Consider the following 230,686-nt stretch of genomic DNA (forward strand, 5'->3'; position numbering starts at 1 on the left):
CCGATGCGGCGCCGGCCACGACCCTGGTGGTACTCCCCGTGCTGGTCGCTGCGGTGTGCATGGGCGCGACCTGGCAGATCGCCCGGAAAGCCGCACCCTAGATCCACCGGCCTCCGGAAACGGTTCGGCGGCCGGACGGATCGGTGGTCACGGCAGGGTGAGGATCTCGGCGCCCGTGTCGGTGACGACGATGGTGTGCTCGAACTGCGCGGTCCACTTGCGGTCCTTGGTGACGACCGTCCAGCCGTCGTCCCAGATCTCGTAATCGGGGGTACCGAGATTGATCATCGGCTCGACGGTGAACACCATGCCGGGTTCGATGATCGTCTCGATGTCGGGGCGGTCGTAGTGCAGGATCACCAGCCCGTTGTGGAAGGTCTCGCCGATGCCGTGGCCGGTGAAGTCGCGGACGACGCCGTAGCCGAAGCGGTTGGCGTAGGCCTCGATGACCCGGCCGACGACGTTGAGGGCGCGGCCGGGCTTGACCGCCTTGATACCCCGCATCGTCGCCTCGCGGGTGCGTTCGACCAGGAGGCGGACCTCCTCGGAGACGTCACCGGCGAGGAAGGTCGCGTTGGTGTCGCCGTGGACGCCGTCGATATAGGCGGTGACGTCGATGTTGACGATGTCGCCGTCCTCGACGACGGTCGAGTCGGGGATGCCGTGGCAGATGACCTCGTTGAGCGAGGTGCAGCACGACTTGGTGAAACCGCGGTAGCCCAGCGTCGACGGGTAGGCGCCGTGATCACACATGTACTCGTGTGCGATGCGGTCGATCTCGTCGGTGGTCACGCCCGGTGCGACGGCCTTACCGGCCTCGACGAGGGCCTGCGCGGCAATCTTCGAGGCGAGACGCATCTTCTCGATCGTCTCGGGCGTCTGCACCCACGGCTCGTTGCCTTCCTTCGCCGTGGGCTTCCACACGTACTCCGGGCGTTCGATCGACGCGGGCACCTCCCGGATGGGAGTCGGAGTGCCGGGGACGAGCGGAGCGCGGGTAGCCATGACGTCCAGATTAGCTGCCGCGCCCCGCTCCCCGTCATCCACCGATCGGGCCGTCATCCACCGATCAGCCGATGGCGCCCGCTTGGCGCAACTTGAAGCGCTGGACCTTACCGCTCGGCGTCTTGGGCAGGTGCGGAACGAAGTGGACGACGCGCGGGTAGGCGTGCGCGGCGTACTTCTGCTTCACGAGCTTCTGGAGGTCCGCCTCGAGCGCATCGTCGCCGTGGACTCCCTCGCGCAGCACCACGAACGCTTCGAGGACCTCGCCGCGCAGTTCATCCGGAAGGCCTACCACGGCGGCTTCGATCACGTCGGGATGCATCACGAGCACCGACTCGACGTCGAACGGCCCGATGCGGTAACCGGCCATGATGATCACGTCGTCGTCGCGGGACGAGAAGAAGAAGAAGCCGTTCTCGTCGACCTTCCCGGCGTCGCCGGTCAGGTACCACCTGCCGTCCGCGCTGAACCGGCCGGCGGTCTTCTCCGGGGCGTCGACATAGCCGGTGAACCACACCAGCGGGCTCGCGTGCACGTCGATCGCGACGCGTCCGACCTCACCCGGCTCGGCCGGCTCGTCGCTGTCCTCGCGCAGCACCGTGCAGCTCCAGCCCGGCAGGGGCTTGCCCATCGACCGCGGCGGGGTGTCCTCGCGCAACTCGTCCGCCCACGCGTCGACGACGAACATGCCGTGTTCTGTCTGACCGTACTGGTCGCGGACCACAACGCCGAGGGTCTCCTCCGACCAGGCGAGGACGTCGGGGGTGAGAGGCTCCCCGGCCGAGGAGGCGCGTCGCAGCCGGACCTGCGGATGCTCCGCCGTGTCGGCCTTCAGGCTCCGGTAGACGGTCGGGGCCGCCGCGAAGTTGGTGACGCCGAAGGTGTCGAGGATCTTCCAGGTGAGCGCGGGCGAGAAGCCGGCGTGCAACAGGAGGCTGCGTCGACCGGCGGCGAGCGGCCCGAGCAGCGCGTAGTAGAGACCGTACGCCCATCCCGGATCGGCCGCGTTCCAGAAGACGTCGTCCTCGCGTACGTCGAGACCGAACTCCAGGTAGGCGTGGAAGGACGCCAGCGCCTTCACCGGGACGGGCACACCCTTGGGCGTGCCGGTCGTGCCGGAGGTGAACAGTTGGACCAGACGTCCTTCGGCGCCCACGGCGACCGCTTCGCCGCGGGGGTCATCGGCCGAGTGTGCGGCGAGCAGTTCGCCGAAGTCGCGGGCTCCGCGACCGGACGCGTCGGGATTCCCCTCACCGGCCACGACGACCTGCCACGGGACATCGGCGGGGATGTCGGTGCCGGCGGCAAGTTTGCCCGACTGGTCGCGGTCGGCCACGACCACCTTGGTGCCGCTGGCGTCGAGCCTGAAGGCGATCGCCGGCGGCGCGAAGGCGGTGAACAACGGCACGTGCACCGCGCCGCGACGCCAGATGCCGAGCACTGCCACGACCAGATCGGCAGACTTGCCCATGAGCGTCGCGACGTGGTCACCGGGTTCGACGCCGAGATCCGCCAGCGCCGAGGCGAAGCGGGCAGAGCGTTCCCGAAGCTCACCGTAGGTGAGGTCGGTGAAGCTCAGGTCGGCGTCGATGACAGTGAATGCCACCGCGTCGGCGGGATGGTCGTCGCACAGCAGTCGGGCTGCGCAGGCGTCCGTCGTGTCGTAACGCTCGAGCAGTGTCCGCACGCGGCTCGCTGTGTCGCCCATTGTGGTCCTTTCGTCCGTACCGGCCAGGGTGTTCGTGATCTGTGGAGCACACCCGTTCGCCGTCTATGATTCGAGTCACACCATGGTCCCCGATACCCCCGGAAAGGGGTGGCGTTCGTGTCGTCCTCCTCGTCGGCGCTGCTGCGTCCCCGTGACGGTGACGCCCTGCGCGGAGAACTCCGCCGCACCGCGGCGCAGGCTCAACTGCCGGTGGTCTTCGCCGGCGAGGTCCAGCAGGGATCGCTGCAGCTCAGCGAATTCTTCGGCACCCGCACCAACAGCCTGGCCGGAGTCGTGGTACCACCGCGGGCCGGTCTCGGCGGTCGCGTCCTCGCGGAGTCCCGGGTGGTGACGGTCTCGGACTACGGTCGCTCCGCGTCGATCACGCACCACTTCGACCGTCCCGTGCTGTACGAGGGCTTACGGTCCATCCTCGCCGTGCCGGTGCTCGTCGAGGGGAAGGCCCGCGCGGTGCTGTACGGCGCGGCCCGCGAGTGCGCCCCGGTCGGTGATCGCGCGGTGACGGCGTTCGCGCAGGCGGCGGCACGTCTCGCGCACGAGATCGCGGTCCGCGACGAAGTCGATCGGCGACTCGCGATGCTCGAGCGTTCGTCCGACGACCGCGATCCGGTCGCGACCGCGCAGGTCCGCGAGGTCCACGCCGAGCTACGGGTGCTCGCACAGGGCGCGACCGACCCGGCGCTCCAGGCGAAGCTCCGCTCGCTCTCCGACCGCCTCGCCGGAGTGCTCGACGGGACGCAGCCGGAAACGACGGAGGTCGTGCTGTCCCCGCGCGAGACCGACGTGCTGTCCCATGTGGCGCTCGGCTGCAGCAACGCCGAGATCGCCCAGCGCCTGTCGGTCGGTGCCGAGACGGTCAAGAGCTACCTGCGCAGCGCCATGAGCAAGCTCGACGTCCATTCCCGCCACGAGGCCGTCGTCGCCGCGCGAAAATCGGGTCTGCTGCCCTGATTCCGGTCGGGTCCCCTGCCCGGCGCGCGCGAGCGCCCTGTGCGGACAGTGGTGAGCGGAAGGGGACCCGCGATGACCGAGACGACCGCCTCACCCCAGCTCGTCCGCGTCCTCGGTCCGGGACTGCTCCTGCTGTTCGTCATCGGCGACATCCTGGGCACCGGCATCTACGCGCTCACCGGTGAGGTCGCGAACGAAGTCGGCGGCGTGGTGTGGCTTCCGTTCCTCGTCGCGTTCGCCGTCGCGGCGGTGACGGCGTTCAGTTATCTGGAGCTGGTCACGAAGTACCCGCGGGCGGCCGGAGCGGCGCTCTACACGCACAAGGCGTTCGGCGTGCACTTCCTGACCTTCCTGGTGGCCTTCGCGGTGATGTCCTCGGGGATCACGTCCGCGGCCACGGCCGCGCGGGCGTTCGCGGCGAACTTCGCCGAGGCCTTCGAACTCGACTTGGCCGGCACGGCCGGGATCACGGTGATCGCGGTGGTCTTCGTGCTCGTCCTGGCGGTGATCAACTTCCGCGGCGTCGGCGAGAGCGTGAAGACCAATGTCGTGCTCACCGTGGTGGAGTTGTGCGGCCTGTTGATCATTGTGGCGATCGGCATGTGGGCGTTGGGATTCGGTGGCGGCGATTTCTCGCGCGTCGTCGAGATCGATTCCGGCGACCGGTCCGTCTTCGCCGCGGTGGTCGCGGGGACGGCCCTGGCGTTCTTCGCGATGGTCGGATTCGAGGACTCGGTGAACATGGCCGAGGAGTGCAAGGAACCCACCAGGATCTTCCCCAGGATGCTGCTGCTGGGTCTGAGTCTTGCCGCACTGGTGTACGTGCTCGTGTCGATCACCGCGGTGGCGCTCGTCCCCCCCGACGAACTGGGGGCGGGTGAGACGCCGTTGCTGCGCGTGGTCGAGGTCGGTGCACCGGCGTTCCCGGTCGGAATCTTCGCGTTCGTCACGATGTTCGCCGTGGCCAACACCGCGCTGATCAACATGCTGATGGCGAGCCGACTGATCTACGGCATCGCCCGCGAAGGCGTGTTGCCACCTGGCCTGGGACGAGTCCACCCCACGCGCCGCACCCCCTACGTCGCGATCGTGTTCACGACGCTGCTCGCGATCGGTCTCGTGGTCTTCGTCGGCGGGGTCCCCGAGCTCGGTGGGACGACGGCTCTGCTCCTGCTGGGGGTCTTCGCGATCGTGAACGTCGCCGCCCTGGTTCTGCGGCGGGACCACGTCGAGCATCACCATTTCCGCGCACCGACGATCCTTCCGCTGCTGGGCACGGTCAGTTGCCTGTTCCTCGTCCTGCCGTGGGTCGATCGTCCGGTCACCCAGTACCGGACGGCCGGGGTCCTGCTCGGGATCGGTGTCGTGCTGTGGCTGGTGACCCGACTCGCGGGCCGGCACGACGGCCGGCCCACGGGTACGACGGATCCCGAGGAGAGCTGACATCACCAGGAGAGCAGGCGCCGCCCTGGGCGAAGCGGGAGACCGCGAGCAGCTCCGCGGTGGGCGCCGGAGCGAACCCGATCCGGCCCGGACATGAGTCAGGCTCCCTCGGCGTATTCGGGCGGCAGGGCGGCGAACATGTCACGCGTGACCGCGACCGCATTGTCGGAGCTGCCGCCGCGGACGACGAGCGTCGCGAACGCGAGATCACCGCGGTACCCGACGAACCACGAGTGCGACCCGCCTTCGACCTCGGCCTCACCGGTCTTGCCGTAGACGTCGCCCTGGTCCCGGATGCGATCGGCTGTGCCGCTGGTGATCACCAGCCGCATCATCTCGCGCAGACCCTCCACCGTCTCCGGCGTCACCGGCGGTGGTGCGCCGTCGACGACCGTCTCGCGCCCGGCGATGAGATACGGCACGGGGGTGCGGCCGGCAGCGACCGTCGCCGCGGTCAGCGCCATCCCGAACGGACTGACGACGACCTTGCCCTGACCGAAGCCGTCCTCGGTCCGTTCGACGAGATCCTCCGCGGGAGGAACCGAACCGGTGAAGGTGGGCATCCCGACCACCTCGTAGTCGACGCCGATCCCGAACTGCGAGGCGGCCACCGTCAACGCGTCCGGCTCCATCTCGGAGGCGAGCTTGGCGAACGAGGTGTTGCAGGATCGGGCGAACGCCGTGGCGAGAGAAACCGTTCCGAGCTCGAACTCGTTGTAGTTCGGCACGCTCCGCTCCCCGATGGTGATGCGGCCGGGGCACGGAACCATGGTGGTCGGGGTCGCACGCCCGGCGGAGATCGCCGCACCGGAGGTGACGATCTTGAACGTCGACCCCGGTGGGTACTGGCCGGCCAGCGCGACGGGCCCGTCACGGTCTGCGGCCTTGTTCTGGGCCACCGCCAGGACCGCGCCCGTGGACGCCTCGATCACCACCGTCATCGCCTGTTCGGTCCGCGCGTCGACGGCCGCCTGGGCCGCGAGCTGAAGGGGACGATCGAGGCTGACAGAGAACGACGGCACCGGCTTCGGCGGTGTCTCGGTGAGCACCCCGGTGTCTACGCCGTACTGGTTCACCACGACGACACTCCACCCCGCCGTGCCGTCGACCTCGTCGATGACGGTCTTCTTGATCTGCCCCACGAGATCGGGAGCGAAGCTGCGGTCGGTCGCGACGAGATCGGCCTGCTCGGTCACTACGACCCCGTCGATCCCGGCGAGGCGGGGGGCGACGCGTTCGTAGTCGTCCTCGCGCAGCCGCAGCACCGCACGCGGCCCGGACGCGGCCGTCACCGATTCCGCGATGGCCTGCGCGGTGAGCGAGGAGTCGAACTCCGAGAGTGTCGATGCGAGCCGACGTGCCGCACCGGCGACATCGGTGGCCTCCGACGCGTCGAACGCGATGCCGTAGACCGTGCCGGGGACGAGGATGTCGCTGCCGGCGTGCTCGTTGACCCGGGCGCGCGGTGCCGGGCTGCTGCGGAGCAGCATGGTCTGCCGTTCGCCGAGCTGCGGGTGCAGCGCGGACTTCGCCCACCGCACGACCCAGTCGTTCCCGCTGCGCCCCATATTGAGTTCACCGGCGTACTGCCACACCCGTTCCTTCGGCAGGTGCCATTCGTAGCTGTATCCCACGGTGGCGGAGTCGCCGCTGATCCGGGCGGATATGGTTGCGGCCGTGAGGGATTCTGCCTGCAACCCGTCCAGGACCTCCTGCATCGCGACGGCCGCGTCATCGGGACGGTCCGTGCGGGCCGCCGCGGAGTCCACGTCCTGTGCGGCGAACGAGTCGAGAAATGCCTGGGCGGCAGCCTCGGGCCCGGCCGGTCGCGGCGTGCATGCGACGGCCAGGCCGAGGAGCACGACAGTCGCCGACAACGCCGCGCCGATCCGGAGCGCGCGGGTGTACAGGGATGCCGGGGTGGCGCTTCGAGGTCTCATCGCCCGTCATCGTAGGCAGAACCGTCGGGAAATCAGTCGAGCAGCACCGTGGAGAACGTCGCGACCTGACGGAATCCTGCGCGGGCGTAAGCCCCGCGGGCCGGGGCGTTGAAGCTGTTGACGTAGAGGCTCGGCAGGCGACCGCTGCGGGCAACCGCGCACGCCACAGCGGCTGTACCGATCGTGCCGAGACCCGTGCCGCGGTGCGCCGGATCGACCCAGACGCCCTGGATCTGACCCACCGCGGACGACTGCGAGCCCACCTCCGCCTTGAACACGACCTGCCCGTTCTCGAAGCGCGCCCAGGCGCGTCCCGCCCCGATCAGACTCGCGACGCGACGCCGGTAGCCCGCACCGCCGTCACCGGTCCGTGGATCGATGCCGACCTCCTCGATGAACATCGAGATCGCGGCGGGCAGATACACATCGAGTTCGTCGGGCCGCACGAGCCGGACCTGCGGGTCGGGGTCCACGAGCGGTTCGCGGTCGAGAACGAGGAGCGGTTGCTCGGCGCGCACCTCGCGGGGAGCGCCCCACGCGGATTCGAGCCGCTCCCACATGGGCAGCGCGTACTCGGCGCGACCGACGATGGACGAACACAATCGCGGACCGCGACTCGCGCGTTCGGCGAACGCCTGGATGTCGTCCGGGCTGCCCAGCAACGGAATGAGGTTGGCACCCGAGAAGCACAGCGACGTCTCCGGTCCGCCGCGGCTCCACATCTCGCCGCCGACGGCACGTCCGTCGAGTCCGTACTCCTCGATGCGGCCGGCCACCATGCACGCGGCGACGGGGTCTCGGGCGAGCACCCGGAGCACCGCGGCGGTGTCACGTCCGCCCAACGACCGGACACCCAGAAGCTTGAGCACTCGCTCACCACCCGTCGACAAGCCGATACGACATCAGGGTGCCATGTCGGGCGGCAGCCTGGAAACCGGAGGCCCCGAAAGTGAGAGAAGCCCGCCCCGTGCGCCCCACCTGTATCAGCCGACCGACACCACGGGACCGCCGCCCGAGGCGTCACCTTCCATCTCGTCGGCGATCCGCATCGCTTCCTCGATGAGCGTCTCGACGATCTGCGCCTCGGGCACGGTCTTGATGACCTTGCCCTTGACGAAGATCTGGCCCTTGCCGTTTCCGGAAGCCACACCGAGGTCGGCCTCGCGGGCCTCCCCGGGGCCGTTGACGACGCAGCCCATCACCGCGACCCGCAACGGCACCTCCATGCCTTCGAGGCCGGCCGTGACCTCGTTCGCGAGCGAGTAGACGTCCACCTGAGCGCGGCCGCAGGACGGGCAGGAGACGATCTCGAGCTTGCGGGGACGCAGGTTCAGCGACTGCAGGATCTGCGTGCCGACCTTGATCTCCTCGGCGGGCGGCGCCGAGAGCGACACGCGGATCGTGTCGCCGATGCCCTCGCTCAGAAGCGCGCCGAAGGCCACAGCCGACTTGATGGTGCCCTGGAAAGCCGGACCGGCCTCGGTGACACCCAGATGCAGCGGGTAGTCGCACTGCGCGGCGAGCTGCCGGTAGGCCTCGACCATCACGACAGGGTCGTTGTGCTTGACGGAGATCTTGATGTCGCCGAAGCCGTGTTCCTCGAACAGGCCGGCCTCCCACAACGCCGACTCGACGAGTGCTTCCGGGGTGGCCCTGCCGTACTTGGCCATCAGGCGGGGATCGAGCGAACCGGCGTTCACGCCGATGCGGATGGGGATTCCGGCATCGCCGGCCGCCTTCGCGACCTCCTTGACGCGACCGTCGAACTCCTTGATGTTGCCGGGATTGACGCGCACGGCCGCACAGCCGGCGTCGATCGCGGCGAAGATGTACCGCGGCTGGAAGTGGATGTCGGCGATCACCGGGATCTTGCTCTTCTTCGCGATGATCGGGAGCGCGTCGGCGTCCTCCTGGCGCGGGCACGCGACACGCACGATGTCGCATCCGGACGCCGTGAGCTCGGCGATCTGCTGGAGAGTGGCGTTCACATCGTGCGTCTTCGTGGTGGTCATCGACTGCACGGACACCGGGTGATCGCTGCCGACACCGACATTTCCGACCATGAGCTGGCGGGTCTTGCGTCGGGGTGCGAGGACCGCAGGAATTTCGGGCATGCCCAATCCGACGGGGCTGGTCACAGTTCGCCTTCTTTCGTCGCTACTCGGCAAGTCTACCGGCGCAGATCAGAACAGCTTGATGGGGTTGACGATGTCTGCTGTGAGTGTGAGCACCATGTATGCCCCACCGACGACCACCGCCACATAGGTCAGCGGCAGCAGTTTCATGTAGTCCACGGGCGGGCCGACGGGCAGCCCGCGCAGGCCGCGCAGCCAATTTCGGGCCTTCTCGTAGATCGCGACGGCCATGTGTCCGCCGTCGAGGGGCAGCAACGGGAGGAGGTTGAACGCACCGAGGAAGAAGTTCAGCTGTGCGAGCAACAGCACGAACGATTCCCAGATGCCGCGCTCGGCGAACTGGCCACCGATGACACTGGCCCCGACGACGCTCACCGGGGTGTCGACCGCACGCTCTCCCCCGGTGACGGCCGTCCACAGGTCGGCGACCTTGCTCGGCAGGCTCACGAGTGCCTCGGCGGTACGGACCGCGAGGTAGCCGGTGAAGTCGAGGGTGGCGGGGATCGCTGTCAGCGGCGTGTACTCGATGATTCCCGGCTCACCACCGACACCGATCGCACCGACCGTCCGGGAGACGGGTTCGGCGTCGGGCGACTCGCTCTCGTACACCCAGCGTTGGACCTGCTGCACCGTGACCGGCACGGTGAGGGTCTCGTCGCCGCGCTCGACGGTGAACGGCACCGTGCCCGACAGCGGCTGCGTGGCCCGGACGAGGTCGCCGAACGTCTCGACGGGCTGCCCGTCCACCGCGACGATCACATCGCCCGGTTCGATGCCGGCCTGTTCGGCCGGACCGGGGCCCGAACAGTCGGCAGGGGTGTAGTCGGGCGGACCGTCCTGGGTCGGTGCGGCACAACCGACGGTGCCCACCACCGCGCGATTGTCGGTGTTGGGCAGTCCCGCGGTCGCAGCGAGGCCGTAGATGAGCACGATGCCGAGCAGGAAGTTCATCGCGATGCCGCCGGACATCACGACCAGACGCTTCCACGTCTTCTGCTTGTACATCGCGCGGTCGACCTCGTCGGGTGCGAGTTCGTCCAGGGCCGTCATGCCCGCGATGTCGCAGAACCCGCCGGCCGGAACGGCTTTGAGACCGTATTCGGTCTCACCGCGGCGGAACGCGAACACGCGCGGGCCGAAACCGATGTAGTAGCGACGGACCTTCATGCCCAGTTTCTGCGCCGTCCACATGTGGCCGGCCTCGTGCAGGGCGATGGAGATGGCGATGCCGAGGGCGAACACCACCACGCCCAGTGCGAACATCATGAGTGGCCGATCCTCCTATACGAGTGTGCGCGCCCGGTCGCGGGCCCAGCCGTCGGCGGCGAGCACGTCGTCCACGGTACTGGGTTCGGCGGACCACTCGTGTGCGTCGTTCAGCACGGCCTCGACGGTCTGCACGATCCGCGGGAACGACAGGTTTCCGGCGAGGAAGGCCTCCGCAGCCACTTCGTTGGCCGCGTTGTAGACGGCGGTGAGACATCCACCACCGGCACCCGCCTGGCGTGCGAGCCGCACCGCGGGGAATACGTCGTCGTCGAGGGGTTCGAACTCCCAGGTCGAGGCCGTCGAGAAGTCGAGTGACGGTGCGGCGTGCGGGACCCGGTGCGGCCAGCCGAGAGCCAACGCGATCGGCAGCTTCATGGACGGCGGCGATGCCTGGGCGAGCGTGGAACCGTCGACGAAGGTGACCATCGAGTGCACGATCGACTGCGGATGCACCGTCACGTCGATCCGGTCGTAGTCCACACCGAAGAGCAGGTGCGTCTCGATGAGTTCGAGTCCCTTGTTGACGAGCGTCGCCGAATTGAGGGTGTTCATCGGCCCCATCGACCAGGTGGGGTGAGCGCCGGCCTGCTCGGGCGTCACCGATTCGAGGCGGTCCGAAGCCCAGCCCCGGAACGGGCCGCCCGAGGCGGTGAGCACGAGACGCGCCACCTCGTCGCCGGTGCCACCACGCAGGCACTGCGCCAGCGCGGAGTGTTCCGAGTCGACGGGAACGATCTGGCCGGGTGCCGCCGCCGTCGTGACGAGCGATCCGCCCGCGACCAGCGACTCCTTGTTCGCCAACGCGAGTCGCGCACCGGTGCCGAGCGCCGCGAGGGTCGGTTCGAGACCGAGGGAGCCGACGAGGGCGTTGAGCACGACGTCCGCGTCGACCTCGCGCACGAGTTCGGTGACGGCGGCCGGGCCGCTCCGGACCGGCAGGTCGAGTCGTGCGGCGGAGTCGGGATCGGCCACGGCGACCTCGCGTACGCCGGTCGCGCGGATCTGCTCGGCGAGCAGGTCCGTCCTGCCGCCGCCGGCGGCGAGACCGACGACTTCGAAGTCGTCGGGGTTGGCGGCGATCACGTCGAGTGCCTGGGTACCGATGGAACCGGTGCTGCCCAGCAGGAGCACCCGGGTGCGGGAAGAAGATCGAGTGTCGGCCACGCGAGCATTGTTCCCCACGCACCTGAAGGGTTCCTGAACCGCCCGGTCTCCACACCCCGGGAGGCGCCACGTATGCCCCGCTTCGTACGACAGGGGGTCGTATGTCACGATAAGCAGCAACAGAAGCATCTGGTGAGCAGGAGGAAGCCGTGGCCGGTACCGAGTTGCAGTCCACTCGTAGTGATGTGGCGGCGGAAGTTCCGTCGGCCGAGTGGGGTTGGAGCGGGGAAGCCCCCAAGTTCTTCCGCGTCATGGCCCTGGTCGTCGCGGCGTTCCTGCTGCTGATGCTCATCGGCAACCACGAAGGGCACGTCGAGAGCCTGTACCTGATCGGTTCGGCAGCCCTGCTGATCTTCATCGTCGCGCGCGACGCGGTGCGCCGGCGCCGTCTGCGCTAGCCCACGAACGTACAGGGCCCGTCCGGAATTCTCCGGACGGGCCCTGTCATGTCTTCGGTGCCGCCTCAGCCTTCGGCGGCGAGCTGACCGCAGGCTGCCGCGATCTCCTGGCCACGCGTGTCGCGCACGGTGCACGAGACGCCCTGGGCTTGGACGCGGCGCACGAATTCACGTTCGACGTCCTTCGGGCTGGCATCCCACTCGCTGCCCGGTGTGGGGTTCAGTGGGATCAAGTTGACGTGCACGAGCGATCCGAGTGCCTTGTGGAGCTTCTTGCCGAGCATGTCGGCGCGCCACGGCTGGTCGTTGACGTCGCGGATGAGGGCGTATTCGATCGAGACCCGCCGGCCGGTCTTGTCGGCGTAGTACCGCGCCGCCTCGAGAACCTCGGCGACCGACCACCTGTTGTTGACCGGAACAAGGGTGTCGCGCAGTTCGTCGTCCGGGGTGTGCAGCGACACCGCGAGGGTGACGCTCAGACCTTCGTCGGCGAGGCGCCGGATCGCCGGCGCCAGTCCCACAGTGGAGACGGTGACCGACCGCTGCGACAGGCCGAGTCCTTCGGGGGCCGGTGAGGTGATGCGGCGCACCGCCGCGACCACCCGCTTGTAATTCGCGAGCGGCTCCCCCATGCCCATGAACACGACGTTCGACAACCGTCCCGGTCCACCGGCGACGTCACCGTCGCGCAGCGCCGCTGCCGCCGCACGCACCTGATCGACGATCTCCGCCGTGGACAGGTTGCGGTCGAGACCGCCCTGGCCGGTCGCGCAGAACGGGCACGCCATGCCGCAACCCGCCTGGCTCGAGATGCACAGCGTGGCGCGGTCGGGATACCGCATGAGCACGCTCTCGAGCAGGGTGCCGTCGTGGGCGCGCCACAGCGTCTTGCGGGTCTCACCTCCGTCGCACGCGATGTGCTTGACCGCGCTGAGCAGAGGCGGGAACAGCGACTGCCCCACCTTGTCGCGGACGGAGGCGGGCAGATCGGTCATCTTCGCCGGATCCGCCTCGAGCCGTCCGTAGTACTGCCGGGCGAGCTGGTCGGCGCGAAAGGCCGGCAGCCCCAGTTCGCGCACCGCATCGCGACGCTGATCTGCGTCGAGGTCGGCGAGATGGCGCGGCGGCAGACCACGCTTGGGTGCATCGAAGACCAGGGGCAGAGAAGAAGCCATAATCATCTATTGTCCCATGATCCGGGACGGATGGGTCCCGGCGTCGCTGTGATGCTCGCCCCCTTCGGAGCTCGGGATGCTCCTCCCCCTCCGGTATCGGTCCCCGATCGGTCCGCACATTCCGAGTCGCCCGGCCCCGGCGTGGGAATGCGGGAGGATGGACGTCATGACCGGTCTCGTCGCTCCCGAAGTCGCACGTTCGTGGTTGCTCGTTCCGGGCCGCTCCCCCGAACTCTTCGACGCCGCCGCCGGCTCTCCGGCCGATGCGGTGGTGCTCGACCTCGAAGACGCGGTACCGGCCGCAGCCAAACCAGCGGCCCGCGGCGACGTCGTCGCGTGGCTTCGCGGTGGCGGGCAGGCCTGGGTGCGCATCAACGACGCCACCACGTCGTTCTGGGCCGACGACCTCGCAGCGCTCTCCGGCCTCCCCGGCCTCCGGGGCGTGATGCTCGCCAAGGCCGAGAGCGGTCATCAGGTCGAGGCCACCGCCGACCGTCTGCCGGAGGGCACTCGCATCCTGGTGCTGATCGAGTCGGCGATGGGTCTGGAGGCGGTCCCCGAGATCGCCCGCGCGGAGGGCACCTTCCGCCTGGTCTTCGGCAGCGGCGACTTCCGGCGCGACACCGGCATGAGCGACAGCCCGATGGCGATGGCGTACGCCCGGTCGCGACTGGTGATCACGAGCCGCGCCGCACGCCTGCCCGGACCCATCGACGGCCCCACCCTCAGCGACGACCCCGAGGTGCTGAAACGCGAAGCCGAGCTGACCCGCTCGATGGGGATGACCGGCAAGTTGTGCATGACGGCCGAGCGCACGTCGTACGCGAACGTCGCACTGAGCCCGAACACCACGGATGTGGACTGGGCGGAGGGCGTGATCGATCGGCTCGGAGAGGACGGGCGCAACGTCCGCGACGGCAGCGACCTGCCGAACCTCGCGAAGGCGAAGAAGATCACCGAACTCGCGAGAATGTTCGGTATCGGCCGGTCGCACTGATAGGGGATCCTGTCGGCGTCACTGACAGCGGATCCTGTCGGCGGCACGCGAGCCGGATCCGGCTCAGCTCAGTTCGAGGCCGGCGGGTCTGCGGCGCACGTGCAGCCGGTAGCGGACGGTGAGCGTCGTGCCGGATGTCTCCCGGATCGCCCGGGCCGCGACCCGAGGTCCGAACTCGATGCCGAGCACACGTTCCAGCGTCGCACGGTCCGGGAACTCCCATCGGGTGTCGATCCGGCGCAGGTCGAAGCCCTGGGCGTGGAAGAACGCCTCGACCGTCACCGGGTCGTAGTGCGGCAGGTCGTCGCGCATCCAGTCGCCGTAGGGGTGGGCGGTGGCGTCGAGGTCGACGACGGCGAGCGCGCCACCCGGACGCAGCACGCGCATCGCCTCGAGGATGCCGGCGCCGCAACCGGGACCGAAGAAGTAGGCGGTGCGGGCGTGGACGAGGTCCACCGAGGCGTCGGGAACAGGCATGGCCGCGGCCGAACCTTCCGCCACCATGACCGAGGAGAGATCGCGGACGCGGACGCGTGCCGCAGCGACCAGCGGCGGATGCGGTTCGATCCCGGTCACTGTGCGCGCCTCGGCCGCGAACATCGGAAGGTGGAAACCCGAGCCGCACCCGACGTCGACGACGTCGCGACCGGTCCAGTCCACGACCTGACGCAGCGCCGCGTATACGGCACCACGGGGGTCCTGCGCGCGGTTCTCCTCCTCGTACACCTCGGGCCAGTGCCAGATGTTGGGGCTGGCGATCACCCCGCTCCCCGACTTCGGCGTACGGAGCTTCGACGAACGCACCATCGGGCGGCTACACGAAGGCCGTCAGGATCAGCCAGGTGACGAAGGCCGACGGCAGGATCGAGTCGAGCCGGTCCATGATGCCGCCGTGGCCGGGCAGCAGGGTACCCATGTCCTTGATCCCGAGATCGCGCTTGACCTGCGACTCGATCAGGTCACCCGCTGTGGCGGTGAGGACGAGCACCGCACCGAGCAGAACGCCGACCCACCACGGTCCGTCGAGCAGGAAGACGACGGTGAGGACGCCGGTGGCGATGCACGCCACGAGCGACCCGCCGAACCCCTCCCAGGACTTCTTCGGGCTGATCGCGGGCACCATCGGGTGCTTGCCGAACAGCACGCCGGCCGCGTAACCACCGATGTCCGACGCGACGCACACGAGCATCAGGCAGAACACACGCTGGGCGCCCTGATCCTCGAGGACCATGAGGGTCGCGAAGGACGCGAGCAGCGGTAGCCAGGCGGCGACGAAGACCGCGACCGCGGTGTCGCGCAGGTAGTTGCGTGGCTGCGCGACGAGGCCGTGATCGAACAGGCGCCACAGCATCGTCACCACGACCGTGCCCGCGAACGCACCCAGCACACCCGTTGTGCCGTACGGCCACCCGAGCCAGATCATCGCCTGGCCACCGGCCAGCAACGGCAGTCTGGGGACGAGCACGTCCGCCTCGCGCAGACGCTTGGTGACCTCCCAGGTCGCGATACCGATCGCGGCCGCGACCACCGCGAGCCAGGCCGTCGGCGCGAACAGCAGGATGCCGATAACGAGCGCACCCAGACCACCGCCGACCGCGAAGGCGGCGGGAAGGTTGCGTCCGGCCCGCGACGGCTTCTTCACCGGCTCCGACACGGGGTCGTTCGCCGGTGCCGGGTCTGCAGGGGTGGCACCGGAGTCGGCTCCGGCACCGAGTGGAAGCTGCGGGTCGGAGGACCCGTCGGCTCGACCCACTGTCAGACCTCCATCAGTTCGGCTTCCTTGTGCTTGATCAACTCGTCGATCTGACCGACGTACTTCGCGGTCGTCTTGTCGAGCTCCTTCTCGGCGCGGTTCACGTCGTCCTCACCGGCCTCGCCGTCCTTCTGGATGCGGCCGAGCTCCTCCATCGCCTTGCGGCGGACGTTGCGCACCGCCACCTTGGCGTCCTCGCCCTTGGCTTTGGCCTGCTTGACGAGTTCGCGGCGACGCTCCTCGGTCAGTTGCGGGACCGAGATGCGGATGATGTTGCCGTCATTGGAGGGGTTGACCCCGAGATCGGAGTTGCGGATCGCGGTCTCGATCGCGTTCAGCTGCGAGGCCTCGTACGGCTTGACGATGACCATGCGCGCTTCGGGAACATTGATGCTGGCGATCTGCGTGATCGGCGTGGGAGCCCCGTAGTAGTCGACGACGATGCGGTTGAACATGCCCGGGTTCGCACGACCGGTCCGAATGCCACCCAGATCGTCCCGCGCCACCGTGACGGCCTTCTCCATCTTCTCTTCGGCTTCGAAGAGGGCTTCATCGATCACGGCAGTTCCTCCATGTTCCGTTGTCCGTTCATGACCGTACGAGTGTTCCGATCTTCTCACCGGCGATGGCCCGAGCGATATTGCCCTTGGTCAGCAGATTGAAGACCATGATCGGCATGGCATTGTCCATGCACAGGCTGAAGGCGGTCGCGTCGGCGACCTTGAGGCCCTGTTCGATGACCTCGCGATGGGTGATCTCCTCGAACAGCACCGCATCGGGGTTGGTGCGCGGGTCGTCGGAGTAGACGCCGTCCACGGCCTTCGCCATGAGGACGACCTCGGCGCCGATCTCGAGGGCGCGCTGCGCGGCGGTGGTGTCGGTGGAGAAGTACGGCATACCCATGCCTGCACCGAAGATGACCACGCGCCCCTTCTCGAGGTGCCGGCGCGCACGCAGCGGCAGATAAGGCTCGGCGACCTGCCCCATCGTGATCGCCGTCTGCACGCGGGTGTCGATGCCTTCCTTCTCCAGGAAGTCCTGCAGTGCAAGGGAATTCATAACCGTGCCGAGCATGCCCATGTAATCGGACCGCGCACGTTCGAGACCGCGCTGCTGGAGCTCGGCGCCGCGGAAGAAGTTGCCGCCACCGATCACGACCGCGACCTCGGCGCCACTGCGCACGACCTCCGCGATCTGCTGGGCCACCGTCGTCACCACATCCGGGTCGAGTCCGACCTTGCCGCCGCCGAACATCTCGCCGCCGAGCTTGAGCAGTACCCGGCGGAATCCGGGCCGATCGTGGGCGTGGTCGGACATGACTCTCCTCTGGTTGCGCATGAATCGGCCCTTACCATCCTGCCTCATCCGACCGAGGGAACCGAGATCGGGCGGATCGACACGCCACACCTGTCACCGCGCGACACGCGCGGGCGCCTCCGGGCCCCGAGGCGGCGTGGCCCGACACACCTCGACCCCGCCGGTTGTGCACCGACGGGGTCGAGGAGTGGAAGTACTAGCTGGCGCCGACCTCGAAACGCACGAAGCGGGTGACGGTCGCACCGGCCTCGTCGAGGATCGCCTTGACGGTCTTCTTCGAGTCCGTCACCGACGCCTGCTCGAGGAGGACGACGTCCTTGAAGTAACCGTTGACACGGCCTTCGACGATCTTCGGCAGGGCCTGCTCCGGCTTGCCTTCGGCCTTGGCGGTCTCCTCGGCGATGCGACGCTCGTTGGCGACGACCTCCTCGGGAACCTCGTCGCGGCTGACGTACTTGGCCTTCAGCGCGGCGATCTGCATCGCGGCACCGCGAGCGGCCTCGGCAGCAGCGTCGCCCTCACCGGTGTACTCGACGAGCACGCCGACCGACGGCGGCAGGTCCGAAGCACGCTTGTGCAGGTAGACGGCAGTCTGGCCGTCGAACGCCGCGACGCGACGCAGTTCGAGCTTCTCGCCGATCTTTGCGGACAGCTCCTGGACGAGGGTGTCGACGGTCTTGCCGTCGGCCTCGACGGCCTTCAGTGCCTCGACGTCGTTCGAGCGGGCCTGCGCAGCAGCGGTGACGACCTTGTCGGCGAGAGCCTGGAACTCGTCGTTCTTGGCGACGAAGTCGGTCTCGGAGTTCAGCTCGACCAGAACGCCGTCCTTGGCGACGACGAGGCCCTCGGCGGTGGAGCGCTCGGCGCGCTTGCCCACGTCCTTGGCACCCTTGATGCGCAGCTGCTCGACGGCCTTGTCGAAGTCGCCGTCGTTGTCGGCGAGCGCGTTCTTGCAGTCCAGCATTCCGGAGCCGGTGAGCTCACGGAGACGCTTGACGTCGGCGGCGGTGTAGTTCGCCATGAAAGCGAGCCTCCTGTGTCTGTGGTGGAAAAGTCTCTGGGCGCAGCCTCGGCACCCGGATGGGCTCGGGCTGCGATGCGACGGCCCCGACCATGATCTTTCGATCGAGCGGTCGGGGCCGGGCAACGAATCAGGCCTCGGGGGCTGCGTCTGCGGCGGGGGCTGCGTCCGCTGCGGGCGCCTCGGCGTCTGCGGCGGGGGTGGCCTGCGCGAGCAGTTCCTGCTCCCACTCGGCGAGCGGCTCGGCACCGGCCTCGGGCTTGGCCTCGGCGTCGCCGCTCTTGCCGGCGCGGGCCTGCAGGCCCTCGGCAACCGCGGAAGCGACGACCTTGGTCAGCAGCGCCGCGGAGCGGATCGCGTCGTCGTTACCCGGGATCGGGTAGTCGACGAGGTCCGGATCGCAGTTGGTGTCGAGGATCGCGATGACCGGGATGTTCAGCTTGCGGGCCTCACCGACGGCGATGTGCTCCTTGTTGGTGTCGACGACCCAGATCGCCGACGGAACCTTCGCCATGTCGCGGATGCCGCCGAGGGTGCGCTCCAGCTTGTTCTTCTCACGCGTGAGCATGAGGATTTCCTTCTTGGTGCGTCCCTCGAAGCCGCCGGTCTGCTCCATCGACTCGAGCTCCTTCAGGCGCTGCAGGCGCTTGTGGACGGTCGAGAAGTTGGTGAGCATGCCGCCGAGCCAGCGCTGGTTCACGTAGGGCATGCCCACGCGGGTGGCCTCTTCGGCGATGGATTCCTGCGCCTGCTTCTTGGTGCCGACGAACAGCACGGTGCCACCGTGGGCGACGGTCTCCTTGACGAACTCGTACGCCTTGTCGATGTACGTCAGGGTCTGCTGCAGGTCGATGATGTAGATGCCGTTGCGGTCGGTGAAGATGAACCGCTTCATCTTCGGGTTCCAGCGACGGGTCTGGTGTCCGAAGTGGGCGCCGCTGTCGAGCAGCTGCCGCATAGTCACAACAGGCATGCCTGTTTCTCTCTTTCGTGTCGGTTTCCGCGGTAGATCTTGCGATCTCCGCCCTGGCGTCCACATGCCCGTCGAACCCTTGCGGGACCGGCGACGGTCATTTCCGGTGCGGCCCGAAGAAAACGGGTCGGTACCGATGCGCGGACGCGCGAAGTCGATCTGCGTATACAGACCGCCCGACAAGTGTACGCGGAGCGGGCGCGGATCCCTAACCGGGAGGCACCGGGCCTGTGGAGGGATCCGGGTTGTCCACAGATCGCAATGACCCCTGGTGCGCAGGGACTCCGATTCACGAGGCTGGCGACATGGTCCTCACCGCGCCCGCCCGGACACTCGCCGTCGTGCTCGTCGCACTTGCCACCCTCCCTGGCACCGGATCCGCCGACACCGGACGGTTCGTCTGGCCGCTCGATCCCCGTCCTGCCGTGAGCAGGCAGTTCGATCTCCCCGAGCAGAACTGGCTCCCTGGTCACCGCGGCGTCGACCTCGACGCACACGCGGGACAGACCGTCGTGGCCGCCGGTGACGGTGTCGTCGCGTTCGCCGGCACCGTGGCGGGGAAGCCCGCGGTCTCCATCGATCACGAGGGCGGCCTGCGCACCACCTACGAACCCGTCGATGCCTCGGTCACCGCCGGTCGCCGGGTGACGAGAGGCGATCCCATCGGCACCGTCGTCGCCGGCCACGAAGGATGCGCCTCCCCGGCATGTCTGCACTGGGGGCTGCGACGCGGACGCGACGACTACCTCGATCCGCTACCCCTCGTGCAGCGTCCGGTGATCCGGCTGCTGCCGGTATGACACCGGATGCCGCGCGGCCGACCCGGCTAGTGCACCGCGTGCCGGCCCGACAGGGCGGGGAAGTCGTCGGCGACCACCGCGGCCAGTTCGACAAATGCCGTGCGGGTCGCGGGCCGGAGCCGATCGAGATCGATCTCGGCGCCCTCGGCGAGATGCTCGTCGAACGGCAGCACCGTCACCGCGCGGCAGCGAGCGAGAAAATGGGCGGTCAACGCGTCCATGTCGATGCTCGTCGAACCCGGCCGGGGAGCACTGACGACCACGACCGTCCGTTCGACCAACGCGGAGTAGCCGTGCGCCTGCAGCCAGTCGAGTGTCGCGGCAGCACTGCGCGCCGCGTCGACCGCCGGCGACGCGACGAGCACCAGGGTGTTCGCCAGGTCCAGCACTCCGCGCATGACCGAGTGCATGATCCCGGTTCCGCAATCGGTGACGATGACGTTGTAGTAGACCTGCAGGATGCCGACGACGCGTCGGTAGTCCTCCTCGCTGAACGCTTCCGACGCAGCGGGATCACGTTCGCTCGCAAGCACTTCGAGCCGGCTCGGCGCCTGCGAGGTGTAAGCCCGCACATCCGAGTACCGGCGGATCCCCGACGCGTTCGCGAGCAGATCCCGCACCGTGGACGTGGTCTGCTGCGGGATCCGTTGAGCGAGGGTGCCGAAGTCCGGATTCGCGTCGACGGCGATGACACAGTCGCCACGCAACGATGCGAACGTCGATCCCAGCCCGACGGTCGTGGTGGTCTTCCCCACCCCGCCTTTCAAGGACAACACCGCGATCCGGTAGTCGCCCGGGATCGGCTGGCGGATCCGGGCCACGAGTTCCTCACGGCGCTCACTGCTTCCGCCGTCGAGCCTGCCCCCGGTAAGCCTGCCGACACTCTCCCGCCACCGCCCCGACGAACGTCGCGATCGTCGGACCAGCACTCCCGACGCGAGGTCGACATTCGACGGTTGATGGTCGAAGCGCTGCGCCGCGTACTGCGAGTCGTCGACCGCGGTGTCCGTCGGCAAGGGCACCGGATCGAGCACCGGTACCGGATGAGGATCGACAGGGGCGGGTTCCGGCTCCGCAGTCTCCTGGACCGACGCCTCCGGTGCCACGGACGCGGGCTCGGAACCCTCGTCCGTCGTGATCCGCGGCCGCAGCGCCATGCCGAGCGGTACGGAGGCCGTCATCCCGAGCTGAGCAGAAGGAGGCGCCGGAGTCGCACCGTCGCCGGGCGAAGTGGAGGAACCTGACGTCTCGGCGCCTCGGTCCGCGCGGCGGAAGCCGCGTCTCACCGCGTCGGTCTCGGATTCCGGCGGGTCCTGCAGCCAGGCGGGCACGGCAGGACTCGGATCGTTGCGTCTCATCTGTTCCCCCGATTCGATGGTGCCGGCGCACGCTATCAAACCGGGAGGGTTCGCCGGCAGCCGATCAGGCGCGGGGATGGGCCTGATCGTGCGCGGCGCGCAGGCGGGCCGCCGAGACGTGGGTATAGAGCTGCGTGGTGGCCAGACTCGAATGCCCCAGCACCTCCTGGACCACGCGCAGGTCCGCTCCTCCTTCGAGCAGGTGCGTGGCGGCACTGTGCCGCAGGCCGTGCGGCGCGAGATCGGGTGCACCGGGTACCGACGAGACGGCCTCGTGCACCACCGACCGGACCTGCCGCTGATCGATCCGCCCGCCGCGTTTGCCCAACAGCAGGGCCGCACCCGATGACGGGCGCGCGAGATGCGGACGTCCGTGACGAAGCCACGCGTCGATCGCGTCGGACGCGGGAGCTCCGTACGGAACGATCCGTTCCTTGTCGCCCTTGCCGAGAACCCGGACGACTCGCCGCTCGGCGTCGACGTCGTCGATGTCGACCGCGCACAGCTCCCCGACCCGGATCCCGGTCGCATAGAGCAGCTCGACGATCAACCGATCCCGCAGCGCGATGGGATCGAGTTCGCGCGCACCGGATTTCGCGGCCTCCATGATCTCCAGTGCCTGATCGTCGCGGAGCACCGCAGGCAGCGACCGGTGCGGACGCGGCGAGACGAGGCGGGTCGCCGGGTCGGCGTCGAGACGCCGGGTGCGCTCGAGCCACGCCGTGAAGACGCGTACCGACGACGTGCGCCGCGCGAGCGTGGTGCGCGCGGCTCCTCCTGCCACCATCCCGGCGAGCCACGAGCGCAGCAGATCGAGATCGAGGTCGGTGATGCGCGCGTCCGGGTGCCGGTCGGCGAGGTGCTGCAGCAGCGAGCGGATGTCGGTGCGATAGGCGCGGATCGTGTGTTCCGAGCGGTTGCCCTCGAGGCGGAGGTGGTCGACGAAGTCGTCGAGATGCACGGCGAGCGTCGCCGGGAGCATGTCGGAACCGTCGCCTCGCATGCGTCCACCGTGCGGCACGACGGCTTCGGGTGCAACGACCCACGCCGACTAAGGTGCTTTCGTGAACAAAACGATCCCGGTACCGATGTTGTGCGCCCTGGCGTTGCTGTCGGCGATCGCGCCGCTCGCCACGGACATGTACCTCCCGGGACTTCCCGTCATGGCGGAGAGTCTGGGCAGTTCGACCGTCGGCGTCCAGCTCACACTCACGACGTTCATGGCGGGGCTCGGACTCGGTCAGCTGCTCGTCGGTCCGCTCTCGGACGGCTGGGGTCGGCGACGGCTGATCCTCGCGGGCACGATCGTCCTCGCGGTGAGCAGCGCGATCTGCGCGTTGGCACCCACCGTCGAGATTCTGATCGCGGCGCGTCTGATCCAGGGCTTCAGCGGCGGCACCGGCATCGTTCTCGCCCGCGCGGTCATCGCCGACAAGGCGAGAGGTAATCAGGCGGCCAAGCTGTTCAGCCTGATGATGATCATCGGCGGCATCGCGCCCGTCGCGGCTCCCCTGCTCGGTGGCGTGCTGCTGGGCCCCATCGGATGGCGGGGCATCTTCTGGGTGCTCACCGGCCTGGCCGTCCTGATGGCCGTCGGCGCCTTCGCGTTCGTCCCGGAGACCCTGCCGCCGGAGAAGCGGCACGGCGGCGGCCTGAAGACGATGGCCGGCAATTTCGGATACGTCCTCCGGCAGCGACGCTTCGTCGGGTACGCCGCCGCCATGGCCCTGAGCTTCGGCGCGATGTTCTCGTACATCTCGGCGTCGCCCTTCGTCACACAGAACATCCTCGGCCTGAGCCCCGGCCAGTTCTCATTGGTGTTCGCCGTCAACTCGGTCGGTCTGGTGCTGGCCAACGCCGTCAATACCCGCCTCATCGGGCGGTTCGAGGTGCGGACACTGTTGCTCTTCGGTGTGACCACCATGTTCACCGCAGGCGCCCTGCTGCTGCTGACGATGGTCTTCGTCGGCTATGTGGGAGCGCTGATCCTGCCGCTGCTGTTCGTCGCGATCAGCATGATGGGCCTGACGCTGGGCAACGCCACCGCGCTGGCCCAGTCGCAGGTCCCGAAGGCGGCAGGTACGGGCTCCGCGGTGATCGGTGCCTCCCAGTTCGGTCTCGCCGCCGTCGTCTCCCCGCTGGTCGGGCTCGGCGGCGAAGGAACCGGTATCCCGATGGCCGTGGCCATCGTGGTCTGCTCGGGACTCGCACTCGCCTCCGCCGCGGTGCTCGCGCGGGACTCCGCCGCGGTGCCCACGCGCGAGTCCGCGAGCTGACCAGGACACCCGGCCGTCAGTTGCTCTCCACGACCGCCAGTTCGCTCTTCCACACGCGGAAGCCTTCCTCCGTGCGTCCGCGGCGCCAGTAGCCCGAGATCGACGCGCGCGCAGGGGGCACGGCCCGTTCCTTCCGCAGATACGGCCGGATGTGCTTCATGACCGCCTCGGCCTCGCCGTGCACGAAGACCTGCACGTCGCCGGCCGGCCACGGCATCGCTTTCACCGCGGCGACGAGCGGAGCATTGCCGTCGATCAGGTCGGCGCCGGCATCACCGGCCGCGACACCTCGGTGGAGCCACGTGACGTCCACACCCGCCGGGACATCGAGTTTCAGCTCGTCGCCGGGACCGATGACCTCCAGGAAGACCGCTCCCCTCGCGTCGGCGGGAAGATCCTCGAGCGCGACCGCAATCGCGGGGATCGCGGTCTCGTCGCCGGCGAGCAGATGGAAGTCGGCGGCGCGATCGGGCCGATAACCCGCGCCCGGGCCCCGCACCACGACCTGCGTGCCCGGCTGCACCGATCGGGCCCACGGACCCGCGACACCCTCGTCGCCGTGGACGACGAAGTCGATCCAGATCTCCCGGGCGGCCGGGTCGACGTGCCGGACCGTGTAGGTGCGGACAACGGTCTCCTCCCCCGCCGGCAACTCGATCTTCACGTAGCTGTCGGTCTCCGGGCGGGCGGGGAAGTCGTCGAATCCGTCCCCACCGAGCACGACACGAACGAAATGCTCGCCGATCGTCTCGGTCCGCAGGACCGTGAGTGTCGTCGACATAGGCGCTTTCCGAGCCACCGAACCTCCTATTAGGGTTACCTATTCTTGAGCCACCGTACTCTGTGGCGGGGTGCGGCGGGGACGTCACGATCGGCGACGCTCTAGGCTCGAGAACATGAGCACCACCGCGGCCGACATCGCCACCTGGATGACCGACATCATCACCACCGAACGCAGGGTCACCCAGACCGACATGGTCGACGCGATCGAGGCCAAGTTCGGCTCCGAGTGGATCTACGTGAACGACAACGGCCACCCGTCGATCGACCGCACCGTCCTCAAGGAGTTCCGCAGGGCGCATCGCGGCGCGGTGAAGTGGCATCGCGACGATCGCGCCTGGTACGTCGAGGACGAGCCGGCGGCCGACACCCCGGCCGAGTAATCGACGCTCGTTCTCCGGTCACGTCCGCCGCCACCCTCCGTCCGTCGTTTCCACCAACCCGTCGAGTTCGAGCAGCGGAAGCGCCGCCCGTACCCGCTCGATCGGCAGGCCCGCCGACTCCGCCACGGCGGCCGGATCGCAGACCCCCGAACCGGGAAGTGCCTCGTAGACCAGCGCCATGTCTCCCGACAGTCCGTCGAGGTCGCGGCGGAACAGACCGTCGCGGTCGTCGTCCCCGCACGCCGCCAGCGGACCGCACTCCTCGACGACATCGCGCGCCGCGCCCACCAGGCGGGCCTCCCCTTCCCTGATCATGCGGTGACATCCCTGTGAGGCCGCAGAGGTCACCGGTCCGGGCACCGCCATGACCGGTCGGCCGAGTCGTCTCGCCCACGCCGCGGTGTTGCGCGCCCCGCTGCGCCAGCCTGCCTCGACGACCACAGTGCCGGCGGACAGGGCCGCGATCAGCCGGTTCCGGGCGAGGAACCGGTACCGCGCCGGGGTCGTCCCCGGTGGATACTCGCTGACCACCAGACCGGACTCGGAAATGCACCGCAGCATCGTCGTATGTGCCGCCGGGTACGCCCGGTCGACACCGCAGGCCAGGATCGCGACGGTGGTGCCGCCCACCCCGAGCGCCGCGCGATGTGCGGCCGCGTCGACACCGAAGGCCGCGCCGGACACGATCGTCCACCCGTCGGCGGCGAGGTCCCCGGCGATCTCCGCGGTGACGTGTTCGCCGTAACCGCTCGCGGCGCGGGTACCGACGACGCCGATGGCGCGTTCGGCGAGATCGTCGAGCCGACGGCTCCCCCACACCCACAATGCGAGGGGTGGCCCCTCGACATCGGTCGCGGTCTCGAGGGTGCCGAAACCGAGCATCTGCCAGGCAGGCCACTCGTCGTCGTCGGGAGTCACCAGTCGCCCTCCGGCCCGCCCCAGGCGCTCGAGATCCCGTGCCGCGGTATCGAGGTGCGCCCGAACCGAGTACCGCGACGAGAGCTCGCCGCGGGTCGAACCCGAGCGGATCGCGGCCGCCACCTCGACCACCCCCTGGGCATCGACCGCCGCCGACAGCGACCGCGACGCACCCTGCGCGATGGTGGACAGATATGCCCAGGCCAAGCGACGTTCGTCCGGTTTCTCGCTCACGCGACACCTCGATCCCGGAAGTCGAGTGCGGCGGCGACATGCGTCGCCGACGGCGAATCCGAACCCTCGAGATCGCTCAGCGTCCACGCGACCCGCAGTGCCCGATCCGCTCCGCGAGCGGTGATCGCCCCCTTGCGTAGCGCCCATTCGACAGGTTCGAGCGCGGCACGCGGGAGCCGGAACTTCTGACGGAGGGCCGGACCGGGAACCTCGGCGTTGGTGGCCCAGCCGTATTCGGCCCACCGCTCGCGCGCCGCAGCTCTCGCCCGCTCGACGCGCGCCCGCACCTCGTCGGTGCTCTCGCCCGTCTCCCCCATCAGTGCGCTCGTCGCGACGGCCTGCATCCGGACGCGCAGGTCGACGCGGTCGAGGAGGGGACCGGACAGTCGTCCGAGATAGCGGCGGCGCGCGGTCGGTGCGCACACACAGTCGGCGTCGCGTGGAGGTGCGCACGGGCAGGGGTTGGCCGCGAGAATCAGCTGGAAACGGGCCGGATACCGCGCGACGCCGTCACGCCGGGCGATGCGCACTTCCCCGTCCTCGAGCGGTGTCCGCAGCACTTCGAGGGTCTTCGTGCCCATCTCGGCGACCTCGTCGAGGAAGAGCACGCCGCGGTGCGCCCTGCTCACGGCGCCGGGTTTCGCCATTCCCGTTCCACCTCCGATCAGGGAACTCACCGACGCCGTGTGATGCGGTGCGATGAACGGTGGTTCGGTCACCAGAGGACGATCGCTGGTGAGGGTGCCCGCCACCGAATGGATCGCCGTCACTTCGAGGGCATGAGTCTCGCTCAGGTCCGGCAGGATCCCCGGAAGACGCTGTGCGAGCATCGTTTTCCCGATCCCCGGCGGGCCGGTCAGCATCAGGTGATGCGCCCCGGCCGCGGCGACCTCGATCGCGCGGCGCGCCTCGTGCTGGCCGACCACCTCGCTGAGATCGCCGCGCACCGCACGCGGCGGCAGGGCACGCGGATCGGGTCGTTCGAGCGGACCGTCACCCTGGAGCCACAACACCAGCTCGCGCAGCGTCTCCGCGCCGTAGACGTCGATGCCGTCGACGAGCGCCGCTTCGGTCATCGTCGCGGTCGGCACCACCACGCGCGACCAGCCGTGTTTCTTCGCGGTGAGCACGGCGGGCAGCACACCGCGCACCGGGCGGACCCGGCCGTCGAGCGCGAGCTCCCCGAGCAGCACCGTCCGGGAGACGGCCTCGGCCGGCACGACATCCGCTGCGTCGAGTACCGCGCACGCCAGCCCGAGATCGTAGACACTGCCGACCTTCGGCAGGGTGGCCGGCGACAGCGCGAGGACGACCTTCGAATCCGGCCACTTGGCCCCGGAGTTCGACACGGCGGCGCGCACCCGGTCGCGCGATTCCTGAAGCGCGGTGTCGGGGAGCCCGACCATCGTCACACCGGGCAGACCTCGCCCGATGTCGGCTTCGATCTCCACGACCTGTCCGTCGATTCCGGAGACCGCAACCGACCAGGCGCGTCCGAGCGCCATCAGAGGACCTGCTTGCGGTGGGTGATCTCGGGCGCCCGGCCCCGCGCGAGCAGCACGGTCACCACGTCGACACGGATGTGCGACCAGCGGCGCGTCTGCTCCGACAGCCACAGTCCGGCGAGGCGGCGGATACGTTCGGCCTTCGCCGACGTCACCGCTTCGGCCGGGGTGCCGTAACCGGTGCCCGTGCGGGTCTTGACCTCGACGAAGACGACGGTCGCTCCGTCCCGCGCGATCAGATCGAGTTCGCCGTAACGGCTGCGCCAGTTCCGTTCGAGCACGACCATGCCGGTCGCTTCGAGGTATTCCGCGGCGAGGTCCTCACCTCGCGCGCCCAGATTCCGGTTGTGTCCTGTCCTGTTTCTCCCCTGCATGCCCTGACTGTGGCGTACGGGGCCACGCGGATTCGGCCGCCGAGCGCACGATCGCGGAATCTGTGGACGAGTGCGGTGCCTGTGGACAACCGCTGCCGGCGGGCCGTGGAGAACGGCTCGGTGTCGGCGTGCCGGTTAGGATGCGGCCGCTCGGCGCGGGTCCGTCGCGGTGATCGTCAGCCCAGCTTGTCGGGCAGCCTCAGTTCGGGCTTGTCGAGCTCTTCGATGTTGACGTCCTTGAACGTGATCACGCGGACGTGCTTGACGAAGCGTGCGGGACGGTACATGTCCCACACCCAGGCGTCGGACATGCGCACTTCGAAGTACACCTCGCCGTTGGCGTTGTGCGGCAGCAGTTCGACGGCGTTCGCCAGGTAGAACCGGCGCTCGGTCTCCACGACGTACGCGAATTGACCGACGATGTCCCGGTACTCCCTGTACAGCGAGAGTTCCATCTCGGTTTCGTACTTCTCGAGATCCTCGGCACTCATCGGTCTCGGTGTCCTCCCACTCTGGTGTGTCCTGCAATCATCCCGCATCTGCCTCGTCGGTGAACAATCGACGCCTCACGTCGTCGGTGAACAATCGACGCCTCACGTCGTCGGTGAACAATCGACGCCTCACAGCGGGCACTCCGCACACCGAGCGCACATTGGCCCACGACCGCCGGTGATGCGGTGACGGGCCGTGCTCGGCCAACGCTGCCATGTGCGTCGGCGTGCTGTAGCCCTTGTGTACTGCGAAACCGTACTCCGGTGCCTCGCGGTCGAGTTCGACCATCATGCGATCTCGTGTGACCTTCGCCAGGACGCTGGCCGCCGCGATGCACGCGGCCGCCGCATCGCCCCCGATGACCGGCAAGGACGGAGCGGGCAGTCCGGGCACTCGGAAGCCGTCGGTGAGCACGTAGCCGGGCGGGGTCGACAGGCCTGCGACCGCCCGCCGCATGCCCTCGATGTTCGCGACGTGAACGCCGATCGCGTCGACTTCCGTCGCCGGGATCACCACCACGCTCCACGCCGGTGCGCGTCGCACGATGACCGAGTACAGCTCCTCGCGCGTGCGTTCGGTGAGCTTCTTGGAGTCGTCGAGCCGGTCGAGAGCTGCGTGTGGGCGATCGCCGAGCACACAGGCGGCGACGACGAGCGGACCCGCGCAGGCCCCGCGGCCGGCTTCGTCGACCCCGGCGACCGGACCGAGACCGCAGCGCACGAGCGCGGACTCCATCGTGCGCAGTCCCGAGGATCGACGGATCACGGGTCGAGGTGGCCAGGCAGTCACGAGGGCAGGATCTCCGGTGATTCGATCAGGCCCCATCGGCCGGGAGGCAGCACGATGAAGCGGGCTTTGCCGATGACATTCTCCAGCGGGATGGCGCCTTGATGCTCGTCGCCCACGTGGTAGCGGGAGTCGGCGGAGTTGCTCCGGTTGTCGCCCATCACCCAGACGTGTCCGTCGGGAACGGTGACGGGTCCGAAGCACCGCCCGGAGGGCACCTCGGTCTCGCAGGTGACGACACCCGGTGTGAACGGGAAGTCCATCGTCACGTACGGCTCGTCGAGCGGCACCCCGTCGACGAGGACGCGCCCCTGGTCGTCGCAGCATTCCACCGTCTGACCACCGATCGCGATCACGCGCTTGACGAGATCGTTCTCGTCCGGGGGGACGACACCCACGAGCGAGCCGACCTCCTGCAGTCCCCGCACGACGACGTTGTCGGAACGAGTGGAGACGTAGCCTGCCGACCACGAGTCGGGCCCCTCGAAGACGATGACGTCGCCGGGCCGGGGATCGGTGAAGCGGTATCCCACCTTCTCGACGACGATACGGTCGCCGGTGCAGCCCGGGCAGCCGTGCAGTGTCGGCTCCATCGATTCCGACGGAATGAGGTAGACCCTCGCCACGAAGGTCTGCAACAGGAAGCTCAGGGCCAGTGCGACGACGACGAGGATCGGAAGCTCACGCCAGAACGACTTCTGCTTCTTCGCCTTCGGGGCGGTGTCGTTCGCTGCGGGGTCCTCGCGCCGGTGGTGTGCACCGTCGGCTCGATCGCTCCGAGCCGAACCTCGAACGTCGTTGCGGTTCACGTCCGGTCCGGCCGGATCGTGCGGGGAATCTGCCACCTCGACAGACTAGCGTCTGCCGCACGGCGGACCTCCGAGGACGACCATCGACTTCACCGGCCGGTAACGGACCACCCGCGCAAAGACGACGACCCGGCCGGGACGTGGGTCCGGCCGGGTCGTCGGATGATGCATCGGGTGGCTCGAGAGCCGTGCCGAGCAGCCTGGAAGGCTGCTCAGCGGCCGAAGATCAGCGCTTCTCCTTGATCTTGGCAGCCTTGCCGCGCAGCTCACGCAGGTAGTAGAGCTTCGCGCGACGGACGTCGCCACGGGTCAGCACGTCGATCTTGGCGAGGTTGGGGCTGTGCACCGGGAAGGTGCGCTCCACGCCCACGCCGAAGGAAACCTTACGGACGGTGAAGGTCTCGCGGACGCCGCCGCCCTGACGCCGGATCACGACGCCCTTGAAGACCTGCACGCGCTCCTTGCTGCCCTCGATGACCTTGACGTGCACATCGAGAGTGTCGCCGGGACGGAAGTCCGGGATGTCATCGCGCAGCGACTTGGCGTCCAGAAAGTCCAGGGTGTTCATCGGTTGTTCATCCTCTTGTTCGCTCGAGCAGAGGAACCTGGCGGCGACCGCCGTGTGGCGGGCTCGACCGGTTCGTGCCCAGGTCAGGTAGGCGTGCCCGAACGGGGCAACCCGTCCATTGTGCCAGACGGAATATCGATCGAGGAAATCGGCGGTGGGGCCGGGCGGACACGCCGGTCCAGTTCCGCCTCGGTCGCGGTACGCGAGTGCTCCACACTTCCCCGCACGGTCTCGAGCGTCGGAGCCCCCGCGACGAGGTCCTGCACGAAGATCTTGGCGCGGATCACCGGACGCCGTAGTCGACGTTCCCGCTCGAGCGCCCGGCTCATCCGGCGCGGCCGCTCGCCGTACCGCCAGCGCGCCCAGGGGGCACCCGGCCGCGAGAGCCGGATCGCTCCGACCCACAGCAGCGGCACGACGAACAGCCCGACCAGGCCGGTCCATATCTTGCCCTTCGCCAGGACGATCGCCGCGAGGAGGAGATTCACGAGCACGGCCACGACGAGGCCGGCCCGTTCGGCCCAGTCACCGCTGTCCTCGAAATTCGTGGCGTCCCCCAGCTCGAACGGGCGCAGACCGAGCAGCCACATCCCGGTCACGGCAATCGCCACGAAGACGGCGTCGACGGAGACCCGCCCCTGCTCTTCCCAGTACACGTCGTTCAGATAGAAGATCAACGCGAACTCGTCGAGGGTCAGCGCGGCGCCGATGCCGAACACGGCGGCGAGGACGGTGGCGGCGACCCGGTTCGAGTCCTCGGAGATCGCGATCAGTCCCCCACCCGCGATCACCATCGTGACGACGCCGAACACCACGTGGTGCACGTGCTGCCCACCGGGGGTGATGTTGCCGGGCCACCAGCGCACCTGCGCCCGGATCAACCGCACGCTGATCCGGATGAAGACGAACGCGGCCACGAAGCCGACCAGGAAGGCCAGCAGCGGCAGGCGCCCTTGATCGACGATCTCGCGTCGCACCCAGTCGAGCATCACCGGATCACCCCGGCCACCCTGGATTTCATGTCCACAGCATTGCAGGAGTGACCCGGTGATTCGCGTCAGTTGTTGCCGAAACCGGCGCGTCGCAGCGCGTCGGCCATCGACCCGGACGCGGCCGGCGCCGAGCGTCGGTCGTCGCCCCGACCCTGCCGGCCTCCGTCGCCCCGACCGTTCCGGCCCCGTCCGCCGCCCTGATTCCCGCCGCCCTGGTTCGCCGGCCGCCGAGCGCCTCCGCGCGGCTGACCTCCGGATTTCTCGTCGCCCGGCGCGGGGATCTCGTCGTCGAGTCGCAGTGTCAGACCGATGCGCTGACGGGCGACGTCGACCTCGAGGACCTTCACCTTGACGACCTCGCCGGATCGGACGATGTCGTGCGGATCCTTCACGAAGCTGCGCGACATCGCGGACACATGGACGAGGCCGTCCTGGTGCACTCCGACGTCGACGAACGCGCCGAACGCCGCGACATTGGTGACCACGCCCTCGAGGACCATGCCCGGCTTCAGGTGGGCGACCTTCTCGACACCGGCGGCGAAGGTCGCGGTCTTGAACTCGGGACGCGGGTCGCGGCCGGGCTTCTCGAGTTCGGAGATGATGTCGGTGACAGTCGGGACACCGAACCGGTCGTCGGCGAACTCGTCCGCCCGCAGCTTCCGCAGGGTGGCGGAGTTGCCGAGGAGTTCGCGGACGCTGCTGCCGGTCCGGTCGACGATCCGGCGCACCACGGGGTACGCCTCGGGGTGCACCGCGGACGCGTCGAGCGGATCGTCCCCGCTGGGGATGCGCAGGAAGCCCGCGCACTGCTCGAAGGCCTTGGGGCCGAGACGCGGAACGTCCTTCAGCGCGGTCCGCGCACGGAACGGACCGTGCTGGTCGCGGTAGGCGACGATGCTCTCCGCCAGGGAACCCGTGATGCCGGAGACGCGGGACAGCAGCGGAACCGATGCCGTGTTGACGTCGACGCCGACGGCGTTCACCGCGTCCTCGACCACCGCGCCGAGCGACCGCGCGAGCATCGTCTCGGACACGTCGTGCTGGTACTGGCCCACGCCGATCGACTTCGGATCGATCTTGACGAGTTCGGCAAGCGGGTCCTGCAGGCGGCGCGCGATGGACACCGCACCACGGATGGACACGTCGAGGTCCGGGAGTTCCTTGGTGGCGTACTCCGACGCCGAGTAGACGGACGCGCCCGCCTCCGACACCACGATCTTCGTCAGCCCGGGCACCTTCGTCAGGGAGACGAGTTCGGTTGCGAGAGCGTCGGTCTCACGCGACGCAGTGCCATTGCCGATCGCGATCAGTTCGACACCGTGCCGCGCGACCAGCGCAGCGAGCACCGCGAGCGCCTCGTCGCGCTTGTTGTGCGGCTGATGCGGGTAGATGGTGGTGTGGTCGACGACCTTGCCGGTCGCGTCGACGACCGCGACCTTCGTCCCGGTGCGGTAACCGGGGTCGAGGCCCATCGTCGGGCGGGTGCCGGCCGGGGCGGCGAGCAACAGGTCCTTGAGGTTCGCGGCGAAGACGTCGACCGCGTCCTTCTCGGCAGACTGCCGCAGCCGCATCCGGATGTCGAGTGCGAGCGACATCTGCAGCTTGGTGCGCCATGCCCACCGGACGGTGTCGAGGAGCCACTTGTCGGCGGGCCGCCCCTGGTCGGCGATGCCGAAGCGGGTCGCGATCCGTCCCTCGTAGTAGCTGCGCTCGCCGGGGACGGGTTCGTCGACCTCGGGATCGAGCGACAGCGAGAGCACTTCCTCCTTCTCTCCGCGCAGGAGCGCGAGGATGCGGTGCGAGGGGAGCTGGGTGAACGGCTCGGAGAACTCGAAGTAGTCGGAGAACTTCGCGCCGTCGTTCTCCTTGCCGGAACGCACGGTGGAGGTCACCTTGCCGCGCGTCCACATCGCCTCACGCAGTTCGCCGACGAGGTCGGCGTCCTCGGCGAAACGCTCGACCAGGATGGCGCGCGCACCGTCGAGCTGCTCGGGCGTGTACCCGGCGGGATCGGTGGCGGGATCACCGATGAGCGCGTCGGCGACGGGTTCGTGACCGGCCTCACGGGCGATCTGCGCCTTGGTACGCCGCTTCGGCTTGAACGGCAGGTAGATGTCCTCGAGCCGAGCCTTGGTATCGGCGAGCATGATCTGTCCGCGCAGCGTGTCGTCGAGCTTGCCCTGCGTCTCGATCGATTCGAGGATCGCGGTGCGGCGCTCGTCGAGTTCGCGCAGATAGCGGAGGCGTTCCTCGAGGGTCCGCAACTGGGCGTCGTCGAGGCCGCCGGTCGCCTCCTTGCGGTAGCGCGCGACGAACGGCACGGTCGCACCCCCGTCGAGCAGACCCACGGCCGCAGCGACCTGGTCTTCGCGGACGTCGAGTTCCTGGGCGATCCGCCGGTTCACGGTGTCGAGTTGGGTCGTCACGTCGAACGACCCTACAGTTGCCGTCCCCGCCCGCGCCCGTGGACGCATGGGCGCCCGCGCCCGTGGCCGCATGGGGCGCCCGCGCCCGTGGCCGCATGGGGCGCCCGCGCCCGTGGCCGTGCGGGGTCCCTGCAGGATCCCGAGTGGACCGACGCTATCGTCCACAGCACAATGGAATGCAGGGACCGGAAATGAAGCGCAGACGCGGACGCGCACGATCGGGCGCGATGATGCTGTGCGTGGCCACCACACTGGCCGTATCCGGCTGCGATTCCATGGAGCCCCGTCCCCTCCCGCACGAGGCGCTCGGCCTCGCCTCGATCGCGGACGCCGATCTCGACGAGCCCAGCGTCTCGCTGTCTACGGCCGAACTCCCCCGGCAGATCGACGCCGCCGTCGCACTCGCCGACAGTCGAGGAGCGCGCCTCACCGTCGCCGTGCTCGACCGTGAATCCGGGACCCGCGTCGTCGGCGGATCGGACGAACCCTTCGAGACAGCGTCGACGGTGAAGCTGTTCATCGCCGAGGAGGTCCTGTACCGCGAGGCGGTGGGCGATGTGACGCTCGCCGATGAGGACCGCGAGTCGATCCGTTCGATGTTGCGGTCGTCGGACGACAACGCCGCGACGGTTCTGTGGGAGGCCTACGGCGGTCCCGAGATCGTCGAGCATGCCGTGGAACGGCACAATCTGACCGGTACGACTCCCCCGGACCCGGGGTCCTGGTGGTGGAACACGACCACGACGGCGTCGGACCTGCTGACCTGGTACGACGATCTGCTCGGCGACAGCGCGTCGGGCGAGGAGAGTGCGGCCCGGATCGTCGGCCACCTGTCGGCGTACACCGACGAAGGCGTCGACGGATACGACCAGCGCTTCGGGCTCCCCGAGGGCGTCGGCGACTCGACAGACCTGGCAGTGAAGCAGGGGTGGATGTGCTGCCTGGCCGGTGAATGGCTCCACCTGTCCACAGGTTTCCTCGGCGACGACCACCGGTACGTGGTCGTGGTCGCCGCACGGGAAGCCGTCACCTACGACGAGTCGGATCCCTTGTACGAGACGGGATTCCTGCCCGACACTGCGCTCTACGACGCGACAGACGACGGCAGTGCGCAGCACGCACGCGAGACCGTCACGCTGGCGGTCGAGACGACCCTCGGAACTGCCCACCGCCCCTGAGAGCGGACCGATTCGGAGTCAGTCGTCGGACGGGAGCAGATCGGGGCGCCGCTCACGCGTGCGTTCCAGCGACTGTTCGTGGCGCCAGCGAGCGACTTTGCCGTGGTCGCCGGACAGCAGAACCGGCGGCACCTCGAGATCGCGCCACACCGCGGGCCGGGTGTAGCTGGGGCCTTCGAGCAGGCCGTCGGAGAACGAATCCTCCTGGTGCGACTGCTGATTGCCGAGCACGCCGGGAAGCAACCGGACGACCGCCTCGACCATGACGAGCACGGCAACCTCGCCGCCGATGAGGACGTAGTCGCCGATGCTCACCTCTTCGACGCGCACGCGCCGCGCGGCATCGTCGAACACACGCTGATCGATGCCCTCGTACCGCCCGCAGGCGAAGACAATTCGCTTCTCCTGCGACCAGCGTTGCGCGGTGGCCTGATCGAAGCGGCGACCGGCGGGGGTCGGAACGACGAGCAGCACATCGGGATCGGTCTCGCCGTCGGGACCTGCCAGCACGTCGTCGAGCGCCGGCCCCCACACGGTGGGTTTCATGACCATGCCCGGTCCGCCACCGTAGGGCGAATCGTCGACGGCCTTGTGCACGTCGTGCGTCCAGTCGCGCAGGTTGTGCACACCGACGGAGATCAACCCCTTGTCGATCGCCTTGCCGAGCAGCGCGGCACGCAGGGGCTCGAGATATTCGGGAAAGATGGTGACGACGTCGAGCCGCACGGACTACCGCTTCCCCTCGCTCGACTTCTTCTTGGACGGCGGTTCGCCGAAATCGGGGTCGAGCAGACCGTCGGGCGGATCGATCTCGATGACACGCTCGCGGACCGACACCGTCGGCACGATCTCGGTGACGAACGGGATCAGCAGCTCGCCGCGCTCCTGTCCGGTAGGCCGGATCGACAGCAGTTCGCCGGCGGCGGTGTGCAGGACCTCACGGACGGTGCCGATCTCGGTTCCGCCGTCGGGGCGACCGGCGACGATCCGCACCGTCAATCCTTCGAGTTCGTGGTCGTAGAACTCGTCGGGATCGTCGGACGGAGGCAGGTCTGCGCTGTCGACGACGAACAGCACCCCGCGTAAAGCGTCGGCCGCGTCGCGACCGTCGATGCCCTGCAGGCGCAGCAGAAGCCGCCCGGAGTGTTCCCGGGCGGCTTCTACCGTGTACTCGTGCAGGTGCTTGTCGCGAGGCTTGCGGCCGCGCAGGACCGCGCCGACGGCAAAGCGTTCCTCGGGTTCGTCGGTGCGAACCTCGACGACGACTTCGCCTCGAATGCCGTGTGATTTGGCCACACGGCCCACGACGAGCTCCATCGGCGCTCGCCTAGCGGTCGGTGTCGACGACGTCGACACGGATACCCCGGCCACCGATTCCGGTGACGAGGGTCCGCAGAGCGGTCGCGGTGCGACCGCCCCGGCCGATGACCTTGCCGAGGTCGTCGGGATTGACGTGCACCTCGACGGTGCGGCCCCGACGGCCCGCGATCAGGTCGACGCGGACGTCGTCGGGATGGGCGACGATTCCACGAACGAGATGCTCGACGGCATCGGCGACCACGGCGCTCATTACTCGGCGGCCTCGGTGGACTCGGCCTCGGTGGCCTCTTCCTTGGCAGCCTTCTTCTTCTTGGGCGTGACGGCCTCGGCAGCCGGCTCGTTCTCGGCCTGCGCGAGGGCGGCCTGGAACAGCTCGAGCTTGGACGGCTTGGCCTCCGCCTTCTTCAGGGTGCCCTCGGTGCCCGGCAGGCCCTTGAACTTCTGCCAGTCACCAGTGATCTTGAGGAGGTTGAGGACCGGCTCGGTCGGCTGCGCGCCGACGGCCAGCCAGTACTGCGCACGCTCCGAGTCGATCTCGATCAGCGAGGGCTCTTCCTTCGGGTGGTACTTGCCGATGGTCTCGATCGCCCGGCCGTTGCGACGGGTGCGCGAGTCCGCGATGACGACGCGGTACTGCGGGTTGCGGATCTTGCCGAGACGGGTGAGCTTGATCTTGACAGCCACTGCTGTTTCTCCTTCGGGGTGCGCCGAGGCGCGTGTCACGTGCAATTCGGACGACGCGCCCTTCTGGCACGCCCGGTTTTGCCTCCAACCTGTGACCGCCGCGCGGTACGTAACCGGATGCGACGACAGCGAACCATTCTGCCAGACGCGCGAGCCAGGACGAAACCGGCACCCGGTGACCCCGAGCACGCCTCGCGGTTGCGCGGATGTCCCCGGGCCCGGCTCAGTTCTTGGGGAACTTCAGCTTCGACAGGTCGAAGTTCTCCAGACCCGGAGGCAGCTCGTCGAGCCCCTTCGGCATCTTCGACAGGTCGGGCATTCCGGCCGGCATGCCACCCGGCAGACCGGGGAAGCCGCCGGGCATACCGCCCCGTACCTTCGGCGGCGTCGGTCCGCGGCCGCCCTTCTTCCCCTTCTTGCCCTTCTTGCGCTGGTTCCTGCGCGCACCCGGCATGCCCATCTGGCCGGCCATCGCGGTCATCATCTTCCGGGCCTCGAAGAACCGGTCGACGAGCTGGTTGACGTCGGAGACCTTCACGCCGGAACCGTTGGCGATGCGCAACCGCCGCGAGCCGTTGATGATCTTCGGGTTGGCGCGCTCCTCCGGCGTCATGCCGCGGATGATCGCCTGGATGCGGTCGAGCTGTTTCTCGTCGACGTTGGCGAGGGCGTCCTTCATCTGCCCGGCTCCGGGCAGCATGCCGAGGAGGTTGGCGATGGGGCCCATCTTGCGCACGGCCATCATCTGCTCGAGGAAGTCCTCGAGGGTGAGCTCGCCGGAACCGATCTTGTTGGCGGTGGCCTCGGCCTGCTCGGCGTCGAAGACCTGCTCGGCCTGCTCGATCAGGGTGAGCACGTCGCCCATGCCGAGGATGCGGCTGGCCATGCGCTCGGGGTGGAAGACGTCGAAGTCCTCGAGCTTCTCGCCGGTGGACGCGAACATGATCGGCTGGCCGGTGAGCTCACGGACGCTGAGCGCGGCACCACCGCGGGCGTCGCCGTCGAGCTTGGTGAGCACCACGCCGGTGAAGCCGACGCCCTCGCGGAACGCCTCGGCGGTGCTCACGGCGTCCTGGCCGATCATCGCGTCGAGGACGAACAGCACCTCGTCCGGCTTCACCGCGTCGCGGATGCCCGCGGCCTGCGCCATGAGTTCCTGATCGATACCGAGGCGACCGGCGGTGTCGACGATGACCACGTCGTACTGCTTGGTGCGCGCCTCGGCGATACCCTGCTCGGCCACGGCGATCGGGTCGGCGGCCGTGACACCGAGCTCGTTCTCGCCACCGCCGATGGACGTGCCGGGGTGGGGAGCGAAGACCGTCACGCCGGCCCGCTCACCGACCACCTGCAGCTGGGTGACCGCGCCGGGACGCTGCAGGTCGCAGGCGACCAGCATGGGGGTGTGTCCCTGCGCCTTGAGCCACTTCGCGAGCTTGCCCGCGAGGGTGGTCTTACCGGCACCCTGCAGACCGGCGAGCATGATGACCGTCGGCGGGGTCTTCGCGAACTGCAACCGCCGGGTCTCGCCGCCGAGGATCCCGACGAGTTCCTCGTTGACGATCTTGACGACCTGCTGGGCCGGGTTGAGCGCGCCGTGCACCTCGGCGCCCTTGGCGCGCACCTTGATCTTCTTGATGAACTCGCGCACGACGGGCAGTGCGACGTCGGCCTCGAGCAGGGCGAGCCGGATCTCGCGGCAGGTCGCGTCGATGTCCGCGTCGGACAGCCGCCCCTTGCCGCGCAGGTCCTTCAGGACCCCTGTCAACCTGTCGGAAAGGGATTCGAACACCGAATGCGCTCCTGAGCTCTGACGAAGATGCGGACAATGCTGCGAACCAGGGTAACCGCTCGCGATCCGTCGTGACCGCGGGTGGCCACGCCGTGCGGCAGGCCACCCACGCGGTCACGATGCGTCGGCGGCCGCGGCAGGTCCTGGAGCGGGCAGGACGGAGAGGAGTTCCCGTTCGAGATGTTCCCGGGACACACGGGTGTGGGCGCCGGCGAGATCGACACAGAACGAGTCGATCACGGTCGAACCCAGTGTGCTCACCCGCGCCCACCTCACGTCGGCCCCGACACGCTCGAAGACGTCCGCGAGGCGGCACAGCAGACCGATCCGGTCCTCCGAGCGGATCTCGAGCACCACCTGGTCCGACTCGGACCCCTCGAACCAGATGATCCGCGGCGGGGCGAGTGCGGCGCTGACGGGGACCGCCCGCGCCGTTCGTTCGGGAAGGCGGCTCTCGCGTTCGGCGCGGTCCTTCGCCTCGAGCGCACCGAGCAGATCCAGGTCGCCGGATCGCGCCCGCACGAGTTCCTGCCGGAGCAGTGCCGCCTCGGGCGGCGAGCCGAACCTCGGGGCCACCACGAACGTGTTGACCGTGCTGCCGGCGTGACTGCCGATGGAGGCCGACAGCACGCGTAGACCGTGCAGCGAGAGCACCCCGGCCTCGTCGGAGAGCACACCCCTCTCATCGGGGGCGAGGAAGGTCGCGGTGAAGCTGCGACCGTCCTCACGCGGTTCGAGTGCGACGTGCAGGGCACCGTCCTCGGCGAGGCTCACGAGGGCGGGATCGATCGGATCCGGCGCGGGCAGCTCGTCGCCCGCCATCATCATCCGGCAGCGGCGCACGAGTTCCCGGATCAGCGACGCCTTCCAGTCGCCCCAGACCCCGGGGCCGGTGGCCTGGGAATCCGCTTCGGCCAGGGCGTGGAGGAGGTCGAGCAGCACCGGATCGCCGTCGAGGGCGTCGACCACCGCCGCGACCGTCTCCGGATCGTCGAGGTCGCGCCGGGTCGCGGTGTGCGGCAGGAGCAGGTGGTGCCGCACCATCGCGGTGAGCAGCGCCAGATCCGAGGGCCACAATCCCATCCGCCGCCCGATCTGCAGGGCCAGCTCCGCACCGACCACGCTGTGGTCGCCGCCGCGCCCCTTGCCGATGTCGTGCAGCAACGCCCCGAGCACGAGCAGGTCCGGGCGGGCGACCCGCGTGGTCAGTTCGCTCGCGTACACGGCGGTCTCGACGAGGTGCCGGTCGACGGTCCACGTGTGGACGGCGTCGCGCGGCGGCAGGTCGCGTACCGCGCCCCATTCGGGGAGCAGGCGTCCCCACAGTCCGGTACGGTCCAGCGACTCGATGACGTCGACCGCGCGACGCCCCGAGCCGAGCAGCACCAGGAAGTCGTCCAGGGCTTCGCGAGGCCAAGGTTCCCGCAGTTCCGGGGCGTGATCGGCGAGCCGGGTGAGGGTGGCCGCCGAGACCGGCAGTCCGGCCTGCGCGGCCGCCGCGGCGACTCGCGTGGTCAGGCCCGGATCTCGACGCGGATGCGCGTCCCGCGCGAGGGCCACCTCACCCCCGTGTTCGACCACTCCTTCGTCGAGGGGACGCCGTACCGGTCCGCGACGCAGCCGCGACAGGCCCTTCCGCGGCAGCGAGTTGGCCGCGGTGCGCAGACCGACGTCCACGGAATAGCTGATCGTGCGGGCCGATTCGGTGAGCACCCGGGCGAGATCGAACCGGTCGCCGATCCGCAGTGCCGCGGCGATCTCGTCCGCGTCCTGCGCGCGCAGCTGATCGCGGGAGCGACCGGCGACGCGGTGCAGTTCGGTACGGACGTCGAGCAGTCGCCGGTGGGCGGCCGCGAGGCCACCACCCGGGACGTCCGGTCCGAGTCCCGGCATGCCGTCGGTGAGCTGCGCAACGGACAGGGCATTGAGCAACTGCACGTCCCGCAACCCGCCGCGACCGCTCTTGAGGTCGGGTTCGGCTCGGTGAGCGATCTGCCCGCTGCGCTGCCATCGCACCTCGGTCATCTCGATGAGTTCGTCGAAGCGGGACCGGATGCCGGTCCGCCACTGACGCCGTACGCCGCCGATGAGGAGATTGCTCAGCTGGGCGTCGCCCGCAATGTGCCGCGCCTCGAGCATCCCCAGCGCGGCCGTGAGATCGGAGGAGAACACCTGCAGGGCCTGAGGCACCGTCCGGACGCTGTGGTCGAGTTTGATGTGCGCGTCCCACAGCGGGTACCAGAGCTGGTCGGCGACCTTCGACACGACGGCCGGCGCCATGTCGTCGTGGAGAAGGATGAGGTCGAGGTCGGAGTACGGGAGCATCTCTCGGCGACCGAGACCCCCCACCGCGACGATGGCAAAACCGCCCTCGCGCCTGATGCCGAGTTCGGAGCCCTTCGTCGTCAACCAGAATTCGTGCAGGTCCACCAGGGCGTGACGCAGGGCCACGGTGTCGAGGCGGCGGCTGCGGGGGCCGCCGGAGAGCAGAGTGTCGCGGGCTGCCGCGAGGTCGGCGGCTCCCGCGGGTGCGGGTGTGCGGGCCGAGGACACCGAAGGCCCCGACCCCGCTGCCGACGCAGCGGGATCAGGGCCTCGAGAGCCGGACCCCTGGGGGTCAGAGCGCATCCGAACCTCGTTCTCCGGTACGGACCCGGACCACGCCTTCCACGGGGGTGACCCACACCTTGCCGTCGCCGATCTTCCCGGTACGGGACGCCTCGACGATGGTCTCCACGACCTTGTCGACAGCGGAGTCGTCCACGACGACCTCGACCCGGACCTTGGGGACGAAGTCGACGGAGTACTCCGCCCCGCGGTAGACCTCGGTGTGACCCTTCTGGCGGCCGTATCCTTGCACCTCGCTGACGGTCATTCCGAGCACTCCGGCCTGTTCCAGGCCCGCCTTGACGTCCTCGAGCGTGAACGGCTTGATGATCGCCGTGATCAGCTTCATATCCTCATCCTTCCCAGAGCCCGCTGGCCGCTGTCATCCCTGCTCGCTGTCGTGGTCTTCTTATCACTTGAGAGCCGGCGCGAAGTCGTATGCGGATTCCGCATGTTCGGCTTCGTCGATACCGCGGGCCTCTTCCTCGTCGCTCACACGCCAGCCCATCGGCTTGAGCGCGAAGGCGATCACTGCGGTGACGATCGCGGTGAACACCAGGGCGACGACTGCGATGACGATCTGGATGACGAGCTGCTTGTAGTCGCCACCGTAGAACAATCCGGTCTCGGTGCCGAGGAAGCCGATGGCGACCGTTCCCCACAGGCCCGACACGAGGTGGACACCCACGACGTCGAGCGAGTCGTCGTAACCGAACTTGTACTTCAGGCCCACTGCGAGAGCGGACAGGACGCCGGCGACGATACCGAGGGCGATCGATCCGACCGGGCTCAGCGAGCCGGCAGCGGGAGTGATGGCCACGAGGCCGGCGACGGCACCGGAAGCGGCACCGAGGCTGGTGGCCTTGCCGTCACGGATGCGCTCGGTGAGGAGCCAGCCGAGGATGGCGGCAGCGGTGGCCGTGGTGGTGTTGACCCAGGCCAGGCCTGCGAGGCCGTCTGCGGCGAAGGCCGAACCGGCGTTGAAGCCGAACCATCCGAACCAGAGCAGTGCGGCGCCGAGCATGACGAACGGCAGGTTGTGCGGGCGGAAGGCGGTGCGTCCGAAGCCGGCGCGCTTGCCGATGACGATCGCCAGGACGAGTGCCGCGATACCGGCGTTGATGTGCACGACCGTGCCACCGGCGAAGTCGATCGGGTGGACCGCGGCAGTCAGGCCACCTTCACCGTCGTCGACCGTTCCGAACAATGCGGCTGCGATGCTGTCCTCGGAGCCCGAGAGCAGACCGCCACCCCACACCATGTGGGCGAGCGGGAAATAGGCGCAGGTCACCCAGATCGCGACGAACGCCATCCACGTACCGAACTTCACGCGCTCGGCGAGCGCACCACTGATCAGTGCGGTGGTGATGATCGCGAAGGTCACCTGGAAGCCGATGTCGATGATCTGCGGGTAGTTACCGAGACCCGCGAGGAACTCACCGTTCTCGTCGTAGATGGCGCCCTGCAGACCGAACTGCTCGAACGGGTTCGCGAAGATGCCGAGCACGTTCTGGGTGCCGTAGGACATCGACCAGCCCCACAGGACATAGATGACGCCGATGAGCGCCATCGCGCCGAACGACATCATCATCATGTTCAGCACGGACTTGGATCGGGACATCCCACCGTAGAAGAACGCCAGGCCCGGGGTCATCAGCAGCACGAGGGACGCAGCCATCAGCATCCATGCCGCGTCGCCCGTGTTCACCACTTCCTCCACTTGCAACCTCCCTGTAGGCCGCGCCGATCGGCGCGTTGTCGAGGGAAAGCTTGCTGCCCGGATGTTTCCGTGGAGGCGCCGTGCTGTTTCGTGGGCGTGAACGCAGGAACCGACCTTGTTTCATCCTTGTTTCACACTTTTCGGACACCGCACCCCGCCGACGAAACCGGCCGCTGTCCGCTCATGCGGACAGCGGCCGGAACGGCAGGCGTGGGACCGATCAGCCCACAGGGTCGGATCAGCCCAACAGGGCGTCCACGAACGCTTCCGGTTCGAACGGTGCGAGATCGTCCGCACCCTCGCCGAGACCGACGAGCTTGACCGGCACACCGAGCTCGTGCTGCACCTGGAAGACGATGCCGCCCTTGGCGGTGCCGTCGAGCTTGGTGAGCACCACGCCGGTGATGTCTACGACGTCGGCGAACACGCGGGCCTGCATCAGGCCGTTCTGACCGATCGTCGCGTCGAGGACGAGCAGCACCTCGTCGACGGCGGCCTTCTTCTCGACGACGCGCTTGACCTTGCCGAGTTCGTCCATCAGGCCGGTCTTGGTGTGCAGGCGGCCGGCAGTGTCCACGAGGACGGCGTCGACACCGTTCTCGATGCCCTTCGCCACGGCATCGAACGCCACCGCGGCGGGATCGGCGGCCTCCTTGCCGCGGACGACCTCGGCACCCACACGCTCGGCCCAGGTCTGGAGCTGATCGGCGGCCGCGGCACGGAAGGTGTCGGCGGCACCGAGCAGCACCCGGCGTCCGTCGGCGACGAGCACGCGCGCCAGCTTGCCGGTGGTCGTGGTCTTGCCGGTGCCGTTGACACCGACGACGAGCAGCACCGCGGGGTGGTCCTCGTGCGGAAGCGCCCGGATGGAACGGTCGAGCTCCGGGCGGAGCTCGTCGACGAGCACGCTGCGCAGCACGGCACGGGCGTCGGCCTCGCTACGCACGTTGCTCACCGCCATCTCCTCACGCAGACGGTCGACGATCTTCGTCGTCGTGGCGGCACCGAGGTCCGCGACGAGCAGCGTGTCCTCGATCTCCTCCCAGGAGTCCTCGTCGAGGTCGCCGCCGCCGAGCAGGCCGAGCAGGCTCTTGCCGACCGCCGACTGCGAACGGGCCAGACGGCCGCGCAGGCGCACCAGGCGACCCGCGGTGGGTTCGATCTCCTCGATCGGAACAGCCGGGGGAACAGCTGCCGGTCCGGCCGGTTCGGCGGGTGCGGGCAGCACCTCCGGCTCGACGACCGTCTCCGTCTCCGCAGCGGGCTCCGGTTCGGGTTCCGGCGTCGGTGCGACTTCCGGTTCCGGTGTCGGTGCGGGGACGACCTCGGGCTCGACGGGTTCGGGAGCGGGTCGTTCCGGTTCCGGGGCGACCTCGGGCTCGACCGGTTCGGGTTCCGCCGGCTTCGGCGCTGCAGGCTTCGGCGCTGCGGGCTTCGGCTCTGCGGGCACGGGCTTGGGCTCCGGGGGTGCCGGCACGGTCGGCGGAGCTTCGGTGATCTCCTCCGGCAACGGCACGGTACGCGGCGCAGGCTCAGGTTTCGGTGCGGGCTTCGGCGCAGGCCTGGGTGCCGGCGCCGGAGGAGCGGCCGTACCCTGCGAGAAATTGAATCCGCTCTGCGCCTTGTAACCGCCGGAACGGTCCTTGGTCTCGGCGGAGTCGAGCTGCGGGGTCTCGGGCGCCTTCAGCGACACCTGCCGCCGACGGTAGAGGGTCAGGCCGACGACGAGCGCGACGAGAACGACCGCCAGCGCGGCGGCGATGACTATCCAGGCTCCGGTACTCACGCACCCATACTGTCAGGCTCGGAGCTCTTCCTCCGGTTCGGGGACCGGTGTCGCGATCTCGCGTCCACGCAGGCGCTGCGAGATGACCCGGGTGATGCCGTCGCCCCGCATGCTCACGCCGTACAACGCGTCGGCGACCTCCATCGTCGGCTTCTGATGCGTGATGACGATCAGTTGGGACTTCTCGCGCAACTGCTCGAACAGCCCGATCAACCGCCGGAGGTTGGTGTCGTCGAGCGCGGCCTCCACCTCGTCCATGACGTAGAAGGGTGACGGGCGCGCCCGGAAGATCGCGACCAGCATCGCCACGGCGGTCAGCGACTTCTCGCCACCCGACAGCAGCGACAGCCGCTTGACCTTCTTGCCCGGCGGGCGGGCCTCGACCTCGATGCCGGTGGTGAGCATGTCGCTCGGGTCGGTGAGCACCAGCCGGCCCTCACCGCCGGGGAACAATTTCGCGAAGACCTGCTCGAACTCGCGCTCGACGTCGGCGTACGCTTCGGTGAACACCTGCAGGATCCGCGCGTCGACCTCCTCGACGACGGCGAGCAGGTCCTTGCGGGCGCTCTTGACGTCCTCGAGCTGAGTGGACAGGAAGTTGTACCGCTCCTCGAGGGCCGCGAACTCCTCCAGCGCGAGCGGGTTGACGCGCCCGAGCGTCGCGAGATCCTTCTCGGCGCGCTTGGCCCGCCGCTCCTGGGTGGCCCGGTCGTACGGCATAGGCTGCGGAGCGACCACCTGTTCGCCGCGTTCGCGGGCCTGCTCGTATTCGGTCATCTCGAGCGGCGTCGGCGGCAGCGGCACGTCGGGGCCGTATTCGGCGACGAGGTCGTCCAGGGCGATGCCGTGCTGTTCGAGAATGGTCTGTTCGAGCTGCTCGATCCGCAGGGATGCCTGGGCCCGGGCCACCTCGTCGCGGTGCACCGCGTCGGTGAGCTGGTCGCGCTGCGCCGTCAGTTCGCGGGCCCGTTCGCGGGCCCGTTCGAGTTGCTCGGCGCACTCGGCACGGCGCCGGTTCAGCTCGTCGCGCTGCGCGAGCGCGGTCGCCACGGCCACCTCGAGTTGTTCGGCGAGTCGCTGCCCCGCTTCGGCCACCGCCGCGGCGACGGCCGCCGCCTGCCGTCGCGCGACGCGAGCGCGTTCGGCACGAGCGCGGGCCTCGCGTTCGGCCTGCGCCGCGCGACGGAGCGAATCCGCTTTGCCCCGAAGCGCTTCGGCTCGTTCCTCAGCCGTGCGCGCCGCGAGTCGCGCCTCGACCTCGACGGCCCGGACCTCGGCGAGAGCAGCCGCGGCCATCTCCCGTTCGGCGGCCGTGTGCTCGGTCCCGGCTCCGTCGCCGGTCCCGGCCGAGTCGTCCTCGGCCAGACGCAGTCGCTCCTCGAGCTCGACCAGCTTCTCGCGCGCCGCATCGCGTTCCTTCTCGGCTTCGGCGCGCTGCGCCGCGAGCCGACCGGATTCGGCGTGGGCGGTGCGTGCCGCCTGACCGAGACGGCCGAGTTGTTCGTAGACGGCCGACATCGCGGCGTCGGATTCGTTGAGCGCGGCGAGGGTCTGTTCGACGTGTTCGGCGCGTTCGGCCTGCTCCTCGAGCGCGCCCGCGAGGGCTGCGGCCAATTCCTCGGAGCGGCGTTCGGCCTGTTCGAGCCCGGCACGGGAGGTATCGATCGCCGCCTGGATCTCAAGGGTGCTCGGGGCACGGTGGGAGCCCCCGACCACCCAGCCCGCGCCGGCGAGGTCTCCCCCGCGGGTCACGGCGCGGAGGTCGGGCCGGGCGGCACACACGGCCAGGGCGGTGGGCAGGTCGTCGACCAGAACGGTGTGGGCCAGCAACCCGTCGACACCGCCACGCAGGTCGGCCGGAGATTCGACCAGGTCGCGCAGCCATCGCGCACCCGCCGGCAGATCACCTGTGTCGGCAGGACCGGCCGCACCCGGAAGGACGAACGCGACCCTGCCCTGATCGGCCCCCGCGAGCGCCGCGACCGCCGAGATCGCGGCCTCGGCCGACTCCACTTCGAGCGCGTCGGCCGCCGCACCGAAGGCCGCCGCGACGGCGGCCTCGTATCCCGGGGACACCCGCAGCCGGTCGGCCAGTCGCCCTACGAGCCCATCGCCGGAGCGCGTGTCGATCAGCCAGGCCGCACCGTCGGTGCGCTCGAGTCCCATCGACAGGGCCTCGATGCGAGCGCCGAGGGACGCAACCTCTTTGCCCGCGGCGCGTTCGGCCTCCTGGAGTTCGGCGACCCGTTCGTCGGCGAGGCGCTGTGCCTCGAGCGCGCGTTCGTGTTGGGCGTCGGCGTCGATCTCACCGGCGTCGAGATCGTCGATGCGCGCCTGCGCGGTCTCGAACTCGGCCTGGGCCGCGACGCCGCGCAGCCGGGCCTCCTCGATGGCCACGGTCAGGCGAGCGATCTCGGCGTCGATCGATTCGGCCCGGGTACGCATGGTGTCGACCTGGCCGGCGAGGCGCGCGAGACCCTCGCGGCGATCGGCGACGGCACGTACCGCCGCGAGATGCGCGCGTTCGGCGGCCGCCGTGGCCTCCTCCTGCGACGCGAGCTGTTCGCGGGCCGCTTCGAGGGCTCCGTGCGCGATCTCGACCGCCTCGACCAGTTCCGCTTCCTCGGCGGCGATCCGCTCGGCGCGGGCGTCCATCTCGTCGGGATCCTGACCGGAGCGGTCCTCCGGTTCGGCGTGCAGGTGCCGTGCGCGTTCCTGCGCGACCCGCACGGTCGCCGAGACACGCTCGGCGAGGGCAGAAAGACGGAACCAGGTCTGCGATGCCGCTTCGGCGCCCGGTGTGAGCTGTGCAAGAGCCTGTTCGTGCCGGGCGAGTTCGGCGTTCGCGTCGTCGAACGCCGTCAGCACGTCGTCGAGCCGCTCCCGGACCATCCGTTCCTGCTCGTCGTGGCCGGCGAGTTCGAGGCGCCGGGTGACGAGGTCGTCGGCGGCGAGACGCAACCGCGCGTCGCGGAGGTCGGCCTGGATGCTCTGGGCACGACGCGCGACCTCGGCCTGCCGACCGAGTGGTTTGAGCTGGCGGCGCAGTTCGGCGGTGAGATCGGTGAGGCGGGCGAGATTGGCCTGCATGGAGTCGAGCTTGCGCAGCGCCTTTTCCTTGCGCTTCCGGTGCTTGAGGACGCCGGCAGCCTCCTCGATGAAGGCGCGCCGGTCCTCCGGCCGGGATTCGAGAATCGCGGCGAGACGACCCTGCCCGACGATCACGTGCATCTCCCGGCCGATACCGGAGTCGGACAGCAGTTCCTGCACGTCCATGAGGCGGCAGGAACTGCCGTTGATCTCGTATTCGCCGGCGCCGTCGCGGAACATGCGGCGGGTCACCGAGACCTCGGAGTACTCGATGGGCAGCGCGCCGTCGGAGTTGTCGATGGTGAGTGTGACCTCGGCGCGCCCGAGGGGCGGACGGCCGGCGGTTCCGGCGAAGATGACGTCCTGCATCTTGCCGCCGCGCAACGCCTTGGCACCCTGCTCCCCCATCACCCAGGTGAGTGCGTCGACGACGTTCGACTTGCCGGACCCGTTGGGGCCGACCACACAGGTGATGCCCGGTTCGAAACGCAGAGTCGTCGACGAGGCGAAGGACTTGAAGCCCTTCAACGTCAGACTCTTGAGGTACATGGGCCAGAACTCTACCGGCGGACCACGACCGGTTCCGCGAGGCGGGTACACCTCTCAGATGGTCCACCGGACGTGGCCCGAAGGTCTCCCGGAACGGCGCGGAGCCGACTACCGGTTACCCCGCCGCGAGTACGCCATCATGGGACGTTCGACGAGGAAATAGCTGATCACCGCCGCAAGGACGGTCAGCACGACCGTGAGGAAGAGCAGTACGGGGGTTCCCTCGACGAAACCCCAGTCGTGCGCACCCACCGATTGCAACCAGACTGCTATGGGTTCGTTCCAGAGGAAGATGCCGTAGGAGATCGCTCCGAGGCCGACCATCACCGGCAGAGAGAGCAGGTTTCGGGCACGACCGGCTGTCTGGTCGCCGAACACGGCGGGCGCGACAAGCAGAAGAGCGATGACGACACCGGCCACATGGAGGATGTCCCCCGGGCTTCCGACGATGAATCCCAACAGGAGGAAAACCGCGACCGCCAACGCCCAGCACGTGCCGGGATACTGCTCGACGAGCCGCACCGGTCGAGGCCGATCCTTACCGCCGCTCCACACGATCGTGGCCAGAGCAAGTGCCATACCGGCGGCGAACCAGTCGAGGTGCCCCAGCAGCGACCAGGCGAGAAATCCGGTCGGCCCCTCGCCGAGTCCGAACAGGAAGCGTCGAGCCAGCAGGCAGAACACCGCTGCGGCACACAGGATCCCCACCTCGACCACCAACTGCGTCCGTGCGGGACGTCCACCCAGAGCCCGGTGGAGAACGAGCGCGTAGAGCGGCAGTAGTAGGTAGAACGCGACTTCGACGGACAGACTCCACGCCGGCGAGAGTCCCTCGAAGGTATGGCCGGGCACCCACGTCTGCGCGAGTCCGTAATAGATCCATGCATCACGGTGCAGTACATCCACCCAGGTGGGGATGACCAACGCAAAGACGGTCAACGCCACCCAATAGCCCGGGACGATCCGGAAAAACCGACGCTTGGCGTACCGGCCTATGTCCGGCCTCGGACGTCCCTCGAGGCGTGCGGCGGCGAAGGGCCGGTACAGGAGAAAGCCTGAGAGCACGAAGAAGATCGGCACCCCCATGTTCAACAATCGCGCGGCATCCCAGGTGTTCTCGGGGTCGGGACCACTTCGGAGATAGACGTGGTAGCCGAGGACCATCAACGCCGCGACTGCGCGCAGCGGCTCGAGCAACACATAGCGTTCGCGTCGCCCTACCGAGACGACTCCATTTTCCGTACTCGCCGTCAGGTCCATGAAGCCGCCTCTTCTGTACTAGAAGTTGGACTTCGCAGCCTAAATCAATCTACGAGTTTGTTTTAGGGATTCTGTTCGAAAATCGACGAGTGTGACCCGCTGTCCAGTCTCGGGCGGCGATCCCAGCACCGATGCCAGGGACCCCGGCCGCAGTCGTCACGCCGGGTGCACCGCGCGGACCGTCCCGTCGAAACCGGTCGTGTACAGGACGTTCGGGTCCCAGCCCGGTCCCGAACCGAAGGCGAGCGAGGACATCAGCGGGATGCCCTCGGCGATGCGGCAGCTATGCCCGGTCGCCGGATCGACCCGCAGGACCGCGCCGGCGAGGTTGAGCGCGATGTACAGCGCGCCGTCGGAACCGATCGTGAGATCGTCGGGCATCGAGAGCAACCCCGGCCCGGGCAGGTCGATGCTGCGCACGGGTCCTTCGAGGTCGCGTGCGTCGAGGATGTGGAGCCGGTTGACGTGCTCGAAGGTCGTCACCGTGTAGACGGTGTGGCCGTCGACGACGATGCCGTTGACGGATCCGAGATCGGTGCGGACGATGCGGGCCTCGCCACCGCCGGCGGGCACGAGAGTGAGTCCGACCTCGCCGAGATCGCGCGAGGCGAGCATCGATCCGTCCGACAGCCGGCCGAGGCCGTTGGGCATGACCAGCCCGGTGCCGTGGGTGCCGCGTTCACCCGTGTCGAGGTCGAGCGTGTCGATCGTGCCGTCGGCGATCCCGGCGAGTCCCGAGACTGTCGTGTTGCCCACGTTCAGGTAGACGGTGGGACCGTCTACGACGATCCCGCCCGGACCGGTCACCTCGGGTAGCACGGTGGTGACGCTGCCGTCGGGGGTGATCCGGCGCAGCGCCCCGGGACCGACGAAGGAGGTGTCCGAGACGAGCAGACCGCCCCGCTCGTCGAACACCAGGTTCTCGAGGACACCGAGCCCCGATGCGACCGTCGTGACGGACCGCGGTGCGCAGGCAGCCGGATCGGCCGCCGCCGGCGCTGCGGCCAGGGGTGTCACTGCCACAGCGGCGAGTGCTACCGCCACCATCGTCGAACGTGCACGCCTGCCCATATGTCTCCCCCTCGCCGACCGCGACCCCCCGGCCGCTTCCACCCGATCGCGGCAGGATACCAAGCCGAACGGACAAACAGGACGGATGTCAGCGTTCGACGAAACCGGTGAGGTCGCCGCGCGCGGGATCCCAGGATTCGACGACGAGCCGCACCTCGCCGGGGGTGTCGCCGGATCGCAGCCAGGTGAGGAGCTGTTCGAGCGCGGACCGTGGGCCTTCGGCGACGACCATCACGCGACCGTCGGGATGGTTGGTCGCATGCCCGACGAGACCGAGTTCGAGTGCGCGAGCACGCGTGAACCAGCGGAAACCGACCCCTTGGACGCGGCCGTGCACCCACGCCGTGAGCCGTTCGACGTCTGCGGGGGTGCTCATCGATCAGTCCTCGGCGGTGATCGTCAGCGAGACCTTCGTGCCCGCCTTCAGGGTGCGCCCCACCGTGCACACCTTGTCGACGGAGCGTTCGACAAGGGTGATGAGCCGGTCGCGGGCGTCGGCGTCGAGTTCCGACAGGTCGAGGATCATCTCCTCCTCGAGGTGCGGGTACACCTCGTTCTCGCGGTCGGCGGCGCCGGAGACGCGGATCGTCGCGTCGTAGTCGTCGCCGAGCCGGCGGGACAGCGGGAAGTCCGAACTCATGCCCGAGCAGGCGGCGAGTGCGATCTTGAGCAGCTCACCCGGGGTGAAGACGCCCTCGACGCTCTCCGAGCCGATGAGCACCTCGGCGCCGCGAGAGCTGCGGCCGGTGTAGCGACGCGTGCCGGTGCGCTCGACCCACAGCTCGGTGGCGGGAAGATCGGAAGTCTGGTCAGCCATGGGGGAAATCCTGCCATGTCCCGTCGACGGGGACGTCGCGCAGGATGGTCACGAAGTCCTCGAGCGCCGCGGACGTCCCGTCGGCACTGCGTCGTAGCACTCCGACCGGTTCGACGGTGCCCGCGGTGGGCACGTCCACACGGCGGACCACTCCGTCGGCGAGGTCGTCGCGGGCCGCACGCTCCGTGGTGATCCACACGGCGTCGCTGCGCCGGACGACTCCGCGGGCCACGGCGAGGTCGAGCGTCTCGATCAGCCCGGTCGGCAACCGCAGGCCGTGCCGTTCGAACAGCGCCTCGGTCGCGTGGCGCGGCACGGTTCCGCGGGTCGCGACCACGAGGGGGTGGTCGAGCGTCTCGGCAGGCGAGACGGACCGTCCGGCGAGGGGGTGACCGGGCCGGACGACGAAGATCAGCGTCTCGGCGTACAGAAGTTCGAACGACAGCCCGACCATCCGGGAGGGTTCGGCCATGCGCCCGAGGACGACGTCGAGCGCACCGGCGGCGAGGACCGACAGCAGCACGGCGTTGGAGTCGGTGCGGACCCGGATGTCGAGATCGGGGCGCAGGCGACGCACTCCCGCCAGGGCTTCCGGGAGCACGGAACCGGCCACGGTGGGCAACGCACCGATTCGCAACGGTTCACGGGCGGGTTCGGTCGCTCCCGCCAGGGCGGCCACGGCGGCGTCCAAGGAGGTCGTGACATCCTGCGCGTACCGCAGGAAGCGTTGACCGCCCGCTGTGAGCCGCGCTCCGTGCCGGCCGCGGTCGAGGAGCTTCGTCCCGGCGAGCACCTCGAGTTCGTTGAGCGTCTTGGTGACGGCCGGCTGGCTCAGCTGCAACAACTCGGCCGCGCGTCCGACCTGACCTTCGCGCGCCACGGTCACGAAACACCGCAGGTGCCGGAGACGGATCCGCCGGGCCGGGTCCGGCCCGGACGCTGGCAGCACGAAATCCGATTGCATCACTGAAAGTTATGAATCAACTGCCATTTTGTCAATTTACATGAGTTTTTCTTCACCCTATGGTGGTCCTCACAGCTCAGAGATCGGAGATCGAATGTCCACCGGCGAATACGTCGAGCGCGACCACACACTGCACCCACCTGCGCTCACTCCCGGCTATCGCACGTCGGTACTGCGCGCACCGAAGAACGCGCTCATCACGCCGAAGCCGACCCTGTCGGAGATCACCGGCCCCGTCTTCCGTAACGACGAGCTCGGTGCCCTCGACAACGACCTGATCCTGAACTTCTCCAAGGACGGCCTGCCGATCGGTGAGCGCATCATCGTCCACGGCTTCGTCAAGGACGAGTTCGGCAATCCGGTCGAGGGTGCACTCGTCGAGGTGTGGCAGGCCAACGCCGGCGGACGGTACCGCCACAAGAAGGACACCTATCTCGCGCCCATCGACCCGAACTTCGGCGGCTGCGGACGGATGCTCACGGACGCGAACGGCTACTACCACTTCCGGACGATCAAGCCCGGCGCCTATCCGTGGGGCAACAGCCGTAATGCCTGGCGACCGGCGCACATCCACGTCTCGATCCTCGGCCGCGGCTGGGCTCAGCGCCTGATCACCCAGCTGTACTTCGAAGGCGACCCGCTCATCGAGAAGTGCCCGATCGCGCGGACGATCCCGACCCTGGACCAGCTCCGCAGCCTGATCGCCCAGGAGGATCCCGCCTCGAACGCCCCGTTCGACGCGCGGGCATACCGCTGGGACATCACCCTGCGCGGGTGCCGTGCCACCTTCTTCGAGAACACCGACCTGCCGGGAGCCCCGCGATGAGCCTGCCCACCGATCCCTACCAGCCCGTGCCCTCGCTCCTCCCCCGCCCGATGGTCACGCATTTCCCGGAGACGCCCTCGCAGACCGGCGGTCCCTACGTCCACATCGGTCTGGCACCGCAGCAAGCCGGCTTCGACATCTTCGACAACAACTTCGGCAACGTCCTCGTCACCGACGAGACCGAGGGTGAGCGAATCGTGTTGGAGGGTCGCGTCATCGACGGCACCGGCACCCCGGTACGCGACGCACTGCTCGAGAGCTGGCAGGCGAACGCCCACGGCCGGTACGCGCATCCCGACGACGAGCAGGACACGGACCTCGATCCGAACTTCCGAGGCTGGGGACGCACCGGCGGCGACTTCGAGACCGGCGTGTTCACGATCGAGACGATCAAGCCCGGTGCCGTCACCAACCCCGACGGATCCGTCTCGGCACCCCACATCCTGCTGGTGATCTTCGCGCGCGGCATCAACCTCGGGCTGCACACGCGGGTCTACTTCGAGGACGAGACCGAGCTCAACGCCGAGGATCCCGTCCTGAAGGGCATCGAATGGGAGGTGCGGCGCAACACCCTGATCGCGTCGCGTTCCGAGCGCGACGGCCGCACCGTCTACACGATCGACATCCGGCTACAGGACACCCCGGACGGTGGCGCCGAGACGGTGTTCTTCGACATCTGACCGACACTGTTCCGAACGGCCCGGTATGCGCGTGCGCTACCGGGTCGTTCGCGGTCGTGGCTGACACTTCGGGCAGCTGTACGACGAGCGGTTCATGAACTTCTCGCGGCGGATCGGCGCGCCGCACCGTCGGCACGGCTCGTTCTCGCGCCCGTACACGTTCAGGGAGCGTTCGAAGTACCCGGACTCCCCGTTGACGTTGACGTAGAGGGCGTCGAACGACGTACCGCCCTGCCCCAGCGCCTCGGCCATCACCTCGGTGGCCGCGTCGAGTGCCGACCGGAGTTTCGGACGCGACAGCGCGTCGGTCGGTCTGTTGCCGTGAATCCTTGCGCGCCAGAGCGCTTCGTCGGCGTAGATGTTGCCGATACCGGATACGACGGTCTGATCGAGCAGCGCGCGCTTGATCTCCGTGTGCTTGGCGCGCAGCACGGTCACGACCGCGTCCCGATCGAACCGGGGATCCATCGGGTCGCGGGCGATGTGCGCGACCGGCAGCGGCAGGCGATCACCGTCCACCTCCACGAGCGGCGCCAAGGCCCAGCCTCCGAAGGTGCGCTGGTCGACGAAACGCAGATCGGCGCCGTTGTCGAGGACGGCGCGGATACGCAGGTGCTTCTCGTCCGGGACGGTCGGCGGCTGCACGAGCATCTGCCCGCTCATCCCCAGGTGCACCACGAGGGCCAGATCGGCCGGCTCGAGCACGAGCCACATGTACTTGCCGCGACGTTCGACCGAGGCGACCTTCTGGCCGGTCACCTGCAGTGCGAGATCACGCGGGCCGGGCTCGTGCCGACGGACGGAACGAGGATGCAGCACCTGCACCGAGTCCACCGTCGCACCGACGACGTGAGCGTCGAGTCCGCGACGGACCACCTCGACTTCGGGAAGTTCCGGCACCTGTGGTCAGTTGCCCTCGGCGGGCGTGCCGGTGGAGCCGGACTGCGCAGCGTCATCCGACTGCGTAGCGGGAGCCCCGGCAGGTTCGGCCTCTGCAGCACCGCCGTCGGTCAGCACATTCCACGCCGCCGACGCGGCCTTCTGCTCGGCTTCCTTCTTGGTACGCCCGATACCGGTCCCGTAGGGATTGCCACCGATGAGAGCGGTGGCGGTGAATTCCTTGTCATGATCCGGACCGGTGGCGGTGATCTCGTAGGCAGGAACACCGAGGCCGCGTTCGGCGGTGAGCTCCTGCAGACTCGTCTTCCAGTCGAGGCCCGCACCGAGCCGGGGTCCTCGTTCGAGCAGGTCGGCGAACAGACGCAGGACCACTTCGCGCGCGACGTCGATGCCGTGCGCGAGATGGACGGCGCCGAGGAGCGATTCCATCCCGTCGGCGAGGATGCTGGCCTTGTCGCGTCCGCCCGTCAGTTCCTCGCCCTTGCCGAGGTGGAGATGCACCCCGAGGCCGCCTTCTCCGAGGCCGCGCGCCACCTCGGCGAGCGCGTGCATGTTGACGACGCTCGCACGGATCTTGGCGAGTTCGCCCTCGGACTTCTCCGGATGGGTGAGGTAGAGCTTTTCGGTCACCGCGAGGCCGAGAACGGCATCGCCGAGGAACTCGAGACGTTCGTTGGTGGGCAACCCGCCGTTCTCGTAGGCGTACGAGCGGTGGGTGAGCGCCAAGGACAGCAGTTCTGCGTCCAGAGGCACGCCGAGGGCGGCGAGGAGAGACTCGTGGCTCTCTTCGCCGCCCTCGGGAGCTGTTTCGGGGGACTTGCTCGTCACGTGAGTACCGATTAGACGGGCGCGGTCACCTGACGGCCGTTGTAGGTGCCGCACGACGGGCACGCCACGTGGGGCAGCTTCTTCTCTCCGCAACCCCGGTTCGGGCAGGTGACGAGCGTCGGCGCAGTGGTGTTCCACTGGCTGCGCCGCGACCGGGTGTTGGAACGCGACATTCTGCGCTTGGGGACGGCCACGTCTACTTCTCCTCGTTGTTCGAGCTGTCGATTTGACTGCTGGGTTCTTCGGAGCCCGCGCCGAACTTGGCTGCCAACCCAGCCCAGCGAGGATCCATTGTCTCATGACGGTGCCCGGATTCCGCAATCGCCAGGCGAATGCCGCATTCGGGGCACAATCCCGCACAGTCGTCACTACACAACGGCTGCAGCGGAAGTTCCAGGCCCACCGCGTTCACGAGAACCGGTTCGAGATCGATCAGATCGTTCTCGACGCGGTAGACCTCGTCGTCCTCGGTGGTCTGCTCCGTGACGCTGTTCGGGTAGGCGAACAGCTCGGTGAGGTACACGTCCACCGGCTGGGTGAACGACTCGAGGCACCGCGAGCACTCACCCACGGCGTCCGCACGAACTGTACCGGTGACCAGGACACCCTCGGACACCGACTCCAGGCGGAGATCGAGGTCGATCTCGGACCCCTCCTCGATCGCGATCAGGTCGAGCCCGATGCGCGACGGTGACGGCACCTTCCGCTCGACCTCACGCATCGATCCGGGCCGGCGACCCAGGGAGAGCGTGTCGAGCACCAGACCGGAGTCCCGGCCGGGACGGGTCGTGCCGGAATCACGGGTGGACACGGGGAACTCACCTTCTTCGGACGACGCAGGACACGACTCGGTCGTGATAGGGCAACCGCTCCATGATACGCGATGGGCGGCAGGAGCGGAAATTCCGCCGGTCAGCGACGACGGCCCGCCCGGTGGTCGGCCTCCGCGAAGTCGGGGGCACCCGAGAGCCGCAGTTGCTGCCGGCCGCGGCCGACGGACCGCAGTGTGGTGCCGAGCAGCTCCTCGAACTCTGCGAGTTTCCCGTCGATGTACTCGTCGCATTCCGTCCGCAGACGGTCCGACTCGGCGTGGGCCGAATCGATGACGCGTGCCGACTCGGCGTGCGCGGCCTGCACGACCTCGGTCTGCGAGACCAGGCGCGCCTTCTCGGCCTCACCCTCCGCCACGGAACGCTCGTACGACGCCTGGCCGGACTCGACCAGGCGGTCGGCCTCGACGCGGGCGCGCCCGGTGACGCTCTCGTACTGCTTGTTGCCCTCGGCGACGAGGTCGTCGGCCTCGGCCTGGGCGTCGCGCACGAGTTCGTCGGCGTGGGCGCGTGCCTCCTTGACCATCCGGTCCGCCTGCGCCTTCGCGTCCGCCAGCATCCGATCGGCGTCGGCACGTGCGTCCTCGAGCAGGGTGCGCGCCTCCTCGTCGGCATCGCCGACGGTCTTCTCGGCCTGTGCCCGGGCATCGTTGATCAGCTTGTCGCGGTGATCGAGCACGTCCTGCGCGTCGTCGAGTTCGGGCGGCAGCGCGTCGCGCACGTCGTCGAGCAGCTCGAGGACATCGCCGCGCGGTACCACGCAGCTCGCCGTCATCGGAACGCTACGTGCCTCTTCGACGATTGCGACCAGCTCGTCGAGTGCCTCGAATACCCGGTACACGCCCAACCCCAATCACTCGCTCGGTGCGACCGGTGCGGTCGCGCCGCCGTCCAGTCTGCCGCAGCGCAGGGCACGCTTGTGTGCCCTGCGCTCGGTGTGTCGGGATACAGCCGTCACAGGCAGGTACGGGGATGTGTCCCCTACTTGGCGGCGGCCCGCTCGGCGAGGCGTGCGAGCAGACGAGCGTGCACGGTGCCCGGCAGCATGTCGGAGACATCGCCGCCGTAGGTCGCGACCTCCTTGACGAGCGAGCTCGACAGGTAGCTGTAGACCGGGTTGGTCGCGACGAACAGGGTGTCGACGCCGGTGAGCTTGTGGTTCATCTGCGCCATCTGCAGCTCGTAGTCGAAGTCGTTGGCGCCGCGCAGGCCCTTGACGATCGCGGTGATCCCCCGCTCGCGGGCGTAGTCGACGAGCAGACCCTGCCAGGCGTCGACCGTGACGTTCGGCAGGTGCGCCGTGGCCTCGGTGAGCATCTCGAGGCGTTCGTCGATCGTGAACATCCCCTGCTTGCTGGGATTGATCGTGACGGTCACGACGACCTCGTCGAACTGGGCCGAGACCCTGCCGATGACGTCGAGGTGTCCGTTGGTGACCGGGTCGAAGGATCCTGGGCAGACCGCGCGGCTCATGATCCAGCACCGTAGCAGGTGGCGATCTCCACCCTCGTCTCCCCGTATCGTCGCGATCTTCCGACCTCGAATGCCTGCGGCCACACCGTTTCCGGTGACCGCGACGAGCGTTCGACCACGACGACCGAACCGTCCTCGACCCAGCCGCCGGACACCAGCGCCTCGAGCACTCCGGTGACGGCCTCCTCGGTCACGGCGTAGGGCGGGTCGGCGAGGACGAGGTCGTACACGCGGTCGGCGGTGCCCGCGAGCACGGCGGCCACCGGCGCGGTGCGCAGCACCGCACCCGGCAGCCCGACCGTCGCGATGTTCTCGCGGATCACCCCCGCCGCCTTGGCGTCGGACTCGACGAGCATCGCGTGCTCGGCGCCGCGGGAGAGCGCCTCGAGGCCGAGGGCCCCCGACCCCGCATAGAGGTCGAGGACTGCGGCACCGTCGATGTCCATGCGTGCGTCGAGCGAACTGAACAAGGCCTCGCGGACCCGTTCGGACGTGGGCCGGGTCCCGCGGGGCGGCACCTTCAGGCGCCGCCCCCCGGCCCGGCCGGCGACGATCCGTGTCACTCGGCGCTGTCTCCCGTGGACACCTCGACGAGCAGGTCGCCACCTTCGACCTGTTGCACCGGGCCGATCGCGACACGTGTGATGCGTCCGCCGCGCGGCGCGGTGATCGCGGCCTCCATCTTCATCGCCTCGATGGTGGCGACGGTGTCGCCCGCCGAGACGCTGTCGCCCTCGGACACCACGAGGGTGACCGTGCCGGCGAACGGCGCGGCGACGTGACCGGGATGGTTACGGTCGGCCTTCTCCGCGGCCGGAATGTCGGCGGCCACCGACCGGTCGCGCACCGACACCGGGCGCAGCTGCCCGTTGAGGATGCACATCACCGTGCGGAAACCCTTCTCGTCGGCGTCGGAGATCGCCTCGAGACCGATGAGCAGTTCGACGCCCTTGTCCAAGCGCACCCGGTGCTCCTCACCGTGCCGCAACCCGTAGAAGAACTGGTTGGCCGAAAGCTCGGTGGTGTCACCGTAGGTCTCGCGGTGCTGCTCGAACTCCTTGGCCGGTCCGGGGAACAGCAGGCGGTTGAGCATGCGGCGACGCTCGGCCGACGTGCCGCCGAGGGCCTTCTCCTCCTCCGGCGCGAGCGGGGTGATCGGCTTGGGCTCGGCTCGGCCCGACAGCGCCTTGCTGCGGAACGGCTCGGGCCAGCCGCCTGCGGGGGTGCCGAGGTCGCCCCGCAGGAAGCCGATGACCGAATCGGGGATGTCGTACTTACCCGGCTCGGCGGCGAAGTCATCGACCGAGACCCCGGCACCGACGAGGTGCAGCGCGAGGTCGCCGACGACCTTGCTCGACGGCGTGACCTTGATCAGGCGGCCGAGGAGACGGTCGGCGCCGGCGTAGGCGGCCTCGACCTCTTCGAAGCGGTCGCCGAGGCCCAGAGCGATGGCCTGCTGGCGCAGGTTCGACAACTGACCGCCGGGAATTTCGTGGGTGTAGACCCGGCCGGTCGGGGCGGGAAGACCCGACTCGAACGGTGCGTAGACCCTGCGCAGCGCCTCCCAGTACGGCTCGAGGTCGCACACCGCCTGCAGGTCGAGCCCGGTGTCGAACTCGCTGTTCGCCGCAGCCGCGACGATCGCCGACAGGGCGGGCTGGCTCGTCGTGCCGGCGAGAGCCGCGGACGCACCGTCGACGGCGTCGGCACCGGCGTGCCAGGCCGCGAGATAGGTCGCGAGCTGCCCGCCCGGGGTGTCGTGGGTGTGCACGTGGACCGGCAGGTCGAAGTTGCTGCGCAGCGCCGACACGAGCGTCGCGGCGGCCGGGGCGCGCAACAGACCGGCCATGTCCTTGATGGCGAGCACGTGCGCACCGGCCTCGACGATCTCCTCGGCGAGCCGCAGGTAGTAGTCGAGCGTGTAGATCGTCTCGTTCGGGTTCGACAGGTCGCCGGTGTACGACATCGCGACCTCGGCGAGCGTCGTGCCGGTCTCGCGCACCGCGTCGATCGCCGGGCGCATCTGGTCGACGTTGTTCAGCGCGTCGAAGATGCGGAAGATGTCGATGCCCGTGTCGGCGGCCTCCTGCACGAACGCGCGGGTGACGGCCTCCGGGTAGGGGGTGTAACCGACCGTGTTGCGTCCACGCAGCAACATCTGCAGGTTGATGTTCGGGATCGCCTCGCGCAGCGCGGCCAGCCGCTCCCACGGATCCTCGTGCAGGAAGCGCAACGCGACGTCGTAGGTCGCGCCGCCCCACGCTTCGATCGACAGCAGCTGCGGCGTCATCCGGGCCACGTGCCCGGCGACCGTCAGCAGGTCCTTGCTGCGTACGCGGGTCGCGAGCAATGACTGGTGGGCGTCGCGGAAGGTGGTGTCGGTGACGCCGATCGCCTTCTGCTCACGCAGTGCACGGGCGAAGCCCTCGGGTCCGAGGTCGAGCAGGCGCTGACGCGAACCGGCCGGCGGCTCGGCGTTCGGATCGATCGTGGGCAGCTTGTCGTGCGGGTAGAGCGTGGTGGGTCGTTCGCCGTGCGGCTTGTTGACCGTGACGTCCGCAAGGTAGTTCAGGATCTTGGTGCCGCGGTCGGCGGACGAGCGCAGGGTCAGCAGCTGCGGACGTTCCTCGATGAACGAGGTGTTGACGTTCCCCCCGCGGAAGTCGGCGTCGTCGAGCACTGCCTGCAGGAAGGGGATGTTCGTCGCGACACCGCGGATGCGGAACTCGGCAACCGCGCGGCGGGCACGGGCCACGGCGGTCTCGAAGTTCCGGCCACGGCAGGTGAGCTTGACGAGCATCGAGTCGAAGTGGGCGGAGATCTCCGCGCCGACCGACGTGCCGCCGTCGAGACGGATACCGGCACCACCCGGGGTGCGGTAGCCGGTGATGCGGCCGGTGTCCGGGCGGAAGCCGTTGGCCGGGTCCTCGGTCGTGATGCGGCACTGCAGCGCCGCACCGCGAATGGTGATGCCCTCCTGCGACAGGCCCAGTTCCTCGAGCGACTCTCCCGCAGCGATACGCAGCTGGGACTGCACGAGGTCGACGTCGGTGATCTCCTCGGTGACCGTGTGCTCGACCTGGATACGCGGGTTCATCTCGATGAACACGTGGTTGCCACGCTCGTCGACGAGGAATTCGACGGTGCCCGCGCACTGGTAGCCGATCTCCTCGGCGAAGGCGACGGCGTCGGCGCAGATGCGGTCGCGCAGCGCGGGGTCCAGATTCGGGGCCGGGGCGAGCTCGATGACCTTCTGATGCCGGCGTTGCACCGAGCAGTCGCGCTCGTACAGGTGGATGACGTTGCCGTGCTTGTCGGCGAGGATCTGCACTTCGATGTGCCGCGGGTTGACCACGGCCTGTTCCAGGAAGACGGTGGGATCACCGAAAGCCGCATCCGCCTCGCGGGAGGCGGCTTCGATCGCCTCACGCAGCTGGGACGGCTCGGCGACCCGGCGCATGCCGCGTCCGCCACCACCGGCGACGGCCTTGACGAAGACCGGGAAGTTCATCGTCTCCGACGCGGCGACCAACGCGTCGACGTCCGACGACGGCTCCGACGATGCCAGCACCGGCAGACCGGCGGCCTTCGCCGAGGCGATCGCGCGGGCCTTGTTGCCCGTCAGCTCGAGGATCTCCGCCGACGGACCGACGAAGGTGATGCCCGCTTCTGCGCACGCCGCGGCGAGATCCGGGTTCTCCGAGAGGAAACCGTAGCCGGGGTAGATCGCGTCGGCGCCGGCCGACACGGCCGCTTCGACGATCTTCTCGACCGACAGGTACGCGCGGACCGGGTGTCCCTCATCGCCGATCTGATAGGCCTCGTCGGCCTTCAACCGATGCAGGGAGTTCCGGTCTTCGTACGGGAACACCGCGACCGTCCCGGCACCCAGTTCGTAGGCGGCACGGAAGGCGCGGATCGCGATCTCGCCACGGTTGGCGACAAGCACTTTCGAGAACATTGGTCGACGGTACCGCGACGTAACATGCCGCCTTCGACGCGCGTTCCACATCGTGGGACGAAGTGTCCGGACAGCACGACTGGAACGATGCAGTGGGCCTGTCCGTAACACGCCGTCAACATTCCGGGCACCGTCGCGGAAACCTCACCGAGGGTTCTGCCGCACGGTGTACGGAACGTAACTCAGGACTTGTCGAGGTACGCGACGCGCTCGACGTCGAGCGCCGCCCGCACCATGCTCGCGAGCCCGGGATGGTGTTCGAGGCCGGGATCCTTCTCGGTCACCGTCCGGGAGAAGTCGCGTGCCGCCTCGATGACGTCGGCGTCGTCGACGAGCGAGAGCAACCGGAGCGTGGACACCGTGCCGGACTGGGCGACGCCGAGGACGTCGCCCTCCCGGCGCAATTGCAGGTCGAGCTGGGCGAGTTGGAACCCGTCGGTGGTGCCGGCGACGGCCTCGAGCCGCATCATCGTCGGTGTGCCGGGCTTCGCGTCGGTCACGAGCAGACACAGCCCCTGGTGCCCACCACGGCCGACGCGACCGCGCAGCTGGTGCAGCTGGCTGACACCGAACCGATCGGCGTCGACGATCACCATCACCGTCGCGTTCGGCACGTCGACACCGACCTCGACGACGGTCGTACACACCAATACGTCGAGCTCCGCTGCGTTGAAGGCCTGCATCACGGCGTCCTTCTCGTCGCCGGGCAACCGGCCGTGCAGCAGCCCCACCCGCAGGTCGCGCAGCGGGCCGGAGGTCAGGAACTCGAACTGCTCGAGCACCGAGGTGGTCTCGGGTGGCGTCTGCTTGCCCTTCCCCGAGCCCGCCTGCTCGGGAGCGCCCGGATCGAGGAGCGCGTCGTCGTCGGCATCACCGTCGCCGATACGCGAACACACCACATAGGCCTGTCTCCCCGCAGCGACCTCCTCGTGGATGCGCTCCCACGCCCGGTCGACCCACTTCGGGTGCACCTTCGCCGGCACCACGCGACTGACGATCGGTGACCGGCCGCGGGGCAGTTCGCGCAGCGTCGAGACCTCGAGGTCGCCGAGCACGGTCATGGCGATGGTGCGCGGGATCGGCGTCGCAGTCATCACCAGCACGTGCGGGGACGCGCCGTCGCGGCCACGCGACCGCAGTGCGTCGCGCTGTTCGACGCCGAACCGGTGCTGCTCGTCGATCACCACCAGACCCAGGTCGAAGAACTGCACCTTGTCCTCGATGAGCGCGTGGGTGCCGATGACGATCCCGGCATCTCCCGTCACCGCCTCGTTGAGCGCGGCCCGCTTGCGCGCGACACCCATCGAGCCGGTCAGCAAGGTCACGCGGGTCGCGAGTTCGTGGGCGCCCAGTTCGCCCGCCGCCGCGAGGTCGCCGAGCATCGTCGTCAACGAGCGGGCGTGCTGCGCCGCGAGCACTTCGGTGGGCGCGAGCAGGGCGCACTGCCGCCCGGAGTCGATCACCTGCAGCATCGCCCGCAGCGCAACGATGGTCTTGCCCGAACCCACCTCGCCCTGGAGCAGTCGGTTCATCGGGTGTTCCCGGGCCAGATCGATGGAGATCTCCTCCGCCACGGCGAGCTGCCCGGCCGTCAGCTCGAAGGGCAGGCGCCGGTCGAACTCGTCGGCGATCCCACCGTCGCGGTGCGGGCAGGACGGCGCCGAACGCACCTCGACGTCGTGCCGGCGACCCGCGAGCACGAGCTGCACCGCGGCGGCCTCGTCGAATCGCAGGCGGTCGCGCGCACGGTCGATCTCCTGCTTCGTGTCGGGCAGGTGGATCGACCGCAGGGCTTCGTCGAGGCCCACGAAGCCGTGCTCGTCGCGCACCCACTCGGGCAGCGGATCGTCGACGCGGTCGAGCTGGTCGAGCACCTGCCGCACGCAGCGCATGACGGTCCACGACTCGACCTCGCGGGTCGCGCGGTACATGGGGATCAGCGCACGGTCGAAGACCGACATGTCCACCCCGGAGCCGTCCTGGGCCGTGCGCGCGAGACCCGCCAGGGCACCGGCGCCCCGCACCCGCGCGGGCGCCGCCGAGACGAGGTCCTCCGCGTCGCGCGGCTCGGGCAGCACGAGATAGCTGGGGTGGGTCAGGCTCCACTTGTCGCGGAAGTACTTCACGGTGCCCGAGAACATCGCGCGCACGCCGGGCTTGATGTTGTGCTTGACCCGGTGCGGATTGAAGAAGGTGACGTCGATGCTGTGGCGATCGGAGCGCAGCCGCACCGCGAGGCGTTTGCCGGCGCGGGACTTCATCGGCACCTCCTGCGCCGATTCGACCCGCGCGATGATCGTGACGTGCTGGCCCTCCTCGGGACGGCTCTCGCCGAGCTCGGCGCCCTGGGTGGCGTAGCGGTGCGGATAGTGCCGCAGCAGATCTTCGACGGTGGCCATCCCGAACGCGTCGTGCAAGGCGTCCGCCGTCTTGCGGCCGAGAACATGATCGAGCCGGTCCGCGAGTGTCGCCACTGCCGTCCCTTCCGCTACTCCTGCGGTGGCCTCGCGGCGCACCGGCTACTCGACGCCGAGCTGCAGCAGGTCGCTGCGCTGACCGCCCTGGTAGACCACCACGTCGATCTCCGGGTGGCGGCGATCGAGGTGGTCGGCCAGCTGCTCGACGAGTCCGTCGGGGGCGTCCGCACCGACCAGCATCGTCACGAGCTCGCCGCCCGCGGCGAGAATCCTGTCGAGCAGCGACGCTCCCGCTGTCACCAGATCATGCTCGATCACTACGACATCATGGCCGGCGAGGCCGAGACTGTCGCCGGGCTCGCACGTTCCGACCCAGGTCAGAGCGCGTTCGTTCGCGTACCGCAGCGACCCCCAACGCACACACGACGCCGCCTCCGACATCGCGAAGGCGTCGTCGACGGTGGCCCGCATCGGATCGTGCACGGCCAACGACGCCAGCCCCTGGACCACCGAGGACGACGGCAGGAACATCACTTCGCGACCCTCCCGCCGCGCCCGGGCGCCCACGGCGACGACGTCCTGCGCGGAGAGCGCGCCGTTGGGCAGTACGAGGACGTCCCGGCTCGGCAGCGCCCTGATCGCCGAGAGCAACTCGTCCGGGACGGAGATCTCCTCCGCCCGCAGCACCTGGGCGCCCTCCGCTTCGAACAGTTCGGCGGCACCGTCGCCGCCGACCACCGCGAGGACCGCCCGGGACTCCTCCCCCGCGCCGGTGTACGCCGGGACGACGGTCGTACCCGAGTCGCCGCACCCGCGACGCGCGGACTCGAGCGCGAAGCACGTGATGTCGATGCGGCGCAGGGCGCCGGCAGCGAGGCCGGCTTCGACCGCCGCTCCGGGATCGCAGCAGTGCACGTGCACGGACCAGCAACCCGACTCCCCGGCGACGATCGCTACGGAGTCGCCCAACGCGTCGAGAGCCGAACGCAGGGTGTCGATGCGCGCACCGTCGGAGCTCTCGACGAGATACATCACCTCGTATTCCTGCTGGTCGCTGTCGTCACGGTCGTCTACGATCTCGGGTTCGACCACGGGACGCGAGGCACCGGCGAGCACCATCCGGCGGTCGGGTCGCGTTCCCGTGGTGACTTCGACCAGGCAGTCGAGCAGCACGAGCAGGCCGAGGCCGCCGGCGTCGACCACCCCGGCCTCGGCGAGGACGTCGAGCTGGGTGGTGGTGCGCTGCAGCGCCTCGGCCGCGGCGTCGGCGCTCGCGGCGACCACGTCGCACACGGTCGCATCGGTCTGCCGGGCGGCCCGGACGGCGCCGTCGGCTGCGGCTTCGAGGACACTGACGATGGTGCCCTTCGCGGGCGCGCTGAGCGCTCCGGTCACGAGTGTCGCGGCGTTCGAGAGAGCGGCGGCGAGATCCGCGGCGCCGACGGTCGTCAGCCCGGAGACCGCGTCGGCCACCCCGCGCAGGGCCTGCGCCAGGATGATCCCCGAATTGCCGCGTGCGCCGGCGAAGGCGCCGCGTGCGAGCCCCTCGGCGACGTCGGATGCGGTGAGCGCGCCGTCCGCAGGCCCGCCGATCCGGGCCGCGGCGGCCTGCAGGGTGATGAGCAGGTTGTTTCCGGTGTCCCCGTCGGGCACCGGAAAGACGTTGAGCGAGTTGATCTCGGCTCGGCGCTGTTCGAGCGCTTCCACACCGAACTCGACCCATCGGCGCAGCGCCCGCCCGTCCACCGTGTCCTCGGCTTCGAGCAACGATCCCACCCCCTTCGCCTCTCGTCTCCGGGCCTCGTCCACCACTACGATCGGCGCCGATCGCCACGGCGCCGAGCCCTGGCGAACAGGTTAGCCGCGAGCCGTCCCGGCGTCCGGTTTGGCCATCTGCCCTCGAGTTCGCTAAGCTTGCCGGGTTGCCTCGCACGGGTGGCTCGTTCCCTGTGTTCGCAGGGCGAAACAACACAGACAGAAGATCTATCCACTAGACACAAGGAGTTCGCGACATGGCTGCCGTCTGCGACGTATGCGCCAAGGGCCCCGGCTTCGGGAAGTCGGTCTCGCACTCGCACCGGCGTACCAACCGTCGCTGGAACCCGAACATCCAGAGCGTGCGCGCTCAGGTTGCACCGGGCAACACCCGCAAGATGAACGTGTGCACCTCCTGCCTCAAGGCCGGCAAGGTCGTCCGCGGCTGATTCCCGGTCGAGTCGTAGCGAAGGCCCCCTGCGCTGATTGCGCAGGGGGCCTTCGCCGTTCGATACTGCGGCCGGATATCGTGCGGGAATGACCGAGAACCAAATTTCCTTTCCTGCCGACAACGGCTCTCCTCACTCGCTGGTGAGTGTGGAAGACCGGGTCCTGCGGATTGCCGTAGCGACCTCCGAGTACGGCACCTCCCTGTCCCCCGTAGGGATGGAGCAGGGCATCGCGGCCCTGCGTGCGGCAGGCCCGGAGATCGGCGCTGTACTGCTCGTCGGCGAAGGCGCGAACTTCTGTGCGGGCGGCAACGTCCACGGATTCGCCACGGCCGAGGATCGCGGTGCCCACCTGTTCGACATCGCCAATCTCTTCCACGACTTCGTCCGCGAGCTGGACAAGGCCGCCGTCCCGGTCGTCGCCGCCGTGCACGGCTGGGCTGCGGGCGCAGGCATGAGCCTCGCGCTGCTCGCGGACATCGCGCTCGCCGGCCCGGGTACGAAGATGCGCGCCGCGTACCCCTCGATCGGCTTCTCGCCGGACGGCGGGATGTCGTGGACCCTGCCGCGGATCGTCGGCCCGGCGCGGGCGCGCGAGATCATCATGACCGATGCCGTGATCGGCGCCGACGAAGCCGTGCGCCTGGGTCTGCTGAGCCGGCTCGTCGCCGACGGGGAGATCCAGAGCGAGGGGTTGCGGCTCGCCCGGACCCTCGCCCACGGCCCGACGCAGTCCTACGCCTCGATCCGCTCGCTCGTCGCCGAGTCGGCAGGACGGTCGCTGTCGGAGCACCTCGACGCGGAAGCCGCCGCGATCTCCGCGGCCGCGACGAGCCCCACGGGCATCGAGGGCGTCGATTCGTTCGTCGCCAAGCGACGCCCCGATTGGGATTCGATCCGGGCCTGACGATCCGGCATCGGTGGCGGACCGGTGGTCAGGGCAGTCGCCAGTCCACCGGTTCGCCGCCCTGCTCGACGAGGAGAGCGTTCGCACGGGTGAACGGACGCGACCCGAAGAATCCACGGGAGGCCGACAGCGGGGACGGATGCGCCGACTTCACGGTGGGCACACCGCCGAGCATGGGTTCGAGGGTCGCCGCGTCGCGGCCCCACAGGATCGCGACGAGCGGGGTACCGCGCGCGACCAGCGCGCGGATGGCCTGCTCGGTCACCACCTCCCAGCCCTTGCCCCGATGCGAGGCCGGCTGGCCCGGCGCCACCGTGAGCACCCGATTGAGCAACAGGACTCCGTGCTGCGTCCACGGCGACAGGTCGCCCGTGGACGGCTGCGGCAGATCGAGATCCTCGGTGTACTCGCGGTAGATGTTGGCGAGACTGCGAGGGATCGGACGGACGTCCGGAGCCACCGAGAAGCTCAGTCCCACAGCGTGGCCGGGCGTCGGATAGGGGTCCTGCCCGACGATGAGTACCCGTACCGCTTCGAACGGCTGGGTGAAGGCGCGCAGCACGTTCGGCCCGGACGGCAGGTAGTTGCGTCCCGCGGCCAGTTCCGCGCGGAGGAACTGCCCCATCGCGGTGATGTCGTCGGCGACGGGTTCGAGCGCTCGAGCCCACCCGGGGTCGACGAGTTCGGAGAGGGGCCGACCGGACCGGGGTTCATCCTCTCCACCGGACGCGGACTGTGTGTCGACGGTGTCGGCCACCTGTCACTCCTGGTCGATACGGCGGAGAGCGGTCCGGTAGTAGGCCGCGTTCGCCGCGTACATCTCTGCGTTGGCGTCGAAGTTGTTCTCGGGAATTTCGTACCCTTCGCGGACCTTCGCGGGGATGCCCATCGCCATGCGGCGGGGCGGAAGTTCGAATCGCGGAGGGATCAGGGCGCCGGCGGCGACCTGAGCACCGGCACCGATGACCGATCCGTTGAGGACGAGCGAACCCGATCCGATCAGTGCACCGTCGCCGATGGTGGAACCCTCGATGTGTGCGTTGTGGCCGACGACGCACCGCGCGCCGATGACGGTGGCCTCGATCGCGGTGCAGTGGATGATCGTGCCGTCCTGGATGTTGGTCTTCTCCCCCACGGTGATCGTGCCGTAGTCTCCGCGCAGCACCGCGGAGGGCCATACGGAGGCCCCGGCACCGAGGGTGACGTTGCCGATCACGACCGCGTCGGGGTGAACCCACGCGTCGGGATGGATATCGGGGACACGCTCGCCGAGTGCGTAGACAGCCATGACTGCAGAACCTATCTCGAGTCGGGACCTCGAGATGCAGCGCCCGGCGCGAAGCTCTCCCAGCCTCCGGATCCGCTCCGGCTTTTCCCGTCGACAGTGACACCGGCGCCCTCGAGCACCACCCCGATCGGCCGCCATCCGTCCGGGAGGGCGACCTCGCGCGGGAAACATGCGGCGAGGGCGTGGTCCTCGCCGCCGGTGAGGATCCACTCCCACGGGTCGGCCGCCAGCGCCTCGCCGGCCTTCCGCAGCTGCGTGTCGGGAGCGAGCGCAGCGGCGTCCAGGTCGATCGCGACCTCCGAGGCGGCACAGATGTGCCCGAGGTCGGCGACGAGACCGTCGGAGATATCGGTGCAGGCGTGGGCGCCCGCCGCAGCCGCAGCAGGACCTGCGACGTAGGGCGGAGCGGGCACGAGATGGGACGCGACGAGCTCGGGAAATTCCCGGTTGCCGGCGAGCAGCAGAGCGAGGCCGGCCGCCGAGCGACCGGTGCTGCCGGCGAGTGCGACGACGTCCCCGGGCTGGGCGGTCGAGCGGAGCAGCGGGGGTCGTCCCTCGAGTTCGCCGAGTACGGTGACCGAAACGATCACCTGGCCGGCCTGCACGAGGTCGCCTCCCACGACTCCGGCGCCGATCTCCTCCGCGGCTTCTCCGATTCCCGTGGAGATGCCGTCGAGTACGGCGACGGGAGTGTCGGGCGGGCACCCGAGACCGACGACGAAAGCGGTGGGGCGCGCCCCGACCGCGGCGACGTCCGCTCCGTTCTGGGCGACGGCCTTGCGTCCGACCTGCTGCGGGCTGGACCAGTCGAGCCGAAAGTGACGTCCTTCGACGAGCATGTCGGTCGAGATCGCGATACGGCCGTCGGCCGCTGCGACGACCGCAGCGTCGTGCCCCGGACCGACGAGCGTGCTGCGTGGCTGTCGCCGCGCCCTCACCGCCCGCTCGATCACGGGGAATTCCCCGATGTCGGAGACGGTGGGTCCGGTCGGGTTCGTCACGGTGACGGTCGCCTCTTTCTCGGTCGGCGGTGGGAGAGAGCCGGCACGTGTCCTGCTACGTTCGGTCACGCTACCGCCCCCTGTCCCCGAGCCCGGATTCTGGACACGATGAACGACACCTCTGCTTCCGACCGCGAGCCCTCCGACGACGTCCCTGCCGAGGCACCCGAATCGGATGCGACCCGCCGCAGTCCCGCCCTGATCGCCACGGCGATCGCACTGCCCGTCGCTCTCCTGGTCGGCGTGGTGGTGGCGGCGGTGACGGTATCCCGGTCACCTGTGAACACGCCTGTCGGTCTGGGTCCCGTGCCCGCCCCCGAGGCCGAATCCGAGTCGTGCGCGCAGTTGCTCGAGGCCCTGCCCGAGGAGCTCGGCGACTACACGCACGCCGAACTGGCCGACCCGGCTCCGGTGGGCGCTGCGGCCTGGCAGTCCGACGACGGCGACGAGGTGGTTCTGCGCTGCGGCCTCGACCGGCCCGACGAGTTCGACCAGGCGGCGGCTCTGCAGGTGATCGACGAGGTGCAGTGGTTCGAGGTGTCGGGAGCCGAGCAGGGCATCCCGGCGAGCACGTGGTTCGCGGTCGATCGTCCGGTCTACGTGGCGCTGACCGTGCCCGACGGTTCCGGGCCGACCCCGCTGCAGGACGTCACGGCGGCGATCGAAGCGACGCTCCCGCAGCAGGAGATCGATCCGGCGCCGGTCCGCTGAGCCGGACAGATCCGGCGCCGAGCCGCTGAGCCGGACAGATGAAGGTCGGCCCCGGCACCGTGGATGTGGTGCCGGGGCCGACCTATCTCGTCGCCGCATCGATCAGGACGCGTGCATGGTCCCCGTGCGCTGGTAGCGCTCGTGGAAGGAGAACGCCTCACCGAGCAGGTGCGGGGTGTGGCCTGCTCCGGGAGCTGCCTCGGCGCGGTCGATGTAGTCGAGCAGTTCGGCGCGGTAGTCGGGATGCGCGCAGCGCTCCACGACGACCCGCGACCGACGCCGGGGCGACAGGGCGCGCAGATCGGCGAGACCTTGTTCGGTCACGATGACCTGCACGTCGTGCTCGGTGTGGTCGACGTGCGGCACCATCGGAACGATCGAGGAGATCGCGCCGCCACGGGCGGTCGACGGGCTCAGGAACATCGACAGGTAGCCGTTGCGCGCGAAGTCGCCGGAGCCACCGATGCCGTTCATGATGCGTGTGCCCATCACGTGGGTGGAGTTGACGTTGCCGTAGACGTCGGCCTCGAGCATGCCGTTCATGGCGATGATGCCGAGTCGGCGCACGATCTCGGGGTGATTGCTGATCTCCTGCGGCCGCAACATGATGTGGTCGCGGTAGAAGTCGATGTTCTCGACGAAGTCGTTCAGTCCCGCTTCGGACAGCGCGAGGGCGGTGGCCGAGGCGAACCGGACGGTGCCGTGCTTGACGAGGTCGAGCATGCCGTCCTGGATGACCTCCGAGTAGCAGGTCAGTCCCCGGTACGGTCCGCTGTCGAGACCGGCGAGCACGGCGTTGGCGACGTTGCCGACACCCGACTGCAGCGGGAGCAGCGTGTCGGCGGGTAGCCGTCCCGCGGCGACTTCGTGCGCGAAGAAGTCCAGGACGTGCCCTGCGATGGCCTGGCTGGTGGCATCCGGGGCGGTGAGCGCCGTGGCGCTGTCGGGCCGGTCGGTCTCGACCACCGCGACGACACGTTCCGGATCGATCCGGAAGTAGGGCTGGCCGATGCGGTCCTCGACGTGGGTGAGGTCGATCGGGCGGCGGTTCGGAGGGAGCGCGGTGCCGTAGTAGACGTCGTGCACACCGTCCATGGCGGCGGGGATCCACGAGTTGACCTCGAGGATGACCTTCTCGGCGACGTCGAGCCAGGTCTTGTTGTTACCGATGGACGTGGCAGGGATCAGCTCGCCGTTCTCGGTGATGCCGGAGATCTCGACAACCGCCACGTCCACGTGTCCGTAATAGCCCTCCCAGACCTGCTGGGCTACGTGCGAGAGATGGATGTCGACGTAGTCCATGCGGCCTTCGTTGATCCGTCCGCGCGCGGTGGGCTCCGCCTGGTAGGGCATACGCAGCGCGATTCCGTCGACGTCGGCAAGCATGCGCTCGATGTCGGAGGCGACCGACGCGCCGGTGAGCAGGTTGATCCGGAAGTCGCCGCCGGTCGCGCGCGTGCGCCGGATGTGTTCGGCGAGGGCCGGGGTCACGGCCTTCGGGGTGCCTGCACTGGCGAAACCGCTGATGGCGACCGTGTCGCCGGGACGGATCCACTGGACGGCTTCCTGCGCCGACACGATCTTGTTGCGGTAGGTCTGATGACGTACCCGAGCCTCGGCCGGAGTCACGACGACCGACTCCACAGACGGCGCTGCGGGGGATGAAAGGGCTGCGTACATGACGACGACCATAGCGGCGCGGATGATCCGCTCGTCACACTCGGGCCGGACCGGCGATCGCCGTCACCAATGTGGACACAGAGTGTCACGAGTCGCACTCCAAGATCGATGTCATCGGAAGTTGTTGTTCCGCAAGATGTTACATCATGATTTCCGCCACCAGGAGTGACACTCGGTGCCACCTCCCTTCCCAGGCCAGGTCGGGCCACGTCCTTTACGGTATCCCCGTTCGCCGCCGCTTCGGTACCGTTCGCCGCCCGCGACGAACCGTTCACCGCTGCCGTGACGGAACGACGTCGGGCACGATTGCAGCATGACGAACTCCACCGAGCTGTTGCGCGACGACGCCGAGCATCTTCTCCGCGAACTGGCGGGCCCCGACGCCCGACTCCGCGACGACCAGTGGGTCGCGATCGAAGCGCTCGTGGTGCACCGTCGCCGCGCCCTCGTCGTGCAGCGCACGGGCTGGGGGAAGTCGGCCGTCTACTTCATCTCCGCCAAGTTGCTGCGCCGGCAGGGACGAGGTCCGACCGTGATCGTCTCTCCGCTGCTCGCGTTGATGCGCAACCAGGTCGCGGCCGCGGAACGGGCCGGCGTCCACGCCGCGACCATCAACTCCGGCAACGTCACTGAGTGGGACTCGATTCACGAGCGGATCACAGCGGGCGAGGTCGACGTGCTCCTCGTGAGCCCCGAGCGCCTCAACAACCCCGACTTCCGCGACCAGGTGCTGCCGTCCCTCGCCCGCGATGCCGGACTGGTGGTCGTCGACGAGGCGCACTGCGTGTCGGACTGGGGTCACGACTTCCGGCCCGACTACCGCCGTATCCGCACCCTCGTCTCCGAACTCGGCGACGACATCCCGGTGCTGGCGACGACCGCGACCGCCAACGACCGGGTGGTAGCGGACATCGCCGCACAACTGGGTGTCGGCAGCAGTCACGATGACGACAGCAGTGACGATGCAGGCCCCGGCGACACCCTGGTGCTGCGCGGCGGGCTCGACCGTCCGTCGTTGCACCTGTCGGTGGTGCGGATCGACGAGCCGGCACGACGCGCGGCGTGGCTCGCGCAGCATCTGAAGGACCTGCCGGGCTCGGGCATCGTCTACGCGCTGACGGTCTCCGCCGCCCGCGACCTCGCAGCGCTCCTGGCCGACCACGGTTACCCGGTGGCCGCGTACACCGGGCAGACCGAACCGACCGAACGCGAACAACTCGAGGCCGATCTGCTCGACAACAAGGTCAAGGCCCTCATCGCCACCTCCGCACTCGGCATGGGCTTCGACAAACCCGACCTCGGCTTCGTGGTCCATCTCGGCGCCCCGTCGTCGCCGATCTCCTACTACCAGCAAGTGGGGCGTGCGGGCCGCTCCACCGAACGCGCCGAGGTGGTCCTGCTCCCCGGCCCGGAGGACCGTCGGATCTGGCAGTGGTTCGCTTCCGTCGCCTTCCCGGACGAGGCTCTCGTCCGGCGTGTGATCGCGGCGCTCGATACCGAACGGCCGGTGTCGACCCCCGCACTCGAGCCTCGGGTCGACCTCACCCGCTCACGCCTGGAGATGGTCCTCAAGGTTCTCGATGTCGACGGAGCCGTGAAGAGGGTCAAGGGCGGCTGGGTCGCCACCGGGCGACCGTGGGTGTACGACGAGGAGCGGTACGGGCGCCTCGAGGAGGCACGCGCAGCGGAGCAGGAGGCGATGCTCGAATACGAGCGCACCACCGAATGCCGCATGGTCTTCCTGCGTCGCCAGCTCGACGACCCCGAACTCGACACCCAGGGCACCGGCTGTGGTCGCTGCGACAACTGCATCGGCTCCCGATGGGAGACATCCGTGGGTGACAAGGAGGTCGCCCGGACCCGCGCCCGCCTCGAACGCCCCGGCGTCGATCTGCCGCCGCGCCGCCAATGGCCTACAGGGATGTCGACGCTCGGGATCCCGCTGTCGGGTCGGATCGCGGACGGTCCTCGGCCCGGACGCGTCCTGGGGCGGCTGTCGGATCTGGGTTGGGGTCCCCGCCTTCGCGAACTGCTCGACGGGCCCGACCGCGAGGCACCGAAAGCGGTGGTGGACGCGTCGATCGCGGTGCTCGCCGCATGGGACTGGGAGGAACGACCGACCGCCGTCATGGCCGTGGAATCCCCCGACCACCCCCTCCTCGTGGAGTCCCTGGCCTCGCAATTGGCGCAAATCGGACGATTACGAGATCTAGGTGTATTACGACGCCGAAACGGGAATACGGGGTCCACGGCAGCGAACTCGGCATACCGGGTCGCCGCACTGATCGATGCGTGGGAACGACCCGACACGATCGGGTCGAGTGGTCCGATCCTGCTCGTCGATGCGGTGACCGACACCGGCTGGACCTTCACGATGGCGGCGAGAACTCTCGTTGCCGCGGGGGCCGACGCCGTGTTGCCGTACGCACTTGCGAGCCCGAAGTAATCGCTACGAGGAGGACCGACGTAACATGTTTGTGACCGGCATCACAACATGCGCTCGACCTGCACGGACCACTGGGTTCCGATGCCGATTCCGGACATCGGGGTGATCTCGACACCGGAAGTTGTTAGGTTGAAAGGACATATGAGGCCCGTCAAGGAAAGAAGTACCCCGACCCCCGACTCGGCTGAATCGAATACCGCGACCACCCCTCAGGGCGTGGCCGCATCCGAGTCCGGTAGTGAGCCGGCTGCAATCGAATTCCGGCGTCCGCGTATCGCCGACGGTAGACGACTCTGGCAGATCGCGCGTGATTCGCAGGTTCTCGACGTCAATTCCGGATACGCATATGTGTTGTGGTGTCGCGATTTCGCCGACACATCGGTTGTCGCAACCGACGATACCGATCGCCCTGTGGGGTTCGTGACCGGCTACCGCCGTCCCGATTCCCCGAACACACTGTTCGTCTGGCAGGTGGCCGTCGACGCCGACCAGCGTGGACGCGGAGTAGCGGGCCGCATGCTCGATGCCCTGCTCGACCGACTCGAACCGCTCGGCGTGACCCGTCTGGAAACAACGGTGAGTCCCGACAACGAGGCGTCGATCGCCATGTTCACCGCTCTCGCACGTCGCCGTGGAACGCATATCACTCGCACCGAGTTGTTCGCGCCCGACGATTTCCCCGATTCCCATCTGGCCGAGGATCTGTACACCGTCGGCGAATGATCGCAGCGCATCTGCGCGCGAAAATCTCATAATTCTCGAATAATCACAGGAGGACCACGACATGACCATCCTGGAAAACAAGCCCGAGACCACCCCGAAGTCCGACACCGCGATTTTCTCGCACCTCGAATCCGAGGTGCGGAGTTACAGCCGCGGTTGGCCCGTCGTTTTCGACAAGGCATCGGGTTCCTGGCTGCGCAGCGAGGACGGGAAGGATTATCTCGACTTCTTCGCCGGCGCCGGAGCCCTGAACTACGGCCACAACAACCCGATTCTCAAGTCGGCGCTCGTCGACTACATCATGGGCGACGGCATCACCCACGGCCTCGACATGCACACCGTCGCCAAGCGCAAGCTGCTCGAGACCTTCGAATCGCACGTGCTCGCACCGCGCGGCCTGGACTACAAGGTCCAGTTCCCCGGCCCGACCGGCACCAACGCGGTCGAGGCGGCACTGAAGCTCGCCCGCAAGGTCACCGGTCGTGAGTCGATCATCAACTTCACCAACGCTTTCCACGGAATGACCCTGGGCGCCCTGTCGGTGACCGGTAACTCCATGAAGCGCGCCGGCGCAGGTATCCCGCTCGTGCACGCCACGCCGATGCCGTTCGACAACTACTTCAACGGCGTCACCGAGGACTTCCAGTGGTTCTCGCGCGTCCTCGACGACGCGGGCAGCGGCCTCAACCGTCCCGCCGCGGTCATCGTCGAGACCGTGCAGGGTGAGGGTGGCGTGAATGTCGCTCGCCCCGAATGGCTTCGAGCTCTCGCCGATCTGTGCAAGGAACGCGACATCCTGCTCATCGTCGACGACGTGCAGATGGGCTGCGGTCGCACCGGCCCGTTCTTCTCGTTCGAGATCGCCGGGATCACGCCCGACATCGTGACCCTGTCCAAGTCGATCGGCGGTTACGGAATGCCGTTGGCGCTCACCCTGTTCAAGCGTGAGCTCGACGTGTGGGGACCGGGCGAGCACAACGGCACCTTCCGCGGCAACAACCCGGCCTTCGTGACGGCTGCCGCCGCCCTCGAGCACTACTGGGCCGACGACAAGCTCGAGCGCGACACGCTGCGCAAGGGCGAGCGCATCCGCCAGACCTTCATGAACCTGTCCGACATGTTCGACGGCGTCTCGACCCGCGGCCGCGGCCTGGTCCAGGGTCTGGTCTTCGAGAACCCGGACGACGCCGAGAAGGTGTGCTCCCTGGCCTTCGAGGAGGGTCTGCTCGCCGAGACCTCCGGTCCGTCGGACGAGGTCGTCAAGCTGCTGCCGCCGCTGACCATCACCGACGACGAACTCGAGTTCGGGCTCAACATCCTCGCGGAAGCGACCGCCAAGGTCCGCTCCTGAGCGGTCTGCCGCTCCGGCCGCCCCGAACCGATTTGCAGAAGAAGGACTTTCGACACCCATGATCGTTCGCACGACAGAAGAGATCACCGGCACCGAGCGCGACGTCGTCTCCGAGGACGGCCAGTGGCGCAGCAAGCGCATCATCCTCGCCGGCGACAAGGTGGGCTTCTCGTTCCACGAGACGACCATCGAGCCGGGCACCGTCAACGAGTTCCACTACGCCAACCACGTCGAAGCCGTGTGGCTGGTCGAGGGCACGGGCAAACTGCAGGACCTCGACAACGACGTGGAGTACGAGCTCGCTCCGGGCACGATGTACCTGCTCGACGGACACGAGCGTCACCGCGTGCTCCCGGAGACGCGGATGCGCATGCTCTGCGTCTTCAACCCCCCGGTCACCGGCCGTGAGGTGCACGACGAGAACGGTGTGTACCCGTTGATCGAAGAACCCGCCTGAGTGCGGTAACCACGTGACCGATGCGGGGCGGACGCTTAGAGTCGAGAACATGACTCCCGAGCGTGCGCCCCGCGTCGCTGTCGGCCCCGAGCGCGACCCCCGCTTCGAACGGGCGGTCGCGGGTGGGGGCGGTGTGCCCTGCGGGCTCGAGGACGCCCCGGACGCGCTCGTCTGGACCGCCGGACCCCAGAACTTCCCCGAGGCCCTGCCGGCCTCCGTCCGCTGGGTGCAACTCCCGTCCGCCGGAGTCGAGTACTGGCTGTCGCAGGGTGTCGTCAAGGCCCACCCGCGGGTCACCTGGACGTCCGCCGCGGGCGCGTACTCGGCGGCCGTCGCCGAACATGCCCTTCTTCTCCTCCTCGCCGGGGTCCGGGCACTGCCGGCCCACCTGGCCGCCACGTCGTGGGCACCCGAGAGCCTCGCTCCGGCCGTCGGCACTCTCCGGGGCGCGACCGTCGGGATCATCGGCGCCGGTGGGGTGGGCCGGGCGCTGATCCCGATGCTGGCCGCACTGGGCGCCCACACCCTCGCCGTCACCCGGAGCGGTCGTCCCGTGCCCGGTGCCGTCGAGACGTTCCCCGTCGAGCGGATCGACGAGATATGGTCTCTCGCAGATCATTTCGTGATCTCCGCAACGGCCACACGGGACGTCGAGACCCTCGTGGGCGCGAGTGAACTCGCCGCCATGAAATCCACGGCGTGGGTTGTCAACGTCTCCTACGGCGAACTCGTCGACACCGACGCCCTCGTTGCCGCGCTCCGGTCCGGCGCGATCGGCGGTGCAGGTCTCGACGTCACCGATCCCGAACCGCTCCCGGACGATCATCCGTTGTGGACGCAACCCAATGCCATGATCACGCCCCACGATTCCAATCCGCCGCCGCTGCGCATCCCGGCCTATCTCGAGCACGTCACCGAGAACGTCACGCGGTTCGCCTCCGGTCTCGTGCCGATCGGGGTCGTCGATCCCAGCGCCGGTTACTAGACCGCCGCGCTCACTCCGACGCCTTCTCCTGCTTCTCGTCGCGTTGCGCCCATTCGAGCAGCGTATCCAGGGAGAAGACCGCGTCGTCGATCCCCGCGTGCAGGTCGCCGAGTTCCTCGAAGCGTTTCGGTACGGTCCGGATCGTGAAGTCCCTCGGGTCGAGGTCGTCGATCTCGTCCCACCGCACGGGGGTGGAGACCGTCGCCTCGGGCACACCGCGGACCGAATAGGCACTGGCAATCGTGTGGTCGCGCGAGTTCTGGTTGTAGTCGACGAACACCGCCGACGGGTCACGTTCCTTGCGCCACCACGCCGTCGTCACGTCGCCGGACGCGCGTCGTTCCACCTCCCGCGCGAATGCCCATGCGGCCCTTCGGACGTCGTCGAATTCCCACTCGGGTGCGATCCGGACGTAGATGTGCAGACCGTCTCCTCCCGAGGTCTTCGGCCAGCCCACGGCACCGAGTTCGTCGAGCACCTCGTGCGCCACCTTCGCGACACGCCGGACCCGGTCGAAATCGCAGTCGGGCATCGGGTCGAGGTCGATCCTCCACTCGTCGGGTCGCTCCACGTCGCTGCGCCGCGAGTTCCAGGGATGGAACTCCACGGTGGACATCTGCACGGCCCACACGACGTCGGCGAGATGGGTGACGCACAGCTCGTCGGCATCGCGGTCGTAGCGCGGGAAGTGCACCCGGACGGTCTCCACCCAGTCCGGCGCCCCGCGGGGCAGACGCTTCTGGTGTACCTTCGGCCCCGCGAGCCCGTCGGGGAACCGGTGCAGCATGCAGGGCCGTTCGCGGAGTGCCCGGACGATCCCCTCCCCTACGCGCAGGTAGTAGTTCGCGAGGTCGAGCTTGGTCGCCCCGATCTCGGGGAAGTACACGCGCTCGGGGTGCGAGATGCGCACCGTGTGACCGTCCACGTCCAGCTCGACTGCAGTGGCATCCTTGCTCATCCGTGCCTCCCGTCCGTTCGCTCGTGCACCATCCTCGCGTGCCGACAGGCGTCACGGGACGATTTCCTCCGCCCGGCCGTCCCGACCGCTAACGTCGAAGCGATGCTGCTGCACTCGGTTGTCGACACCTCCGTCGCCGTCTCCGCCACACGGTCACGACGCACCAAGATCGACCTGATGCGCGAACTGCTCGACCGTGCCGAACCCCACGAGGTCGAAGCGGTGGTCTCGTGGCTGTCCGGGGAGATGACACAGGGTCGCCTCGGAGTCGGCTTCCGCACCCTCGCAGCCCTGTCCGTACCGGCGGCCGACGAGCCGACACTTTCCGTCGACGAGGTGTCGGGTCTGCTCGACCGGCTCGCCGGCGTCTCCGGTCCCGGGTCCACCGCCGCGCGGCAGCAACTGCTCGTGGAGCTGTTCGAGCGTGCCACCGAGGCCGAGCAGCGATTCCTCGTCGCGCTCCTCGGAGGTGAGCTGCGGCAGGGGGCTCTCGAAGGAGTCATGACCGATGCGGTCGCGGCCGCGGCCGGTCTCCCCGTGGAGCCGGTCCGCCGGGCGGTGATGCTGTCGGGCCGACTGGCTCAGGCCGCAGCAGCGGCCTTCGAGGGCGGCGTGGACGCCCTCGCCGGTTTCGGTCTCGAACTCGGCCGACCGGTGCGGCCGATGCTCGCCTCCCCCGCCGAGTCCCTCGAAGGCGCCCTCACCGAGTTCGACGGTGCGGTGAGCGTGGAGTACAAACTCGACGGTGCACGCATCCAGGTGCACCGCCGGGACGACGCCGTGTGGATCTTCACCCGCACACTGCGCGACATCACCACCTCGGTCCCCGAACTGGTCGATCTCGTGCGGGCGCTGCCCTGTCGCAGTGTCGTGCTCGACGGCGAGACGCTCGCGCTCACCGATTCCGGACGTCCCCGACCGTTCCAGGAGACCATGAGCCGATTCGGTGCCCGCTCCGAGCGCGAACTGCTGCTGCACCCCTACTTCTTCGACTGCCTGCATCTCGACGGCGACGACCTGCTCGACGAGCCGCTGTCGGTGCGTCTCGCCCATCTCGCTCGCGTCGCGGAAGAGCACCGCATCCCGACGCTGGTCGCTCCGGATGCCGACAGCGCCGAGGCCCATCTCGGTGACTCGCTCGGCAACGGCCATGAGGGCGTCATGGTGAAGTCGCTCACGTCGACCTACACCGCCGGCCGGCGGGGCCGGGCGTGGCAGAAGGTCAAACCGGAGCACACCCTCGATCTCGTGGTGCTCGCCGCCGAATGGGGATACGGGCGCCGCACCGGCTTCCTGTCGAATCTGCACCTGGGGGCCCGCGACCCGGACGGGGGCCCACCGATCATGGTCGGAAAGACCTTCAAGGGCCTCACCGATGCGTTGCTGCAGTGGCAGACAGCGGAATTCCCGCGGTACGAGTCGCATCGCGACGAGCACACCGTCCACCTGCGACCCGTGATCGTCGTCGAGATCGAACTCGACGGGGTCCAGACCAGCAGCCGCTATCCGGGTGGGGTCGCGCTGCGCTTCGCGCGGGTACTGCGCTACCGCCCCGACAAGTCCGTCGCCGACGCCGACACGATCGACGCGGTCCGGGCGCTGCTGCCCCCAGGGCCGGTCTCCGGAACCGGCCTACCGTAGATGGGGTGATCGACCTTCCACGCCGCTCCGACGACCTGCACACGCTCCTGCACGGACGTCGGATCGCCGTTCTCACCGGTGCCGGCCTGTCGACGGATTCCGGTATCCCCGACTATCGCGGACCGGACTCGCCCCCGCGCAATCCGATGACCTTCCAACAGTTCGTCGGCGATGCGGAGTTCCGGCAGCGTTACTGGGCCCGCAACCACGTCGGCTGGAGACACATGGACGCCGCCCGGCCCAACGCCGGGCACCGGGCCCTCGCAGCCCTCGAACGCGCAGGATCCGTCGTCGGTGTGATCACCCAGAACGTCGACTTGCTGCACACGAAGGCCGGCAGCCGCCGGGTCGTCGACCTGCACGGCACCTACGCACAGGTCCGGTGCCTGTCGTGCGAGCACCGCATCTCGCGGTTCACGCTGCACGAACACCTGTGCGCGGCCAATCCGGGATTCGACGACCGGGTCCGCGCGACGACCGGCCTCGAGGTCGCTCCCGACGCCGACGCGGTGGTCACCGACACCGAGGACTTCGTCGTAGTCGACTGCGAGCGCTGCGGAGGGATGCTCAAACCCGACATCGTGTACTTCGGGGAGACGGTTCCACGCCCGCGCGTCGATCTCGCTTATTCGGTCGTGGACGGCGCCGACGCCCTGCTGGTCGCCGGTAGTTCGCTGACGGTGCAGTCGGGGTTGCGTTTCGTGCGTCGCGCCGCGCAGCAGAACATCCCGGTGGTGGTGATCAATCGTGGACCCACGCGCGGTGATGCGCTGGCGACTCTCAAGCTCGACGCCGGCACGTCGGAGACGCTCGTCTTCCTGGCCGATGCGGTCACTGCGCCGAGTCGGTGACCGCGGTCAGATCACCCGCACGAGATCGTCGGCGTGCACCACGGGGCGTTGGAGGTCCGGCGGCAGCCGGCCCGTCGAGAAGCCGATCATGAAATCGAGTTCGGACGCGTCGTAGGCCACCACACCGCGAGCGACCGTGCGGCCGTCGGGCGCGACGATGCCCACGACGTCGCCCGCGTGGAAACCGCCACTGGTGCCGGTGATTCCGGCGGCGAGCAGGGAGCGTCTCCGTTCCATCACGGCCCGCACGGCGCCCTCGTCGAGATACAGCGAACCGTGCACGTCGGCCGCGTGACGTACCCAGAAGCGCCGCGCGGACAGACGCTGGGGGCGGGCGGCGAAAGCCGTGCCGACGTCGGCGGCGGCGAGGGCGCGGTCGGCCTGGGAAGCCGCGGCGAGCAGCACCGGCACACCGGAATCCGCCGCGAGGCGGGCCGCGGACAGCTTGGACGCCATGCCACCGGTGCCCAGTGCACCACCCGACCCGGCGACCACACCGTCGAGATCCTCGGGGGTGCGGACCTCGGGGACGAGATTCGCGGCGCCCTTGCGCGGATCCCCGTCGTACAGACCGTCGACGTCGGAGAGCAGGATCAACGCGTCGGCGCCGATGAGATGCGCGACCAGCGCAGCGAGCCGGTCGTTGTCGCCGAAACGCAGTTCGACGGTGGCAACCGTGTCGTTCTCGTTGACCACCGGAACCGCCCCGAGCGAGCGCAGACGGTCGAGCGTGCGTTGCGCGTTGCGGTGCTGGGTGCGCCGGCCGATGTCGTCGGCGGTGAGCAGAACCTGGCCCACGGTGCGGTCGTAGCGGGCGAAGGAGGTACCCCACGCGTGGGCGAGGGCGAGCTGCCCGACGCTCGCCGCGGCCTGCTTCGTCGCGAGATCACGCGGTCTGCTCGTCAGGCCGAGCGGTGCGAGACCGGCACCGACCGCGCCGGAGGAGACCACGACGACGCTCGCGCCCGTGCTGATCCGGCCTTCGATGGCGTCGACGAGACGGTCGAGACGGCTGCGGTCGAGCCCACCCACCAGGCTCGTGATCGCCGACGACCCGATCTTGACCACTACGCTGCGGGCGTGGGAGATGACCTCCCGAGTGTCGCTCATGTTTTCCTCGGTACGCTTCGGGCTTCCGGATCGATGGGAACGCGGGGCCGGCTACTCGAACTCGTCGTCGGTGGCCAGGCCGCGGCGCACCTTCTTGGCGTGGCGGCGTTCGGCGGCGCCGACGCGGTCGACCTGGTCGAGGCGGGCGTCGGTGCCGCGACCGGTCGGCACGACATCCACGCCGGCCTGCGTCTGCGGTTCCCACTCGAAGCCGACCTCGCCGATGGTGACCCAGCATCCGGGCTCCGCGCCGAGCTTGACCAGCTTGTCCTCGACCCCGAGACGCGCGAGGCGGTCGGCGAGATAACCCACTGCTTCGTCGTTGTCGAAGGCCGTCTGGCGCACCCATCGCTCGGGGCGGGTGCCCTGCACGATGAATCCGCCGGGCACTTCGGGATCGTGGACCACGGTGAAGGCCTCCTCGTCGCGGGCGACGGGACGGATCACCGGGCGGGTGGGCGCGGCCGGAGGATGCGCCGCCCGGTACTCGTCGACCATCTTCGCGAGGGCGAACGTCAGGGGGCGCAGCCCGTCGCGGCTCACGGCCGAGATCGTGAAGACCGGCCATCCGCGCGCCTCGAGTTCCGGGGTGACGAACTCGGCGAGTTCCTTCGCGTCGGGCACGTCGGCCTTGTTCAGGATCACGATGCGAGGGCGCTCGGCGAGGTCGCCGAGTCCACTGTCGCCCGACAGGGCGGGCTGGTAGGCGGCGAGTTCGGCCTCGAGTGCGTCGATGTCGGAGATCGGGTCGCGGCCGGGTTCGAGGGTCGCGCAGTCGACGACGTGCGCGAGCACGGCGCAGCGCTCGAGATGCCGGAGGAAGTCGAGACCGAGACCGCGGCCCTCGCTCGCACCCGGGATCAGACCGGGCACGTCGGCGACGGTGAAGGTCGTGTCGCCGGACTGCACCACACCGAGATTCGGCACGAGAGTGGTGAACGGATAATCGGCGATCTTCGGCTTGGCTGCCGAGAGCACCGACACGAGCGACGACTTGCCGGCCGAGGGGAAGCCCACGAGACCGACGTCGGCGACGGACTTCAACTCGAGGACGAGATCGAGTTCCTCACCCTCCTCGCCGAGCAGAGCGAAACCGGGTGCCTTGCGCGCCTTCGACGCGAGCGCCGCATTGCCGAGACCACCGCGACCACCGTGCGCGGCCACGAAACGCGTCCCGGTTCCCACGAGGTCGGCGAGGATCCGGCCCTTGGCGTCGAGCACGACGGTGCCGTCGGGAACCTTCAGGACGAGGTCGCCGCCGTTGGCGCCGTTGCGGTGGCCGCCGGCGCCCTGGGCACCGTTGGTCGCCTTCGCGTGCTGGTGGAAGTGGAAGTCGAGCAGGGTGTGGACGTTGCGGTCGACTTCGAGGACGACGTCGCCGCCGTTGCCGCCGTTACCGCCGTCGGGGCCGCCGAGCGGCTTGAACTTCTCGCGGTGGACGGAGGCGCAGCCGTTGCCGCCTTTGCCGGCGCTGACGTGCAGCACCACCCGGTCGATGAAGCGGGACATGGGTGGACCTTCTCTCGTCCTAAGAACAAACGTGGTGATCAACGCAACAAGGGCGGGTCAGGGTGTGCGACCCTGGCCCGCCCCTATTGGGAGTATGTCGCGGGTGATGTCCCCGCGGTGTCCGTACCGGACGGCAGATCAGGCGTCTGCCGTAGCCGGAACGATGTTGACGGTCTTGCGACCGCGCTTGGTACCGAACTCGACGGCACCGGCCGCGAGGGCGAACAGCGTGTCGTCGCCGCCGCGTCCCACGTTCACGCCGGGGTGGAAGTGGGTGCCGCGCTGGCGCACGATGATCTCGCCGGCGTTGACGGCCTGGCCACCGAAGCGCTTGACGCCGAGTCGCTGTGCGTTCGAATCGCGACCGTTACGGGAGCTGGATGCACCCTTCTTGTGTGCCATGACGAACCCTCCTGGGGTTGAAGCTCGAAGCTCGGTTTACTTGATGCCGGTGACCTTGACGACCGTCAGCTTCTGACGGTGGCCCTGGCGCTTGTGGTACCCGGTCTTGTTCTTGAACTTGTGGATGCGGATCTTCGGGCCCTTGGTGTGCTCGACGATCTCACCGGTGACCGAGACCTTGGCCAGCTTGTCGGCGTCGGTGGTCAGTTCGGATCCGTCGACGACGAGGACCGGGGCAAGCGAGACAGCAGCGCCGGGCTCACCCTCGATCTTCTCGACCTTGACGAGGTCGCCTTCAGCGACCTTGTACTGCTTACCGCCGGTCTTGACGATCGCGTACGTTGCCATCGGACGGCTACCCCTTGCTTCTTCGAACGTGCTCGCGCCACAGTGCTGCGGACGCGACTGGTCTGGTGTGGTTGCTGACTCGGGTGCCGCCGGCATCCTGAATCCGGACGCGGCTGGGCACTATCGCCGAGTAGCGACTGAACAAGATTACGGGAAGGTGACTCCCAGGGTCAAACCGGGCGGCGTGGTCGTGCCGCTTCCGGACCGGTCGTGAACCGGCCCGGAAGCGGGAGGTCACGCCTCGGCGTCGACCGGAGGACCCGCGGGGCGCCCTGCGGCACGCCGCGAACGCGGCCGCCGCACGATCTCCACCGGCGTCTCGATCGGTGTGCTCGGTCGGGACTCCGGCTCGGCCTCGGGCGAAGCGGCGGCCGTAGCAGGGACGACGAACACCTTGGCTGCAGGCCCGGTGTCCCCCGCGGGCGCGGCGGCCGCCCGGGCGACCCTGCGTGCACGGCGGCGACGGGGGGCCTGTTCTGCGGCCTCGGCGGAAGCCGCTCCGTCGGCGCTCTGCGCAGCCTCGGATCCAGCCGCTGCGGTTGCGGTTACGGCAACCTCGGACACTGCGGTCTCCGAGACTGACGTGTCCGAGACTGCGGACTCGGCCGCTGCGACCTCTGCTTCGATCTCGGCGGGCTCGTCGGAGGCGGTCGTCACCGTGGTGGCGTCCTCCCCTGCGACGGAGTCCTTCGTCGGCGCGGCGAGCTTCTCCGGCTTAACGGCATGCAGCGGCTCGGTGACCTTGACCGGATCGACCTCGGCGGCCGGTGCTGCCGCGGTGTCCGTCACGGCCGCAGCCTCCGGCGCGGTCTCGGCCGCCGACGCTTCGTCGGCCGGTGCCGAATTGTGCGCGGCCATCGCGAGCGCCACGGGATGCGGTGCACGCTTGACCACCTCGTCGGACGACTGCGTGGGCGTCTCGGGGGGCTCCTGCGCGCTCTTGTCGCGCCCACGCTTACGGCGCGAACCACCACCGGACGACCGGGCCGAATCGTCCGAGGACTTCGACTCGATCGGCTCCGAGTGCACGATGAGGCCCCGGCCACTGCAGTGTTCGCAGGTAGTGGAGAACGCTTCGACGAGACCGGTCCCGAGCCGCTTGCGCGTCATCTGGACCAGGCCGAGCGAGGTGACCTCGGAGACCTGGTGGCGGGTGCGGTCCCGGCCGAGCGCCTCGGTCAGGCGCCGCAGCACGAGGTCGCGGTTGGACTCGAGCACCATGTCGATGAAGTCGACGACGATCATGCCGCCGATATCACGTAGGCGCATCTGCCGGACGATCTCCTCGGCCGCCTCGAGGTTGTTGCGGGTGACCGTTTCTTCGAGATTGCCGCCGGAACCGGTGAACTTGCCGGTGTTGACATCGATGACGGTCATCGCCTCGGTGCGGTCGATGACGAGCGTGCCGCCGGAGGGCAGCCACACCTTGCGGTCGAGTGCCTTCGCGAGCTGCTCGTCGATACGGTGCGCGCCGAAGACATCCACCGAGTTCTCCGAGCGGTAGCGCTCGACGCGCGGCAGCAGGTCGGGTGCGACCGTGCGGATGTAGCTCTCGACCGTGTTCCATGCGGAGTCGCCCTCGATGACGAGCTTGGAGAAGTCCTCGTTGAACAGGTCGCGCACGACCTTGACGAGCAGATCCGGCTCCTCGTAGAGGGTCTTCGGCTGTCCCGAGGCGTCGGCCTGCAGCTTCTCGGACTGCTCGCGGATCGCCTCCCACTGCGTCTGCAGCCGGGTCACGTCGCGCGAGAGCTCGTCCTCGCTCACGCCTTCGGCAGCGGTACGGATGATCACACCCGCCTCGGCCGGGACGATCTCGCGGAGGACGTCCTTGAGACGCTTGCGCTCGGTGTCGGGCAGCTTGCGGCTGATGCCCGTGGACGAGCCACCCGGCACGTACACCAGGAAGCGCCCGGCCAGGCTGATCTGGGTGGTCAGACGCGCACCCTTGTGGCCGACCGGGTCCTTGCTGACCTGCACGACCACCTGATCGCCGGGCTTGAGGGCCTGTTCGATCTTGCGCGAGTTGCCGCCGAGGCCCGCGGCCTCCCAGTTCACCTCGCCGGCGTAGAGCACGCCGTTGCGTCCGCGGCCGATGTCGATGAACGCGGCCTCCATGGACGGCAGCACGTTCTGCACGCGGCCCAGGTAGATGTTGCCGACCATCGACGCCGATCCGGAGGTCGTGACGAAGTGCTCGACGAGGATGCCGTCCTCGAGCACCGCGACCTGCGTCATGCCTGCGTGGGCGCCACCCGTGCGCTCGCGCACGACCATCACCCGGTCGACGGCCTCGCGACGCGCGAGGAACTCCGACTCGGTGAGGATAGGGGGACGACGGCGACCGGCCTCGCGGCCGTCGCGGCGACGCTGACGCTTCGCCTCGAGACGCGTCGAACCGCTGATGCCCTGAACTTCGTCCTTGACGCGGCTCTTCGGACGCGGCTCCCGTTCGTGGACGACCGTGGGAACCGAGTCGTCCTCGGTGCTCGCGGTGTCGGTGTCTGCGGAACCGCGACGACGACGGCGGCGGCGACGGCGACGCGACGTCCCGCCGCCCTGCTCGTCGTCATCCTCGTGCTCGTCGGCGCCCTGCTCGTCGCCCGAGATCGCCTCCTCGGCGGTGTCCTTCTCGGTGTCGGGCTTCTCCTCGGCGGTGGACTCCTCGGTCTCCGCGGTGGACGACTCGATGTCGTCGCCGGTCGCCGTGGTCTCGTCCTGCTCGGTGTCGGTACCGTCCCCACGGCCCCGCCCACGACCGCGACGTCCGCGGCGCCGGCGACGCGGCTGGTCGTCCTGGTCTTCCTCGGCCTGCGAGGAGGTCCCTTCCTCAGCGGACTCAGCGGACTCGGCGGCGGCCGGTTCGGCGGACTCGGCGGGCTGCTGCTCTTCCTCGGCCACCGGCTGCTCGGTGTCCTTGCCACGGCGCGCACGTCGCCGCCGCGGGCGGGTCTCCTCCTCCTCGGCGGGCGAGGGCACCTCGGGCTGCAGGAACAGCGGCGCGGCGACGATCGGCTCGGCCGTGGTGGACGGCTCGGGCATCTCGAACAGCGGAGTGCTCTGCTCCACCGACGTGAACAGCCCGGTGGGTCCTCCGACGGACGGGGTCTCGACTGCCTGCGGCGCGGTCTCGTCCGCGGTCTTCTCGGCGGGCCGGATCTCTCCACTCTCGACCGGCACCGCCTCGGCGCTCTCGACCGGCACCGCCTCGGCGCTCTCGACCGGCACCGCCTCGGCGCTCTCGACCGGCACCGCCTCGGCGCTCTCGACCGGCACCGCCTGGGCGGTCTCCCCTGCCTCTGCCTTCGCAGGCTCGGGAGCGGTTTCGGCTGCCGGCTCGGGAGCCGTGCCCTCGGGAACCGCTTCGGCTTCCTCCACGGCAGGCTCGGGCGTGCCCGTATCGCTCAGCGCGGCGTGCAGATCCTCCGCGACGTCGCGAGGGAGCGTCGAGTGCGCACTGCGCAGCTCGGTCCCCCGCTCGGCGGCTTTCGCAATCACCTGCTTACTGGTCAGCCCCAGCAACTTGGCGAGGGCATGGACGCGGATCTTGGCAGGCAGACCGAGGAGGTTTCGTCCCCCTGCGTCCGACGCTTCGATCGAGTTGTTCTCCGGCGGCTCTTGATCGGCCACGTAGGTCTCCTAAGGCCCCCGGGCGCGTCCACCACCGACTACAGCGATGTGAGCGGCCACGCGGGGGCGCAGCTTGTGTACTCGCGCCGGGTGGGCGCGAGTCCTTCCGGTCTCGCATCGCGCGGTCGTCCGGTGCCCGTTTTCACTGCACGGCCGAGCAATGCCTGGCTTGATCGCGGGTCGAGCGCCGGAACATCCAGCGTGTCGCCGAGCGAGGTGTCTCCTTCGTCCTCGGCCACAGCGATGTCGGGCATCGATCCGTGATGTCGTTCGGCCGCTCCGCACGCGGTGTGTGCGGGGCAACCTCTGCCAGTATCCCACACGGAGATGTCCGGATATGCCAACGGCGCCCCGGAGGGCGCCGTCGGAGGTGTCGGAGGCGCGAAGCGCGACGCCCGAACGGTTTCGTGGGCGACACGCCAGGCGCGCCGCTCGATGCGGGGTACTACTTCGCCAGGGCGGGGAACCAGAGAGCGATCTCGCGCTCGGCGGACTCCACCGAGTCGGAACCGTGGACGAGGTTCTCGCCCGGATCCAGGCCGAGGTCGCCGCGGATCGAGCCGGGAACGGCCTTCTCGACCGGATCGGTGCCACCGGCGAGCTGCCGGAAGGCCGCGATCGCGCGGGGGCCCTCGAGGACCGCCGCCACGAGCGGGCCGCCGGTGATGAACTCGATCAGCGAGGGGTAGAAAGGCTTGCCCTCGTGCTCCGCGTAGTGCGCACCTGCGACCTCCTCGGTCGCCGTACGCAGCTCGAGAGCCACGATGTCCAGCCCCTTGCGCTCGATGCGCGAGAGAATCTCTCCGACATGACGGCGTGCGACGCCGTCGGGCTTGATCAGTACCAGGGTCCGCTCAGTCACGCGACAAGCCTAGAGGTTCAGTCCCGCTGGCCCGGGAGCAGACCCCTGGATTCACGATCCCTGATGTCTTTGCGCAGGTAGAAGATGTACGCCCACACCACGGCGAAGAGCACGCCCACCGCGCCGAACGCGAGGTCGACGAAGAAGCCCAGCACGGCGAGCACCTGCAGGGTGATGTTGAACGGGATCGCCCATGACTTCTTCTGCACCCCGGCGCCGAGGAACATCAGGACGGCGAGGCCCACGACGTAGGTCGTCGACCACGCGCTCAGTCCCCCGCCGACGGTCGCGATGACCGGCAGCACCAGCAGGACCACGATCGCCTCGAGCACGAGCGTTCCCGCCATCACGCCGCGGAAACCCTTCCACGGGTCCGTCGTCGGCGGCCGGAACTTCTGTTCCTCCGGCTTGTCGTTACTCACGCGGGATCCTTTCCGAACAGACTGCGGGCCGCCCCTGCGGTCACCACCGAACCGGTGACCACGACCCCGGCACCCGACACCGCTTCGCCGGGTTCCCCGACCTCTTCCGCGATGGCGATGGCGGTCTCGATGGCATCCGGGAGCGTCGCGGCAGTGACGACCCGTTCGTCACCGAATCGGGCGACGGCGATGTTTGCGAGGTCGTCGACGTCCATCGCCCGCGGCGACCCGTTGTGGGTGACGACGATCTCGTCGAAGACCGGCTCGAGCGCCTCGATCAGACCCGCGACGTCCTTGTCGGCCATGACGCTCACGACGCCGACGAGCTTGCGGAAGTCGAACTCCTGCGCGAGCGCGGCGGCAAGAGCCTTCGCCCCGTGCGGGTTGTGCGCGGCGTCGAGGAAGACGGTAGGCGCATTGCGCACCCGCTCGAGCCGGCCGGGGGTGGTCACCGAGGCGAAGGCGTCGCGCACCGCCTCGACGTCGAGTTGCTTGCCCGGGCCCGCCCCGAAGAACGCCTCGACGGCGGCCAGCGCGACCGACGCGTTGTGGGCCTGATGTTCACCGTGGAGCGGCAGGAAGATGTCGGTGTAGAGACCACCGAGACCCTGCAGGTCGATCTGCTGTCCGCCGACCGCGACCGCGCGCCGGACCACCGCGAACTCGGAGCCCTGACGGGCCACGGCCGCGTCGGCCTCGACGGCCTGCCGCAGCAGCACGTCCATCGCCTCGGGTTCCTGCTGCGCGATGATCGCCACGGTGTCGCGGGGCACGAGACCGTCGTCGGGTGCCTTCTTGATGATCCCGGCCTTCTCACCCGCGATCTCCGTGAGGGTGTCGCCGAGATAGCCGGTGTGGTCGATGCCGATGGGCGTGATCACCGCGACCTGCCCGGTGACGACGTTGGTGGCGTCCCAACGTCCACCGAGACCCACCTCGACGACGGCGACGTCCACCGGGGCGTCGGCGAAGGCCGCGAACGCCATGGCGGTGGTCACCTCGAACTTGCTCATCTTCGGCCCGCCGGCCGCCTCGGACTGCTCGTCGATCATCTCGACGTACGGTTCGATGTCGCGGTAGGTGTCGACATAGGTGCGCGGTGAGACCGGAGCGCCGTCGATGCTGATCCGCTCGGTGGCGAGCTGCAGGTGCGGGCTCGTCGTGCGACCGACCCGGTGATGCATGCGTGTGAGCAGCGCATCGATCATCCGGGTGGTCGACGTCTTGCCGTTGGTGCCGGCCACATGGATCGACGGGTAGCTGTTCTGCGGCGACCCGAGGATGTCCATGAGCGCGGCGATCCGCGCCAGGGACGGTTCGATCTTCGTCTCCGGCCACCGCTTGTCGAGTTCGGCCTCGACGAGCGTCAGTTCGGCGAGGTCCACCGGGGACGGCGACCCCGGGGTGTCGGTGCTCACGCCGCGCCCAGCTCCTTCAGCCGCGCGGTGATCCGCGCGATCTCCTCTTCGGCGATCTGCTTGCGACCGCGAATCTTCTCGACCACCTGATCGGGTGCCTTGGCGAGGAACGCCTCGTTCGACAGCTTCGCGGACGTGCCCGCCAGTTCCTTCTCCGCGACGGCGAGATCCTTGCGCAGGCGGGCGATCTCGGCGCCGACGTCGATGCTGCCCGAGGTGTCGAGCTCGACGGTGACCGTCGCGCGGCTCAGCCGGACCTCGATCGACGCCGTGGCGGAGAACGAGTCCTCCGGCTCGGTCAGGCGCGCGAGCGACTGCACGGCCGGCACCTGGGCGACGAGGTCGGCATCCTCGACGCCGACGAGCCGGGCCGCCACCTTCTGCGACGGCTTGAGGCCCTGGTCGCTCCGGAAGCGACGGATCTCGGTGACGAGCTTCTGCAGGTCGGCGACGCGCTGCGCCGCGGTCTCGTCGGTGGGCACTCCGGACGTCTCGGGCCAGGACGCGATCACCACGGATTCGCCGCCGGTGAGCACCTTCCACAGCGTCTCGGTGACGAACGGGATGACCGGGTGCAGCAGACGCAGCAGCTGGTCGAGGACGGCGCCGAGTACGACCTTGGTTCCGTCGGCGTGGACGCTGCCCTCGGCGAGCTGGACCTTGGCGAGCTCGAGATACCAGTCGCAGACCTCGTCCCACGCGAAGTGGTAGAGCGCCTCGCACGCCTTGGAGAACTCGTAGTGGTCGAAGGCCGCGTCGACCTCGGTGCGCACCTGCTCGAGGCGGTCGAGGATCCACCGGTCGGCATCGGTCAGCTGCTCACGGGCAGGGAGCTCGCCGATCACCGCACCGTTCATGAGCGCGAACTTGGTCGCGTTGAACAGCTTGTTCGCGAAGTTGCGCGACGACTGGGCGTGGTCCTCACCGACGGAGAGGTCGCCACCCGGGTTCGCGCCGCGCGCCAGGGTGAAGCGCAGGGCGTCGGCGCCGAAGCGCTCGACCCAGTCGAGCGGGTCGATGCCGTTGCCTCGCGACTTGGACATCTTCTTGCCGAACTGGTCGCGGACCAGGCCGTGCAGGAACAGATCCCGGAACGGCACCTGCGCCTGGTGCACGGCGTCGTCGCCCGACACGTAGGTGCCGAACATCATCATGCGCGCGACCCAGAAGAACAGGATGTCGTAGCCGGTGACGAGAACGCTGGTGGGATAGAACTTGTCGAGTTCGGGGGTCTTCTCCGGCCAGCCCATCGTCGAGAACGGCCACAGACCGGACGAGAACCACGTGTCGAGCACGTCCGGGTCCTGATCCCAGCCGTCGGGTGCGGTCTCGTCGGGACCGAAGCACTCGACCTCTCCGTTCGGGCCGTACCAGATCGGGATGCGGTGACCCCACCACAGCTGACGCGAGATGCACCAGTCGTGCATGTTGTCGACCCAGTCGAACCAGCGCGGTTCCTGGCTCGCGGGGTGGATGACGGTGTGGCCGTTGCGCACTGCATCGCCGGCGGCCTTCGCGAGCTTGTCGACCTTGACCCACCACTGCATCGACAGGCGCGGTTCGATGGTCTCGCCGGACCGCTCGGAGTGGCCGACGCTGTGCAGGTAGGGGCGCTTCTCGGCGACGACGCGTCCCTGCGCGGCGAGTTCCTCGCGGATCGCGACGCGTGCCTCGAAGCGGTCCATGCCGTCGAAGCGTGTGCCCGAATCGGCGATGCGACCGGCCTTGTCCATGATCGTGGGCATCGGCAGGTCGTGCCGCAGACCCATCTCGAAGTCGTTGGGGTCGTGCGCAGGCGTGATCTTCACTGCGCCCGTACCGAATTCGGGGTCGACGTAGTCGTCGGCGATGATCGGGATCTGCCGCCCGGTGATGGGATGCTCCAGCGTGGTGCCGATGATGTCCTTGTAGCGCTCGTCCTCGGGGTGGACCGCGACCGCGGTGTCGCCGAGCATCGTCTCGACGCGGGTGGTGGCGACGATCACGTGCGGCTCGTCGTCGTTGAGGGAGCCGTAGCGCAGGGAGACGAGTTCGCCTTCGACCTCCTCGAACTTCACCTCGATGTCGGAGATCGCGGTCTGCAGCACGGGCGACCAGTTGACCAGGCGCTCGGCGCGGTAGATCAGGCCCTCGTCGTAGAGGCGCTTGAACATCACCTGGACAGCGCGGGAAAGCCCGTCGTCCATGGTGAAGCGGTCGCGCGACCAGTCGACGCCGTCGCCGATGCGACGCATCTGGCCCTGGATCGTGCCGCCGGACTCGGCCTTCCACTGCCAGACCTTCTCGATGAAGGCCTCGCGGCCGAGGTCCTCCTTCTTCTTGCCGTCGGCGGCGAGCTGCTTCTCGACGACGGTCTGGGTGGCGATACCGGCGTGGTCCATGCCGGGCAGCCACAGCACCTCGTAGCCCTGCATGCGCTTCCGGCGGGAGAGCACGTCCATCAGGGTGTGGTCGAGGGCGTGACCCATGTGCAGGCTGCCGGTGACGTTCGGCGGCGGAAGGACGATCGAGTACCCGGGCTTGTCGCTCCTGGGGTCGGCCTCGAAGTAGCCGGCGTCCACCCACTGCTGGTAGAGCTCCGCTTCGACGGCGCTGGGGTCCCAGCTCTTGGGAAGGGCGTCGGCGGGGTTCTGCGAGTTCTCTGGCGCACTGGTCACCCGTCAATCGTAAGCGTCGAAGGCGAACGTCCTGGACAGGGGCCACGACCGGAGGGTGTGGCTCGGTCCCCGATCGGGTATCGCATTGCCGGGCGGCCGAATGCGCGGACGCCGAACTGACAGGACGGAGGACACCGTCATGATGCGGGCATTGATCTTCGCTGCAGGTGCAGCTGCGGGATTCGTCGCGGGGACCCGGGCGGGCCGCGAGACGTACGACAAGATGCGGGGACGTTCGAACGAGCTGTGGCACAACCCGGCGGTACAGGACAAGGTCATACCTGCCGTACAGGACAAGGTGACGGAAGCGGCCACCGTCGTGAAGGAGAAGGCACCACACCTCCAGGAGACGGTCGGCGGTCTCGCCGAGAAGGTCACCCACCGCGGTCAGAGCGGATCGGGCCAACACGCGGCGACGCACACCGGTTCGTCGACGAGCGAATCGACACCGGCCACCGACGAGCCCACCCGTCCGCCCGCGTCACCGGGCGACCAGCCGCGTCCACCTGCGTAACAGACGGTCGACACCCCGGCAGACGTGCTCGGTCAGCCCAGCTCGTCCGGCAGGTCGAGCGGGCGGCCGAGCACGTGCTCCGACAGGAATGCTTCGACCGTGCGGTACCAGATCTTGGAATGCTGCGGCTGCAGCACCCAGTGGTTCTCGGACGGGAAATACAGGAAGCGGTGGACGGTGGTGCCGTCGTCCTCGGCGGGCAGCCCCGATTCGTCGAGCAGCTCGTACCAGAGACGCAGCGCTTCGCCGATGGGGACGCGATAGTCCTTGTCGCCGTGGATGACGAGCACGGGCGTGACGATGTCGGCGACGAACAGGTGCGGTGAGTTCTCGACGGCCATCTCCGGGGTCATCTCCCGTTGCCAATACCAGGCCACGTCGGTGGTCGGGGTGAACTGGTCCAGCGCCCACAGACCTGCGTGGGTGACGACTGCCCGGAACCGGTCGGTATGACCGGCGATCCAGTTGGCCAGATATCCGCCGAACGATCCACCCATCACCGCGGTGCGGTCCTCGTCGATGTCGTCCCGCGCGACAGCCGCGTCGGTGATGGCCATCAGGTCGGTGTACGGTTCGCGTCCCCAGCGTCCCCAGCCTCGCCGGATGAAGGCGTCGCCGTATCCGGTGGACAGTGCGGGGTCCGGTAGCAGTACCGCATAGCCGCGGGCGACGAGAAGCCACGGATTCCAGCGCCACGACCAGGTGTTCCAGCTGCTCAGCGGACCGCCGTGCACCCACAGCAGCAGCGGTGCCGGGTCGGCGGCGGATGCCGTGTGCGGGAGCGCGAACCATGCCCGCACCGACGTGCCGTCCGCGGCCTCGGTGGTCAGTTCCACGAGACGGCCCGGCAGTTCCGGGAGCGCAGCAGGAGCGGGCAGCGGCGTGACGGTGCCGGTGTCGGGCCCGGTCAGGTCGATGCGCACGGGATGCGGCGGCGCGTCGTACGAGGCTCTCAGTGCGTACGCGCGGCTGCCGTCGGGCGCGAGGCGGACGTGGGTGTACGCGGCGTCGTCCGCGGTGACGCGGTCGGGCCGGCTGCCCCCGAGGCGCTGGACGAAGACCGGTGCGCGTCCGTGATCGTCGGCGGTGAGCACGAGCCCGGAACCGTCGGGCAGCCAGGTCACCGAGGTGGGACGCCTGTCCCATTCGCGGGATTCGATGCTGGTGGTTCCCGTGGCGATGTCGAGGACGCGGACGGTCACCTGCGGCGGGTTCTCGGCGTCGCTGATCGACTCGTGCAGATAGGCGAGCTTGTTTCCGTCCCGGGAGATCGACGGATGTGTCGCGTCGCCGGTCTCGTCGTCGACGAGCGGGGTGCGCAGGCCGGTGCCGAGATCGATCCGCACGACGGTGACGCGGCGCGAAGCGCGCGGACCGGGGACCACCCAGGTGACGGCGGCGAACGTGCCGTCCGCAGCGATGTCGATGTGGGCGTCGCGCAGGGAACCTCGGATTCCCGGCGTGAGATCGGTGCAGCCGCCGCTGCCGTCCGGGACGAGCAGATGCGGTTGGTCCGGTCCGAGGTCGTGATCCCAGTAGCGCACGGGATAGCCCGTGTGCAGGACAGCGGTGACGTCCCCGTCCTTGCGGGCGTCGCGGATCCGTTCGTCGTCCGAGTCGCTGTGCCCCAGGACGGACCCCGTGAGCAGGATCCGGTCGGCGCCGGACGCGGCATGCACGGACGCGAATCCGCCCTTACGGGATGCGAACTGCTCGGCTTCCCCGCCCACCGCGGGCAGGCGCCACAACGACACCGGTGGATCGTCCTTGCCGCGAGCGGCGGTGAACAACAGGTCGCCGGTCGAGGTGAACGTCGGATTCGACTCTCCCGTGCTGCCGTGCGTGAGGCGGCGCGCCGGGGCACGGCCTTCGGGATCCACCTCCCACAGCGCACCGACGTACGAGGCGGCCCTGTCGTCGAGCGCCGACTGCGTGATCACCAACCGGGTTCCGTCCGGGGACATCGTGAGCGAGCTGACCCGCGGGAGTGCCAGGTAGTCGTCGAGCTCGTCGAAAGCGGTCATCCTCGGACGATATCGGGGGCTACGGTGGGCGGTCCGAAGGTGGCATCGGGTCCGTCTGTAACCTGGTCGTTCGGCGGGTGAATCCCGCGGAACGTCGTCTCCCAGTCCGAACGGAGCACCCACATGGTCGACCTCGCATACGTCATCGCCGGCTCGGAAGCGACCGGTGGCGCCGGTCTGCAGGTCGACCTCAAGACGTTCCAGCAACTCGGCGTGTACGGGGTGGGCACCACGACCTGCATCGTCTCGTTCGATCCGAAGAACAACTGGGGGCACCGCTTCTTCCCCGTCCCCGCCGAGGTCATCGCGGAGCAGATCGAGGCGGCCACCTCCGCCCACGACCTGGACGTCGTGAAGATCGGCATGCTGGGCACGCCCGCCACGATCGACGTGGTCGCCGAGGGGCTGGAGCAGCAGAGCTGGCGGCACGTCGTGCTCGACCCGGTGCTGATCTGCAAGGGCCAGGAAGCCGGCGCCGCGCTCGACACCGACAACGCGCTGCGCGCGCAGGTCCTCCCCCACGCCACGGTCGTCACCCCGAACCTGTTCGAAGCACGCACTCTGTCCGGGATGGACGAGATCACCTCGGTCGACGACCTGGTCGAGGCTGCACGTCGCATCCACGACCTCGGTCCGAAGTACGTCGTGGCGAAGGGCGGCGTCGAACTCGACGGCGAGGACGCGGTGGACGTGCTGTTCGACGGCACGGAGGTCACTTTCCTGACTGCGCCGAAGGTCGGCAACGAGCGGGTGTCCGGTGCGGGCTGCACCCTCGCCGCCGCGATCACCGCCGAACTGGCGAAGGGCGCGTCCGTGGCCGACGCCGCGGCACGAGCGAAGGATTTCGTCACGGCGGGTATCAAGGCGCGAGTGTCCGCCAACACCCCGTTCGACACCGTCTGGCAGGGCGCCTGATCCTGTGCAGCACGGACTCGCGGACCCTCACCTCCACCGACCGGTCACGAGTCGAACCACCGCGACGATCATGGCGATGATCGTCCCGACGATGGCCACCACCAGCACGGTCCGGGCGATCAGGTCCCACGGCACCGATCCGTCGTCGGGGAAGTCGAACGGGAACACCTGCCAGATCCGTACGAGGGCGTAGAGCCCGATGGCGTTCACCACCAGATCGCCGAGGGCTTTCCACCGTGGCGGGTCGGCAACGAGGTAGACGGCGTTGGTGACGACACCGGCGAGGATCGAGGCATTCACCCACCCGAGGACGCGGGTGGTGTCCGCGGTGAGGAAGGGCACCTCGTCCCATCCGGGCCGGCCGTTGATCAGGTACAGCAGCACCGCGTTGACAACGATGCCGACGAGGTAGCCTGTCCGGCGCCCGACCGAGGACCGCTCCGGGGCACTCACCGACCGGACTCGGCTTCGAGGAGCGCTCGTCCCCACCGACCGGCGCGTTCCGCCTCGCCGGGTTCGAGGGCAGTCTGTTTGTCGACGAGGAAACTTTCCGGTTCCGCGGCGAGCGTGAAGCCCAGCCTCCGCAGCTTCTTCCCGATCGTCTTCGAGGCGCGGCCGGTGAGCATCGGAGACGCGTCGAGGCGGGTGTCGAATGCCGCAGCCGCACCCGACGCTTCGCCGAGCGACGCGAGCCACTCGCGGACGCCGTCGCTTTCGGCGTCGGGTTCGAGTTCGAGTTCGCTGTCCGGTCGGTCTGCGGCCTCCGCTGCCCCGTGCCGGGTGCTCGGTCGGCTCATACCGTGGACGTGGGTGGGTCCACCGACGACGATCAGGTCGTAGTCGGACGGATTCTTGTCGCCGGCGTCGGACGCGGCCACCACCTCGGTGGAGGCGAGTCCGTCCATTCCCCGGGCAATCGCTTCGGCGACGTGCCGGGTGTTGCCGTACATCGATTCGTAGACCACGAGTACCTGCATGTCGGACGCTCCTCGAGGATTCGTGCCCGCACGTGTGTGTTCATGCTAGGTCGACGTGACCGATCCGCCGAAGGAATCCGGCGAACACCGGCGTCCTCGCTGGTGGTCAGCGCGGTTGCCGCCACATGCCCCACAGCGTCGGCCCGCCGTCGGGGACGACGATCTCGTGGGTGACCTCGAACCCGAACCGCTCGTAGTACGGGATGTTCGACTCCTTGCTCGATTCGAGATAGGCGGGAGCGTGTTCGGCGTCGGCACGGGCGAGGCCGGCGTTCATGAGCGTTGTGCCGAAGCCGCTCCCGCGCGCAGCGCGTGAGGTACCGATCGTCGACAGGTACCAGTGCGGTTCGTCCGGGTGCGCTGCGTCGAGCGTTCGCTCGACCTGACCTCCTCGCCCCATGTTCCGTCCGAGCGCTGCGTAGAAGCCGGGCAGCAGGCGGAGCGATGTCCACACATCGGTACGCCATCGTCCGGGCGGCGCCCACATCGCCGCGCCTCCGACGACCCCGCCGGACTCGGCGATGTCGGTGGCGCCCAACGGCACCATGTGGTGCCGAGCGTCGGCGGCGAAGAAACGGGTCATGCGCCGGATGCGGTGCTGTTCGTCCGGAAACATCCACGTGAAGACCGGATCGTCGAAGAAGGCCTCGGCGATCACCGGAGCGAAGGCCGGAATGTCGCGGCGCGTGGCGGTTCTCGGTTCAGCAGCCATGTGCGCAGCCTACGACGAAGACCTGCGCGAAGGCTTGCCCTCCGTCGCCCCCGCGAGCTCTTGTGCGAGAGGTGTCGGGAATCTGGCCATAACCTTCACTCCCCCGAGCCACTCGTCGAGTCGTGCCGACTCCTGTTCGAGCACCACCCGGCCGTCGGCACCGATGTCCTCGAGCAGATGCAGTTCGACGGATCCGGAATCGGTCTGCCACCACGTGCCGACGATCCGTCCGTCCCACCACGCTGTGGGCCCGGCGTTGCCGTTCGAATCGAACAGGTCGTCCTTGTACGGCCCGAGATACCACTCTCGTTCGGCCCACCCCATCACGGTCGGGTCCAGGGCCGGCAGCAGTACTCCCCACGGTTCGACGGGAGCGGGTTCCTCCGTGTCATCGGACAGGAGGTATCCGGGACGGCCGTCGAGATCGACTTGCACCACGTCGAGGTCGGCGAGGGCTGCGCGCACGGCCGTGAGTGTGGAGCCGAGCCACCACTTGATGTCGGCCTCGGTGCCCGGACCGAACACCCGCAGCCACGATTCCACGAGGGCGCGCACGCCGTCGGCTTCGTCGCACGGCTCGATCCCGGCGCCGAGCCACGACTCCGTCGACGTCCAGGTGGGGCGCGACACGCGCCACGACCCCTTGTTGGATGCCCGTACCACTTTTCCTTCGGCCGAGAGCACGGTGAGCACGCGCGGAGCGAACGGTACCTTGCCGCCCCACGACTTCCCGATCCCGTAGTCGATGCTCGCGTCGAGAAGCGGGATCTCCGCGCGCAATTCGCTGGACGTCGCTTCGCGGCCCTCGGACAGCGCCCGCAGCACATGGCCACTCACCTCGTCGAGCCACTGCTCACCGTCGCCGTGCAGCCCGGCCTTCTCGACGTCCTTGACCACCTGCCGACGTTGCGCCGCTGCGACCCGCGCGCTCGCGCCCGCCTGCACGACCGGCAGGATCGCGCGTGGCACGACGAAGACGGTCCTCCGCATGGCCATGTGCTTCACCAGCGACCGATCGGCGTAGAGAGCCCGGTCGAGGTCGGCCGTGGCGAAGTCGTCGACCCGGGCCCAGGCCGACAGGTAGACGCTGGCCGGGTCGGTACCGTGCAGGCACATCATGCTGGTCGCGGCGTCGACCGCGTCGGACGCGCGATGATCGGGATGCAGGCGGTGCCTGGCGGCAAGTCGTGCTCGGCGTTCGGTTGCGTCGATCCTGCGCACAGCCATGGCCGACATCGTAGATGCGACGTCCGACTCGGGAGAGCGACCGACGAGCCGAACCGACAACTGCGGGGAGGTCGTGTGCGTGTCCTTCGGAATTTCCGCACACAACCTCCCCTTCGTTCCGCGTTCAGGGGCGGACACCCCCGTACGTGCGCAACCAGCGCAGCCCCGGACCGCGTGTACGGGTGATGCCCTTGTACTCGGCCATGTCCTCGGGGAGTTCGTCGAGGACCCGGTGGAGACGTTCCGACCATTCCGGCACCCGAGCGATGTCCTCGAACGACAGCAGGTGCGAGCGGATGAGGAACATGATCGCGCCGGAGACTCCGAGGCGCACGAGGTGCTGGACCTCGACCCGGAGGTACAGCCGTCGTCCGACGTCCTCGAGCGGACCCTCGGCGAGCAGGCGCCGGTCCCGTCCCCATTCGGGATAGGTCTCGGTGGATTGGTCGAGCCTGCGGTCGACGCTGAGCGACCAGTTCGTCCGTCGGTAACGCTGCCCCGCCTGCAATCCCATGAGGAAATGCTGGGCGCGCGGGATCACTCCTTCGACGTGGACACGCGGAACCGGACCGTGGATCTGGAGGAAACTCATGCCGACGTCGAAGCGCAGCGACCAGTCGGCCGCGAAGGTGACCAGGCCGGCGTCACCCCAGAGAGCATCTTCGCGCTGGTCGAGCAGGACGACGTCCTCCTGGATGTGCCTGCCGATGAAGCGCAGGGGCGGCTCGGGCAGCGTCGACCGATCGCCGAAGACGAAGGCTTGTTCGACGCCGAGCGCGCGGTTGACGAATCGCCTTGTCGCACCGTCCTGTTCGAGCACGAAGGTCTGCGGGTAGGCGTCGACGAGCATCTGCATGAGCGTGACCATCGCGTTCCATTGGGCGATCTCCATGTGGGGCAGCGACTGGAATCGGGTGGAATCCGCGGCGAGGATGCGCTCCCGTTCGGCGAGCTCGTCGAAATAGTGACCGTCGATGTCGACGGGATGCCGGCCCCAACCACCCGCAGCGGTCTCCACGTGACTTCCGGCGGGTTCGACGTTGGTGCTGTAGCGATAGGTGTCGCGGACGAAGGGGAAGGGGAAACGTGTGATCCGATCGGGCAATTCGATGCTGGCGTCCCGGACGGTGAGATCGAGTGTGGTGCTCACAGATCCAACTCCAATCGTGATCCGGTCGCGCGGGAGACGCACGGCATGAGGCACTCTCCCGCCTCCTTCTCCGCGGCACTCAGGTACAGATCGCGATGGTCGACCACTCCGTCCACCACCGGCAGCCGGCACTCGCCGCACACGCCCTGGCGACACAGGTTCGGAACCGCGATCCCTCGACTCTCCAGCGCCTCGAGCAGGCTCACGCCCGACTCGACGTGGACGTCGACGTCGCGGCGCGCCAGGTGGGCGGTGAACGGTTCTCCTGGCTCGAGGTCTCCGATTCCGAAGTGCTCGTAGTGCACACGCGCGTCGGGCCACCCCGCACCACGCGCCTGTTCGGTCAGCTCGTCGATCAGGCTCGCGGGACCGCACGCGTACAGGTGGGTACCGATCGGCTGGTTCGACAGGACAGCCCCCATTCGTTCCCGGAATTCGTCCCGCCGGGTGTGGAGGTGGAGTCCGTTGCCGCACAGCTGCTGCAGTTCGTCGAGGTGGGCACCGTCGCCGCCCCTGAAGACGTAGTGCACCTCGAACGACCGGTCCCACTGCACGGCGGCCCGGACGTGGGACAGGATCGGAGTGATCCCGATGCCACCCGCGACCAGCAGATGGTGCCGGGCCGTGAGAACCGGTGCGAAGGCGCTGCGGGGTGTGCCGATCGAGACGCGGTCGCCGACTCGCAGGTCGTGGATCCACTGCGACCCACCGCGCCCGGATTCCTCCAGCCGCACCGAGATCGCGTAGTGGTCGGGTTCGAAGGCGGGACCGGTGAGGGAGTACGAGTTGCGCCGCGGCCGCCCGTCCGGTCCGGTACCGCACGTGACGACGATGTGGCTACCGGGCGTGAAGGACGGAAGTGCGCGACCGGAAGGTTCCGCGAGGCGGACGTGCCGGACGGTGGGCGTCAGCTCGATCGTGTCGGTGACCGTCAGTCGCAGTTCCGCTCCGGCAGCCGGGTTCCCTACCGATATGTCGGACGTCAGGGTCATCGGCGTTCCTCCGCGTCGGCCGCAAACCCGAGATAGGCGCCGTGCAGGCGGGAGACATGGTGGTAGACGACGAGTTCCGAGGCGCAGGTCGGGCAGGTGGTGCACTGCCCGATCGCGACGGCGGCGAGATGGGTGGAGTGGCAGTGCGCGCAGTAGACGGTGCGCGTCGCCGAATCCACGGGCACGGGAAGGATCTCGTCGTCGAGTAGTCCTGCCGTCACGGCCGACGAACGCGCCGCCAGCATCGCCGATTCCGGCCCGACCAGCACGAGGCGCCACCCCACGCGAGCGGCGGTCGCCTGCCGTTCCAGGATCTGCGCGGCCGTGTCGCCCCATTCCGCCGGAAGTCGGATCCAGTCGACGCGCCGACCACCGAAGGACGACACGAGACTGCGAGCCTGCTCGAGGGCGGCGTCACCGAAGGACAGGACGGTCACGTAGCGACCACCGCCGGCGATGCGCCGTTCCTCGTCCCACCTCGGGACGCTGGTGGTGTCCATGCAGACGCTCACGCGATCACCTGCGCCTTCCGGTATCCGGGAAACATCGGGAAAACGGTTGTGATGGGGGCGATCTCGGGCATGAGAGCTCCTCGGGAGGACTGGCGCGGACACGCCGGGTGGGGCGACTACCGATCGCTGGTGTGAAACAGACAGTAATGGGAAGAAACACAGCAATGGGTTGCCACGCGGTTAACGCATGTAACCGATCCCTCTCGAGGGCACGACGTTCGGGCCGCCGACACCGAGGTCCGCGGCCGGATCGAAGAATTCGTCAGCTCTCCGGTGCGAAGAACGTCCGGTGCCAGATACGTGTCACGATCTGCGCAGCATGCTCGAGAGGCATGGGCGCGGCCTGCATATCCTCCTGCGCGTACCAGACGTATGCCGACTGCTCCACCATGCACGCCACGGCTTCGACCATGCCTCTGATGTCGACACCGTCGACCTCGTCCATCCCGCATTTGAGCCGCAGGACGGTGGTGAAGCGGTCGATGTGCCGATTGCGCATCTGCCACCAGAACTGCCGGAACTGCGGATCGACGTTCGCCGCCTCGACCAGCGTGCGCATGATGTCGCGGTTGTCGTAGTAATGCGTCAGATAGCCGGTGTTCGCGTCGAGCAGCGCCTGATACGGGTCGTCCTCGATGCGGTGCTCGGTTGCGCCGCTGGCACGGAACAAATCGTCGTGCGTGTCGGCGATCAGCGCGGAGAACAGATCCTCCTTGTCGCTGAAGTACCTGTACAACCCGCCGAGCGACATTCCCGCTTCCGTCGCCACACCACTCATCGTGGCGCCGACGTATCCGTCGCGGGCGAAGACTGCACGGGCCGCTTCCAGCAGTTTGGTGCGGGTGCGACGCCCCTTGGTGGTGTTCGGTAGGTGCGGCATGCCCCCCCCTTTCGTTGCGCGAATCGTAACCGGTCAACACGATCGTCATCAGAGTTAACAAAAAAGCGACGTCACTCTCTTGACGTGAGCCACGTTACTCCCCCAGAATCGTTCTCAACAACATCGCGCCGATCCCGCAGCGCCTTTCTTCTTTCATCGGTTTCCATCGAACGGAGTCCCTGTGAATTCCCGTGCAACCACACTCGCCACCGCAGCGCCGGGCGGCCACGTCGCCGGCGCCCGGACTCCCCTCGACCTGTTCCTCGGGCACCTCGACAGCGACCCCCACGCCCTCGCCGTCCGCGACGACCGGGGACGCTCCCTGACCCGCGCCGAACTGTGGGAACTGGCCGCCGACATCGAACGCGAACTCGCCGCACGCGGTCTGGGCGAAGGCGACATGGTGATCGTCTGCATGCCGAACTGGACCGAGTGGATGGCCGCCTATCTCGGAGTCGTCCGCGGCGAGATGATCGCCGGGACCCTGCCGGTGACCACGGATCCCCGATCCATCGCCTACACCGCGAATCTCGTCGGCGCGAAGGCCGTCATCCTCCCCCACTCGCATCGCGGCCGCGATTTCGTCTCCGAATCCGAGATCCTCGCAAAAGAACTCGGACGCGAGGTGCAGATCCTTCTGGTCGACGGTGACGACGGCGCCCGCACCTGGCGCAGCTTCGACGGCCCGCCGGCGACGATCCCCGCCTACCCCGACGATCTCGTGCACGTGCTGTTCTCGTCGAGCACCACCGGGAAGTCGAAGGCGATCGCGCATTCCGAGGCGAGCCTGAGCGCCTACAACCGGATGGTCATCGACCGCTACGAAATCTCCGGTGAGCGTCCGATCTTCATGCCGTCCCCACTCGGGCACAGCACGGGCTTCTGGCACGGCGCCCGAATGTCGCTGATGACCGGTGCGGCCCTGATCCTCCAGGACGCCTGGGACCCGCACCGCGCGCTCGAACTCGTGGAGCAGCACAGGTGCGAGATCACCGTGGCCGCGACTCCTTTCCTCAAGGACATCGTCGATGCCGCATGGGATTCCGCCACCCCGAAGCTGTCCGGTATGCGGATCTTCCTGTGCGGCGGCGCTCCCGTCGCCCCGAGCCTCATCGAGCTGGGGCAGGAGGAGATGCCCGACACCCGCATCGCAGCGATCTGGGCGATGAGCGAGGGCGGTGCGACCTCGAGCCTCCCGGACGACTCCACCGAGCTCGTCGCGTACACCTGTGGCAAAGTGATGCCGGGCGTCACCCTCGAGGTCGTCCGCGAGGACGGCACGCTTGCACCGCGCGGGACCGACGGCGAGATCGTCATGCGCACCCCGTCGCTGTTCCTCGGTTACATCGGGCAGGAGCAGCTCTACCGCGACTCGTTCACCGCCGACGGCTGGTTCCGCACCGGCGACACAGGAATCGTGGACGACAACGGCTACCTGCGCCTGACCGGACGCCTCAAGGACCTCATCATCCGCGGCGGCGTCAACATCTCTCCCGTCGAGATCGAGAACGCGATCTCCGGGCACCCGCAGATCGCGCGCGTGGCAGTCGTCGGCAGCCCCGACGAACGGCTCGGAGAACGCATCTGCGCGGTGATCCAGCCGCTCGGCACAGCCCCGACCCTCGACGAACTCGTCGGATGGCTCGCGGATCGCGACGTGCCGCGGCGGTTGTGGCCGGAATCGATCCGCATTCTGTCCGCCATGCCGGAGACCCCCGCCGGGAAGATCCGCAAGAACGTTCTCAGAGAACTGATCTCGTCAGGAGAAGATATGACCAGCAACACCGTCGACCTCACGACGCAGACCGTCACGCTCCGCGACATCGACGTGACCTACACCCGCGCCGGCGAGGGTCCCGCGGTCGTGCTGATCCACGGACTCGCCGAGGACCACCGCAGCTGGCGCGCCGTCCAGGAGGCCGGGCTGCCGGTGGCCACCTATGCCTACGACCTCCGTGGGCACGGACGCACCACCGTCGGCTCACCCGAGGGCACCCTCGCCCAGCTGCGCGACGATCTGATCGCCTTCCTCGAGGAGATCACCGGTCCCGCGATCTGCGTCGGCTTCTCTCTCGGCGGCACCGTCGTCCTTTCCGCCGCGGCCGTGCGCCCCGATCTCGTGACGAAGGTCGTCGCACTGGGCACCTCGAGCGTCGTCGGTCGCGGGGCCGCAGGCTTCTACGCCGGTCGAATCGAACTCTTCCGCGGCACCGACGCCGAGGAGCAGCGCGCTGCCCTGCGCGCCGATACCGCTGCTGCGCTGCACAACCCGGACTCCGATCTCGACGCCGTCACGGAATTCCGCCTCGACGCTGTCGGCGGGGCGCAGGGGTACATCAACGCGTCCACCGCGATGGCCGGACTGGTCGATTCGCCGCTCACCCCCGAGCTGGCCCGGATCGGGCGCGAGACCGAGGTCGCGATCGTCGGTGCCGATCACGACACCTTCTGCCCGAAGAAGGCTGCGGACATCATCCTCGGTGCGATCGAGCACGCCACCTACTCCGAGATCACCGGTGCAGGACACCTGATGCTCGTCGACCAGCCCGAACAGTCGATCGACACCCTGCGCGGGCTCCTCTCCTGAGAAGCGCTGCGACCGAGAACTTCCAGTACACCGCTCTTCGAAAGGCTCCATGATGCAAGAACGCCCCACCGCCCTCGTCACTGCCGCCGCGGGCGCAGGGATCGGCGCCGCGATCGCCACCCGCCTCGCCGCAGACGGTTTCGATGTCGTCATCACCGACGTCCACGAGCGCCGCAGTCAGGAACTCGCCGCGAAGCTTGCCGCCGACCACGGACGCGACTTCGACAGCTACGTCCTCGACGTCACCGACGAGGCCCGTGTCGAAGCCGTCGTGTCCGAGATCGCCTCGAAGAAGGGCCGACTCGACGTTCTCGTCAACAACGCCGGCTGGAGCAAGATCGAGCCCGTCGCCGAGATGTCCTCGGAGACCTGGAAGCGCTGCCTCGACGTCGACCTCAACGGCACCTTCTACACCATGCGTTACGCGCTTCCGGTGATGCAGAAGAACAACTCCGGCGCGATCGTCAACATCAGCTCGATCGCCGCCTACGAGACCAGCACCGAGCACGGTGCCGCCTACTCCGCCGCCAAGGCCGGTGTCCTCGCCCTCACCCGTGTCGCCGCCGCCGAGAACGGCAAGCACGGCATCCGCGTCAACGCCATCACCCCGGGCCTGATCTACAACGACTTCCTCCGCAAGATCTACCCGGACGAGTTCTTCTCCGGCTACGCGGAGAACCGCTCCCTCGTCGGCCGGGTCGGCCGCCCCGAGGACGTCGCCGGCCTCGTCTCGTTCCTCGCCGGACCCGACGCCGGTTACGTCACCGGTGAGGTCTACGGCATCAGCGGTGGGGTGCATCCGCATGGCTGACAACCCGTTGCACCTGCCCGTCAGGGACCTCACCGACGCCTACGCGCGCGGCGACCTGAACCCGATCGACGTCACCGAACAGGTCCTCGACCGCATCGACCGGTTCGATCCGGAAGCGCGCGCGTATGTGACCGTCACGGCCGATCTGGCGCGGCTGCAGGCCGCCGAGGCGGCCGAACGCTACCGTCGCGGGGAACGCGCACCGCTCCTCGGGGTCCCGGTGTCCGTCAAGGACGCCTTCCACCTCGCCGACACCGAGACCGGACTCGGGTCGCTCACCCAGCGCGGTCGAGTCGCGCGATCGGACTCCGGGGCCGTCGCCCGGCTGCGCGCGGCGGGATCGGTGATGCCCGGCAAGACCAGCGTGCCCGAGTTCTGCCAGTCCGCCACCAGCGACAATCTGCTCGGACCCGAGACCGGCAATCCGTGGGATCCGTCCCGCACCCCGGGCGGTTCGAGTGGTGGCGCCGCGGCCTCGGTCGGCGCCGGACTCGCGACCATCGCACTCGGCTCCGACGGCGGCGGTTCCATCCGGATCCCCGCCGCCTTCAGCGGACTCGTCGGTTACAAGCCCACCACGGGTCTGTGCGCGGACGAGCGCGGATTCCGCGCGATGACCGATTTCGTCACGGCCGGGCCGCTCGCCTGGACGGTGGACGATGCCCGCATCATGACCGAGGTTCTCGCCGAGACGAGCTTCGCCCGTGCCGCGGTGCCGAACCGGCGGATCGCCTTCTGCCCCCGCCCGGACGGCCGTCCCGTCGATCCGGCGATCGTCCGCACGCTGGAGTCGGTCGCGGCGACTCTGTCCGATCTCGGTCACGACGTCGTCGAGACCGACATCCCGATCCAGGGGTGGAACGAGATCTTCGGCCCCCTCGTGCTCGACGACGAACTCCGCGAACGGGCCCACCTGCTCGACCACCCGGAGCTGCTCACCCCGTACGAGCAGGCGAGCCTACGCGCCGCGATGCGGTTGAGCAGTGCGGACGTGGCCATCGCCCGCCAGGCCCTGCCCGACTTCCGGCGGCGCATCGATGCCTTCCTGCATCGTTTCGATGCGATTCTCACCCCGACGGTGGCGACGGTCGCGTTCCCGCACGACCAGCGTCCGAAGACCATCGACGGTGAGAAGGTGGACTGGCTGTGGGGTGCCTTCCCGTTCACGTCCCCGTTCAATGTGGCCGCCACCCCGGCGATCACTCTGCCGGCCGGGACGTCGGAAGGATTGCCGATCGGTGCCCAGCTCGTGGCGGCGCGGGGACGCGACGCCGATCTGCTGAACCTCGCCGAATCCCTCGAATCCGCACTCGCTTTCGACTACGCACCGGTGCGTGAGCGTTGGGCGGACGTGGAGGCCCGCGAACCGGAGCCCGTACCGTGAGCGCCGGGCTCGACCGCCGTCGGCACGGATCCGTACTCGAGGTCGTACTCGACCGCGCAGAACGCCGGAACGCATTGTCGCGCGCTCTGCTGACCGAGATCCGGCAGGTCTTCACCGATCTTCCGGAGGACGTCCGTGCAGTGGTGCTGACGAGTTCGGACCGGGTGTTCTGTGCCGGCGCGGATTTCGCAGACCTGACCGGGACGTCCGCGGACCTCGACTACGACCGGGACCTCGAGGACGCATGCTCGGCGATTCGGAACAGCGCGGTTCCGGTGGTCGCGGTCGTGGACGGAGCATGCGTGGGTGCCGGCGTGGAGCTGGCGACCTCGTGTGACGTCCGGATCGCGGGGCCGAAGGCGTGGTTCCGTGTCCCGGCGGTCGAGCTCGGCCTGCTCTACAACCCGGCATCGATCCGCCGGATCCACTCGGTGCTCCCCCGCACCACGATCACCCGGCTGCTGGTCCTCGCCGAACGTTTCGACGCCGACGACGCACTCCGCAGCGAACTGGTCACCCATACCGCCGACGGTGATCCCCGCGAACACGCGCTGACGCTCGCCGAGCGACTCGCCGGCCTTCCCCGGGACGCTCTCGCCGCGACCCGATTCCTGCTCCACCACCTCGACGAAGGTCGTTACGACGACGTCGAATGGCAGGGAACCCGGATCCGGTTGATGGACAGTCCCGATCGGCACGCCGCCGTCGCTGCGGCCTCCGAACGCCACGGCACTCCCGCCTCCTGACCCTCTCCACCCGAAGGAAAGTTCATGAACGCAGTTGCCTCCCTGAAAGGCTACGACCTCGGTAACCGGGTCGTGTCGTACGACGACTCCGACGCCATCCTCTACGCGTTGTGCGTCGGCGCCCGTCCCGACCAGTTGTCCCTGGTCTACGAGCGGGACCTGCACGTCCTGCCGACCTTCGGGCTCGGGCTCGGCCTGTGGGCGGTGGAGGAGGCCGGGGAGCTCGGCGCCTACGACCGGTTGAAGTCGCTGCACGCCGCGCAGCAGCTGACGGTCCATTCCCCCTTCCCGCGTTCGGGCAAACTCGAGATGCACGCTCGCGTCGCCGACGTGTGGGACAAGGGACCCGCCGCGACCATCGACGTCGCGGTCGAGTGCGAGCAGTTCACGGCGACCTATGCGATCCATCTGCCGGGCTCGGGTGGCTGGGGCGGCGAGCGCGCTCCGTCGTCGCCGCGGGTCGACCTCGAGGACGCGCCGTTCCGCGAGGACGTCCACATCGCCGCGAACCTGCCTGCTCTGTACCGGCTCACCGGTGATCTGCACCCCGTCCATATCGATCCGGAGGTCTCCTCGGGCTACGGTTTCGAGCGTCCCATCCTGCACGGCCTGTGCACGCTGGGCATCGCGGCGCGGACCGTCGCCGGCGCCGTCGGCGCCGAGCCGTGGGAACTCCGCGAACTCCGCGCCCGCTTCGCGGCCCCGGTTCTTCCCGACGCCACCCTCGCCGTCCGCGCGCAGGCGTCCGGCACCGAGGTCGACTTCGACGCCCGGATCGATACCACGGGTGTGCTCTCCGGCGGTCACGCGAGCTTCTGATCGCACGTCCGCTCGCAGTCCGGCTCTACCGAAGGAAATCCCCCGCCCCACACGAAGTTCCCGCCGAAAGGGACTCACATGACCGCACACGCCGCTTCCAGTTTCGGAACCAAGCAGCAAAAACGAGCGTTTCTCGCCAGCCTCGTGGGCACCACAGTCGAATGGTTCGACTTCTTCATCTATGCCACGGCCGCGACGCTCGTCTTCTCGACGATCTTCTTCCCCGAACTGGGGTCGAACGTCGGCATCCTCGCTTCCTTCGCGACCCTCGGTGTCGCCTTCCTCGCCCGCCCGGTCGGCGCGTTCGTCTTCGGCCATCTCGGAGACCGGCTCGGCCGGCGCACGACACTGATCACCACTCTCACGGTGATGGGTGCCGCCACGGGACTCATCGGCCTGCTGCCCACCTGGGATCAGGTCGGTATCTGGGCGCCGATCATGCTCATCGCCCTCCGTTTCCTCCAGGGCGTTGCGGTCGGTGGTGAGTGGGGTGGAGCGGTTCTCATGAGTGTCGAGAACGCGCCGAAGACCCGCGAACGCTTCTACGGCTCCGCACCCCAGATCGCGAGTCCGCTCGCGCTCGTGCTCGCCACGGTCGTCATGTACTTCGTGGCCCGCATGCCGAACGACCAGCTGATGTCGTGGGGCTGGCGGATCCCGTTCCTCGCCGGCTTCGTCCTCGTCCTGATCGGTCTCGTCATCCGGCTCGGCGTCGAGGAATCGAGTGAATTCACCGAGGTGAAGGAGACGGGCACCGTCACGAAGAACCCGATCGCCACCGTCCTGCGCACGATGCCGAGCCGCGTGCTCGCCGGTATCGGCCTGCAGGCCAGCGTGATCGTGCTGTTCTACCTGATCACCACATACATGCTCACGATGGCGACCAACATTCACGGGTTCACCAAGAGCGACACCCTGATGATCCTGCTCATCGCTGCGACGATCGACCTCTTCGCGATGGTCGGCGTCGGCATCCTCTGCGACCGGTTGTCCGCCTGGACGGTCTTCGTGGGCGGGGTGGTCTTCACCGGCGCCTTCGCATTCCCGCTGTTCGCCCTGTTCAACACCGGCAACATGGGGCTGATGATCGTCGCATTCTCCGCGGCTCTCGTGCTCGGCCACGCGACCACCTACGCGGTGGTCTCGAGCATGACCGCCAACCTGTTCCCGACCGAGGTGCGGTACAGCGGTGTCGCCCTGTGCAGCGCGTTCTCCGGTGTCGCGTGGGCGGCACCGACCCCGCTCGTCGCCGCCGCTCTCGTGCCCACCGACGGCTCGCAGCACTGGTGGCCGCTCGCCGCGATCCTCGTCGGCACCGCTGTCGTCTCGTTCGTCGCCGCAGCCTCCATGCGCAGCCATTTCACCTCCGAGACGGCGGCCGACGACAGTGACGACGAGTCCCGCGACCTCCGGGTCCGCGTGGGCGACCCCGTCTGAGCACCACCCATCCGATCGACCAGGAGATTCTCATGACTGTGATGCTCAGCGAGGAGCAGCGCGAGTTCGGGGCGGCCGTCCGCGAATTCTGCCGCCGCGAAGTGGGCACGCGCGAACAGCGCGACAAGCTCACCGACTGCGGCCGCGAAGGACACAGCCTCGAGCTGAACCGGCGGATCGCCGAACTCGGCTGGGCCGCGATCAACGTCCCCGAGGAGTACGGCGGGGCCGGCGGCAACCATGTCGACCTGTGCGTCCTGCTCGAGGAACTCCACCGCGGTCTGGCGCCGGTCCCGTGGCACGGCACGACCCTCATCACCGCCGGGATCTACACCAAGTTCGCGAGCGAGGAGCTCAAGCGGACGGTGCTCGGCCGGCTCGCCGAGGGTGCCGCGCTGGCGATCGCGATGTCCGAACCGGAAGCCGGTTCCGACGTCGCGGCGCTGACCTGCCGCGCCGAGCGCACCGCGGACGGCTGGGTGATCAACGGTCAGAAGACGTGGATCACCAACGCCCATCAGGCGGACAGCATCCTCCTGGTCGCTCGTACCGCGCGTGGCGAGAAGAAGCACCACGGGCTCACCATGTTCCACGTGCCGGCCGACACTCCGGGACTGACGATCAAGGGCATCGACACGCTGGGCGGAACCGAGGTCAACGACCTCTACTTCGCCGACTGCGTGCTGCCCGCCGACTCGGTCGTCGGTGAGGTCGGTCAGGGCTGGGCCCAGCTCATGCCGGGTCTGGCGACCGAGCGGCTGATCCTCGCCGCGCAGATGCTCGGCACCGCCGAACGCGCCTTCGACGACGTCTTGGCGTTCGTCTCCGAGCGCACCCAGTTCGGTACCCGGGTCGGCTCGTACCAGGCGATCAAGCACCGCATCGCCGACCTCGCGACGGAGATCGAGTGCACTCGTCTGCTCGTCTACAGCGTCGCGCACCGCGCCGATGCCGGTGACGACCCGCAGGGCCTGGCCCGCGCGTCGTCGATGGCGAAGCTCAAGGCGACAGAGGTCGCGAAGAGCACTGCCCTGGAGGGCATGCAGATGATGGGTGGCTACGGCTATTCCACCGAGTTCGACATGGCGCAGCACGTGCGCGCAGCCCTGGGCGCCACCATCTACGGCGGCACCAACGAGATCCAGCGCGACATCATCGGAAACTCGTTCGGCCTCCGGTAGAACACCCACGCGAGTACCCCGCAGCGGCGGGACGGTCCTTCGACCGTCCCGCCGCTGTTTTCCGTGTGTGTGCAGGCCGTTTCCGGCGAACCGTCACGGCAATCTCACCCTCGCGTAACACGCCTGTCATGGGCACCGTGTTTCCTTTTATTCGACACCGATTCATATAGTGAAACCCACAGTCGAATCCGAGGAGCCCCCATGACGCTGGAAGCCACCGACACGTCCGTGCTGCGCCTCCCGTCCTCGAACGGCCGGTCCCCCGAGACCTCCGGATCCCCCACGCTGACCGAACTCGCCCACGCCGCCGGCACCCGCTACATCCTCGCCGTCTTCACCACCCTGTCCGGAAAGCCCTGCGCCAAGCTCGTTCCCGTCGAATCCGTCGGGGAGCTCGAGACCGAGGGCGTCGGCTTCGCCGGCTACGCCGCAGGTTCGATGGGCCAGGTCCCGAAGGACCCCGACCTCGTCGCCATCCCCGATGCCGCGTCGTTCACGCCCATCCCGTTCGTGCGCGAAGGCCTCGCCCTCGTCCACTGTGACCCGCACGTCGAAGGTGAGCCCTGGCCGTACGCGCCGCGCGTGATCCTCAAGTCCGTGCTCGCCCAGGCCGCCGAGCTGGGCCTCGAGGTCAACGTGGGTGCAGAGATCGAGTACTTCCTCGTCAACAAGGACGAAAACGGAACGCTGCGCACGGCCGACGCGCTCGACACCTCCCGCCAGCCCTGCTACGACGCCCGCGACGTGACCCGCATGTACGAGCACCTCACCTCGATCTCGGCAGCGATGAACACCCTCGGGTGGGGCAACTACGCAAACGACCACGAGGACGGCAACGGCCAGTTCGAGCAGAACTTCCAGTACGCGGACGCGCTGACCACCGCCGACCGGGTGGTGACCCTGCGCTACCTGATCTCCGTGCTCGCCGAACAGCGCAGCATGACAGCGACCTTCATGCCCAAGCCCTTCGCGGACCGCACGGGATCGGGCATGCACATGCACCTGTCCCTGTGGAGCGACGGCGCCTCGGCGTTCCCCGACGCATCCGACCCGCGCGGGCTGGGTCTGTCGAAGACCGCCTACTCCTTCATCGCCGGTATCCTCGAACACGCGTGCGCCCTGCAGGGCGTTATCGCGCCGACGGTCAACTCCTACAAGCGCACCGGCGCGACCAGCACTTCCTCCGGCGCAACCTGGTCGCCGCGGTACGCGACCTACGGCGGCAACGACCGCACGCACTACCTGCGCGTCCCCGATTCCAACCGCGTCGAACTGCGCGGCGGTGACGGCTCCGCGAATCCGTACCTCGCCACCGCTGCCACGGTCGCTGCCGGCCTCGACGGCATCGGGCGCAACCTCGACCCGGGCACTCCCGGTACGGGCGCTTCCGCGGACCCGCTGCCGATGACGCTGCTGCACGCGATGGACGCCCTCGTGGCCGATCCCGTCGTCGTCGGCGCCCTCGACTCGGCCGGCGCGAGTGTCGCCGACTACTTCGCCTCCCTCAAGCGCGAGGAGTTCTTCCACTGGCACAACACCGTGACCCCGTGGGAGATCGACAGCTATCTGACCGCCTTCTGAGAACCTTCGACTTCTTCCGGATACATCGAACAGACCCATCGAACAGGAGAGACGACCATGTGCGGAATCGTCGGACTTCATCTGCGGGACACCGCGCTCGAGCCCCGGTTGGGCAGCCTGCTGACCGGAATGCTCGGGCAGATGGTGGACCGCGGACCGGATTCGGCGGGCGTCGCCGTCTACGGCAATCCGGTCTTCTCCCCTGCCGGGGAGTCGTCGGTCTCGGTGCTCGACGCGCCGTCGGATCTCGCCGCGACCGTCGGCGACGCACTGGGCGTGACCGTCGGTGCGCTCGACCTCGCACCCACCACCGTGCTGCACGCCCCCGTCCCCGCGGCCCTGCTCGCCGATACCGTCCGTGCCCTGGCGCCCGCGGCGACCGTCATCGGCTTCGGTGACGACGTGACCGTCCTCAAGGGAACGGGCGATCCGCGTGTTCTCGCGGAGAATTTCGGGCTGCCGTCCGTCTCCGGATGGCAGGGTGTGGGCCACACGCGCATGGCCACCGAATCCGCGGTCACCGCAGCAGGATCGCATCCCTTCGCCGTGGGACCGGACCAATGCCTCGTCCACAACGGTTCGTTCTCCAACCACCTGTCGATCAAACGCGAACTCGAGGACGAGGGCGTGGTGTTCGACAGCGAGAACGACACCGAGGTCGGAGCACGCTTCGTGGCCCAGCACCTCGCCGAGGGCGCGGATCTCGAGAAGGCCCTGCGTCTGCTCGGCGAACGGTTCGACGGCTTCTACACCCTGCTGGTGTCCACTTCCGATTCCTTCGCGGTGGTCCGCGATCCGATCGCCTGCAAGCCCGCGATCGTCGCCGAGTGCGACGCCTACGTCGCGATGGCTTCGGAGTTCCGCGCTCTGGCAGGGCTTCCCGGCATCGCCGACGCCCACATCTTCGAACCCGAACCGGACCGGGTCTACGTGTGGCAACGCTGACCGGCACCATCGTCCCCGATTCCGCTGTCCGACCTCGTTCCCCGGAGGCAATCATGACCACCGACACCCTGCTCCCGACCGCCACCTACGACCTGGCGACGACCACCACCCGCGAACTCAATGCGGCACTGCACGCGACGGAGGCCCCGGCCTCGGTCGAGGTTACGAACCCGCAGGGCGCCCACGCACTCGCCTGCGGCCTGAACCGGCCGATCGACGTCCGGGTCGACGGCCACGTCGGCTACTACGCCGCCGGGATGAATCAGCACGCCCACGTGACCATCGACGGCAATGCCGGTGTCGGGGTCGCCGAGAACATGATGTCGGGCAGCGTGCGCGTCACCGGTGACGCCTCGCAGTCCGCCGGCGCGACCGCCCACGGCGGACTGCTGGTGATCGAAGGCAACGCCGCCGCCCGCTGCGGCATCTCGATGAAAGGCGTCGACATCGTCGTCGGCGGCGACATCGGACACATGAGCGCCTTCATGGGGCAGGCCGGCCGCCTCGTCGTCCTCGGCGATGCCGGTGAGGCCCTGGGTGATTCGCTGTACGAGGCGCGGATCTACGTGCGGGGCCGCGTCGCCTCGCTCGGCGCGGACTGCGTCAAGAAGGAGATGCGCGCCGAGCACGTCGCCGAACTGCAGGAACTGCTCGACGCGGCCGGTTTCGACGCCGACCCGGCCGAATTCACCCGCTACGGCTCGGCCCGTCAGCTCTACCACTTCCACGTCGACAACGCCTCGGCGTACTGACGCCCGACGTTCTTCCGCCCGCTCGACCCCGAGGAGACTTCCATGACCTTCCAGCCCGGACTGCGTGAGTCGGCCACCTTCGACCGCAACGTCATCCACGAGATCCAGCGCGCCGCCGCGACCGGCATCTACGACATCCGCGGCTGGGGTGCCAAGCGCACGGTTCCCCACTTCGACGACCTGCTGTTCCTCGGGGCGTCGATGTCGCGCTACCCCCTCGAGGGCTACCGCGAGAAGTGTGAGACCGACGTCGTCCTCGGCGACCGCAACGCGAAGTACCCACTGCACCTGGATATCCCGGTCACCATCGCCGGAATGAGCTTCGGTGCGCTGTCCGGCCGCGCGAAGGAGGCCCTCGGCCGCGGCGCCAGCGAGGTCGGCACGTCCACCACCACCGGTGACGGCGGTATGACCCCGGAGGAACGCGGACAGTCCAAGCACCTGGTCTACCAGTACCTGCCCTCCCGGTACGGCATGAACCCCGACGACCTGCGCAAGGCCGACGCCATCGAGGTCGTGCTCGGCCAGGGCGCCAAGCCCGGCGGTGGCGGTATGCTGCTCGGCCAGAAGATCACCGAACGCGTCGCGGGGATGCGCACCCTGCCGGTGGGCATCGACCAGCGCAGCGCATGCCGGCACCCCGATTGGACCGGCCCCGACGACCTCGCCATCAAGATCCTCGAACTGCGGGAGATCACCGGCTGGGAGAAGCCGATCTACGTCAAGGTCGGCGCGACCCGCACCTACTACGACGTCAAGCTCGCCGTGAAGTCCGGCGCCGACGTCGTGGTGGTCGACGGCATGCAGGGTGGTACCGCCGCCACCCAGGACGTCTTCATCGAGCACGTGGGCATCCCGACCCTCGCCGCGCTCCCCCAGGCCGTGCAGGCCCTGCAGGAGATGGGTGTGCACCGCACTCCGGGCGGCGTGCAACTGATCGTCTCCGGCGGTATCCGTTCGGGTGCCGACGTCGCCAAGGCGATGGCCCTCGGCGCCGACGCCGTCGCCATCGGCACGGCCGCGCTGATCGCCCTCGGCGACAACGATCCGAAGTACCAGGCCGAATACGAGAAGCTGGGCTCGGCCGCCGGCTTCTACGACGACTTCCAGGACGGCAAGGATCCCGCCGGTATCACCACGCAGGATCCCGACCTGCAGGCCCGCTTCGATCCGGTCGAGGGTGGCCGCCGCCTGGCGAACTACCTGCGGGTGCTCACCATGGAGGCGCAGACCATCGCCCGGGCGTGCGGCAAGTCGCACCTGCGCAATCTCGAACCGCAGGACCTCGTCGCCGTCACGATGGAGGCCGCCGCCATGGCACGGGTTCCCCTGGCCGGAACCGATTGGATCCCCGGCCGGACGCTCTAGTCCCGTGACGACCTTCGCAGCCCTGCTCGACGACATCCGGGACTGGCAGGCACAGGCCGTCTGCCGGTCCCGGGACGTCGACTTCTTCGACGACGCGCCCGAGGGTGTCGCCCGCGCCAAGTCCGTCTGCGCCTCCTGTCCCGTGCGGGAACCGTGCCGCGACCACGCGGCGCTCGCCGGGGAGACGCACGGGATCTGGGGCGGGTTGACGCCCACGGAGCTGATCCGTCACCGGTGGCTCGCCCGCGCCCGATCCACGCAGCACGAACGTGCCTGCCACAGCCAATTCTCGAGAGGACACAGCACATGACCGTCTTCGACTCGCTCTGGGCATCGATCCTCGACGTCGGCAAGCACTCGACCACCGGAGGCTACCGCCGATTCGCGTGGAGCGACGCCGATCTCACTCTCCGCGAGTGGTTCCGCGGTTGTGCCGCCGAACGCGGCATGGACGTGGAAGAGGACCGCAACGGAAACCTCTGGGCCTGGTGGCTTCCCGAGGGCTGGGCGGGCGATCCCACCGGCGCCTTCGTCACCGGTTCGCACCTGGATTCGGTGCCCGACGGCGGTGCGTTCGACGGCCCCCTCGGCGTGGTCTCGGCGTTCGCCGCAGTGGATCTGGTCCGTGAGCGCGGCATCGTCCCGGCCGTGCCGATCGCGATCACGGCGTTCTCCGACGAGGAAGGCGCCCGCTTCGGTGTGGCATGTGTGGGCAGTCAGCTCACCACCGGGGCACTGGCTCCGCAGCGGGCGCTCGGCCTGCGTGATCGCGACGGAATCACCCTGGCCGAGGCGATGACGCGCGCCGGCCGGGTGCCCGAACACATCGGCGCAGATCCCGGCCTGGTCGACCGGGTAGGGGTGTACGTCGAGTTGCACGTCGAACAGGGCCGGGCCCTCGACCTCGTCGACGCGCCCGTCGCGGTCGCGTCGTCGATCTGGCCGCACGGCCGGTGGCAGTTCACCTTCACCGGTGAGGCCAACCACGCCGGTGCCACGCGTCTGGTGGACCGTCGCGACCCGATGCTCGCGTACGCCTCGTCGGTCCACAGCGCCCGCTCGTGTGCGGCAGCAGCCGGAGCGGTAGCCACCTTCGGCAAGCTCGAGGTGCTGCCCAACGGCGCCAACGCGATTCCTTCCGAGATCAAGGCCTGGCTCGACGCTCGCGCCGCGGACGAGGAGACCCTGACGACACTGGTCGCCGAGATCGAGGCCGAGGCCCGCCGGCACTGCCTGCCGGACGAGATCGGACTCGACGTCTTCGCCGAATCGATCACCCCCATCGTCGAGTTCCCGGCCGGACCGCGCGAACGGTTGCGCCGGGCGCTGTCCCATCTCGGGGACGTCCCGGTGCTCCCCACCCAGGCCGGGCACGACGCCGGCATCCTGTCGGAGAAGGTCCCCACCGCAATGTTGTTCGTGCGCAATCCCACCGGGGTGTCGCACTCACCGCACGAGTTCGCCGAAGCCGACGACTGCAACATCGGGGCGCGGGCGCTGGCCGACATCATGGCGGACTGGACGACGGGCAGCTAGATGGTTGTGCAGGTGATCCGGGCCGACGACCGACGGCGGGTACCCTGGCGCAACGGCGCCGGGACGACCGAGGAGGTCGCGACCGGCCCCGACGGCCCCGACGGCCGTCCGCTGTGGCGGATCAGCCTGGCCGATCTGGGTTCGGAGCCGACCCAGTTCTCGGCCTTCGCCCGCACCGACCGCATCTTCACCGTCGTCGGTGAGCACGGCGTCGACCTCGACTCGGGGCCCGGGCCCCAACCGGTGGATCCGTGGCACCCGCATCCGTTCGCCGGGGAGGATGCGCCGCGCTGCGTGCCCCGAGGCACGACCCGGGCTTTCAACATCATGACCGAGCGCGGGGCCGCCACCGCCGGGGTCACGTATCTGACGCTCGACACGGAATTCGACACCGCCGCAGACGGGGTCACCGCCCTGTACGTGCGGTCGGGCACCGTGCACGCCGGCGCGGAAGGTGCCATGTCCGGAGACTGTCTCCTGATCCGCGACGAGGCGGTCACCGTACGTGGAGCCTCGGCCACCGGACTGCTGGTGCACATCGGCCCGGCTCCCTTCCTCTCGTAGAAACCGATTCCTTCCCGACGACATCGACTCCCCCACGGACCTCCCCTGCCGGAGGCCGTTCGAACAAAGGATCCTCAGGTGACGGACACGACCAAGTTCCTGATCGTCGGCGGCGGCCTCGAAGGCCTGGCCATCGCCTACTCACTCGCCGACCGCGGCGAGACCGACGTCCTCGTCCTCGAGCGCGACACCCTCTGCTCGGGCATGACCGGAAAGTCCAGTGGCGTCGTGCGATGCCATTACGGCACCCCGTCGCTGGCCGCGATGTCCTGGTACGGCGTCGACATCTTCACCCGGGCGACCGAGATCTTCGGCGACGACATGGCTTTCCGCCAGTGCGGTTACGTCGTCGGTGTCGCGGAGAACAACGTCGAGCCGCTCGAGGCGAACATCGAGATGATGCAGGGTCTGGGCATCGCCACCGAACTCATCGCCCACGACAAGATGGCCGAACTGTGGCCGGGCCTGAACCTCGAGGACTTCGCCCTGTTCGCCTACGAACCGCTCGGCGGTCGCGGCGAGTCCTACATGGCGGGAATGGCGTTCGGGGCCACGGCCCGTCGGATGGGCGTGAAGATCCGGCAGAGCACCCCCGTGGCGTCGTTGCTGCAGAACGCCGCCGGCCGAGTCTACGGCGTGACCCTCGCCGACGGTTCCGAGGTGCACGCCGAGCAGGTCATCGTCGCCGCCGGCCCCTGGACGCCGGCGCTCGTCGCCGGGGTCGGCATCGACATCGACGTCCGGGCGCAACGCGCGCAGTTGGTCCTCGTCGATCAGGGTGTCCCGACCCCGGAGGTTCCTGTGCTGTCCGATCTGGCCGGCCTGCAGTACATCTGCCGCGAACCGAACGGCGAACTGCTCGTGGGCAACTCCGATCACCAGACACCGGAGTACATCGACCCCGACAAGTACATCAATCGCGCCGACGACTCGACGATCGAGAAGAACATCATGAAACTCGGCAACCGTCTGCCCGAGATGCCGGACCCGCGGATCACCAGTTCGTACGTCGGTGCGTACGACGTCACCGAGGACTACAACCCCGTCATCGGCCCGGCACCGGTCGAAGGCCTGTTCCTGGCGACGGGATTCTCCGGGCACGGCTTCAAGATCTCCCCCGCCGTGGGCAAACTGGTCGCCGACCTGCTGATCGACGGGAAGACCGATCTGCCGAACGTGAACCCGGACGACTTCCGTTTCTCCCGCTTCGAGGAGGGCGATCTGCTCCTGAGCCTCAACCCCTACGAGGGGGCCGGCGAGATGCGCTGATCCCCGGCCTTGTAGCGCGCTCGTGCCCTCCCGGACCCTGCCGGATCCGTGGAGGGCACCCGCATGTCCGCATCGCGGCGTTCACCACTGGTGGACACACGCTACGCTGACGATATGGCCAGCCCAGATCGTCCCGTCCTGTACGACGATTCCGGACGCGAAGTCCCGCGCGGCACCCCGACGGGCGTGGATCTCGAGCGCGCGATCGCCCACCAAGTCAGGTCGTTGCGGCTGGCCAGCGGCCTGTCCGTCGGCGACATGGCGGCCAAGGTGGGGATCTCCAAGGCCATGCTCTCGAAGATCGAGAACGCCCAGACCTCGTGCAGCCTCTCGACTCTCGCGCGCCTCGCCGCCGGTCTCGACGTTCCGGTCACCTCACTGTTCCGTGGCGCCGATGCCCACCGCGATGCGGTGTTCACGAAGAACGGTCACGGGGCCGAGATCGTCGGTCGCGGTACACGGGTCGGTCACCACTACGAACTGCTGGGGGCGCTGAGGGGGCAACACAAGAGGCTCGAACCGGTGCTGGTGACCCTCACCGACGCGAGCGACGTCTTCCCCCTCTTCCAGCATCCCGGCACCGAGTTGCTGTACATGCTCGAGGGCGAGATGCTCTACGGCCACGGCGATTCCGAGTACCACCTGCAACCGGGCGACGCCCTGCTCATCGACGGCGAGGGATTGCACGGACCCAACGAACTGCTGAAGTTGCCCATCCGGTTCCTCGCCGTCACGGCGTATCCGGACAACCATCAGCCGTGAACACCCGTAGGAGCCCTCACCGCACAGCGGTGAGGGCTCCTGCCGTTCGACCGGTGAACCTCGTCGGTCAGGACTTGGGCACGACGACGTCGCGGTCCTCGGCGAACACCTCGGGACGCAGCGTCGACGGGCCGGTGGGCGAGAACGAGTCCATCACGTAGGCCGTCTCCCCGTGGACCGGAACGTCGATTCCTCGCATCTCGGTGTCGGCGTCCACCCGGATACCCATGATCTTGTCGAGCATCTTCGCGATCAGGAAGGTCACCGCGAACGAGTAGGCGAAGACGGCGGCCATCGCGACGACCTGACGTCCGAGGAAGTCGATGCCCCCGCCGAAGAACAGGCCGTCGACACCGGCCGGCGCAGCGGCCGTCGCGACGAAGGCGATGAGGGTGGTGCCCACGACGCCACCCATGAGGTGGATCGCGACGACGTCGAGTGAGTCGTCGTAGCCCATGCGGAACTTCCAACTCACGGCGAAGCAGCCCACCGCACCGGCGACCGCACCGATCAGCAGGGCGCCGAGCGGCGACACGAGGCTCGCCGCGGGCGTGATCCCCACGAGGGCAGCGATGACGCCGGAGATCGCACCGAGTGTCGTGGCGTGCTTCTCCTTGATGCGCTCGACGATCAGCCATCCGAGCAGACCGGCCATCGCGGCGACGAGAGTGTTGAGGACGACGACACCGGCCATATGGTTGGCTCCGCCTGCCGAACCGCCGTTGAATCCGAACCAGCCGAACAGCAGGATGCCGCCACCGAGCACGACGAGGGGCAGGTTGTGAGGACGTGCCACGTGAGGGAATCCACGACGGCGACCGAGTGCGACCGCGAGCGCGAGCGCCGCGACACCCGAGTTCATGTGCACGGCTGTGCCACCGGCGAAGTCGTGTGCAGCGAGTGTGTTGGCGATCCATCCGCCCTGCGTACCGGCCTCTTCGTCGTCGAAGGCGAAGACCCAGTGCGCGACGGGGAAGTAGACGAGAACGACCCAGATACCCGAGAACACCAGCCACGCCGAGAACTTCATCCGATCGGCGACGCCACCGGCGATGATCGCCACCGTGATACCCGCGAAGAGGAGGTGGAAGGCCGCGGTCAACGCTGCCGGCACCCCGCCGGCCGGGTCCTCCTCGAGCAACGACCCCAGACCGATGTCGCTGAACGGATCGCCGATGAGGCCGAGGCCCCCGACGCTGTCACCGAGCACGGCGGCCGGACCGAACAGCACCCACAGGACGGCAGTGACGGCGAAGCCGCCGAACACCATCATGATCATGTTGAGCGCGCTCTTGACTCCGAGCATGCCGCTGTAGAACAGCGCAAGGCCCGGAACCATCAGTACGACTGCTGTGAACGCCGCCAAAATCCAGGCGGTATCGGCGGCCGCGAGTGCCTGTTCCATATAAGTCCACCCTGTTCGATCCTGGGGTCCGCGACCCCGAAGCCACACGGTGACCCGCATTCATCACCGTCCCCTGAGAGTGGACCGAGTCTGTAATGTCCCTGCGAGGAGCGGGTGAATTTCGTGTAACGCCACCGCCCGGCAACAGCGGTCCGTAGTGCCCGGTGGGCAGGGCGAAGGCAGGCCGTGAACGGGCAGGCAGTATGGAGGATGACGCGCCGCCATACCGGGTACCCCTGACCTGGCGAGTTCCGTGGGAACGACGGCTCGAACCGCTGCACGCATCTGGGAGGTAGACGATGGGACGGGTCACGACACGTCGACCGGTACTGCGCATCACGACGGACAGGGTGACGCGGCGTCCCGACACACTCGCCGTCGAGGAACCGCTCGAGATCAGGATCGGCGGCGAATCGCTGACGATCACCATGCGCACCCCCGGGCACGACGTCGACCTCATCCACGGATTCCTCCTGGCCGAAGGAATGATCGGCACTCGCGAGGACATCGTCGCGGTCCGATACTGTGACGGGGTCGACGCGAGCGGCGCGAACACCTACAACGTTCTCGACATCACCCTCGCGCCCGGTGTCACGATCCCGGAAGGGACGGGACGACGCGCGTTCACGACCACCTCCGCGTGCGGGGTATGCGGGAAGAACTCGCTCGACGAGGTACGCACCCGCACGCGATATCCGCTGCGAGAGGCCGGCAGCACCTCGATCGGTACGCACACGCTCACCGAACTGCCCGACACACTGCGGCGGCACCAGCAGGTCTTCGAATCGACCGGGGGTCTGCACGCGGCTGCCCTGTTCACTCCCGATGGCGCATTGCTGGCCCTGCGCGAGGACGTCGGCAGGCACAACGCGGTCGACAAGGTGCTCGGCTGGGCACTGACCGACAACCGGGTTCCACTCTCGCACAGCGTGCTCATGGTGAGCGGACGCGCCTCGTTCGAGCTCGTGCAGAAAGCCGTGATGGCCGGGATCCCCGTGCTCGCGGCGGTGTCGGCGCCCTCGTCGCTCGCCGTCGATCTCGCCGCGGAGTCGGACCTGACCCTGGTGGGTTTCCTCCGCGGCGAGACGATGAACGTGTACACCGCACCGGACCGCATCAAGACCGAGTGAACGACGGCATCAACCGCAGGTCCCGTCCTGCGTCTCGCCTGCGCGGACTCCGTCGACGAATGCCCGCACGTCGTCGAAGGACTCTTCGAGCACCGCGCGGTGGTCGGCCCCCTCGTACACCCGATAGGTCAGATCCGCGCCGTTGCTGCACAGCGCCGCGGTCACCTCGTCGGTAACCGTGCGCGACACCAGCACATCGTCTGTTCCCTGCACGACGAGCGTCGGCACCGACGGGGTGAGCGTTTCGAGCTCCTGACCGGCGAAGTACTCGCGGAGCGCGTCGAGGTCCGCATCGGGCGCGAACACCTGATCCACCGGGACCGCGCTCGCTGCTTCGCGGATGTCGTCCATGCATCCGGTGCGCGCTGCGGCCAGCAGGGGGCGTGACGCGTCCGTGAGCATTGCGTCGGCGTCGATGGCCGGGTCCGCTGCTTGCGCTCCGAGCAGCAGGACCGGCAGGAAGCCGAGTGCCGGACCGATCGCGGGACCGGCGCTCGCGTAGTACTGGGCCGTCTCACTGGTCCGGCTTCCCGGGGCGAGGGCGATGGCACCCTGCAATTCGAGTTCGGGGGCGCGTTCTTCGCCGCGTGCCGCCGCATACAGAGCGGCGTGTCCGCCCTGACTGTGCCCCATCGCAACCCAGCGGGTTCCGATCTCCGGATCGAGTTCTCGGGCGGCACGCACGATGTCGACGACGCTGTCGGCCGCGCTCTCCCCGTTCATGTAGGGATGTCCGCCCGGAGTGCCGAGGCCCTCGTAATCGGTCTGAACCACGGCGTAGCCGTCGGCGACCCACCGGTCGAGCATGGCGGTCGTCCTTCCGACATAGGAGTGGGCCGGGCCGCCGGGCGTGTCGGCGGAGGGCGCACAGGCATCGCCGACCCCAGTGGTGCCGTGTGCCCAGCTGATCACCGGCCAGCCACCTTCCGGCGCCTCTCCTTCCGGAATCGCGACGGTGCCCGAGACGAGGACCGGACGACGCTCGGCGCCTTCGGACAGATAGGTGATCAGATGCGTCCGAGACGCGCTGGGAAGCGCTGCCGCGCCGATGAGGGGGCGGTCGGTGACCAGCGAGCCGGGTCCGCCGGCTGTCTCCTGCGCGTCGTCGCCGGAGTCGGAACAGGAAACGACACCGAGCATCGAGACGGCGGCGAGTACCGACACGACGCGCCGGGAAGTACGAGAGATCATGAATCCTCCATCGGGATGTCAGTCGACCGCCGGCGCCCATTGCACGCCGTTGATGTGGCTACCGCCGTCGACGAACAACGTGTTGCCGGTGAGATAACGCGAGTCGTCGCTCGCGAGAAAAGCCGCGACGGTACCGATGTCGTCGAGAGGGTCACCGATGCGGCCCATCGGGTTCGCCGCGGCCTGCGTCGCAGCCATCTGCGGATCGGCTTCCGCGACCCGCCGATACGCCGCACTCTGCGCGCCGGGACAGATCACGTTGCAGCACACCTGCTTCGGTGCCCACTCCCGGGCGGCGGTGCGGGTCATGCTGCGCAACGCCTCTTTCGCGGCGTTGTACGACACCGAGTACATATGCGCATTGACGCCGTTGAGACTGCACATGTTGATCACGCGGCCGGTTCCGTGCCGGGCGAGTTCCGGGTACGCGCGCTGCATCGCCCAGAAGGCAGCCATGACAGCCATGTCGAAACCCGCCTGCATATTCTCGTCGGACGTCTTCTCCATCCGCGCGAAACCCAGTGAACGCCAGGCATTGTTCACCAGGATGTCGAGGCGGCCGAACTCGCGGACGGCCGAGTCCACCATCGCGTGCACCTGTTCACGGTCGGTGACATCGGTCGGCACGAAGTGCGCGCGCGTGTCCCACCGATCGGTGAGCCACCGGGCGGTCTCGGCGCCCGCCTTCTCGTCCACCTCGGCGATCACGACACTCGCGCCCTCACGGGCCAGCGCCCCGGCGACTCCTCGGCCGATCCCCATACCGGCTCCGGTAACGATCGCTACCCTGCCGTCCAACTTCCCCATGTCTGCTTCCTCTCCCCATGTCGGCGACCTGTGCGGTGACGACCGTCAGCGAGGACGAGGGACCGTCCTGTCGATGAAGAGCGCCTCGACGGATACGCACACCGTGCCGTCCGCGGTCCGGATCTCTCCGACCGTGCTGATCTTGCGGCCCTCCTGTTCGACCAGACGGCCACTGACCGTCAGCGGCTCGAACAGGGGCGTCGGCCGGTGGTACCGCACGTTGAGCTGGGCGGTGGCGCCGCTGCGTCCGGCCCACGCGTTCGCCACGCCCAGCGTGTGGTCGAGCAGGAGGGCGGAGACTCCGCCGTGCACGTGCCCGGGCGGGCCCTGATACGGAAACGTCAACTCGACGACGCCTTCGACCGATCCGTCCTCGCGACCGGCGAGAACCAACGGTGGCGCGAGCGCGTTCTCCGGTCCGGTGACCGGATCGTGCCGGGTGACGCCCTCTCCGTGCCACATATCGATGAGCCGCTCCTGCACTTCCGGAGCATGTTCGTCGAGGTGCTCGGCGATGCTGACGAGTTCCTCCGCGACCCGCTCGAGATTCGCGTTGGTGCGATCGGTGCGCAGCAACGCGTCCACCACGCGTCGTGCTGCGGCGGTGGCACGGTCGACAGCGGTGTCCTGCGGCGCCGAGGTCAGGACCGTGCCGTCGGGCGCGTTCCCGACGATGGGGTGGGTGTTCGGGTCGACCCTCATCGGACCTCCATGGTGGCGTGGGTGAGTACCGGTTGCCCGTCGCGTTCGGGACATGTGGCGAGCAGAGTGAGCGTGTCGCCGTCGCGCCACACCGCCGTCTCGATCGTCTCCCCCGGGTACAGCGAGCCGGCGAACCGGACCGAGAACGAGCGGACCCGGGTGGGATCCCCGTCCAGCAGACCGTCGACGACGGCCTTGCACACGACACCGTACGACGCGAGTCCGTGCAGGATCGGCCGGTCGAAGCCGGCCGTCTTCGCGAACGCGGGGTCGGCGTGCAACGGGTTCATGTCACCGCTGAGTCGGTACACCAGCGCCTGCTGCGTGCTCGTGGGCGACACCAGGACCTTGTCGGCGTCGCGTTCCGGGACCGCATTCGGCACGTCGGGTCCGGCGTCACCGCCGAAGCCGCCCTCGCCGCGGGCCCAGATCTGCATCGCAGTGGTCCACAACGGGTTTCCGTCGCCGTTCATCGCGGTCTGCTCGAGCACGATCACGGCGGCCTTGCCCTTGTCCCATACGTCGGCGACACGCGACGAGATCGTCGCTGCGCCCGCGGCCGGGATCGGGGCATGCACGGCGACGGACTGGCCGCCGTGGAGAATCCTGCGCAGGTCGATGTCGATTCCCGGTAGGTTCAGTCCGGCCGGGGTCGCCGTACCGGCGGAGATCCCCTGCCCGGCGACCATTGCGAAGGTCGGCAGGACCCGCAGAGTCTTCTCGTACACCCACCGCAACTCGGCGGGATCGAGCGAGTCGACGCCCGCACCCAGACCGAGGTGGTAGAGGATCACGTCGCGTTCGGTCCAGGTGCCCTCACGGGTGGTGGGGGCGGCGGACAGCGCGGCATCCGGGTCGATAGACATGGGCGTTCACTTTCCGGGTTCGGGATCACGGGGCAGACCGAGAATCCGCTCACCGATGATGTTCAGCTGGACATTGGTCGTTCCGCCGGCGATCGACATGCACTGCACATTCAGGAACATGTGGGTGGCCGAGGTGCGATCCCGGTCGTCGAGCAACGAGGCCGGTCCGGCCCAGTCCATCGCGAGCTCCCAGACCTGCTGGATGTGTTCGACACCGAGCAGCTTGGCGACGGAGGACTCGGCACCCGGCTGAGCACCGGTCAGGGAGCGGAGCGCGGTGCGCAGACCCATGAGGCCGCCGGAGGTGGCATCGGCGAGCACCTTGCCGAGCACGGTGAGCTGTTCGTCGTCCGGTCCACCGGGAGCGCTTTGTGCAAGCGCCACAAGAGCCTCGCACCCGGCCCCGAAGGTCGAGTCGTGGGAGAGCGAGACCCGCTCGTTGGCGAGAGTGGTGCGGGCAAGCTTCCATCCGTCGCCGGGCTCGCCGACGAGGCACTCGTCGGGCACGAACACGTCGTCGAGGAACACCTCGTTGAACAGCGCCTCGCCGGTGATCTCCCGCAGCGGTCGGATATCGAGACCTTCGGTGTTCCTGATGTCGATCAGGAAGTAGGACAGCCCTTTGTGTTTGGGCGCCTCCGTGTCGGTGCGGGCGAGGCAGATCCCCCAGTCGGCGACACGCGCCATCGATGTCCACACCTTCTGACCGTCGAGTTTCCAGCCACCGTCGACCTTGACCGCTCTGGTGGACAGGCCGGCGAGGTCGGAGCCGGCGCCGGGCTCGGAGAAGAGCTGGCACCACACGAGGTCCCCGCGCAGCGACTGCGGGACGAATCGCTCGATCTGGTCGGTGCTGCCGTGCGCGATCAGAGTCGGCACCACCCAGTTTCCGATGATCATATCGTGCGGTTCGAGTCCTGCTGCGCGGAGTTCCTCGGCGACGACGAGCTGCGTGACGGCGTCGGCGGCCTTACCCCATGGCTCGGGCAGATGCGGAGCGGTATAGCCGTTCTCGGCCAGATACGCCTTGCGGGCAGCGCTTTCGAGCGTGCGGGCCGGTTCGAGTTCGGCGCGGATGTCGGCGCGGATCTGTTCCGCTTCGGCCGGTAGGTCGACACTCAGCACACGACGGGCACCGCCGAGCGTGAGGTGGGCGACGCGACGTCGCCAGAATGCTGTGGAGCCCAGCAGGATACGGAGCGATTGGGCACGCCGCATGTACAGATGTGCGTCGTGCTCCCAGGTGTAACCGATGCCGCCGAGGACCTGGATGCAACTCTTGGTGACCTGGAACGCCGCCTCCGGGGCGATGGACGCGGCGACCGCCGCGGCGAGCGAAGCCTCGTCGTCCGAGATGTCCTCACCGAGAGCGCGCGCCGCGTCCCATGCCACGACCCGGGCCTGTTCGGTAAGGCAGAGCATCCGGGCGACAGTGTGCTTGACACCCTGGAACTGGCCGATGACACGACCGAACTGCTTGCGGACCCGCGCGTAGTCCGCCGCGGTGGTGGTGGCCCGATCCGCGAGTCCGGCAGCCTCGGCCGCGAACAACGTCGCGGCGATGTCGACGACCCGTTGCGCATCGAGCGACAGGACGTCCTCGTCGGACAGCGCCACGCCGTCGACGGTGATCTCGGCGTTGCGGCGGATCACGTCGTAGCTCGGCAGGTTCGTGACGTCGACACGGTCGCGAGCCACGACGACGAACACCCGCTCGCCGTTGTCGTCGGCCGCGAGCAGGAACATATCCGCGACCTGGCCACCGAGGGCGACGCCGGAGGTACCCGAGAGCGTGAGGGAATCGCCGTCACGCACCACGCGCAGCCCTCCCGGCTGCAGGGACACCGCACCGAACAACGAACCGTCAGCGAGGCCGTCGAGTTCGGTGCGCCGCCCCGCCCGGTTCAGGACCGCGGAGACGATCACCGTCGGAAGGAACGGGCCCGGAACCATGGATCGTCCGAGTTCCTCTGCGACGATCGCGGTTTCGAGCAGGCCGAAGCCGGCACCCCCGAACTCCTCCGGGAGGTGCAATCCCAGCATGCCGAGTTCGGCGAGCGACCCCCAGTACGGCGGGCGCGCTTCCGTCTTCGCTTCGACAGTCGTGCGGATCACGTCGGGCGTCGCGTGCCGCGCCGCCCAGCCGCGCACGGAATCGCGGAGCTCGCGGTCCTCGTCACTCAATCCCAGAGTCATGAAAGGTCCTTCGGATAGATGAATGTCCGGCGTCAGATGCGCTCGATGATGGTGGCGGTGGCCATCGCGCCACCCGCACACATCGTGACCAGTGCCGTCGAACGGTTCGAACGCTCGAGTTCGTGCAGAGCACTGGTGATCAGCCGCGATCCGGTGGAACCGACAGGATGTCCGAGCGCGATGGCACCGCCGTTGACGTTGACCTTGCTCATGTCTGCCCCGTGGACCTGCGCCCAGGACAGTACGACGGAGGCGAAGGCTTCGTTGATCTCGACGATGTCGATGTCGGACAACGACATTCCGGTTCGATCGAGCACCGCCCGGGTCGCATCGATGGGACCGTCGAGGTGGTAGTACGGGTCGGAACCGACGAGTGTGGACGCGAGGATGCGGGCGCGCGGGCGCAAACCGGTTTCGCGCGCCTTGTCCTCGCTCATCAGCAGCACTGCGGCGGCACCATCGCTGACCTGGGAGGAGTTGCCGGCAGTGTGGATGCCGTTCTCGACCACCGGCCGCAGGCTCGCAAGTCCTTCCGCAGTGGTGTCACGGAGCCCTCCGTCTCGGGTCACAGTCGCGATCTCCCCGGTGGGCTCACCGTCCTTGGTCACGACCGGCGCCTGGACCGGGACGATCTCGCGATCGAAACGGCCTTCCGCCCATGCGGCCGCGGCGCGCCGCTGCGACTCGAGCCCGAGGGCATCGACGTCCCCACGCTTGATGCCACGCCGTGCGGCGATCCGCTCGGCGGAGGTGAACTGGTCACCCATGTCGATCGACCAGTCGTCCGGATAGGGATTACCGGTGCCCGGTGCGTTGGCCTGGCCGAGGAACACGCGGCTCATGACCTCGACGCCACACCCGATTCCGGCGTCGACCTGCCCGGACGCGATCAACCCGGCCACCATGTGGACCGCCTGCTGCGACGAACTGCACGCACAATCGATGGTCGTCGCGGCCGTCGTATACGGAAGACCCGCGTGGAGCCAGGCCTGGCGGGTCACGTTGTTGGACTGCTCCCCCGCCTGGGTGACGGCACCCCCGACGAGCTGACCGACCTGATCGGCAGGAAGTCCGGTGCGGTCGAGAACGGCTTTCTGAGCGGCACCGAGCAACACGGCGGGGTGCACCCCGGCCAGCTGACCGCGGCGACGACCGATCGGTGTCCGCGCGGCCTCCACAATGACGACGTTGCTCATGCCCACTCCCAGCTCTACGAGGATATTGAAATTTATTCTAGTTACGTGGGCCGCAGATTCCTGCGCCGTCCCACCGAACGGGACCGTCCTTGCGGAGGCGGTTTTCGAGAGCCGCGGGTCAGCGCGGGCCTGCGGACAGGTCGACGAGCAGCAGGTCGCATGCGATGCGCAGATCGGACTCGACTTCGGGGATCGACATTCGGCCGTTGAGCGCGGATCGGACGAGTCCGAACCACAGCGCCACCAGCAGTCGCACGACGGTCGCGTCACGAACCGTCGGTTCGGCGACACCGGCGGCAGCGAGGAGCAATCCGTCGAAGTGCCGATCGATCTTCGCCGCATCCGGAACGGTAGCGGCATTCGACGACGCGGCGGACTGGATCATCGCGTTCGCCAACAGCGGCCTCCGCACCAGCGCCCGGGTGGCCTGCAACAACACGTCGTACACGGCCTGTGCAGGCGAGCCGGATACGCGTGAACGCCCGGCGAGATGGATCCCCATCCGATCGATCCGATCGACCATGACCGCGACGAAGAGATGAGTCTTCGACGGAAAATAGCGGTAGAGGGTGCCGATGGCGACGCCGGCGAGTTCGGCGACCTCCTGCATCCGAACGCGCTCGAGTTCCTTCACCGCACCCAATTGCGCTGCGGCGCCGAGGATCCTGCCGTATCGGGCGTGCTGCTCGGCCGAGTTCGGCTCGGCGGCATCCCGCGCCTCCGCAAGTCTGGGCATGCTCGATCCTCCCCTTCGCGACCGGTGGGCGCCTCCACCACCGTCGGCGACGAACGTTCCAGGCGGAACGGTCCGCAGCCCGCCCGATCCCGCCCAGCGAGACCTGGCGCATGATCCGACCCCGCACGATCCCAAACTAGAATCAATACTAATTCTGCCGTGATGCGGTGACCGATCGCGGCGACCGAACAGGAGACGTTCCATGGGTGAATCCGTAAGTCTGACCGGGCGCGCGGCGGTCGTGACCGGCGCCGGGGCGGGCCTGGGCCGTGCCGAAGCCCTCGCCCTGGCCGCTGCGGGTGCGGCAGTCGTCGTCAACGACATGGGTGACGCCGCGCATCTGGTCGCGGAGGAGATCGTCGCGGCCGGCGGTCGCGCGATCGCCGTCACCGGAGACGTGTCCGACTGGTCTCTCGGCGGCCGCCTCGTGGAGGAATCCGTCGAGGCCTTCGGGTCCTTCGACATCCTGGTCAACAACGCGGGCATCATCCGGGACAAGATGATCTTCAACCTGACCGAGTCCGACTGGGACGACGTGATCCGAGTGCATCTCAAGGGCCACGCCGCCACGTCGCATGCCGCCGCAGCGCACTGGCGCCGGATGAGCAAGGCGGCCGGCGGGCCGGTCTACGGCCGCATCGTCAATACGTCGTCGGAGGCTTTCCTCTTCGGCTCCGCCGGACAACCGAACTATTCCGCCGCGAAGGCCGGCATCACGGCGCTCACACTGTCCACGGCCCAGGGCCTGGCGCGCTACGGCGTCACCGCGAATGCGATCTGCCCCCGTGCGCGCACCGCGATGACGGCGGAGGCCTTCGGCGAGGCCGACGCCACGACCGGACTCGACCCCCTCGCGCCCGAGCGCGTGGGCACCCTGGTGAGCTATCTCGCCTCACCTGCCTCCGCGGAGATCACCGGGCAGGTGTTCGTGGTGTACGGGAAGATGGTCGCGCTCATGGCGGCGCCCAAGGTCGAGAACCGTTTCGACGCTGCCGGTTCCGCGTTCACAGTCGAGGAGCTCGACGAGCAGCTCTCGTCGTACTTCGCCGGTCGCGGCCCGTACGAGACGTACGCCGCGTACAGCATCGCAGAACTCGAGAAGGCTGCGCTGGCCGTCGACTGATCACCCGGAACCGCACCCACGGAGGGAGCACGGTATGAGACTTGCAGCCAAGGTCGCGATCGTCACCGGCGGCGCCGGAGGGATCGGTCGCGGCATCGTCAGGGCATTCGTGGAGGAGGGTGCCCGAGTCCTGTTCGTCGACATCGACCTGGATGCGGGTGAAGCTCTCGAAACCGAACTCGGCGGGGCCGGGAAGTTCCTGCACACGGACATCTCCGACGAGTCCAGCGCCGAGACCATCGTCGCCGCGGCCGTCGAGCGGTTCGGTAAGGTCGACGTGCTCGTCAACAATGCGCACGCGTCCAGGCAGGCGCCGCTGCTGGAGACCACGCAGGAGATGCTCGACCTGTCGTTCGGCACGGGCTTCTACCCGACATTCCGGTTGATGAAAGCAGCACACGCCCAGCTCGCCGCGAACCAGGGTTCGGTGATCAACTTCGCGTCCGGAGCCGGGATCGAAGGAAGCGCGACGCAGAGTTCGTACGCGGCTGCCAAGGAAGCGATCCGAGCGATCAGTCGGGTCGCGGCAAACGAGTGGGCCGCGGACGACATCAACGTCAACGTCATCTCTCCTCTGGCGCTGACCGAGGGTGTCGAGGCGTACATCTCGGCCAACCCCGGCGTCGAGCAAGCACTGCTGGCGAAGACCCCGCTGCACCGGTTCGGCGACCCGCAGGCCGATATCGGCCGGGTCGCAGTCTTCCTGGCCAGTGACGACGCGGCCTACATGACCGGCCAGACGCTCATGGTCGACGGTGGGACCATCAAGCTGCGTTGACCGCATATCCGCCTGAGGTCGACAGCACCTCCGACCGCGGCCTGCTCGGCCGGAGGTGCTCGTGGCCGGCAGTCGCTACGGCGCCATGTCCGTCCAGCCGACGAAGCCGGACGGGTCGTGCCGTCCCATGACCGCGTGTTCGAACATCCCCCAGCCGACCTGCCCGTCGACGGCCGCTCGTGCGATGTGATCGATCGTCGAATACGGCAACCGGCCGTGGAACTCCGCCGTCGTGGTATCCACCACTGAAGAGGACGACCAGTTCTCCCCGCGCCACTCACCGTGCGTCCATTCGGGGTCGCCGCCGTATCCGGCACCGTGGCTCAGAGAGATGAACCCGAGGTTCTCCACGTCCACGAGCAGAGGCTTTCCTTCCGGCGTGCTGAGGTGAATGCGCGCGGACTCGGGGTGGCGCGTTCCGCTGCGGTAGTTCACCTCGAGGCGCGGCCACCCGAGCTGTTCGACGCGACCGTCGGCGAAGATGCGTGTGGCGTGATTGAGCGTGCGATGCCCGTCGGACGATTCCTGCACGATCACCATGAGTGCGAAGTCGTCGAAACGCAGCGGCACATACGTCCAGTAATGCCCGCCCCGGTTCTCGTAGGTCCAGCGCCCCTGCGGATCCGGCTCCCCGACCGGACGGATGCCCCACGAGCGGTCGCGCGTACCCATCCATGTTTCCGGGTCGACCGTGAAGTCCTTGCCCTGCACGCAGATGCTGCCCGACCAGCTCCCGACCTGCGCGAATCGGGAGGCGTCCAGGATGGGGCGTGGACCCGACATCAGGATGTGTGCCTCTTCGAGCACGGCGGGGAACGATCCGTCCCAGGTGAGATCACAGGACAGCTCGTCGTGTTCACAGATGACGCGAATCTTCTGCAGGGGTTCGACGACCTCGAGCCGGTACCCACCGACCGCGCTGTCCATGGACCGCTCCCCGAGAGCATCGGAGAACCGAACCGCTACTTGGGAATCCCCATGCCGGACCGTGACGAAGGCGTCGACCACACTCAGATTCGGATACACACCGAATCCGGTGATGAGGTAGATCTCGCCCGTGCGATCGTGGGCGTTGAAATAGTTGCGGTCGTAGAAGTTCCGGTCCGTGGACGCCACCCGTCCCATCGACAGTGGTGACTGGTGCACCGGATATTCGTCGAGCAGAGCTGGTTTCATCGAGTCACTTCTCCCAATCGTAGGATTCGTCGAGCAAACGCGTGAGCATGTCGCGGTGGAGTACGTAGGCGTCCGGGTCGTCGTGCGGTTCCACCTCACCGAAGTGGATGCGCCGGCGCTCGATCTGCGACATCACGATGCCGTGGCGCAGCGCGGCGTACACGAGGTAGAAGTCCAGGTCACGTACCTCGACTCCGGCGGCCTTCTCGTATTCCGCCACGACCTCGGAGCGGCGGAGGAAACCGGGTAGACCGGGAAACGAGAACTGTTCGGCGATGTCCTGGAAGATGCGATGGAAACAGATGAACCAGCCGAGGTCCAGCTCCCGGGGCGCGAGCGCGGTCGACTCCCAGTCGAGCACCGCGACCGGTGTCGTGCCGTCGTACATGATGTTCCCGATCCGGGCGTCGCCCCAGCACAGCACGTCGGGCGACGGTTCGGCAGGCCAGTGGGCTTCGAGCCAGTCGAATGCCCTCTCCAGCACCGGGATGCGAAGACCGTCTTCGCGACGTGTCCACTCGTAGTAGGCGCGTTCGATCTCGAAGTGCCGGCGCAGTCCCGAGAGTCCGTCCGTCCCGGCGAGCGACGGGATCCGCGAGGCCGGATCATCGACGGCGTGGATCGCGGCCAGCATCCGTACGCTGGCCGTCTCCAGCACCGCGCGCTCGTCGTCGCTCATCTCGTACAGCCATCCGCCGAAGACGTACGGCGGGTTGTCCACCGGCACATTGCCATCGACACGTTCCATGACGAGAAAGGGACGGCCGAGCGGACCCGAGGAGGTCTCGACCCAACGCACGGCGGGCACCGGCACCGTGCTGTGATCACGCACCGCAGCCATGACGTCGAACTGCCGTTGCAGGTCGTAGCCGGGGAACACCGGGAACGCCGTCTCCTCGGGGGCGAGCCGGGCGACCAGATGGTCCGTGTGCCCCTGCCCGTCCCGGCTCCAGTCGAGATCGAACAGGACGGAGATGCTGGACATCCCCGAGTGGGTCGGGCGGGTCACGTCGTACACCCGCGGGGCCTCGGCCGTGCCCATACGGTCGCCGAGCCAGTCCTGCAACTGCTCGCGCACCGCATCGAGATCGGTCTCGGTGGTCTTGATCTCCTGCTCCGCGCCTTCCGGCACCACACTGTCCGTGGCCATCCATGCCTCCAGTTCTCTCTACGAAACGAGCCCGATCGTCCCCGGCTTCCGACATGGGTTCCAGTAGTCGATGTCTCGACGGCCTCCCCCGCAGAGGGCTCGGAGAAGCGCCCTCCACCAGCGGCGCGGATCGTGTGATCGCCGTTACGCCTGGCGCCGAAGATAGACGCTGGTCCAAGTTTTTGAAACATGTTCTCGAACCTTTTTCTCGAGCTCGTTCCGCCGGTGACCCGACCGCACCGTAGAGTCCGGAGACGATGAGCGAGCGTGCGATCCTCGGTCGACGAGAACAGAACAAGCGCCGGGGGTTTCCCGGGCAACGCTCTTCAACTACTTCCCAGCAAAGGCGCGCTGGTCACGGCACTCCACGCATGTCACATGGATGCACTCGCCCGACTGGTCGACGAACTGCTGTCCCACGACCTGACAACAGACGAGCGAATCGTGGCTGTCTTCGCGGACTTCGCACGTGAGACCCGCGAGCCACCCGGCTATCTACAGGCACTCACCGTGGAGCTCGAGAAAGATATGGCTACAACGGAACTCAGCGACGCGCGCACGCAACTGCTGGACGACGAACTGCTCCGCATCCTGCAGGCCGGTGTGACACGCAGAGAGGTCCGCACCGACCACCCACCGCAACTTCTCGCCAGGATGGTCGGTGCGATGTACCTCTCGACCGTTCGACGCTGGAGATCCGACCCGAACGACGACGTAACCGAGATGTTCGTCCGCGCAGCGCGTTTCGCCGCCGAGTCGATCGCATCCGGCCGGCGTCCGGACGGGGCGTCCCGTCAGCGGGACGATTCGAGTGTCGCTTTGGCCCAACGGTAGTCGGCCTTACCCGCGGGAGAACGCACGATGTGGTCCACGCCGACGACCACCCGCGGAACCTTGTACCGAGCGATGAGTCCGGCGACATGCTCGGCCAGTTCGTCGAGCGGTGGCACCTCGTGCCCTTCGCGCGGCTGGATCACGGCCCCGACCCGCTGGCCGTAACGCTCGTCGTCGACCCCTGCGACGAGCGCATCCATCACAGCGGGATGACTCTTCATCGCCATCTCCACCTCTTCGGGGAACACCTTCTCCCCTCCCGTGTTGATACACATCGATCCCCGGCCCAGCAGGACGATCGTGCCGTCGTCCTCGACTCGGGCCATGTCCCCGAGAACCGCCATGCGCACGCCGTCGACGACCGGGAAGGTGGCTGCGGTCTTCGCCGGGTCGCCCCAGTAGCCGAGCGGCACGTGCCCGGTGCGGGCAAGATAGCCGAACTCCCCCGAACCCGGCTCGACGGGGCGCATCCGCTCGTCGACGACGCGCACGGTGGGCCTGGGGGCGACACGCATGGTCCCGTCACTCCCGATGGCGAGTTCGCCGTCCGTGCCGGACTCCGACGAGCCGAAATTGTCCCGCACCATGACGTTCGGGAGCAGCGAGGACAACTGCTCGCGGACGGTGCTCGAGAACAACGCGCCACCGGAGCCGATCACGAACAGCGAGGCGAGGTCGTACTCGGATCCGCGCTCGGCGATCGCGTCGGCGAGCGGACGGGCCATGGCGTCGCCGACGATGGTCATCGTCATCACCCTCTCGCGTTGGATGAGACCGAGAACTTCGACGGGGTCGAAGCCGCGCACCAGCACCTGCGCCGTTCCGAGACAGAAGGCACTGAACATGCTGTACATGGCAGCACCGTGGATGAGGGGGGCGGTGAGCATCCAGGTCATCTCCGGCATGTTTGTGGCCGTGGCCGCCACCCCGGCGGCATCGGCATGGGGTTCGCCGAACGGATTCCCGCCAGACAGTGCCGCGTGGAAGAAGTCCTCGTGCCGCCACATCACGCCCTTCGGCAGACCCGTCGTTCCGCCGGTGTAGATGATGAACAGATCGTCGCCGCTGCGCGCAGGAAAGTTGCGCTCGGCGGACTCGCCGGCCGTCGCCTTGCCGAAGTCGACGGCGGTCACCTGACCCCATTCCACGTCGGCGGCCGATCCGACGGTGACGACGTGCCGCACCGTGGGCGTTCGCGGCAGCACCGCGGTGGTGGCGCCGACGAATTCTCCGTCGGCGATCACAGCGACGAGTTCCGCGTTGTCGAACAGGTAAGCCAGCTCCGCGTCGACGTACCGGAAGTTGATATTGATCGGGACCGCACGGATCTTCAGGCACGCGAGCAGCGACTCGACGAGTTCCGTGCTGTTGCGCATGTACACGCCTACGTGGTCACCTGCACCCACTCCCGCACCGGCCAGATGGTGGGCAAGGCGGTTGGCGCCGGCATCGAGCTCGCCGTAGGTGAGTCGCTCGTCGCCGCAGATGATCGCCGTACGTTCGGGCACAGCATCGACGATTGCTTCGAACAAGTCCGCGAGGTTCAGCGACATCGAGAGTCCTTCCGGGACAGTGGCATGAGATGCGGCCAAGGTGTCACCTCACGCACACAGTGACCTTTACCACTCCCGGTCAGTGGGACGGGTGAAGATCACACTCGATGCCCCCACGACGACGAGCACCCCGACACTGTCCGTGCCGGGGCGCTCGTGGAAATCTCGGAGTTCTACAGATCAGGCGCTCTTGTCGCGGCGCTCCCGATCGGCCTTGCGGGGCACGATCGTCGGGAGAACGTTGTCGGTGACGGTCTCGGCCGTCACCACGACCTTGGCGACGTCGTCGCGGCTGGGGATGTCGTACATCACGGGCAGGAGCACCTCCTCCATGATGGCGCGGAGCCCACGGGCGCCGGTGCCACGGAGAATCGCCTGGTCGGCAACCGCTTCGAGTCCGTCCTGCGAGAACTCGAGTTCGACACCGTCCATCTCGAACAGGCGCACGTACTGCTTGACCAGAGCGTTCTTGGGCTCCGACAGGATCTCGACGAGGGATTCCTTGTCGAGGTTCGTCACCGACGCGAGGATCGGCAGACGACCGATGAACTCGGGGATGAGACCGAACTTGATGAGATCCTCGGGCATGACGTCGGCGAAGTGGTCGGTGGTGTCGATCTCCGCCTTCGACCGAACCTCGGCACCGAAGCCGATGCCCCGCTTGCCGACGCGGTCGGAAACGATCTTCTCGAGACCGGCGAACGCACCCGCCACGATGAACAGCACGTTGGTGGTATCGATCTGGATGAATTCCTGGTGCGGATGCTTGCGGCCACCCTGCGGCGGGACGGATGCCTGGGTGCCTTCGAGGATCTTCAGCAGCGCCTGCTGCACACCCTCACCCGAGACGTCGCGGGTGATCGACGGGTTCTCGCTCTTGCGGGCGATCTTGTCGACCTCGTCGATGTAGATGATGCCGGTCTCGGCGCGTTTGACGTCGTAGTCGGCGGCCTGGATGAGCTTGAGGAGGATGTTCTCGACATCCTCACCGACGTAACCGGCCTCGGTCAGTGCGGTGGCGTCGGCGATGGCGAACGGCACGTTGAGCATCTTCGCGAGCGTCTGCGCGAGATAGGTCTTGCCGCAGCCCGTGGGGCCGAGGAGCAGGATGTTGGACTTCGCGAGTTCGACCGTCTCGCCACGGGAGTCGCGGCCCTTGTCGCCGGCCTGGATGCGCTTGTAGTGGTTGTAGACCGCCACGGCCAGCGTGCGCTTGGCGGAGTCCTGGCCGATCACGTAGTTGTCGAGGAAATCGCGGATCTCGGCGGGCTTGGGCAGCTCGTCGAGCTTGACCTCGCTGGTCTCGGCCAGTTCCTCTTCGATGATCTCGTTGCAGAGATCGATGCACTCGTCGCAGATGTAGACACCGGGGCCCGCAATGAGCTTCTTGACCTGCTTCTGGCTCTTTCCGCAGAAGGAGCACTTGAGCAGATCTCCGCCGTCACCGATACGTGCCATCAGTCAGGTCCCTACTTCCTCGTGTGCGTGCAACCGGTCCCGCAACCACCACACGAGGCGGTCCCGGGGAGCGGGCCCTTTGATCGACCGTACCCGGATGTCGGCGCGCAGGTCGACCGGTTCTGCGCGTTTCCGGTCATATTTGTACAGCACAGCATGTGTCTGCGATCACAGTCCCGGCGATGGCGGTTCCGGAAGACACAGTGCCTCCCGGAACCGCCTGCGTCGTTCTACTTCTGAGCCGAGAGCTTCCGGTACTCGAGGACCCGGTCGATCAGACCGTATTCGACGGCCTGCTCCGCGGTGAGGATCTTGTCGCGGTCGGTGTCCTTGCGGATCTGCTCGGGCTCTCTGCCCGTGTGCTTCGCGAGCGTGTTCTCCATGAGGGTACGCATGCGTTCGATCTCGGCGGCCTGGATTTCGAGATCGGAAACCTGACCCTGGATGCCACCCGTCGCCGGCTGGTGGATGAGCACGCGAGCGTTGGGCAGGGCGAGACGCTTACCGGGGGTGCCGGCGGCGAGCAGGACCGCCGCGGCGGACGCCGCCTGGCCGAGGCACACCGTCGTGATGTCGGCGCGCACGTACTGCATCGTGTCGTAGATCGCCATGAGCGATGTGAACGAACCGCCGGGCGAGTTGATGTACATGGTGATGTCGCGGTCCGGGTCGAGCGACTCGAGCACCAGCAGCTGCGCCATCACGTCGTTGGCGGACGCGTCGTCGACCTGGACGCCGAGGAAGATGATGCGCTCTTCGAACAGCTTGTTGTACGGGTTGGACTCCTTGACGCCGTAGCTCGAGTGCTCGATGAACGACGGAAGGATGTAGCGGCTCGCGGGCGAGGCAGGAGCGGCGCCGCCGAGCTGGCGCGGATCGAACATGTTGGTCATCGCTTCTCCAAGAATTCGGTGGGGTGAGGGCCGATCGGGCCGGGACCTAGTTGCCGGTGCCGCCGGCCTGCTGCGCCCGGGAGACGACGTGGTCGACGAAGCCGTATTCGAGCGCCTGCTGCGCCGTGAACCAGCGGTCGCGGTCGGAGTCCTTGGTGATCTGCTCCACCGTCTGGCCCGTGTGCTCGGCGATGAGCTCGGCCATCTCGCGCTTGGTGTGCGCGAACTGCTCCGCCATGATCGCGATGTCGCTGGCCGTACCACCGATGCCCGCGGACGGCTGGTGCATCATGATCCGGGCGTGCGGCAGGGCGTAGCGCTTGCCCTTGGTGCCGGCGGAGAGCAGGAACTGCCCCATCGAGGCCGCCAGGCCCATCGCGAAGGTCGCGACATCGCACTCGACGAACTTCATCGTGTCGTAGATCGCCATGCCCGCGGTGACCGATCCGCCCGGCGAGTTGATGTACAGCGAGATGTCGCGGGTGGGATCCTCGGCCGACAGCAGAAGGATCTGCGCGCACAACTTGTTCGCGATGTCGTCGTCGACCTGGGTGCCCAGGAAGATGATGCGCTCGCGGAGCAGGCGTTCGTACACCGAGTCGCTGAGGTTCAGCCCAGCGGTGGCCGAGGTCATCGTGGGACCGATGGATGTCGCCGGATTCTGAGGAGTCACGGGTACCTGCCTTCTCGTCGATCGTGGATTGCTGACACTGACACTAACGAAACGGGGCGGCACCGGATGCCCGGTGCCGCCCCTCTTCGCTCAAAGCGGAAATTCGTGTCCCATCGGATCCGAATCTCCGTGGGTCGTCCGACTACTCGGAGGCCGAGTCCTCGGCGGTCTCCGCCTCGGCGTTCTCGTCCTCGTTCTTGGTGCCGAACAGCTCGCTGGTGTCGACGGTCGCGCCCGTGGTGTCGGTCACGGTGGCGCGATCGACGACGGTGCCGAGCGCCTTACCGCGGCGGACGTCCGCGAAGACGGCACCGAGCTGGTTGGCCTGGCTGATCTGCTGGATGAACTGCTCCGGCGGGATGCCGTAGCGCTGCGCCTGGAAGAAGATGCGCTCGGTCAGCTCCTGCTGCTCGACCGTGGTGTTCTCCGCCTCGGCGATCGCATCGAGGAGCAGCTGGGTCTTCACCGAACGCTCGGCGGACTCGCGTGCCTCCTTGTCGAACTCCTCACGGCTCGACCCCTGGCCCTCGAGCAGCTCGTTCAGCTTGGTCTCGTCGTGATCGAGCTCGTGGATCGCGTCGTGCAGCGCGCTGTCGACCTCGGCCTGGACGGCGGCCTCGGGGACCGGGATCTCGACGGTCTCGAGGAGTGCTTCGAGGACCTTGTCGCGGATCTGTCCGGCCTGCTCGACCTGCTTGACACGCTCGACGCGCTCGCGAAGATCGGCCTCGAGCTCGCCGATGGTGTCGAACTCGCTCGCGAGCTGCGCGAACTCGTCGTCGGCCTCGGGCAGCTCGCGCTGCTTGACGGTGTTGACCTTGACGGTGACGACGGCTTCCTTACCGGCGTACTCGCCGGCGACCAGCGTGGAGGTGAACTCCTTGGATTCGCCGGCGGACAGGCCGATGATCGCCTCGTCGAGGCCGTCGATGAGCTGGCCGGAGCCGACCTCGTGCGACAGACCCTCGGTGGCGGCCTCGGGAACCTCGTTGCCGTCGACCGTCGCGGACAGGTCGATGGACACGAAGTCGCCGTCCTGCACCGGACGCTCCACACCCGTCAGGGTGCCGAAGCGCTGACGCAGCGACAGCAACTGCTCGGCGATGTCCTCATCGGTGATCTCGACGGGATCGACCGTGACGGCGATCTCGGAGAAGTCGGGCAGGGTGATCTCGGGTCGGACGTCGACCTCGGCGGTGAACGCCAGCTCGACGTTGTCCTCGAGCTTCGTGACGTCGATCTCGGGCTGGCTGATGACCTTGACGTCGTTCGCGGTCACGGCCTCGGTGTAACGGCTCTGGATGGCCTCGTTGATGACCTGGTCCAGGACGGCGCCGCGGCCGACGCGGGCCTCGAGGATCTTGCGGGGAGCCTTACCGGGACGGAAGCCCGGGATGCGAACCTGGCCTGCGAGGGCCTTGAAAGCGCGGTCGAAATCAGGCTGGAGCTCCTCGAAGGGCACCTCAACATTGATACGGACTCGCGTCGGGCTCAGCTGCTCGACGGTGCTCTTCACGGACATGCTCCTTCTGTCGTGCTCTCTTGTCGGTCGTTCGTTCACTACTGAGCGCGCTGACGCTGTTCGATCTGGTCGGGATGACAGGATTCGAACCTGCGACCCTCCGCTCCCAAAGCGGATGCGCTACCAAGCTGCGCCACATCCCGGTCGTGAAGGCACCGCAACCAACTCGCGGGACCCATCGCAGAATCCTACGGCCCCCCGATTATGAAATCCAAAGCGAGGTCCGGTACAGTCTCATCTCGCAAGCCGCAGCACCGGTCGATCACCGGCGCCGCAGCCCAACGGGGATGTAGCTCAATGGTAGAGCCCCAGTCTTCCAAACTGGCTACGCGGGTTCGATTCCCGTCATCCCCTCCATGAACACCCGCCGATCGCGCACCGCATCGGCGGGTGTTCGTCGTTTGGAACGGTTCGGCCGATCGGCGGCCTCCGCGTGTATCCCGTCGCTCCTGGACACATCGACGGATGAGTGCCATCATGCGGTCGAGGTTGAGAAGCAGCCCACCACGAGTCGTTCGAATGCGATCTCGGCTGCCGTCCGCTTCGATCCACCGCACCGTCGCCGCACCGACACCATGCGAGTCGGCCTCCTCGTGCACCCGCATTCCGACGACCTCGCGGACACCGCGCCGCAATGTTGCGCCACGTCCCGAACGGACGCAACCACGAACAGGCGGGACGTCGTCGGGTGACACCGCAGGGGGGTGTCGACAGCTCGGCACCGTCCCGTCTCCGGCCGGCCGGAGTCGGGAGCGACTCCGGTCGGTCCCGATTCCGGAGGTTCCCACCGCGAACGTCCGAAGTTTCGGTGATCGCGAAGGGGGAACATCGTTTCCGTGTAACCATGGTGCGAGATCCAGCAATTTCTCGTCTCGTCCGTAGGACACGGTCGGTCGAGAAGGCGCCGGCGTCACCCAGGGCGCCCGCCCGCATCGAGGGCGCCTCACGAGTAAGGGAGGCGGCGATGACTCGGCGCCCGGCATCGACATCCTTCGACCTCACGGGCGTCGCGGGCCCCGGGACCGCGAAGAGCGAGGCAACGGATTCCGGCCCGACCGTCGGGGTCGAGGAGGAGTTCTTCCTCGTCGACACGACTTCGGAGTGTCTCACCGAGAGCAACGACGTCGTCGTGGCCGCCGGCCGGAGGCTCGGAGCCCGGATGGACTACGAACTCAAACGGATCCAGATCGAGGTGAACACGCCGGTCTGTCGCAGCTCGACCGACTTGCGGGCCCGTGTCCTCGAGGCCAGGGCCACTGCCGCCGCGGCGGCAGTGCAGTGCGGTGTGGCTCTCCTGGCGGCGGGAGCATCGCCGACGGTTCAGCCGCTCGCACCTGTGACGGACGTGCCCCGGTACCGGACGATGGCGGAGCGGTACGGACGACTGGTCGAGGAGCAGGAGGTGTGCGGTTGCCACGTCCACATCGGCGTCGCAGACCGGGAGATCGCGGTCCACGTGTGCAATCACGTGCGATTGTGGTTGCCCGCCCTGCTGGCCTCGACGGCCAATTCACCGTTGTACCGGGGTCGGGACACCGGATACGCGAGTTGGCGAGCGATCGTCGCCGGCCGATGGCCGTGCTCGGGTCCCCCACCTCGCTTCACGTCGGTGGAACACTTCGACTCCGTCGTGGACCTCATGATCGAGAGCGGCAACATCCTCGATCCGGGCATGGTCTATTGGGACGTGCGTCCGTCCGCGCATCTTCCGACCGTCGAGGTGCGGGTGAGTGATGTCCCGGCGACCGTCGACGAAACAGTTCTCATGGCGACCGTCGTGCGTGCGCTCGTCGCAACGGCCGAACGGGACGTCCGGGCGGGGGTGGCTGCTCCCCCGGTCCCCGACGAAGTCCTCCGCGCCGCATATCTGTGTGCTGCGCGCGAGGGGACGACCGGGCGCGCGATCGACGTTTCGACGGGGCGGACGACGACCGCACGACAGTCCTTCGCCACTCTCCTCCGGCACATCCGGCCCCGACTGGAGGAGACGGGTGACTACCGCCGCACGGTGAAGATGGCGGAGAAGATCTTTTCGCGCGGCACCGGCGCGACGCTGCAACGTCGCGCTTTCGAACGCCGCCACGACCCCGCCGACGTCGTCGACGCCCTGACACGGCAGTTCGTGGCCGAGCCGTGGACACACACCGTGTCCGGAGGCGCCCGCCCGACACCGGACGCGCCGGCGGTCTGAGTCGCCCGTTCGCGGGCTGCCCGGCGAACCTCGTCGTTTGGCAGCTCCCTCGTCGGGTACTCGCGTCGACACGAACTACGACGAGGGAGCACAAGTGCGCGCGATGGTCTATCGCGGCCCGTACCGGGTTCGCGTCGAAGAGAAGGACATTCCCCGGATCGAACATCCGAACGACGCGATCGTGCGCGTCGAACTGGCGGCGATCTGCGGCTCCGACCTGCATCTCTACCACGGGATGATGCCCGATACCCGTGTCGGTACGACGTTCGGCCACGAGTTCGTCGGCGTGGTCCACGAGGTGGGCCCGTCGGTGCAGACCCTGAAACCCGGGGATCGAGTCATGGTGCCGTTCAACGTCTTCTGCGGATCGTGCTTCTTCTGCGCGCGTGGACTGTACTCCAACTGTCACAACGTCAACCCGAACGCGACCGCGGTCGGCGGCATCTACGGCTACTCGCACACCTGCGGCGGCTACGACGGCGGCCAGGCCGAGTTCGTGCGGGTGCCGTTCGCCGACGTCGGTCCCACCCTCGTCCCCGACTGGATGGACCGCGAGGACGCCCTGATGCTCACCGACGCACTCGCGACCGGCTATTTCGGTGCCCAGCTGGGCGACATCGCCGAGGGCGACACGGTCGTGGTCTTCGGTGCCGGCCCGGTGGGCCTCTACGCCGCGAAATCCGCCTGGTTCATGGGAGCCGGCCGGGTCATCGTGATCGACCACCTCGAATACCGGCTGGAGAAGGCCCGCACCTTCGCGCACGCGGAGACCTACAACTTCGCGGAGTACGACGACATCGTCGTCCATGTGAAGAAGATCACCGGTCACCTCGGGGCGGACGTCGCCATCGACGCCGTCGGCGCGGAAGCCGACGGGAACTTCCTGCAACACGTCACCGCTGCGAAGCTGAAGATGCAGGGGGGATCGCCGGTAGCGCTGAACTGGGCGATCGACGGTGTCCGCAAGGGCGGCACCGTCTCGGTGATGGGTGCCTACGGTCCGATCTTCAGCGCCGTGAAGTTCGGGGACGCGCTGAACAAGGGGCTGACGCTGCGGATGAACCAGTGCCCCGTCAAACGCCAGTGGCCACGACTGTTCGAGCACGTCCGCAACGGTTATCTGAAACCGAACGACATCGTCACGCACCGCGTTCCCCTCGAACACATCGCAGAGGCCTATCACATGTTCTCGTCGAAGCTCGACGGGTGCATCAAGCCGATCATCGTCGCCGACGGGAGCTGAGGAGGTTCCGCCATGGCCTACACCGCAGACAAGCCCGCACCCCCCGAGACCCCCGACCAGCTGCGCGCTCGCATCCCCGGATGGGGAGTCGACCTGGATCCGCGCGACCGTCCGTCCGTCCCGAAGGAACGGTTCGCACCCGAGGCCACCGGCGCGCACTGGGACTTCCCCGAACGCCAACCCGGCTACGAGAACCGCGAACGCTCGATCGAGCACGCTTTCGTCACGCCGGTATTCGGCACCACGGCACCGCTGAAAGGACTGTCCGGTGCCGTTCGCAGGCACGCCTACCGCCGGTACAGCGAAGGCCGGGCCGCACACTGGCTGCTCTTGCTCGGCGCCGATCGTATCGACGTGGTGGAGAGCCGCGTCCAGGCCGTGCTGCAGGGCCGGCCCGACAATCCGGTGACCGAGAGCGGACTCCGGGCGGAGATCACCGCGCACGGCGGGGCGTCGAGGCGCCGCAGCTCGCGCGCCGACGTCAACCATCAGTGGCTCGACCCGCTCGTCGCGGGAGCACCGTGGATCGCCGCAGCCGGGCTGGGGGCGGTGGCCGTGGGCCGGTGGAGAGGTCGCGCGCGGACGTGACGGCCTCCTGCACGTGGGACGACCCCGAATCCAGCAACGACGTGTCACCTTTTCGACTCGATAGTGCAAAGCGAGAGCAAAGCGCAGGTGTCCGACGAGCACGATGTGAGACGGTCCCTCATGTGAAGGACACCCCCGACGACCGTGCCCGGGCCCACTCCCCCGGTTCCTCCGTCGTCGCCGCGGTCCTTCTCGATGCAACCCCCGACTGGGAGCGGGTCGCCGCGGTGCTCGCGCCCGGCAACCACGAGTCGCCCGGTTTCCGGCACCGGGTGGTGGAACTTCCGTTCGGACTCGACCCGCCGCGCCACGCCGGGCATCCCGATTCGGATCCGCCGTGGCATCTCGAGCGGGTGGCGCTGGCCGCCCCGGCGAGTTTCGAGGAAGTACTCGCCTACGCCCGCTCGGCGCCCGACCCGTCCGGCCTCCGGCACCCCCGATGGGAGCTGACCCTGCTCGACGGCCTGGACGGTGGCCAATCGGCACTCGTGATCCGGCTGCGGCACCTCGGCTCCACGCCGGAGTCCGGGCAATCCGACTCGATGTTGTCGTGGGCGCGGTCGGTCTCCGAGCAGGGCGCCGAGTCGTTCCGCACCGCGGCGCACGTGTTCACCTCGCTGAGCACCGGGTTGATCAACGTCCTGCTCGGGCGCACCGGTGACCGCGCCGAGGAGCCCGCGCCCCGCGCTCCGCGCCTGCACGTACTCGATGCGGATCTCGCGGCATTGCGGCGCGCCTGCGAACGTGCGGGTTGTCGTGTCCCGAGTGGTTTCACCGCGGCGATGCTCCTGGCATACAGCGAATACCGACGGCGGCACGGACGCACGACCGACGGTCTGCGCGTCGTCGTCCCGGGGCCGGACGGTGGAGTGATCCCCATGTCCCCCGAGGACGCGGCAGACCTCCACGCACTGGACACGGCCGATCTCATGCGACGAATCGACGTCTCGTTCCCGCCCTCGGCCGGGAGTCCGGCGGCCCCCTCCTCCACCGCAGGGTCTTCGACGGAGTCCGGCATCGCCGTCGGCCCCAGGGACGTGGTGGTGTCCACACTTCCCGGCTCCCACGCACCGCTCTACGTGGGTGGCGCGAAGATCGAACGGTACTACGGCTTCGGCGCGGCCGACGGTGCGATGCTCACCGCGTCGGCGATGTCCTATCGCGATACCTGCTGCATGGGCCTGGCGGTGGATCCCACCGCCGTCCCCAATCGTGAATCGTTCGATTCCTGCCTGCAGGAAGGGATGCGCGCGGTTCTCGGGGAGTGAACCGCCGCGTCGGTACGCTGGAGGACAGGACCCTCCCCCGACCGGAAGGATCGGCCGTGGAACTTCTGCTCATCGTCGCCGCCGTCGGTGCCGTGGTGTACTTCGTCTCCCGCTCCCAGAAGGGCTCCACTCGTCACCGGACCAACACCCTCGACGACGCCAAAGCCGACGCGCGGCAGGCCATCGAGCGCCTCGGCGGTCAGATCTACAACCTGACCGGCACCGACGACGCCTCGCGTCAGGCGCTCGCGGACGCCTCCGAACGGTTCACCGCGGCCGGCTCCCAGATCGAGCAGGTGAACACCCCGATGCAGGCACGCCTCGCGAAGCAGACCGCCCTCGAAGGTCTGTACTACATCCGGGCGGCACGCCTGGCGATGGGTATGGATCCGGGTCCGGAGATCCCGACGCTCGACGGCCAGAAGTCCGCGGGTGAGGTTACCGAGAAGCGCACCGTCGACTTCGAGGGCCGCACGATCGCCGCATCGCCGTCTCCGTCCTCGGCGACGCCGAACTACTACCCGGGCGGTCGGGTCGCGGGCCGGCCCGTCCCCGCGGGCTGGTATTCGGAACCCTGGTGGAAGCCCGCCCTCGTCGCGGGCGCATGGGGCGTCGGCTCCATGCTGCTCTTCTCCTCGATGTTCGCCGGGATGGCCGGTGTCCCCTACGACGCCCAGGCGTTCGAATCCGGTGCGGGCGACCCGTCGGCGGACGCAGACTACGGCGGTGGTGGTGACGAGTACGGAGGAGGCGACGACTTCGGCGGCGGTGAGGATGTCGGTGGAGGCGACTTCGGCGGCGGAGACGGCGGCGGGTTCGATTTCGGCGGGTTCGACTTCTGAGTGAGTCGGGCCCTGCCCGGCCGCGAGCCCCGCTCCTGATTCAGCGCGGCTGTGATTCAGCGCGGCTGTGATTCAGCGCGGCTGACAGACCGGACACCAGAACAGGTTCCGCGCCTGCATCACCGAGTGCAGCACGGGCGTCCCGCAGATGCGGCAGGGTTCACCGGCGCGGCGATAGACGTACGTCCGAGGTCTGTTCTTGGCGTAGGCCGGTGCACCGTGGTCGTGTTCGGGTCGGACGACGTGCATGCGTCCGTGCTTGACGCCGACGTTCATCAGCTCGACGAGGTCCGCCCAGATCGCGTCGAATTCGCTGCGGGGCACCTTGTTTCCAGGACGTTCAGGATGAATGCCGTGGCGGAACAGTACTTCGGCCCGGTACACGTTGCCCACCCCGGCGATCACCGCCTGGTTCATGAGCAACGCCCCGATTGCGGTGCGCGACCTACCGATCCGGCGCCATGCCCGTTCGGGATCGGCGTCGGAACGCAGCGGGTCGGGGCCGAGTCTCGCCTCGATCGCCTCGACCTCACCCGGGGTGAGCACCTCGCACGCCGCCGGACCGCGCAGGTCACTGCCGTGGCGTGCGCCGATCATCCGCATACGCACCTGCCCGACCGGTTCGCCGAGCGGCAACTCCCGGTCGGTGAACTCACCGTAGATGCCGAGATGCACGTGGACGGCGAGACCGCCCTCGTAGTGGTGGAAGAGATGCTTCCCCCACGCGTCCGCGTGGGTCAGCACGCGCCCGTCCACGGCGGCGGCACCGTCGGCGAACCGCCCCTGTGGACTGGACACCCGCACCGGCGCACCCGAGTACCACTCGTGGTGCAGCCGGGCGAGCCGGTGCAGGATGTGTCCCTCGGGCACGGATCAGGCAGGCGCGCCGGGCACTGCCGGCGCTTCCCCGGTCTTCTCGTACTCGGCGAGGATGTCGATGCGGCGCTGGTGGCGTTCCTCGTTCGACCACTCGGTCGACAGGAATGCGTCGACGATCGCGAGGGTCTCCTCGAGGCTGTGCATGCGGCCACCGATGCCGATGAGCTGCGCGTTGTTGTGCTCGCGCGCGAGCTTGGCGGTGTCGACGCTCCAGGCCAGGGCGCAGCGGGCACCCGGCACCTTGTTGGCGGCAATCTGCTCGCCGTTACCGCTGCCACCGAGCACGATGCCGAGGCTGCCCTTGTCGGCGACGGTGCGCCGTGCGGCCTCGATGCAGAAGGCCGGGTAGTCGTCGAGGGCGTCGTACTCGAACGCACCGCAGTCGATCGGCTCGTGGCCGTTCTTCTTCAGGTGCTCGACGATCTCATTCTTCCGTTCGAAGCCCGCGTGGTCGGCTCCCAGGTAAACGCGCATGGGCCGAGTCTAACGAGGCCCGTCCGCTCCCCCGCACGCGCCGTTCGACCGCGTGAGCGGCGGTTGCGTCCGCGTCACACGCCGGCGGGTTCACGCACCTCCTGGGCCTCGAGTTCGCGCACGATCGGCAGTACATTCTTGCCGAAGTACTCGACCTCCTCTCGGAAGTGAAGGAAGCCGGCGAGGATCAGGTCGACGCCGCGACGGCGGTACTCGACGATGCGGCGCGCGATCTGCTCGGGTGTGCCGATGAGCTCGGTCTTGAAGCCGTCGTTGTACTGGACGAGATCCTCGAAGGTCGAGTCCGCCCACATGCCCTTCTTGTCGCCCGTGGACGAGCCGGCCTGCTGAACAGCGTCGCGGAAGCCCTCGACGGCCGGCTTGTTCGCCTTCTCCACGATCTCGCGCAGGGTGTCGCGGGCCTCCTTCTCGGTGTCACGGGCGATGATGAAGCCGTTGAGCCCGATCCTCACCTCGCGGTCATGGGCCCGGGCGACCTCGCGCAGCTCGTCGATCTGGGCGGTGATGCCGTCGTAGTCCTTGCCGTTGCTGAAGTACCAGTCGGCGTACCGGCCGCCGTTGGCGATCGCCGCGGTCGAGTTGCCACCCTGGAAGAGTTCCGGGTTCGGGCGCTGCGGCGTGTTGGCCGGCTTCGGTTTCAGCGTGAAGTCGTGGATCCGGTAGAAGTCGCCGCGGAAGTCGACGTCGTCCTCGGTCCAGATCTTGCGAAGTACCTGCAGGAACTCGGCGCTGCGCCGGTAGCGCTCGTCGTGCTCGAGCCAGGGTTCACCCATGTGGGTGAACTCGTCTTTGAACCATCCGCTCACGACGTTGACCGCGAACCGGCCACCGGACAGTTGGTCGGCCGTCGCGCCCAGTTTGGCCAGTACGGCCGGCTGCCACAGGCCGGGGTGGACGGCGGCGATGACCTTGAGCCGCTCGGTGGCGAGCAGCAGTGCGAGGCTGAAGCTCGTCGACTCGTGCTGGAACTCGGCACCGTAACTGGCCTCGTACCGCACCTGACTCAGCGCGTACTCGAAACCGTTGTTCTCGGCGGTGCGAGCAAGGTCGACGTTGTACTCGTAGTCCCAGCTCGTGCGCTGTTCGATATCCGAGGTGACCAGGCCACCACTGACATTGGGCACCCAGTAGGCGAAAGTGATCTGATCGGCGATGCGTTCGGTCGACATGTGTTCATCCAAGCCCGGGACCGACCCCGAGCCCACCATAAGAATCAACGAGATCCGAACCGTTGATCGCCGATCCGGGCAGGTCGGCGCGCGACCTGCCCGGAGGCGGTCAGAGAACGCCGTAGCGCGGCGGGTGGGTTCCGCTGAGCGTCCACCGGCCGATGTGCTGGAGCTTCCAGCGGGTCGCGTCGTGCAGGGTGTGGGTGCGGGCGTCGCGCCAGTAGCGCGAGAGATTCGCCGATCCCGATGCGCTGCGGGTGCCGCCGAGTTCGAACAGGATGTTCGCCGTCTCGACGGCGGCGCGAGTCGCGGCGACCTTTGCGGTGGCGACCTCGATGGAGGCTGCAGCGGTGGTCTCCGCGGTAGGGTTCGCGCGTGCGTGGTCGACCGCCCGACCTGCCTCCGCGAGCAGCGCCTGGGCGGCGCGGACGGTGACGGTGGCCTCCCCGGCGATCTGCACGAGCAGCGGATCATCCACTGCGCGTTCCACATCCGCCTCGAAGTGCGGGCGGGCGCGCCCTGCCTGGACGACGGCTTCGGCGAGTGCGCCGGTCGCGATACCCACGTCGATCGCCGAGTGCAGCAACTGTGCCTGGGCGCCGTAGGTGGTGGGTGCTTCGAAGATCGGCGTGTACGGCACGACCGCCGCGTCGGGGACCTCGACGTCGTCGAGTGTGACGGTGCCGCTCGCAGTGGTGCGCTGTCCCATGCCGTCCCAGTCGTCTACGACGGTGAGACCGGCGGTGCCGCGGCGGACGAAGGCGACGGCCTTCGGGGTCGACGAATCGATCGAGTCCGGGTCGGCGGCGAGGCTGGCACGCACCGCGATCCACTCGGCGAACAGCGCACCGGTGCTGTAGAACTTGCGCCCGGTGAGGACGTAGCCGTCGCCCCGGCGGCGCAACACCGTGCTGTCGATGTTCACCGGACGCGATCCACGTTCGCTCTGGGCGTTGGCGAACAGCGCCCCTGCGAGCACCTCGTCGTAGAAAAAGCGCTTCTGCTCGTCGCTGCCCTGGGATCGGATCGCCTCCAGGAAGGTGAAGTGCGAGTGCGGGATCTGGGCGATGCTCGGATCCGCGGAGGCGAGGATCCGGAAGATCTCGGCCACCACTTCGTACGGGGCTTCGATGCCGCCGTATTCGGTGGGCACGGTCACCGCCGTCAGCCCCGAGGCGGCGAGCGCGCGGATCTCGTCGCGTGGAAGTTCCCGTTCGGCATCGCGGCGGGAAGCGCCGGCAGCGAACTCGTCGGCGAGCGCAGAGGCGACGCGCAGCGCCTCGTCGGTGTCGGTGAGGCGGGTCGCGGTGCGTGAGGTGGTCATCGCGTCACCTCCGACGCGCCCGGCGCGCTGCCGATGACGAGCAGGGGACGAGGACAAGGAACAGCCATGGTGAGAACGGTAGTCCGCCTTCGGGCCGAGGCCGAGAATTGAATTCGGGGTGCGCACAAGTCTGTACGACGCGCGGATCGACTCTGCAGTACCGACGACTCTGCAGTACCGACGGACTCAGCGCCGCATCGCCCAGACCTTCGGGCCGTCGTCCGGCAGCTCCACGACACCGGTAACGACGAATCCGAGCCGTTCGTAGAGAGCGACGTTCGTCTCCGAGGAAGTCTCCAGGCAGGCCGCGACCCCCTGCCGATCGGCCGCGCGGAGTCCGGGTTCGAGGACGGCCCGTCCCAGGCCGCGACCTTGCGAGGCGGGCTCGACGCCTACCGTGGCCAGGAACCATACGGGTTCGCTCGGCTGCAGTTCTGCGGTGGCCTGCTCGGCCAGTTCGGCGGCGCGGGTACGATCGCCACGCAGTTCTGTCACCCGATCGGCGACGGACGCGAACGCCTCCTCGAGCCCCGTGGAGCCGGGTGTCGTCCACACCGCCACCGCGTCGACGTCGTCGGACACCCACACCTCGCCGCACCGCATGCCGATCTCGGCGAGGAAGAGCCCCTGCAGGTCGCGGACCCGGGCCTCATGGTCCCGGCCGTCGACGGTGTATCGGGTGAAGGGATAGTCGCGGAACGCTCGTCCGAGCGTTGCCGTCGCCTTCTCGACATCGTGCACCGTCGCCGGCCGGACCACATGATCGTTCGACATGGCCCGGCACTCTACCGAGCGCCACGCTCCGCTCCGTCAGGAGAAATCGGGCTCCTCGTCGCGGCTGCGCTTGAGTTCGAAGAAGTGCGGGTAGGACGCGAGGGCGACCACGCCGTCCCACACCCTTCCGGCCTCTTCGCCGCGCGGGATCTTCGAGAGGACGGGGCCGAAGAATGCGATGCCGTTGACGTGGATGGTGGGGGTACCGACGTCCTGGCCCACCTTGTCCATGCCGGCGTGGTGGCTCTTGCGCAGAGCCTCGTCGTAGGCGTCGCTGTCGGCGGCCTCGGCCAGCGAGGCGTCGAGGTCGAGTTCGGCGAGCGACGCGGCGATCACGTCCGCGAAGTCCTTGTTGCCCTCGTTGTGGATGCGGGTGCCCATCGCCGTGTACAGCGGAGCAAGGATGTCGTCGCCGTACTTCTGTGCCGCGGCGATCGCCACGCGCACCGGGCCCCACGCCTTCGTCATCAGCTCGGCGTACTCCTCCGGCAGGTCGCGCCCCTCGTTCAGTACGGCCAGGCTCATGACGTGGAAACGCGCGTCGATGTCGCGCACCTTCGTGACCTCGAGGATCCAGCGCGAGGTGATCCAGCACCACGGGCACAGCGGGTCGAACCAGAAGTCGGCGGTGTCCTTGCCGGTCGAGGACGCGGCAGTCAGGTCGCTCAAGAGATCTCCTCACAAGAGTTCGTACGGGGCCGGACAACTACAAGCATGTTCAACACGGCTCCGTGGACGATTCTTCCTGAACCGGGCCGTAGTGCGGGCGGGGGCCGTAACGTCGGACGCGGGAAGCAGGTCCGGCACGCATCACAGTGGAGGCACCACGATGTCGGGTGAGGAGACGTTTCTGATCGTCGGCGCGGGTCTGGCCGGCGCCAAGCTCGCCGAGGAACTGCGCGCTCGCGACTTCTCCGGGCGCATCCTGCTCATCGGCGCGGAAGAACATCTGCCCTACGAGCGACCGCCCTTGTCGAAGGACTACTTCGCGGGACGTAAGCGACTCGCCGATTTCACGGTGCACGACGGCGACTGGTACCGCGACCACCGCATCGAACTGCTTCTCGGCACGACCGTCACCGCGATCGACCCGGCCGCGCACACGGTGACGTTGCCCGACGGGTCGACGTTGCACTACGACAAGCTCGCTCTCGCAACCGGGTCGTCGCCCCGGACTGTTCCGATACCCGGCGCCGATGCCGAGCGCGTGTACACCCTGCGCACCGTCGAGGATTCCGATGCGCTACTCACCGCGATCCAGGGCGAGACCGACCACGCGGGATGGTTGGCCGTGATCGGGGCCGGATGGATCGGCATGGAGATCGCTGCGAACGCCCGCGGACGAGGTGCAGGCGTCGTGATCGCGGAGGCCGCGAAGCAGCCGCTGCTCGGGGCGCTCGGGGAGGAGATGGGAGCGGTCTTCGCCGACCTGCACCGCGCACACGGCGTCGATCTGCGCACGAGCACCTCGGTGCGCGAGATCGTCGCGTACGACGGCCGCGCGAGCGGAATCCGGTTCGGCGACGACAGTGTCGTGCCCGCCGACGCCGTGCTCGTCGCGGTCGGTGCGCGACCGAACATCGACCTCGCCCGCGACGCCGGGCTCGCGGTCGACAACGGCGTGCTCGTCGACGCGTCGCTGCGAACGAGCGATCCGGACATCGTCGCGGTCGGCGACATCGCATCGGTGGACCATCCGCTCCTTCGCACCCGGGTACGGGTCGAACACTGGGCGAACGCCCTGAACCAGCCGGCCGTCGCGGCCGCGACGATGCTCGGACGCGAGGCGGTCTACGACCGTCTGCCCTACTTCTTCACCGACCAGTACGACCTGGGCATGGAATACGTCGGACTCGCCCCACCCGATGCGCGGGTGGTCACCCGCGGCGACGTCACCGGCCTGCAGTTCCTCGCGTTCTGGCTCGACGACGAGCAGCGGGTGCAGGCGGGGATGAACATGAACATCTGGGATGCCGGCGACGACATCCGCGGTCTGGTCACCTCCGGCCGGCCCGTCGACGTCGACCGTCTGGCGGACACCACTGTGCCGTTGTCCGACGTCGCTCCGTGAGGGCCCGTCGATCATGATGGGATGGACGCCGACCGACATTCCGTCGTGAGAAGGAGTTCTCCCGTGGCACCACCGAATCTGACCCGCGAGCAGGCCGCCGAACGGGCCGCGATTCTGTCCGTCGACAACTACAGCATCGAACTGGATCTCACCGACGGTGCCGGCGCGCCGGGTACCACGACGTTCCGGTCGGTGACCACCGTGCGCTTCGATGCCACCGAGGGTGCCTCGACGTTCATCGACCTCATCGCGAAGACCGTGCACTCGGCGACGCTCAACGGCGAACCCGTGGACGTGTCCGGATACTCCGAGGAGAGCGGCATCGCCCTCGCCGGGCTCGCCGCCCACAACGAACTCGTCGTCGACGCCGACTGCATGTACACGAACACCGGCGAAGGTCTGCACCGGTTCGTCGACCCCACCGACGACGCGGTGTACCTGTACTCGCAGTTCGAAACGGCCGACGCGAAGCGGATGTTCGCGTGCTTCGACCAGCCCGACCTCAAGGCCACCTTCGATCTGAAGGTCACTGCGGCGCAGGACTGGACCGTGATCTCCAATGCCGACACGGTGCAGACGGCGGCCGCGCAGCCGGGTCTCCACATCTTCCGTACCACGCCGCGGATGAGCACCTATCTCGTCGCGCTGATCGCCGGTCCGTACGCGGTGTGGTCCGACGAGTACACCGACGAGCACGGCACCATCCCACTGCGGATCTTCTGCCGCGCATCACTGGCCGAGTACATGGACGCCGACCGGCTGTTCACCGAGACCAAGCAGGGCTTCGGCTTCTACCACGCCAACTTCGGTCTCCCCTACGCCTTCGGCAAATACGACCAGCTGTTCGTGCCCGAGTTCAACGCCGGGGCGATGGAGAATGCCGGTGCAGTGACCTTCCTGGAGGACTACGTCTTCCGGTCCAAGGTCACCCGGTACTCCTACGAGCGGCGAGCCGAGACCGTCCTGCACGAGATGGCGCACATGTGGTTCGGCGACCTCGTCACCATGCGCTGGTGGGACGACCTGTGGCTCAACGAGTCGTTCGCGACCTTCGCGTCGGTGCTGTGCCAGGCCTCGGCCACCGAGTACACCAACGCGTGGACGACCTTCGCGAACGTGGAGAAGTCGTGGGCGTACCGACAGGACCAGCTGCCGTCGACGCACCCGATCGCCGCCGATATCCCCGACCTCGCCGCCGTAGAGGTCAATTTCGACGGCATCACCTACGCCAAGGGCGCGTCGGTGCTCAAGCAGCTCGTCGCCTATGTCGGACAGGAGCCCTTCCTCGCCGGTCTGCGCGAATACTTCCGCGACCACGCCTACGGCAACGCCACCTTCGACGATCTGCTCGCGGCGCTCGAGAAGGCCTCCGGCCGCGACCTGTCGGATTGGGGCGCCCAGTGGCTCAAGACCACCGGACTGAACATCCTCCGACCGGACTTCGAGGTCGACGACCAGGGACATTTCACGCGATTCGCAGTGGTGCAGGAAGGCGCGCAGCCCGGTGCCGGTGAGTTCCGCGTGCACCGGCTCGCGATCGGTGTGTACGACGACGACGGCTCCGGCAAGCTCGTCCGCACGCACCGCGTGGAGATCGACGTCGATGCCGCCGACCGCACCGAGGTCCCCGACCTGATCGGTGTGCCGCGCGGCGCGTTCGTCCTCGTCAACGACGACGACCTGACCTACTGCTCGGTGCGTCTCGACGAGGTGTCCCTCGCGACCGTCATCGACCGGGTCGGCGACATCGCCGAGTCCCTCCCCCGCACCCTGGTGTGGTCGGCGGCATGGGAGATGACCCGTCAGGCCGAGATGAAGGCGCGGGATTTCGTCGCCCTCGTACAGCGGGGTATCGCCGCCGAAACCGAGGTCGGTGTCGTCCAGCGTCTGCTCATGCAGGCGCACACCGCGCTGGAGAGCTACGCCGACCCGTCCTGGGCGGCAGAGCACGGCCAGTCGGACTTCGCCAACCGGCTGCTCGAGCTGGCCCGCGAATCCGCGCCGGGTTCCGACCATCAGCTCGCCTTCGTCAACGCGCTGACCACCGCCTACCTGTCGCCCTGGCACACCGAGGTGCTCGAAGAACTGCTCGGCGCCGATCCGGCCACGGTCGGCCTGCCGGGGCTCACGGTGGACACCGATCTGCGCTGGCGGATCGTCCAGGCCCTCGCCGCGGCGGGTGAGGTCGACGCCGAGGGCGTCGAGTCGCCGTTCATCGACGCGGAGGCCGAACGCGACCCGACTGCCGCGGGTGCCCGCCAGGCGGCCGCCGCCCGCGCGGCACGTCCGCAGGAGGCGGTCAAGGAACAGGTGTGGCAGACGGTCGTGCACGACGACAGCGTCCCGAACATCACGGCACGCTCCGTGATCGGCGGTTTCGCGCCGGCCGGTCAGGGCGAACTCCTCGAGCCGTACGTGGCGCGGTACTTCGCCGAGGTGCCGGGAGTATGGGAGCGCCGCTCGAGCGAGGTCGCGCAGACCGTCGTGATCGGCCTCTACCCGTCGTGGTCGATCAGTGAGCAGTCGGTGGCGGCGGCCGACGAGTTCCTCGCCGGCGACCATCCGCCGGCCCTGCGCCGGCTCGTCGTCGAGGGTCGCGCGGGCATCGTGCGCTCGTTGAAGGCGCGCGCCTTCGACGCGTCCTGACACAGGGGTAGTTCTTCACTGACGACAGTGGCCCGCTGCCTCTCCTTCGCGGAGGGCAGCGGGCCACGTCGGGTCGTGGGCTCCGGACTAGGGAGCGACCATGGCGTTCGCGATGACGCGGACGGCGCTGGTAATGCCGTCGAGCAGGTTCCCCTGACCGAACGACGACACGGCCGCGGTCACGCCGAGCTGCAGCACCCGGTCGGTGGCGCGATCGGCGGCGGTGCGGCCCGAGCGGACTTCGATGCTCCGCTGGTTCGGGAAGACGGCGACGAGGACCGAGTTCTCGGCATCCGGCGTCGTCGGAAGCAGAGCGTCGGTCGCCGCGGCCGGATTCGCGTCGTCACCGATGTACACCGTGAAGCGCACATTGGTGATCCGCACGGCGTGCGTGAGCGTGTCGTCGAGGGTGATGAGGTCGCGGTCCTTGAACGGCGCACCCGTGAACGCCTGGCCGAGACCGCGCACCGCGGAGATTCGTCCGCTCGCGGTGAGTGCCGCACCGTGCGGCAGGTTCTCCGGCACGACGACCGGACGCTGGATCACGTCACCACTTGCCACTTGCGGTACCTCCGATCAGCTCCGCCGAGGTCAGAGCGGCATGACCGTGACCATGATGCGGGTATTTCCAGGGATGGGTCGATTCGTCGGTCGCGGTCCACAGGAGCGGCTCGTGCTCCCATTTCCGGTCGAGCGTGTACGGGTCGTCCGACGGGGTGGACCCCGGGTACTTGCTCATGACGAAGGACAGCCCACCGAAGACCAAGACGATCAGCAGCGGGATGCCGACGAAGATCAGGGTTGTCTCGAGAATGCTCACAGCCAAACGTTAGCCCAGCCGAGCCCGAAAGGCCTCATACGCCCCGGAGAACGGCCCGATCAGGCCGCGCCCTCTCCCAGATACGGCAACCAGGTGGGATGCAATTCGGGCAGGGTGGCGAGCAGACGCCAGTGCCGGCCCTTCGGCGGATTCGGTACCACACGCAGGGCCCACCCGAGTTCGGTGAGCAGCTTGTCGGCCTTGCGGTGGTTGCACGGCGCGCAGCACGCGACGCAGTTCTCCCAGGTGTGCTCGCCGCCGCGACTGCGTGGCACCACGTGGTCGATCGTCTCGGCTTTGCCCCCGCAGTAGGCACACCGGTTCCGGTCGCGATGCATGAGCGCGGCCCGGGTGAGCGGCACCCGCGCATGATACGGAACGCGCACGTAGTTGCGCAGACGGATCACGGACGGTAATTGCACGGACCATTCGGCCGACCGCACGAGCGGCGCGAGCGGATCGTCGTGCACGGTATCGGCCTTGCCCCCGGTCATCAGGACCACGGCCCTGCGGGCAGGCAGGGCGGTGAGCGGCTCGTAGGTGGCGTTGAGCAGCAACACTCGACGTTTCAACCAGTCGGGTACCGTCGCGGTGCTGTCGTGCACCATGCGCAGTGTGGTGGCCCCCGGCACCCCTGCAGGGGCGTCCGCGGGCGGGAGTTGTCGATGCGAGCTGCTGCTGTGCTTCATGCGACCTCCGAAAAGACTGGGAACAGTGGACCACGGATGCCTTCGAATCGCACCCGGAATCAACGGACCGGTCCAGGTCGGGCCGGTGAACATCCGGTGGCGATCTCGCCGGACCCGGCTCGTCGGGCGGTGTGGGCTCGGGAGCGGGCACAATGGACGGTCGAGAGGGACGGTGAACGAATACAGATGAGTGACGAGCAGACCTTCTACGACGCGGTCGGCGGCGCCGAGACATTCCGTCGGCTCACGGCGCGGTTCTACGAAGAGGTTGCACGGGACGAGGTCGTCCGGCCTCTGTACCCCGAGGAGGATCTCGGTCCGGCCGAGCGGCGCATGCGGATGTTCCTGGAGCAGTACTGGGGCGGTCCGCGCACCTACTCGGAGGAGCGGGGGCACCCGCGACTGCGCATGCGTCATCATCCCTTCCGGATCGGGCCGCTCGAACGCGACGCCTGGTTGCGATGCATGCACACCGCGATCGCGTCGATCGAGGAGACGACACTCGACGACGAGCATCGTCGCCAACTCGTCGACTACATGAACATGGCCGCCGATTCGATGATGAACTCGCCTATCTGAGGCTCGGTGACGAACTCGCCTATCTGACGGTAGCCGGGCCAGGTCAGCGACCCAGTATCCGCCGCAGGCGGTCCTCGACCCGCTGGGTGAACCGCGCCACGGGCGACAGGTGGCGACGTAGGACGGCGTGCTTGCGCACGTACTCGGGGACCTCCCACAGCGCGGTGGTCCCGGCGCGGAAGAGCGCCGCGTCCCCGGCCCGCAGCGTGCGGGGTTCGGAGTCGGCGGACGAGACGATCACCGAGCCCTCCACGATGTGGACGATCTCGTCGACACCGAAATGCCAGTCGAAGCGGCCGGCGGTGCAGTCCCACACATGCGTGGTGGTGGTGCGGTCGGCGCTGGTCGCCCACTGACCACTGCGCGCCTCCGGCGCGCCCTCGCGGATCCATGAAGGATCGATCGGGTCGTCACGCAATTCCACATCGTCCAGCCGGACCGCGACGATCGATGTCGTATTCATGCCGTTCGTCCTATCATGCGAGCCGGTCCGGACGGAACGGTCACGGGCGCCGTTCGCCCTGTCTTTCGCCCTACCGTCTGACACGATGACTTCCGTGTCCCACCCCGCAGCCCGGATCTCCGGACGCCCCGACCCGACGGCGCCGTGGTGGCGCAGTGCGGTCTTCTACCAGGTCTATCCCCGGTCGTTCGCCGACACGAACGGTGACGGCATCGGGGATCTGGCGGGGGTGCGCAGCCGTCTCGGTTATCTCGAACTCCTCGGAATCGACGCGATCTGGCTCAACCCGGTGATGCGTTCGCCGATGGCCGACCACGGCTACGACGTGTCCGACCCCCGCGACATCGACCCGCTGTTCGGGGATCTTGCCGATCTCGAGGCGCTGGTCGCCGACGCCCATGCGCGCGGGATCCGGGTGGTGATGGACCTCGTACCCAACCATGTCAGCGTCGAACATCGATGGTTCCGGGCAGCGCTCGAGGCAGGTCCGGGCAGCCGCGAACGTCGGCGGTTCCATTTCCGGGACGGCCGGGGTCCGGACGGCAGCGCACCACCGAACAACTGGCCGAGCGTCTTCGGTGGTCCTGCCTGGACCCGCATCACCGAACCCGACGGCACGCCGGGTCAGTGGTATCTGCACGTGTTCGCACCCGGGCAACCCGACCTCAACTGGGACGACGAGGAGGTAGTCGAAGATCTCGGCAAGACCCTGCGGTTCTGGCTGGACCGGGGCGTGGACGGTTTCCGGATCGACGTCGCCCACGGCATGGCCAAGCCGGCAGACCTGCCCGATCATGACGGGTGGGAGACCAACGAACTGCTCGGACACTCCCCCGCCGACCCGCGATTCAACAATCCCGAGGTCCACGACATCCACCGCCGGCTCCGGCGGGTCTTCGACGAGTACCCGGGCGCGGTGGCGATCGGTGAGATCTGGGTCGACGACCACGAACGGTTCGCCGAGTACCTGCGACCGGACGAACTCCACCTCGCCTTCGACTTCCATCTCACGCTGTCGGACTGGGACGCCGACGCCATCCGCGACGCCGTAGAGAAAGGCCTGGCCGCGGTGACGTCGGTGCAGGCCTCACCGACGTGGACCCTGTCGAACCACGACGTGGACCGCGAGGTCACCCGCTACGGAGACGGAGAGGTCGGGACGGCACGAGCACGCGCGATGATCCTCGTCGCCCTCGCTCTCCCGGGAGCGGTGTTCGTCTACAACGGCGCCGAACTGGGACTGCCGAACGTCGACCTGCCCGACGAGGTGCTGCAGGATCCGGTGTGGGAACGATCCGGGCGTACCGAACGCGGACGCGACGGGTGCCGCGTGCCGCTGCCCTGGGAGGGCGGGGCGCCACCGTTCGGGTTCACCTCCGCGCAGTCCGCATGGCTACCACAACCTCCGGAATGGTCGGCGCTGACCGTGGAGGCACAACTCGAGGACATGGACTCGACGCTCTCGCTGTACCGCCGGTCGATCGAGATCCGTAAGGAACGAACGGAGTTCGAAGGCAACGACGTCGCCTGGTACGGAAGCCCGGCAGGATGCCTGGCGTTCCGTCGCCCCGGTGGCCTGACGTGCGTGCTCAACGCCGGCGACGTCGCGGTCGAACTGCCGCCCGGTGAGGTGCTGCTCGCGAGCAGGACGCTCACCGGACGCGAACTGCCACCGGATACCGCCGCCTGGCTGGTGTGACGACCCCTCAGAGGACGCTCAGACCGAGCCCACCGCCGCGCCGCAGGTACACCGAACCGTAACGGGCGTCGAGGCGCATCCATGTGGCGGACGCACGGACCCGGACCACCTCGGCAGGGTCGATGCCGGCCGAGTCGACGGTGTCGCGACCGGCACCGGGCACGAAACCCATCGCACCGAGCGCGAACACCATGCGCATCGGCACGCCTACCGTCGTTCCGGTACCGCTCACCTCGAGAACCTCCTGGGCCAGCAACGACGCCGGGGGTCCCTGCGCACCGTGCTCGCGGGTGAGCGCGACACCGCGCTGGGCGAGTTCGACGAGTACCCGCGCCGGCACGTCGTCGACGTGGACGTAACCGTCGTCGGGCGGCAACGCGCCGCGCCACGCGGAATCCATCGCCCAGCCCGGATCGACCTCCGTGCGGGGTTCGGAGCCGGCGAGGAGCGTGGCCCGCAGCGATTCGGCGGCGACGCAGGTGTCGGCCGGAGCCACGGTTCCGCGGACGACGCGGCCCGCGAGTACCTCGAACCCGGTGCGGGTCCACACCCCGAGCAGCCCGTCGTCACGGCGGCGCAACCGCACCACGGCGGCCTCGTCGAGACGCGCGGCCCGCGCGAGGAAGGCAGCGAGATCGACGCTGTCGTCGGGGCCGTCGAGCCTCAGGAGACGCTCGGCATGTCGGGTCTCGTCAGTCACGTTGCCACTGCCGCAGGAACTGGCGCTCGGCCTCGGTGAGCCGGCGCAGGCGCTGGGTCTCGATGTCGAACGCCGCGATCTGGGTGGACGCGACCACGGCCGGCGCCGAATCGACCGGGGCACCGCTCGGCCGCACCTCGTAACCGATCGTGAAGTCGACCGCGCGTACCTTCTCCGTCCACATCAGCACGTCGAGCGGACCGTCGTCGTGGCGCAACTGGCCTCGGTAGCGGACGTGGAGATCGGCGATGACGGCCCCCTCGCGCAGGTCACGGGTGGGGCGACCATCGGCGAACAACCACGGGATCCGCGCTTCTTCGAGGAGCGTGACCATCCGTGCGTGGTTGATGTGCTGGAAGACGTCCATATCGGACCACCGCACCATCACCTCGGTGTGGAAACCGAACTGTTCGCCCGCACCGCTCACTCGTTACCTCCGATCGGATGCGCCCGTGCGCACCATGCCCCTGATCTGTCGCGCCGCCACCGACAGGGTGGCGAGGTCCAGACTTCCAGACGCGAAGATCTCGTCGAGCGCCGCCCTCGCACGCACGAGTTTGGATCCGTTGGACGACTCCCAGTCCTCGATCATCTCCTCGGTCGATTCCCCGGGTTCGGCGCCGGCCAGCACGTCGAGAACGAGTGAACGCAGCGATCCGTACAGGTCGTCGCGCAGCGCGAGTCGTGCCAGCGAGTGCCAGCGGTCGCCCCGTTCGAGGCCGGAGACCGCGGTGAGCAGGCGGTCGACGCCGAGATGCGCGTCGAGGGCGTAGTAGAGGTCGGCGACCTCGGCTTCGTCGCGCTGCTCGATGTCGGCGATGTCGATGACGTCGAGCAGCGGGAACTGGTCGAGAAGCCGGAAGACGACGCCTGTCAGCTCCTCCGGTGCTCCCCGCTCGAGGAGGGGACGGGTGCGACGCTCGAAGTCCTCGGCATGGTGTCCGCGCATCCACTTCCCGACCCGCGGGGCCAGACGGGCGAAGGCGTCGCGGTAGCGGCTGATCTCGGCGCCGACGGCGAGGGGTTGCGGTCGTGTGGCGAGGAGTCGACGCGACGCCCGGTCGAGGACCCGGCGGGATTCGAGCAGCAGATCGTCCTCGATGTCGACGGGCAACCCCGCGGCCCGGATCTCGTCCCACAGTCCCGGCAACCCGAAGACGGTGGTGACGGCGGCGTAGGCGCGGATGGCGTCGGTCGCCGTCGCCCCGGCCTCCTCGGCGAGTCGGTAGACGTAGCTGGGGCCACCGTTGTCGACGGTGGTGTTCGCCAGCAGGGTCGCGACGATCTGGCGGCGCAGCGGGTGCGCCCGGATCCCGGTGCGGAACCGCTCACGCAGAGCCGGCGGGAAATAGTCGGGCAGGATCGCCGCGAAGGTCTCGCTGTCGGGCAGATCCGTGGCGAGCAGGTCGTCGACCAGGGCGAGTTTGACGTGAGCGAGGAGCTGCGACAGCTCCGGCGACGTCAATCCCTCCCCAGCGGCTGCGCGGCGGTCGAACTCGGCCTCGTCGGGCAGCGCCTCGAGATCGCGGTCGAGTCCCCGATCCAGTTCGAGGGCTGCGAGCAACCGACGATGCACCCCCAACAGGGACGGTGCGACGGTCCGCTCCAGGCCGAGCACGGCGTTCTGCGAGATATTGTCGGCGAGAACGAGATCGGCGACGTCGTCGGTCATCGACGCGAGCAGCGGATTGCGGTCCTCCGCCGCGAGTTCACCGGCGGTGACCATGGCGTCGAGCAGGATCTTGATGTTGACCTCCCGGTCGGAGCTGTCGACACCGGCCGAGTTGTCGATCGCATCGGTATTGATCTTGCCGCCGGCCCGGGCGAACTCGATGCGGCCGCGTTGCGTGACACCGAGATTGCCGCCTTCGCCCACGGCCCGGGCCCGCAGATCTCGTCCGTCGACGCGCACGCCGTCGTTGCTCTTGTCCCCCACTTCCGCGTGGGTTTCCGTCGACGCCTTGACGTAGGTGCCCACGCCGCCGTTCCACAGGAGGTCGACCGGTGCACACAGGATCGCGCGGATCAGTTCGGGCGGTGGGAGTTCGGCGATGTCGTCGGGCAGGTCGAGTACCGCGCGGACCTCGGGGCCGACGGGCACCGACTTCGCCGTCCGCTCCCACACCCCACCTCCTGCCGAGATGACCTCTTCCGAGTAGTCCCTCCACGACGACCGGGGCAGTTCGAACAGCCGGCGACGCTCGTCGAACGACCGCTGCGGGTCGGGGTCGGGGTCGAGGAAGATGTGACGGTGGTCGAACGCCGCAACGAGCCTGATGTGCCGGCTGAGCAGCATGCCGTTGCCGAAGACGTCGCCGCTCATGTCGCCGATGCCGACCACGGTGAAATCGTCGGTCTGCGGGTCGGATCCGAGTTCGCGGAAGTGGCGCCGCACGCTCTCCCACGCACCGCGCGCGGTGATGCCCATCTCCTTGTGGTCGTAACCGGCGGAACCACCGGAGGCGAACGCATCGCCGAGCCAGTAACCATATTCCGCAGCAACGGAATTCGCGAGGTCGGAGAACGATGCGGTGCCCTTGTCCGCGGCGACCACGAGGTACGGGTCGTCCTCGTCGTGGCGCACGACCCGTCGCGGCGGGACCGCTTGGTTTCGGGCCGCGTCGAGATTGTCGGTGATGTCGAGCAGACCGGCGATGAAACACCGATAGCACCGTTGGCCGCGCTCTCGGACGGCGCGACGATCGGCGTCGGCGTCGCCGGTCGGACGCGGAGCGTGCTTGACGACGAACCCGCCCTTCGCTCCCACCGGCACGATCACCGCGTTCTTCACGGCCTGCGCCTTGACCAGACCGAGCACTTCGGTCCGGAAGTCCTCCCGGCGGTCGGACCAGCGCAGACCACCGCGGGCGACGGGACCGAACCGCATGTGGACGCCCTCGACGTCCGGGGCGTAGACGAACACCTCGAAAGCCGGTCGTGGCTGGGGCAGTTCGGCGATGCGCTGCGGATCGAATTTGAGCGACAACGCTCGTCCGTCCGGGTGCTCGTCCCCGATTCCGCCGGCCACGTAGAAGTTGGTGCGGAGCGTGGCACGGATCAGTGAGAACAAACCCCGGAGGATCCGGTCGGTAGCCAGCGCGGTGACCTCGGCAATCGTCGCGGTGATGTCGTCGACGATCTCACGTTCACGTTCGGCGGACGCGCTGTCCGGATCGAACCGGGCCTCGAACAGTCCGGCGAGCAGGGCCGCGGTGTGCGGGGCACCGAGCAGTACGCCTTCGATGTTGTACTGGCTGTATGGGAATTCGGTCTGACGCAAGTATTTCGCGTACGCCCGCAGCAGCACGACCTGTCTCCAGGTGAGCCCGGCGCGCAGCACGAGCTGATTGAAGCGGTCGGTCTCGACCGCACCCCGCCATGCCACGGTGAAGGTCTCGGTCAGACGCCCCGCCAGTGTCGGGTCGGTCTCGACGACGTCGGGCTCGATGTCCTCGGGCAGGCAGAGTCCGAAATCGTAGATCCAGCAATCTATTCCGTCCGGACGTGGCAACCGGTACGGCCGCTCGTCGACGACCTCGACACCGAGACTCTGCAGGACCGGCAGGATCCGGCCGAGAGTGACCGTCTCGTCCGCCACGTACAGGGTGAAGCGCAACGACAGCGGATCGTCCGACCCGGGCCGGTAGAGATGCGTGTCGAGATCGCCCGAGTCGAGCGCTTCGAGACGCATCAGATCGAACAGGGCGCGTTCGGAATCGAAATCCTCTTTGTACGCCTCGGGCACGACCTCGGCGTACCGCTGCACCGACAACGGATCGAGACCGCCGGTGACGGCGGCTGCTTCCCCGAGGCGATCGGCCCAGTTGCGGGTCACCTCCGCGAGCATCGCCTGGATGCGCAGACGGTTGTCCTCGGAAGTATCCACCTCGCGACGCGCGCGCCCGGAGAACCGGATCGTCACGTGCAGCAACGCCAGGTCGCGTTCGGAGACACGGGCGGTGTAGTCGAGCACGCCACCACCGAACTCGCGCAGCAGGATGTCCTGGATCGCCACGCGCACCTTCGTCGTATAACGGTCGCGCGGCAGGTAGACCAGACACGAGATGTACCGTCCGTAAGTGTCGACGCGCACGAACAACCGCACCTGCCGGCGGATGTCGACCACGGCGCTGACGGTCTCGTAGAGGGTGTCGGCATCCATGGAGAACAGCTCCGCGCGCGGCACCGTCTGCATGATCTCGAGCATCGCCTGACCGCTGTAGGACGACAGGTCGACCCGCGCCCGCGCGACGACCTCACGCACGCGACGCGACACCACAGGGATGTCGAGGATGTTCTCGTGCAGCGCCGTCACCGTGAGGACGCCGAGGAAACGATCCTCCCCGATGACCGCGCCGTCGGCGTCGAGCCGGGCGACGCCGACGAAGTACGGGTAGACGGACCGGTGCACGGTGGCGGGAAGGGCCCCCTGGGTGAGTACGAGCAGCGGGCGAGGGCCCGTGCCGACCTCACCGGGCAGGTCGAGCGGGTCCCCCACCTCCGCATCGGTGCGCAACACTCCCCTACCGCTGCCGGACACGGGCGCGGCGCGCACGTTCGCGCCACCGTCGGGGACGAAGTCGTAGCGCCGGTAGCCGAGGAGGGTGAAGTTGCCGCCGCTCAGCCATCGCAGCAGTGCGGCGGTCTCGGCGAGCTCGTCGGCCGTGTACTGCGTGAGTGGATGAGCCGCCAGGGCGTCGAACGCGTCCGCGATGTCGCGCTGCAGGGCGTGCATCGCGTCCGAGTCCGAGGCCACCTGGCGCACGTCGGACAGCACGCGCCGCAGTCCGTGCTCGATCTCGTCGACCGACTCGTCGTCGACGGGTCCGCGCAGCTGGATGTGCATCCACGATTCGGGTGTTCCACCGGAGGTACCGCCCCCTTCGTCGGCCAGGCGTTCGAGGTCACCCGCCGCGGTTCGTCGCGCCGACAGGACCGGGTGGATGACGGCCCCGACCGAGACACCCAGCCGCGAGAGCAACGCCAGCACCGACTCGACGAGCAACGGCATGTCGTCGGTGACGATCTGCACGGCGACACCGAGGGTGTCGGTGCGGCGCACGCCGACGACCGCAGTGCCCTCTTCACGGTGACGGCCGAGGTGTACGTGTTCGAGCGCGGCTGCGCCGGGATCGGTCGTGAATTCTCCGGAGCGCTCGTAGATCCGTTCGAGGACGACCTCGGGAGAGACATCGCTGCCCGTTGAATTTTTCTGCGCCACAGCCGGATCGACCATCGACACCCCTCCTGCTCTGTCGGGCGGATACACCGCGCGCCGCGGACGGACTCGTGATCGAGCCTATCCGCGGCGCGCAGTCGGGGGGTCGGAACCGGCGGGTCGAACAGCAGCGGAGGAACGCTGGGTCAGACGGTAGTGGCGATGCGGTGCCGGTCCAGCACCGCCCGCACCTCGTCGCTCAGAGGCCGGGACGTGTCGGTCCCGGGATCGAAGCCGACGAGCACGGTGTCGCCGACGGCGCACACGACGCCCTCCCTGTCGAGGATCGTCTGGCGCACCGTGAACGAGCTCGTGCCGAGACGCAGCACCGCCGTCTCGACCTCGATCGGCGCCGACGAGTCCTTGAGCGGCCGCAGGAACTCGACGTCCATCTTCCGGACGACGACTGCGTCGCGCGACGGGAGCTCGCTCAGGAAGAACTTGATGCGCCCTTCCTGCAGGTACTCGACGACCTTGGCGTTGTTGACGTGTCCGAGCCGGTCGGAGTCGCCCCAGCGCACCTCGATCGGGCACCGGTAGGGCCGGTGATCGTTCTGCTCAGTCACGCGTGAGCTTCCGGTGCGTGACACGGTGCGGACGTGCGGCGTCCGCACCGAGGCGCTCGACCTTGTTCGCCTCGTAGGCCTCGAAGTTGCCCTCGAACCAGAACCACTGTCCCTCTTCGACGTTGCCCTCCCATGCCAGGATGTGGGTACAGGTCCGGTCGAGGAACCAGCGGTCGTGGGAGATCACGACGGCGCAGCCCGGGAACTGCTGCAGCGCGTTCTCGAGCGACGACAGGGTCTCGACGTCGAGGTCGTTGGTCGGTTCGTCGAGGAGGATCAGGTTGCCACCCTCCTTGAGCGTGAGCGCCAGGTTGAGGCGGTTGCGCTCACCACCCGAGAGCACGCCGGCCGGCTTCTGCTGGTCGGGGCCCTTGAAACCGAACGCGCTCACGTAGGCGCGCGAGGGCATCTCGTTCTGTCCGACCTCGATGAAGTCGAGACCGTCGGAGACCACCTCGAAGACCGTCTTCTTCGGATCGATGTTCGCGCGGTTCTGATCGACGTAGCTGAGCTTGACCGTGTCACCCACCTTGACGGTGCCGCTGTCCGGCTCCTCGAGACCGACGATCGTCTTGAACAGCGTGGTCTTACCGACACCGTTGGGGCCGATGACACCGACGATGCCGTTGCGCGGCAGCGTGAACGACAGGTCCTTGATCAGGACGCGGCCGTCGAAGCCCTTGTCGAGGTGCTCGACCTCGACGACGACGTTGCCCAGACGCGGCGGCGTCGGGATCTGGATCTCCTCGAAGTCGAGCTTGCGGTGCTTCTCGGCCTCCGCGGCCATCTCCTCGTAGCGGGCCAGACGCGCCTTGTTCTTCGTCTGCCGGGCCTTGGCACCGGAGCGAACCCACTCGAGTTCCTCACGGAGCCGCTTCTGCAGCTTCTGATCCTTCTTGCCCTGCACCTCGAGGCGCTCGGCCTTCTTCTCCAGGTAGGTGGAGTAGTTGCCCTCGTAGGGATGCAGCTTGCCGCGGTCGACCTCGCAGATCCACTGCGCGACGTGATCGAGGAAGTACCGGTCGTGGGTGACGGCCAGCACTGCGCCCGGGTAGGACGCGAGGAACTGCTCGAGCCACAGCACCGACTCGGCGTCGAGGTGGTTGGTGGGCTCGTCGAGGAGCAGCAGGTCGGGCTTGCTCAGCAGCAGCTTGCACAGCGCGACACGGCGGCGCTCACCACCCGAGAGGTGAGTGACGGGCTCGTCCGGCGGAGGGCAGCGCAGCGCGTCCATGGCCTGCTCGAGCTGCGAGTCGAGATCCCACGCGTTGGCGTGGTCGAGCTCTTCCTGGAGCTTGCCCATCTCCTCCATCAGCTCGTCGGAGTAGTCGGTGGCCATGAGCTCGGCGATCTCGTTGAAGCGGTCGAGCTTGACCTTGATCTCGCCGAGGCCTTCCTCGACGTTCTCCTTGACCGTCTTCTCCTCGTTGAGGGGCGGCTCCTGCAGGAGGATGCCGACGGTGGCCTCCGGATCGAGGAAGGACTCGCCGTTGCTGGGCTGATCGAGCCCGGCCATGATCTTGAGAATCGACGACTTGCCCGCGCCGTTGGGTCCGACGACGCCGATCTTCGCGCCGTGGTAGAAGCTCATGGTGACGTCATCGAGGATGACCTTGTCACCGTGCGCCTTGCGCACCTTCTTCATCGTGTAAATGAACTCCGCCATGACCACCAGCGTATCCGGCGACGGTCGATTACCCACATCGTGCAACCACGGGACGCCCGGGGAACGTCGGCGTCAGCGCCGCAGCAGGTCGGCGACGAAGCCGGTGGTGTCGGGCAACGATGCGAACATCGTCTCGGAATGCCCTGTCGGATACGTCCGGAACTGCGCGTTCGCGCCCCCGGCCCACAGATCCCCGATCAGCTTGAACGCGAGCGGCGCGGGCACCGTCGTATCGCGCAGACCCTGGGCGAGGAACAGCGGCCGGTCGTATCCACGGGTCGGCACCGCTACATAGTCGGTCAAGGCAGCGCGGAACCGGTCGTCGCTCAGCGGACGGGCGACGACCTCACCGATGCCGACCTCGCCGTATCGGTCGATCAGCTCGCCGTAACAGAGCTGCTCGGCGGCGTCGACCACCTCCCGTCCGAAGGGCGTGAGATATCCGTCGACGTCCAGGGCAGGATCGGCGTCGCGCAGGCCCGCGAAGATGTAGGCGGCGAACGCCGTGAGCCCGTCGAGACCGAGATCGGGGAAGCCCGGTAGTCCGAGCGGGAACACGTACTCGAGGTTGGACGGCGCGCCCGTCGTGAGCGTCCCGCGGAAGTCCAGCTCGGGTGCGCGGGTGGTCGCCGTCTGCGCGGTGTGCAGACCCGTGTGCCCACCCTGCGACTGCCCGATCACGACCCAGCGGTCGGACAACGCCGGCTCGACGGCGCGTCCCGCCCGCACGATGTCGATCACGCTGTTCGCGGCGCTCTGCCCGTCCAGATAGCGGTGCAGCCCGTCCGAGCCCAAACCCGGATAGTCGGCTGCCACCACGGCGTAGCCCTGCCCGAGCCAATGGTCGAGATAGGTGGTGTCGCGCGGGGTACGGGGCAACCGCGAAGGAGCGCACGAATCGTCGAGACCGACCGTGCCGTGGGCCCACGCGACCACGGGCCACCCGCCCTCGGGCGGGGTGCCGGGAGGGACGAACAACGCCCCGGTCGCCGTGATCGGGCTGCCGTCGCGCCACTGCGTCGTGTAGCCGAGGATGCGAGCCGAGGACGCGCCGGGCAGGGACAACTCCGGCTCGAGTGGGGCGACCTCGACGACGTCGCCCGGCGCCGGGCTCGCGCCCACCGCGGGAGGTGACACGAGGGTCGTCAGCAGCGTCAGAGCACCGGCGAGCAGCAATGCGGGGACACGCGTGAGACGGGTCACGTCGAGGACGATACGGGCCGTCACTCCGCGGCGTCCGCATTCGTCCGATTCGCCGGATCGGGATTGAGCGATCCGTGCGACGGGCACCCTCCGCACATGACATCCCCCTCACACGGATCCGCGCCCGCACCGTCCCCCGCGACCCGCACCGGCCGCGACCTCGCCCGTGTCGTGGCCGTGGCGGCGAGTGCTCCCGTCGCCGTCGTGGTGTCGTTCTTCGGTTCGGGTGCGGCGGGCGGGACGCCGGTCGCGGAGGCCGCGGGCGGTGCGTTGTCCGCCGACGCCACGGCGGTCGCCCCCGGGGGCCCGGCCTTCTCGATCTGGACCCTGATCTACGCCGGTCTGCTCGCGCTGGCGGTGTGGCAGGCGCTGCCGGCACACCACACCGATGCGCGTCAGCGCGCGGCGGGATGGTGGATCGCCGCCTCGATGCTGCTCAACGCCGCATGGATCACGGCGATCCAGTTCGACCAGGTCTGGCTCAGTGTCGTGGTCATCGTCGCGTTGCTCGCCGTACTCGTCCGGGTGTTCCTGATCTTCACCCGAGTGCTGCCGTCGACCAGGCTCGAAGCGGTGGTCGTCGACGGCACGATGTTCGTCTACCTGGGTTGGGTGTCGGTGGCGACCGTCGCCAACACCTCGGCGGCCCTGCGTTACGAGGACATCGATCCGTTCGGATGGGGCGCCGACGTGTGGGCGATCATCGTGCTGGCCGTCGTCGCCGCCGTGTCGGTGGTCCTCGCGACAGCCGGTCGGGGACGACTCGCCGTGACCGGCGCGCTCGTGTGGGGGCTGGCGTGGATCGCGGTCGCTCGCACGAGCGACGACGGTCTGGTCTCCACTCCGGCGGCGGTCGCCGCAGTGACGGCCGCGGTGATCGCCATCGTGGCGACGGTCGTGACACGTATCAGCGCCGAGCGTTCACCGGCCCGCGCGACGTCCGCTGCTTGATCCGCACTGCTCGATCCGCCGCACGCGGCTATCGGCCTTCTCGGTCGCGGCGCGCCAGCTCGGCGAACATCGCGTTGTGTGCTGCGAGGTCGGCGTCGTCGTCGCGCTCCGCAGCCCGGTCGACACGCCGCGCCGTGCGTCGGTCGGTGCGCGACCACTGGACCAGCAGCGCGAGCATCACGAGCACGAGCGGAATCTCACCGGCCGACCACGCGATGCTGCCGCCGACCTTCTGGTCGGAGAACAGGTCGTAGTTCCACGGCAGGGCGAGGCCACGGTAGTAACCCTCGGCCATCACCGTGCCCATGCTCATGAGCGTCACACCGAAGAAGGCGTGGAACGGGAGCGAGCCGAAGACCATGGCCAGCTTCGTCACGGGCTGCACGTCGCGCGGCGACGGATCGACGCCGATCACCACCCAGTAGAACAGGTAGCCACTCAGCAGGAAGTGCAGGTTCATCAGGACGTGGGCGGTGTGGCTGTCGATGAACGCGGTGAAGATCCCACCGAGATACAGCGCGTAGAAGCCGCCGACGAACATCACCGAGGCGACGATCGGATGCGTGAAGAAGCGCGATGGCGGGCTGTGGAGGAACTCGAGGATCCATTCGCGCGGGCCGGGAGGGGCGTTGCGTCCGGCCGGTGTGAACGCACGCAGGGCCAGGGTCATCGCCCCGCCGAGCGCCAGGAGCACGGGAGCGAGCATCGACAGGGCCATGTGCGCGCCCATGTGCACGCTGAACATCGCCGGTGAGTACATGCCGACGCCGGAACTGGTGGCGACGAACAGCACGAAGCAGCCCGAGAACCAGGCGATCGACCGGCCGAGCGGCCACGAGTCGCCACGCTTGCGCAGAGTCCACAGACCGACGGCGTAGGCAGCGGCGAGCACGAGTGCGGCAGTGCCGAAGATCAGGTCGAACCGCCACTGCCCGAAGAACAGGCTCACGAGGGACGGGGGTACGTCGAGCTGGTATCCGAGCTCGACCTCCTGGACCGTCGGCACCGAGGCCGGGGGCGGCGGAGGGGTGCGGCCCAGTCCCACGGCCAGGCCGATCGTGGCGGCGAGGACGAACGCCTCGACGACGGTGAACCGGATGAGAGCCGACCGGCTGGTGGGGTCGGCCTCGAGAGCCGGGAGCGCCCGGCGTCGCTGGGCCCAGCCGAAGACGCCGAGCAGGACCAGCGCGACGACCTTCGCGAGGAGCAACCTGCCGTAGGTGGTGGAGGTCAGGTCGTCGAACGACATGCGAACCGCGGCGTTGATCACGCCGCTGACCGCCATCACGACGAACGCGAGTCCGGCGACGAAGGAGAATCGTCGGGCGGCGATATCGGTGTGCTCCCCTCCCCGCATCGAATGGGCGAGCAGCGCGAACAACCCGCCGGCCCAGACGGACGCCGCGACGAGGTGCAACACGAGGCTGTTGGTCGCCATGTCGTGCGAACCACCCGACGAGGAGTGCCCGGTCAGGGCGATCGGCATGAGGGCGACGAACGACAGCAGCAAGAGATAGGGCGTCCACGACCAGCGCACCGCGAGGCGGGTCAGCACAGCGGTGATCAGCGCGAGCACGGTCGTCCAGGCCCAGGCCAGCGCGACCTCCACCTGGCCGAGTGCCGAGAACAGATTCTCCGGCCGGATGGCCTCGCTCAGCGGACTGCCGGAGGTATCGGACAGAGTCAACGGCACCATCAGCGCGGCGGTGACCGCCCATACCGTTGCCGCGACGCCCGCCGTCCGTACGGCGCGATAGCCGCCGACGTCGAGTACCCCGCTCCGCTGCGGGGGTACGAGGAAGGCTGCGAAGAACAACGATCCGATCGTGATGACGGTCGCGATCTCGGAGATCGCGCGCACCGCGGGCAGTCCGTAGGTCGTGAGCGGACCGGGGTCGGGGATACCGAGCAACACCAGAGCCTGGGCAGCGGACAACCCGACCGCGAACGCCGCGACGATCGCTGCGAGGAGGCCGAAGAGGATCAGCAGTGCCGGCGGGTTTCCCCTCGTGGGGGCGGGCGCCGGAGGCTGCGCGGGAGACGCGAGCTCGGATGTTGCCATGACTACCAGGGTAGGACGTCCACGCCATGACCTACGACACGCCGTCGGAGTCCCCCGGCCCTCGTATCGGTGGACGTGACGACGTCGACGGCGTGCTGCAGGGCCACGAGTGTGTCGGCCGCCACCATCGCGTCGCAGTGCGGAAGCGCGGCGGACATCGATCCGGTCGAGGGCGTGAAGCCGGACTGCCCGGCCCGGGGGTTGAGCCACACCAGTCGGTGCGCGCGACGACGAATCCTGGCCAGGACGTGGACGAGTTCGGTGGGATCGCCGCTGTCCCAACCGTCGGATGCGACTACGACGATCGCTCCGCGCATCAGGTGTCCGTGGCGCGAGGCGGCCACCTCGGCGAGCGAACCGGCGATGCGAGTGCCTCCGAACCGTGTCCGTACGCGCTCGTTGGCGACGTCGATCGCCTGTTCGACCGACCGGTGACGGAGCACGGGCGTCAGGCGCGTCGCTGTGGTGGAGAACACGAAGACCTCGGCCGTTCCGGTGTGCGCCAGCGCACGCACGAGATGCAGATACACCCCTGTGTAGGGACGCATCGAGCGGCTGACATCACAGAACACGACGAGCTGCCGCCGCCGACGACCCGGCCGCGTGCGGATCAGACGGAGCGGCTCGAAACCGGTACTGCGGGAGACGGCGATGCTCGCGCGGACGTCGACGCGCCCGGTGTGGCCTTCGACCCGGCGGCGGGTGCGGCGCGTCGCCCAGCGGATACCGGCCGCCTCGATCCACGATTCGAGGAGTGCGAGGTGCGCCGGGTCGAGGTCGTCGAACCGCTGATCGGCGATCTCGGCCAGCGCACTCGCCACCTCGCGTCCCGGCCGGCCGCCCGCCCGCTCCCCCTCTGCGGATTCGACGATCGTCCTGGTGACCCACGGAACGTCGTGTCCGGATGCAGGAGCCACGCTCGGCCGGCGGGGTCCGTCCGGCGTCACCGCCCCGGACGCGCCTTCGTCCTCCGGTCCCGTACGACGGGCGTGCGGGTCGAGCGGGAGAGGCGCCTCACCGAATACCCGGTCGAACACCGCGTCGAAGGTGGCCAGGCTCTCGTGCCGGTCGACGAGGGTGAGCCGCGCGGTCCAGTACAACCGGGTCCGGGTGGTCGACGGACACGCGCGTAGGGCGCGCGTGAACGTCGCCGCTCCGTCCGCCGGAACCACGACCCCGGCGGACCTGAGCCGGTCGACCAACGCGACCGCGAAGGCGGCGTGATCGACGCCGGGCAGCATCCGGGCGCTCACGACGCCTCGGCGGAGGCGAACCGGGCCAGAGCCTCCCCCAACGCGTCGCCGTCGTCGGGAGTCTTCGCCAGCGCCGCGAGCGACATCGCCGCTTCGGGCCGGACGAGGTCGGTGACACCGAGCGCGGCGAGCGCCGACACCCAGTCGATGGTCTCCGCGATCCCGGGTGCCTTGTCGAGATCGAGTCCGCGAGCCACCGCGACGAAATCCGTGGCGCGTTCGACGAGTGCGGCGTTCGCCGACGGCACCGTGCGACGCAGGATCGCCACCGCTCGGGCGCGGTCGGGATAGTCGATCCAGTGGTACAGGCAACGTCGCCGCAGTGCGTCGTGCAGGTCGCGGCTCCGGTTCGAAGTCAGAACCACGACGGGCGGGCGGGTCGCGGTGAGGGTGCCGAGTTCGGGAACGGTGACCGCGAATTCCCCCAGGAATTCGAGCAGCAACGCCTCGAATTCGTCGTCGGCGCGGTCGATCTCGTCGACGAGCAGGACGGCGGGCGTGTCGCCGCGATGGCGTACGCAGCGCAGGATGGGGCGTTCGAGGAGGTATTCCTCGGAGTACAGGTCGGCTTCGGCGGGAACGTCGCCGCGTGCTTCGGCGAGCCGGATCGCGAGCAGCTGGCGTTGGTAGTTCCAGTCGTAGAGAGCCTCGGCGACCGACAGTCCCTCGTAGCACTGCAACCGGATCAGCGGGCTGCCGAGGATCTGCGCGAGCACCTTCGCGGCGGTGGTCTTGCCGACCCCGGGTTCGCCCTCGAGCAACAGCGGTCGCCCCAGCGCGACGGCGAGATGGATCGCGGCGGCGGTGCCCTGATCGAGAAGGTGATCGTGGCTGTCGAATCCGGCCATCACGTCGTCGACGCCGGTGAAGATGCCCGGAGAGGACGGATCGGTCACGCGATATCGTCCTTCTCGTAGCGGCTACGGCAGCCCGGGCAGCAGAACCACATCGTCCGGCCTGCAACGACGAGGTGTGGGGTGGACTCGGTGATCGTGACGGTCATCCCGCACACCGGGTCGACGGCCGTACGCGATTTCGGTCCCGTCTCCTTCGGCACCGCGACGCGTCGACCCCCCTCCTCGGAGGGGCGAGCGAGGCCGCCGCTGCGCGCGACTCGCACGATGTCGGCGACGATCGACAGTCCGATCTCAGCGGGGGTGCGCGCACCGATGTCGAGTCCGACCGGGGTGTGCACGCGGGCACGCTCGTCGTCGGTGGGATCCACCTCGTCGAGCACCGCGGCGCCACGGGTGCGGCTGGCGACCAGGCCGACATAGCGGCTTCCGGTGTCGAGCGCCGCACGGATCACACTCCCCTCGTCGCCTCCGTGACTCGCGACGATGACCACCGACGCGTCGGCGGGAACGGCTGTCCCGCCGATCCGTTCCACCGAGTAGTCGATACGCCGCGCGAAGTCGCTCACGGCGTCGGCGACGGGCGAGTCCCCGAACACGGCCACCACCAGCGCAGGCATCCGCGGTTCGAGAAAGATCTCGGTGGCACCACCGGACATGCACGGGTTGACCGCGATAGTCGCCCCCGGAGTGTCGGGGAACTCGCCTGCTCCGGCGGGCAGTACCCGCAGGAGCATGCTCTCTCCTCGCTCGAGCACCGTGCGGGACGCTTCGCGCACCGAGTTCTCGGTGCACTGTCCGCCGACGAACCCCTCGATCGTGCCGTCGGCGTGGACGAGCGCCCGGTCGCCCGAGTGCGCGGACGTCGGTGGCTGTGCCCGCACGACGGTTGCTTCCACGAACGGGCGGCGTTCGGTGCGCAACTGTGCTGCCCGCGCCGCAAAATCCATGTCCCCGTACTCCGCTCGTTCGACCCCGTGCTGTGCTCGTTCCACCCCGTGCGGCGCTCGTTCCACCCCGTGCGGTGCTCGTTCCACTCGGAATCCCTCCGGTCGCGTCGCTCAGATCGGCGGGGTCGCGCGACCCTGCATGGCCTCCCACACCCGCGACGGTGTCAACGGCATGTCGGCGTGCCGGACGCCGAAGGGCTTCAGCGCGTCGACCACGGCGTTGACGATCGCGGGTGGGGAACCGACCGTGGCGGATTCGCCGATGCCCTTCGCGCCGATCGGGTGATGCGGTGACGGAGTGACGGTGAACGCCGTCTCGAGCGTCGGCACCTCGAGGGCGGTAGGGATCAGGTAGTCCATGAACGAGCCGCCCAGGCACGTCCCGTTCTCGTCGAACGCGATCATCTCCATCAGGGCCATGCCGATCCCGTCGACGATGCCGCCGTGCACCTGCCCCTCGATGATCATCGGGTTGATGCGGGTGCCGCAGTCGTCCACGGCCAGGAACCGGCGGATCTTCACCTCCGCGGTGCCGGGATCGACGTCGACGACACAGAAGTAAGCGCCGTAGGGATAGGTCAGGTTCTCGGGGTTGTAGCAGATCTGCGCCTCGAGACCGCCTTCGAGGCCTTCCGGCAGGTCGCCGGCGCCGTGGGCGCGCATCGCGATGTCCTGGATGGTGACCGACGCCGACGGGTCTCCCTTGACCCGGAAGGTGCCCTTCTCCCATTCGAGATCGGCGACGGAGACCTCGAGCATGCCCGACGCGATGATCTTCGCCTTGTCGCGCACCTTGCGGGCGACCAGCGCGGCGGCCGCGCCGGACACCGGTGTCGAGCGACTTCCGTAGGTGCCGAGCCCGAAGGGGGTGTTGTCGGTGTCGCCGTGGACGACGTCGATGTCGTCTGGCGGTATGCCGATCTCCTCGGCGACGATCTGCGCGAAGGTCGTCTCGTGCCCTTGTCCCTGGGACTGCACCGACAACCTCACCACGGCCTTACCCGTGGGATGGACACGCAGTTCGCAGCCGTCGGCCATGCCGAGGCCGAGGATGTCCATGTCCTTGCGCGGCCCCGCGCCCACGGCCTCGGTGAAGAACGACATGCCGATGCCCATCAGTTCACCCCGGGCGCGACGTTCGGCCTGCTCGCGGCGCAGATCCTCGTACCCGACGAGGTTCATGGCCTTGCGCATGGTGGTCTCGTAGTCGCCGGAGTCGTACTTCCACCCGGTCTTGCTCGTGTACGGGAACTGTTCAGGGCGCAGGAGGTTCTTCAGTCGTAGTTCGGCCGGATCCATGTCGAGGTCGTAGGCCAGACAATCGACGAGTCGTTCGACGAAGTACACGGCTTCGGTGATGCGGAACGAGCACGCGTAGGCGACACCGCCGGGTGCCTTGTTGGTGTAGACCGCGGTCATGTGGGAGTACGCGGCCTCGATGTCGTAACTGCCGGTGAACACCCCGAAGAAGCCGGCCGGATATTTCACCGGGGCCGCGGTGGCGTTGAACGCGCCGTGGTCGGCGAGGACCCGGGACCGGATCGCGAGGATGCGACCTTCCCTCGTCGCCGCGATCTCCCCGACCATGATGTAGTCGCGCGCGAAGCCGGTACTCATGAGGTTCTCGCTGCGGTCCTCCATCCACTTGACGGGCCGCCCGGTGACCAGCGACGCGACGATCGCCCCGACATAGCCGGGATAGATGGGCACCTTGTTGCCGAATCCCCCGCCGATGTCGGGCGAGATGACACGGATCTTGTGTTCGGGCAGACCCGCGACCAGCGCGTACAGCGTGCGATGGGCGTGCGGGGCCTGGGTGGTGGACCAGAGCGTCAGCTTTCCGGAGATCCGGTCGTAGTCGGCGACCGCACCGCACGTTTCCATGGGCGCCGGGTGCACCCGCGGATAGACGATCTCCTGACGGGTGACGACGTCGGCCTTCGCGAAGACCGCGTCGGTGGCCGCCGCGTCGCCCGCTTCCCAGTCGAAGCAATGGTTGTCGGTCTTCCCGTCGAGATCCGTCCGGATCACAGGCGCCTCGGGTGACAGGGCCGTACGCACGTCCACCACCGGATCGAGCATCTCGTAGTCGACGTCGATCAGTTCGAGGGCGTCGCGCGCCGAGTAGTGGTCGTCGGCGACGACGAACGCGACCTCCTGGCCGTGGAACCGCACCTTGTCGGTGGCCAGCACCGCCTGAACGTCGTTCGACAGCGTGGGCATCCACGCCAAGCCCTTCTCGGCCAGGTCGGCTCCCGTGATCACTGCCCGCACCTTCGGGTGGGCCGCAGCCGCGGACGTGTCGATGCGATTGATCCGGGCATGTGCGACCGGTGACCTGAGCACGGCGAGGTGCAGCATGCCCGGCAACCGGACGTCGTCGACATAGGTGCCGCGCCCGCGTACGAATCGCGGATCCTCCTTGCGCAGCATGCGGCCGTGCCCGCACGGCTTGCGATCGTTGTCCTGCTCCTCCGGGCGTGTGCCCGGTTCGACCGCGGTCATCACGACACCTCCGAGGGTTGCGTGTTCGAGGAATGTTCGGCAGCCCACCGGACCGACCGGACGATGGTGGTGTAGCCGGTGCAGCGGCAGATCTGCCCGGAGATCGCCTCGCGGATCGTCGCCTCGTCCGGGTCGGGATCACGATCGAGCAGGGCCCGGGCGGTGATCATCATTCCCGGGGTGCAGAAACCGCACTGCAGTCCGTGACAGCGCACGAAGCCTTCCTGCACCGGGTCGAGGACGCCGGCGCGTTCGAGTCCTTCGACGGTGAGCACCTCGTGGCCGGCGGCCATGACCGCCAGGGTGGTGCACGACTTCACCGGTTCGCCGTCCACGGAGACGACGCACGTTCCGCAATTGCTCGTGTCGCATCCCCAGTGGGTTCCGGTCAGACCGAGGTGGTCACGCAGGAAATGCACGAGCAGTGTCCGGGGTTCGACGTCGGCGGTGACGTTCTCGCCGTTGACGGTCATCGAGATCTGCATCGGATCACACCCTTTCGGTGACGCCGAGACGTTCGGCGGATCGGCGCAGGGCCCGCACCGTCAACTCCGATGCGAGGTGACGCTTGTAGGCGGCGGTGCCGCGCTGATCGGTCTCGGGATCGCACGCCGACGCGGCCGCTGCGCCCGCCTCACGGAACAGTTCCTCCGAGGGTGGCGAGCCGCGCAGCAGGTCGGTGATCGCCGACAACGCCGAATCGTCGCCGCGCACGGCCGTCAGCCCGACCCGGGCGTCGGTGATCTGCCCTCCCGACGTCCACAGCGCGACGCCCGCCGCGGCCACCGCCCAGTCGCCGGCACGACGCTCGACCTTCTCGTACGCGCTGGATCCGGTGCCCTTTCTCGGCAGCCGCACCTCGACGAGGAGTTCGTTCGGGGCAACCGCCGTCTCGTAGGCGCCGAGATGGAAGTCGTGGAAATCGAGCTCCCGCACCCCGGCCGGTCCGCGAACGACGCATGTTGCGTCGAGCACCGCACACACGGTGGACAGATCCTCGGCGGGGTCGGCCTGGCACAGCGACCCACCGAGCGTTCCACGATTGCGGACGATGGGATCGGCGATCACCCGCTCGGCATCCCGGAAGATCGGGAAGACCTCGGCGAGTTCGTCGGATTCGAGAAGTCGGCGGTGCCGGACCAGGGCACCGAGGCGCACGAACCCGGGCTCGAACACGATGTGGTCGAGTTCGTCCGCGAGATCGTTGATGTCGATCAAGTACTCCGGATTCGCGAGCCGAAGTTTCATCATCGGCAGCAGACTGTGTCCGCCGGCGACAATCCGGGCGCCCTCGCCGTGCCGGTCGAGCAACTCGACGGCGTGATCCACTCCGGTGGCGCGCTCGTACTCGAATGGGCCAGGAACCTGCATGAAGATCTCCCGCCATCAGGTGGCGCGGACCGGCTTTCCCCCGCCGGCCGTCCACACTTCCCCCTGTTGCGCCCAGGTTAGACCCGTGCCGGGATCGACGCGGCGAAACGGACTAATCGGAATCGGATCGCTACGTCGCGGCCGGAGTGCACCGTGACGCTGCCCTCGTCCGGAGCCCTCGGCGGCGCGAGCGGATAGCGTGGAAGGAGCCGACCGGCGGACCCGACGGGAGCACCACGCATATCCATGGACGTGATCAACGAATTCATCATCGGCCAGGCCGCAGCTCTCTGGGTCTACCCGTTGGTCTTCGCCGTGTGCATCCTCGACGGCTTCTTCCCTCCGGTGCCCAGCGAGACCGTCCTGGTGACCCTGGCGTCCCTCTCGGGTTCGACCGGCCGCCCCTACCTGTGGATCGTCATCGTGCTCGCGGCGCTCGGCGCGATCATCGGCGACAACATCGCCTACACGATCGGACGGAAGGTCGGCACGGACCGGTTCCGGTGGATGCGACGCCCGAAGGCACGAGCCGCTTTCGCATGGGCGCGACGCGGACTCGACAAGCGTGGCGCGGCAGTGATCCTCACGGCCCGCTACATCCCGATCGGCCGGATCGCCGTGAACATGACGGCCGGAGCGACCCGATACCCGCGGCGGAAGTTCGTGCCCCTCACGATCCTCGGCGGTACGACCTGGGCGCTGTACTCGGCGCTGGTGGGCCGCCTCGTCGGTGGCTGGTTCGAATCGCAACCGCTGTTCGGTGCGGCCGTGTCCATCTGCGTCGCGGTGGTCCTGGGGGTCGGAATCGACCACCTCATCCAGCGGTTCAAGACCGGGGATGTGGACGTTCCCCGGGGCGAATCGAGCACCGACGACGACCGCGGCACAGCGCTCGAGCGATGACCCTCCGACGGTGAGGGTGCGTGCATCCACCACCGGCGGCACCCGCTAAGATTCTGGCCGCGCCTCCGTAGCTCAGCTGGATAGAGCAAGAGCCTTCTAATCTCTAGGTCGCAGGTTCGAGTCCTGCCGGGGGCACCTCCGACCGCCGGCGGATCATTCCCGGCGGGGCCGCACATCCTACTTCCGAAACGGGCAATTCACCCCACTCACACGCCGCTCCGGCCGTGTGTTTCTCATCCCACCTCGCTGCCGGGTTAACACATGCTAAGGACCACGTCCTATAGTTCTCGTCGTAAATCCCGTGTTACAGAATCCTCACAGAGTCAGGTAGGTGGGCGTGTCGACATCGGACCGCATCGAAGAGATCTACGAACAGGTCAAGGCCCGCAACGCAGGTGAACCCGAATTCCACCAGGCTGCGGCCGAAGTGTTCGAGTCTCTGCATGTCGTGCTCGAGCGGCACCCCGGATACTTCGAATCCGGCCTGATCGAGCGCCTGTGCGAGCCCGAACGGCAGATCATCTTCCGCGTGCCGTGGATCGACGACCAGGGCAACGTCCACGTCAACCGTGGCTTCCGCGTGCAGTACAACAGCGTTCTCGGCCCCTACAAGGGCGGCCTGCGCTTCCACCCGAGCGTGAACCTCGGCATCGTCAAGTTCCTCGGCTTCGAGCAGATCTTCAAGAACGCTCTCACCGGCCTGCCCATCGGCGGCGGCAAGGGCGGCTCGGACTTCGACCCCAAGGGTCGCTCCGAGCAGGAGATCATGCGCTTCTGCCAGTCCTTCATGACCGAGCTGCACCGCCACATCGGCGAGTACACCGACGTCCCGGCCGGTGACATCGGTGTCGGTGGCCGCGAGATCGGCTACCTCTTCGGCCAGTACAAGCGCCTCACCAACTCCTACGAGTCCGGCGTGCTCACCGGCAAGGGTCTCACCTGGGGCGGCTCGCAGGTGCGCAAGGAGGCCACCGGTTACGGCGCGGCCTACTTCGTCAACGAAATGGCCAAGACCGCGGGAACCTCGCTCGATGGCCGCACCGCCGTCGTCTCGGGTTCCGGCAATGTCGCGATCTATGCCATCGAGAAGATCCACCAGCTCGGCGGCACCGCGATCGCCTGCTCCGACTCCTCCGGCTACATCGTCGACCGCAAGGGCCTGGACGTCGCTCTCCTCAAGGAGATCAAGGAGGTCCGACGCGGACGCATCTCCGAGTACGTCGACGAGCGCGGCGACGCCGAGTTCTTCCCCGGCGGCAACATCTGGAACGTGCCGTGTGATGTCGCACTGCCGTGTGCCACGCAGAACGAACTCGACGAGGAATCGGCGAAGACCCTCGTCAACAACGGCGTGAAGATCGTCGCCGAGGGCGCCAACATGCCCACCACCCCGGGTGGCATCGGCGTCTTCCGCGATGCCGGAGTCGCCTTCGCGCCCGGCAAGGCCGCCAACGCCGGTGGTGTGGCGACCTCCGCACTGGAGATGCAGCAGAACGCCTCGCGCGACTCGTGGCACTTCGACTACACCGACGAGCGTCTCGCCGGCATCATGGCCGACATCCACGGCCGCTGCGTCGAGACCGCCGCCGAGTACGGCAAGCCGGGCGACTACATCCACGGCGCCAACATCGCGGGCTTCGTGAAGGTCGCCGACGCGATGTTCGCACTGGGCGTCATCTGACGACCGACTTTTCGCACTCGAGTGCGGGTACCGACGAGTTCGGTACCCGCACTTCGTGTTTCGGCGCTCGCCGGGTTCAGGTGCACGTCACCTCTCGCATCCGCGCACAGTGGGACTCGACCGGCCCCGGACGGTCGGTGCTGCCCTAGTGGACGATCTCGCGACGGTCGTCGGGGAGCCGTCGCGTGCGGCCCGCCTTGTCGAGCCGGTCGAGCAGCGGCAGGACCACCCGCCGTGTGGTTCCCAGACGTTCGCGTGCCGCACTGGTCGTGAAGGGCTGTTCCAGCTCCCCCAGCAACTCGACCGCGGCATCGGCGGCATCGGGAAGCAGAACGATGCCCGGACCGACCCGCCACAACCGTCCGCTGCGTTCGGCTGCGCCCAGTGCGCGTTCGTCGAGGCCGAGTTCGCGGAGTCGATCGGCGGTCGGGGCGACGAACGGCGCGGCCGTCAGGTCGCGGCGCACCTGTTCGACCGCCGCCCGGACCTTGCTCGGCAGACCGTCGGCTCCCGGAGCGATCACCCGTCCCCCGGCCACTTCGAGAGGCGGTCGTACCAGCGCGCGCACGAGGTCGGGCGTGGGAAGCCGCAACTGCGACGCCAGCACGGTCAACGGTGCCGCCGGGTCCAGGGGATGAGCGCGAGCGTGTGCCTGCACGAGGGCGGGCAGCCGGTCGGCGACCGCCCTCGCGAGGCCGGGTGCGACGAACCACGGACCCACCACCAGGTGATCTCCCTCCTCGAGAGGGATGCCCAGCTGACGCAACCGCTGCCGGTGCAGGAGTCCGCGGCGGGCGAGCTCGTCGGCCAGACGCGGCGTGCCGTCGGCACCCGCGAGTTGCCGGGCACGATGTGCCGCAGCGCCACGCCGCCGGAAGCGGGGCGGGTCCGGATCGAGAACGTCGGCCCGCCAGATCATGCGTCGACCCGGGTCGCGCAGCAGCGCGCGGTCGCCGATCCGCAAGGGTAGCGGGCGATCGAGAGTGAGCCGAACGAGATCGTCCGCCAGCGGACGACAGTGGACGCCGACATCGGCAGCACCGACGTGGAGAACAGGGGCGACGGGAGGTCGGTCCTCGCCGCTGATCCGCACGTCGACGACGGACGTGTGGTGCCACGCACCGGGTGTCACGAGCACACTGCCCCGTCCCAGGTCGTCGATCCGGCCGGTGAGATTGAGGGCGACCCTGGCCACGCCGCTCACCGCGGTCCGGTCGCGCCCGAGTGCCTGCACGCCACGGACCCGCAGCGGCGTGTCGCCGAGTGCGAGGGTGTCGCCGACCCGGACCGTGCCGGCGGGAAGCGTTCCGGTGACGACGGTTCCGGATCCGCGCACGGTGAACCGGCGGTCCACCCAGAGCCGGACATCACCCTGCGGATCCGGGGCCGGGAGCGCGGCGATCATCGTCGTCAACGCGGCCCGGAGCTCGTCGAGGCCCATCCCGGTGCGTCCGCTCACGGCCACGACGGGCGCCCCCGCGAGGCTCGTGCGGGCGACCTCCGCCGCGGCCCGCGCGGCTGCGGGACCCGGGTCGGCGAGATCGGCGCGGGTCACCGCGACGACCGCGTGGCGCACGCCGAGCGCGTCGAGCGCCGCGAGATGTTCGGCAGCCTGCGGCATCCACGGGTCGTCGGCGGCCACCACGAACAGCGCGGCCGGGACCGACCCCACCCCGGAAAGCATCGTCGTCAGGAAACGCTCGTGACCGGGGACGTCGACGAAGGCGACCTCCCCCACCTCGGGCCAGGACGTCCAGCAGTAGCCGAGCTCGATGGTCAGTCCTCGCCGCCGCTCCTCGGCGAGCCGATCCGGGTTCGCGCCGGTGAGTGCTTCGACCAGCGTCGACTTGCCGTGGTCCACATGGCCGGCGGTCGCGACGACGTGCATCAGTGTCCTTCGCGACGGACCACGCGCGTCACGGCTTCGATCAGCCCACCGTCCTCACCGGGGTCGACGGCGAGCAGGTCGAGCAGCAGCCTGCCCCGTTCGACGCGGCCGACGACCGGGTGCTCGCCGAGACGCAACGGCACGGCGAGGTGTTCGGGCAGCGCGATCGCGACGCTCGGCAGGGTCACATCCGGGGCGCCGCCACCACCGACGACACCGTCGGAGTCGACCACCTCGGGCTCGCACTCGGCAGGCAGCGCGGCGCAGATCGCCTGCGCGCGGTCGCGGAGATCCTCCGGCCGGGTGGCCAGTGCCACCGCGACGGGAGGCGTCGGCCCCGTCAGGGTCGCTTCGAGCGCGGCGAGGGTGAGCTTGTCGACGCGCAGTGCCCGCGCGAACGGATCCCGGCGCAGGCGCTCCACCAGTTCGGCCCGCCCGAGCAGCAACCCGGCCTGCGGACCGCCCAGCAGCTTGTCGCCGGAGGCCGTGACCAGGTCGGCGCCGGCGCGCAGAGCACTGGTGGCGTCGGGCTCGTTCGGCAGGCGTGGATGCGGTGCGAGCAGTCCCGACCCGATGTCGACCACGACGGGCGGTCCGAGGCCTGTGAGTTCGCGGACCGACACGGACGACGTGAAGCCGCTGACCGTGAAGTTCGAGGGATGCACCTTGAGGACGAAGGCGGTGTCGTCGTCGACGGCCGCGGCGTAGTCGCTCAGGCGGACACGGTTGGTGGTACCGACCTCCCGCAGCCCGGCACCGACCGATTCCAGCAGTTCCGGGATCCGAAAGCCGTCGCCGATCTCGACCAGTTCGCCCCGCGCGATCACGATCGAGCGGCCCCCGCGTGCAAGCACCCGGGTGACCAGAGCGAGAGCGGCGGCACCGTTGTTGACCACGTGGACGCCTCCGGCATCCGGCACCTGCGCGGCGAGCGCCTCGAGCGCGCCGCGTCCGCGCCGCCCGCGCCTGCCGGTGGTCAGATCGAGCTCGACATCGGTCGCGCCCGCCGCGGTCGTCACGGCCTCGACCGCCGCGCGGGAGAGCGGCGCGCGGCCGAGATTGGTGTGCACCACCACGCCGGTCGCGTTGACGACGCGACGCAGGGTGGCCGCCTGCCGCGGCAACGATGCGACCGCGACGTCGGCGACGGCTCCCGGCTCGATCTCGCCGTCGCGGCACCGTTGCTGGGCCGCGACCACGGTCTGCTTGACCAGACGGGAGCCGAGTCGGTGGACGGCCTCGCGCAGGCGCGGATCGGCCAGGACCTGATCGGTGCGGGGAACGTCCCGTCTCGGATCCGGCACGCGCCTCCTCATCCCACACTCGACGAAAAAATTTGGCGGAGGCGGACGGGAATCGAACCCGCCCAGCCCAGATACTGGGCCACAACGGTTTTGAAGACCGCGACCGTCACCAGACGAGAACCACCTCCGCGCTCACCCTAACCGAAGTCGAGCCCTCGGTTGCGGCACGCCCGTATGTTCGATCATATGACCGCACACGTCGACCTTCCCGAGGGCGCCATCCGCCTCACCCAGTACGCCGCCGGCGGCGGTTGTGCGTGCAAGGTTCCGCCGGGTGAGCTCGAACGGGTCCTCGGCGGCCTGCAGGGGGGACGAGCCGCCGGCGAACTGCTGGTCGGCGTGGAGAACGGCGATGACGGCGCCGCGGTCCGGATCGACCCCGCACCCGACGGGAGCGGACGGGCGATCATCGTGACGGCCGACTTCTTCACCCCGGTCGTCGACGATGCCTACGCCTGGGGCCGTATCGCCGCCACCAATGCCATGTCCGACGTCTACGCGATGGGCGGCACCCCGATCGTCGCGGTCAACCTGCTCGGCTGGCCGCGCGAGCTCATCCCGTTCGAGCTCGCAGCCGAGGTGATGCGAGGCGGTGCCGACGCGTGCGCCGAGGCCGGTGCCCATCTCGCCGGTGGGCACAGCATCGACGACCGCGAGCCGAAGTACGGGCTGGCGGTGACCGGGCTCGGCGACCCGGATCGCCTGCTGCGCAACGACGCTGCGACACCCGGTCTGCCGCTCACCCTCACCAAACCACTCGGTCTCGGCATCCTCAACAACCGGCACAAGGCCACCGGCGAGCGGTTCGAGGAAGCGGTAGCGGTGATGACGACCCTCAACCGCGACGCGGCGCAACTCGCCCACGCCGCAGGTGTCCGCGCCGCCACCGACGTCACGGGTTTCGGTCTGCTCGGCCACCTGATGAAGATGATGCGGGCCAGTGGCACGACCGCAGTGATCGATGCCGCGGCCGTGCCGTACGTCGCCGGAGCGCGCGAATCGCTCGCGGCGGGATTCGTGCCCGGCGGGAGCCGTCGCAATCTCGACTGGGTCCGTGACGAGGTCGACTCCGAGGTGGACGACGACGAGCTGCTGTTGCTCGCCGATGCCCAGACCTCGGGCGGTCTCCTGGTCGTCGGGGAGCTCCCCGGCCATCCGGTCATCGGCGAGGTGGTCCCCGCGGGCGAGCACGCGATCCGGGTGCGCTGACCTCGACGACCGCCGGACATGCCGACACACCTGCACGGGATCCCGATTACCGGGCACGAAGCGTGGGTAGACGGTAACTTCGGAAACGACAGCGCGGAGAGGAGACCGATGGCGGAGAAGGACACGTCCCTCCCCTGGCCCTTCCTGCGACAGTTCCTCGGTAAGGACCTGCTCGGGCGTGGCAAGGCCGCACGTTCCCGTCGCACCGACGAGATCGAACCGCGCACCTCCACCGCCGATCGTGTCGCGCGCAGCGTGTGCCCTTACTGCGCTGTCGGTTGCGGACAGAAGATCTTCGTCAAGGACGAACGGATCGTCCAGATCGAAGGCGACCCCGACAGCCCGGTGAATCGCGGGCGCCTCTGCCCCAAGGGTTCGGCCAGCAAGAACCTCGTCACCAGCGAGTTGCGTGAGACCAAGATTCGCTATCGCCGGGCCTACGGCACCGAATGGGAAGACCTCGACCTCGACACGGCCATGGAGATGGTCGTCGATCGCGTGCTGAAGACCCGCCGCGAGACGTGGCAGGAGTTCGACGAGAAGGGTCGTCGCGTCCGGCGCACGATGGGTATCGCCAGCCTCGGCGGAGCCACGCTGGACAACGAGGAGAACTACCTCATCAAGAAGCTGTTCACGGCGATGGGGGCGATCCAGGTCGAGAACCAGGCCCGCATATGACACTCCGCCACCGTCCCCGGTCTGGGGACCAGCTTCGGGCGCGGCGGCGCCACCGGCTACACAGCCGACCTGGCCAACGCTGACTGCATCATCATCCAGGGTTCCAACATGGCCGAAGCCCACCCCGTGGGCTTCCAGTGGGTCGTGGAGGCCCAGAACCGTGGTGCCCGCGTCATCCACATCGACCCGCGCTTCACCCGTACGAGCGCGGTGGCAGACAAGCACGTCCCGATCCGGGTGGGCAGCGACATCGCCTTCCTCGGCGGCATCGTCAACTACGTGCTGAGCAACGAGCTGGACTTCCGCGAGTACGTCGTCAACTACACGAACGCCGCAGTGCTCGTCAGCGACAAGTTCGAGGACACCGACGACCTCGACGGGCTCTTCTCCGGCTTCGATCCGGAGAAGCGGACCTACGACCCGACGAGCTGGCAGTACGACGTGGAGGACGAACCTGGCGACCTGCACAAGTCTCAGGCCGACGATTCCGGCGAACACGCCGAGCACCGAGCGACCGCTGCAGGACTGCAGAACGAGGCGCACGGCATCCAGACGGCGAGCCACCCGAGGCGCGACGAGACCCTGCAGCACCCGCGATGCGTCTACCAGGTGCTCAAGCGGCACTTCGCCCGCTACACGCCCGAGGTGGTCGAGCAGGTGTGCGGCGTCTCGCAGGAGGACTTCCTCGACGTCTGCCGCGCATGGACCGCGAACTCCGGTCGGGAGCGGACGACCGCGCTCGTCTACAGCGTGGGCTGGACCCAGCACAGTGTGGGCGTGCAGTACATCCGCACCGGCGCGATCCTGCAGCTGCTGCTCGGCAACATGGGCCGCCCCGGCGGAGGGATCATGGCGCTGCGGGGTCACGCCAGCATCCAGGGCTCGACCGACATTCCGACGTTGTTCAACCTCCTGCCCGGCTACCTGCCGATGCCCGATGCGAACAAGCACGAGTCGATGACGGACTGGGTGGACAGTGTCCGCAATCCGGGCAGCAAGGGCTTCTGGTCGAAGGCCGACGCCTACGCCGTGAACCTGCTCAAGGCCTACTGGGGCGATGTGGCGACCGCCGACAACGACTACTGCTTCGACTACATGCCGAAGATCACCGGCGATCACGGCACCTACCGCTCTGTGCTCGACATGATCGACGGAAAGGTCAAGGGCTATTTCCTCCTCGGTCAGAACCCGGCCGTGGGATCCGCCCACGGCCGGGCCCAGCGGCTGGGGATGGCGAATCTCGACTGGCTCGTGGTGCGCGACCTGTTCGAGATCGAGAGCGCCAACTTCTGGAAGGACTCCCCGGAGGTCGAGACCGGGGAGATCGTGACCGAGGAATGCGCCACCGAGGTGTTCCTGTTCCCGGCCGCCTCCTATGCCGAGAAGGAGGGCACCTTCACGCAGACCCAGCGGATGCTGCAGTGGCGGGAGAAGGCCGTCGAGCCGCCGGAGGACTGTCGTTCGGAACTGTGGTTCTTCTACCACCTCGGACGAATGATGCGGGAACGGCTGGCCGGGTCGACCGACGAACGCGACCGCCCGCTGCTCGATCTGGCATGGGATTATCCCGTGCACGGCGAGCACGACGAGCCCAGCGCCGAAGCGGTGCTGATGGAGATCAACGGGTACGACATCGCGACCCGCAGGCCGCTGTCGTCGTTCACCGAGATGAAGAACGACGGCTCCACACTGGGTGGCTGCTGGATCTACACCGGGGTCTATGCCGACGGCGTCAATCAGGCCAACCGTCGCAAGTCCCGTCACGATCAGTCGTTCGTGGCTCCGGAGTGGGGTTGGGCGTGGCCGATGAACCGTCGCATCCTCTACAACCGGGCCTCCGCCGATCCCGAGGGCCGGCCGTGGAGCGAACGCAAGGCCTACGTGTGGTGGGACGCCGACGCGCAGCAGTGGACCGGCGCGGACGTGCCGGACTTCGAGAAGACGAAGCCGCCGAGCTATCGCTCCCCCGAGGGCGCCGACGGTGTCGAGGCGATCGAAGGGATCGATCCGTTCATCATGCAGGGCGATGGCAAGGGTGCCCTCTACGTACCCCAGGGGCTCGTCGACGGACCGATGCCGACCCACTACGAACCGGTCGAGTCGCCGTTCCGCAATCCGCTCTATGCGCAGCAGGGCAACCCGACGCGCATGGAATACCGTCGCGACGACAACCCGATGAACCCGGCGCCACCGGAGGACCACGTCGACGTGTTCCCGTTCGTGTTCACGACCAGCCGTCTCACCGAGCACCACACTGCGGGCGGGATGAGCCGGTATCTCGAACATCTCGCCGAACTGCAGCCGGAGATGTTCGTGGAGGTCTCCCCCGCGCTGGCGGCCGAGCGCGGACTCGAGCACATGGGCTGGTGTCACGTGATCACTGCCCGTTCGGCGGTCGAGGGCCGCGTGCTGGTGACCGACCGGTTGCGTCCACTGAAGGTGGAGGGCCGGACCGTGCACCAGGTGTGGATGCCCTATCACTGGGGTGGTGGCGGCATGGTGACCGGCGACTCGACCAACGATCTGTTCGGGATCACGTTGGATCCGAACGTGCTCATCCAGGAGAGCAAGGTCGGTACGTGCGACGTCCGCGCCGGACGCCGGCCGACCGGACCGGCGCTGCGGGAGTACGTCGAGGGATATGCGCGGCGGGCCGGGGTAAGCGATGGTGTGTACCCACCCGTCGTCACGGTCTCGGATGACGGACACGCTCCGGAGGAGGACGAGTGACCGGCCCCAACAGCTTCTTCGGACCGATCGACCCGGCACCCGATGCCGGGTACGAGGATCCGCCGGCTCGCAAGGGCTTCTTCACCGACACCAGTGTGTGTATCGGCTGCAAGGCCTGTGAGGTCGCCTGCAAGGAGTGGAACGACGTTCCCGAGAACGCGTTTGCGATGCTCGGCACGTCGTACGACAACAGCCATTCGCTCAACGCGAACCAGTGGCGACACGTCGCCTTCATCGAGCGGCCCACCGAGAAGAAACCGGCGGTGTCGCTGGGGATGCCGACCATCGGTGCGGCACCGAGCGAGCAGCCGGACGAGGAGAAACCGGACTTCCGGTGGTTGATGTCCTCGGATGTGTGCAAGCACTGCACCCACGCGGCATGCCTCGACGTGTGCCCGACCGGTTCACTGTTCCGCAGCGAGTTCGGCACGGTGGTCGTGCAGGACGACATCTGCAACGGCTGCGGGTACTGCGTGGCCGCCTGTCCGTACGGCGTCATCGACCGCCGCAAGGGACCGGAGGGAGACCCGAAAGTCGGTATCGCACAGAAATGCACGCTCTGCTACGACCGGCTCACCGACGACCAGACACCGTCCTGCGCGCAGGCGTGCCCCACGCAGTCGATCCAGTTCGGCGACGTCGAGGAGTTGCGCGCGCGAGCCGACGAGCGACTTGCCGCGCTGCACGAGCGTGGCGTCACCGAGGCACGGCTCTACGGCAACGATCCCGAGGACGGAGTCGGCGGAACCGGGGCTTTCTTCCTGCTCCTCGATGAACCGGAGGTCTACGGCCTGCCCCCGGACCCGGTGGTGACGACCAAGGATCTACCGGAGATGTGGAACCGTGCTGCCGTCGCAGCCGTCGCGATGCTGGCGGGCGCCGCCCTGTCGTTCCTGAGGAGGCGCGGATGACACAGGTGCAGCACGGCGGCAGCCCGGGCAATCCGCGCCGGTCCGGAGGTGGTCACGGCGGAGATCGAGTGATGGTGCCGGAGGCCGACTTCGAGTCCTATTACGGACGCCAGATCGTGAAACCGGCGCCGTGGGAACACGACATCGCCGTGTACCTGTTCACCGGAGGCGTGGCCGCGGGCAGCTCACTGCTCGCCGCTGGCGCCGACCTGACGGGTCGCCCCGCACTGCGTCGTGTGGCCCGATTCGGATCGCTCGCATCGCTTCTCGTCAGCGTCGGTGCCCTCGTCCACGATCTCGGCAAACCGAGCCGCTTCCTCAACATGTTGCGGGTCGCCAAACCGACCTCACCGATGTCGGTCGGTACGTGGATCCTGTCGCTGCACGGTCCGTTCGCGGGCGTCGCGGCGGTCGCGGAGATCGCCGACATGCTGCCCGCCCGGTGGAAGCGGGGGCCGGTGCGACTCCTGCTCGCTCTCGGCCGGCCGGCCGGGATCGTGGGGGCGCTGACGGCACCGCCGGTCGCCGCCTACACCGGTGTTCTGCTGTCCGACACTGCAACTCCGGCCTGGCACTCAGCCTACAAGGAGATTCCCTTCGTGTTCTGCGGGTCCGCGGCGGCCGCATCGGGTGGTCTCGGACTGCTGGGGGCACCGCTCGCCGAGGCCGGACCGGCGCGTACCTTCGCCGTCGGCGGCGCGCTCGCCGAACTCGCGCTCGAGCAGCGGATGGAGAAGTCGATGGGCCTGTCGGCCGAGACACTCCATCAGGGTCGACCCGGGCGGTTGATGAAGGCCAGCAAGGCATTGACGGTGGCCGGTGCGCTCGGCGCACTCGCCGGACGCCGCAACCGGGCACTGTCGATGGTGTCCGGCGCCGCACTCATGGCCGGCTCGCTGTGCACTCGCCTCGGCGTCTACGAGGCCGGCATCGCCTCGGCGAAGGATCCCAAGTACACCGTCGTTCCCCAGCGTGAACGGGTCGACCGCGGGGAACCCGTGCGTTATCGGAGCTGAGGTCGAGCTCCCAGGCACAACGAAGGAGAACGACATGGACTCCGAGAAGGCCACGCAAGCGCGACGCGATGTCACCGCACGGGACGGACAACCACCGGGGAGCTTCCGCTGGTTGCTGGTCGGCGGCGGACTGCTACTGCAGTTCTCGATCGGCGCGGTCTACGCGTGGTCGGTCTTCGGCGGAGCACTCGAGAGCGCCGAATCCTGGCAACTCAGCACAGTCCGGGCCTCACTTCCGTTCACCGTCACCATCGGCATGATCTTCATCGGCACCTATCTCGGTGGCCGACTGCAGGATCTGAAGGGCCCTCGTGTCGTCGCGCTGATCGGCGGTGTCATCTACGCCCTCGGCATTCTCCTCGCCTCGTTCACCAACGGTGCCGACGATTACTGGCTCCTCATCCTCGGATACGGCATCATCAGCGGCTTCGGTCTGGGATTCGCGTACATCGTCCCGATCGCCATGCTGCAGAAGTGGTTTCCCGACAAGACCGGTCTCATCACCGGGCTCGCGGTGGGCGGCTTCGGGTTCGGTGCGGTGCTCACCTCGCCGGTCGCGCAATGGCTCATCGATCAGAATCCGGACGACCCCACAAGCGCTTTCCTACCGCTGGGTATCGCCTACCTCGTGATGTCCCTCGCGGGTGCAGCACTCTTCCGCAACCCGCCCGAGGGATACACCGTGCCCGGTTACGAACCTGCTTCGAAGGCCGGTACCGGAGCGAAGGGCGGCAAGGAGTACACCCAGGGTGAAGCGCTGCGCACGCCCCAGTGGTACCTCCTGACCGCCATCCTCACCCTGTGCGTCACCGCGGGCATCTCACTGATCTCGCAGGCCAAGCCGAGCGCTTCCGACATCGCCGGCTTCAGCGCGAGCGGCGCGGCGGCGCTCGTGGGCGCGCTCGCGATCTTCAACGGTGCCGGCCGGATCGTGTGGGCCGCGATCTCCGACCGCATCGGGCGGATGAAGACGTTCACCGCACTGCTCGTGCTGCAGGGCGTGTGCCTGATCGTGTTGCCGCACGCCGGCGGTGTGGTGCTGTTCTCGATCCTGGCCGCGATCATCTACCTCTGCTACGGCGGTGCTTTCGGCACCATGCCTGCAACCGCCGGCGATTTCTTCGGCGTCCGCAACGCCGGTGCCATCTACGGACTGATGCTCATCGGCTGGAGCATCGGCGGCATCATCGGTCCGATCATTGCGTCCACACTGATCGGCGAGGACAAGGCCTACACGCTCGCGTACACCACCATCGGCATCATCGCGCTGGTGTCGGTGGTGCTCACGTTGATCACCAAGGTGCCCGCGGCACGCCGAGAGTCCGTCCCGACCCACTCCTGAGCCCGCTTGTGGTCTCGCCCGCTCACGCTCCGTGCCCTTCGTGAGCGTGCAACCATGACACGACCTGCGTGCGGGAGTGCACACCGAGTTTGCCGAGGATCCGTTCGACGTGACCGTCGACGGTCCGGCGCGAGATGACGAGCCGGTCGGCGATCGCGCGGTTGCTCAACCCTCCCGCGACGAGCGCCGCAATCTCCTGTTCCCGTTTCGTCAATGGTGATTTCCGCGAGACCGCGGCAGCCCGAGCACGCGGTGTCCGGGATTCGGGAGTCCCACCTGGTTCCAGTGCGCTGCGCACGAGATCACCGATGGTCGCGCCGACCTGCGAACGGAGCAACCCGGAGCGTGTCGCTTCGTCCACCGCGTCCCGGAGGCGTCGTTCCGCGGCGAGCGAATCCTGCTCGATGTGCGGTCCGAACGCGGCGATCGTCGTGCCGAGCCGCTGCCACACCGTCCGTGCGGCCCCGAGCAGTCTCGCCGAATTCTCCGGGTCGCCTTCGGCCCCCGATGACCACGCCAGCAGTTCGATCGACAGCGCCGTGCAGATCTTGTCCTCGAAATCACGCTGGATTATCAGAGCCTCGTTCGCCGACCCGACCGCGGGTCCGAGACGTCCGAGATGAAAATGGGTCAGTCCGGAGACCCACAGCGCATAGGCCTTGTTCCACCGCTCGCCGTGTGCGTCCGCCATGTCGACGACGCGAGCGCACGTGGTGAGGGCCTCGCCGAGCCGTCCGTCGTAGGTCTGCGCCATCGCGAGCTGGAACAGGCAGGTGAGGTAGGCGGCGCGGTCGTCGTGGGCGTGATGGACCTCCCCCGCTCGGTGGAAGAGCTCGATGGCCGCGGCCGTGTCGCCGCAGAACAGTGCGTGCAGGGCGGTCCAGTGATCGCAATGGGCCTGCAACCGTACGTCGCCGGATTCCGTTGCAATCGAACGAAGTTCATCGAGATGAACCGCAGCGCCGTCACGGTCCCCCTGGATCAGCGCCGTCCACGCGGTCACCCACAGCACATGGCCGCGTTCGCGGCTCGACTGTGGAAGCCGCTGCAGGAGTCCTTCGAGCCGTGCGCGGCCGGTGGAGAGATATCCCCCGGCGATCCAGTGATAGCGCAGCGCGACGGCGAGTTCCGCCCCGGAGGCGAGTTGGTCGTCGTCCCGGATCGAACGATCGAGCGCGGCCATGAAGTCCGCGTGGTCGGCGCGCATCAACGACAACAGGGTCGACTGCTCCGGTCCGTACCAGCTTTCGGCACAGCGCCGGGCGCGGTCGAGGTAGTGGTCGCAGTGCCTCCGGTACAGCCGCTCGCGCTCCCCGCGAGCGTCGAGCAACTCGTGCCCGTATTCCCGCACCGTCACCAACTGTGAGTACCTCAGCACTGAAGAAGAACGGTCGACGCCGACAAGCGATTTCGCTATCAACCTGTCCAGCAGGTCGATCACCTGATCGCTCGGCAGGTCGTCGTCGGCGCAGACCACCTCCGCGGCCTCGAGATCGAAACTGCCGGTGAATACCGATAATCGCGCCCACAGGGTTCGCTCGGCATCGGAACACAGCTCGTAACTCCAGTCGATCAACGCCCGCAAGGTCTGCTGCCGTGGCACCGCCGCGCGGCTGCCCCCGGTGAGAAGCGCGAAACGCCGGTCGAGTCGTTCGACGAGTTGCGCCGGAGACAACGAACGCAGGCGGGTCGCGGCGAGTTCGAGAGCGAGAGGCACGCCGTCGAGCGCAATGCACAGTTGCGCAACGGCATCGGCGTTGTCGTCGGCCACCTCGAACCCCGGGACCACCTGCCGGGCCCGGTCCACGAGCAGACCGACCGCTTCGAACCGTTCGAGATCCGCCGCCCTGTTTCCCGTCGACCCGCTCGGCGTGGTCAGAGGCGGAAGCACGTACTCCGCCTCCCCCGACACACTCAGAGGCTCACGACTGGTGGCAAGGATCCGCACCTCCGGCGCATCGCCGAGGACAACGGCGACGAATTCGGCCACGGTCCCGATCACGTGCTCACAGTTGTCGACCACGATCAGCATGTGCTTGTCGCGGAGATGGTCGACGATCTTGTCCATCACGGGCCTGGTGGACTGGTCGGTCACCCCCAGAGCGGCCGCCGCGGCCGAGGGAACGGATTCCGGGTCGCGCACGACCGCCAGGTCGATCCAGCGGAACGAGTCGCGGAAAGCTCGCGACGTTCGCATCGCCAACTCCTCGGCCAACCGGGTCTTTCCCACGCCTCCCGGACCGAGGATCGAGATCAGCCGGGACCGCTGGAGGCACGACCGGGCCTCGTCGATCTCGCGACGGCGACCGACGAAGGTCGTCACCGAACGGGTGGGTCCCGGGGTGCGGAACAGTGCAGATTCGGGCGGAGCAAATTCCATCGTCACGCTTCTCAGTGATAGTGCGCCCAACATACCCGGATGATCGTGTGACGACCAACACAGGTATCGAATGGGGTATTTCGCCCCGCGCCCTCGAATGTGATCCAGGTCATTGTCGATACAGACCTTCGGCCCACCGACCGGAGCGACACCCCGATACCGAGGAGCCAGGAGACGATGACCAATTCCTCCATCACCCCAGACGTCGACGTCGTTGTCGTAGGAGCCGGGTTCGCCGGCTTGTACGCGCTGCACAAGCTCCGCGACAAGATGAACATGTCGGTCCGGGTCTTCGAGGCCGGCGACGACGTGGGTGGCACCTGGTACTGGAACCGCTACCCCGGTGCCCGCTGCGACATCGAGTCGATCCACTACTCCTACTCGTTCGACGACGACCTCCAGCAGGAATGGCAGTGGAGCGAGAAATTCGCCGGCCAGCCGGAGATCCTCCGCTATCTGAACCATGTCGCGGACCGCTTCGACCTGCGCAGGGGCATCACCTTCGGCACGCGAGTGATCTCCGTGCACTGGGACGACGAGAACTCGTGGTGGACGGTCCGCACCGACACCGGCGACACCGTGACGGCCCGGTGGTTCATCTCCGGTGCCGGCAACCTCTCGGTCCCCAAGACGCCCGAGTTCGGAGGGATCGAGAACTTCCGCGGCGAGGTCCTGCTCACCGGCAACTGGCCGCACGAACCCGTCGATTTCACCGGCAAACGTGTCGCGGTCATCGGCACCGGTGCCAGCGGCATCCAGGCGATCCCGCTGCTCGCGCAGCAGGCCGACGAACTGGTCGTCTTCCAGCGGACCCCGCAGTACGCCACCCCGCTCGGCAACGGCCCGCTCGAAGCCGAGGTGGCCGACGAGGCGAAGAAGAACTATCGGCAGCTGCGCGAAGCGGCCCGCAATCACTTCCTCGGCGTGCCGTTCGACCAGGTACAGCCGTCGGCGCTCGCCGTCGATGCCCAGGAACGGCGCCGCGTCTTCGACGAACGCTGGAATGCCGGCGGGTTCCGGTTGTTCATCGACAGTTTCCAGGACGTGCTGTTCGACAAGAAGGCCAACGACACCATCGCCGAGTACATCCGCGAACGGATCCGCCGGCGGGTACAGGACCCCGCCAAAGCCGACAAGCTCGCGCCGGAGGGCTACGCCTACGCCACCAAGCGGCCGCCGCTCGAGACGAACTACTACGAGGCCTACAACCGCGACAACGTACATCTCGTCGACGTGAAGAGCACCCCGATCAACGGGGTCACCGAGACCGGCGTGCGCGTCGGCAACCGCACCTACGAGGTCGACATCATCGTGCTCGCGACCGGCTTCGACGCGATGACCGGCCCGCTCATGGCCATGGACATCCGCGGACGCGACGGGCTGCGACTGGCCGACAAGTGGGCGCACGGCCCGCGCACCTATCTCGGCATCATGATCGACGAGTTCCCCAATCTGTTCACGATCACCGGGCCCCAGTCGCCTTCGGTGCTCTACAACATGCCGCTGGCCATCGAAGACCATGTCGACTTCGCGACCGATGCGATCGCGTATCTGCGTTCCCGCGACCTCGAGGTGATCGAACCCACCGCCGAGGCCGAGGCCGACTGGCTGCGCACCACCACCGAGATCGCCGAACAGACCCTGCTGCCGGAGACCGACTCCTGGTACATGGGCGCGAACATCCCCGGTAAACCGCGCGCGTGCATGGTCTATCTGGGCGGTGCCCCGACCTATCGGCAGACCTGTGCGGAGATCGTCGAGGGTGGATACGTCGGATTCGACCTGACTCCGGCACGAACCACCGTCCCGGCCGCCTCGTAGCGCGCGGCTCTCCCCCATCTCTCGGAAGGAACGAACTCATGGCACTCGACAAGCACGCCGCCGGCCTCATTGCAGGACTGGAACAGCAGGGATTCACGTCGTTCTCGCAGATGACGGTCGAGCAGGTCCGCGCGACGATCGCGACCTTCACCGATCTGCAGGCTCTCCCGCCGGAGGTCGCCCGCGTCGACGAAACGGACTATCCCAGTGGCGACGTCCGGCTTCCCCTGCGGATCTACACGCCCGATGATTCCGGCCCGAATCCCGGTGCGCCGCGACCCGTCGTGCTCTACTTCCACGGCGGCGGGTTCGTCGCCGGCGACCTCAGCGTGGTGGACGAACCGGCCCGTGCGGTCGCCCGGGCCACCGGCGCCGTCGTCGTGACCGCGGGATATCGCCTCGCTCCGGAACATCGGTTCCCCGCAGCGACCGACGATGCCTGGGCTGCGCTGCAGTGGACCACCGAGCACATCGCCGAGTACGGCGGCGACCCGGACAACGTAGTGGTCATGGGAGACAGTGCCGGTGGCAACCTCGCGGCCGGCGTCGCCTTGCGGGCCCGAGACGAGGGAGCGCCCGCATTGCGGGGGCAGGTCCTGATCTATCCCGCCGTGGACCAGGCCGCAGACGTGCCCTCGCGCCGCGAGTTCGCCGAGGGATACATCATCACCACCGCCGACATGGACTGGTTTTTCGAGCAGTACTTGTCGTCGGCCGACGACGCGGAGAAGCCGTACGCACTTCCGGCGCGTGCCGACCGTTTCGACGGCCTGCCACCGACCCTGGTGCTCACCACCGAGAACGAAGTACTCCGAGACGAAGGTGAGCTCTACGGACAACACCTACGGGAGGCCGGTGTGGACGTGCAGATCCGCCGCTTCGACGGACTCGTGCACGGCGCCTTCTGGATGTCGGGTGCGGTACCGCGCTGCAGCGAGATGCGCAACGAGGTGGCCGAGTTCGTCACCCGTATCACCACGCGCATGCCTTCGCGGTAGGAACCGCGTCTCGCTACTCCTCGGGAGGGGCCGAGCGATGCCGATCCGGCGTCGCCGGCCCTTCCTCGCGTTCGTCGTCGTCCCGCGCCGCGCGAGCGGCCTCCCGCATTTCGATCGCGTCGGTGATCCATTCACCGATCTCGCGGGTGACGTCCCGGACCGCTCCGGTGATGATCCCGGCGATCGCGCCCACGTGGGTGGCCGCCGACTCGGTGACCTCCTGGATCGTGTCCTTGTTACGCTCGAATCTGCCCACCATGTTCGACCCCCTCGATCGTGTCGTCCGCGAGGGTACCCGCATCGCCGACCCGGTGGTCCGTGGCGCGACGACGTTCGATGACGACGGTCGACTCGGGTTCCGAACGCACCCATCCCGGCGGAAGCGCGAGCTGGAAGATCTTCTTCCACACCGACGTCACCTGGGCGGTGAAACCACCGGTGTTGTACGGGAGTCCGTGCTTCTCGCACAGCTCCCGGACCTTCGGGGCGAGTTCGGGATAGCGGTGCGCCGGCAGATCGGGGAACAGGTGGTGCTCGATCTGGTGGGACAGGTTGCCGGACATGATGTGGAACAACGGTGAGCCGGTGATGTCGGCGCTGCCCAGCATCTGCCGGACGTACCACTCACCACGCGTCTCGTCGACGGTCTCCTCCTCGGTGAAGGACTGCACGCCGGACGGGAAGTGACCGCAGAAGATGATCGAGTACGCCCACACGTTGCGCACCAGGTTGGCGGTCACGTTGCCGAGCAGCGTCGGCACGAACATCGGTCCGCTCAGCAGTGGGAAGGCTACGTAGTCCTTGATCACCTGACGGCGGGCCTTGCGCCACCATCCCTTCGCGATCGGGATCACGTGGCGCCACGAGCGCTTGCCGGCGACGATCCGGTCGACCTCGGCGTCGTGCATCATCACGCCCCACTCGAACAGGAACATGAGCGCGGTCGCGTAGACCGGGTTGCCGAGATAGTAGGGATGCCACTTCTGCGCGGGATCCATGCGCAGGATCCCGTATCCGATATCGCGATCCTGACCGAGGATGTTGGTGTACGTGTGGTGCACGTAGTTGTGCGAGTGCCGCCACTGGTCCGACGGGCACACCGTGTCCCATTCGAACACACGCGAATTCAGCGACGGCTCGCGCATCCAGTCGTACTGGCCGTGCATCACGTTGTGCCCGATCTCCATGTTGTCGAGTATCTTCGACACGCTCAACGCCGCCACGCCGGCGACCCACGCGGGCGGGAGGAATCCGACGAACAGCAGGCCGCGACCGGCGATCTCGAATCCGCGCTGCGCCTTGATGATCCTGTAGAGATACTCGCGGTCCTCGTCGCCGAGGGAGGCGAGCGTCTGCTCCCGCAGCGCGTCGAGTTCGCGGCCGATCTCCTCGACGCTGTCGCGGTCGAGCACGAGCGGTTCGGTCTCGGCCGCAGCGGTGCGGCCCGACAGGAAGGGAAGGAAGGGGACGGTAGGTAGGGACAATCCGAACATGATGTCCTCCAATGGTTTCGGTTGCACCCCAGAAGGGGGCGGGTCAGAGCTCGACGGCGACGTCGCCGACCGGAGCGTTCACACAGATCTGGATGCGGCGCCCGGGTTCCGAATCGACGTCACCGGTGCGCACGTCGCGCGTACACCCCGACAGCCGGACAGCGGTACAGCTGTGGCAGATGCCCATGCGGCATCCGTGCTCAGGAGTCAGGCCCGCAGCCTCGGCCTGTTCGAGCAACGTCGATCCGGTGTTCTCGGCGACCACGCCGGATTCCGCGAAGGAGACCTCGCCGCCGGCCTCACCCGTCGACGCGCCCCGTGCCGCCAGGACGAATTCCTCGGTGTTCACCATGGTCTCGGCACCGTGTTCGGCGTAGACCTCGCGGATGCTCGCGACCATCTCGGCCGGACCGCACACGTAGGTGGGTGTGTCGGCATACCAGGGAGCGACGGCCGCGAGGTGGGCGCGGTCGAACCGTCCGTGCAGCAGTCCCTCGTCGGATCGTGTGTGTGCATGGACGATCTCGATGTTCGGCCGGTCGGCGAGAGCGTCGAGTTCGGCGCGGCGCGGGATGTGTCCGGGTGTCCGGGTGTAGTAGAGCAGGACGGCGGACCCGTCGTATCCCTCGGCGACGAGACCGGTGAGCATCGACAGCACCGGCGTCAGTCCGGAACCCGCGGCGACGAACAGCAGCCGTCGAGGGCGGGGACTCGGCACCAGGAACTCGCCCGCCACAGGGCCGAGTTCGACGACGTCGCCGACACTCGCTCGGTCGTGGAGGTGGCGGGAGACCGTGCCGTCGGGGTGCCGGCCGATGGTGAATCGCAGGTCGGGATGTCGCTGCGTCTCCGCCTCGACGAGCGTGGGCGAGTAGCAGCGCGTGTGCCGCACCCCGCCGACCCGCACCGCCACGGTCACGTACTGCCCCGGGAGGGGTCGGCACGGCCGCGCGGGACGCACCGTGATCGTCAGCGAATCGGCGGCACTTCGGTCCACATGTGTAATCCGGGCATAGTTCGCCGACGTGACGAGCAGCGGGTCGGCAAGTTCCAGGTAGCGGTCCGGGTGATGCGGGTAGGACACCAGTTCCAGTGCTCCTACCAGCAACTTTCGCAACAAACCCGGGCGTGGGACGGGTGTCGGACGGTCGCGCACGATCATGTCTGTCCGCCTTTCGGTAGACCTCTGCGTGCTCAGTGAACGAATGTGCACTGAAATCAGTGTGACAGCCGGACACACCTGACTGTCAACCCCCATGTGACCGCGGTAACAGTTGCTCGGACACCGCCGGGTGCATCGTGCCTAGACTCGGAGCGTGTCCACCGCTTCCGCACCTCCGCCGACCACGCGCGCCGAACGCAAGGAACGCACACGCCAGGCGCTTCTCGACGCCGCCCTCGACCTGTCCGCCGACCGAGGACTCGGCGGGGTGAGCCTTCGGGAGGTGGCCCGTCACGCGGGCATCGTGCCCACCGCGTTCTATCGGCACTTCTCGTCCATGGACGAGCTCGGCGTCACCCTCGCGGCCGACACGATGCGGGTGCTGCGCCGCCTCCTGCGCGACGCGCGACGAACACCGGGCACGGCCGGTGCACGTCAATCCCTGGATGTACTGGTCCAGCAGGTCCGGGCCCACAAGGCGACCTTCCGGTTCCTCGCCCGCGAACGCCACGGTGGAGTGCCCGAGGTCGCCGCTGCCATCTCCGTCGAGTTGCGTCTGCTCACGAGCGAGCTCGCCGCCGACCTGGGCCGCTCCCCCGGACTCGACGACTGGGAGTTCGACGATCTCGAGATGGCCGCCGACCTGCTGGTGACCGCGATGCTCGACTTCGTCCTCGATCTGCTCGCCGTCGAACGTCCCGGCAGCGCGCAGGAAGCAGAGGTGGTCACCCGCGCGGAGAAACAGATGCGTCTGATCCTGCTGGGCACGGCGGCGTGGCGACCACGTCGGAGGTCGGACGACCGGTGACTCGGCGGCGGTTCGTCGGGGTGGACGGGAAATCCTGTCGGAGACCCTCCCCTTCCGTAACGTGGTTCCCATGGCAGAGACCGGTCCCGCCGCATACGACGATCTGACCTTCGACGTGCGCGTGGCGGGGCCGCGGGACGGCGCACCCGTCGTACTCCTGCACGGCTTTCCTCAGACCTCGCGGAGCTGGACTCCGGTGGCCCGGCTGCTCGTCGGTCGAGGTTTCCGCGTCATCGCCCCCGACCAGCGCGGATACTCTCCCGGCGCCCGGCCGACCGGGGTGGAGCACTACGGGATCTCGGCACTCGCAGGGGACGTCCTGGGCCTGCTCGACGAGTTCGGGCTCGACCGGGTCCACCTCGTCGGACACGACTGGGGCGCATCGGTGGCGTGGTATCTCGCAGCCCACCATCCCGAGCGACTGACGGCACTGACCGCGATCTCGGTGCCCCATCTCGCGGCCTACGGCTGGGCGGTGCGCGAGGACGACGACCAGCGTGAACGCGCGTCGTACATCCGCGTCTACCGCGAGGAGGGCAGGGCGGAGGACCTCCTCCTCGCCGACGGCGCACGTCGCCTGCGGGCGATGTTCGCGCCCGGCGTCGACCGCGACGCGGTGGACCACTATGTCGCTGCGATGTCCGCGCCGGGCGCGCTCACCGCCGCACTGAACTGGTACCGCGCCATGACGCGGGATCTCGAATCGACTCCGCCCGTCCGTGTCCCGACGACCTACATCTGGAGCACCGGCGACACCGCGATCGGGCGGGCCGGCGCCGAACGCTGCAGGGAGTTCGTCGACGCCGACTACGAGTTCGTGGTGCTCCCCGACGTCTCGCATTGGATCCCGGAGGAGGCGCCCACCGAGGTCGCGAACGCGATCGGGCGGCGACGGAACGGCTGACGGCCGAACAGCAGACGCGATCGGTCGGTCGACCACCGAGCCGAGACGTACCTCGAGTTCGCTCACGACCGCGTCGAGCGGCGCCGGACTGCGATGGAGCCGCGCAGCGCTCCGCTGCGGTGCTGTCACCCGGATTCTCTGTATGTTGTCGTACAGATCCGACCTGCGCGACGCCTTTTTCGAGGAGACCCTGCCATGACCGACGTCTCGGTGACCACCCATGTCTTCGACGCTGCCGTCGACCTGTTCGAGGTCCGGGACGATCGCACCGAAGGGCACACGCACCCCGCCTACGCGAACATGGTCGGCCCGTTCGGCGGCATCACCGCCGCAATTCTCCTCCGCGCGGTCGAACGGCATCCGGCCGTCCTCGGAATACCGCTGTCCCTGACGGTCAACTACGCCGGACCCATCGCCGACGGACCGTTCGACATCGCCGTGCACCCTGTGCGCACGAACCGAACCACCCAGCACTGGTCGATCGAACTGTCCCAGGGCGGCGAGGTCGCCACGACCGCGACGGCCGTCTTCGGTCTCCGTCGCACCACGTGGTCGTCGACCGAACAGCAGGCACCGGCCGTCTCCGCACCCGACTCGCTCGAACCGACACCGCTGCCCGACTTCATCGCGTGGGCACGCAACTACGAGATGCGGTACGCCGCGGGGGCCGTTCCCGAGGAGGGCGGCCCGGAGGTCGCCGACTCCACGTCGACCCTGTGGGTCCGCGACGTCCCGTCGCGCCCGCTCGACTTCGCCTCACTCACCGCGATGTGCGACATCTTCTATCCCCGTGCCTTCCTGCGTCTGGGTCGAGTACTTCCGGCCGGCACGGTCTCGATGACGACCTACTTCCACGCCGACCCGGAGACCGTTGCCGCGCAATCCGATAGCCCCGTCCTCGCCACCGCACGAGCGCATCGCTTCGAACAGGGCTTCTTCGACCAGAGCGCTCAGCTGTGGGGCCGCGGCGGCGTTCTGCTCGCGACCTCGCACCAGTTCGTCTACTTCAAGGCATGAGGCCGATTCGAGGTGCGGAACGCGACGTCGCGGTCCGGCGCACGTCTCGGTCACCGGTACACCTGTAGCCTCGGATACATCTGCTCCCCTGATTGCGAGGTCCGATGTGACGAGACCGAGTTTCCTCCGGCGGTCGGGTGTCATCGCCTGCGCCGCAATCGCGTTCACGGTAGTGGCGACAGCGGCCTGTGCCGGGACGGAGGAGACGACGCCGGTTGTGGACTACGAGTCGTACGTCGCCCTGGGAGACTCCTTCACCGCCGGACCCGGCATCCCCCCGCAGATCGAAGGCGATCCGTGTGGACGGTCGGCGAGCAACTACCCCACCCTCGTCGCAGCCGAACTCGGCATCGAGGACTTCGTCGACGCGTCGTGCGGCGCCGCCACCTCCCTCGATTTCGCGATGTCGCAGACCACCTTCCGCGGCGGGACGGTGCCCCCGCAGTACGACTCGCTGCGACCCGACACCGAACTCGTCACGGTGGGCATCGGCGGCAACGACATCGGTCTCGTCCAACTGGCATTGGGGTGCGTGAATCTCTCGGCACCGCCGGAAGGCGCGTCGTGCGCAATCACGAACACCCCGGACGGCACCGACCGTGTCGACGCCGCCATCGATGCCTTCGCACCCACCTACACCACGGTGATCGACGAGATCCGTCGACGTTCACCGGACGCACGCATCGTGCTCGTCGGCTACCCCACCGGGATCCGCGACGGCGGGTGTTTCCCCGACCAGCGGATCTGGCCCGAGGACGCGACCTATCTGCAGGAGAAGATCGACCGGCTGAACACCGTCATGCGCGAGCAGGCCGAGGCCGCCGAGGCGGACTACGTCGACCTGCGTTCTTCGAGCCGCGACCACGACGCATGTGCCGATCCGGAGGACCGATGGATGGCCGGTCTGCAGCCGGCCGCCGGGTCGATCCCGTTGCACCCGAACGCGGCCGGGCACCGCAACGCGGCCGACCAGGTATTGGCCGCGATCACCGATCGATCCTGATCAGTCTGTCGCGGTCATCTCGGGAGCCCGCACGGCGAGCAACGACACCAGGCCCGCGCCGAGCACGAGCAGCAATCCCACGATGCCGGCCCGGTCGGTACCGAACCACCACGCGAAGAAGCCGAACAGCGTCGGTGCCAGGAACGACACCGCCCGGCCGGTCGTCGCGTAGAGACCGAACATCTGACCTTCCCGGCCCGGCGGGGTGAGTCGCGCCAGGAAGGTGCGCGCCGACGACTGCGCGGGACCGACGAACAAGCACAGCACGAGACCGAAGATCCAGAACATGGTCGGTCCCGAGACCACGAGCAGCACGATGCCGGCCGCGATCATGGCAACCAGCGAGCCCACGATCACCGCCTTGGGTCCGATACGGTCGTCCACCCGTCCGGCCACGAGCGCGCCCACCGCGGACACGACGTTCGCGGCGACACCGAAGAGCAGCACGTCGCCCGCGCCGATTCCGTAGACGGTGACGGCGAGAACCGCACCGAAGGTGAAGACACCGGCGAGACCGTCCCGGAACAACGCCGACGCCCCGAGGTACCAGATGGTGCGACGATCCGCCCGCCACAGCTCGGTCAGATCGCGCCACAACACGCGGTAGGACTCGACGAAACCCGCCCGGCGCGCGAGGTCCCCACGCGCGACCGGCTTCTCCGGGACGGCGAGGAGCACCGGCACGGCGAACACCGCGAACCACACGGCCGCGAACAGCGCCACGAGCCGGATGTTGGTGCCGTCCTCCGTCGGCACCCCGAGGAAACCGCGTGAGTCGCCGTCACCGGCGATGAAGCCGGTGTAGCACAGCAGCAGGAGTACGATGCCACCGAAATAGCCCATCGCCCAACCGAAGCCAGACACCCGGCCGATGTCCTCCGGCGTCGACACCTGGCGAAGCATCGAGTTGTACGGGACCTGCGCCAGTTCGGCCATCACCGACGCCACGCCGAGCAGGAGCAGGCCGAGCCACAGATAGTGGTAGTCGTCGCGGACGAAGTACATCGTCGCCATGGCCGCGACGGTGACCGCCGTGAGAATACCCAGCGACCACTTCCGCCGCCCGGCGGCGTCGTAACGCTGACCGGACACGGGCGCGGTCACGGCGATGGCGAACCCGGCGACGCCCAGGGACCATCCCAGCCAGGTGCTCGCCGAGATCCCACCCGGCAGGTCGTCGCCGACCGCGTCGGTGAGATACACGGAGAACACGAAGGTCAGGATCACGGCATTGAACGCCGCAGAACCCCAGTCCCACAGACCCCACGAGAAGACCTGACGACGCGTCGTGGCCTCCCCGGCCCCGCTCGCCGTGTCCGTGAACGCATTCATGCCCCGGAGCCTAGGCTTCGGGAGCGCCCGCGGCCCCGAACGACTCGATCCACACGGTCGGGGCGCGGCCCGGCCGTCGCTGCGCGCCTGCCGCTACGCTGACCCACTGTGACTCTGCCGAATCCCCATCCCGATGCCCGTGCCGTCGTCACCGGAGCGTCCTCCGGCATCGGTGAGGCCCTCGCTACCGAACTCGCCGCCCGCGGCCACTCACTGATCCTGGTCGCCCGCCGCGGAGAGGTCATGGAGGCCCTCGCCGAGACTCTGCGCGCGAAGCACGGCGTGACCGTCGAGGTGCGCGCATGCGATCTGTCCGACCGCGACGCGCGGATACCGCTCGTCGACGAACTCGGACGCCGTCGCATCAGCATCCTGTGCAACAACGCCGGCATCGCGACCTTCGGTGCGGTCGCCGAACTCGACGCGGCCTACGAGCGGGCACAGGTCGAACTCAACGCCGTCGCTGTGCACGACCTCACCCTCGCGGTGCTGCCGCAGATGGTCGAGCGGAACTCCGGCGCGATCCTGATGGTCGGTTCGGCCGCCGGCAACATGCCGATCCCGAACAACGCCACCTACGCCGCCACGAAGGCATTCGTGAACACCTTCTCCGAGTCGCTGCGCGGCGAACTCAAGGGCACCGGCGTGCACGTCACGCTGCTCGCCCCCGGTCCGGTACGCACCGAGGAGCCCGACCCGGCCGAGGCGTCGATCGTCGACAAGCTGGTCCCCGACTTCCTGTGGATCTCGAGCGAGCACACCGCGAAGGTGTCGCTCGACGCGCTCGCCGCGAACCGGATGCGCATCGTGCCCGGCGTGATCAGCAAGGCCATGTCGGCCGCCGGTCAGTTCTCGCCGCGCTCGATCTCGGCTCCGGTCGCCGGCGCGTTCTACAAGAAGCTCGGCGGCAACTGACAGGTCACCGCCGTCGGCGGCAGCAATACTTCACCACTCACCGCCTTCGGCGGCGTCCCGTGCCGAACAGGCTGCGGCCGATCTCGCGTCCGGCCGCGGACGCCGCCGAACGGATGAAGCTGCGCACCGCCGCGCTGCCGAGCACCTGCTCCACCACTGATGTCTCGGCTTCGTCCGGCGCCTGCGCCGGCCCGTCCGGGACGGGCTCGACATCGGTCGCCCCGACCACCGACGCGGTGAGCTTCTCGTACGCCGATTCCCGGTCGATGGTGCGGCCGTACTTCCCGTACAGCGGGTTCGCCTGCGCCGACGCGCGCATCGCGCTCTCCCCCACCGTGCCCATCAGCGAACGCGGCGGTCGCAGACGCGTCCAGGCGACGGGCGTCGGCGCGCCCAGCTCTGACAGGACCGTCACGACCGCTTCGCCGGTACCGAGGCCGGTCAGGGCCTCGGCGAGGTCGTAGGCGTCCGTCTTCGGGAAGGTGCGCACGACGTTCGCGAGCGCAGCCTCGTCCTCGGGTGTGAATGCGCGCAGCGCGTGCTGGATCCGCGCGCCGAGCTGCGACAGCACGCTCCGGGGGATGTCGGTGGACAGCTGCGTGCAGAAGACCACGCCCACCCCTTTGGACCGGATGAGCTTCACGGTCTGTTCGATCTGCTGCAAGAACGCCTTCGACGCGTCGGCGAAGAGCAGGTGCGCCTCGTCGAAGAAGAACACGAGCCGGGGTTTGTCGACGTCGCCGACCTCCGGTAGCGACTGGAACAGGTCGGCGAGCAACCACATCAGGAACGTCGAGAACAGAGTGGGGCGAGTGGCCTCGTCGCCGAACTCGAACAGGTTGATCGTGCCCTGACCGCCGGTCACCCGCAGCAGGTCCTCGACCTCGAGTTCGGGTTCCCCGAAGAATCCGTCTCCACCCGCGTTCTCCAGGTTGACGACGGCACGGAGGATCACACCGGCGGTCGCGGGCGATACGGCGCCGAGTTCGTCGAGTGCGTCGCGTCCGTCCTCGCTCGTCAGGTGCCGGATCACCTGCCGCAGGTCGGCGAGGTCGAGCAGCGGAAGTCCGTTGCGGTCGGCCCAATGGAAGATCAGTCCGAGCGTCGATTCCTGGGTCGCGTTGAGGCCGAGCACCTTCGAGAGCAGGATCGGACCGAAGGAGGTGACGGTGGCACGGACCGGGATGCCGACGCCGTCGGTGCCGATCGAGTAGAAGGCCACGGGATGCCCCGTCGGGGTCCATTCTTCGTCCCCGGTGTCGGCCGCCCGGGTGAGCACGTCCTCGTCCGGCTCGCCCGCAGCGGACAGGCCCGACAGATCGGACTTGACGTCCGCCACCACCACCGGAACTCCCGCCGACGACAATTGTTCCGCCATCACCTGCAGGGTCTTGGTCTTGCCCGTGCCGGTGGCACCGGCGACGAGAGCGTGACGGTTGATCGTGGCAAGTGGGATGCGCACCTGCGCGTCCGGGTCGGCGACGCCGTCGAGAACGACACTTCCCAGTTCGAGCGCCTCGCCGATCACGTCGTATCCGGACGCGATGGCCGCACTGGAAACTTCCGGGTTCCCGGTCATGCTCGCCCCCTCCGGCGTCGACCTGCCCACCGTGACGGTACCGGCCCGTCATGTCGCGGAAGGACCATTTCTATCGAGCGCCAGAATTGTCGCATTACAGTGATTCCTCTCACAACCGACGTCGCGGGAGAGTTCGCGCCGCTACCCGCACTGACCTGCACGTTCTTGAAGAGAATCCGAAGCGTCGACGGAGCGACGGTCGTTCGCAAAAACAACGACGTGTGCTAGCAACGAACCACGCACAACATTTCACGAGCACAGGAGAAACACATTGACGCCCAAGATCGCCATTCTCGGAGCAGGTCCCAGTGGACTCGCGCAGCTGCGCGCATTCGAAGCAGCCCGAAAGGCCGGTCTGGAGCAGATCCCCGACATCGTCTGCTACGAGAAGCAGCCCGACTGGGGCGGAATGTGGAACTACACCTGGCGCACGGGACTCGACGAGAACGGTGAGCCCGTCCACGCGAGCATGTACCGCTACCTGTGGTCCAACGGCCCCAAGGAGTGCCTCGAGTTCGCCGACTACTCCTTCGAGGAGCACTTCGGCCGCCCGATCCCGTCGTACCCTCCGCGCGCTGTCCTCCTCGACTACATCATGGGCCGTGTCGAGAAGAGCGACGTGCGCAAGTACATCCGGTTCAACACCGCAGTGCGGTGGGTCGACTGGTCGAACGAGACGCAGAAGTTCACCGTGACGGTGATGGATCACAGCCGCGGCGTGCTCGAATCCGACGAATTCGACTACGTCGTCGTCGCGACCGGCCACTTCTCCACCCCGAACGTTCCCCATTTCGAGGGTCTCGACCGGTTCCCGGGACGCGTACTGCACGCCCACGACTTCCGCGATGCCCGCGAGTTCACCGGCAAGCGCCTGCTCCTCGTGGGCAGCAGCTACTCGGCCGAGGACATCGGCACCCAGTGCGTCAAGTACGGCGCCGAACAGGTCACCTTCAGCTATCGCACGGCACCCATGGGCCACGACTGGCCCGAGCAGTTCTCCGAGGTGCCTTTGCTCACCCACGTCGACGGCAAGGTCGCCCACTTCCAGGACGGCAGCACACGCGAGGTCGATGCCATCGTGTTGTGCACGGGCTACAAGCACCACTACCCGTTCCTGCCCGACGAACTGTCGCTGCGCACCAACAACCGGCTGTACCCGCGCGACATCTACAAGGGCATCTTCTTCCAGCGCAACCCTCGGCTGATGTACCTCGGCGCGCAAGACCAGTACTTCACGTTCAACATGTTCGACGCGCAGGCCTGGTACGCCCGCGACGTCATGCTCGGCCGCGTCGACCTGCCCGACGTCGACACCCGCGAGAAGGACATCGACCTGTGGCGGGCACGCGAGGAGAAGCTGTCGTCGCCGGTGGAGGACATCGACTTCCAGGCCGCCTACATCCGCGATCTCGTCGACCGCACCGACTACCCCGAGTTCCATGTCGAACGCCAGGGCGAGGTGTTCAAGCAGTGGAAGAAGGACAAGAAGAGCGACATCATGGGGTACCGCAACAAGAGCTACGCCTCGACGCTGACCGGCACCCTCGCTCCGCCGCTGCCGGCGCCGTGGATGGAGATCCTGGACGATTCCCCCGAGACCTTCCTGGGTCAGGATTTCACCCGCAACGGTTCGGTGCAGCGCGGGACGGCAGTACAGAACGGGACCGGCCTGCAGAACGGGACCGGTGAAGGCCGGACGATCGGCCGGCACCGTGCCCCGGCCGCGCGTCGCCCGGTCCGCCCGGCCGCATCACGCACCGTCCCCGTCAAGGCGTGATGTCGGGCATTTCGTCTCCGGCCCTCGATGCCGCCCCTCATGGGTGCGCGTCCGATGGCTAGTCTGTCTGTCGTGCAGGACAAACTCGTATGGATCGACTGTGAGATGACCGGGCTGCGTCTCGGCAGCGACAAATTGATCGAGATCGCAGCTCTGGTCACCGACAGTGATCTCAACGTGCTCGGCGAGGGCGTGGACATCGTCATCCACGCGGATGACGACGCCCTCGCCGACATGCCGGAGGTCGTGCAGCAGATGCACGAACGGTCCGGGCTCACCGAAGAGGTGCGGCGCTCGACGGTCAGCCTCGCCGAGGCCGAGAAGCAGGTCCTCGCGTACATCCGCGAGCACGTCTCCGAGGCCGGCACGGCTCCGCTGGCGGGCAACTCCATCGCGACCGACCGCGCGTTCATCACCCGCGACATGCCCGAGCTCGACAACTACCTGCACTACCGCATGGTGGATGTCAGCTCGATCAAGGAACTGTGCCGGCGCTGGTATCCGCGCATCTACTTCGGCCAGCCGGAGAAGGGACTGTCGCACCGGGCGCTCGCCGACATCAAGGAGTCGATCCGCGAACTGCGCTACTACCGGCGCACGGCCTTCGTGGCGCCTCCCGGCCCCACGCCGGCCGACCTCGCAGCCGTCGTGAAGGACTTGGGGCCGGCCTGACCAGCCGATTCGTCTTTTTCGTCATCGTCAGGCTAGTATCTGTACCGCAGGCGCAAGCGACCGAGAGGTTGCCGGCGGATGCGATGGTGAGTGTAGTTCAGTTGGTAGAGCACCAGGTTGTGATCCTGGCTGTCGCGGGTTCGAGTCCCGTCACTCACCCCGAAGAAAACCCCGATCGGATTTCCGATCGGGGTTTTCTCGTTCACAGGGGGTTTTCACGCACAGCGGTTCCTCGCGCGCCGAACCGGGGTTCGCCGCCGATGCAACGCGCGCACGACGCGGTTCGGGACGCGAAGCCGGTCTACTACTCGAACGAGCGGGCCACGAACGCATCGACGTCGGCCAGGGAGCGCTCCACCGTCGTGTAGTGCCCGGACATGTAGACGCGATAGTCGACATCCACCCCTGCGGCCTTCATGTCGGCGGCGAGCGCTGCAGAGAGCGGCAGGGGGACCATCACATCGTGGACGCCGTGCGCGAGGAACACCGGCCGGTCGTATCCGTTCGCCGGAGCGGCGAGATAGTCGGCGAGCAGCGCCGGCATGGGGTCCTCGGCCAACGGACGCGCGAGCAGCTCGCCGACCCGGATGTCGCGCACCGACTCCTCGAGATCGTCGTAACACAGCTCTTCGGCCCGATCGACGACCTCCCTGCCGACGGGGGTCAGGAAGCCGTCGACGTCGGCCTCGGGGTAGGCATCGCGCAGCCCGGCGAAGATGTAGCCGCTGAAGCTGACCAGGCCCCACAGCCCGGGATCCGGGAAGCCCGGCACACCGATCGTGAACGCCCGCTCGAGATTCGCCGGCGCGCCCGTGGCGACCGTTCCGCGGAAGTCGAGTTCGGGTGCCCGGGAGGTCGCGATCGCGGCGGTGTGCAGCGCCGCGTGCCCTCCCTGCGACTGGCCCATCACGAGCCACCGCTCGGACAGCGGTGCCCCGCCCGCACGGGCCGCCCGGACGATGTCGACGATGCTGTTCGCGGCGCTGGGGCCGTCGAGGTAACGATGGAGACCTTCGGAGCCGAGACCCGGGAAATCGGCGGAGACGATCGCGTAGCCGGAGTCGAGCCAGTGCCGCAGATAGGTGCGCTCCAGATCGGACCGCGGTGTGCGGGTCGTGAGTGCGCAGTCGTCGCCCACTCCGGTCGTGCCGTGAGCCCACGCGATGACGGGCCAGCCACCCTCGGGTGCGTCACCCTCGGGCAGGAACAACGCACCGGTGGCGACGGTCGGCTCTCCCGACCGCCACTCGGTGCGGTATTCGAGCTTCGTGGCTGTGGCTATGCCTGGCAACGACACTTCGTCGGGCAGCGGCTGCTGTGAGACGACCGCACCCGGCGTCGGAGCGGTCGACGACGCGACCGGAGCCGCCGCGACCCCCGACGGCGTCAGCGACGCGAGCAGCACGGCACCGCAGAACGCGGCGCGCAACCATCGCCCCCGAACGGTCATCGATCCCCCTCCACCCGTCACGCCGCAGCGTTACCGGCCTTCCACGTGGACCACGGGATGTTCCAGTCACCGAGTCCGTCCGTCCCGGGGAGAGTACCGCCGACCGTGTTGCGGACCACGACGATGTCGCCGCGCTTGGTGTTGTCGAAGATCCACTTCGCGTTGGCGGGGCTCAGGTTCAGGCAGCCGTGGCTGACGTTGCGGACACCCTGGTCGCCGAGCGACCACGGGGCGGAGTGGAAGAAGATGCCGCTGTAGGACATCCGCGTCGCCCACTCCACCGGGGTGCGGTAGCCCTGCGCCGAGTCGGAGGGGACACCGTAGGTGGACGAGTCCATGATCATGTTCTCGAACCGGTCGCCGATGATGTAGACGCCGTTCGGGGTGGGCGTGGAGTCCTTGCCGAAGGACGTCGGCATCGTGATGACGTCGACGCCGTTGCGAGTGACGGTGACCTGCTTCGTCGCGTCGTCCGCGGTGATGACCACCGCATCGCCGATGGTGAACGACGAATGGACGTCGGACTGGCCGAAGAGGCCGTCGCCGAGATCCTTGCCGTAGACGTTCACGTCGACGGTGATGGTGGTGCCGGGAGTCCAGTAGTTCTCCGGGCGCCACCGCACCTCGCGGTTGTTGACCCAGTAGAAGGCGCCCTCGACCGGAGGGTTCGTGGTGACGATGACGGCCGATTCGGCCGCGAGCCGATCCGGGATGTTCTCGTCGAACTGCACGGCGATCGGCTGACCGATGCCCACGATCGAGCCCTCACCGGGCAACACATAGGGCTGGGTGAGATTCGCGGGCGACGACGTGGTGAACGACGCGGTCGAGGTGGTCGCGCCGCCGAGTCCGTACGCGACGGTCTCGAGTGTGTAGGAGCGGTTGTAGCCGAGCGGTTCGGTGTTCACCCAGGTGAGTCCGTCGGCGGCGAGTTCACCCTGCACCGGCTCCCCCGCCGGGTTGAGCAGGGTCACCGAATCGAGCTTGCCGTTGACGACCGAGACCGTCACCGGGTCGATCGGTGAGAAGCCGACCGAGCCGTCGGCCACACTCGACGACACCGTCGGCTTGATCAGCGCGGCCACGGGATTGGAGTCGATGGGCACCTCCTCGGCACCCGAACCCGAGCCGCCCGCGCATCCGGTGACGAACGCCACAACGCCGACGACGACCACCCCGAGGATCCCTCGCACCCGACGACTCCGGGGGTTCCTCGCACTCGATTCCGCCACTGTCATACTCCGATCCCGCCTCCCCCAAGGCACCGAAAACGCACGTCACAACACCGAACACGATGATGCCAGCCCCGGTTGCGGCCGACCCGACGCGACTCCCCCGTACGCCGGTAACGTTCGAATGACAATCGTTCCGAGCGCCCGATCCGTTACGGCCACGACCTTACCGAAAACATGCTGACCAGCCGATTTGGTACGTCGCGAGACGGTGTGTAATGTTCTCTTCGTTGCTGGGACGGCATCCCGGGAACAGATCGTCAAGCGCCATTAGCTCAATTGGCAGAGCAGCTGACTCTTAATCAGCGGGTTCGGGGTTCGAGTCCCTGATGGCGCACAACACGAAGGCCGGGCACCCAGTGTCCGGCCTTCGTTCTGGCGGTCACACCGTCCCCTCCGTCAAGACGGCGACCGGGAGACACACCGCCACGCGCCATTAGCTCAATTGGCAGAGCAGCTGACTCTTAATCAGCGGGTTCGGGGTTCGAGTCCCTGATGGCGCACAACACGAAGGCCGGACACCGGAAACGGTGTCCGGCCTTCGCCGTTCGCGGCCGACTGTGCTGTCGAGGCGGCACTGTCCCCTGGACTCTGCCGCTCTGCCCCTCGGAACGAGAACACCCACGCCGAGTCGACGTGGGTGCCCTGTGAAGCGGTGGAGCGCGAAGGTCAGCGCAGGATCCTGCGCAGCACCAGCAATCCGACGACCGTGCCGGCCGCGATCGCCGCGTACTTCTTCACCTGCGGCTGGTTCACCTTCGCCAGGAGGGTCTGCTTCGTGCTCGCCACCAGATTCTTCGGGTTGGCGCGGACGCTCAGTTCGTCGAGTGTGCTCGCGAGCTGATTGCGGGCCTTCTCGATCTCCCGCTCGATGTCCTCGGTGTCCCTAGCCACGTGTCCTCCAGAAGGTCGCTGCAGTGTGCTGCGACCACGGTAATGGACGCGCGCCGGGAATGGCTGCACGGTCCACTACTGTCGCCATCATGACGGAGAACAGCAGACTCGCCCCCGGCGATCCCGCCCCCGATTTCACCCTTCCCGACGCCGACGGCAACGAGGTGTCGCTGTCGGACCATCGCGGACACAAGGTCATCGTGTACTTCTACCCCGCCGCGAGCACCCCGGGATGCACGAAGCAGGCGTGCGACTTCCGCGACAGCCTCGCCGAACTGAACGAGGCAGGCCTCGACGTGATCGGCATCTCGCCCGACAAACCGGCCAAGCTCGCCAAGTTCCGCGACGCCGAACAGCTGACCTTCCCGCTGCTGTCGGATCCCGAGAAGACCGTCCTCCGGGCGTGGGGTGCCTTCGGCGAGAAGAAGATGTACGGCAAGACCGTCACCGGCGTCATCCGGTCCACCTTCCTCGTCGACGAGGACGGGAAGATCGAGGTCGCGCAATACAACGTCCGCGCGACCGGGCACGTGGCGAAGCTGCGCCGCGACCTGTCGGTCTGACCGTTCGGGCCGGCCGGCCGCTACCCCGTCGCCAGTGAGGTCAGCAACAGCGCTTCGGCCACCGCGAGATTCTCGATCTCGGTGGGGTCGACGCTCTCGTTCGGCGCGTGGATGACGCACCGCGGTTCCTCGACGCCGATCAGGGCGATCTCGGCCCGCGGCACCGCGCGTTGCAGTGCGGTGCACAGCGGGATCGAGCCGCCCTGTCCGGCGGTCCCGACCTCCCGGCCGTAGGCGGTCCCGAGCGCGGCTCGCAGCGCCGCGTAACCGGGCCCGTCCGTCGCCGCACGGAAAGGTTCGCCGAGGACGTCGCGGTCGATGCGCAGGTGCGCTCCCCACGGCACGTGCGCCTCGAGGTGCGCGACGAGTGCGTCCTGTGCGGTGCGGGCGTCGATGCCGGGCGGCACGCGCAGGTTCAGGCGCGCGGACGCCCGCGGCACGACCGCCGCGGCCGATCCGACGACGGGCGGGGCGTCGATCCCGAGGACGGTCAGTGCCGGTCGCGCCCAGACCGCGTCGGCGACGGTGCCGGAGGTGGGCAGCGAGACGCCCTCGAGCACGCCCGCGTCGGCGCGGAAACGGTCCTCGGGGTACGGGACACCGTCCCAGGTGGCGGTGCAGTCGAGTCCGTCGACGACGGTGTTGCCGTGGTCGTCGCGCAGGGTGCCGAGCAGATGGACGAGTGCGGCCAGCGCGTCGGGGGCCGCTCCCCCGTACATTCCGGAATGGACCTCGCCTTTCAACGTCTCGAGATGCACGTCGACGTTCGCGATGCCCCGCAGCGTGGTGGTGAGGGTGGGCCGGCCGACCTCGGTGTTGCCGCTGTCGCCGATCACGATGAGGTCGGCGTCGAACAACTCGGGTCGCTCGGCGACGAGGTGGTCGAGTCCGGCCCCGCCCATCTCCTCCGAGCCCTCGATGACGATGCGGACACCGACGGGCAGCGGGCCGTCCTCGCGTAGCGCCCGCAGTGCGAGCAGGTGCATGACGACGTTGCCCTTGCAGTCGGCGGCACCGCGGCCGTACCAGCGACCGCCCCGTTCGGTGAGGGTGAAGGGCTCGCTGTGCCAGAGCGATTCTTCGCCGGGTGGCTGAACGTCGTAGTGGCTGTAGAGCAGCACGGTCGGGGCGCCCTCGGGTGCGGGCGTGTGGCCGAGCACGGCGAGCGAGCCGTCGGAGGTCTCGATCGTCTCGACGTTCTCGATTCCTGCCTCGGCGAAGGCATCTCGCACCCAGTTCGCCGCGCCGACGCATTCCTCCCTCGGGAACTGGCGCGGGTCTGCGACGGAGCGGTATGCGACGAGCCGGGCGAGGTCGTCCCGCGCGGCCGGCATCGCGCCTCGGATCCGCTCCCGGATGCGCTGCGTCGCGTCGGTGTCCACGCTGTCCATTGCTCTCCATCCGTCGAGGTTCTGCCGCCATCCTAGGATTGTCCGAATGGGACGCATCCGGACAGGACGGCCCCCGATCGAGCGGACGAGTCCCGTTCCGGGCGCCGGATTTCCATTTCTGACACTCTGACTCACAGCAAGTATTCGGTAAAGACATGCCATACGGCTAGCCTGGGCGCGTGGAGTCAGCAACGAACGGCCGCCGCGCCCCGCGCCGGATCGATCCGGCGCTCGAGGTTCAGGCCGAGCCCCAGGAGCTCGTGCCGCGTCGGCGGCCCACCCAGGAGCGGAGCCGCCGCAAGTTCGACGCCCTGCTGGCGGCCTCGCGTGAACTGCTCACCGAGGTCGGCTTCGAGTCCTTCACCTGTGAAGAGGTCGCGTCCCGCGCCGACGTTCCGATCGGCACCCTCTACCAGTTCTTCGCCAACAAGTACGTGATCGTGTGCGAACTCAACCGGCAGGATCTCGTCGGAGTCCAGAGCGAGCTCGCCCAATTCAACGGCAAGATCCCCTCGGTCGATTGGTTGCGCTTCCTCAACAGCTTCGTCGACCACCTCGCCGGGCTGTGGACCACAGATCCGTCCCGGCGCGAGGTCTGGCTCGCGATGCAGTCCACCCCGTCCACCCGCGCCACCGGCGCCATCCACGAACGTGAGTTCGCCGAGCAGGTCGCCCGGATGCTCGCGCCGCTCACGCCAGACACCCCGCGGCCGCGCCGCAAGCTCATGGCCGAGGTGCTCGTCCACATCGTGTACTCGATGCTCAACTTCTCGGTGCAGGACGACCAGACCCACGCCGACGCCGTCGTCGAACTCAAGCGGATCATGGTCGCCTATCTGCAGATCGCCGAACAGGATTCCCGCGCGCAGGCCAAGCGACGCCGACGCCGCGAGGAACGCGAGGAATCCGCACGCGAACAGGCCGACCGGCAGGAGACCGAAACGGATCAGGCCGAGGAAGCTCGCGCTCCCTCGGCCTGATCCCCACATCTTCGTCCCTCAGTCGCCGACCTCGTCGAGGACGACGAACGCGCCGGCCATGTCACCGTCGTGAGTCAACGACACATGGATCCGTACGCCGGTCAGCTTCTCCGCGACCTCCCGGTGCAGCCGGATGCTCGGACGACCCCACGCGTCCGAGACCACCTCGATCTGCTGATGAATGGTCTCGGGCAGCACCGGTGGGCTGCCGAACAGCGATGCCGACCACGCCTTGATCACCGCCTCCTTCGCCGCCCAGCGGGCGGCGAAGTGACGGGCAGGATCGGAGCTGCGGGTGTTCGCGTCGCGACGCTCACCCGGTGTGAAGTTCGCCAGCATCGTCGTACCCGTACGACTCAGCTGTTCGGCGAACTCCGGCACCGACACGAGGTCGAACCCGACACCCGCAACTCCCATCCGCTGGTGCTACCCGTCTACTTGCAGCCGGGAAGACCCGAGCGGTACACGTCGTCGTCACCGAGACGCGCCTCCGCCGAGAGCAGCATGTCCGCTTCGAGCTGACGCGTGGCCGCTGCCGGCACATGATCGCCACCGAGGCGACGATCCGCGGGCCGCTGGTAGAGCGACGCTCCACCGGTCATCGCGTCCACCAGGCGACGCTTGCCGGCGACGGTGCGCTCGGCAGCCCTGGCCAGGTAGGCCTCCCGACGCTCGGCCGGGATCGCCTCGACGAACGCCTGCGGATGGACCACCGCGATCAGACCCGACACGTGCCCGAATCCGAGGCTCGTGAGCAGACCCGCCTTGAGCGGGAGCTGCTCGCCGAAACGGATCGGCGTGCGCGGCCACACCAGGTGCTCGAACTCCGCCATCTTCTCGTCGACACAGTCGAGGCTGCGGTTCGGCGGAACCACACCCTGCGCGAGAACCTGGCACAGGCCGATCAGCTGGAAGGCGGCGGCGCCACCCTTGGCGTGACCGGTCAGCGACTTCTGCGAGACCACGAACATCGGGTTGCCCTCGCTGCGGCCCAGCGCACCGGCCAGACGCTCGTGCAGCTCGGCCTCGTTCGGGTCGTTGGCCGCGGTCGAGGTGTCGTGCTTGGAGATCACCGCGATGTCGTCGGCCGTGAGGCCGAGCTTGCGCAGTTCCTTCGCCAGGCCCGACTCGCGTCCACCGCGACCCGCACCGAGCGCACCGATGCCGGGCGCCGGGATGGAGGTGTGCACACCGTCGGCGAACGAACCCGCCCAAGCGACCACACCGAGCACCGGCAGTCCCATTTCGAGCGCGACATCGCCGCGGGCGAGCAGAATGGTGCCGCCACCGGCCGACTCGACGAATCCACCGCGACGACGGTCGTTGGCGCGGGAGAAGCGACGATCGCTGATGCCCTTGGCCTGCATGTCCTCGGACTTCGCGGTCGCGGACATGTCACCGAAGCCGATGATGCCCTCGATACCGAGATCGTCGAAGCCACCGGCGACGACCAGATCGGCCTTGCCGAGCTTGATCTTGTCCACGCCCTCTTCGACGGAGACCGCAGCCGTGGCGCATGCCGCGACCGGGTGCACCATCGCGCCGTAACCACCGACGTACGACTGGACGACGTGCGCGGCGATGACGTTCGGCAGGGCCTCCTGCAGGATGTCATTCGCGCGGGACTCGCCGAGCAGGGTGTCGATGTAGAGCGACCGCATCGACGACATGCCACCCATGCCGGTGCCCTGCGTGTTGGCGACCATCGACGGGTGCACCCAGCGCAGCAGCTCGGACGGGGTGAAGCCACCGGTGAGGAAGGCGTCGACCGTGGTGACGATGTTCCACAGCCCCACCCGGTCCACCGAGTCCGCCATGTCGGCGGGGATGCCCCACTTCGTGACGTCGAAGCCGGTCGGGATCTGGCCGCCGACCGTGCGGGTCAGCTTCGCCTTGCGCGGCACGCGGATCTCGGTGCCGGCCTTGCGGGTGACGGTCCAATCGCCCGACTCGGCGTCGACCGCGGCGACCGTGTTCTCCGGATCGGAGTCGACGAACGCCCGGGCCTCGGCCTCGGAGCCCACGACGAAGGACAGGTCCTTGTCGAGGAAGACCGAGGTGAGCAGCGGCGCCGTGTTGTCGATCATCGCGCCGTCGTCGCCGTAGCGGCGGATGCCGCAACGCTCGACCACCGCGTCGTGGTAGCGGTCGGCGATCTCCGCCTCGGGCACCAGCTCACCGGTCTCGGTGTCGTAGAAGCCGGGCTTCGGATCGTTCTCCCAGCCGATCAGACCGGTGACCCACGCCAGTTCGAGCACCCCGGCGGCCGACAGTTCTTCGTCGACCTCCATCTCGAAGCGGGTGCGAGCGGAGCCGTAGGGGCCGAGCTCACCGGCACCGACGATGACGACCGTGTCGGCGAGGTCGGCGGTGACCGTGCCCCATTCGGGGGTCGGCAGCGCCTCGGCGCGCGGAGGCTCGGGCAGCGCCGCGATGGTCGCGGTGTCGTCCTCGGTCTCCTCGACGGCGTCGGCCGCGTCCTGCGCCTGCTTCGCGAGCGCCGGCAGGTCGACGTCCACCTCGGACAGTCCACCGGTCAGGTCCGCGACGAGCGGAGCCTCGGCAGCGAGACGCGTGGCTTCCGGTCCGACCAGCTTCAGCAGCTCGTCGGCCATTTCGTCCGTCGACCAGGTGCGGACACCGGCAGCCTCGACGGCGTCGACCAGCGGGTCGTTGCCGCCCATCAGGCCCGTGCCGCGCACCCAGCCGATGAGGGCGTGGGCCAGGGTGACGCGCTCGGCCCAGGTGCGCTCGGCGCTCCAGCGGTTGATGACCGCGTCGAGTGCGGCCTTGGCCTCACCGTAGGCGCCGTCGCCACCGAACTTGCCGCGGTTCGGCGACCCGGGCAGCACGACGTGCAGGTGGGTGTCGACGTCCCGGTCGTAACCGATCTTCGACAGGCCGGCGATCAGTCGCTCGACCGACCACAGCAGCACCCGCATCTCCATCTCGGCGCGCGCACCCGCGTCGGCGAGCGAACCCGCCACGCGCGGCGCGGCGAACGGGAAGAGCAGCGTCGGGGTGAGCGCATCCTTGATCAGCTTCTTCGCGCCACCGGCGACCTCGACAGTCTCGGTGCCGATCCACTCGATCAGAGCATCGACGTCGCTGTAGGACGCCATGTTCGCGGGAACCACCCACAGGGCAGCGCCGGCGCGGGCGTTGCGTGCGTAGAGCTCCTTGTAGAAGCCGAGACGACTGTCGTTCAGCGAGGAGGTCGTGACGACGACCGTCGCGCCGCCGGCGAGCAGCTTCGCGGCCACGGCTGCGCCGATACCGCCCTTGCTGGCGCCGGTGACCACGGCGACCTCGTCCGCGTATTCGGCACCCTCGGTGACGACTGCGGCCTCGGCGATCGCGGCGTAGGCCTGCGCGAGGTCCGCGCGACCCGCGTCGGTGGCCTTGCGGCCCCAGAACTCGGCGTGTGCGGCGACGGTCCGACCGGCGCCGGTGAACCGCTCGCTCCCGAGCTGCTCCCCGAGCCAGACGCGCGCCAGGTCCTCACGGGCGGTGGCCCAGCGGTCGTCGATCAGGACGGCCTTGCGCTCGTCGAAGGCGGGCGCCACGAGGCGCGGCCAGTCGGAGCCGAGCTCCGCCGACACGCGGTCGACGAGTTCGTCGTCGGCCTTGTCTGCCAGGCCCGAGACCTGCTCGGTGTGGCCGAGCTGCTCGAGCACGAGGCGTGCGGCGTTGGCGAGCACCCCGTCGCGGCCGGTGATCTGCTCGGCGAACTCGCCGAGTGCAGCGGCGTCGACAGTGGCTCCCCCGCCGCCACCGGCGGACGGCATCGACACGGCGATTCCGCGACGCGAGGCGACCGACTGCACGGCGGCGTCGATCAGCTTGTCGACCGAAGCGGCATCCGCCAGACCGCCGTCGGTCAGGCCACCGAGGTCACCACCGCGGACGGACGCGCCGTCGCGGCTGCCGAGGGCAGCTTCCGCGGTGACGTGCGATGCCCAGCCCTCGCCCAGACCCCACACCTTGGTGACGCGGTCGGCGATGTAGGCGGGACGCTTGCCCGATGGGCCGAACACCTTGCGCAGGTGGTCGTTGATCGAGTCCGACAGCACCGGGCCGAAGGGGCGGTAGGTGCGGGCGAGACGGTCGACCGTGCCGGCGAGGGCACCCATGTCGGCGTCGGCGGCACCGTCGATCGCGCCGAGCGACAGTTCGGAACCGAGGTCGACGAGCAGCTGGTTGCGGCGCGAGGACACGCCGTCGCACAGGGCCTCGATCGTGTCGGCGGGGCCGATCTGATCCGGGCGGAGCTTCGTCCACAGGGCGATGAGCACCTTGGTGGCGTCGGCAGCCTTGAACGCGATGTCGTCCGGGGTCGGGCCACCGGCCGGCGCAGCGGGAGCCGCGGCGGGCGCCGGGGTCGCAGCAGCGGCAGGTGCGGACTCGGCGGCCGGTGCGGCCGGCTCGTCGTCCTCGACCGGAGCCGGATCGGTGTCGGTCGAGTACACGATCGACGCCTCACGCTCGATATTGAGCACCTCGACGGGCTGACCGAAACGACCGGGCAGCTTCAGCGTCTGCGACGCGAGGTTCGCGACGGTGGGAGCACCACCGAGGCCGACCTCGACGAACCGCTCGACACCGAGACCACCGTCGGTCTCGTCGGCGAACAGCAGGTCCTGGGTCTCGATCCAGCGCACCGGCGACGCGAACTGCCAGGCCAGCAGCTCGGCGAGCACCACGCGGGTGAGCTCGACCGGCTTGGCCGACCAACGGTCGAAGTCCGCGAGGACGTCGGCGAGCGGCTGCGAGGGCACCAGGTCGGCGATCTCCTGGATGAACTCACGTCCCAGGTTGAACGGCTTCGGGACGAGGTTCGGGATGTACCGGCCGATGAGGATGTTCGGGTCGATCTCCTGCGGCAGCAGCGCCAGCAGACGCTCGCGGAAGTCGTCGACACCGCCGCGCAGCACGGTCGAGTGGAACGGCACGTCGATGCCCGGAACCAGGATGAACGCGCGCTTGCCACCGAACTCTGCGACCTTGCGCTCGATCACGGATTCGAGGGCTTCGAGACCCGCGACCGTGCCGGCGATCGCGTACTGCGAACCGCGCAGGTTCAGGTTGACGATCTCGAGGAACTCCCCTGTCTCGGCGGCGACACCGGCGACGAAGGCCTGCAGATCCGCGTCGTCCAGACCGAACTGCGACGGCCGGATCGCGGCCATGCGGTAGTTCGAGCGGCCCTGCTCGTCGCGCGGCACCAGAGCGTGCATCGCGGAACCGCGCTGGAAGACGACCTCGAGGACGGCCTCGAGCGGAAGCACACCGGCGACCGCGGCGAGAGCGTTGTACTCGCCCACCGAGTGACCGGCCAGGAAGGCGTCCTCGACGAACGCACCGGCCTCCTTCAGCTCGGCGATCTGCGCGACCCCGAGGGTCGCCATGGCGACCTGCGTGAACTGGGTCAGGTGCAGCACGCCGTCGGGGTGCTTGTGGGTGACCCCGCGGGCCTTGAGGACCGTCGGGTTGTCGCGGACCACGGCGAGGATCGAGAAGCCGAGGGCCTCACGGGTGTGCTTGTCGGCGCGCTCCCAGATCTCGCGGGCGGCCTTCGAGCGGGCACGGGCGTCGAGACCCATGCCGGGACGCTGGATGCCCTGACCCGGGAAGGCGTAGACGGTCTTCGGAGCGGCGATACGGCCGGTCGCGACCATCACCAGGTCGCCGTCGACGCGGCAGCCCACCTCGACGACCTCGGCGCCGCCGTCGGTGGCGATGCGGTCGACACGCACGTCGATCTTCGCGCCCGGACGGACCATGCCCAGGAAGCGAGCGGTCCAGGAGGTCAGACGACGGACCGGCAGCTTCGCGTCCTGCTCGATGGCGGTGACGACCTGCTGGGCAGCGGCGGACAGCCACATGCCGTGCACGATCGGCGTTCCGAGGCCGGCAAGCAGCGCGGCGTTGTCGGAGGTGTGAATCGGGTTGTGATCGCCCGAGACCTTCGCGAACGCGCTCATGTCGGTCGGGGCGACGATCACGGCATCGCGACGACGGCGACGCGGCGTGTCGGTGACGGCATCGCTGAGGGCACCACCGGCGCGGACCGGGTCGGCGAGTTCGGCGGTACCGGTGCGGCCGCGGATCGCGAAACGCTCGGCGAGCGTCGCGACGACCCGGTCGCCCGAGCCGTCGCCGCTGTCGGCGGTGATGACCACATCGACCTCGACGACGCGACCCAGATCGGTGTCGGAGACACTCGTGACCTCGGCCTTGACGCCCAGGAAGGCGGGCTCGGTGGGCAGGCCGTTCTTCACGTCGATCGCGTGATCCAGGTGGACCAGGTCGAGCATGCCCTCGATGACCGAGAGATCGGTCTCGGTGCGGGCGGCACCGAGCGCGGCGAAGACGGCCGGCCAGCAGGCACCCACGAGCACGTCGGGCACACCGTTGCCACCCGGCGTCAGGTTCGCGGGCAGACCCGAACCGGTGACACCGGCGTGGTCGGCGATCTTCTCCGGCAGCCAGCCCAGAGTGATGCGGGCAGCGCCCTTCCTGACCTCCGGGAGTTCCTGACCGGCGGCGACACCGAGCAGAGCCGACATCGACGCGTCGGCGTCGGCTTCGGTGACGACGGGCGCACCACCGGAGACGACCGAGGCGGGCACGGTCAGGCGGATCTCGACGGCCTTGTCGCGCACCAGCGGCACACGCAGACCGACGTGATCGTCGTCGAGGATCGTCAGGGTCGCACCCGTCGGGGCATGCGAGGCAGCGGTCTCCGACTCGACGGTCCACTCGTCCAGATCACCGAGACGGTGGATCGGGTTGCGGGTCTGGCGACCCGCCCACGAGACGTCGGGTGAGGACAGCACGGCGTCGAGCAGGCCCGGCGCGATGTCGCGATGGCGACGCGCGGCGAGCTCCACCGGGTCTGCACCCTCGGCGACGAGCTCATCGGCCGTGGCCTTCTCGAAACGGTCGAGGAGTTCACCGACCGGCTCGTCGACACGGGTGATGCCGGCGACGGCGACGGTGCCGGGGATCACGCACACCTGGTCGGCGGAATACCGCGGGTCGTGGGCCTGCCACAGCGAGTCCGAACGCCACCAGCGGCGCACGTCCTGGTCGACGACGGGGACGAAGTTCACGGGCTTGCCGGGCGTGCGGCACAGCGACACGAAGAACGGCACATCGGCGGGGTGCAGCACGACATCGCCCGCGTCGGGGTACTGCGCGAGCAGCGACTTGATCGCGGCGTACGGGCGCTCGAGCACCGCGTCGTCGTCGAACAGCGTCGGGATCGGGCCCCGGCAGACGGGATGCAGACGAGCCTCGGCGCGCTGCAGCATGTCGCGGAAACGCTCACGCCACGACACGTCCAGCCACGGGCTGGTGTGGGCCTCGGCGAGGACGTCCGCCAGATCGGTGCCGCAGTCGAACTCGGCACCGTTGTCCGTGCCGACCGCCAACTCGAGGTAGCGCTCGAGCCACTGCAGGTAGGTCATGGTGTCGAGGTCACCGAAGTACGGTTTCGCCGTTCCGTTCAGGGCCTCGATGATCTCGTCGCGGCGCGCGGCCACGGCGTCCGCGTCACCGGCAACCTCGTCGAGGAGGCGGCCCGTACGCGAGGCGGCGTTGTCGATCTCGTGGATGTCGGCGCCGAGCTGGCTGCGGCCGGAGGCCATACCGCCGGTCGCGGTGCCGGCAGCGACCCAGTCGGGTGTGCCGGGGGTGTCGACGAGAAGCTGCTTGACCTCGGGGGCCGTGGTGGCCTCGAGGGTCGCCATCGCGGCGGTGCCGACAAGGATGCCGTCGAGCGGCATCGCCGGGAAACCGTAGACGGTCGACCAGCGGCCGGTCAGGTACTCGGCGGCCTTCTCGGGCGTACCGATGCCACCGCCGACGCACAGCACCAGATTCGGGCGCGTACGCAGCTCCGCGTAGGTGTCGAGGAGCAGGTCGTCGAGGTCCTCCCACGAGTGGTGACCACCGGCGCGACCACCCTCGATGTGGGCGATGACCGGGTAGTCGGGAACCTCGTTCGCGATGCGGATCACCGAACGGATCTGCGCGACCGTGCCCGGCTTGAACGCGATGTGCTCGATGCCGGCTTCACGCAGATCGGAGATGATCTGCACTGCCTCGTCGAGCTCCGGGATACCGGCGGTGACGACGACACCGTCGAAGGGCGCACCGGCCGCCCGGGCCTTGGGTACGAGGCGCTTGCCGCCCACGTGCAGCTTCCACAGGTACGGATCCAGGAACATCGAGTTGAACTGGACGGCGCGACCCGGCTCGAGCAGTTCGGTCAGCTCGGCGACGTGGTCGGCGAAGATCTGCTCGGTGACCTGACCGCCCCCGGCGAGCTCGGCCCAGTGGCCGGCGTTCGCGGCTGCGGCGACGATCTTCGGATCGACGGTCGTGGGCGTCATGCCCGCGAGCAGGATCGGCGAGCGGCCCGTCAGGCGCGTGAAGGACGTCTCGACGGCGATGCGGCCGTCGGGCAGCGCGACCGGCTTCGGAGCGAACTCCGACCAGGCACGCGGAACCTCGGGCTCTGCGCCCGGGGTGAGGAGATTGCGCTGACCACCGCGGGTCGCGGCGGCGATGATGCCGACGCCCTGACCACGCAGACCCGAGCTGGTCATACGGGTGAGGAGTTCACCCGGACCGAGGTCGAGGATCCACGAGGCACCGGACGCGACGGCGGAGTCGACCTGCTCGACCCAGTCGATCGGGGCGACGAGGATCGCGTCCGCGAGCGAACGCGCGAGCTCGGCGTCGAGCTCGCAGCGGGCGGCCCAATCGGCGACCTGCTCGACGGCGTCGGCGAAGGCGGGGTGATGGAAGCCGACCTCGGCCGCGACGGGTTCGAAGGTCGGGGCGAAGACCGCACCGCCGCGCTTCTTGGCCTCGCGCTCGCGGGTCTCGTCGGCCGAGATCTGCTCGCAGCGCTGCTGCACGCGCTCGAGTGCTGCGGGAGGACCCGACAGCACGACGCGCCGACGAGCGTTGCGGATGGCGACGACGGCGCTGCGCTCGGCGTCCTGGCCTTCGAAGACCTCGGCGACGATCGCGCGCAGGCGCTCCGGGTCGACGCCGGCGACCGCGAGCATGGGGTACTTGCCGGCGCCGGAGATCAGGCCGCGGCGACGGCCGATGAGGGTCGCGGCGGCACCGATGAGCTGGGCGATCGCCAGGATCTCGGCGTCCTTGCGGCCCGCGGCGGCGACGGATTCGACGGCGAGGACGCCCTGCGAATGGCCGATGACCGCGCTCGGCGCGACGGAGTCGACGTCGAGGCCCTGGTTCGCGAGCGCGCGCAGTGCCGCGACCTGGGTGAGGAAGACACCGGGGAGCGACACGGCGGCGGAGGTGAGAGCGGCCTCGGACGGACCGGCGGGCGCGTCATCCTCGTCGGCGAGTTCGGCCTCGAGGATCCATGCGACGGGGTCGAAGCCCGTCGGGCGGACCACGACAAGATCGCTCGCGACCGGGGCGAGGTGCCCGGCAGCGCGGTTGACCAGGTCGGTGAGGACCGGTTCGAGTCCGTTGTCGCGGCTGAGCTCCTCGAGCGAGGTGAGCCAGGGGGCACCCTGGCCGCCGAAGGCGAGCGCGTAGGGCTCACCCGCGAGGAGCTTGTCGACCAGGGCACGGGCCGGAGCGGCTGCCGTGGACCGATCGGTGGTGCGTCGTGATGCCTTCGAGTTCCGTCCGTTGTCGCCTGGTGTGGTCTCGTCGATCGTCACGCGTGTGGTTCCTCTCCTGAACACCCCGGCGTCGAGGCTTCGTGTTTCAGCGCTGCGCGCCGGTGTGCTGCTGGACTAGTGGTCCGCTGTTCGGGCACGCCCAGGTTCGCACAAAATCATGAGGGGTTCCTCATGTTTTGTTTCGCGCAGTTTGCTGGGCACCTCCCCCACCAGTGATTTCGCTCACACGACCGCTCGAAAGTAACTGGTCGGTAACCCGAATCACTCCTGGCTGCGTCGATGCGTGGACGTCCATGAACCCGAGGAATCCCTCACGTTTTTCGTTATCAAATCGTTATCTATTGACGGGTCTCGCGGATCGTGCATCGCAAGATCGACAACGTGTCGGCGCCCACGGCTAACCTTTCGTCGGATCGAACAGACATTCGAAATCGGGGGCGAGATGGGGAAGCGGATCGGGTACACAAAGGAACTTCTGGAGGAAGCGGTGGCTGCGTCCATCAGCACTGCGGGTGTTCTCCGCTATCTGGGACTGCGGGCGGGCGGAGGTAGTTACGTCGTCGTCAAACGACGGATCGAGGCCTACGGAATCGACACGTCCCACTTCCGGGGCATGGC

The 230,686-nt window shown here is 68.4% G+C and carries 199 protein-coding genes and 7 tRNA genes (2 of these 206 running past the window's edge); 77 read left to right on the forward strand and 129 right to left on the reverse strand.

Annotated elements, in window-relative coordinates; translation table 11 throughout:
* Positions 1–101, forward strand: the final stretch of a protein-coding gene (locus tag GON09_RS08305; protein WP_213931386.1) for a hypothetical protein. It extends 637 nt beyond the left edge of the window; only the last 101 of its 738 coding nucleotides appear in the window; the start codon falls outside the window, past its left edge; the stop codon is at positions 99–101.
* Positions 102–147: 46 nt separating this feature from the next.
* On the opposite strand, the gene map is transcribed toward GON09_RS08305, so the two are convergent.
* Together map and GON09_RS08315 are read right to left on the reverse strand one after the other, a co-directional pair.
* Positions 148–1,005: a type I methionyl aminopeptidase gene (gene map / locus GON09_RS08310; RefSeq protein ID WP_213931387.1), complete on the reverse strand. Its 858-nt coding sequence runs from the start codon at positions 1,003–1,005 to the stop codon at positions 148–150.
* A 64-nt stretch (positions 1,006–1,069) separates the two neighbouring features.
* Positions 1,070–2,713, reverse strand: a complete 1,644-nt coding sequence (locus GON09_RS08315; RefSeq protein WP_213931388.1) for an AMP-binding protein — start codon at positions 2,711–2,713, stop codon at positions 1,070–1,072.
* 108 nt (positions 2,714–2,821) lie between these two features.
* On the opposite strand from GON09_RS08315, the gene GON09_RS08320 reads away from it, so the two are divergent.
* Positions 2,822–3,685, forward strand: coding sequence for a LuxR C-terminal-related transcriptional regulator (locus GON09_RS08320; RefSeq protein ID WP_213931389.1), 864 nt, complete (start codon positions 2,822–2,824; stop codon positions 3,683–3,685).
* Between the two features lie 72 nt (positions 3,686–3,757).
* Positions 3,758–5,128, forward strand: coding sequence for an APC family permease (locus tag GON09_RS08325; RefSeq protein ID WP_213931390.1), 1,371 nt, complete (start codon positions 3,758–3,760; stop codon positions 5,126–5,128).
* Positions 5,129–5,226: 98 nt separating this feature from the next.
* On the opposite strand, the gene GON09_RS08330 is transcribed toward GON09_RS08325, so the two are convergent.
* From GON09_RS08330 to dxr, 5 genes are all read right to left on the reverse strand, one after another.
* Positions 5,227–7,005, reverse strand: a complete 1,779-nt coding sequence (locus GON09_RS08330) for a penicillin-binding transpeptidase domain-containing protein (RefSeq protein ID WP_213934354.1) — start codon at positions 7,003–7,005, stop codon at positions 5,227–5,229.
* A gap of 95 nt (positions 7,006–7,100) precedes the next feature.
* Positions 7,101–7,937 (reverse strand): GNAT family N-acetyltransferase, encoded by an 837-nt coding sequence (locus GON09_RS08335; protein ID WP_213931391.1) that lies wholly within the window; start codon positions 7,935–7,937, stop codon positions 7,101–7,103.
* Positions 7,938–8,051: 114 nt separating this feature from the next.
* Positions 8,052–9,206 (reverse strand): flavodoxin-dependent (E)-4-hydroxy-3-methylbut-2-enyl-diphosphate synthase, encoded by a 1,155-nt coding sequence (gene ispG / locus GON09_RS08340; RefSeq protein ID WP_213931392.1) that lies wholly within the window; start codon positions 9,204–9,206, stop codon positions 8,052–8,054.
* A gap of 45 nt (positions 9,207–9,251) precedes the next feature.
* Complete coding sequence (locus GON09_RS08345; RefSeq protein ID WP_213931393.1) at positions 9,252–10,469, reverse strand: M50 family metallopeptidase; 1,218 nt, start codon at positions 10,467–10,469, stop codon at positions 9,252–9,254.
* A gap of 15 nt (positions 10,470–10,484) precedes the next feature.
* Complete coding sequence (gene dxr / locus GON09_RS08350; RefSeq protein WP_213931394.1) at positions 10,485–11,636, reverse strand: 1-deoxy-D-xylulose-5-phosphate reductoisomerase; 1,152 nt, start codon at positions 11,634–11,636, stop codon at positions 10,485–10,487.
* A gap of 149 nt (positions 11,637–11,785) precedes the next feature.
* Between dxr and GON09_RS08355 the strand changes: the two genes are divergently transcribed.
* On the forward strand, positions 11,786–12,034 hold the full coding sequence (locus GON09_RS08355; protein ID WP_213931395.1) for a DUF2631 domain-containing protein: 249 nt from the start codon (positions 11,786–11,788) through the stop codon (positions 12,032–12,034).
* A 65-nt stretch (positions 12,035–12,099) separates the two neighbouring features.
* Here the strand turns inward: GON09_RS08355 and rlmN are convergent, their stop codons facing one another.
* Positions 12,100–13,209 carry a 23S rRNA (adenine(2503)-C(2))-methyltransferase RlmN gene (rlmN, locus tag GON09_RS08360; protein ID WP_213931396.1) on the reverse strand — a complete coding sequence of 370 codons (1,110 nt, stop codon included), beginning with the start codon at positions 13,207–13,209 and terminating at the stop codon, positions 12,100–12,102.
* 157 nt (positions 13,210–13,366) lie between these two features.
* On the opposite strand from rlmN, the gene GON09_RS08365 reads away from it, so the two are divergent.
* On the forward strand, positions 13,367–14,206 hold the full coding sequence (locus tag GON09_RS08365) for an HpcH/HpaI aldolase/citrate lyase family protein (RefSeq protein WP_213931397.1): 840 nt from the start codon (positions 13,367–13,369) through the stop codon (positions 14,204–14,206).
* Positions 14,207–14,269: 63 nt separating this feature from the next.
* Here GON09_RS08365 and GON09_RS08370 read toward each other — a convergent pair whose 3' ends face one another.
* From GON09_RS08370 to rpsB, 6 genes are all read right to left on the reverse strand, one after another.
* Positions 14,270–15,013 carry a class I SAM-dependent methyltransferase gene (locus tag GON09_RS08370; protein ID WP_213931398.1) on the reverse strand — a complete coding sequence of 248 codons (744 nt, stop codon included), beginning with the start codon at positions 15,011–15,013 and terminating at the stop codon, positions 14,270–14,272.
* Between the two features lie 7 nt (positions 15,014–15,020).
* A complete protein-coding gene (locus tag GON09_RS08375) occupies positions 15,021–15,959 on the reverse strand; it encodes a phosphatidate cytidylyltransferase (RefSeq protein ID WP_213931399.1) in 939 nt (312 codons plus the stop codon).
* Between the two features lie 2 nt (positions 15,960–15,961).
* Positions 15,962–16,519 (reverse strand): ribosome recycling factor, encoded by a 558-nt coding sequence (frr, locus tag GON09_RS08380; protein ID WP_213931400.1) that lies wholly within the window; start codon positions 16,517–16,519, stop codon positions 15,962–15,964.
* 28 nt (positions 16,520–16,547) lie between these two features.
* A complete protein-coding gene (gene pyrH / locus GON09_RS08385) occupies positions 16,548–17,276 on the reverse strand; it encodes a UMP kinase (RefSeq protein WP_213931401.1) in 729 nt (242 codons plus the stop codon).
* A 196-nt stretch (positions 17,277–17,472) separates the two neighbouring features.
* Positions 17,473–18,297: a translation elongation factor Ts gene (gene tsf, locus GON09_RS08390; RefSeq protein WP_213931402.1), complete on the reverse strand. Its 825-nt coding sequence runs from the start codon at positions 18,295–18,297 to the stop codon at positions 17,473–17,475.
* Positions 18,298–18,427: 130 nt separating this feature from the next.
* Positions 18,428–19,270 carry a 30S ribosomal protein S2 gene (gene rpsB, locus GON09_RS08395; protein WP_026003585.1) on the reverse strand — a complete coding sequence of 281 codons (843 nt, stop codon included), beginning with the start codon at positions 19,268–19,270 and terminating at the stop codon, positions 18,428–18,430.
* Positions 19,271–19,575: 305 nt separating this feature from the next.
* Between rpsB and GON09_RS08400 the strand changes: the two genes are divergently transcribed.
* Positions 19,576–20,070: a M23 family metallopeptidase gene (locus tag GON09_RS08400; protein ID WP_213931403.1), complete on the forward strand. Its 495-nt coding sequence runs from the start codon at positions 19,576–19,578 to the stop codon at positions 20,068–20,070.
* A gap of 26 nt (positions 20,071–20,096) precedes the next feature.
* On the opposite strand, the gene GON09_RS08405 is transcribed toward GON09_RS08400, so the two are convergent.
* Together GON09_RS08405 and GON09_RS08410 are read right to left on the reverse strand one after the other, a co-directional pair.
* The gene (locus GON09_RS08405) at positions 20,097–21,428 is read right to left on the reverse strand and encodes a MinD/ParA family ATP-binding protein (RefSeq protein WP_244865445.1); all 1,332 of its coding nucleotides are present in this window, start codon (positions 21,426–21,428) and stop codon (positions 20,097–20,099) included.
* Between the two features lie 64 nt (positions 21,429–21,492).
* Entirely contained in the window at positions 21,493–22,431 is a 939-nt protein-coding gene (locus GON09_RS08410) for a tyrosine recombinase XerC (RefSeq protein WP_213931404.1), read from the reverse strand.
* A gap of 85 nt (positions 22,432–22,516) precedes the next feature.
* Here GON09_RS08410 and GON09_RS08415 point away from each other — a divergent pair, with 85 nt between their 5' ends.
* Positions 22,517–23,704, forward strand: coding sequence for a multidrug effflux MFS transporter (locus GON09_RS08415; RefSeq protein ID WP_213934356.1), 1,188 nt, complete (start codon positions 22,517–22,519; stop codon positions 23,702–23,704).
* Positions 23,705–23,720: 16 nt separating this feature from the next.
* Here the strand turns inward: GON09_RS08415 and GON09_RS08420 are convergent, their stop codons facing one another.
* On the reverse strand, positions 23,721–24,485 hold the full coding sequence (locus GON09_RS08420; RefSeq protein ID WP_213931405.1) for a siderophore-interacting protein: 765 nt from the start codon (positions 24,483–24,485) through the stop codon (positions 23,721–23,723).
* Positions 24,486–24,600: 115 nt separating this feature from the next.
* Here GON09_RS08420 and GON09_RS08425 point away from each other — a divergent pair, with 115 nt between their 5' ends.
* On the forward strand, positions 24,601–24,867 hold the full coding sequence (locus GON09_RS08425; protein WP_213931406.1) for a DUF6953 family protein: 267 nt from the start codon (positions 24,601–24,603) through the stop codon (positions 24,865–24,867).
* An 18-nt stretch (positions 24,868–24,885) separates the two neighbouring features.
* Here the strand turns inward: GON09_RS08425 and dprA are convergent, their stop codons facing one another.
* The 9 genes from dprA to GON09_RS08470 form a co-directional block, all read right to left on the reverse strand.
* Positions 24,886–26,019, reverse strand: a complete 1,134-nt coding sequence (dprA, locus tag GON09_RS08430; RefSeq protein ID WP_213931407.1) for a DNA-processing protein DprA — start codon at positions 26,017–26,019, stop codon at positions 24,886–24,888.
* Positions 26,016–27,524 carry a YifB family Mg chelatase-like AAA ATPase gene (locus GON09_RS08435; protein ID WP_213931408.1) on the reverse strand — a complete coding sequence of 503 codons (1,509 nt, stop codon included), beginning with the start codon at positions 27,522–27,524 and terminating at the stop codon, positions 26,016–26,018. The genes dprA and GON09_RS08435 overlap by 4 nt, the downstream gene beginning before the upstream one ends.
* Positions 27,524–27,898: a YraN family protein gene (locus GON09_RS08440; RefSeq protein WP_213931409.1), complete on the reverse strand. Its 375-nt coding sequence runs from the start codon at positions 27,896–27,898 to the stop codon at positions 27,524–27,526. Before GON09_RS08440 ends, GON09_RS08435 begins: the two co-directional genes overlap by 1 nt.
* Before the next feature lie 176 nt (positions 27,899–28,074).
* On the reverse strand, positions 28,075–28,389 hold the full coding sequence (locus GON09_RS08445) for a DUF2469 domain-containing protein (protein WP_006550963.1): 315 nt from the start codon (positions 28,387–28,389) through the stop codon (positions 28,075–28,077).
* A 37-nt stretch (positions 28,390–28,426) separates the two neighbouring features.
* Positions 28,427–29,179, reverse strand: a complete 753-nt coding sequence (locus GON09_RS08450) for a ribonuclease HII (protein WP_213931410.1) — start codon at positions 29,177–29,179, stop codon at positions 28,427–28,429.
* A complete protein-coding gene (gene lepB / locus GON09_RS08455; protein ID WP_213934357.1) occupies positions 29,176–29,985 on the reverse strand; it encodes a signal peptidase I in 810 nt (269 codons plus the stop codon). Before lepB ends, GON09_RS08450 begins: the two co-directional genes overlap by 4 nt.
* Before the next feature lie 226 nt (positions 29,986–30,211).
* Positions 30,212–30,553: a 50S ribosomal protein L19 gene (rplS, locus tag GON09_RS08460; protein WP_213931411.1), complete on the reverse strand. Its 342-nt coding sequence runs from the start codon at positions 30,551–30,553 to the stop codon at positions 30,212–30,214.
* An 83-nt stretch (positions 30,554–30,636) separates the two neighbouring features.
* Positions 30,637–31,542: a hypothetical protein gene (locus GON09_RS08465; RefSeq protein WP_213934358.1), complete on the reverse strand. Its 906-nt coding sequence runs from the start codon at positions 31,540–31,542 to the stop codon at positions 30,637–30,639.
* Between the two features lie 68 nt (positions 31,543–31,610).
* Positions 31,611–33,971 (reverse strand): Tex family protein, encoded by a 2,361-nt coding sequence (locus GON09_RS08470; RefSeq protein WP_213931412.1) that lies wholly within the window; start codon positions 33,969–33,971, stop codon positions 31,611–31,613.
* 191 nt (positions 33,972–34,162) lie between these two features.
* On the opposite strand from GON09_RS08470, the gene GON09_RS08475 reads away from it, so the two are divergent.
* Entirely contained in the window at positions 34,163–35,149 is a 987-nt protein-coding gene (locus tag GON09_RS08475) for a hypothetical protein (protein WP_244865447.1), read from the forward strand.
* 18 nt (positions 35,150–35,167) lie between these two features.
* Here the strand turns inward: GON09_RS08475 and trmD are convergent, their stop codons facing one another.
* The 15 genes from trmD to GON09_RS08550 form a co-directional block, all read right to left on the reverse strand.
* A complete protein-coding gene (trmD, locus tag GON09_RS08480) occupies positions 35,168–35,875 on the reverse strand; it encodes a tRNA (guanosine(37)-N1)-methyltransferase TrmD (RefSeq protein ID WP_213931414.1) in 708 nt (235 codons plus the stop codon).
* A gap of 3 nt (positions 35,876–35,878) precedes the next feature.
* Positions 35,879–36,466 carry a ribosome maturation factor RimM gene (gene rimM / locus GON09_RS08485; protein WP_213931415.1) on the reverse strand — a complete coding sequence of 196 codons (588 nt, stop codon included), beginning with the start codon at positions 36,464–36,466 and terminating at the stop codon, positions 35,879–35,881.
* A gap of 10 nt (positions 36,467–36,476) precedes the next feature.
* A complete protein-coding gene (locus GON09_RS08490) occupies positions 36,477–36,719 on the reverse strand; it encodes an RNA-binding protein (protein ID WP_006550954.1) in 243 nt (80 codons plus the stop codon).
* Positions 36,719–37,153 (reverse strand): 30S ribosomal protein S16, encoded by a 435-nt coding sequence (gene rpsP / locus GON09_RS08495; protein WP_213931416.1) that lies wholly within the window; start codon positions 37,151–37,153, stop codon positions 36,719–36,721. Before rpsP ends, GON09_RS08490 begins: the two co-directional genes overlap by 1 nt.
* A gap of 223 nt (positions 37,154–37,376) precedes the next feature.
* The gene (gene ffh / locus GON09_RS08500) at positions 37,377–38,945 is read right to left on the reverse strand and encodes a signal recognition particle protein (RefSeq protein ID WP_213931417.1); all 1,569 of its coding nucleotides are present in this window, start codon (positions 38,943–38,945) and stop codon (positions 37,377–37,379) included.
* Positions 38,946–39,059: 114 nt separating this feature from the next.
* Positions 39,060–41,573, reverse strand: a complete 2,514-nt coding sequence (locus GON09_RS08505; RefSeq protein WP_213931418.1) for a [protein-PII] uridylyltransferase — start codon at positions 41,571–41,573, stop codon at positions 39,060–39,062.
* Positions 41,563–41,901, reverse strand: coding sequence for a P-II family nitrogen regulator (locus GON09_RS08510; RefSeq protein WP_213931419.1), 339 nt, complete (start codon positions 41,899–41,901; stop codon positions 41,563–41,565). Before GON09_RS08510 ends, GON09_RS08505 begins: the two co-directional genes overlap by 11 nt.
* 63 nt (positions 41,902–41,964) lie before the next feature.
* On the reverse strand, positions 41,965–43,272 hold the full coding sequence (locus tag GON09_RS08515) for an ammonium transporter (protein WP_213931420.1): 1,308 nt from the start codon (positions 43,270–43,272) through the stop codon (positions 41,965–41,967).
* A gap of 238 nt (positions 43,273–43,510) precedes the next feature.
* On the reverse strand, positions 43,511–45,058 hold the full coding sequence (gene ftsY, locus GON09_RS08520; protein ID WP_213931421.1) for a signal recognition particle-docking protein FtsY: 1,548 nt from the start codon (positions 45,056–45,058) through the stop codon (positions 43,511–43,513).
* A 12-nt stretch (positions 45,059–45,070) separates the two neighbouring features.
* Positions 45,071–48,697 carry a chromosome segregation protein SMC gene (smc, locus tag GON09_RS08525; RefSeq protein WP_213931422.1) on the reverse strand — a complete coding sequence of 1,209 codons (3,627 nt, stop codon included), beginning with the start codon at positions 48,695–48,697 and terminating at the stop codon, positions 45,071–45,073.
* Between the two features lie 108 nt (positions 48,698–48,805).
* Complete coding sequence (locus tag GON09_RS08530) at positions 48,806–49,957, reverse strand: acyltransferase family protein (protein ID WP_213931423.1); 1,152 nt, start codon at positions 49,955–49,957, stop codon at positions 48,806–48,808.
* Between the two features lie 156 nt (positions 49,958–50,113).
* On the reverse strand, positions 50,114–51,028 hold the full coding sequence (locus GON09_RS08535; protein ID WP_213931424.1) for an SMP-30/gluconolactonase/LRE family protein: 915 nt from the start codon (positions 51,026–51,028) through the stop codon (positions 50,114–50,116).
* Positions 51,029–51,116: 88 nt separating this feature from the next.
* A complete protein-coding gene (locus tag GON09_RS08540) occupies positions 51,117–51,404 on the reverse strand; it encodes an acylphosphatase (protein WP_213931425.1) in 288 nt (95 codons plus the stop codon).
* Between the two features lie 3 nt (positions 51,405–51,407).
* Positions 51,408–51,845, reverse strand: coding sequence for an OsmC family protein (locus GON09_RS08545; protein WP_213931426.1), 438 nt, complete (start codon positions 51,843–51,845; stop codon positions 51,408–51,410).
* A complete protein-coding gene (locus GON09_RS08550) occupies positions 51,838–52,809 on the reverse strand; it encodes a LysR substrate-binding domain-containing protein (protein WP_213931427.1) in 972 nt (323 codons plus the stop codon). Before GON09_RS08550 ends, GON09_RS08545 begins: the two co-directional genes overlap by 8 nt.
* 94 nt (positions 52,810–52,903) lie before the next feature.
* Between GON09_RS08550 and pcaH the strand changes: the two genes are divergently transcribed.
* Both pcaH and pcaG read left to right on the forward strand, forming a co-directional pair.
* On the forward strand, positions 52,904–53,635 hold the full coding sequence (gene pcaH / locus GON09_RS08555; RefSeq protein WP_213931428.1) for a protocatechuate 3,4-dioxygenase subunit beta: 732 nt from the start codon (positions 52,904–52,906) through the stop codon (positions 53,633–53,635).
* Positions 53,632–54,315, forward strand: a complete 684-nt coding sequence (gene pcaG / locus GON09_RS08560) for a protocatechuate 3,4-dioxygenase subunit alpha (protein ID WP_213931429.1) — start codon at positions 53,632–53,634, stop codon at positions 54,313–54,315. The genes pcaH and pcaG overlap by 4 nt, the downstream gene beginning before the upstream one ends.
* 36 nt (positions 54,316–54,351) lie before the next feature.
* On the opposite strand, the gene mutM is transcribed toward pcaG, so the two are convergent.
* The 10 genes from mutM to GON09_RS08610 all read right to left on the reverse strand — a co-directional run bounded on the left by mutM (position 54,352) and on the right by GON09_RS08610 (position 66,491).
* A complete protein-coding gene (gene mutM, locus GON09_RS08565) occupies positions 54,352–55,215 on the reverse strand; it encodes a bifunctional DNA-formamidopyrimidine glycosylase/DNA-(apurinic or apyrimidinic site) lyase (RefSeq protein WP_213931430.1) in 864 nt (287 codons plus the stop codon).
* Between the two features lie 6 nt (positions 55,216–55,221).
* A complete protein-coding gene (gene rnc / locus GON09_RS08570) occupies positions 55,222–56,043 on the reverse strand; it encodes a ribonuclease III (RefSeq protein ID WP_213931431.1) in 822 nt (273 codons plus the stop codon).
* Between the two features lie 11 nt (positions 56,044–56,054).
* Positions 56,055–56,237, reverse strand: a complete 183-nt coding sequence (gene rpmF, locus GON09_RS08575) for a 50S ribosomal protein L32 (protein WP_006551208.1) — start codon at positions 56,235–56,237, stop codon at positions 56,055–56,057.
* Between the two features lie 2 nt (positions 56,238–56,239).
* The gene (locus GON09_RS08580) at positions 56,240–56,854 is read right to left on the reverse strand and encodes a YceD family protein (protein ID WP_307854341.1); all 615 of its coding nucleotides are present in this window, start codon (positions 56,852–56,854) and stop codon (positions 56,240–56,242) included.
* Between the two features lie 101 nt (positions 56,855–56,955).
* On the reverse strand, positions 56,956–57,714 hold the full coding sequence (locus tag GON09_RS08585; protein WP_213931432.1) for a DivIVA domain-containing protein: 759 nt from the start codon (positions 57,712–57,714) through the stop codon (positions 56,956–56,958).
* A gap of 140 nt (positions 57,715–57,854) precedes the next feature.
* Positions 57,855–58,346 (reverse strand): pantetheine-phosphate adenylyltransferase, encoded by a 492-nt coding sequence (gene coaD / locus GON09_RS08590; RefSeq protein ID WP_213931433.1) that lies wholly within the window; start codon positions 58,344–58,346, stop codon positions 57,855–57,857.
* A complete protein-coding gene (gene rsmD, locus GON09_RS08595) occupies positions 58,343–58,909 on the reverse strand; it encodes a 16S rRNA (guanine(966)-N(2))-methyltransferase RsmD (RefSeq protein WP_064063352.1) in 567 nt (188 codons plus the stop codon). The genes coaD and rsmD overlap by 4 nt, the downstream gene beginning before the upstream one ends.
* Positions 58,906–62,307, reverse strand: coding sequence for a pyruvate carboxylase (locus GON09_RS08600; RefSeq protein ID WP_213931434.1), 3,402 nt, complete (start codon positions 62,305–62,307; stop codon positions 58,906–58,908). Before GON09_RS08600 ends, rsmD begins: the two co-directional genes overlap by 4 nt.
* A gap of 182 nt (positions 62,308–62,489) precedes the next feature.
* Positions 62,490–64,781, reverse strand: a complete 2,292-nt coding sequence (gene recG / locus GON09_RS08605; protein WP_213931435.1) for an ATP-dependent DNA helicase RecG — start codon at positions 64,779–64,781, stop codon at positions 62,490–62,492.
* A 45-nt stretch (positions 64,782–64,826) separates the two neighbouring features.
* A complete protein-coding gene (locus tag GON09_RS08610) occupies positions 64,827–66,491 on the reverse strand; it encodes a DAK2 domain-containing protein (protein WP_244866026.1) in 1,665 nt (554 codons plus the stop codon).
* A 245-nt stretch (positions 66,492–66,736) separates the two neighbouring features.
* Between GON09_RS08610 and rpmB the strand changes: the two genes are divergently transcribed.
* Together rpmB and GON09_RS08620 are read left to right on the forward strand one after the other, a co-directional pair.
* Positions 66,737–66,928, forward strand: a complete 192-nt coding sequence (gene rpmB / locus GON09_RS08615) for a 50S ribosomal protein L28 (protein WP_006551201.1) — start codon at positions 66,737–66,739, stop codon at positions 66,926–66,928.
* Between the two features lie 88 nt (positions 66,929–67,016).
* Positions 67,017–67,835, forward strand: coding sequence for an enoyl-CoA hydratase/isomerase family protein (locus tag GON09_RS08620; protein WP_213931437.1), 819 nt, complete (start codon positions 67,017–67,019; stop codon positions 67,833–67,835).
* A gap of 28 nt (positions 67,836–67,863) precedes the next feature.
* On the opposite strand, the gene GON09_RS08625 is transcribed toward GON09_RS08620, so the two are convergent.
* The 3 genes from GON09_RS08625 to GON09_RS08635 are packed head-to-tail and all read right to left on the reverse strand — an operon-like array spanning position 67,864 to position 70,124.
* Complete coding sequence (locus GON09_RS08625) at positions 67,864–68,592, reverse strand: uracil-DNA glycosylase (RefSeq protein ID WP_213931438.1); 729 nt, start codon at positions 68,590–68,592, stop codon at positions 67,864–67,866.
* A gap of 3 nt (positions 68,593–68,595) precedes the next feature.
* Complete coding sequence (locus GON09_RS08630) at positions 68,596–69,123, reverse strand: gamma carbonic anhydrase family protein (RefSeq protein WP_120282228.1); 528 nt, start codon at positions 69,121–69,123, stop codon at positions 68,596–68,598.
* A gap of 11 nt (positions 69,124–69,134) precedes the next feature.
* Positions 69,135–70,124 carry a thiamine-phosphate kinase gene (locus GON09_RS08635; RefSeq protein ID WP_213931439.1) on the reverse strand — a complete coding sequence of 330 codons (990 nt, stop codon included), beginning with the start codon at positions 70,122–70,124 and terminating at the stop codon, positions 69,135–69,137.
* A 108-nt stretch (positions 70,125–70,232) separates the two neighbouring features.
* Between GON09_RS08635 and GON09_RS08640 the strand changes: the two genes are divergently transcribed.
* Positions 70,233–70,835 (forward strand): DUF3515 domain-containing protein, encoded by a 603-nt coding sequence (locus tag GON09_RS08640; protein WP_244865449.1) that lies wholly within the window; start codon positions 70,233–70,235, stop codon positions 70,833–70,835.
* Between the two features lie 102 nt (positions 70,836–70,937).
* Here the strand turns inward: GON09_RS08640 and GON09_RS08645 are convergent, their stop codons facing one another.
* Entirely contained in the window at positions 70,938–72,479 is a 1,542-nt protein-coding gene (locus GON09_RS08645; protein WP_213934361.1) for an acetyl-CoA hydrolase/transferase family protein, read from the reverse strand.
* 349 nt (positions 72,480–72,828) lie between these two features.
* Between GON09_RS08645 and GON09_RS08650 the strand changes: the two genes are divergently transcribed.
* The 5 genes from GON09_RS08650 (at position 72,829) to GON09_RS08670 (ending at position 78,477) form a co-directional block, all read left to right on the forward strand.
* Positions 72,829–74,961: a RecQ family ATP-dependent DNA helicase gene (locus tag GON09_RS08650; RefSeq protein WP_213931440.1), complete on the forward strand. Its 2,133-nt coding sequence runs from the start codon at positions 72,829–72,831 to the stop codon at positions 74,959–74,961.
* A 216-nt stretch (positions 74,962–75,177) separates the two neighbouring features.
* Positions 75,178–75,684, forward strand: a complete 507-nt coding sequence (gene ectA / locus GON09_RS08655; protein ID WP_213931441.1) for a diaminobutyrate acetyltransferase — start codon at positions 75,178–75,180, stop codon at positions 75,682–75,684.
* Between the two features lie 61 nt (positions 75,685–75,745).
* Positions 75,746–77,035: a diaminobutyrate--2-oxoglutarate transaminase gene (ectB, locus tag GON09_RS08660; protein WP_213931442.1), complete on the forward strand. Its 1,290-nt coding sequence runs from the start codon at positions 75,746–75,748 to the stop codon at positions 77,033–77,035.
* Between the two features lie 58 nt (positions 77,036–77,093).
* Positions 77,094–77,492 carry an ectoine synthase gene (locus GON09_RS08665; protein ID WP_213931443.1) on the forward strand — a complete coding sequence of 133 codons (399 nt, stop codon included), beginning with the start codon at positions 77,094–77,096 and terminating at the stop codon, positions 77,490–77,492.
* 49 nt (positions 77,493–77,541) lie between these two features.
* Positions 77,542–78,477, forward strand: a complete 936-nt coding sequence (locus GON09_RS08670; protein ID WP_213931444.1) for a D-isomer specific 2-hydroxyacid dehydrogenase family protein — start codon at positions 77,542–77,544, stop codon at positions 78,475–78,477.
* Between the two features lie 10 nt (positions 78,478–78,487).
* Here GON09_RS08670 and ligD read toward each other — a convergent pair whose 3' ends face one another.
* On the reverse strand, positions 78,488–79,435 hold the full coding sequence (gene ligD, locus GON09_RS08675) for a non-homologous end-joining DNA ligase (RefSeq protein WP_213931445.1): 948 nt from the start codon (positions 79,433–79,435) through the stop codon (positions 78,488–78,490).
* 102 nt (positions 79,436–79,537) lie between these two features.
* Here ligD and GON09_RS08680 point away from each other — a divergent pair, with 102 nt between their 5' ends.
* Both GON09_RS08680 and GON09_RS08685 read left to right on the forward strand, forming a co-directional pair.
* Positions 79,538–81,076, forward strand: coding sequence for an ATP-dependent DNA ligase (locus GON09_RS08680; protein WP_213931446.1), 1,539 nt, complete (start codon positions 79,538–79,540; stop codon positions 81,074–81,076).
* Between the two features lie 5 nt (positions 81,077–81,081).
* Complete coding sequence (locus GON09_RS08685; RefSeq protein WP_213931447.1) at positions 81,082–81,927, forward strand: NAD-dependent protein deacetylase; 846 nt, start codon at positions 81,082–81,084, stop codon at positions 81,925–81,927.
* A 6-nt stretch (positions 81,928–81,933) separates the two neighbouring features.
* Here GON09_RS08685 and proB read toward each other — a convergent pair whose 3' ends face one another.
* From proB to GON09_RS08735, 10 genes are all read right to left on the reverse strand, one after another.
* Positions 81,934–83,037 carry a glutamate 5-kinase gene (gene proB / locus GON09_RS08690; protein ID WP_213931448.1) on the reverse strand — a complete coding sequence of 368 codons (1,104 nt, stop codon included), beginning with the start codon at positions 83,035–83,037 and terminating at the stop codon, positions 81,934–81,936.
* 51 nt (positions 83,038–83,088) lie between these two features.
* Positions 83,089–84,546: a GTPase ObgE gene (gene obgE / locus GON09_RS08695; protein ID WP_213931449.1), complete on the reverse strand. Its 1,458-nt coding sequence runs from the start codon at positions 84,544–84,546 to the stop codon at positions 83,089–83,091.
* Positions 84,547–84,684: 138 nt separating this feature from the next.
* Positions 84,685–84,948 (reverse strand): 50S ribosomal protein L27, encoded by a 264-nt coding sequence (gene rpmA / locus GON09_RS08700; RefSeq protein ID WP_016934951.1) that lies wholly within the window; start codon positions 84,946–84,948, stop codon positions 84,685–84,687.
* A gap of 36 nt (positions 84,949–84,984) precedes the next feature.
* Positions 84,985–85,296 (reverse strand): 50S ribosomal protein L21, encoded by a 312-nt coding sequence (gene rplU, locus GON09_RS08705; RefSeq protein WP_006551183.1) that lies wholly within the window; start codon positions 85,294–85,296, stop codon positions 84,985–84,987.
* A 234-nt stretch (positions 85,297–85,530) separates the two neighbouring features.
* Entirely contained in the window at positions 85,531–88,926 is a 3,396-nt protein-coding gene (locus GON09_RS08710) for a translation initiation factor IF-2 N-terminal domain-containing protein (protein ID WP_374195292.1), read from the reverse strand.
* 38 nt (positions 88,927–88,964) lie between these two features.
* Positions 88,965–89,180, reverse strand: coding sequence for a hypothetical protein (locus tag GON09_RS08715; RefSeq protein WP_213931450.1), 216 nt, complete (start codon positions 89,178–89,180; stop codon positions 88,965–88,967).
* 191 nt (positions 89,181–89,371) lie between these two features.
* Positions 89,372–89,788, reverse strand: coding sequence for a nucleoside-diphosphate kinase (gene ndk / locus GON09_RS08720; RefSeq protein WP_213931451.1), 417 nt, complete (start codon positions 89,786–89,788; stop codon positions 89,372–89,374).
* A 17-nt stretch (positions 89,789–89,805) separates the two neighbouring features.
* Positions 89,806–90,210 carry a DUF4233 domain-containing protein gene (locus tag GON09_RS08725; RefSeq protein WP_016932615.1) on the reverse strand — a complete coding sequence of 135 codons (405 nt, stop codon included), beginning with the start codon at positions 90,208–90,210 and terminating at the stop codon, positions 89,806–89,808.
* Positions 90,207–91,628, reverse strand: a complete 1,422-nt coding sequence (folC, locus tag GON09_RS08730; RefSeq protein ID WP_213931452.1) for a bifunctional tetrahydrofolate synthase/dihydrofolate synthase — start codon at positions 91,626–91,628, stop codon at positions 90,207–90,209. Before folC ends, GON09_RS08725 begins: the two co-directional genes overlap by 4 nt.
* Positions 91,625–94,285: a valine--tRNA ligase gene (locus tag GON09_RS08735; RefSeq protein WP_213931453.1), complete on the reverse strand. Its 2,661-nt coding sequence runs from the start codon at positions 94,283–94,285 to the stop codon at positions 91,625–91,627. The genes folC and GON09_RS08735 overlap by 4 nt, the downstream gene beginning before the upstream one ends.
* 139 nt (positions 94,286–94,424) lie before the next feature.
* Between GON09_RS08735 and GON09_RS08740 the strand changes: the two genes are divergently transcribed.
* Positions 94,425–94,799, forward strand: a complete 375-nt coding sequence (locus GON09_RS08740) for a YtxH domain-containing protein (protein ID WP_213931454.1) — start codon at positions 94,425–94,427, stop codon at positions 94,797–94,799.
* Positions 94,800–94,831: 32 nt separating this feature from the next.
* On the opposite strand, the gene GON09_RS08745 is transcribed toward GON09_RS08740, so the two are convergent.
* Positions 94,832–96,823 carry an alpha/beta hydrolase family protein gene (locus tag GON09_RS08745; protein ID WP_213931455.1) on the reverse strand — a complete coding sequence of 664 codons (1,992 nt, stop codon included), beginning with the start codon at positions 96,821–96,823 and terminating at the stop codon, positions 94,832–94,834.
* Positions 96,824–96,946: 123 nt separating this feature from the next.
* On the opposite strand from GON09_RS08745, the gene thiD reads away from it, so the two are divergent.
* On the forward strand, positions 96,947–97,738 hold the full coding sequence (thiD, locus tag GON09_RS08750; RefSeq protein WP_213931456.1) for a bifunctional hydroxymethylpyrimidine kinase/phosphomethylpyrimidine kinase: 792 nt from the start codon (positions 96,947–96,949) through the stop codon (positions 97,736–97,738).
* A gap of 27 nt (positions 97,739–97,765) precedes the next feature.
* On the opposite strand, the gene GON09_RS08755 is transcribed toward thiD, so the two are convergent.
* From GON09_RS08755 to GON09_RS08790, 8 genes are all read right to left on the reverse strand, one after another.
* A complete protein-coding gene (locus tag GON09_RS08755; protein WP_213931457.1) occupies positions 97,766–98,191 on the reverse strand; it encodes a hypothetical protein in 426 nt (141 codons plus the stop codon).
* Positions 98,188–98,715, reverse strand: a complete 528-nt coding sequence (locus tag GON09_RS08760; protein WP_213931458.1) for a flavodoxin family protein — start codon at positions 98,713–98,715, stop codon at positions 98,188–98,190. The genes GON09_RS08755 and GON09_RS08760 overlap by 4 nt, the downstream gene beginning before the upstream one ends.
* A 106-nt stretch (positions 98,716–98,821) precedes the next feature.
* Entirely contained in the window at positions 98,822–99,427 is a 606-nt protein-coding gene (locus GON09_RS08765) for a GNAT family N-acetyltransferase (RefSeq protein WP_213931459.1), read from the reverse strand.
* 9 nt (positions 99,428–99,436) lie between these two features.
* Positions 99,437–100,654: a winged helix DNA-binding domain-containing protein gene (locus GON09_RS08770; protein ID WP_213931460.1), complete on the reverse strand. Its 1,218-nt coding sequence runs from the start codon at positions 100,652–100,654 to the stop codon at positions 99,437–99,439.
* 124 nt (positions 100,655–100,778) lie between these two features.
* Positions 100,779–101,804: a heme-dependent oxidative N-demethylase family protein gene (locus GON09_RS08775; RefSeq protein ID WP_213931461.1), complete on the reverse strand. Its 1,026-nt coding sequence runs from the start codon at positions 101,802–101,804 to the stop codon at positions 100,779–100,781.
* Positions 101,801–102,796, reverse strand: a complete 996-nt coding sequence (locus GON09_RS08780) for a PDR/VanB family oxidoreductase (RefSeq protein WP_213931462.1) — start codon at positions 102,794–102,796, stop codon at positions 101,801–101,803. Before GON09_RS08780 ends, GON09_RS08775 begins: the two co-directional genes overlap by 4 nt.
* Positions 102,793–103,308, reverse strand: a complete 516-nt coding sequence (locus GON09_RS08785; RefSeq protein ID WP_307854343.1) for a dimethylamine monooxygenase subunit DmmA family protein — start codon at positions 103,306–103,308, stop codon at positions 102,793–102,795. The genes GON09_RS08780 and GON09_RS08785 overlap by 4 nt, the downstream gene beginning before the upstream one ends.
* Positions 103,309–103,570: 262 nt before the next feature.
* Positions 103,571–104,188, reverse strand: a complete 618-nt coding sequence (locus GON09_RS08790) for a TetR/AcrR family transcriptional regulator (RefSeq protein WP_213931463.1) — start codon at positions 104,186–104,188, stop codon at positions 103,571–103,573.
* Between the two features lie 181 nt (positions 104,189–104,369).
* Here GON09_RS08790 and GON09_RS08795 point away from each other — a divergent pair, with 181 nt between their 5' ends.
* The 16 genes from GON09_RS08795 (at position 104,370) to GON09_RS08870 (ending at position 121,930) form a co-directional block, all read left to right on the forward strand.
* Positions 104,370–106,775, forward strand: a complete 2,406-nt coding sequence (locus GON09_RS08795; RefSeq protein WP_213931464.1) for an alpha/beta fold hydrolase — start codon at positions 104,370–104,372, stop codon at positions 106,773–106,775.
* A 49-nt stretch (positions 106,776–106,824) separates the two neighbouring features.
* The gene (locus GON09_RS08800; RefSeq protein WP_213931465.1) at positions 106,825–107,586 is read left to right on the forward strand and encodes an SDR family NAD(P)-dependent oxidoreductase; all 762 of its coding nucleotides are present in this window, start codon (positions 106,825–106,827) and stop codon (positions 107,584–107,586) included.
* The gene (locus tag GON09_RS08805; RefSeq protein WP_213931466.1) at positions 107,579–108,970 is read left to right on the forward strand and encodes an amidase; all 1,392 of its coding nucleotides are present in this window, start codon (positions 107,579–107,581) and stop codon (positions 108,968–108,970) included. Before GON09_RS08800 ends, GON09_RS08805 begins: the two co-directional genes overlap by 8 nt.
* On the forward strand, positions 108,967–109,716 hold the full coding sequence (locus GON09_RS08810) for an enoyl-CoA hydratase/isomerase family protein (protein WP_213931467.1): 750 nt from the start codon (positions 108,967–108,969) through the stop codon (positions 109,714–109,716). Before GON09_RS08805 ends, GON09_RS08810 begins: the two co-directional genes overlap by 4 nt.
* 24 nt (positions 109,717–109,740) lie before the next feature.
* Complete coding sequence (locus GON09_RS08815) at positions 109,741–110,535, forward strand: MaoC/PaaZ C-terminal domain-containing protein (protein ID WP_213931468.1); 795 nt, start codon at positions 109,741–109,743, stop codon at positions 110,533–110,535.
* Positions 110,536–110,613: 78 nt separating this feature from the next.
* A complete protein-coding gene (locus GON09_RS08820; RefSeq protein WP_244865452.1) occupies positions 110,614–111,972 on the forward strand; it encodes an MFS transporter in 1,359 nt (452 codons plus the stop codon).
* Between the two features lie 32 nt (positions 111,973–112,004).
* A complete protein-coding gene (locus GON09_RS08825; protein ID WP_213931470.1) occupies positions 112,005–113,153 on the forward strand; it encodes an acyl-CoA dehydrogenase family protein in 1,149 nt (382 codons plus the stop codon).
* Between the two features lie 201 nt (positions 113,154–113,354).
* Positions 113,355–114,734, forward strand: coding sequence for a type III glutamate--ammonia ligase (gene glnT, locus GON09_RS08830; RefSeq protein WP_213931471.1), 1,380 nt, complete (start codon positions 113,355–113,357; stop codon positions 114,732–114,734).
* A gap of 57 nt (positions 114,735–114,791) precedes the next feature.
* On the forward strand, positions 114,792–115,679 hold the full coding sequence (locus GON09_RS08835) for a glutamine amidotransferase (protein ID WP_213931472.1): 888 nt from the start codon (positions 114,792–114,794) through the stop codon (positions 115,677–115,679).
* Between the two features lie 53 nt (positions 115,680–115,732).
* A complete protein-coding gene (locus GON09_RS08840; protein ID WP_213931473.1) occupies positions 115,733–116,431 on the forward strand; it encodes a protein glxC in 699 nt (232 codons plus the stop codon).
* A gap of 42 nt (positions 116,432–116,473) precedes the next feature.
* Positions 116,474–117,799, forward strand: coding sequence for an FMN-binding glutamate synthase family protein (locus GON09_RS08845; protein WP_213931474.1), 1,326 nt, complete (start codon positions 116,474–116,476; stop codon positions 117,797–117,799).
* Positions 117,800–117,803: 4 nt separating this feature from the next.
* Positions 117,804–118,109, forward strand: coding sequence for a WhiB family transcriptional regulator (locus GON09_RS08850; RefSeq protein WP_307854344.1), 306 nt, complete (start codon positions 117,804–117,806; stop codon positions 118,107–118,109).
* Entirely contained in the window at positions 118,106–119,335 is a 1,230-nt protein-coding gene (locus GON09_RS08855) for an allantoate amidohydrolase (protein WP_213931475.1), read from the forward strand. Before GON09_RS08850 ends, GON09_RS08855 begins: the two co-directional genes overlap by 4 nt.
* A 12-nt stretch (positions 119,336–119,347) precedes the next feature.
* Positions 119,348–119,899, forward strand: a complete 552-nt coding sequence (locus GON09_RS08860) for a HutD family protein (RefSeq protein ID WP_213931476.1) — start codon at positions 119,348–119,350, stop codon at positions 119,897–119,899.
* 78 nt (positions 119,900–119,977) lie between these two features.
* Positions 119,978–121,168 (forward strand): NAD(P)/FAD-dependent oxidoreductase, encoded by a 1,191-nt coding sequence (locus GON09_RS08865; RefSeq protein ID WP_213931477.1) that lies wholly within the window; start codon positions 119,978–119,980, stop codon positions 121,166–121,168.
* A gap of 114 nt (positions 121,169–121,282) precedes the next feature.
* Positions 121,283–121,930, forward strand: a complete 648-nt coding sequence (locus GON09_RS08870; protein ID WP_213931478.1) for a helix-turn-helix domain-containing protein — start codon at positions 121,283–121,285, stop codon at positions 121,928–121,930.
* Between the two features lie 67 nt (positions 121,931–121,997).
* On the opposite strand, the gene GON09_RS08875 is transcribed toward GON09_RS08870, so the two are convergent.
* Positions 121,998–123,335, reverse strand: a complete 1,338-nt coding sequence (locus tag GON09_RS08875; protein WP_213931479.1) for an ammonium transporter — start codon at positions 123,333–123,335, stop codon at positions 121,998–122,000.
* Positions 123,336–123,634: 299 nt separating this feature from the next.
* On the opposite strand from GON09_RS08875, the gene fdhD reads away from it, so the two are divergent.
* Positions 123,635–124,465, forward strand: a complete 831-nt coding sequence (gene fdhD / locus GON09_RS08880) for a formate dehydrogenase accessory sulfurtransferase FdhD (protein ID WP_213931480.1) — start codon at positions 123,635–123,637, stop codon at positions 124,463–124,465.
* Positions 124,466–124,474: 9 nt separating this feature from the next.
* Here the strand turns inward: fdhD and GON09_RS08885 are convergent, their stop codons facing one another.
* The 7 genes from GON09_RS08885 to GON09_RS08915 form a co-directional block, all read right to left on the reverse strand.
* Positions 124,475–125,656, reverse strand: coding sequence for an alpha/beta hydrolase family protein (locus GON09_RS08885; protein WP_213931481.1), 1,182 nt, complete (start codon positions 125,654–125,656; stop codon positions 124,475–124,477).
* An 18-nt stretch (positions 125,657–125,674) separates the two neighbouring features.
* Positions 125,675–126,463 (reverse strand): SDR family NAD(P)-dependent oxidoreductase, encoded by a 789-nt coding sequence (locus GON09_RS08890; protein WP_213931482.1) that lies wholly within the window; start codon positions 126,461–126,463, stop codon positions 125,675–125,677.
* 45 nt (positions 126,464–126,508) lie between these two features.
* Positions 126,509–127,165 carry a PaaI family thioesterase gene (locus GON09_RS08895; protein WP_213931483.1) on the reverse strand — a complete coding sequence of 219 codons (657 nt, stop codon included), beginning with the start codon at positions 127,163–127,165 and terminating at the stop codon, positions 126,509–126,511.
* On the reverse strand, positions 127,162–128,031 hold the full coding sequence (locus tag GON09_RS08900; protein ID WP_213931484.1) for a MaoC/PaaZ C-terminal domain-containing protein: 870 nt from the start codon (positions 128,029–128,031) through the stop codon (positions 127,162–127,164). The genes GON09_RS08895 and GON09_RS08900 overlap by 4 nt, the downstream gene beginning before the upstream one ends.
* A gap of 6 nt (positions 128,032–128,037) precedes the next feature.
* Positions 128,038–130,227 carry an acyl-CoA dehydrogenase gene (locus tag GON09_RS08905; protein ID WP_213931485.1) on the reverse strand — a complete coding sequence of 730 codons (2,190 nt, stop codon included), beginning with the start codon at positions 130,225–130,227 and terminating at the stop codon, positions 128,038–128,040.
* A 32-nt stretch (positions 130,228–130,259) separates the two neighbouring features.
* Complete coding sequence (locus GON09_RS08910) at positions 130,260–131,423, reverse strand: steroid 3-ketoacyl-CoA thiolase (RefSeq protein ID WP_213931486.1); 1,164 nt, start codon at positions 131,421–131,423, stop codon at positions 130,260–130,262.
* Positions 131,424–131,541: 118 nt separating this feature from the next.
* On the reverse strand, positions 131,542–132,159 hold the full coding sequence (locus GON09_RS08915) for a TetR family transcriptional regulator (protein ID WP_213931487.1): 618 nt from the start codon (positions 132,157–132,159) through the stop codon (positions 131,542–131,544).
* A 202-nt stretch (positions 132,160–132,361) separates the two neighbouring features.
* Between GON09_RS08915 and GON09_RS08920 the strand changes: the two genes are divergently transcribed.
* On the forward strand, positions 132,362–133,282 hold the full coding sequence (locus tag GON09_RS08920; protein ID WP_213931488.1) for a 3-oxoacyl-ACP reductase: 921 nt from the start codon (positions 132,362–132,364) through the stop codon (positions 133,280–133,282).
* A 34-nt stretch (positions 133,283–133,316) separates the two neighbouring features.
* On the forward strand, positions 133,317–134,060 hold the full coding sequence (locus tag GON09_RS08925; protein WP_213931489.1) for an SDR family NAD(P)-dependent oxidoreductase: 744 nt from the start codon (positions 133,317–133,319) through the stop codon (positions 134,058–134,060).
* A gap of 75 nt (positions 134,061–134,135) precedes the next feature.
* Here the strand turns inward: GON09_RS08925 and GON09_RS08930 are convergent, their stop codons facing one another.
* Together GON09_RS08930 and GON09_RS08935 are read right to left on the reverse strand one after the other, a co-directional pair.
* A complete protein-coding gene (locus tag GON09_RS08930; protein ID WP_213931490.1) occupies positions 134,136–135,236 on the reverse strand; it encodes a hypothetical protein in 1,101 nt (366 codons plus the stop codon).
* A 4-nt stretch (positions 135,237–135,240) separates the two neighbouring features.
* Positions 135,241–136,386 (reverse strand): phosphotransferase family protein, encoded by a 1,146-nt coding sequence (locus tag GON09_RS08935; RefSeq protein ID WP_213931491.1) that lies wholly within the window; start codon positions 136,384–136,386, stop codon positions 135,241–135,243.
* Positions 136,387–136,764: 378 nt separating this feature from the next.
* Here GON09_RS08935 and GON09_RS08940 point away from each other — a divergent pair, with 378 nt between their 5' ends.
* The gene (locus tag GON09_RS08940) at positions 136,765–137,220 is read left to right on the forward strand and encodes a hypothetical protein (RefSeq protein ID WP_213931492.1); all 456 of its coding nucleotides are present in this window, start codon (positions 136,765–136,767) and stop codon (positions 137,218–137,220) included.
* Here the strand turns inward: GON09_RS08940 and GON09_RS08945 are convergent.
* From GON09_RS08945 to GON09_RS08970, 6 genes are all read right to left on the reverse strand, one after another.
* The gene (locus GON09_RS08945) at positions 137,181–138,773 is read right to left on the reverse strand and encodes an acyl-CoA synthetase (protein ID WP_213931493.1); all 1,593 of its coding nucleotides are present in this window, start codon (positions 138,771–138,773) and stop codon (positions 137,181–137,183) included. The two genes, GON09_RS08940 and GON09_RS08945, sit on opposite strands and share 40 nt — an antisense overlap.
* A gap of 180 nt (positions 138,774–138,953) precedes the next feature.
* A complete protein-coding gene (clpX, locus tag GON09_RS08950; RefSeq protein ID WP_213931494.1) occupies positions 138,954–140,231 on the reverse strand; it encodes an ATP-dependent Clp protease ATP-binding subunit ClpX in 1,278 nt (425 codons plus the stop codon).
* Positions 140,232–140,461: 230 nt separating this feature from the next.
* Positions 140,462–141,124 carry an ATP-dependent Clp protease proteolytic subunit gene (locus GON09_RS08955; RefSeq protein WP_213931495.1) on the reverse strand — a complete coding sequence of 221 codons (663 nt, stop codon included), beginning with the start codon at positions 141,122–141,124 and terminating at the stop codon, positions 140,462–140,464.
* Between the two features lie 46 nt (positions 141,125–141,170).
* Positions 141,171–141,797: an ATP-dependent Clp protease proteolytic subunit gene (locus GON09_RS08960; RefSeq protein WP_016933881.1), complete on the reverse strand. Its 627-nt coding sequence runs from the start codon at positions 141,795–141,797 to the stop codon at positions 141,171–141,173.
* Positions 141,798–141,939: 142 nt separating this feature from the next.
* Positions 141,940–143,313, reverse strand: a complete 1,374-nt coding sequence (gene tig, locus GON09_RS08965) for a trigger factor (protein ID WP_374195294.1) — start codon at positions 143,311–143,313, stop codon at positions 141,940–141,942.
* A gap of 72 nt (positions 143,314–143,385) precedes the next feature.
* Positions 143,386–143,462 (reverse strand) — tRNA-Pro (locus GON09_RS08970).
* Positions 143,463–143,602: 140 nt separating this feature from the next.
* Between GON09_RS08970 and GON09_RS08975 the strand changes: the two genes are divergently transcribed.
* The 6 genes from GON09_RS08975 to GON09_RS09000 all read left to right on the forward strand — a co-directional run bounded on the left by GON09_RS08975 (position 143,603) and on the right by GON09_RS09000 (position 149,451).
* Positions 143,603–143,676, forward strand: a tRNA-Gly gene (locus tag GON09_RS08975).
* 607 nt (positions 143,677–144,283) lie between these two features.
* The gene (locus tag GON09_RS08980) at positions 144,284–145,510 is read left to right on the forward strand and encodes a carboxylate-amine ligase (protein WP_213931497.1); all 1,227 of its coding nucleotides are present in this window, start codon (positions 144,284–144,286) and stop codon (positions 145,508–145,510) included.
* 94 nt (positions 145,511–145,604) lie between these two features.
* Positions 145,605–146,753, forward strand: coding sequence for a zinc-dependent alcohol dehydrogenase (locus GON09_RS08985; RefSeq protein WP_213934365.1), 1,149 nt, complete (start codon positions 145,605–145,607; stop codon positions 146,751–146,753).
* A gap of 12 nt (positions 146,754–146,765) precedes the next feature.
* Positions 146,766–147,341: a hypothetical protein gene (locus GON09_RS08990; RefSeq protein WP_213931498.1), complete on the forward strand. Its 576-nt coding sequence runs from the start codon at positions 146,766–146,768 to the stop codon at positions 147,339–147,341.
* Positions 147,342–147,463: 122 nt separating this feature from the next.
* The gene (locus GON09_RS28860; protein ID WP_213931499.1) at positions 147,464–148,609 is read left to right on the forward strand and encodes a wax ester/triacylglycerol synthase domain-containing protein; all 1,146 of its coding nucleotides are present in this window, start codon (positions 147,464–147,466) and stop codon (positions 148,607–148,609) included.
* Positions 148,610–148,665: 56 nt separating this feature from the next.
* Positions 148,666–149,451, forward strand: coding sequence for a DUF1542 domain-containing protein (locus GON09_RS09000; RefSeq protein ID WP_213931500.1), 786 nt, complete (start codon positions 148,666–148,668; stop codon positions 149,449–149,451).
* 72 nt (positions 149,452–149,523) lie between these two features.
* On the opposite strand, the gene GON09_RS09005 is transcribed toward GON09_RS09000, so the two are convergent.
* From GON09_RS09005 to GON09_RS09030, 6 genes are all read right to left on the reverse strand, one after another.
* Positions 149,524–150,321, reverse strand: coding sequence for an Fpg/Nei family DNA glycosylase (locus GON09_RS09005; protein ID WP_213931501.1), 798 nt, complete (start codon positions 150,319–150,321; stop codon positions 149,524–149,526).
* A 3-nt stretch (positions 150,322–150,324) separates the two neighbouring features.
* Positions 150,325–150,804: a ribose-5-phosphate isomerase gene (locus GON09_RS09010; protein WP_213931502.1), complete on the reverse strand. Its 480-nt coding sequence runs from the start codon at positions 150,802–150,804 to the stop codon at positions 150,325–150,327.
* Between the two features lie 74 nt (positions 150,805–150,878).
* A complete protein-coding gene (gene sfnG / locus GON09_RS09015; RefSeq protein WP_213931503.1) occupies positions 150,879–151,994 on the reverse strand; it encodes a dimethylsulfone monooxygenase SfnG in 1,116 nt (371 codons plus the stop codon).
* Between the two features lie 109 nt (positions 151,995–152,103).
* Complete coding sequence (locus GON09_RS09020) at positions 152,104–153,318, reverse strand: SfnB family sulfur acquisition oxidoreductase (RefSeq protein ID WP_213931504.1); 1,215 nt, start codon at positions 153,316–153,318, stop codon at positions 152,104–152,106.
* A 186-nt stretch (positions 153,319–153,504) separates the two neighbouring features.
* Positions 153,505–154,092, reverse strand: coding sequence for a GNAT family N-acetyltransferase (locus tag GON09_RS09025; RefSeq protein ID WP_213931505.1), 588 nt, complete (start codon positions 154,090–154,092; stop codon positions 153,505–153,507).
* Positions 154,093–154,128: 36 nt separating this feature from the next.
* Positions 154,129–154,761, reverse strand: coding sequence for a mycothiol-dependent nitroreductase Rv2466c family protein (locus tag GON09_RS09030; protein WP_374195295.1), 633 nt, complete (start codon positions 154,759–154,761; stop codon positions 154,129–154,131).
* Between the two features lie 160 nt (positions 154,762–154,921).
* Between GON09_RS09030 and GON09_RS09035 the strand changes: the two genes are divergently transcribed.
* Both GON09_RS09035 and pepN read left to right on the forward strand, forming a co-directional pair.
* A complete protein-coding gene (locus GON09_RS09035; RefSeq protein WP_213931506.1) occupies positions 154,922–156,163 on the forward strand; it encodes an NAD(P)/FAD-dependent oxidoreductase in 1,242 nt (413 codons plus the stop codon).
* Between the two features lie 63 nt (positions 156,164–156,226).
* The gene (pepN, locus tag GON09_RS09040; protein WP_213931507.1) at positions 156,227–158,809 is read left to right on the forward strand and encodes an aminopeptidase N; all 2,583 of its coding nucleotides are present in this window, start codon (positions 156,227–156,229) and stop codon (positions 158,807–158,809) included.
* Positions 158,810–158,896: 87 nt separating this feature from the next.
* Here the strand turns inward: pepN and GON09_RS09045 are convergent, their stop codons facing one another.
* Genes GON09_RS09045 through GON09_RS09055 form a run of 3 tightly spaced genes read right to left on the reverse strand, consistent with a single transcriptional unit; the run spans position 158,897 to position 160,318 of the window.
* A complete protein-coding gene (locus tag GON09_RS09045) occupies positions 158,897–159,370 on the reverse strand; it encodes a DUF5130 domain-containing protein (RefSeq protein WP_213931508.1) in 474 nt (157 codons plus the stop codon).
* Positions 159,357–159,629 carry an aa3-type cytochrome oxidase subunit CtaJ gene (ctaJ, locus tag GON09_RS09050; RefSeq protein WP_016933425.1) on the reverse strand — a complete coding sequence of 91 codons (273 nt, stop codon included), beginning with the start codon at positions 159,627–159,629 and terminating at the stop codon, positions 159,357–159,359. The genes GON09_RS09045 and ctaJ overlap by 14 nt, the downstream gene beginning before the upstream one ends.
* A gap of 59 nt (positions 159,630–159,688) precedes the next feature.
* Positions 159,689–160,318, reverse strand: coding sequence for an HNH endonuclease (locus GON09_RS09055; protein WP_213931509.1), 630 nt, complete (start codon positions 160,316–160,318; stop codon positions 159,689–159,691).
* A 186-nt stretch (positions 160,319–160,504) separates the two neighbouring features.
* On the opposite strand from GON09_RS09055, the gene GON09_RS09060 reads away from it, so the two are divergent.
* On the forward strand, positions 160,505–160,897 hold the full coding sequence (locus GON09_RS09060) for a globin (RefSeq protein ID WP_213931510.1): 393 nt from the start codon (positions 160,505–160,507) through the stop codon (positions 160,895–160,897).
* Positions 160,898–160,940: 43 nt separating this feature from the next.
* Here GON09_RS09060 and GON09_RS09065 read toward each other — a convergent pair whose 3' ends face one another.
* The gene (locus GON09_RS09065) at positions 160,941–161,360 is read right to left on the reverse strand and encodes a cupin domain-containing protein (protein WP_213931511.1); all 420 of its coding nucleotides are present in this window, start codon (positions 161,358–161,360) and stop codon (positions 160,941–160,943) included.
* A gap of 85 nt (positions 161,361–161,445) precedes the next feature.
* On the opposite strand from GON09_RS09065, the gene GON09_RS09070 reads away from it, so the two are divergent.
* Complete coding sequence (locus GON09_RS09070; RefSeq protein WP_213931512.1) at positions 161,446–163,059, forward strand: glycoside hydrolase family 13 protein; 1,614 nt, start codon at positions 161,446–161,448, stop codon at positions 163,057–163,059.
* A 7-nt stretch (positions 163,060–163,066) separates the two neighbouring features.
* Here the strand turns inward: GON09_RS09070 and GON09_RS09075 are convergent, their stop codons facing one another.
* From GON09_RS09075 to GON09_RS09100, 6 genes are all read right to left on the reverse strand, one after another.
* Positions 163,067–163,759 (reverse strand): hypothetical protein, encoded by a 693-nt coding sequence (locus tag GON09_RS09075; RefSeq protein WP_374195296.1) that lies wholly within the window; start codon positions 163,757–163,759, stop codon positions 163,067–163,069.
* Positions 163,752–164,186: an acyl-CoA thioesterase gene (locus GON09_RS09080; RefSeq protein ID WP_213931513.1), complete on the reverse strand. Its 435-nt coding sequence runs from the start codon at positions 164,184–164,186 to the stop codon at positions 163,752–163,754. Before GON09_RS09080 ends, GON09_RS09075 begins: the two co-directional genes overlap by 8 nt.
* 3 nt (positions 164,187–164,189) lie before the next feature.
* The gene (locus GON09_RS09085) at positions 164,190–168,995 is read right to left on the reverse strand and encodes an NAD-glutamate dehydrogenase (protein ID WP_213931514.1); all 4,806 of its coding nucleotides are present in this window, start codon (positions 168,993–168,995) and stop codon (positions 164,190–164,192) included.
* Positions 168,996–169,123: 128 nt separating this feature from the next.
* Positions 169,124–169,543, reverse strand: a complete 420-nt coding sequence (locus GON09_RS09090) for an acyl-CoA thioesterase (protein WP_213931515.1) — start codon at positions 169,541–169,543, stop codon at positions 169,124–169,126.
* Positions 169,536–171,209, reverse strand: a complete 1,674-nt coding sequence (gene ettA, locus GON09_RS09095) for an energy-dependent translational throttle protein EttA (protein ID WP_213931516.1) — start codon at positions 171,207–171,209, stop codon at positions 169,536–169,538. The genes GON09_RS09090 and ettA overlap by 8 nt, the downstream gene beginning before the upstream one ends.
* Before the next feature lie 72 nt (positions 171,210–171,281).
* Positions 171,282–172,412 (reverse strand): lipase family protein, encoded by a 1,131-nt coding sequence (locus GON09_RS09100; protein WP_374195297.1) that lies wholly within the window; start codon positions 172,410–172,412, stop codon positions 171,282–171,284.
* Between the two features lie 96 nt (positions 172,413–172,508).
* Here GON09_RS09100 and GON09_RS09105 point away from each other — a divergent pair, with 96 nt between their 5' ends.
* Entirely contained in the window at positions 172,509–173,363 is an 855-nt protein-coding gene (locus GON09_RS09105) for a tryptophan-rich sensory protein (RefSeq protein WP_213931518.1), read from the forward strand.
* A gap of 28 nt (positions 173,364–173,391) precedes the next feature.
* On the opposite strand, the gene GON09_RS09110 is transcribed toward GON09_RS09105, so the two are convergent.
* From GON09_RS09110 to GON09_RS09140, 7 genes are all read right to left on the reverse strand, one after another.
* Positions 173,392–175,425, reverse strand: a complete 2,034-nt coding sequence (locus tag GON09_RS09110) for a cytochrome c oxidase assembly protein (protein WP_213931519.1) — start codon at positions 175,423–175,425, stop codon at positions 173,392–173,394.
* 2 nt (positions 175,426–175,427) lie between these two features.
* Entirely contained in the window at positions 175,428–176,678 is a 1,251-nt protein-coding gene (locus GON09_RS09115) for a vWA domain-containing protein (RefSeq protein ID WP_213931520.1), read from the reverse strand.
* Positions 176,675–177,526 carry an AAA family ATPase gene (locus GON09_RS09120; protein ID WP_213934368.1) on the reverse strand — a complete coding sequence of 284 codons (852 nt, stop codon included), beginning with the start codon at positions 177,524–177,526 and terminating at the stop codon, positions 176,675–176,677. The genes GON09_RS09115 and GON09_RS09120 overlap by 4 nt, the downstream gene beginning before the upstream one ends.
* Positions 177,527–177,570: 44 nt before the next feature.
* On the reverse strand, positions 177,571–178,482 hold the full coding sequence (locus tag GON09_RS09125; protein ID WP_213931521.1) for an XdhC family protein: 912 nt from the start codon (positions 178,480–178,482) through the stop codon (positions 177,571–177,573).
* 111 nt (positions 178,483–178,593) lie between these two features.
* The gene (locus GON09_RS09130) at positions 178,594–180,987 is read right to left on the reverse strand and encodes an aerobic carbon-monoxide dehydrogenase large subunit (RefSeq protein ID WP_213931522.1); all 2,394 of its coding nucleotides are present in this window, start codon (positions 180,985–180,987) and stop codon (positions 178,594–178,596) included.
* Positions 180,987–181,472 carry a (2Fe-2S)-binding protein gene (locus tag GON09_RS09135; RefSeq protein ID WP_213931523.1) on the reverse strand — a complete coding sequence of 162 codons (486 nt, stop codon included), beginning with the start codon at positions 181,470–181,472 and terminating at the stop codon, positions 180,987–180,989. The genes GON09_RS09130 and GON09_RS09135 overlap by 1 nt, the downstream gene beginning before the upstream one ends.
* A 4-nt stretch (positions 181,473–181,476) precedes the next feature.
* Complete coding sequence (locus tag GON09_RS09140) at positions 181,477–182,358, reverse strand: FAD binding domain-containing protein (RefSeq protein ID WP_213931524.1); 882 nt, start codon at positions 182,356–182,358, stop codon at positions 181,477–181,479.
* A 246-nt stretch (positions 182,359–182,604) separates the two neighbouring features.
* Between GON09_RS09140 and GON09_RS09145 the strand changes: the two genes are divergently transcribed.
* From GON09_RS09145 to gdhA, 3 genes are all read left to right on the forward strand, one after another.
* Positions 182,605–183,261, forward strand: coding sequence for a DedA family protein (locus GON09_RS09145; protein ID WP_213931525.1), 657 nt, complete (start codon positions 182,605–182,607; stop codon positions 183,259–183,261).
* A gap of 61 nt (positions 183,262–183,322) precedes the next feature.
* Positions 183,323–183,396: transfer RNA gene (locus GON09_RS09150), tRNA-Arg, on the forward strand.
* Between the two features lie 202 nt (positions 183,397–183,598).
* Positions 183,599–184,942: an NADP-specific glutamate dehydrogenase gene (gdhA, locus tag GON09_RS09155; protein ID WP_213931526.1), complete on the forward strand. Its 1,344-nt coding sequence runs from the start codon at positions 183,599–183,601 to the stop codon at positions 184,940–184,942.
* A 145-nt stretch (positions 184,943–185,087) separates the two neighbouring features.
* Here the strand turns inward: gdhA and selB are convergent, their stop codons facing one another.
* From selB to GON09_RS09170, 3 genes are all read right to left on the reverse strand, one after another.
* Positions 185,088–186,830 carry a selenocysteine-specific translation elongation factor gene (gene selB, locus GON09_RS09160; RefSeq protein ID WP_213931527.1) on the reverse strand — a complete coding sequence of 581 codons (1,743 nt, stop codon included), beginning with the start codon at positions 186,828–186,830 and terminating at the stop codon, positions 185,088–185,090.
* The gene (gene selA, locus GON09_RS09165) at positions 186,830–188,134 is read right to left on the reverse strand and encodes an L-seryl-tRNA(Sec) selenium transferase (RefSeq protein ID WP_213931528.1); all 1,305 of its coding nucleotides are present in this window, start codon (positions 188,132–188,134) and stop codon (positions 186,830–186,832) included. The genes selB and selA overlap by 1 nt, the downstream gene beginning before the upstream one ends.
* A 33-nt stretch (positions 188,135–188,167) precedes the next feature.
* A tRNA-Sec gene (locus GON09_RS09170) sits at positions 188,168–188,262 on the reverse strand.
* 58 nt (positions 188,263–188,320) lie between these two features.
* On the opposite strand from GON09_RS09170, the gene selD reads away from it, so the two are divergent.
* The 5 genes from selD (at position 188,321) to GON09_RS09200 (ending at position 196,020) form a co-directional block, all read left to right on the forward strand.
* Complete coding sequence (gene selD, locus GON09_RS09175) at positions 188,321–189,343, forward strand: selenide, water dikinase SelD (protein WP_213931529.1); 1,023 nt, start codon at positions 188,321–188,323, stop codon at positions 189,341–189,343.
* 108 nt (positions 189,344–189,451) lie between these two features.
* Positions 189,452–192,751, forward strand: coding sequence for a formate dehydrogenase (gene fdh / locus GON09_RS09185; protein ID WP_244865455.1), 3,300 nt, complete (start codon positions 189,452–189,454; stop codon positions 192,749–192,751).
* Entirely contained in the window at positions 192,748–193,662 is a 915-nt protein-coding gene (locus tag GON09_RS09190; RefSeq protein WP_213931531.1) for a 4Fe-4S dicluster domain-containing protein, read from the forward strand. The genes fdh and GON09_RS09190 overlap by 4 nt, the downstream gene beginning before the upstream one ends.
* Complete coding sequence (gene nrfD, locus GON09_RS09195) at positions 193,659–194,678, forward strand: NrfD/PsrC family molybdoenzyme membrane anchor subunit (RefSeq protein WP_213931532.1); 1,020 nt, start codon at positions 193,659–193,661, stop codon at positions 194,676–194,678. Before GON09_RS09190 ends, nrfD begins: the two co-directional genes overlap by 4 nt.
* Before the next feature lie 34 nt (positions 194,679–194,712).
* Entirely contained in the window at positions 194,713–196,020 is a 1,308-nt protein-coding gene (locus GON09_RS09200; protein ID WP_244865456.1) for an L-lactate MFS transporter, read from the forward strand.
* 22 nt (positions 196,021–196,042) lie between these two features.
* Here the strand turns inward: GON09_RS09200 and GON09_RS09205 are convergent, their stop codons facing one another.
* Positions 196,043–198,400, reverse strand: a complete 2,358-nt coding sequence (locus GON09_RS09205; protein WP_244865457.1) for an ATP-binding protein — start codon at positions 198,398–198,400, stop codon at positions 196,043–196,045.
* Positions 198,401–198,577: 177 nt separating this feature from the next.
* Here GON09_RS09205 and GON09_RS09210 point away from each other — a divergent pair, with 177 nt between their 5' ends.
* Complete coding sequence (locus GON09_RS09210; protein WP_213931533.1) at positions 198,578–200,221, forward strand: flavin-containing monooxygenase; 1,644 nt, start codon at positions 198,578–198,580, stop codon at positions 200,219–200,221.
* Between the two features lie 38 nt (positions 200,222–200,259).
* Positions 200,260–201,219 carry an alpha/beta hydrolase gene (locus GON09_RS09215; RefSeq protein ID WP_213931534.1) on the forward strand — a complete coding sequence of 320 codons (960 nt, stop codon included), beginning with the start codon at positions 200,260–200,262 and terminating at the stop codon, positions 201,217–201,219.
* Between the two features lie 13 nt (positions 201,220–201,232).
* Here the strand turns inward: GON09_RS09215 and GON09_RS09220 are convergent, their stop codons facing one another.
* Genes GON09_RS09220 through GON09_RS09230 form a run of 3 tightly spaced genes read right to left on the reverse strand, consistent with a single transcriptional unit; the run spans position 201,233 to position 203,874 of the window.
* Complete coding sequence (locus tag GON09_RS09220) at positions 201,233–201,478, reverse strand: hypothetical protein (RefSeq protein WP_213931535.1); 246 nt, start codon at positions 201,476–201,478, stop codon at positions 201,233–201,235.
* Complete coding sequence (locus GON09_RS09225; RefSeq protein ID WP_213931536.1) at positions 201,456–202,712, reverse strand: fatty acid desaturase family protein; 1,257 nt, start codon at positions 202,710–202,712, stop codon at positions 201,456–201,458. Before GON09_RS09225 ends, GON09_RS09220 begins: the two co-directional genes overlap by 23 nt.
* Positions 202,713–202,755: 43 nt before the next feature.
* Positions 202,756–203,874, reverse strand: a complete 1,119-nt coding sequence (locus GON09_RS09230; protein WP_213931537.1) for a ferredoxin reductase — start codon at positions 203,872–203,874, stop codon at positions 202,756–202,758.
* A 154-nt stretch (positions 203,875–204,028) separates the two neighbouring features.
* Between GON09_RS09230 and GON09_RS09235 the strand changes: the two genes are divergently transcribed.
* From GON09_RS09235 to GON09_RS09250, 4 genes are all read left to right on the forward strand, one after another.
* The gene (locus GON09_RS09235; RefSeq protein WP_213931538.1) at positions 204,029–204,682 is read left to right on the forward strand and encodes a TetR family transcriptional regulator; all 654 of its coding nucleotides are present in this window, start codon (positions 204,029–204,031) and stop codon (positions 204,680–204,682) included.
* Between the two features lie 70 nt (positions 204,683–204,752).
* Positions 204,753–205,586: an alpha/beta fold hydrolase gene (locus tag GON09_RS09240; RefSeq protein WP_213931539.1), complete on the forward strand. Its 834-nt coding sequence runs from the start codon at positions 204,753–204,755 to the stop codon at positions 205,584–205,586.
* A 195-nt stretch (positions 205,587–205,781) separates the two neighbouring features.
* A complete protein-coding gene (locus tag GON09_RS09245; protein WP_213931540.1) occupies positions 205,782–206,603 on the forward strand; it encodes an acyl-CoA thioesterase in 822 nt (273 codons plus the stop codon).
* A gap of 106 nt (positions 206,604–206,709) precedes the next feature.
* A complete protein-coding gene (locus GON09_RS09250) occupies positions 206,710–207,606 on the forward strand; it encodes an SGNH/GDSL hydrolase family protein (protein WP_213931541.1) in 897 nt (298 codons plus the stop codon).
* On the opposite strand, the gene GON09_RS09255 is transcribed toward GON09_RS09250, so the two are convergent.
* The gene (locus GON09_RS09255) at positions 207,607–208,938 is read right to left on the reverse strand and encodes an MFS transporter (protein ID WP_213931542.1); all 1,332 of its coding nucleotides are present in this window, start codon (positions 208,936–208,938) and stop codon (positions 207,607–207,609) included.
* 108 nt (positions 208,939–209,046) lie between these two features.
* On the opposite strand from GON09_RS09255, the gene cmrA reads away from it, so the two are divergent.
* Positions 209,047–209,853 carry a mycolate reductase gene (gene cmrA, locus GON09_RS09260; protein WP_213931543.1) on the forward strand — a complete coding sequence of 269 codons (807 nt, stop codon included), beginning with the start codon at positions 209,047–209,049 and terminating at the stop codon, positions 209,851–209,853.
* A 37-nt stretch (positions 209,854–209,890) separates the two neighbouring features.
* Here the strand turns inward: cmrA and GON09_RS09265 are convergent, their stop codons facing one another.
* Positions 209,891–211,432 carry a helicase HerA-like domain-containing protein gene (locus GON09_RS09265; protein ID WP_213931544.1) on the reverse strand — a complete coding sequence of 514 codons (1,542 nt, stop codon included), beginning with the start codon at positions 211,430–211,432 and terminating at the stop codon, positions 209,891–209,893.
* 271 nt (positions 211,433–211,703) lie between these two features.
* Between GON09_RS09265 and GON09_RS09270 the strand changes: the two genes are divergently transcribed.
* The 3 genes from GON09_RS09270 (at position 211,704) to GON09_RS09280 (ending at position 214,040) form a co-directional block, all read left to right on the forward strand.
* Positions 211,704–213,209, forward strand: a complete 1,506-nt coding sequence (locus tag GON09_RS09270) for a flavin-containing monooxygenase (RefSeq protein ID WP_213931545.1) — start codon at positions 211,704–211,706, stop codon at positions 213,207–213,209.
* Between the two features lie 72 nt (positions 213,210–213,281).
* Entirely contained in the window at positions 213,282–213,881 is a 600-nt protein-coding gene (gene orn / locus GON09_RS09275) for an oligoribonuclease (protein WP_213934372.1), read from the forward strand.
* 86 nt (positions 213,882–213,967) lie between these two features.
* Positions 213,968–214,040 (forward strand) — tRNA-His (locus GON09_RS09280).
* A gap of 145 nt (positions 214,041–214,185) precedes the next feature.
* Here GON09_RS09280 and GON09_RS09285 read toward each other — a convergent pair.
* A complete protein-coding gene (locus GON09_RS09285; protein WP_244865459.1) occupies positions 214,186–215,331 on the reverse strand; it encodes a lipase family protein in 1,146 nt (381 codons plus the stop codon).
* A gap of 17 nt (positions 215,332–215,348) precedes the next feature.
* Positions 215,349–216,569, reverse strand: a complete 1,221-nt coding sequence (locus tag GON09_RS09290; protein WP_213931546.1) for a L,D-transpeptidase — start codon at positions 216,567–216,569, stop codon at positions 215,349–215,351.
* Positions 216,570–216,827: 258 nt separating this feature from the next.
* On the opposite strand from GON09_RS09290, the gene GON09_RS09295 reads away from it, so the two are divergent.
* Together GON09_RS09295 and GON09_RS09300 are read left to right on the forward strand one after the other, a co-directional pair.
* Positions 216,828–216,900: transfer RNA gene (locus GON09_RS09295), tRNA-Lys, on the forward strand.
* Positions 216,901–216,993: 93 nt separating this feature from the next.
* Positions 216,994–217,066: transfer RNA gene (locus GON09_RS09300), tRNA-Lys, on the forward strand.
* A gap of 166 nt (positions 217,067–217,232) precedes the next feature.
* On the opposite strand, the gene GON09_RS09305 is transcribed toward GON09_RS09300, so the two are convergent.
* Complete coding sequence (locus tag GON09_RS09305; protein WP_016933371.1) at positions 217,233–217,457, reverse strand: DUF3618 domain-containing protein; 225 nt, start codon at positions 217,455–217,457, stop codon at positions 217,233–217,235.
* A gap of 89 nt (positions 217,458–217,546) precedes the next feature.
* Here GON09_RS09305 and bcp point away from each other — a divergent pair, with 89 nt between their 5' ends.
* Entirely contained in the window at positions 217,547–218,020 is a 474-nt protein-coding gene (gene bcp, locus GON09_RS09310; RefSeq protein WP_213931547.1) for a thioredoxin-dependent thiol peroxidase, read from the forward strand.
* Positions 218,021–218,040: 20 nt separating this feature from the next.
* Here the strand turns inward: bcp and GON09_RS09315 are convergent, their stop codons facing one another.
* Positions 218,041–219,411, reverse strand: coding sequence for a dipeptidase (locus GON09_RS09315; protein WP_213931548.1), 1,371 nt, complete (start codon positions 219,409–219,411; stop codon positions 218,041–218,043).
* Between the two features lie 179 nt (positions 219,412–219,590).
* Here GON09_RS09315 and GON09_RS09320 point away from each other — a divergent pair, with 179 nt between their 5' ends.
* A complete protein-coding gene (locus GON09_RS09320) occupies positions 219,591–220,391 on the forward strand; it encodes a TetR family transcriptional regulator (RefSeq protein ID WP_213931549.1) in 801 nt (266 codons plus the stop codon).
* Between the two features lie 18 nt (positions 220,392–220,409).
* Here the strand turns inward: GON09_RS09320 and acpS are convergent, their stop codons facing one another.
* Both acpS and GON09_RS09330 read right to left on the reverse strand, forming a co-directional pair.
* On the reverse strand, positions 220,410–220,808 hold the full coding sequence (acpS, locus tag GON09_RS09325) for a holo-ACP synthase AcpS (protein ID WP_213931550.1): 399 nt from the start codon (positions 220,806–220,808) through the stop codon (positions 220,410–220,412).
* Between the two features lie 17 nt (positions 220,809–220,825).
* The gene (locus tag GON09_RS09330; RefSeq protein ID WP_213931551.1) at positions 220,826–230,107 is read right to left on the reverse strand and encodes a type I polyketide synthase; all 9,282 of its coding nucleotides are present in this window, start codon (positions 230,105–230,107) and stop codon (positions 220,826–220,828) included.
* Positions 230,108–230,510: 403 nt separating this feature from the next.
* On the opposite strand from GON09_RS09330, the gene GON09_RS09335 reads away from it, so the two are divergent.
* Positions 230,511–230,686: the 5' portion of an HNH endonuclease signature motif containing protein gene (locus GON09_RS09335; protein ID WP_213931552.1), read on the forward strand. 364 nt of this gene lie beyond the right edge of the window; the window shows 176 of its 540 coding nt (coding positions 1–176); its start codon is at positions 230,511–230,513; its stop codon lies off the right edge, out of view.

The organism is Rhodococcus sp. B50 (assembly GCF_013602415.1).
Lineage (GTDB): Bacteria > Actinomycetota > Actinomycetes > Mycobacteriales > Mycobacteriaceae > Rhodococcus.

What these genes read in the sequence shown, in the direction of transcription:
- map (WP_213931387.1), bottom strand. Translation starts at nt 1,005, where the DNA reads ATGGCTACCCGCGCTCCGCTCGTCCCCGGCACTCCGACTCCCATCCGG.
- GON09_RS08315 (WP_213931388.1), bottom strand. Translation starts at nt 2,713, where the DNA reads ATGGGCGACACAGCGAGCCGCGTGCGGACACTGCTCGAGCGTTACGAC.
- GON09_RS08325 (WP_213931390.1), top strand. Translation starts at nt 3,758, where the DNA reads ATGACCGAGACGACCGCCTCACCCCAGCTCGTCCGCGTCCTCGGTCCG.
- GON09_RS08345 (WP_213931393.1), bottom strand. Translation starts at nt 10,469, where the DNA reads ATGATGTTCGCACTGGGCGTGGTGGTGTTCGCCCTCGGCATCGCCATC.
- rlmN (WP_213931396.1), bottom strand. Translation starts at nt 13,209, where the DNA reads ATGGCTTCTTCTCTGCCCCTGGTCTTCGATGCACCCAAGCGTGGTCTG.
- GON09_RS08365 (WP_213931397.1), top strand. Translation starts at nt 13,367, where the DNA reads ATGGACGTCATGACCGGTCTCGTCGCTCCCGAAGTCGCACGTTCGTGG.
- GON09_RS08370 (WP_213931398.1), bottom strand. Translation starts at nt 15,013, where the DNA reads ATGGTGCGTTCGTCGAAGCTCCGTACGCCGAAGTCGGGGAGCGGGGTG.
- pyrH (WP_213931401.1), bottom strand. Translation starts at nt 17,276, where the DNA reads ATGTCCGACCACGCCCACGATCGGCCCGGATTCCGCCGGGTACTGCTC.
- tsf (WP_213931402.1), bottom strand. Translation starts at nt 18,297, where the DNA reads ATGGCGAACTACACCGCCGCCGACGTCAAGCGTCTCCGTGAGCTCACC.
- rpsB (WP_026003585.1), bottom strand. Translation starts at nt 19,270, where the DNA reads ATGCCTGTTGTGACTATGCGGCAGCTGCTCGACAGCGGCGCCCACTTC.
- GON09_RS08400 (WP_213931403.1), top strand. Translation starts at nt 19,576, where the DNA reads ATGGTCCTCACCGCGCCCGCCCGGACACTCGCCGTCGTGCTCGTCGCA.
- GON09_RS08405 (WP_244865445.1), bottom strand. Translation starts at nt 21,428, where the DNA reads ATGAGACGCAACGATCCGAGTCCTGCCGTGCCCGCCTGGCTGCAGGAC.
- GON09_RS08410 (WP_213931404.1), bottom strand. Translation starts at nt 22,431, where the DNA reads ATGCGAGGCGACGGTTCCGACATGCTCCCGGCGACGCTCGCCGTGCAT.
- GON09_RS08415 (WP_213934356.1), top strand. Translation starts at nt 22,517, where the DNA reads ATGTTGTGCGCCCTGGCGTTGCTGTCGGCGATCGCGCCGCTCGCCACG.
- GON09_RS08420 (WP_213931405.1), bottom strand. Translation starts at nt 24,485, where the DNA reads ATGTCGACGACACTCACGGTCCTGCGGACCGAGACGATCGGCGAGCAT.
- GON09_RS08425 (WP_213931406.1), top strand. Translation starts at nt 24,601, where the DNA reads ATGAGCACCACCGCGGCCGACATCGCCACCTGGATGACCGACATCATC.
- GON09_RS08435 (WP_213931408.1), bottom strand. Translation starts at nt 27,524, where the DNA reads ATGGCGCTCGGACGCGCCTGGTCGGTTGCGGTCTCCGGAATCGACGGA.
- GON09_RS08440 (WP_213931409.1), bottom strand. Translation starts at nt 27,898, where the DNA reads ATGCAGGGGAGAAACAGGACAGGACACAACCGGAATCTGGGCGCGCGA.
- GON09_RS08445 (WP_006550963.1), bottom strand. Translation starts at nt 28,389, where the DNA reads ATGAGTGCCGAGGATCTCGAGAAGTACGAAACCGAGATGGAACTCTCG.
- rplS (WP_213931411.1), bottom strand. Translation starts at nt 30,553, where the DNA reads ATGAACACCCTGGACTTTCTGGACGCCAAGTCGCTGCGCGATGACATC.
- GON09_RS08465 (WP_213934358.1), bottom strand. Translation starts at nt 31,542, where the DNA reads ATGCTCGACTGGGTGCGACGCGAGATCGTCGATCAAGGGCGCCTGCCG.
- GON09_RS08475 (WP_244865447.1), top strand. Translation starts at nt 34,163, where the DNA reads ATGAAGCGCAGACGCGGACGCGCACGATCGGGCGCGATGATGCTGTGC.
- rimM (WP_213931415.1), bottom strand. Translation starts at nt 36,466, where the DNA reads ATGGAGCTCGTCGTGGGCCGTGTGGCCAAATCACACGGCATTCGAGGC.
- GON09_RS08490 (WP_006550954.1), bottom strand. Translation starts at nt 36,719, where the DNA reads ATGAGCGCCGTGGTCGCCGATGCCGTCGAGCATCTCGTTCGTGGAATC.
- GON09_RS08505 (WP_213931418.1), bottom strand. Translation starts at nt 41,573, where the DNA reads ATGCGCTCTGACCCCCAGGGGTCCGGCTCTCGAGGCCCTGATCCCGCT.
- GON09_RS08510 (WP_213931419.1), bottom strand. Translation starts at nt 41,901, where the DNA reads ATGAAGCTGATCACGGCGATCATCAAGCCGTTCACGCTCGAGGACGTC.
- smc (WP_213931422.1), bottom strand. Translation starts at nt 48,697, where the DNA reads ATGTACCTCAAGAGTCTGACGTTGAAGGGCTTCAAGTCCTTCGCCTCG.
- GON09_RS08530 (WP_213931423.1), bottom strand. Translation starts at nt 49,957, where the DNA reads ATGGACCTGACGGCGAGTACGGAAAATGGAGTCGTCTCGGTAGGGCGA.
- GON09_RS08535 (WP_213931424.1), bottom strand. Translation starts at nt 51,028, where the DNA reads ATGGGCAGGCGTGCACGTTCGACGATGGTGGCGGTAGCACTCGCCGCT.
- GON09_RS08540 (WP_213931425.1), bottom strand. Translation starts at nt 51,404, where the DNA reads ATGAGCACCCCCGCAGACGTCGAACGGCTCACGGCGTGGGTGCACGGC.
- GON09_RS08545 (WP_213931426.1), bottom strand. Translation starts at nt 51,845, where the DNA reads ATGGCTGACCAGACTTCCGATCTTCCCGCCACCGAGCTGTGGGTCGAG.
- GON09_RS08550 (WP_213931427.1), bottom strand. Translation starts at nt 52,809, where the DNA reads ATGCAATCGGATTTCGTGCTGCCAGCGTCCGGGCCGGACCCGGCCCGG.
- pcaH (WP_213931428.1), top strand. Translation starts at nt 52,904, where the DNA reads ATGTCCACCGGCGAATACGTCGAGCGCGACCACACACTGCACCCACCT.
- pcaG (WP_213931429.1), top strand. Translation starts at nt 53,632, where the DNA reads ATGAGCCTGCCCACCGATCCCTACCAGCCCGTGCCCTCGCTCCTCCCC.
- coaD (WP_213931433.1), bottom strand. Translation starts at nt 58,346, where the DNA reads ATGAGCCGCGCGGTCTGCCCAGGATCCTTCGACCCGGTCACCAACGGA.
- GON09_RS08600 (WP_213931434.1), bottom strand. Translation starts at nt 62,307, where the DNA reads ATGTTCTCGAAAGTGCTTGTCGCCAACCGTGGCGAGATCGCGATCCGC.
- rpmB (WP_006551201.1), top strand. Translation starts at nt 66,737, where the DNA reads ATGGCTGCCGTCTGCGACGTATGCGCCAAGGGCCCCGGCTTCGGGAAG.
- GON09_RS08620 (WP_213931437.1), top strand. Translation starts at nt 67,017, where the DNA reads ATGACCGAGAACCAAATTTCCTTTCCTGCCGACAACGGCTCTCCTCAC.
- GON09_RS08630 (WP_120282228.1), bottom strand. Translation starts at nt 69,123, where the DNA reads ATGGCTGTCTACGCACTCGGCGAGCGTGTCCCCGATATCCATCCCGAC.
- GON09_RS08640 (WP_244865449.1), top strand. Translation starts at nt 70,233, where the DNA reads ATGAACGACACCTCTGCTTCCGACCGCGAGCCCTCCGACGACGTCCCT.
- GON09_RS08650 (WP_213931440.1), top strand. Translation starts at nt 72,829, where the DNA reads ATGACGAACTCCACCGAGCTGTTGCGCGACGACGCCGAGCATCTTCTC.
- ectB (WP_213931442.1), top strand. Translation starts at nt 75,746, where the DNA reads ATGACCATCCTGGAAAACAAGCCCGAGACCACCCCGAAGTCCGACACC.
- GON09_RS08665 (WP_213931443.1), top strand. Translation starts at nt 77,094, where the DNA reads ATGATCGTTCGCACGACAGAAGAGATCACCGGCACCGAGCGCGACGTC.
- GON09_RS08670 (WP_213931444.1), top strand. Translation starts at nt 77,542, where the DNA reads ATGACTCCCGAGCGTGCGCCCCGCGTCGCTGTCGGCCCCGAGCGCGAC.
- ligD (WP_213931445.1), bottom strand. Translation starts at nt 79,435, where the DNA reads ATGAGCAAGGATGCCACTGCAGTCGAGCTGGACGTGGACGGTCACACG.
- GON09_RS08680 (WP_213931446.1), top strand. Translation starts at nt 79,538, where the DNA reads ATGCTGCTGCACTCGGTTGTCGACACCTCCGTCGCCGTCTCCGCCACA.
- proB (WP_213931448.1), bottom strand. Translation starts at nt 83,037, where the DNA reads ATGAGCGACACTCGGGAGGTCATCTCCCACGCCCGCAGCGTAGTGGTC.
- obgE (WP_213931449.1), bottom strand. Translation starts at nt 84,546, where the DNA reads ATGTCCCGCTTCATCGACCGGGTGGTGCTGCACGTCAGCGCCGGCAAA.
- rpmA (WP_016934951.1), bottom strand. Translation starts at nt 84,948, where the DNA reads ATGGCACACAAGAAGGGTGCATCCAGCTCCCGTAACGGTCGCGATTCG.
- rplU (WP_006551183.1), bottom strand. Translation starts at nt 85,296, where the DNA reads ATGGCAACGTACGCGATCGTCAAGACCGGCGGTAAGCAGTACAAGGTC.
- GON09_RS08715 (WP_213931450.1), bottom strand. Translation starts at nt 89,180, where the DNA reads ATGCCCGACATCGCTGTGGCCGAGGACGAAGGAGACACCTCGCTCGGC.
- GON09_RS08740 (WP_213931454.1), top strand. Translation starts at nt 94,425, where the DNA reads ATGATGCGGGCATTGATCTTCGCTGCAGGTGCAGCTGCGGGATTCGTC.
- GON09_RS08745 (WP_213931455.1), bottom strand. Translation starts at nt 96,823, where the DNA reads ATGACCGCTTTCGACGAGCTCGACGACTACCTGGCACTCCCGCGGGTC.
- thiD (WP_213931456.1), top strand. Translation starts at nt 96,947, where the DNA reads ATGGTCGACCTCGCATACGTCATCGCCGGCTCGGAAGCGACCGGTGGC.
- GON09_RS08760 (WP_213931458.1), bottom strand. Translation starts at nt 98,715, where the DNA reads ATGCAGGTACTCGTGGTCTACGAATCGATGTACGGCAACACCCGGCAC.
- GON09_RS08765 (WP_213931459.1), bottom strand. Translation starts at nt 99,427, where the DNA reads ATGGCTGCTGAACCGAGAACCGCCACGCGCCGCGACATTCCGGCCTTC.
- GON09_RS08770 (WP_213931460.1), bottom strand. Translation starts at nt 100,654, where the DNA reads ATGGCTGTGCGCAGGATCGACGCAACCGAACGCCGAGCACGACTTGCC.
- GON09_RS08780 (WP_213931462.1), bottom strand. Translation starts at nt 102,796, where the DNA reads ATGACCCTGACGTCCGACATATCGGTAGGGAACCCGGCTGCCGGAGCG.
- GON09_RS08790 (WP_213931463.1), bottom strand. Translation starts at nt 104,188, where the DNA reads ATGCCGCACCTACCGAACACCACCAAGGGGCGTCGCACCCGCACCAAA.
- GON09_RS08800 (WP_213931465.1), top strand. Translation starts at nt 106,825, where the DNA reads ATGATGCAAGAACGCCCCACCGCCCTCGTCACTGCCGCCGCGGGCGCA.
- GON09_RS08805 (WP_213931466.1), top strand. Translation starts at nt 107,579, where the DNA reads ATGGCTGACAACCCGTTGCACCTGCCCGTCAGGGACCTCACCGACGCC.
- GON09_RS08815 (WP_213931468.1), top strand. Translation starts at nt 109,741, where the DNA reads ATGAACGCAGTTGCCTCCCTGAAAGGCTACGACCTCGGTAACCGGGTC.
- GON09_RS08820 (WP_244865452.1), top strand. Translation starts at nt 110,614, where the DNA reads ATGACCGCACACGCCGCTTCCAGTTTCGGAACCAAGCAGCAAAAACGA.
- GON09_RS08825 (WP_213931470.1), top strand. Translation starts at nt 112,005, where the DNA reads ATGACTGTGATGCTCAGCGAGGAGCAGCGCGAGTTCGGGGCGGCCGTC.
- glnT (WP_213931471.1), top strand. Translation starts at nt 113,355, where the DNA reads ATGACGCTGGAAGCCACCGACACGTCCGTGCTGCGCCTCCCGTCCTCG.
- GON09_RS08835 (WP_213931472.1), top strand. Translation starts at nt 114,792, where the DNA reads ATGTGCGGAATCGTCGGACTTCATCTGCGGGACACCGCGCTCGAGCCC.
- GON09_RS08840 (WP_213931473.1), top strand. Translation starts at nt 115,733, where the DNA reads ATGACCACCGACACCCTGCTCCCGACCGCCACCTACGACCTGGCGACG.
- GON09_RS08845 (WP_213931474.1), top strand. Translation starts at nt 116,474, where the DNA reads ATGACCTTCCAGCCCGGACTGCGTGAGTCGGCCACCTTCGACCGCAAC.
- GON09_RS08855 (WP_213931475.1), top strand. Translation starts at nt 118,106, where the DNA reads ATGACCGTCTTCGACTCGCTCTGGGCATCGATCCTCGACGTCGGCAAG.
- GON09_RS08870 (WP_213931478.1), top strand. Translation starts at nt 121,283, where the DNA reads ATGGCCAGCCCAGATCGTCCCGTCCTGTACGACGATTCCGGACGCGAA.
- GON09_RS08875 (WP_213931479.1), bottom strand. Translation starts at nt 123,335, where the DNA reads ATGGAACAGGCACTCGCGGCCGCCGATACCGCCTGGATTTTGGCGGCG.
- fdhD (WP_213931480.1), top strand. Translation starts at nt 123,635, where the DNA reads ATGGGACGGGTCACGACACGTCGACCGGTACTGCGCATCACGACGGAC.
- GON09_RS08885 (WP_213931481.1), bottom strand. Translation starts at nt 125,656, where the DNA reads ATGATCTCTCGTACTTCCCGGCGCGTCGTGTCGGTACTCGCCGCCGTC.
- GON09_RS08890 (WP_213931482.1), bottom strand. Translation starts at nt 126,463, where the DNA reads ATGGGGAAGTTGGACGGCAGGGTAGCGATCGTTACCGGAGCCGGTATG.
- GON09_RS08895 (WP_213931483.1), bottom strand. Translation starts at nt 127,165, where the DNA reads ATGAGGGTCGACCCGAACACCCACCCCATCGTCGGGAACGCGCCCGAC.
- GON09_RS08900 (WP_213931484.1), bottom strand. Translation starts at nt 128,031, where the DNA reads ATGTCTATCGACCCGGATGCCGCGCTGTCCGCCGCCCCCACCACCCGT.
- GON09_RS08905 (WP_213931485.1), bottom strand. Translation starts at nt 130,227, where the DNA reads ATGACTCTGGGATTGAGTGACGAGGACCGCGAGCTCCGCGATTCCGTG.
- GON09_RS08910 (WP_213931486.1), bottom strand. Translation starts at nt 131,423, where the DNA reads ATGAGCAACGTCGTCATTGTGGAGGCCGCGCGGACACCGATCGGTCGT.
- GON09_RS08915 (WP_213931487.1), bottom strand. Translation starts at nt 132,159, where the DNA reads ATGCCCAGACTTGCGGAGGCGCGGGATGCCGCCGAGCCGAACTCGGCC.
- GON09_RS08920 (WP_213931488.1), top strand. Translation starts at nt 132,362, where the DNA reads ATGGGTGAATCCGTAAGTCTGACCGGGCGCGCGGCGGTCGTGACCGGC.
- GON09_RS08925 (WP_213931489.1), top strand. Translation starts at nt 133,317, where the DNA reads ATGAGACTTGCAGCCAAGGTCGCGATCGTCACCGGCGGCGCCGGAGGG.
- GON09_RS08930 (WP_213931490.1), bottom strand. Translation starts at nt 135,236, where the DNA reads ATGAAACCAGCTCTGCTCGACGAATATCCGGTGCACCAGTCACCACTG.
- GON09_RS08935 (WP_213931491.1), bottom strand. Translation starts at nt 136,386, where the DNA reads ATGGCCACGGACAGTGTGGTGCCGGAAGGCGCGGAGCAGGAGATCAAG.
- GON09_RS08940 (WP_213931492.1), top strand. Translation starts at nt 136,765, where the DNA reads ATGGATGCACTCGCCCGACTGGTCGACGAACTGCTGTCCCACGACCTG.
- GON09_RS08945 (WP_213931493.1), bottom strand. Translation starts at nt 138,773, where the DNA reads ATGTCGCTGAACCTCGCGGACTTGTTCGAAGCAATCGTCGATGCTGTG.
- clpX (WP_213931494.1), bottom strand. Translation starts at nt 140,231, where the DNA reads ATGGCACGTATCGGTGACGGCGGAGATCTGCTCAAGTGCTCCTTCTGC.
- GON09_RS08955 (WP_213931495.1), bottom strand. Translation starts at nt 141,124, where the DNA reads ATGACCAACATGTTCGATCCGCGCCAGCTCGGCGGCGCCGCTCCTGCC.
- GON09_RS08980 (WP_213931497.1), top strand. Translation starts at nt 144,284, where the DNA reads ATGACTCGGCGCCCGGCATCGACATCCTTCGACCTCACGGGCGTCGCG.
- GON09_RS08990 (WP_213931498.1), top strand. Translation starts at nt 146,766, where the DNA reads ATGGCCTACACCGCAGACAAGCCCGCACCCCCCGAGACCCCCGACCAG.
- GON09_RS09010 (WP_213931502.1), bottom strand. Translation starts at nt 150,804, where the DNA reads ATGCGCGTTTACCTGGGAGCCGACCACGCGGGCTTCGAACGGAAGAAT.
- sfnG (WP_213931503.1), bottom strand. Translation starts at nt 151,994, where the DNA reads ATGTCGACCGAACGCATCGCCGATCAGATCACTTTCGCCTACTGGGTG.
- GON09_RS09020 (WP_213931504.1), bottom strand. Translation starts at nt 153,318, where the DNA reads ATGACCACCTCACGCACCGCGACCCGCCTCACCGACACCGACGAGGCG.
- GON09_RS09025 (WP_213931505.1), bottom strand. Translation starts at nt 154,092, where the DNA reads ATGTCGAACGATCATGTGGTCCGGCCGGCGACGGTGCACGATGTCGAG.
- GON09_RS09035 (WP_213931506.1), top strand. Translation starts at nt 154,922, where the DNA reads ATGTCGGGTGAGGAGACGTTTCTGATCGTCGGCGCGGGTCTGGCCGGC.
- GON09_RS09055 (WP_213931509.1), bottom strand. Translation starts at nt 160,318, where the DNA reads ATGAAGCACAGCAGCAGCTCGCATCGACAACTCCCGCCCGCGGACGCC.
- GON09_RS09060 (WP_213931510.1), top strand. Translation starts at nt 160,505, where the DNA reads ATGAGTGACGAGCAGACCTTCTACGACGCGGTCGGCGGCGCCGAGACA.
- GON09_RS09065 (WP_213931511.1), bottom strand. Translation starts at nt 161,360, where the DNA reads ATGAATACGACATCGATCGTCGCGGTCCGGCTGGACGATGTGGAATTG.
- GON09_RS09070 (WP_213931512.1), top strand. Translation starts at nt 161,446, where the DNA reads ATGACTTCCGTGTCCCACCCCGCAGCCCGGATCTCCGGACGCCCCGAC.
- GON09_RS09085 (WP_213931514.1), bottom strand. Translation starts at nt 168,995, where the DNA reads ATGGTCGATCCGGCTGTGGCGCAGAAAAATTCAACGGGCAGCGATGTC.
- ettA (WP_213931516.1), bottom strand. Translation starts at nt 171,209, where the DNA reads ATGGCGGAGTTCATTTACACGATGAAGAAGGTGCGCAAGGCGCACGGT.
- GON09_RS09105 (WP_213931518.1), top strand. Translation starts at nt 172,509, where the DNA reads ATGACATCCCCCTCACACGGATCCGCGCCCGCACCGTCCCCCGCGACC.
- GON09_RS09110 (WP_213931519.1), bottom strand. Translation starts at nt 175,425, where the DNA reads ATGGCAACATCCGAGCTCGCGTCTCCCGCGCAGCCTCCGGCGCCCGCC.
- GON09_RS09120 (WP_213934368.1), bottom strand. Translation starts at nt 177,526, where the DNA reads ATGGCCGGATTCGACAGCCACGATCACCTTCTCGATCAGGGCACCGCC.
- GON09_RS09125 (WP_213931521.1), bottom strand. Translation starts at nt 178,482, where the DNA reads ATGGATTTTGCGGCGCGGGCAGCACAGTTGCGCACCGAACGCCGCCCG.
- GON09_RS09130 (WP_213931522.1), bottom strand. Translation starts at nt 180,987, where the DNA reads ATGACCGCGGTCGAACCGGGCACACGCCCGGAGGAGCAGGACAACGAT.
- GON09_RS09135 (WP_213931523.1), bottom strand. Translation starts at nt 181,472, where the DNA reads ATGCAGATCTCGATGACCGTCAACGGCGAGAACGTCACCGCCGACGTC.
- GON09_RS09140 (WP_213931524.1), bottom strand. Translation starts at nt 182,358, where the DNA reads ATGCAGGTTCCTGGCCCATTCGAGTACGAGCGCGCCACCGGAGTGGAT.
- GON09_RS09145 (WP_213931525.1), top strand. Translation starts at nt 182,605, where the DNA reads ATGGACGTGATCAACGAATTCATCATCGGCCAGGCCGCAGCTCTCTGG.
- selB (WP_213931527.1), bottom strand. Translation starts at nt 186,830, where the DNA reads ATGCACGTCGTCGCGACCGCCGGCCATGTGGACCACGGCAAGTCGACG.
- selD (WP_213931529.1), top strand. Translation starts at nt 188,321, where the DNA reads ATGACCGCACACGTCGACCTTCCCGAGGGCGCCATCCGCCTCACCCAG.
- nrfD (WP_213931532.1), top strand. Translation starts at nt 193,659, where the DNA reads ATGACACAGGTGCAGCACGGCGGCAGCCCGGGCAATCCGCGCCGGTCC.
- GON09_RS09200 (WP_244865456.1), top strand. Translation starts at nt 194,713, where the DNA reads ATGGACTCCGAGAAGGCCACGCAAGCGCGACGCGATGTCACCGCACGG.
- GON09_RS09205 (WP_244865457.1), bottom strand. Translation starts at nt 198,400, where the DNA reads ATGGAATTTGCTCCGCCCGAATCTGCACTGTTCCGCACCCCGGGACCC.
- GON09_RS09210 (WP_213931533.1), top strand. Translation starts at nt 198,578, where the DNA reads ATGACCAATTCCTCCATCACCCCAGACGTCGACGTCGTTGTCGTAGGA.
- GON09_RS09215 (WP_213931534.1), top strand. Translation starts at nt 200,260, where the DNA reads ATGGCACTCGACAAGCACGCCGCCGGCCTCATTGCAGGACTGGAACAG.
- GON09_RS09220 (WP_213931535.1), bottom strand. Translation starts at nt 201,478, where the DNA reads ATGGTGGGCAGATTCGAGCGTAACAAGGACACGATCCAGGAGGTCACC.
- GON09_RS09225 (WP_213931536.1), bottom strand. Translation starts at nt 202,712, where the DNA reads ATGTTCGGATTGTCCCTACCTACCGTCCCCTTCCTTCCCTTCCTGTCG.
- GON09_RS09230 (WP_213931537.1), bottom strand. Translation starts at nt 203,874, where the DNA reads ATGATCGTGCGCGACCGTCCGACACCCGTCCCACGCCCGGGTTTGTTG.
- GON09_RS09240 (WP_213931539.1), top strand. Translation starts at nt 204,753, where the DNA reads ATGGCAGAGACCGGTCCCGCCGCATACGACGATCTGACCTTCGACGTG.
- GON09_RS09245 (WP_213931540.1), top strand. Translation starts at nt 205,782, where the DNA reads ATGACCGACGTCTCGGTGACCACCCATGTCTTCGACGCTGCCGTCGAC.
- GON09_RS09255 (WP_213931542.1), bottom strand. Translation starts at nt 208,938, where the DNA reads ATGAATGCGTTCACGGACACGGCGAGCGGGGCCGGGGAGGCCACGACG.
- GON09_RS09265 (WP_213931544.1), bottom strand. Translation starts at nt 211,432, where the DNA reads ATGACCGGGAACCCGGAAGTTTCCAGTGCGGCCATCGCGTCCGGATAC.
- GON09_RS09285 (WP_244865459.1), bottom strand. Translation starts at nt 215,331, where the DNA reads ATGACCGTTCGGGGGCGATGGTTGCGCGCCGCGTTCTGCGGTGCCGTG.
- GON09_RS09290 (WP_213931546.1), bottom strand. Translation starts at nt 216,569, where the DNA reads ATGACAGTGGCGGAATCGAGTGCGAGGAACCCCCGGAGTCGTCGGGTG.
- bcp (WP_213931547.1), top strand. Translation starts at nt 217,547, where the DNA reads ATGACGGAGAACAGCAGACTCGCCCCCGGCGATCCCGCCCCCGATTTC.
- GON09_RS09315 (WP_213931548.1), bottom strand. Translation starts at nt 219,411, where the DNA reads ATGGACAGCGTGGACACCGACGCGACGCAGCGCATCCGGGAGCGGATC.
- acpS (WP_213931550.1), bottom strand. Translation starts at nt 220,808, where the DNA reads ATGGGAGTTGCGGGTGTCGGGTTCGACCTCGTGTCGGTGCCGGAGTTC.